The following is a 230,686-nucleotide window of genomic DNA, read 5'->3' as shown; positions in this document are numbered from 1 at the left end:
TGCGTTTGCACGCCTCGTACATTCAGTACACGCTGACCATACTGCAGCTGCCCGGCGCCTTCTTCCAGAAAAGCCGTAAACCAGCTTTTGTTGCTTTTGGCCCAGCTGCGGGCAAAAACTCTTCCCGCCACTTCCACCATCCAGATATTAAGAAAGGTTTCGCGCGCTGTGCCTCCTTTCACACCTACAAGGGTATAAGAGCGCAGGTATTCGATAAAATCGGCTGGAAATTGCTGTTGCTTCATCGGGTTCATAGCGTCATATTATCGGGCGCTTGCTACCTGCACTGGTCTTTGTGCATTTTTCGGGCGGGCCGGATACATAAAGTTTCGCACGTCCTTCATGTAGTTCAGGCTTCCGTTAGTCAGGTTACTGAGCACGATGATGGAACTGTGGTCGTTGGGGTTGCGCAGGAAATAGGTGTTGAAGCCGTGCCACAGACCGCCGTGGTATACAACGGTATCGCCGCTCTCCAGCTGCTTGATGCGCCAGCCGTACCCATAAGACTCATCTTTCCTATTGAACTTCCCAGTCGGTGAGAAAGCCTCCTCCAGCGTTTCACGACGCACCAGTTTTTGGGTATAGAGCGCCTGATCCCACTTATACAGGTCCTCTACAGTAGAGTACATGCCTTTGTCGCCCAGCACCGTGTCCTGGTAGTCGGGCAGGCGTTTGCGGCGACCGCCTATGTGCCCCGAAGCCACCTTACCAGTCTGGGCAACCAGTTCGTGGTTAAAGGTATAGGTGCTGTTCATTTTGAGCGGCTCGAAAATGTGTTCGTGCATGAACTCAGCAAAAGGCTGTCCTGAGGCTTTTTCTACGACAGAAGCAAGCAACGCATAGCCTGTGTTACTGTAACTGAAAGTACGATCCGGCTGGTAATAGATGTTTGGTTTGTGAACGGCCATCATGCTCAGCACATCATCGTTGCTGAGGTCCACTTTGCGGTCGGGCCACAGTTCGTCGCTGAAATAGGTATAGTTGGGCAGGCCGGAGCGGTGCGTGAGCAGCTGTTTGATGGTGATGCCTTTGTAAGGGAAATCCGGGATGTATACCTGCAGGCTGTCCTCGTAGTTGAGCTTGCCCTGCTCTTTCAGCATCATGACGGCCACTGCTGTGAATTGCTTCGACACGGAGGCCAGCTGAAACACGGTTTGGGTGCTCAGGGTGTCTTTTGTCTTGAAATCGGCATAGCCAAAAGCGCCCCGGTAAATGATCTGGTCATACTTGGTGACAAGCACGGTGCCGTTGAAGCCCCTTCTTTTGTGCAACTGTGTGAAAAGGGAGTCGACCTGCTTGCCGAGTTTGGTGGCAACGGTGGGCGTAAAGGTTTCAGGTGCCTCTACATGAAGTTCGCAATCCTCCTCTACAATAAGCTCTTCACTTTGAGAGCAAGCACTGAAAGACAAGATCAAAGCACACGCCGCTGCGCCTCGGATTAAGAGCGACTGAAAGTTACTGAATGCCATACCTGAAAATACCAACAAGGAAAATGAGCTTTAAATATAAAGGAAGTTTCTGATATATAAGAAATGAATTTTTACAAATTAGCAAAAGAGGTCTGTCCGTTAAAAACACAACACATGAAGCCTGCAGAAAGCGGGTTCAGGAAGAATTATATCAACCCAATCAGCAGGTAAATCCTATACCACTTAAGTGCCATAGCCGTCGCGATTTGCACTGCTAGTAAATAAAACCAGTGGCAACCGGGCACTTTCATTGCTTAATTAAATAAGCATCAACCTATTACCAGTACAATTTCCACCAATAGACTTTTAAATTAATGCGCCTTTTTAACTTTAATTAATTTTATATATACTAAATAAAATCGTTTTTTCACCCGATTTAGATAAGAAAGAGAATATTTTAAAAAATTATGTAAATAAAATTAATACTATAACGTATTGCCAGTTAAGGACATTCTAAAATGGCAATATTTCCATCGATTAAGATGACAGCTTTTAGAATCAATATATAGATATAATCATATTTAAATACTCTACATCCACTTGCTATGAAAAAAATCTTACCACTTTATCAACTTTGCTTTCATTCCCCTACGCCAAGTTAGGAAGCTGATCCGCTGCTTACATAAGCAATCCTAATTAATAAGCAGGCACCTGCAAACAGAGCGAGACATGAAAAAGTCCCTGCGTGGCAGCGCCTTGCTTATAATTTCCCACCATGTTTCAAATTCAATTTCTGATTACAAACACATTACCACTATGAAAAAAAATTTTACTTGCACAATTCATTAAAATTTCCCGCATGGGCGAAGAACATTTATGCTACGGCAGTTACTTCTCTGTTTTTTATTTTTCTATGCTGTTGGCCTCAATAATAGCCTACTGGCAAATGGCGGCACTGCTCAAGCAGCCGATACTAGAAAATATATAACCGTAAGCCTTTTTGCTTCGACACCAGAAGCCTTTCTGGATTGCAATAATACCTCAGTGATGATAAGATCATATGTTAGAGTAAACGACATGTACACGGAAGAAGGAATTACCTATGAATGGAGAAATACAATTAAAGATTTTTTTAAAGTTATATCCACTGAAAAAGATCTCGTAGTTACCGAGCCAGGCAGGTATACACTTTCCGTAAGGAATACGAAGGACTGCTCTCCCCTTACTGATCTTTCTTGCTCCGCTTCAAGTGAATTTGTGGTGGAAGGTATTAACTTCCCTAACTGATTTGCCGGTCAGGATAAAAAGCTGTTCCCCGGGGATGCCACTGTCACATTAGAGGGTCACATGAGAGGTGACGTTACACCGATGTGGACGGCAAGTAATGGCGGCAACATCGTTTCAGGGGCAAATACCCTAACGCCTGTAGTAGATGCGGCGGGCACTTACACACTCACATTGACCCATTCCAGTGGCTGCACCATGCAGGACGAGGCAGTGGTTACGAGAGAAGAAAACACATTTACAGCCCGTATTTTTAGTTCTCCCCTCCGATTTACTTGTCCAGGGCCCAACCATGCTACTCTGGATGGTTACGCCATATTCAATGAAGAGTATGTAAGTGAAGGAATCACTTACCAATGGAGTGGACCGAATGGATTTTCTTCCAATAACAAAAGGGTTGGAGTTACCGAACCAGGAGAATATACAATAGTGGTGACAGATACAATCCGAAATCTTACTGCATCCGCCTCACTTGTTATAAGCCCTCCTATGCAACCGACGGGCAGCGCGGGGCCGGACAAAGTTCTGACTAGCCAAAACAGCACCGTCACCCTCGAGGGTTCAGGAAGTGATCAAGCTGTTGTATGGTTTGCGAGCGACGGGGGCAACATTGTATCAGGAGAACGAACGTTCAATCCAGTGGTGGACGCCCCGGGAACTTAAACTATGAGAGTTACTAACACCCGTACCTCTTGCACTTTTGAAGACACGGTGAAAGTTACCCGTGAAGAAGAAAATAAATTAGCTGTATATCTCGGTATTGGGCATGCAGTACAATTTGATTGTGATAGCACGCCTATTACCTTATCTCCTTACGTGACACTGAATGAAAGAGTCATATCTGAAGGCCTTACCTACAGCTGGTCCGGCCCGAACGATTTCACGGCGGAAGGGTTGTGGACAACCATTACAGAGCCTGGCGATTATACAATTGTGGTAACACACATGGCTACCGGACTAACTTCAACCGCGACACTGTATATTTCTCAAAAGGCTAAGCCTGAGGGCAGCGCCGGTCCAGACAAAAAGCTGACTTGCCAGAATCACACTGTCACCCTGGAAGGCTCAGGTACAGGCCAGGTGGCATGGTTTGCAAGTCATGGGGGTAACATTGTGTCGGGCGAAAAGACTTTCACCCCCATTGTAGACGCCCCAGGCATTTACACAATGGTAGTCACTAATGCAGAAAGCGGCTGCCAAGTTGAAGATGTGGTGAAAGTTATCTGGGACGAGGAACTGACGGTGAGCGCCACAGGCGGCCAGCTGGATTGCGCCACCGGAACTGTACAACTTACGGGCTCATCCTCAGCCGAAGGGGCAACCTATAGCTGGACGGGTCCAAATGGCTATACCTCAGCAGAGCAAAATCCGGTGGTGAAAGTAGCGGGAACCTATACCTTGACCGTTGCTGACCCGGCCGGTAGCTGCACTGCCTCTACCAGCGTTGTAGTAACACCTAGCTCAACCCAAGCGGAAATCACACAACACACGATTGATTTCAACAGCGAGAAGCGAGGCCTGATCACAAGCATTGACACGGAAGCAGGACCCGTGGCGCTGACTGGCAGAAAGCGTAACGGGGATGGCAGCTATGCACCAGAAAACTACGCAGCCATCTTCGACACGCAAGACCCGACAGGCGATGACACCAATCTGTACACTACTGACTGGGGTAATGCCCTTATCATTAACGAATACTGGAACGATTTGCCGGATGCTACCCGATGGGGAGGCGAGCTGATTCTGGATTTCTCAGCTATTGGCCCGGTAACCATGGAATCATTAAATGTAGTAGGCATGGACACATACGAACAGATGTCGTGGGTATACCTGTATGATGTGGATGGCAAAGAGTTGAACAAGGTATACCTTAAGCCGCTGGGTATAAATAGTAAACAACTGGTACATCTGGGCAACACCAAAGGCGTGATGATGATGAAGGTCGTGCTCGATGGCAGAAACGACATGGATGAGTACAGCGGTTCGGCCGCCATCGACAACATCAAGTTTCACACAGAGAGAGCTACCAGCAGTCCGTGCATTACAGAGGCGGCAAATCTTACCCATGCGATGGCCTATCCGACCGCTTTCAGCGATCAGACAACTGTAGAGTTTATTGTACGCGAGACAGAAAACTACAGCATCAACCTCTACGACGCGCAGGGCATGCTGGTGAAAAAGGTGCATGAAGGCACCTCCAGAGCTGGCGAAATGACACGCGTTGAGGTGAACGGCAGAGACTTGAAAGAGGGGATGTATTTCGCCCGACTGGTTAGTGACTCTGGTTCTAAAACCTTTAAGCTGATTCTGAAACGATAAGCCGTAGCGTTGTAACGACCATCTTAAATGCCCCGACTCATCTCGAGTCGGGGCATTTTTCTTGACAAAAGGGATGATAACTTATTCGTTTACCTGAAGTATAAAAAAGTGGATAGATGTGACAGGTATAGGTGCGATGGGTTCTCCGGTTTACATATTTATTTTTGTTTTGCTGCTGCTAACCGCTCCGGTGCAGGAAGATGCTTACAAAGCCCAGCGAGAGCAAATGGTGGAGCAGCAGTTGAAAAGACGAGGTATAAGCGACAAAGCCGTGCTGAATGCCATGCGCACGGTCAAACGTCATCTTTTTGTTCCAACTGCCATCGCCCCAGAAGCCTACTCTGACGGCGCCCTGCCCATCGGGCACAAGCAAACCATCTCCCAGCCCTACATGGTGGCCTACATGACCCAGGTGATCGAACCCACACCCGGCATGAAAGTGCTGGAGATCGGCACCGGATCGGGCTACCAGGCGGCTGTGCTGGCTGAGATTGTGAAGCAGGTATACACCATCGAGATCATTCCGGAGCACGGGAAAGCGGCGGCGGCGCGGCTCAAGCAACTGGGCTATAATAACGTGGAGGTGAAAATCGGCGATGGCTATGCGGGTTGGGAAGAACACGCCCCCTTCGATGCCATTGTGGTGACCGCCGGAGCCGAGTCTGTGCCTCCTCCCCTGTTTGCGCAGCTCAAAGAAGGTGGCCGCATGGTCATACCTGTCGGGCCGGTCTACAGGACCCAGACCCTCAAACTGATCGAAAAGAAACGCGGCAAAGCCGTCACCCGCAACTTAATGCCAGTAGTTTTTGTACCCTTCACAAGAGAAGGCCAGCAGTAACTCTTCCCTGTCCGGAAAGCAATTAACCTTTCCTTGAAACCGGCTTGATCAGAAAAAATAATACCTATACCTGCAAAATTGCGTAAGCGCTATATAGCGACTTAAAAGCATAGCACTAAACCTATGTCAATTGATATTGCCATTCAAATTCGTTTCGTACATCAAAGCTTACACATGCAGAAAACTCTACTCACCCTCCTGATCATGCTGACGACCCTCATCGCCGCCAAGGCACAGGTCGAGCCCGACACTACCTGGCGCAGAACTTTCTCGGCGGGCATCAATCTCAACCAAGCGGCCTTCAGCGACAACTGGAAAGGGGGTGGCATCAGCTCCATTGCCTTCAACACACACGTAGACGGGCGCGCCGACTACAAACTGGGCAAAACCTCCTGGGACAATGCTGTGCAGCTGCAGTATGGCCTGCTCAAAAACAAGGGCGAAGAGCACCGTAAAAGCATCGACCGCATCTTTCTGGATTCCAAGTATGGCTATGCGATCTCATCTGACTGGAATACGTTCGTGTCGGCCAACTTCCTGTCACAGTTCACGCGAGGCTACGAGTATGATGTGGACGCTGACGGCAACGACCGCCTGATCTCCAACTTTCTGTCGCCGGGTTTCCTGACGTTTGCGTTGGGGGCGGAGTACAAGCCCAATCCTTACTTCTCGCTCCGCCTGAGCCCTTTTGCGCCCCGCTTTACGTTTCTGGCAGATGATGCGGTGGCCGAAAACGAGCGCTACGGCGTGCCAGAGGGCAAAAGTGTGCGCACCGAATGGCTGGCCGCCATGGTACAGGCCAGCTACAACCGCGACATCTTCACCAACATCAACCTGCGGCTCAACTACATGTCTTATATCAATTACAAAGAGCTGTCCGGCAAGCGCATCGACCACCTGCTCAACTCGACACTGACGGCCAAAGTGAATCGCTACATCAACGTCAACATCATGGCCAACTTCATCTACGACTATGACCAGGACAGCGACGTGCAGTACAACCAGTCACTGGGTTTGGGCATTCTGTATACCATGCAGGGTTTCTCGGTGAATTAAACCTGGCTGCCCCATCATGCGCGCGAGCACCCTGGCCTACCGGGGTGCTCGCGCTCGTTTAAAGGTATAGGTATAGCAGGTACCTGCTAACGGGTAGTGCTAAGAATGCATTTTTTTGGGTATTTCGCTGCAGGGGCCTTCGTAGCGCACAAAGATATGGATGTAGAGCGAGCGTGACCACCTAAAGATGACGGGCAACAAACCCACCACCACAACTGCCACCACACCGATCATCATCGCCAGGGTGATCTTCTCCACGAACTGAGACAGGATGAAGAGTGAGACGATGAAGATGGCCACGTTAAAGGCAAAGCTCACGTACATGGCGCCATAGTAAAAACCGGGCTCCGGCTCAAAAGCCTGCCCGCAGCAGGGGCAGTTCCGGTGCATATCCGCAAAGCGGGTGGTGTAAAGTCCACCTGTAAACATTTTACCCTCCCGGCAGCGCGGGCAGCGGTTAAATAAAATACTGTATAAAGCGGATCTTCTCTGGCTCATACTGGTTCTTTTTCTGACGTGGCAACCTACATTTCAAAGGTACGGGTTTTAGGGAAAAAGTACGCCCGCAAGCCAAATTTCCAACGCTAGAACTCCACGATAAAGCCAAGTGTGGGTACCAAGTTGCCGTCGTCATTTTTAAGGATGACAGGTATGGCATTGCTGCCGTCGAGGCGCAGCGGGTTGCCGTCGGTGGTGGCAAAGCCGGTGTTGTCCTCGTTGCGCTGGAAGGTATAGCGGTCATAGCCCGGTGTGTTGCTGCCTAGTACGTTGGCGATGTCCAGGAACAGGTCGAGAGTGATGCGGTTAAAGTTCCACTTTTTGTCGATGCGCACATCCAGTTGGCTAAACGGCCGGAGGCGATCGGTGTTGAGACGGGCGTAGTCGAGTATACCTACGCCCAGCGAGGCATAGTTGCGCTGCGAAGCCTCTAGGTCAAAAGGCGTGGTAGGCGCACCACCCGCATAGCGGTACTTGGCACCAAACTCCCAGTTGCGCGGCAACTTCTTGCCAAGCAAGCCCGAAGCCAGGTGGCGGTAATCCCAGGCGCTGGACACGTAGCGGCCGTCGGTACCGGCAAACTCGCTGATCACATAGGTATAGGAAAGCACGCCGAATACCGTGCCGGTCAATTTCTTCTGTACATAAAACTCCGCTCCGTATGCCCTGCCCTTGCCGGTCGTGCTTACGGCCTCGTTGCCAATTGAGCCAAAATCACCGCCCTGATTTGCCAGCGAAATGCCGTCGCGCAGCGATACCGGGTAGTTGCTGTAGTCTTTGTAAAAACCCTCTACGGTGAAGCGCAGGTCCTCGCGTGGCAGAAACTCAGTGCCTAGCACATAGTGGATTGAGCGGATGTAATCAGCGGAGCGGTTGAGGAAATTATTGTTTTCCTGATAGCCGAGCACAGTATAGGTCGGCAGCTTGTAATAGGTGCCCCACGAGCCGTTGATCGTCCACTTGTCGGTGAGCAGGTATGAGGCCGAGAGGCGCGGCGATAGTGTCTTGAGCGGGTTGCGACCTTCGTCGGTAAAAGAATTCATGTCGGATCGCAGGCCGAAAGACAGCCCCAGCCGGTTGTTGAGCACCGAGCGCGACACCTGCCCGAAGGCGCCATACCGGAAAAAGTCGAGATTCGTGTCATAGTCTACGGTTATGGCAGGCTGTACCAGGTTGCCGCTTTCATCGCGTACTTCGTTGCGGATCAGGCTGAAAATGTCGTTGGTAAACTGCACGTACTGGCCGGACACACCGTAAGCGTATTTGAAGCCGTTCTTATATTTGTTCACATCCAGCCTCAGCTTGTTCTCCGTTTCACGTGAAGTGGACTTGAGCGTGAGTTGCGAGGGGCCTCCCTCCTGCGCAGCCTCCGATTTTTCCAGGTCAATATTAAAAGCGTTTCGGCTCAGGGCCACGTTCACATAGCCATCATTCACGAGTCGCTTCAGGGCTACCCCAGTCGTGTAATTCCATTGGTTGTTGGAAGGTATAGAGCGCAGGATGTACTCGCTCTCGGGCGTGCTTTTGCGTGGTACGCCGAAGGCAAACTCGTCAATAGCCCCCACCCCAATAAAGGAAAGCGAGGTTTTGTTGTCGATCTTGTGGTCTACTTTGTACTGAAAATCCCAATAGTTGGGCCGGATCGGTAAGTCGATTAGTTTGAACAGAAACTGCAGGTAGCTGCGGCGGGCCGATACCAGGTAGGTGGTTTTCGGGGAAAGCGGCCCTTCCAGCGTAGTTGCGAACTCCGAACCGCTCAGGCGCACGTTCCCCGAAAAGCGCTCCGGGTTGCCATAACGCTGCCGGAATTCGAATACCGAGGCCAGCGCATTGTCATAACGAGCATCAAAAGCCGAAGAGCTCACTTTCAGGTCTTCGATAAAGGACACGTTGATGATACCCGTGGCGCCACCGGCACTGCCCTGCGTGGTGAAGTGGTTGATGAGCGGAATCTCGATGCCATCGAGGTAATATACGTTTTCGTTCGGCGCACCACCCCTTATGATCAGGTCGTTGCGCCCACCGCCGTTCGCCCCGTTGGTTGCCACGCCCGGCAGCACCTGCACTACTTTCGAAATGTCAAAATTACCACCCGGGTTGCTGCGAATCTCCTCGGTGCTCAGGCTCTGCACCGACAGCGGCGTCACGATATCGGCGATGGCTGCGCTCTGCCGGCGCCGGGCCACTACTTCCACCTCTCCCAATTGGCTGGCCGCTGGCACCAGCTCGAAGTTGATGATCTGGGCATTGCCTGAGGTCACGTTCACGTTGAATTTGCTAAGCTGCTGGTAGCCAATGTAGGAGCTCTGCAAGGTATAGCTGCCCAGCGGAATGTTGTCGATCCGGTAGGCCCCGTTCTCGTTGGTGACAGTCCCGAGTTGCGCGCCCACTACCTGCACCGAAACCCCGATCAGGGCTTCTTTGGTATTGGCATCGCGCACGGTGCCCGTTATCACACCCGTTTGTGCAAAGCTGAGTGCTGGTAAGAAGACGAAGAGGAATAAAAAGAAGCGCATGGCTAAAGGTCTAAATTACATCGCAGGTATTACCCAAATCTCCCCGAAATGTTTTAAAGACACTATATATTTTTAGTCGCAACATTCTCAACGACTTAAGAACAAGCACAAGTGTTTGATGTTTAAACGCTTAACAAAGTCATGAAGCAAAAAATACTTAAAGCTCCGTCACAAACTGACGTAGTCTATCGGCGTTGAGTACGGCGTTGCCCAGGATGGTGTTGTTGAAGAAAACCCATACCTCCTTGCCGTCTTCGAGCCAGTCTTTCACCATGTAGGCGTAGCGTTCCAGTTTTTCGTCGGAGTAGGAAGAGGCATACATTTTCTCGTCGCCGTGCAGCCGCAGGTAGGCGATGTCGGTGGTGGTGACTTCGGTGCCTGGAAAGCGCTTACCTGCGCTGGCAATGACGGTGGTGATGTTGAAATCCCGCATCAGCTCAAAACTCTCATCGGTGAACCACGACACATGCCGGGCCTCCAGTGCAAAGGGTTGCTCCGGGTATAGCTCGCGCAAGGTATGGTAAAAGTCACCGGCTATACCTTTGTCGAAGCGGAAGCTGCCGGCGATCTGCACCAGCACCGGCCCCAGCCGCGCGCCTATCAGTTGGTAGCGCGACATAAACTTCTGCAGCGGCTCCTCTATCTCCTGGAACTTGCGCTTGTGCGTGATCTCCTGGTTGAGTTTTGGCGCGAACCTGAAGTGCGCAGGCGTCTGGGCAAGCCACTTTTCGATGGTTTTGGCCATCGTGAAATGGTAAAAGCTGCTGTTGATCTCAGTGCAGTTGAAGCGGGTGGCGTAGTGGCTCAGGAAGTCCGCCGACTTGAGTTCGGGCGGATAGAGCACTTCCCGCCAGCGGTAGTTCCAGCCGGAAGTACCCACATACAGCTTGCTCAGGTCCGTCATGCCCCCTCCTTACGCACCCAGCGGGAAGTTAAACACAAAGGCCGTTCCGTCCGGCGTGATGCCATCCAGCCGCACCATGCCGCTGCGCGAGGCGGCCAGTGCCTTGCTGATGTCGGCCAGGCTATTAACCGACTGCCCGTTAACGCGCGCGATCACGGTGCCCTCCGGTATACCTGCCGAGTCGAAGAAGCCACCGGATTCTACCTTCGTGACGTACACACCCCCATTCAGTCGGTACTGCTGTTTCATGCGGTCGGTGAGCGGAGCGAAACTGGCACCCAGCCGGGCCTCCAGTCCTTTGGCGGCGATGTCGCTGACGGTCTCCTCTTCCTCGCCCTGCAGCCTTACGTTAACTTTACGTTGTTTGCCATCCCGTAGCAGGGCCAGTTCCACTTTGTCACCGGGGTAGTGACGGGCGATACGCTCTGAGAGCTCCGCCGAGGTATTCACCTCAACACCATCTATACCTTGAATAATGTCTCCTTCTCTTATACCTGCCTTCTCGGCCCCGCTACCTGGCTGCACGCCCATGATGTACACGCCACTTACCTTACCCGGATCGATGCCGCGGGAGCGCAGCAACTGGCTTTCCACGGCAGGTACCGGGAAGTTCACACCCAGGAAGCCGCGACGCACCTTGCCAAACTCCCGAATATCGCCCACCACTTTCTGCATCAGGTTGACAGGTATAGCAAAGCCGTAACCGGCGTAGCTGCCCGTTTGGGAGGCAATGGCCGTGTTGATGCCGATCAGCTGCCCGGAGGTGTTCACGAGCGCACCGCCCGAGTTTCCCGGGTTGATGGCCGCGTCCGTTTGAATGAACGACTCAATGGCGGTGTTGGCCACCTGCGCCGGATCCACGTAGCCTCCCCGCTCCGGCTGGTTCAGGATACCGATGCTTCTGCCCTTCGCGCTGACAATACCAGCCGTAACCGTAGAGTTGAGCGTGAGCGGATAGCCCACAGCCAGCACCCACTCCCCTACCTGCACCTTGTCGGAGTCACCGAGCGGCACCACCGGCAGGTTCTTTCCTTCCACCTTCAGCAGGGCCAGGTCGGTGCTGGGGTCCGTGCCGATCAGCTTGACCTGAAACGTGCGGCGGTCGGGCAATACCACCTCTATCCCTGAAGCCCGGTCGATGACGTGGTTGTTGGTAACGATGTAGCCGTCATTCGAAATGAGCACGCCGGACCCCGAACCGCGCGCCGGCGTGGATTGCTGCGGTATGCCGAACATCTCGTAAATGGGGTTGCGGCTCACCTGCCCGGCGCTGTACTCCGTCTTGATGTGCACCACGGCAGGTGTTACATTGGCCGCCGCCGGCACAAAGTCCGGGTTGCCTGCCGAAGAAGCCACCGGCAAAGCAGCAGCGCTATTGTTTGTGTTGAAGTTTCCGTTTTGGGCAGTATCGCCTTCGAAGAATTTGTACCCCACAATGGCGAGCACAGCAGACAGGATGGCGATTAGAAAGGTGCCGACAGCTTTTCCCATAAAATTCGACGTTTTACCACTTGCTTTACCGATTATCGTACGGCTAGGTTGGCTCAAAGGCAGATCTGAGTTCATAATGTCTGATTAAGTAGCTGAATGAATTGGTGACCAGGGCTATACCTGAATTGGACCCGGCATCCGCCCTTCATACGATGTACTCTTTAAAAAAGCACACTGTTTATAACTTTAATGACGATGCTGTCCGTAAACAGTTGGGTCAGAGAGAAAGAAGCCCATACCTAGCCGTAAAACTATGTCCAACCTGAACGAAGAGTACCCTACCTCAGACGCAACGCTGGCCAGCACACCGTCCACGACCCTCACCGAAGAAAAACCCAAAGCCGAGCCCAGACCCGCCCTCAGTATGATCGACGCCATTGCCGTGATCGTGGGCATTGTGGTAGGGGCCGGCATATTTAGGACACCCTCGCTGGTGGCGGCCAATGTCGAGAGTGGCACCATGTTCCTGAGCACCTGGCTGCTGGGCGGTCTGGTTTCGCTTATCGGGGCGCTTTGCTACGCCGAGCTTACCACCACCTTTCCGCATGCCGGGGGCGACTACCATTTCCTAACGAGGGCTTTTGGAAAGCGACTGGCTTTTTTGTTTGCCTGGGCCCGCATGAGTGTCATCCAAACCGGCTCCATTGCATTGCTCTCCTTCATCATCGGCGATTATATGGCACAGATTTACAGTTTCGGGGAGTTTTCTTCGGTGCTGTATGCCGCGCTGGTTGTGGTGGTGCTCACGGCCATCAACATTGTGGGAGTCAGCCTCGGGGCAGGCGCCCAACGTTTTCTGCTCCTGCTCGAGGTGTTGGGCATCGGGATTGTGCTGGTCGCAGCTTTTCTTTTCACACCAACCGAAACGGCAGCAGCAGCGAGCAATGCCGCAACTGGAAACGGTACGGCAATGGGGCTGGCCATGGTCTTTGTGCTGCTCACCTTTGGCGGCTGGAACGAGGCGGCCTATATCTCAGCAGAGCTTAAGACCGGACGCCGCGGAATGGCCACCGCCCTGATCGCCAGCATCGCCATCATCACGCTGATCTACTTGCTCATCAACCTGGCCTACCTGCACGTGCTGGGGATGGAAGGCATGGCCTCATCCAACGCAATTGCCGCTGACCTGGCGCAGGTGGCCATCGGTGACGCAGGCATGGTGCTGATCGGTATTATTGTGGTGCTGGCTGCCCTCACCTCGGCCAATGCCACCATCCTGACCGGCGCCCGCACCAACTACGCGCTTGGCCGTGACTTCCCGGTTTTCAGTTACCTGGGGCAGTGGAACACCAAAGCATCTGCACCTGTAAATGCCTATATCGTGCAGGGGATTGTGTCATTGGCACTGGTTGGGCTGGCTCTTTTTACCCGCAACGGTTTCGAGACCATGGTGGAGTATACGGCTCCGGTTTTCTGGTTCTTTTTGTTGCTGGTAGGTATAGCACTGTTCGTGCTGCGCCGCAAAGAGCCTAATAAACCAAGGCCATTCAGGGTGCCGCTATACCCGCTTACTCCGCTCATCTTCTGCTTTACGAGCGCTTATCTATTCTACTCCAGTCTGATGTACACTGGTCTGGGGGCTTTGGTAGGTATAGGCGTTTTGGTTGTGGGGGTGCTGGTGCTGCTGGCCATTCCGCGAATGCAGAAACAGAAGGAACAGACCGCATAGAGCAGATTCACCCAGATGAATCCTATTAAAATATAGATTAAATGCCATAACAAAGAACTACTAACCGCAAGGGTACGTAAATACAGCCTGTGCGTGATCAAAAGCGCCATCTCCCAGAAATACGCTCACCTTATACCTGATTTTATTCTTAAATGGATCACTAACTTAATGAAAACAAGATGAGAGCAATCAGACATTCGCTTTGCACACTCGTGCTGACCCTATTTGCCGCGGCGGCATTCGCCCAAACTACGGCTACCGCTCCCAAGCTGGACGTGCCCTATGTGCCTACTCCGCAGAAGGTGGTGGACGCCATGCTGAAACTGGCCAATGTGCAGGAGGGCGATGTGGTATATGACCTGGGCTGCGGCGACGGGCGTATCGTGATTACGGCTGCCAAGGAACACGGCGCCACCGGCACTGGCTTCGACATAAACCCGGAGCGCATTAAAGAAGCGAACGAAAACGCAAAGGAAGCCGGCGTGACGAACAAGGTGAAATTTGTGGAGCAGGACCTGTTTAAGGTAGACTACAAACCGGCTTCTGTGGTGACGCTATACCTGCTGCCAAACGTGAACATGAAGCTTCGCCCGGTGCTGCTCGAGCAATTGAAGCCAGGCACCCGCATCGTGTCCCACGCTTTTGACATGGGCGACTGGGAGCCGGAAGAAACCCAGGTGATCGACGGTTCTACCATCTATCTGTGGACCGTTCCGGATAACAAGAAAGCCGGTAAAGGCAAATAAGCCCAGCTATACCTGTAGCAAAGCCCCGTTCATACCTTTATGTGCGGGGCTTTGTTTTGCCCGGCCTGCTATCTGCTAAAATAGCCGTCGGACAGCTGATTTGATTATAAAATTCCTATATTTACCGCCGACACTAAATCTACTCTCTGAAATGTATACTGGATTACAACATCTTCACTCATTTATGGCCTACCTCGTGCTGTTAGGCCTTATCGTCAGCATCATTTTTGCCTTTATGGGCATGTCCGGCAACAAGCCATTCACGGACAAAGACAGAAAAAGAGGTCTGTTGGGCCTGATTCCTGCACACTTGCAGTGGGTGATCGGCGTGATTCTTTATTTTGTTTCGCCATTGGGCATCAACATGGCCACTGAAGGATTCATGAAAGACTCTAATTCACGTCTTTATGTGCTGGAGCACCCGCTAACCATGATCATCGCCGTGGTGCTGATAACAGTGGGATACGCCCGCTCCAAGCGTCTGCAGGACGATAAGAAGCGTTTCAGCAGCATCGCCATCTTCTACACCATCGCCCTGATTCTGGTGTTGGCACGTATTCCGTGGGCTGCATGGCCAGGCAACTAAGCCAATATCAGGTATAGCCCCACCGGGCAGCGCCTCCCCTTTCAGGTATAGCCCTGGAGCGGGAGGCGCTTTTTTTGAGAGCCTTTCATAACGGAACAATGAATACGACACCTTCAAACCAAAACATACCAGCGGCCTTAAAGGAACTGGGCCGCCAGCTTTACGAGAGCCACCACCGGTATAAAGAGCCTGCCTTACGTCACCGTCGCTTCCGCCACCGCGACATAGTGCCATTGATCGAGCAGTTGCAGGAGCAGGCTGTATTCGATGTGCAGGTGGCCGGTCACTCGGTGCAGGGCCGCTCGATCTACCTGATCAAAGCCGGAACCGGCAAAACCAACGTGCTGCTCTGGTCGCAGATGCATGGCGACGAGCCCACCGCTACGATGGCCCTCTTCGACCTGCTGCACTTTCTCAGCCAGACGGACGAACTGGATCCAGTACGCCAGCACATTCTCCAGCACCTGACCCTTTACATCGTCCCGATGCTCAACCCCGACGGTGCTGAGCTGTACAACCGCCGCAATGCGCTAGGTATAGACATGAACCGCGATGCCCTGCGTTTGCAGAGTCCGGAGTCGGTGTTGCTGAAAAAGCTACGCGACGAACTGGAGCCCGCCTTTGGCTTTAACCTGCACGACCAGAGTCGTTACTATACCGCCGGCTATACCTCCTGCCCGGCTACGATCTCTTTTCTGGCCCCGGCCTACGACTACGCACGCAACATCAACACAGTGCGTGAAAGGGCTATGCTCACCATTGCCGGTATGGACCATGTGCTACAGCAGTTTATACCTGGTCAGGTGGCCAAGTTCAACGACGAGCACGAGCCCCGGGCCTTTGGCGACAACATCCAGAAATGGGGCACTAGCGTGATTTTGGTGGAATCGGGCGGGCAGCATGGCGATCCGGAGAAGCAACACATCCGCCAGCTGAATTTCACGGCCATCCTCTCAGGGCTATACCTGATCGCGGAGGAAGGCTACAAGGCTTTTGAGCTGGCGAGCTATGACCGTATACCTGAGAACCAACGCCACCTTTATGACCTGTTGCTACGCCACGTCCGCTATACCGAAAACAACCGCGACACCATGCTGGACATTGGTATTAACCGACTCGAAGTGGATGCTCCCAACCACCTCGGCTTCTACCATAGCAGCGCCGTGGAAGAGATCGGAGACATGAGCGTGTTTCATGGGTATGAGGAGCTGGATGCCACCGGTCTTACGCTGGCGCCCGGCCAGGTATACGAACAGCCCATCGAAAGCCTGGATGAGCTGACAGTTGAGCTGGGGGCCGAATTGCTCCGGCAAGGCTTTAGCACCGTGCGGGTGCGCCATCTGCCCGGCGTCTTGCCCGACCCCACCTCGCTTCCGCTAAACGTGACAGGTATAACAGATGCTGTTAACCACCAACTGGCGCTCGACGAACCCGCCAACTTCATACTGAAGGATGCTAGTGGCCAGGCAAGGTATGCCATCCTGAACGGTTTCCTCTACAACCTGCAGGGAGAGCGACCGGCGCTTTGCCATGGCCTGCAGCACTAAGTCCAGACTCCGATAAATTTGTCAGCCAAACCCTACCCTTTTTGGAATCAGTTTGTAACTTACAGACTGATTCCAGACCAACCTTTTGCTTCATGGTATTAAACTATCTGTGGGCGGCCTTTTTTCTGATCGCCTTTGCTATTGCTTTGTTCCAGCTCATCGTGTTCCGCGATGTGGAGATATTTCAAAAACTCGTGGCCAGCACTTTCGACAACGCCAAGCTCGGCTTCGAGATTTCCCTTGGCTTGACCGGCGTGATGACCCTGTGGCTGGGCCTGATGAAAGTAGGTGAGCAGGGTGGCATCATTGCCATTTTCTCCCGGCTGGTGGGGCCGTTCTTTAATCGCCTCTTTCCTGAAATTCCGAAAAACCACCCGGTGTTCGGCTCCATCCTGATGAACTTCTCGGCCAACATGCTGGGACTCGACAACGCGGCTACCCCGCTCGGGCTCAAGGCGATGAAGGAAATGCAGGAACTCAACCCAATCAAAGACCGGGCTTCTAACGCCCAGATCATGTTCCTGGTGCTCAACACGTCTGGTCTTACCATTATCCCGATCAGCATCATGGTGTTCCGGGCACAACTGGGTGCCGCCGATCCCTCCGATATCTTCATCCCGATTCTGCTGGCCACCTTTTTCTCCACGATAGTGGGCCTCATTGCCGTGGCGCTCTACCAGCGCATCAACCTTTTCCAACCGGTGATCATGGCCTATATCGGCACCCTGCTGCTGTTGATCGCGGGGTTGATCTATTATTTCAACACCATTCCACAGGAACAGGTAAGCGTAATCTCGCAGGTGGCAAGTAATGTTATCCTCTTCTCGATTATCATTTCTTTTGTGGGGCTAGCCCTGATCCGGAAGGTGAATGTGTACGAGGCGTTTATTGAGGGTGCGAAGGAGGGTTTTTCAGTTGCGATCACGATCATTCCATACCTGGTTGCCATTCTGGTAGCGATCGGCGTCTTCCGTACCTCAGGTGCCCTTGATCTGCTCGTAGATGGTATGGGCTACCTGATCGCCCTGACAGGGTTGAACACCGACTTTGCGCCAGCCCTTCCGGTGGCCATTATGAAGCCGTTGAGTGGCAGCGGCGCCCGGGGTTTGATGGTAGAAGCCATGACCACGTACGGCGTTGATTCTTTTGTAGGCCGCATGGCTTCCGTGTTCCAGGGGTCTACCGAGACGACTTTTTACATACTGGCAGTATACTTTGGCTCGGTGGGCATCAAGCGCACCCGCTATGCCCTTACCTGCGGCCTGATCGCTGACCTGGCCGGTATCATCGCCGCCATCTTCATGGCTTATCTGTTCTTCCACTAGGTTTGCTGAGGTATATCCATAATAAAAGCGGCTGATCTGTTGAGATCAGCCGCTTTTTGTTTATAAGATTTTTACCGCTTTAGTTTCGGACCACAACCGGGTGACCTTCCAACTGCGCGTAGCTCAGTTTCCAGTTACCGTCCTCCCCTTTTTTCCAAAGGAGTACAAAGTTGCCTTCGCCAAGTCCGCGTGGCTCGCCGGGACTAGCCGGCAGCACATCTACTGAGAATGTTCCGGCCTCGTAGGCGATTTGTGTGTCTGATCCGGAGCTTACCGGGTATGTTTTAAGGTCGGCAATGGTGCCCATGGTTTCGCGCACCCACTTGTCCGATACCTCGGATTTGCCTCTGTAGATTACCTCGCCTTGCAGAAACTGCACATCCTCGGCCATCATCGAGATCACTTTGTCAGAGTCCCGCGCATTCCAGGCACTGATAAACTCCTGGTTGAGTCCGCGTACATCCACTGACTCGCCCTCCGACTTCGCACAGGAAGCCAACAGGAACAAGGCTAGGAAGGTGTAAAGTATGTTTTTCATGATTTCTAGAATTTAAGTGAGTGAACCTCGACGCAATACGTGAAATCCGCGTCGGAGGGTTTATACCTTCTCCCGGCGCCGGGCCAGGAGAAGATAAAGGGTAAATGTGTTACCAACTCTTTCTGCGAACCTCAGACGTAGAGTATGGCTTGCTGCGGTCACCATAATCCGGGTTAGGCAGGAAGTTGGCGTATACCATCTGTGGAGTTGGTCCCTCCTCTGAAGCATACATCATAGCCAGAGAGTTAGCTGCTGCTGTCTCGGCAGGCGTGGCCGCCACCAGACTTGTCTGCGCAGCTGGAGCTTTTTTGGCAGGAGCCGGTGTATTTTTGGCTACTGTTGCTCTGTTGGCAGCCGCTGCTCGTTCTGCAGCTGCTACGCGTTGGGCTGCGGCCGCTCTCTCGGCAGCTGCTATACGAGCCTCTTCCGCCTCGCGCTTCCGCTTATTATCGATCACCTTGCCTACCCCGTAACCTACGGCGCCACCGGCTACACCACCTACAACACCACCTACAACACGGTTACGCTTATGTATAATGGCACCAGCTGCGGCACCTGTACCGGCACCGATCACGGCACCTTTTGCCTGTGGGCTCCAACCAGTTCTCTGTTGTTGCGCCTCTGCTGATCCGCCAAAAGCTACTGATGCCATCAGTGCCAGGCTCATGATATAGCTTACCTTTTTCATAACTCTTTCAGTTTTGTTAGAAACATTAAACTCTGTTGACAGGGTATTTACAAGTTGCGTGCCAGTGCAATAAAAAGTCAGCTATCTAGGCTCCAAAACAATACTCCAAAAGTAAAGAAAGCAAAGCAGAAATATCATATAACTATTTGATTTATAGACGAATAAAACCCATGTACCATTTGTTAATAAATTTTTATTCAAGCGTAAAAAAAAAATTATCTGACAACTGCTTTTACCAGGTATAAAGTGCAAGCTAAACCAGGTATGCATTGCTTTTTAGGGCGAATAAATTATCTTTAGAGATGGAAAAACTGTATCGTCGCGCCGCTCTTCTTACCCGGATTCTAATTGCTCTACTTGTGTGTACCTCCTGCCAGCAAGTTACTTCCGATCAAACTCAATACGAGCTGCTGATCCGGAATGCCATGCTAGTAGACGGCACAGGGAAGGCTGCTTTTCCTGCCCATGTCCTGATTAACGGTGACTCCATTGCGCTGATTGATACTGATACGACCAATACCTATGCTGCCAACCGCACCATCAACGCCTCCGGCCTATACCTGACACCGGGCTTTATTGACACCCATGCCCACGGCGACCCGCTCGAAACACCTGATTTTTCCAATTTCCTTTCAATGGGTGTGACTACCATTTGCCTCGGCCAGGACGGCTTTAGCCCGGAGCGTGAAAACTTAAAAGATTGGATGCAGGAAGTGAGCAGCAAGGAGCTCGGCGTAAATGTAGCCATGTTTGCCGGGCACAACACGCTCCGAATGTTGTCAGGTATAGCATACGATTCCATCCCTTCTGATAAAGGTATGGCCAAAATGGAACAGCTCCTCACCGATGCGCTTGATGCCGGCTGCTTCGGTCTGACTACAGGCCTGGAATACAATCCGGGTTATTATGCTCGTCCTGAAGAATTAAACAGGCTGGCAAAAATAGTAGGTGAAAAAGGAGGCATCATCATGAGCCACATGCGCAACGAAGACGATGCTTACGTTGAAGCTTCGATTCGAGAGCTACTAGAGCAAGGGAAATACTGTCCGGTGCATGTGTCGCATATTAAAGTAGTGTATGGCAAAGGCGAGTCACGCGCCAATCGTATCCTGCAACTCCTGGACTCCGCCCGTCAGCAAGGTATAGAAGTAACAGCTGATTTCTACCCGTATACCGCCAGTTATACTGGGATCGCCATCCTGTTCCCGGATTGGGCTAAGAAGCCCTATGATTACCAGGAGGTGCTAAAGACCCGTCGTCAGGAGTTGGCGACTTTCCTGCGCAACAAGATCACGCTACGAAATGGCCCCGAAGCAACACTGATAGGTTCTGGCCCCTACAAAGGCAAAACCCTTGGGCAGGTGGCCAAGGAGCTAAACAAGCCATTTGAACTGGCCCTGATGGAAGATATTGGTCCTTACGGAGCCGACGGTGCTTATTTCATCATGGACGAAACCCTACAGGAAACATTCTTGAAAGATAAGCACGTCATGGTCTGCAGCGACGGCAGCCCTTCGATGCGCCACCCTAGAAGCTATGGTACGTTCGCCAAAGTGCTGGAAACTTATGTCGTAAAAAAGCGCCTACTGACTCTAGAGGAAGCTGTTCATAAAATGACAGGATTGTCTGCCGAAACGATTGGCCTTCTGAACCGCGGCCTTGTAAAGGAAGGGTATAAGGCTGATTTGCTGTTATTCAAGCCTGAAGAAGTAAGGGAAAATGCTACTTATGAGAATCCGCATCAGGAGGCTAGTGGGTTTAGGTATGTTTTGGTGAATGGGGCTGTGGTAAGGGAGGATAAGGAAGTTAACACCAAAGGCGCGGGCTTTATGTTAATAAAGTAATCAAACTAATATACTGTATATGAGAGTGTTCCTAATTAAAAATACTGGTATTCAATAGTGCTATAAATTCTTAATTCTAATTAGTTAAAAGCATCTTCTTACGATATCAAGACTGAGGCTGTAAAATAAACTGTGTCCAAGGATTAGCAGTATTACCTTTAACACAGTCACCATGGAAGAGAAACATGAGCTGGATCTGGAGAGGATCAAGCGCCAGTTTCTGGAGGAGTTTAGGAGCGGCAAACCCACCTTTTGCAAAAACGGAGTGGCCCTTTGATAAAACACTTCTTAGAGGCCGCCTTGGACGAGGAGATGGAGGTGCATTTGGTTGCCGAGCGACGGCGAAGGGCAACCGGCACAACGGCAAAGTTACAAAGCAGTTGCGCACCTTGGATGGCGTGATCGAGGTGATAACATCCCCCGACCGCTTGGCAGGTTTTGAGCCCCAGATCATCCGCAAGCAGGAAATCGTGCTGGCAGAGAACCTCGAGCCCCGCATCCTGAGCTTGTACGGGCTGGGCATGAACCTGCGCGACATCTCCTCGCACCTGATGGAGCTCTACGACATGGACATTTCCCACGATACGCTCGCCAACCTCACTGAGAAGATCATGGTCCAAGTCACGAAGTGGCAGGCTCGCCCGCTGGGCAGGCCCTACTGCGTTGTCTAGCTGGACGTCATGCAATACAAAGTACGGCCGGAAGGGTGCACCATCTCAAAGGCCGTCTACAACATCTGGGTATTGACCGCCACGGCCACAAAGAGCTGCTGGACGTGTACGTGTCGGAAAGCGAGGCAGTCACCTTCTGCTTTAAGTGTTCACCGACCTGCAGCAGCGGGGCCTGCAAGACATGCTCATCTCCTGCATCTATAACCGCAAGGGCTTCACCTAGGCGGCCATAGGCAGTGTGTTTCCCCGGACCGAGGCGCAACGCTGCATTGTGTATCAGATACTTAACAGTATCAAGTTCATGGGCTCCAAGGATCAGAAGAAGTTCATGCGGGCCCTTAAGCCGGTGTACAGGGCTGAGACAAAAGAACTGGCTGAGCTCAGGCTGCTGGAGCTGGAGGAGATGTGGGGTAGAAAGTACCCCAAGGTGCTCGAGAGCTGGTAGCAGAACAGGGAGATGCTGAGCACGTACTTTAAATAAACCGAGCCTATCCGCCACCTGATTTACACCACTAACACGATTGAGGGCTTTCACCGCTAGGTGCGGAAGGCGACCAAGACCAAGGGTGCCTTTCTATCGAACATGGCCCTGATGAAGCTGACCTACTTATCGCATTAGAACATCAGCAAAAAATGGGTCATGCCACTCGCCAAATGGAGTCAGACGGCACAATAGCTATCGATCTGGTTTGAGGACAGGATACAGCTGTACTTGAAGAGAGTTGCACTTTAAAAACTTTTGCCCTTTTGCAGCAAGGACGTAGCCAGAACAGCAAAAGGGCCAGTAAATTAAAATGAGGAAATGACACAGTTCAAATTACACTCCCAATAATTATCTAATATTACCCCCTCTAAACTACTGTAAGATCTAATTATAAGCTTGATAAAACCTACTTTACCTCAAATTTGATCTCTAATTCCTTTTGCTGAAATTATTTCACATTTATTATCTATTTAATTTATCACCTTTTTATTTCATATAAAAACTTACTTCAGTACATATCGTATTGTATAAAAAAACTTAAATCTTAGACTATTTTAATCGAAAGGCTAGTCTAAATGTTCTAAAGTTTACAAACTTATACAAACAACCCTTATGTATATGGATTCGTCACGATTAGTTTACTTAATGTTTATATTCTTTTGGTGTCTTTGTTCAACGGCATGTGTCAGTACTAAAGATGCGGTTTATTTTAATAACATTGGGAATACAGAAATATCGGGCAAAACGGAGAGTTTAGAGCCAGTTATTCAGCCCAATGACCTATTAAGCATTTCAATTAGTAGCCTGAACCCCGCTGCATCGGAAGTATTTAACGTATCTACCGCTAATTCCTCGAGAATAGCAAATGCTACTGCAACCAACACGGTATCACCTGTGATTGGCTATTTGGTAGACCAAGATGGAAATGTACAGCTCCCCTTATTAGGAAAGACGAAAGCAGCTGGTTTGACAAAGAAAGACTTTCAAGAAGGAATAAGAAACCAATTAATTCAAAGAAAACTGCTTATTGAGCCTGTAGTTGACATCCGATACCTCAACTACAAGATATCTGTTCTAGGTGAGGTAGCCCGACCATCAGTTTTAACGGTGCCTAACGAAAAGATTACACTTCTTGAAGCGCTCGGCTTAGCGGGTGATCTGACAATATATGCTAGCCGGAATAATGTGCTTTTAATTCGAGAAGAAGAAGGCAATAAGAAGCTCATCAGAATTGATCTGACAACAAAAGAGTTGTTCTCATCTCCTTACTACTACCTCAAGTCAAATGATATCATCTATGTGGAACCTAACAAGACCAAGATACAAAGTGCCAGTAACGTGCGGCAGTGGCTGCCAGTGGTGTTTAGTGGATTAACCGTGATAGTCATAGCTGCAGATCGATTAAGCAGATAATTAAACAGTAAACAATATGACAAAAAATACTCCTAATACTGAAGATAATTTTATTGCTTCTTTAGCATATAAGTATCTACCATACTGGCCCATGTTTGCTGCACTATTGATTATTTCTATAGCTGGTGGGTGGGCCTATCTTAATTTTTTGGCCATTCCGTCCTACGAAGTTAGTGCATCTCTCATCATTAAGGATGAAAACAAAGGTGTTAGTGGCTCACGCATCACAGAATCTATGGACAACTTCACGACAAACAAAGTGGTTGAAAATGAAATTAACATTATTCACTCCCGGTCTCTTATAAGCAAGGTGGTAAATGATCTTAGTCTGTACGCCCCTATTTATGAGGATACACAGTTCAAAGCTATCTCAGCTTACACCTCTTCTCCCATTGTAATTGAGTATAAAAATCCTTCAGAAATAAAAGCTGTGCCCAAGACATATTTTTCTGTGGACGAGAAAGTCGAAACGGTTAGGATAGAAAAAAAGGAATATCCTATTGACGAATGGGTGAGAACTCCTTACGGCACTATGAAATTTAAAAGGAATATTAATCTAGTAGAACCTTCTTCTAACCCACTTTATTTTACTTTGATCCACCCTAGCAAAGTGACGGACGAACTTATGGCTAAGGTAAGAATACAGGCTCTCAGCAAGATGTCTGCTGTCGTGAATCTTTATTTAAAAGACTCTGTACCTCAGCGAGGTGAGGATATCTTGAACATACTGATAGCATCATATAAAGAGATGGCTGTGCTAGAAAGAAACAACTTAGCCTCCAATACCCTTGCCTTTATCGAGGATCGCATTAAACTTGCTATGGAAGAACTAGAAGCATTGGAAAATAAGGTAGTAGAATTCAAAGCGACCCAAGGAGGTGTGAACCTTAGCGAACAGGGTAAGTTATACCTTGAAAATGTTCGTGACAATGACAGAAAGATTTCAGAAATCAACACACAACTAGCCGTACTCGAAAAAGTTGAACGTTATGTACTGTCTGAGAACACATCTGGCAGTTTTGTCCCTTCCACATTAGGCGTTAATGATCCTTCTCTCAACCAGCTCCTACAAAAGCTTTATGATTCTGAAATACAATATCAGAAACTTAGAAATACGACCGCTGAGAATAACCCTATATTAGTTTCTATAACCAACGAGATAGCTAATATCCGTCCAAGAATTATTGAAAATATTCGTAACCAGAGAGTAAACCTGCAGGCAAGCCGGGGAAATTTAGCCTCCACTAATAATGGTTACAACACATCTTTGCAGACCATCCCGCAAAAAGAAAGAGAACTGATGGAGCTTACCCGCCAGCAGATGGTGAAAAACAACGCGTATAACTTCTTACTTCAAAAACGGGAAGAGACGGTTCTATCACATGCGCCTACTGCTGAGGATAGTAAAGTCATTGATAGAGCGGGTACGTCTCCTTTCCCTGTTAGCCCTAAACCACTTTATATCTATATGATGTCTGTTATGGCAGCGTGTATTATGGGTTTATTCTTAATCGCTGTCAAGGAATTCTTAAACACAAAGATTCTTTTCAGAACCGAGATTGCACTCTATACCCAAGCACCGATAGTGGCCGAGCTCAGTTTTATAAAAAACCAACTAAGAGGTGGATTCACGGCGCCGACTGAGGTATCAGTTATAGAACAGTTCAGACAGCTCAGGGTAACACTTGGGTTGTATGGCAGGACTTTTACAAAAAGAAAGATTATGGTTACATCAAGCATACCTGGCGAAGGGAAGAGCTATGTAAGTACTAATCTTGCAGTCAGCCTAGCATCATCTGGCAAGAAGGTCGCCCTCCTCGATCTAGACCTACGTAACCCAAACACATCTACTCTTTTCAATCTCTATAATACGACAGGCATTATAGAGTATCTATCAGATGAGGGAATAAACCCTATTGAGATTGTAGTTAAAACGGAGTTTCCAAACCTTTTCATCTTGCCCGCAGGTTCAAATGTAGGTGACCACACAGAACTTTTGCTGAGCGAGAGACTAGAAAATCTTTTCTCATTCCTTGAGCTAACTTATGATTATCTGATTATAGATACCCCCCCAGTAGATTTAGTGTCTGATGCCTATTTACTTTCCGAATACTGCGACATTACATTACTCGTGATGCGCCATGCCTATACTCCAAAATCACTTGTGCAGCGTCTTGCCCATGACAACAAGATACAATCGCTTAACAATGTTGCAATAGTATTTAATGGTGTGAAACCACGAGGGTTTGTCAGAGGGCAATATGGCTACGGGTACGGTTATGGGTACGAGCATAAGTATGACGATAAAACATACCGAAACAGAAGTGCTAAGGCAAATGCTTGACTATAGCTACTGCAAATACAATTTATTCATTCATAATAATGGCCAGGTATGAAAATTTTAGTTACGGGAACGGCTGGATTTGTAGGTTTTCATTTAGCCGAAAAACTGCTCCAAAGAGGTGACAGAGTAGTAGGTGTAGATAATATCAACGATTATTATGACACAAGACTAAAATTCGCCCGGTTGAATGAAAGTGGTATTTGTAAAGAACTTATAGAGTGGAACACAGAAGTACGCAGTTATAAATATCCACTTTATAGTTTCTATAGAATGAATTTAGAGGATAAGGCAAACTTATTCTCACTTTGCGAGCGCGAGCAATTTGATGTAATTGTGCACTTGGCAGCCCAAGCCGGCGTGCGCTATTCTATCACTAATCCCGATGCATATGCACAGTCAAATTTAATCAGCTTCTTGAACATTCTGGAAGCAAGTCGTTACCTTAATATAAAACATTTAGTCTACGCCAGCTCTTCCAGCGTTTACGGCTTGAACGGCATAATGCCATCCTCAGAGAAGCATAATGTAGATCATCCTGTGTCTTTGTATGCGGCCAGCAAAAAAGCAAATGAGCTGATGGCCCATACATACAGTCATTTATACAGAATTCCCACGACCGGCTTACGTTTCTTCACTGTTTATGGACCTTGGGGTCGACCGGATATGGCGTATTTTTTGTTTGCCGAGGCCATCCAGAATAATAAGCACATACAAGTATTCAATAACGGTGAGATGCAGCGTGACTTCACCTACATTGATGACGTAACCGAGGGAATAACAAGCGTGATGGATAGACCTGCTGAGCCTCAACCAAATTGGGACTGTGAAAATCCTGATCCATCCTGCTCAACTGCTCCTTATAGAATCTATAATATCGGTAATAATAAGCCAGTGCAACTAATGGCGTTTATTAGTGAATTACAAAAGTGCATGGGTAAAACTGCACTCCTCGAAATGCTCGGGAAACAACCAGGGGATGTAACCGCTACATGGGCTAATGTGGATGAGTTAATAGCAAATTTCAATTATAAACCAGACACAACTATAACATGTGGGCTAAAAAAATTCACAGACTGGTATACTAATTTTTATTATGCTCAGGAAGAAACCGAGTTACAACCGGAGACAGCAAGTTTGCCTTGAGCAATTAATTTCCAAAGTAATGCTTACGCCCATTACCTCTTTGGAGTAAGACCAGCTTGTCAGAAGAATTTTACTGATCCAAGTATATATCACTCCCTCCTAAATCTAATTTTATAACCACCCTTGAATACTAAGCTTACTACACCACCGTCTAAACAGAAAGAGAATTTAAGGCAGAGGGCTTATCTTAATTCTCTTACCAGTTTTATTGATTATGTTGGAGGCCAGATTGTGGGTTTTATTGTAAGTCCTTTTATTGTTGGGGGGCTAGGCAGTTCTATGTACGGTATGTGGCAAATGCTCTCACAAATGACGGGCTTCGCCAATATTGCTGATACCCGCGCCACACAAGTGCTTAAATGGTCTATAGCCCAAAAAAGAGACCTTGCTTCTGACCAAGAGCTAAAAAGCGATCTTACAACCGCACTCGTGGTTACAACCTTCATTCTACCAATTATTCTAATAATAGGTAGCGTTATTATATGGTACGCTCCAAACATTACGCATGCTGCTCCAGAGTATCACAACATTATTCGGATCGCATGCTCACTTCTCCTCTTAACTTTAATTACAAGTAAAGTCTTCGACCTTTTTGAATCAGTGATACGTGGCATGAACATGGGCTATAAGCGCATGGGGTTTCGGGCAGGTATCATATTTTTGGCTGGAGGGCTTAAAGTCTTTGCAATTACTCAAGGGTATGGGCTTATAGGGCTCTCAACCGTAGAATTTTTTACGGCTCTATTAATTGGTACTACGTTCTACTACATCGTAAAAAAGAACATTCCTTGGTTCGGTTTCGCCAAGACAAATACCAGTAAGATTATATCATACAGTCGCTTAAGTGGTTGGTTCATGGCCTCCACTGGTTCTAAAATGTTCCTGCTCAGCAGTGACAAACTACTGCTAGGTTATCTGGCTGGCCCAGTCTTCGTAACAAAATATGCCATTACCCTCTTTACTTCCTACGCACTTCAAGGTCTTATCACCGCGGTAGTAAATGGAGTTATACCAGGTATGGGCGGCCTGTTCGGCAAAGGAGAATACAACAAAGTGCAACGGGCGCGTAAGATGATAATGATATTGAACTGGGTTCTTACAGCTTCATTGGGAGTGGCTATCTTGCTTTACAATAGATCCTTCATATCCTTGTGGGTAGGCGAAGAACACTATGCAGGAAACACTGAGAACCTCCTAATTCTTTTAATAGCTGTACAAGCCATTTTTTTTCAAATTGACAGTTTGATTATTAACGTCAGCCTAGATTTGAAAATGAAAGTTTACATCTCGGTGTTAGCCTCCGCTATTACGATTTCTATGTCTTTCTTCTTAATTGAGCATTATCAAATTATTGGATTGTGCATCAGCATATTGGTGGGTCGCCTGGTGCTATCAGTTGGTTATCCGTTGCTTCTTGGGAGGGTCATGCATATGCAGGTCAATTTCACAGAGTGGAAGCAATTTCAACCTATACTAATTACAGCTTTACTATTTGCCCTCGCAACACACATCGGTCAGTCTATTCTGATCACAAATTGGGTATCACTCATTGCTATCGGCGTGCTATCTGTACCTGCCGTTGGCATAATATTCTGGTTAGTCGGATTGAGAAGGGAAGAACGTGAAATAGTGAAGGAGCTTACTTCAAAAATTGAATTATTCAAACGCGACGACAATTAAGGCCCTATGACAGAATATGTAGTAACAAAAGAATCAGAAAGGCTGCTCCACGAGCTCTTCGGAAAGCAAATCCGTTTTGCGCATTGGAAAAGCAATGGACACCTTCTCAAATCTTTGGAAGGCAAGACTGACCTGGACTTGCTTATTCACCCTGATGATCGTCCTAAATTTGAAGTATGCCTAACCGGACTGGGTTATAAAAAAATAATTAGCCAAGCTTGGAGCTCTTACCCATTAGTAGAAGACTGGCTGGGCTTTGATGAGCAAACGGGTAACCTACTGCATATACATACACATTACGCGCTTGTAACAGGTATACAACATGTAAAGCACCTCTACTTGCCATGGTTGGAGCAATTCTTTCAGCACATTGTTTACGATGCTGCAACTGGTTGGCCTATCCCCAAGCCCGCACTAGAGTCAATCATACTCTTCATTAGGATATGGGCAAAAATGCCTCCTTATGAGCGGATAAAAAGCGATCCTACTATACCTTATTACCTTAAAGATGAATTGGTTTCTCTACTATCAAAAACAAGTCCAGTGGAGATAAGCCAGTTGTGCAAAGAGTTACAACTCAAAGTTCCGAGTGATTTCAATTATACCTTTAGTAGTATTTTAGTCAGCCAAAAATCAGAAGATATACTAAACGTGTCTACCTATTTTTATGACCAACTTAAACCATATTATCGTACGCCCTGGTCCGTCTCACTCCTTAAATCACATCTATATAAACTCCGCATTAAATCTTCACAAGTATCAGCTAGGTTTTCTGGACCCTTCAGGTTTGGCAAAACTTTGGAAAAGGGTGGCAAAGTGATCGCGTTTGTTGGGAGCGATGGTTCGGGTAAAAGTACGCTCACCCGGGACATTCTAAATTGGTTGACTTATAAATTAGATGCCCATTATTTCTATTTTGGAAAGAATCCTTTCATCTTCAGCTATAACAAACAAATAATTTCCAAAACGGATCTGCTCTTTAAGCATGATAAACTTTCTCAAATTTTAAAAAAACTAATTGGCAACTCTTATTATCCAATTCTAATCAGCCGAAAGGTGGAGATGCTGGAGCATGCCAAAAAAATGAGCCTTACAGGTAGTGTTGTAATATGCGACCGCTTTCCTCAACTGGATGTTAAAGGTATGAACGATGGGCCAGCCCTTTTACCTAATTCTTGGTGCGCTGATCTGGAAATGAAGCAATTCATAAAAGTGCGCAACTATGAAGCTGACTTGGTATTTAGACTACTGGTTAGCCCTGAAGTCGCCTGCACCCGAAAACCGGAGCACAATGTGAAAATGATCAAGCTAAAATGTGAAAACATTTCAAAAATATCATTTGGTAACTCTGAAGTAATAGAAATTGACGCTGACCAGCCTTATGAGCAAGTGTTGCTACGTGTCAAGCAGGAGATCTGGAAGCGATTATAGTGTTGTAAAGCTAAATGAAGTCGAAGATAATAGAAGTAATCGGCCCGCCAGGTGTTGGTAAATCTACCATTTACGAAGCCCTGTGCGCTACCTGGACACCTTCCTGTGCCTGGATATATCAGGAGGAGTTGCTAGCTCGACCTAAGCCATCCATAACCCAATTATCTGCTTGGTTAGAGTATAATCTTAGAAAGATAATGGCTAAGCCAAAGGTAAAAAGTATTCCTGTAGAATATGGCCTTCGTTTTTCGAACTCTTATAAAGAACTAGCAAACTTTTGCTGGGAATATCTAACAGACTCTGACATGCCGTTGAATCGACAAGCAGGCAACCGCTTTCGGTCGTCATATTTTCTGTTTAACGATTTTTGCCGCTATCAAGCTATACTTGAACGGATTAATGGGGTTCCATGCCTTTTACAGGAAGGGTTCCTACAGAAGTCATTCCTTCTTCATGAAAGTCCACAAACTATCAAAAGCACTTTACAAACTTATTTATCACTCATTCCAGTCCCAAGTGCTATTTTACTCATTGACACATCAGAAGTAGATATTATTGTAGAAAGATTAATACTAAGGAAGAAAGTAATCGCATCCCACATGAATGCAGATGCTGAACTATTGACTAGTGAGACAAAAAAATGGCGCCAGCTGCTACTCACCTCTGTTGCGGCACTAGAACAGAATGGAGTACAGGTATACCATTTAGACGCTAGCAGACCTGTAAGGGAGAATGTGGCTTTGGCCAGACAGTATTTAAACAGTATTTAATAGTCAAGTTATGATAGAGATATTCTTCTTAGTTATAGAAATTTTCATCATAGGATTTAGCATCTATCTATTCCTTTCTAAGAAAGAGCTGTCAATCATTTACATACCTACGCTTCTGTTTGCCCAGACAGTTATTACTCCGGTACTACCGGCAATGACGTATTATATCATTTTCTCACTCTTCATACTATATTTTGTTTATTTCAATACCTCCTTTCTGCGTGAAAATGTATTCTCCTTCATTTCACTGCTATACTACGGCATACTTTTAGCACAATCTCCAGATATAGAAAGCATTCGAGGCTCCTTATTTTCAGTAACCTGGCTTTTCTTAGCTATACCTCTTACAGCTGCTATTTATAGGAAATTTACCAGAGATGAACTCCTTAAAGAATTATCACAAGCAGCATTTATACTCCTGATAGTATTTGTGCTTAACGTCATCATATCTACCTACACAGGGTATGCACCTAATGCTATGTATGGCATCACGACCGGTATTCTTTATGGCAATCTATATGCAACTGATTTCAATGTGCTTTCCCTTGCCACTTTTGTAGTTCTGCTAAGAGCAGTCAACAAAAAAAGCATTATTTACTTTCTGCTTTTTATCATATCATTCGCCTTCATCACCCTCTCGCTAAGAAGATCAGTCATGGGTTTGGCTGCACTTGGTGTAGCCGTAGCTGTTTTACTACTAATTACACAGCGAAGTATTATCAAAGTTGCTATATTCTGCGGATTGGCAACAATAATAGGTTTTTTCGTAGTAGCTAATACAGGTTTTATGACTGTGCTTATAGAGCGTTATGAACATAGAAACTTAGCAGAACGAGAATTAGAAGAAGAAAAGCGCTTCTTAGAGTACCAGGTTCTATATGAAGATATGTTCATATTTGAAGATTATAGTCCGTGGTTCGGCTATGGTTTATTTAATAGTGCAGGCAACTACGGTAAGGGAATATTTGAGCAGCGAACCTTGCACTCAGACCTTACTAATATGGCACACTCAACAGGTATATTAGGTGTCTTACTCTATATACTTTTGATGCATACTTGCTTCTGGAAAAGTTATAAGGCATCGGCTACCCGATCAGATAAGCTCCTTCTATTTTATTGTGTCATTGTATTCATAGTTTATACCACAACAGGACGTTATACAACTATTGAAAATATCTGGTTTATCGTCCTTTTAGTTATGTTACCTCTTTCTAAAACTTCCGGATTCGAAGAACTATATATTTCACTAAAAAACGATAAACCTGCACTAAAAAAAGACGTAAACCTACTTAAAACCTCTGCTTAAACAAGCAATTACGGCTTAATCGTTACCAGCTATTCTAAAGCTTACTTTTTCTACAAGCAAAACAATCGGCTTGTACAGGAAGGCTATTATCATTTATTAACTTAAAATTTATGTCAAAAATTGTATTTTACGATGACCAGATTATTAATATCCTTCTAACTGAGGAGCGACCATCTGGTGGTGCCTCAGTACAGGCTTATGGATGGATTAAAGGGCTTTTAGAGTATGGTCACGAGGTCTATATAATTACTGATTTAAGTAGAGTGGGCACTTTAAAAGACGAGTGCCGAGACATAAAACTAATTCCCTCTTTTAACTATCAGAAAGGTATACGCTGGTTTAGGTGGCTTTATTACCGTATGCCATACTTATATCGTGAGTTAAAGCGAGTAAAGCCAGATTATTTATACAAAGGTATACCTAGTTGGCATTCCTTTTTAATCGGGATAATTTGTTATCATTTGGACATTAACTTTATACAGCGTATTTCAAATGACTTCCTAATCGATAAACGTTTTTTTAATAGTTACTCAAAAGTTCATTGGGCATTTCAGAATATGGGAATGAGGCTTTCAGATTACATTTTATGTCAAAATGACTATCAGTTTAAAATCATACATTCACAGTTCCCCAAAAAATCAATAAAAAAGTTATGTAATCCCATATGTTTAAGATCCAACGAAATTATGGATGTAACCCATAGAGAGTATATTGCATGGCTAGGTCTGTTTCAATATCAAAAGAACTTGAAGCTCTTATACGAAATAGCCACAAAACTGCCACAAGAGAACTTCCTGATTGCAGGCAAAGAGTCATCCGAAATAGACCCTGATACTATTTATTATCTTGGCAAATTAAAGGAACTGCATAATGTTCAATTCTATGGCTTTATAAAACGAGACCAAGTTCTACCTTTCCTCGCAAAGGCCAAGTTTTTACTAAATACGTCTCATTATGAGGGCTTTAGCAATACTTTTCTCGAAGCAATGGCCGTTGGAACTCCTATTTTAACAAGCACAAAAGTAAACCCGGATGCTATTATCTCAGAATATGATCTTGGTATAGTTTACAATGATGCATCTGATTTAGTGGAGAAGCTGAAAGAGTTACAGTTAGAGAACTACAAGTCATTATCAACAAATGTAGTTGAATATCTCTCCTCAAAACATGATTACAAAATCCTAACACAGGAGCTAATGAAATTCTTGAATAGTCACAAATCAGTTAAGAGCAAAAATTTGGTTGTAACATAGCCTTCTAAGTATTAGGATAATAAGTTACTACTATAACTAATTCTAATATATGGATTTGTAAGAGTAAACAATATAAGAATGCATAAAATGAAAGTCATTCAAAATAAGATGCGTTTGTTATTTTTCATTGGAAGCTTACGTGCGGGAGGAAAGGAGAGACGCTTAGTTGAACTGTTAACTTATTTGCAAGAGAAAGGATGCTATGATATACTGATTTTACTTACTTCAAATTACATTCATTACGAAAGCTTTCATTCTTTAGGCATCAACTGCCAGGTTCTACCAAAAATGTGGAAGCGGAACGATCCGACTGTTGTATACCAATTTTATAAATACTGTAAAGCATTCAAGCCAGATCTAGTGCACTCATGGGGGCAGATGCAGTCTTTCTATACACTACCTACTATTGCACTCGAAGGTATTCCCCTTATCAATAGCCAAATTACATCCGCTCCTCCTAAGATCAATATCTTTTCGATTTCATATGTATTAGATCGTCTCATTTTCAAAATATCAACCGTTATTCTGTCTAATTCCAAGGCAGGCCTAAAAGTATTTAGCCCTCCAATGCATAAGAGCAAAGTGATTTATAATGGCTTAAACTTTAAACGTTTTAAAGGCTTGGCAAACGTATGGGAGACAAAAAAAAGATATGGAATAAGTACACCATATTCTGTGGTTATGGTTGCTTCTGTATCGCCACATAAGGACTATAATATGTTTTTGCGCATTGCCCGCCATGTCACGGCTGTACGCAGCGATATTACTTTTATAGCAGCAGGAGCTTATTTTAAAAATGATCCAACTTACCACTTTATATTAGAAGCAACTGAAGATAATCCTAATATCATTTTTAAAGGAGATATTAATGATGTCGAATCTCTTGTAAATGCATGTGATATAGGTATGTTACTCTCTCCAAATGGTGAAGGCATATCAAACGCAATATTAGAATATATGGCACTGGGTAAACCCGTTATTGCGAGCAATAAAGGAGGAACACCTGAGATTATAGAGCATGGTAGAGGGGGATATTTGGTTCAAGACTATGATGAAGTTGAAACGATTGCCTCTTATGTTACTGAACTAATTGATAACGTAGAAAAGCGGAATGCATTTGGGGAAGTAAACCGGAAAATGATTTTCGAGAATTTTTCTGTTGAAAGAATGGGAAAGTCTTTTGAGCAGGTATACCAATATGCTCTCTCAAACAATCTAGATGTTTTACGTGATACCCTGATCGATACAATAGATAGGGAGGCTATAAAGCAATGAAAGTGCTATTTGTAAGTAGGTCTTCATCTGGAGAACCAACTCCCTTTGTCAAAGAGCAGGCTGATGCGCTTTTTAGGAATCACAACGTTATTATTGATCATTATTTCATTTTGAAAGGTGGATTCAAGGGGTACATGCGGTCTATTTTTGGGCTGCACCATTATATTAAGAAAACAAAACCAGACTTAGTACATGTGCATTATGGCCTTTCTGCCCTCGTAGCCGGACTTAGTAAATGGCTATTTCTTCGCCAACACAAGATTATTACCACCTTCCACGGATGTGACCTAAATAAAAATTCAGAGAGGAAATTTTCGCTTATAGCTGCTAAGCTTTCCTCTCACAACATACTGGTTTCTGAAAGAATGACTCAACATTTCCATGGGCATCATTCAATTGTTCCTTGTGGTATAGACACAAAAATAGAGCTGAAATATAGAGCTAAGACAAGGATAGAAATGGGTTGGTCTCGTCAAGACTTTGTTATACTTTTCTCATCTAGCTTCGATCGAAAAGAGAAAGACCCAGCATTTGCTTTCGATGTAATAAAAAGATTCAGTGAGCTTACTTCTCGTCATGTAAGATTTTTAGAATTAAAAGGGTACGGACGTGAACAACTTACTGCCCTAATGCAAGCTGCAGATGCACTTTTACTATGTAGCTTAAGGGAAGGAAGTCCACAGGTCATCAAGGAGTCCATTTTGAACTCGCTGCCAATAGTGGCAAATGACGTAGGGGATGTTAAGCAGATCTGTGAAGGTGTTGATAACTGTTTCATAGTAGACAAAGAAGTTGATTCCTTTGTAAAAGCCTTGCGACTATTATCTGATAAAGATCCTAGAATTCAAAATAGAGAGCCTGTTATCGCAAAGTTTGACAACGATATCATTTCTGGCAAACTATTCCATATCTATCAAGAAGTACTGAGTTAGCCCATGAAGATTTTAATTGATATCAACCACCCAGCCCACGTACATTATTTTAAAAATTTTTATAAAATAATGATAGAAAAAGGGCATGATGTTTTTATTGTGTCTAGAAACAAAGAAATGGCCCAGCGATTACTCGAGCTTTACGATATTCCTTACATTAACAGAGGAAAAGGAAGGGATGGTAAAGTTGGTAAGTTCATATATTTATTATATGCTGACTTTTTACTGCTCAAACTATCTAGAAAGCTCAAGCCCGATCTATATCTCAATTTCCTTCATCCATACCCGTCACAGGTTGCCAGCATATTAGGCAAGGCTTCACTTGTATTCAGCGACACTGAACATGCAAGTCTGCATCATAAACTTACCGTCCCATTCGCTACAAAAATCTATACTCCTAAGTGTTACAGGTTGGACTTGGGTAGTAAACAAGTGCGATTTAATGGTTACATGGAACTGGCATACCTACACCCTAATTACTTTACCCCAAACCCTACAATACTAGAATTGCTTGGTGTCCAGGAGCATGAGCGTTATGTAATTATCAGGTTTGTCTCTTGGGCAGCAGCACACGACTTTGGGCATACTGGCATGTTACTCGAAAATAAAATCAAGGCCGTTCAACGCATATCAGAACATGCAAGAGTCTTTATTACATCAGAGGGTGATCTGCCACTAGAACTAGAGCGATACCGCATTAATATCCCATTTAATAAAATGCACGATGCATTATATTATTGTAGCTTATTATTTGGAGAGAGTGCTACAATGGCATCCGAAGCTGCAATGCTCGGCACCCCGTCTATTTTCATTGACAATGACGGTAGAGGATATACGGATGAAGAAGAGAATAAATATGGTATTGTATTCAACTTCACCGAAAGTCTAGAAGACCAAGAAAGAGCCATTTGTAAAGCCGAAGAAATATTAATGGATACCAATAGCGCTGCAAAGTTTAGAAAAGCGAGAGAAGAGATTATAAGGGAAAGCGTGGACACAACCCAATTTATGGTTGATGAAGTATTAACATACAGTTAAATCACATAGTATAGGTATGAATATAACTTTTACTTAGCAAGAACTAGTAATGAGTACCCTCCTAATGACTTAACTGTAATATCTTGATTTATCTTAAATAGTGTGCTGCGTAATGCTGATGCAAACTTAGATTTAATGCTGTTATCTGCTAATTCTACGGAACCTGCAGTATAAAAGAAGTCAATAATATCATAACCAGCATCTTGTAAAGTTGCAATAGCTGTCTCCTTCGTAAAAAAATGTAAATGGCCAAGTGAGTTTCTCCAATGCATTAACTTATTTCTAAGCACGCTTTGAGCGGAAATATCTAATGGAATGTGAAAGATACTGTATTCTGCTTTTCCTTTACATTGCTTTAGAAAGTTTAAATAATCATCTACATGTTCGAATACATCCATCATTAATAGCAAGTCAAATTTTGAGTGAACAGTAAGCAAATTTTCATGTTCGAACTTGAGTCTTTCTTTCTCTCTTGGCTTTGCTAATTTTATTGCATCTGCGGAGATGTCATATCCAGTAAAAGCCACTTCTCTACCCATTAATAAGTGCAACTGATTAAGTATCTCACCAGCACCGCAGCCTATTTCTGCTATAGTCTTAATATTGAGCTTGTGTCGTTGCAGCATTTTAAAAATCTGGACTGCTTTCCAGGGGGAATCTTCGACATGCCAAGTTGGATTTTTCAGGAAATAATCACTGTTTTCCTTTGTATAAATTTCTTCTCTCATATTTGTCATACACTATAGGGGTTCCTATTTTTAAGAATTTGAAGTGAATAATTGCTAGCCTTTACTTTCAAAAAAATTGAAAACAGATCATTCAATAAAGTCGTCATAGCAGCTTTACTATTAAAGTTTCATATTTTGCTAGCTTAAGTAAATTGCAAAGAGGCTGTTAAGCACAAATGCCTCCACATCTATTCTGGCTTTATTATATAGAGAAATGTTGATGTGATCGGGTTACTTAAGATTATCCAAATACTATCAAAATACACTATTATGTGTTTTTTTACCAAAGACGGTCAAATAGATTATTTTAAAATCTAATAGAAGAGACCAATTTTCAACATACCACAAATCGTGTTTAGTACGCTGGCTCTTTTGTTCCTTAGTTTCAGTAGGTCCTCTCCAACCGTTAACTTGTGCCCATCCTGTAATACCAGGCTTACAGTAATGTCGAATCATATACTTATCCTCACTTGCCTGAAATTGATGGTTTAAGTAGCTTCTGTGTGGCCTTGGTCCCACTACGCTCATGTCGCCTAACATTACATTTATGAACTGAGGTAGTTCGTCCAAACTGTATTTTCGCAGCAACCGGCCAAACCTAGTAATGCGCTCGTCACCTGCTTTCGTTGAGAGTTTCCCACCTGAAGTTGAGTCACAAACGCTCATGCTTCTAAACTTGTACAGTCTAAAGGGTCGGCCTCCTTTCCCGACTCTGATGGGGCAGTAGAACACCGGGCCTGAAGACTCCAACTTGATTAATACTGCAATTAATGCCAAGACAGGAAAAAGAAGTATGAGTGCTGATGAAGAGAAGATTTTATCAAAAATGAATTTAGCTACAGATGCTAGTTGATTATCAAGAGGTACATGTCTCACATTGATGGCATCCAGACTCCCATAGCGTCTCAACTTATAAGATTGTCCGAATACGCCTTGGAAATCTGGCACGTATTTAACTCTTATACCATGATAATCAGCAGCATTAATTAAGCGTTTTACTTTTTTAGGAACCTTTATAGGCAGGGCAACAATAATCTCATCAACTCTATTACTCATTAGATACTGATTGATTCCATCCAGGTCACCTATTATTTTGTTTTGCTCAACAAAACAATCCTCTTCCTTGCACTTAATGAATCCTTTGATGCTGTGAGAAGAATTACGATTAGTCTGGAGCTGACTTACTACATTATTTGCAGAGCTACCAATACCTGCTATCAAAGTGTTTTTGGTCTGAGCATCAACTATAGTTTCCACAAACCGTGAGAGGAGAAAATTCAGGGGTATACCTATGACAGGTATACCTAAGGTGAATGCAATCAACACATTCCTGCTAGGTGCTAGCGAATCGAAAACCCAGAAAAATAAGAAAGTAAATCCAACGAGTATGATATAGGTCTGAGCATACTTAAAAACTCTTGAATTACTACTATCAACTGAACTAGCATTATAAAGATTTTTCCAATACCCTAGTAAGAACCATAAGAATATAAGGGTTCCAAATAAAATCCATTCCAGTTCAACATATTTTTTATCACTAAAGAGGTATACAGAAATTAAGAAAGACAAAAATAATACAAAAATATCCCGACCAAAATAAACAGAATTGATTATCTGTCTTGACTTAATCATAACCTTCTCCATAATATTTAAAATAATAGCATTTATAGGATAGGCTCATCTTTACACCATACTTTCTTGATTACTGCTAAGACATTATAGGTAAAGTTTAAAGCATAATTTAATCATTTAAGAAAAATACAAATTCCAACATAGGTTATACATATAGCTAGCTATCTATAGCTTAGCGGTAATAGTTATTCAATAATAAAATTAAACCTAAGATTTTTATAACTATATCATGTAATCTTGTAACGTATTTATTAAAAATTGGATTTACTATATTGGTACTTTTTGCAAAATATTTTATTGTAGGAATTTACTCCATTATGATTAGTAAAATAGTTTCATTAAGAACTACGTAAAAGCATAAAATACCTTACAAACTTCAAGGTTTCAGTATTATTAAATAGTTTAGCTTATAGAGAAGACAAATTAATTAAAGAAAATCGCAATAATTAGCCAAGGATGGTTAATGGACTTGAATCAGCTGTGCGCAACCATTATATAGCAATATTAATTATGCCAATATTTTTTTTAATTATGTGAATATATTTTTCGGTAATATCGTATAAGAGACATAATTGCGTTTCGAGGGATGTTAAACTTGTTTGGTTATTTCTACTATATAAATATTATAGCCCATCATACACCTCTGCAAATAGCAATGACTCAATGTTTATAATAAAAATATTATGGGAGGTATACTGCTAATGGGTGGAACATGATGCCAGGGCTACTCTACACTGCTGCCATTGATATTAAATTTGTCATAAATTCAAGATTATACTGCGAGCATTCCATCAACCTTAATACTAGTTCTGATTCCTTGGAATTTCTCAGACTTTATCTGACAGATGATAGTTTTTCCAATAGCCAAATTAACAGGTAAGCATTAACTATTTTTCCTGATTTATCCTCAAACAAATTTTATAGCTATAAGTTCTATGCAACTGTCTACTAGTAATCTAAAAATTTCAACAGCTGATCTAAACAGTGAAGCAATGCCGGTATGCATAGCTGTTGGACAAGATGCTAAAAGATTACTAGCGGATACTGATTTTCAACTTCAATGGGATCGCCTTTATGAAGAATGCAAATGGGCTACAGCTTTTCAAAGTCGCGATTTTGTTTCTATTTGGTATAGTTTAAATGAGTATGAATATACTCCAGTTATTGTCACTGGAGAACAGAATGGCAAATTAAATGGACTGCTAACCATGGCCATTCTTAAAGATAGTAAATCTAAATCTACTTTACGTAATAAGAGATCTCGCCTTGTAAGTGCTGGTAATTATGAAGCCGAATATCAAACCTGGCTTACCAGTATAAGTTTTGAGCATAACTTCATTAACGAAGCATTATCCATTTTAATAAAGACCTTTCCCAAACATGACATATATTTCAGATTTATACCAGCTGGAACATCTGTAAAGAACTTGGCTTATAGCCCGAATTGGGAAAAATTTTGCGTTTTACAAACTATCAGTAGACCACTGATGGAAATGAACAAACCAGAAACAGCAAAGTTGTTTCGCAAGCGAGGTTTTAATCTTAAGCTAAACCGATTAAAGCGTTTGGGAGATATAAAGTTTACACATATTTCAGACCCTGATCAATTCAAAATTATATATCAACAACTTAAGGACCAATATGACTTCCGCCAAGGGGCGATGTTTAATAAAATACATTTCAAAGGCAATTCACAGGCTTCTGAATTACTATTGAAGCTCTTTGATTGTAATTTATTACATGTGACCGTACTAACGCTTAACAATGAACCTATTGCATCAATAGTAGGGGTACAGGATAAAAACTGGGTACATTTGGGAGGCATTAATACCCACTCCCCCTTTTACGCTGCTCATTCACCTGGCTTCGTGCATTTCATTTTACTGGGCCAACTTCTGACAAATGAGAACTCTGTCACCATTTTTGACCTTACTCCGGGTGGTGATGCCTATAAAGAGCGCATGGCTACGAGCCACGATTATGTGTATGAGTTACTTATCTCTTCAAGTTACTTCTATAATCTAAAGCGTCGCATTCGAAAGTTTCTTCATGACCAATTAATCAAATCAGGGTATCGACCGATTAGTATGGAGCTTATACTAACGAAGAAGGCCTACTTATTAAATGCTCGCTTGAAGGGCTTACATCACCGATTATGGTTCAGTAATTCAGGTTATGGTCGATCTGAAATCCAATACCAATCTGATTATACAACTGAGTTGTTGAACCTGAGCACCAATAGCCTTAAAGATCTGCTCTGCTTTGAACAGATAGGAACGCAAACTACCAAATGGGAATTCCTTGAGGAAGCTATGACACGTTTCGAGAATGGGGAGGATGCCTATACCTACACCGAGAACAAACAGTTACTATTTTGCACTTGGATTAAAGAAAAAGATAAAGAGAAGTCTAATAAACAAAGCATATATATACAAGTGCCACTCCTGGAAGTAACCTATTGTCACCCAGCAGTGACTGGAATGCTCCCATCATTGCTTACTAACGCCTACGCGCTAGTAAATGCCCCAGCGCTTAAACTCCCTAACCAAGCAATAATCAGAATAAATGATAATAGACTCTTGAAAGCCTTGAGAGAAAGTGGTTTTAGAATTCGCAAGATTGGAAACGCTGATGGTAGTGTACCATCCTCTCATTCATTAGCCAATACACACTGAAAGTAAAAGAGTACTCAAAACACTTATTTTATGCAAGAGTTAGTCATTCACAAGCATAAGGATCAGTATAGGGTTGACACAGGTATTAGCTCAACAAGCTTATTAATTGGCAAAGAATTCTGGGAGTTATACGCAGATAATAATTTTCAAAAGAATTGGGACTCCTTGTATCGAAACTGTTCTTGGGCTACTGCTTTTCAAAGTAGAGAATTTGTTATGCCATGGTATCAGGTATTTGCTAAAGAATACCTGCCAGTCGTTGTAACTAGCCATATCAATGGTGAGTTATGTGGTCTTCTGACAATGGCACTTCCAAATTCAGGAGCTTCTATTGATCAGTTAGGCCTCAGTAGAATCCAGATTATTGGAGCTGGTGCCTATGAGGCTGAGTATCAGGTATGGTTGGCAGAGGAAGGGGTTGGTGAATTCTTTATAAAAGAGGCACTTTTTTTACTTAAAGAGCGCTTCCCAAAAAGTGATATATTATTTCGCTTCCTACCCGCCCAAACTCCAATTGGCTGGACAAAAACCGAAAAAATATGGCAGAGCTGCTGCGTAATCCAGGAATTCAAAAGGCCGCTTCTTGAGTTGCAGTCTGCTTCTGTTGCACAACACCTGCAAATAACTAGACAGCATAAAACAAAATACAATCGACTTAAACGAACTGGCAACTTAGTATTCGAAAAGATCACAGATTCAGAACAGTTTACCACTGTACTAAATGATTTGGCTGAGCAGTATGATTTCAGACAAGGGGTAATGTTTAATATGAATCAGTTTCGGGAAAACCCTTTTAAGAAAGATTTTCTTATCCAGCTTTTCAGAAACGGGATTTTACATGTTACGATAATGAGGTTGAACAATGAAATTATTGCGGCCATGGTAGCTGTACAAGGCAAAAATTGGGTTCATCTTCAGGGACTTAATACACACTCGCCATTCCATGCTAAAAACTCCCCTGGCATGTTACATTTCTTTATGCTAGGACGTTGCCTTTCTAATGAAGGCTACAATATTTTCGATCTGACACCAGGTGGTGATGGTTATAAGGAAAGGTTTGCAACTGCTTATGATCAAGTATATAGCCTTGTGGTCACAGACAATATACCTTACAGATTAAAACGTCGCGCAAGAAAGCTTATATATGATCGGCTTATAAAGTCAGGTCATAGACCTATGAGCGTCGAACTAAACTTAAAAAAAAAGTTATACACACTGCGACACCAATTTAAGGCGATAAGTCATGGTAACTTTTATCGTTACAAGAAAGCTGATGCTAGTCATTACCTTTATAAAATACCACCACTTCTTTCTTCGAAAATTCCGATCAGCATTAACAGTTTAAAAGACTTGTTGAATTTTGAAACAGGCGGCACCCATGTCAGTAGATGGGAGTTTTTGGAAGATGCTATGCGTCGATTCGAAAACGGGCAACACACCTATACCTGGGCAGAAGGGGGACGACTGTTATGCTGTGCCTGGTTATATACTACAGAGAGCCAACATAAGTACGCATGCTTTGAGATAAATTATTGTCATCCAGAGGTACGAGAACATCTTCGGGAGTTTCTCGCAAAAAGCGAAACTGTAGCTGCAATATACCATAAAGCTTATCTTCCCTATGTAATCAAGGCTACTGAAAAACAAATATGCAAAGCTCTCGAATTGACAGAAAATATCCAAAGCTTTAAATTTTAGTAAATCCATCCTTAGTCACAATATGCAAGCTCAAACCGATGTTAACAATTACTGAATCAGCGATAACTCTGCAAGATAAAGTTGAAATGGCAACTGGTGAAGAAGCATTTCGGCTTATTCAGGATCAAACATTTATTAATAAGTGGGATGCTTTGTACAAATCGTGTCCTTGGGCAACAACATTTCAATCACTCCCATTTGTAAAAACATGGTATGAGTTGTATAGCAGCCGCTTTCAACCTGTTATAGTTTGCTATTGGCAAAGCGGTGAACTCACAGGTTTAATTTTCTTGGCGCATAGTAGTAGCGACAATAAAATTAAAGGTGCCGGTGGCGACATTGCCTATTACCAAACTTGGCTCACTTTGGATCAAAGCAATTTTTTTATTAAAACATCAATTAGAAAGTTACGATTACTTTTTCCCGGCCATACCATTTCATTTGTTCAGTTACCGCCGCATACTCCGATAGATTGGGTAGAGGATGACTCAGATTTAAAAAAAATTTGCACTATTAAGAAAGTATCTCGCCCATTGGTGGTCTTAAAAGATAAAAGTGTTGAAAAGCTGTTGAGAATAAAGGATTTCAAAGCAAGCTGCAACCGGCTTAAACGTATTGGTAACTTAACTTATGAGAGGATTTATGATCTTCAATACTTTTGTGATGTTTTAGATGTACTTACTTATCAGTATGATTTTCGTCAGGGCGCAACCATAAATTGGACACCGTTTTTAAAAAATCCTCTGAGAAAACAGCTGTTGATCGAGATGTTTAAGCAAAATCTATTGCACGTAACTCTGCTTAAATCAAACGATGAAATTATTGCTTCTTTAGTTGCAACCTTAGGTAAAAACAACTGGATACATGGAGTAGGCCTCAACAGCCACTCCCCTTTCTATGCCAGCCACTCACCAGGATTTGTTTGCTTTGTAAAATTTATACAAATGCTCGCTCATGAGGGATATGATACATTGGACTTAACCACTGGTAATCAGGCCTACAAAAGGAGACTAGCAAACGGATATGATCAGGTTTATGAGCTGATTGTGTCTGACAAATCGAGATCAGTAGCTAAGGAGATTTTGCAAGACAGTTTACTTAAGCTTCTTAAACCACAATTCAAAGGACTGTTTAACCAGTATAAAACATATTTTTCACAAGCCAAGCAAGAATTTGAAGTCGTTAGGAACCAAGGTATATTGCCCTATTCTATGCACAAATTAAATAATAGGAAGCAACAATTATATGATTTTAAAACAAATCAAGAACCTGACAATTCGGATTGTACTGCAATAATAAAAAGGTGCAGCTTGTTAGATTTACTATCTTATGATCAAACTCAAGGCTTCATAAGTCGGCAAGGGTTTCTGAGGGATGCTATGAAGAGGTTTGAGTTAGGAGAGCAGTCCTTTACATGGGTAGAAGGAGGAAAGCTTCTCGCTTGTGCTTGGTTTCTAGGCCCAATTAGATCTATAAAGGATAGACGTCCTTTTATACTACCGGAGGGCGGCGCAATTATACATGGCATCTATTGTCACCCGCAAGCTAACGAAAGATTAGACTTATTCTTAAATGGCGTGAGGTCGGAAGCGCGCAAAATAAATCATCAAGCAGATATCTATGCCGTCGTTTCCTCTCCAGTAGCTAAGCGAAGCAAGATAATAAGCAAATCAACCGCGACACTACATGTTAAGATTGGTCAATAGATGTCCTAGCAATACGTGTTACAACTATCAAATATTGAATAAACTTGTATGCAGAATCTTCTCTATAGCACATTTCGGTATACAAAATCATTAAAAGAGGTGGCTGCTAATGGTCTAGAAACGATTGTTGGAGAGCAGGTTTACACGTATTTAACCAAGACTAATTTTTCAACAGATTGGGATACTTTGTATGAGCAATGCCCTTGGTCTACGCCTTTTCAGAGTTACGATTTCATATCCACTTGGTACAAGCTCTTTAAGAAGGCCTATAGCCCGATTCTCGTCATACAAACTCGGAATAACAAACTAGCAGGATTATTGCCTTTAGCTATAGACGCTAAAGGTAAGATTGTTTATGCGGGAGCTGATTTAGCAGAATATCAGGTTTGGCTTACAAATCCTATATATGAGGACGAATTCATAGAACAGGCGATCTTAGAAATCAACAACTTATATCCTGGCAAGACTATTCCTTTTAAGTTTATACCTAGGGGCGCACCTTTGCATTGGATAGAGCGAAAGTTTGCTTTTAAAAACCGCTGTGAAATAATAACTCATAGGCAACCATTACTCAGAATTAACTATGATAGTCTAGTAAAGGAATTAAAAAAAAAGAATAGAAAAGAGAAAGTAAACCGGTTAAAGAGATTAGGGGAATTACAATTCATTAAGGTTACTGACTCTACAGAATTCGATTCCATATTAAATGAACTTGTCATACAAAGCGATTTCAGGAAAGGTGCTATGTTTGATAGTTGCCTGTTTATCAACTCTACAGCCAGAATAGAATTTCTATCTTCCCTATTTAGACTAAATTTGTTGCATGTCACCACCCTAAAACTAAATGATGCTATAATTGCTTCAAATGTGGGGATATTCGGTAAAAAGTGGTTACACCTACAAGGTATTAACACGCACTCTCCTACACATGCAAAGTATTCACCGGGTATATTACATTTCTTAATGTTAGGGCTCTTTCTCTCTGAGGAAAAATTTGAGGTATTTGACTTAACACCAGGTACTGATGGATATAAGGAAACAATAGCAACAGACTATAATGTAGTCCATGAGGTCAATTTTCATACTCTTCCCAATCTCCTCCTGAACAAATTTAAAAGACAGGCTAAGTCTTCTATTCAACGCTGTTTGAAGAGAATAGGTGTATCCGCTTTTGCTCTCAAAAATCTAACTAAGCGCGTTCAAATATATAAACAGAAGGTTGGACTCCTAAAGCATTATACAATTCCCAATTATAGATTAGGATCAATAAAAAATCACTTCTCAAATTACGCCGAACCTCTGAATATAATTAATCTAAAGGCCCATTCATCACTTGATCTTGTCCATTTTGAGGTAAACAGTTTATCAGACCTGTTACACTATAACCCAAAGGGCACACTACAAACTCGATGGGAATTTTTAGGAGATGCGATGAAAAGATTTGAAGCAGGTCAACAATGCTATACCTGGCTTGAAAATGACTTACTTTTAGCTTGCGCCTGGATATCGTCGACAAAAAATCCAATCTTAATGAGTCCGCCACCAAAAGATTTCATTTTAGATAGACTTTACTTGCACCCTAGTGTGGCAAATCAAATTGATAGAGTACGCTATAGTATTCTGGATGCCATCATTAAAATGAATACAGAATCAATACTCTACTATAAACTTAAATAAGTTTAAATTAATATTGGTAAAACAAACTACATCTAAGAGTTCACGTATAATAAACCAAGCATAAAATAGTATTAAAATATAAATAATTTTAACTGTATCAACAATACTTTTTATTAAGCTTTTAACTCCCCAACTTTATGCTGTTCAACTCTTTCTTGTTTTTGTTGTTTTTTCCTAGTATCTGCGTGCTCTATTTCCTGCTTCCTTATAGGTATAGGTGGATATTACTATTGGTTGGCAGTTACTACTTTTACATGAACTGGATTCCAGTTTATGCCTTATTACTCTTTCTCTCTACCCTTATCACCTATGTTTGTGCATTGCTGATAAGTAATTCGGAAGATCAGTCTAAGAAAAAAGCATACCTGATCTTTAGTCTAGTTTCGAACTTTAGTATTCTTTTCTTTTTTAAATATTTCAACTTCATCAATACCTCGGTTTTTGAGTTGCTTACACAGTTCAACTTGCGCTGGGAGGTACCAAATCTTAAAATTCTACTTCCTGTGGGTATTTCTTTCTATACCTTTCAAGCGGTGGGATATTCCATCGATGTATATCGTGGAGAGTTAAAACCTGAGAAGCACTTAGGTATTTATGCGCTTTTTGTTTCCTATTTCCCACAACTTGTTGCAGGACCTATTGAGAGAGCTACCAATCTGCTCCCACAGTTTCGCCAAAAGTTTGATTTCGATTATACACGCGTTGTACAGGGCCTAAAGCTCATGCTTTGGGGATTTTTCATGAAACTGGTGGTGGCTGACAGGCTTGCGATTTATGTAGATGCAGTGTATAACAATGCAGACAAACACGATGGTCTCTCACTAATAATTGCCACTCTTTTCTTCACAGTTCAAATTTACGGAGATTTTGCTGGTTACTCTTATATTTCCATTGGCAGCGCTCGAATCATGGGTTTTAACCTGATGATGAACTTTAATCAACCTTATTTCTCCAAATCCATAGCTGAGTTTTGGAGTCGCTGGCATATCTCGCTTTCTACGTGGTTTAGAGATTATGTTTATATCTCACTAGGTGGAAACCGGGTATCTTTTCACCGCTGGCAGTTAAATCTCCTGATCACTTTCCTGGTAAGTGGTATATGGCATGGTGCTAATTGGACATTTGTTATATGGGGTACCTTACACGGGCTTTTCCTAATCTTTAGCAACATTACTAAAAAGTATATTTTCCGGCAGGACTATTGGCAGAGGTTATCGAACAATAGCAGTTTATATCAAGGCTTTCAAATCATCACCACAATTATACTTGTTGCCTTTACCTGGATATTATTTCGGGCAAATAATGTTTCAGATGCTTTTCTAATAATTAGCAAAATATTTACAACAGCAGGAGTTCCTTTCCTAGGCGATAGCAGGTCTTATATGATGTACGCGCTTATGTCCATTGTGCTGCTCTTTACTGTTGAGTATATACGGGAGTATTATCCAAACCTGACACTCTTGGATAATGAAAGCGTGCAGGTGCGCTATATATCTTATACGGCCATGGCAATCATTATCATGCTATTCGGTGTATTTGACGGAGGTCAGTTTATTTATTTTCAATTCTAAAGGTATAAGGTATGAATCGTCAACTCCTACGCTTCCTAAAGAAGCTTGCAATCTTGGGTTTAATACTTTACGCTACTGACTTTACGATTGGCAATCTTTTGGAGTATTTTTATTTTCGTATCAATCCGTCTGCTCCAGCTTATTTTACTACCTATGCACTCAACGAAGCTGATGAAGATGTCATCGTCTTTGGTTCTTCTCGAGCACAACATCACTACGACCCCACTCCCTTTGAAAGTAGTTTGCACAAAACATTTTACAATACCGGAAAAGACGGTCAAGGCATTTTATATTCGTATGTAGTACTCAAAAGCATTTTAGAGAGATCTCCGAAGCCACGCATTATCTTGCTTGATCTCAATCCAAACGAATTTCACTCTACCCAGGCAGACTATGACAGGTTAACCGAACTATTGCCCTATTACCATACCAATAAGGTTGTGCAAGAAATTGTCACACTAAAGGGGCCATTTGAAAAATTCAAAGCACATTCTTACCTATATCGCTACAACTCACAACTTCTGACAATTCTTATGCACAATCTGGGTACTTCAGGTGATGACACTGAAAAAGGATATGAGCCTATACCTGGTCAGGTATGGAAAGAGAAGCTGAAAGATTTTGCACAGGAAGAACACATAGACAGCACAGAGGTAAGACTGTTCGGGCAGTTTATAGAGGAGGCTAAAAAGGCAAACTGTGAGGTATACATCATCATATCACCGACATACCGGAAGTACCAGCAACAAACTCGCAGCACTCAGATTGCCCAAGCCATTTGTGACAAAGAGGGCGTATTCATGCTTGACTTCAACCAGGATCCAATTTTTCTTAGCAACCGCTCACTGTTTGTTGATCCTACACACCTGAACGAAGACGGGGCTACCTTATATTCTAAAATAATTTCTGCTGAGCTAACTCGCAAATCAGCAACTGTCCTTTCAGCCTACAGAGCACAAGTCAACACTAGTTTAACTAGCCATTAACCCTTATACCTTATAAGCCATGTGTGGAATAGCAGGAATCATTCATTTTGAAAACAAGCAACCCCAGGAACAAGTGCTGCGCAACATGATGCAGATGATGAAGCACAGAGGTCCCGATGATGATGGTGTATTTATAGAAGATAAGGTGGGTTTCGGTTTTGTGCGCTTAAGCATTATAGACCTATCACCAGATGGTCATCAGCCGATGGTGTCGGACGACGGCAGGTATGTCCTGTTGTTTAATGGTGAAATATTTAACTACGTAGAGCTTCGCGAAGAGCTGAGCAAATACGGCGTTTCGTTTAAAACGAAAACTGATACTGAAGTACTATTAAAGTCTTACCTCTACTGGGGTCAGTCGTGCATGCACCGCTTTAACGGCATGTGGGCATTTGCCATATATGATCGGGTAAGCAAATCAGTATTTGCCTCGCGGGACAGGTATGGCGTCAAGCCATTTTACTACCTGCACACCGATACTTTTTTTGCCTTTTGCTCTGAAATTCCGCCCCTTCTCACCTTGCTAACTAGTAAACCAACACCAGACAATCAGAGCATATTTGACTACTTGGCCTTTAGCCGTACAGATCAAAACGAAAACACATTTTTCAACGAGGTAAAGAAACTGCAGCATGGTTGCAAGGTCATTATTACCAATGGCGATGCAAAAATAAGCAAATGGTATAACCTGAAAGAAAGAGTGGCAAGAACCGAGGTTTTCCAGAATCCGGAAGAGTATAGGGCACTGTTGTCGTCAGCTATTAAGCTGCGCCTCCGGAGTGATGTGCCTGTCGGGGTCTGCCTGAGCGGTGGCCTCGATTCATCCAGTATTGTGTCAGTTTTGCTTAAGGACTACAACGAAACTGATCTCAACACTTTCTCGGCCATTTACGAAGATGGCCAATTTGGCGACGAAAAGCGATTCATAAACGAATACAGTAGTTCATTAAAGAACATGCACTACACCTCTCCAAGTGCAGCCACGCTTCAGAACGACCTGTACCATTTTGTCAGAGCGCATGCTGAGCCTCTGCCTTCTACCTCACCCTATGCCCAATACAAAGTGATGGAATTAGCAAAAGATAGTGTTGTTGTAACACTGGATGGGCAAGGGGCTGATGAAAAACTTGCCGGATATCATTACTTCTTTGGGTTCTTCTTTAAGGACCTACTACGTTCAGCACGACTGGGTAGACTGAGCGGGGAAGTATACCATTACCTGGCAAAGCACCGCAGTTTATATGGTTTAAAAGCATTCATCTACTTTATGCTTCCAGAAAACTCCAGAACTTCTCTTCGAGTAGAGGAAAAGGGCTATTTAGAAACTGCATTTGTGGAAAGATACAGCAATTCAAATGGAATTGCTGGACAACTGTACGGCTCAAATACTCTGAAAGACGCTTTATTAGATCACTTCGAAAATAAACTGGAGCACTTGCTTAAATGGGAAGATATTAACTCAATGCGCTTCTCTTTGGAAGCAAGGGTACCATTTCTTGACTACCGTTTAGTTGAAAAAACACTCGCGAGTTCTGATAATTGGTCGATTCGGGATGGCATCACCAAATACATACTTAGAGAAGCCATGAAAGGTACATTACCAGAAAAAATCCGTACGCGCCAGGACAAAATGGGCTTTGGAACACCACAAGATGAATGGTTTAGAGAGCCCGCGTGGCAAAGATTTATCGTTGAACTTTTACAAAGCGATTCTTTCCGCAAAAGAGGCATCATAAATCCAGACTCAGCGCTCAGCACATATAGAGATCATCTTGACAGGAAAGTGAATGTCGCTAAAGAAATCTGGAAATGGATTCATCTAGAACTATGGTTCAGAGAATTTATTGATTAACACTCATTATTATAAAACTCTGTGTTCTTGATACCACAAATATCAAGAACACAGAGTTTTATTTTGACAATTGTTAAATAATATTAATAATCATTAACTCAAATCTACTTCTTCACTACTGCCAGATCAGCCTTTTTCACCTTATAGTTTACAGTTTTATCAGCAATAGAAGTATCCCAGTTAAACATTGCCTTAATATTTTTTATTGTTGGGTGCCATACCCCAACCATACGACAGATATTCTCTGCTAGAGAAGCTCCTTCCAATAACCCTATGCGTGGCAACTCGAAATGATTCTGTAAATGTTGCCTTGATATATAATGTGGCACATTCGAGAAGGCTAGACGATAACCACAATCTTTAAGAACTTGTATTTCCCTAATAGTATAGTCTCCGTTTGGATAAGCAAAAAAGGCTATCTCCTTGTTTATCCAAGATTCAAGTTTTTGCTTGGAAGTATTTAACTCATCGTATAGTTGCAAATAGTCACAATTAGGAAGAATAGGATGGGAATGGGTATGTCCTCCTATCGTAACGAGAAAAGATTTCGATATTTTATGTATCTGCTCAATTGTCATCGCCTCTCTTGACAAAGTGAATTGCTTTTTAAATGTGTCTACAACAGCTAATCTTTCACTATTTGATACTTTTTTTAAAAATTCGATGCGTTTGTCATTATTCTTCGACTTTCTAAAACCTAGATAAGACCACCAATAGGAACCCTCTTCTACAGGATGAGTGGAAATAAAGATGGCTACAGGGATTTCATATTTCGCAATAACTTCTACAATGTTAGTTTCATTTGAGGCCCAACCGTCATCAACTGTGAGCAACACCCCGCCCTTTGGAAATGGCCTTTCACCATTATTAATAGATTCTAAGTCTTTAACAGATATAAATGTAAACTTATGTTTGATAAGCCATTTTACACATGCCTCAAACTCTTTTTTAGATGGGTTATGAAAATACAAAGAGAGAATATAATCTCCATTCAGGTATTTTAATCTGGCTCTTCTCACATATCCAAGTGCAATCAAAGCTTCAGCTAATAACCAAGAGCTTAAATTTCTAAAACTTAAATCCATAGGCGGTTTTGAAACAGTAGTTGTCAGTGAACTAACAATAGGTAGATCTATGGGATCAATTGCTAAAATATTCCGAACATAAAACTATTATAGGCTCGGAGCTTATGTACGTTGTTACCATCGCTTTTTAAGCACAATATCCTCTAATACTTTCGGTCAATGAAAGTCGTCGGCGCCGTTGCCCCGCCCGAGGTCATGTCGGCCAGGGTGGCGTTGGCGCCGCCCACCCGCACGTTGTCGTAGTAGAGCACGCGCTTCGGCGTGGTCGTCGCCTCCTCGTTCCAGGTGTCCTTGTAGATGCCGATCTTCCACTTAGGCAGGATGCCGTTGTCGTACATGTTGCCCCCGTTGTGGGTGTAGATCTTCTTGCCGTTGTGCCAGATCTCCACCAGCCCGTCCGAGCCGGGCGAGTGGACGAAGTGCAGCACGAACTCGTGCCAGGTGTCCTTGGTCACCTGCCCCAGGTCGATGGTCTGCCGGTTGTCCTTGGTGCTGCCCACCCGGAACTGGAAGCGGTCGTTCTTGATGCGGATCGAGGCCGAGGGGTCGCCGTCCTGGTGCCACTGGTTGATCAGGTCCGTGTCCTCCTCCTTGACAAAGCCGTCGGCCGGGAAGTAGGCGGCAAACGAGTACCAGGCGTTCTTGGTGATGTGGCCCTCCGAGCCCTTGACGATGGTCACCTCGGCCCGCGTGCCGTTCTTGACCAGCGGGTCGGACTCGCGCAGCTCGAAGCGGGCGGCCTTGGCCCCCTGGAAGGCAGGGCTCGTGTACTGCAGGGCGTGGGCCCAGGAGCCCACCTCTACGCTGTGGGCCGTGGAGAAGGGGTTGCTCCCCTCGAAGGTCTCCTCGTATAGCAGGTTGGCCGACGTGGCAAGGCCAGATGACTCGGCCGTGAAGCCGTCCGGGGCGATCGCGTCGCTCTCCTTCTGGTCGCAGGATACTGTTATGGCTCCAAGGAGCACGGGTGTTAATAGATAACGAAGTCTAAGGTTCATCTTTTGTTTGGCTAAAAAGTTGAAAATGTTTGGCTAAAAATTGAATTTGTATTCTTTTAAAGAATGATCCCACCTGATAGTATCAATGTGGATCATATAATATGTGATTCAGGTTGCTTGCAACTATGACTTTTAATAAAGTCTAACAATTAAAAGTTTAATCATAAGCCCGCGTATATGGTTAAAATTCAAGACTTAGACGTTTCAAAAAATAGGCACGAACTCAGCCGTATAATTGTACATTTCATCCAAGTGTCTGTTGCAAATGTAATGGAGTAAAAACCTGATTTCAAAATGATACCATGCTTCAAAAGGTCATTTAAATGTTATTCCTTATAAATTATAATTTAAATTCAATTAATAAGTATCATTTGTTGTAACCTTTCTAAATTAACCGTGCTACCACAATTTTTAAAAATTGAATTATTATGATTTACTTTTTCAACTAAAATCGTATTAGCAAGTTTGTATATTATTAGAGGCCTTGTAGATAAGCACTGATTTATATATAAAGAATACTTGTTATTCATATAAATTAATATATCTGAACAAAGATTTAGCATTTAAGCAGAGCCACCTAATTGCACTTATTTGGCAATATGCTCCAAAAGGTGAGAATGATAGTATAAGTTTATTATTCATTATAACTAAACCGAAGGCTAAGACATGCTGGTAAATTTGGCTTTTGATAGATAGGAGTTATCTATTACTAAAAATGTGTGAATTGGCAGGTACTAATGTATTTTTATAATCCAGTGGTTTAACCAGCATAAATTGACTTAGCACATCCTAATTTCTTCTAAGTCTCAGCATACCCTACACTTTTTATACATCTTATGTAGAGATCTTTTTTAGTTAATAGAGTAAGATAGAGGTTAAAAACCAAAATAATTATATATTATATTAATTATATTTTTTATAAAAATAAAAATAAAATATGTAACTTTTTTAAAGAAATCACCTATACATTCAAATATAGAATATCTGGTAAAGACACAATATATTGTAGCAGTCATAGCTTAGCCAGTCCATCGCCAGAAAACATAATTTAGGTTAACCCTCCTAAAATTGTGATGCATCGGTAGTGACATTTGGAAATAAGAAAAATAAAGGTTAACAGTCTTAGCTTAAAAAAACATGCAGAGATTTTTATTAATCATGGCCATTAACTTAGTACTATGTCTACAGGTATCAGCACAGTTTAGCTCTATAGTAAAAACGAATGCGCTTCCAATAACCTCAAATACACAGGATAAGACACAATCCAAGGTATTCGCTCATAGTGGAAAGTTCTGGGCTGTTCTACCTAATTCAAGTGGTACACATTTGTGGCGAATCGACAATAATACCTGGACACATATTTTAAGGCTTTCAACTAAAACTGGTTCAAGAGCTGATTGTAAAGTCGTGGGCAACATAGTGCATGTTTTTATGTTCCAAGGCACTAATTCCCAATTAGTCTCACTAGAGTATGTTCCAGAACTCTCTACTTTTAAGTTATGGAGTCAACGGCCGGCGATTGTAAGTATTGGTTTAGACTCAGGAGTTGAAACGGCTATGATCGATGTTGACGGTACTGGCCGAATGTGGCTTGCGTCAGATGGCTCAAGCACAGTTAATGTTCGATGGAGTGATCCCCCCTACTCACAATGGAGTTCCCCTATTACTTTAGCTTCTGGCATTACTTCCAATGACAAATGTGCAATAATCGCAATGCCAGGTAAGTTGGGAGTCTTCTGGTCAAATCAGAATACCAGGTTATTTGGGTTTAAGACTCACTTGGATGGCACCTCCCCCATATCCTGGACTAATGATGAATCTCCTGCTTCACAGTCTGCAGTTAACGTAGGTGGAGGTATGGCAGATGATCATTTTAATATGACTACAGATAATAATGGTAATTTGTATTGTGCCATTAAGACTAGCTATAATAAATCAGGTTACCCTCTCATTGGCCTTTTAGTAAGGAGACCGAATGGAATCTGGGATGATTTGTATGAGGTTTCTACCACAGGAACCACCCCAACAGTAATCTTAAACGAGGCGCAGGGGAAGGTGAAGGTTTTATATACTTCGCAAACTTATGGGAAAGACATTGTATATAAAGAGTCTTTAACTTCTAATATATCTTTTGGCAACCAGCACATACTTTTGAGCGGAACTTCTTACAGAGACCAATCAAGTACCAAGCAGAATTATAGTAATGAAACTTTCATATTGGCATCAAGTACAGTTGACGGTATAGCAATAGGAGTAACTGCAACAGACGGTGGAACATCAACCCCTACAACTCCACCACAAGCGCCTACCCTGAATTCACCAATTAATGGGGCTACCAATGTACTAATTAATTCAGTGTTGGAGTGGAGTAATGCCGACAGAGCCGAATCATATCAGGTACAAGTAGCAACTTCTCCGGATTTTTCTTCAACTCTCATTAACCAGAGTGGCGTACAGACTACAACATTATCATTAGACGGGCTTGCTTATAGTACCAATTATTATTGGCGCGTTAGGTCTGTCAACACAGGTGGTAACAGTGCCTGGTCAACTTCATGGAGTTTTATGACGGAGGCCCCACCTTTAAGTGTACCTAGCTCCCCTACCCTAGTCTCGCCTACCGATAACGCAAATGGGATTTCTACTTCCCCAAAATTGCAATGGCAAGCTTCTGAGAATGCATCTTCTTACCATGTACAGGTTTCTACTTCGCCCGATTTTTCTTCGCTTACTGTAAACCAGTCAGGAGTTAATGAAGCCTCATTATCTTTGAATAATCTGGCAAATACCACTACTTATCATTGGAGAGTACGGGCAGTCAACCAAACTGGCGAGAGTGCTTGGTCAGGCTCATGGAGATTCACTACAGAGGAGATAAATATTCCAGCAAATTCACTAGTTGGGCACTGGCAACTAGATGAAGGTTCAGGTAACAGATTTCTTGATAACTCAGGAAATGGAAACCATGCAACACTTGTTACAGCACACAGCGTTAAGTGGATACAAGGTATACAAGGGTTAGCTGTTGACATGCCTGGCACAACAGGACGTTTTGCTAATGCCCCTTCAAACCCATCGTTAAACATTTCCGACGCCATTACGATTGCAGTTTGGGTGCGTCCAAATACAACAAAGAATAAAACCATTATTTCAAAAGTAAATAATAATGGTTTTATGTTAGGTGTTACGGGTTCTGCTAAAGCATTATTTTGGTTTAATAGTGATTCTCACCAGAAGCAGTATAGATTCGAGTCAAACGGGACTTTGCCTAATGATGGTAAAACATGGGTACACATAGCCGCCACTTATGATGGTCGCGTGGTCAAAATGTACATTAATGGAAAAGAAGATCGGTCGGTTTCATTCCCCTTAGAAGTTAAAATAGGAACCAATAATTCAAACTTAGTTATTGGTGCTTTAGAGTCTTTTGAACGATGGTATGGTGGTATAGATGATCTTCGACTTTATAATAAGGTATTGAATGGAACAGAAGTGGCCGATTTAGCCAGTGTTGGTAGCTCGCAATTTAGCTTAAATGCCAATGCGCAAACTCAGCAAATTGGGATTTTGGAGACAAATGTGGTTGATAACGATGCTGGTTTAGATAAAGTGAAAAATCTCCTCATATACCCTAACCCACTTACTTCACAGGCTAAACTCAAATATTTTATACCTGACAAAGGGGAGTACTCTATTCTACTTTATGATAGTAAAGGCACATCCCAAGTAATTATGAAATCGGGAGTGGCACAAGAAGGTGAAGTCGGTGAGCTGATAATTGATGGATCAAAATTATCTAAAGGTCTCTATTTCATTAGATTGCAAACTACACAGAGAAGCAACCTGGCAGTAAAACTTATAGTACAGAAATAATCTCACTTGAAAATAATTTAATCCTTAGCTCTTGTTAATAGAGCTAAGGATTTTTCTTTTCCATTCCATAAATGGCTAGGTTAGCTTTTTATCAGATGGCCTACTTAATAAAATTTATTGGTCCTTTATAGCTGTGAATTTAACAGCTCACGAACCTAGCCTCTATCTTCTCTCCAACACGTAGGATCTCATCTTGGTAAAACCACCCAATTATTGTATTAATCGATTCAAATTTTAAATTTTTATATTTAATAACAAAATCAGATCTGTTTTAAATAATATTCGTAATAATACTTGATTATCTTCATATTGTATTATTAAAATTTACCATATAACATTATTGAAATAATTTAACTGTACAACAATAACCTGAGTGTTCTGCACTGTCCACTATTACTCCTAATCATATGTGTTACGCTTAACCCTGCGAAATATGCATAAATCTTTTACTTCTATTATGGTGTTCATCTACGCGATCACTATTGCTTCTCATTCTAATGCACAATTCACCACTATTTCCAATCTTGCACCCTTAGCAGCAAGAGATTTTGCTACAAAAGAAAAACATCAATCTAAGGTCTTTCAGATGGACGGCAAGTACTGGGCTATACTTGCTAACAGTACAGGTACCCACCTTTGGAGTCTAAATAACAATTCCTGGAGTTTTGAAAGGCAGTTGGTAACAAAAAATTCTAGAGCTGACTATGTTATAATCGACAATACAGTACATATCCTTCTGTATTCTGGCTCATCGTCTCAGTTTGTATCAATTGAATATGATAGGGATAAGCAGCAGTTTAAGCAATGGAATAGAAACAAATCGACAGTCGACATTAATCTAGAAAAAGATGTGGAGGTAGCCTCTATAGATGTAGATAAAAATGGAAGGCTATGGATAGCATCAAATGGAGATAATGGTAATGTAAATGTACGCTGGAGTGAAGCGCCCTATACAAAATGGAGTGCGCCTATTACATTAGAGCGAGGTGTCCATGCCGATGATATATGTGCCGTCATCTCTCTTCCTATGTTTAACCAGATTGGCGTACTCTGGTCGAATCAAAAGACCAAAAGATGGGGTTTTAAAACACATACAACTGGCGACGAAACAACTCGCTGGTCCAAGGACGAGGTTCCTGCTTCAAACTCTGCCTTGAGTCAGGGAACAGGTATTGCTGATGACCACATTAATATTAAGGTGGCGTCAGATGGAACACTCTACGCCGCTATAAAAACCGGTTATGATAAAATAGGGTATCCACTTATCGCTTTACTTGTTAGGCGACCTTCTGGAGTTTGGGATGAGCTTTATGAAGTTTCTCAAACCGGCACGCTACCAATAGTCTTGCTTAATGAAGAGCAGAATTTACTTAAGGTTGTATATACTTCCGCAACTTATGGTGGAGATATACTATACAAGGAGTCTTCAACCAAAAATATTTCCTTCTGTGAAACTCATACTTTAATTAAAGGCAATAATACTTATGCATCAAGCATTAAAGGTAGTTACAGTTCAGAAACTGTAATTTTAGCCTCTAATGAAAATCAAGTGGTTGGTGTATTGGTCTCCGATGATCCAACTTTAAGAGTTCCCCTTACTTCGGATTGCTTGGTAGAAGAAAAGGGAGTGAATTTTACGGCCATACCTAATCCTTTTATGTCCGAAACCACTGTCCATTTCAGTTTGCCTGAGAGCGAACCATACACATTAACGCTTTATGATGTTAATGGTGCTAGAATATCACGGATACATAATTCGGCAGCAGTATCAGGAAAGATCAATAAATATACTATTGATGCTTCCTCTCTAGCAAGGGGGCTGTATATTCTGAAGTTAGAAACCATCAATAAAGTGAGGACTTTAAAACTAGTCCACGAGCGTTGAACTGGCTAAAACACCCAATTATATACTTTCTTCCGTTTATTCCCGTATTACCCCATGTGAATACATGGGTTCTATGAGCATACCGGAAACAAACGGCATTTTTGCGACGAATTACTTACTGAAGGAGCAGCTTAGTTCGGGGAGAGTAGAAGAGGTCTGGAAGGCAGAGGACTGGACGGCAGAAGGCGCTCCGGTGACATTGAGGCTCTATGCCCCCCACATCCGGCTTGACCACCACAGCCTGGAACTGCTGCAACGGGAGCAGGAACAGCGGGCTTCGCTGCAGCACCCCCATCTACTGACACCTTCAAATTTCGGTGTTTACGAGGGCATCCCGTTTGAAGTCGCGCCGCTGCAGTCGCAACATACCCTGGCGCAGTCTGCGACGTTGCCGGAAAGAGAACTGGCCCGACTGATCTCGCAGGTGGGCAGCGCTTTGGAGTACCTGCACCTACAGAAACCTCCTCTGCCCCATCGGCAAATCAACCCCGGCAATATTATAGTAGATGCACAGGGCAATTACCTGCTGGCTGTTCCGGCATTGAGCAACCAGCTGCGTACGCTCTTGCACCGCGCAACCGGCACACCGTTGGCGGAAGGCACGGCTTATGCCGCGCCAGAACTGTTTGGTCCCCATCCAAAGCACTCAGGAGCGAGCGATATATTTGCCCTGGGCGTTTGTTTGTACGAGCTGTGTACCGGCGAAACGCCCTGGCTAGGCAACGGCGGGTTGAGCCTGAATCAAGGGGCGGAAATTCCGATCGTGCCGGAGCCCTACTCCAGAATATGGAGCAACCTGGTGCGCGCCTGCCTGCACCCCAATCCGGAGAAGCGACCGACGGCACGTGTACTTGTGGAGGAAGCCAACTATTTTCTCGAACACGGTAAATGGAAATCCTACGGTGCTTTTGGCCATGTCACGGCAGAGTCTATCGTTTACAAACGCAGGTCTTGGTTGTGGCCGACGTTACTTTTTGTGCTGCTTTTGGCTGGACTGGGAGCCGCTTATTACTTTTTTGTCTGGAGGACACAGAACGATGATTTGGCAGCTGACACCGAAGTAACAAAAAGCACCCCGGTTATACCTGCTATACCTAATACAGCAGAAGCGAGTGATAGTTCTGATGTAGCTATACCTGACACACCGGTCAGCAAACCGCCCGTGCAGCAGCCAAAAGCTTCTGAACAGGTGAGGCAAGCACCACAAACTTCTAAACCTGCTCCTACCCGGCCCGCTCCATCGCGACCTGCTCAGCCTACTTACCCGCAACCCACTAATTTAGAGGGCTTTCTGAATGGCCTGCTCAACGAGGAGATACCGCTGCAGGTACGCGACCGCTGGCGAACACCCATCAAAAAATACTTCTCCCCGGACGCCATCATCTACGCCCGCATGCACAACGCGCCTCTAGGGAGCTTCGGCGTAAGCGAGTTCATTGACATCCTGCTAAGCGCCGAAGAGGGCAACAGCATTGTAATTGACAAGATCATCTACGACGAAGAAGACAAGAACGCCATCGACGAGATGAATGTGAGCATTATCACCACACAATAATTTATTCTGCAATAGGACCATGGCTATTGGCTTTTCAGGGATTTTTTTTGAATATTTAGAAAGCTATATATCTTGTGTCTTATGTTTGGAACACTCCTGAGCCTGCAAGCAAAGCAGGCCCGCCGCTCGCCGGCTTATCAGAAAAGTCTGGTGGTAAACATCATACTTGGTTTTTTCATCGTCTATTTTGCGCTCATCTTTATTGCGCTGGGTGTTTTTGGCGATAAAATACTGGCTGAGTTTTACCCCGACCAGAGCCCCGTTGTCTCGTTTAACAGCTTCCTGCTCTTTTACTTTCTGATCGACCTGGTTTCGCGCTTTATGCTGCAGGATCTGCCGGTGCTGGCCATTCAGCCTTTTCTGCATTTGCCCCTGAAGCGCAACAAACTGGTGCACTTTGTGCTGCTGCGTTCCATACCCAGTGTGTTTAACTTGCTCATGCTGCTGGTGTTTGTGCCGTTTATGATTCGGTCGGTGGTGCCGGTACACGGCATAGGTATAGCGCTGGTGTGGCTGGCCTCCCTCCTGCTGCTCACCTTCATCAACAATTTCATCCTGATCTACTTCAAGCGGCAACTCACCTCTAACCCGAAGCTCACGCTATTGCTGGCACTGTTGGTTGGGGGCCTCATGCTGCTCGATTACCTGCAGTTGCTATCGCTGCGCCAAGCCTCTACCGTGGCTTTTGGTGCCCTGCTGCAGCAGCCTTGGCTTGTACTGGTGCCTTTGCTGGGCATGGTAGGCGTATACCTGCTCAACTACCGGTTTCTCATAAACCACCTCTATCCGGAAGAAATCTACATCAAAAAAGTGTCTGCGGTGGAAGGCAGCGACATGGCTTTCCTCAACAAGTTCGGCGATACCGGCAAGCTGATCGCGCTGGAGTTAAAGCTGATCTGGCGTCATAAACGCCCAAAGTCGATGGTAATGATCTCGGCCTTCCTACTGTTTTACGGCCTTATTTTCTATACCAACAAGGTATACCTCGAGGGCTGGGGTATGCTCATTTTCGTAGGCATCTTCGTGACAGGCTCACCGATGTTCAACTACGGTCAGTTTGTGCCTGCCTGGCAAAGTGCCCACTTTGATGCGCTCCTCACCCGGCCGATCTCGATGAACCAATATGTGAAAGCGAAGTATTTGATGTTTGTGCCCTCCATCCTGCTTGTAACCTTTCTCACACTCCCCTATGCGTTTTTTGGCACGAAGGTACTCCTCATCAACCTGGCCAGCTGCGTGTTCAACATTGGCGTGAACAGCCTGGTGGTCCTTTACTTTGCAGCGCTCAACAAAGAACGGCTCGACCTAAGCAATGGCTCTGCCTTTAACTGGCAGGGCGTGGGAGCCTCCAAGTTCGTGATGATGCTGCCGATGGTGCTGGGACCGGTTGCTATCTTCCTGCCTTTTTCGATCATGGACATTCCGCAGTGGGGCATTTTTGCCATCGCTTTCACTGGTGCTCTGGGCATCGCCTTCCATCGCCAGCTGCTCCAAATGTTGGCCAAACGGCTCGAAGACAGAAAGTATACCCTGGCCGCTGGTTTCAGACAACACTAGGCAGCCCATTATATTAAGACAAAGAACATCAGCTATACCTGAAAGAAATGAATATGATTGAAGTAAAAGATCTCGTAAAAGCTTACAGCGACGCTACGGTGGTGGACATCAGAGCGCTGCACGTGGCACCCGGCGAAACAGTTGGACTGGTAGGCAACAACGGAGCGGGCAAAACCACCCTGTTCCGGATGCTGTTGGACCTGGTGCGCCCTACCACAGGAGTCGTGACCTCCAAAGATATACCGGTGGCACACACCGACGCCTGGAAACACTACACCGGCTCGCACCTCGACGAGGGCTTCCTGATAGATTACCTCACGCCGGAAGAGTATTTTAAATTCATCGGTGACCTGCACGGCCTGTCCGCCGGCGACATACAGGAGCGTCTGCAACCGTTTCATGATCTGTTCAACGGTGAGATCCTGCGGCAGCGCAAGTACATCCGCGACTTTTCGAAGGGAAACCAGAAGAAAGTAGGTATAGCCGCCGCTGCGCTCTCGCACCCCGAACTCCTGATCCTGGACGAACCCTTTGCCAACCTCGACCCCAGCTCACAGATCAGGCTAAAGAACCTGCTGCGTAGCCTGCACGAGCAGTTCGGCATGACCATGCTTATTTCCAGCCACGATCTCAGCCACGTCACCGAGGTATGCGATCGCATCGTTATTCTGGAAAAAGGCAAAATCGTGCAGGACATGCAAACGACCGAAGGCACCCTGCAGGCCTTGGAAGCCTACTTTACGGTATAGCCATACCTCATACCTTCAGGTATAAAAGCCATCAGGAACAACCTGGTGGCTTTTGCTTTTTCAACTATACCTATACCTGAAGGATTTACCTTCCTACGAAATTTACGTTAAAGCTTACATGCCATAGAATTTATCCTTTTTAAATTATAACGAAAGAGAAACAGCTCAGCTAAAATACTGCTATGAAAGTGTTCTTTATCTTCATGCTGCTAACGGTCGGTCTATACCCGGCCATGGCGCAGCAACCTGTTAGTTCTCGTGAGCGGGAGGTGGTGTTTCGCTCCGTCAACCTGATTCCGATGGACAAAGAGCAGGTGTTGGAGAACCAAACCGTGGTGGTAAAAGACGGAAAAATCACCGCCATTGGCAGCGCTGGGAAGGTGAAGTATGGCAAAAATGCGCTGGTTGTAGATGCTAAAGGAAAATACCTAATGCCTGGTCTGGCCGAAATGCATGCCCATGTGCCGCCTGTCGATGACCTGGAGCCGATGCAAGAAGTGCTGCAGTTGTTCACCCTGCACGGCATCACCACCATCCGGGGCATGCTGGGCCACCCGCGCCACCTGGAACTCCGCAGCAAACTGCAGTCAGGTGAGTTGATTGGACCGCGCTTCTATACCTCCGGACCGTCGCTGAACGGCAATAGCGTGAAAAGCCCGGAGGCTGGGGCCGCTATGGTCAGACAGCAGAAAGAAGCCGGCTACGATTTCCTGAAACTCCATCCGGGGCTCAGCAACGAAAAATTTGACGCCATTGCCAGCACAGCTAATCAGCTCAAGATGCCCTTTGCCGGCCATGTGTCTTACCAAGTGGGTGTGTGGCGTGCCATTGAGGCGGGTTACGCCTCCATCGATCACATGGATGGCTTCGTCGAAAGTCTGGTGCCGGGGCTGGAGGCTATACCTGAGCAGGAGGCCGGGCTCTTTGCCATGTTCATTGCCGACCAGGCAGATACCACCCGTATACCTAAACTGATGTCGGGGTTGCGCGAAAAGAACATCTGGATCGTGCCCACGCAGGCGCTGGCTGAGCGTTGGATGTCGCCGGCTGAGTCGCCGCAAGTGCTGGGCAGCAAACCCGAGATGCGGTACATGAACCCCAAAACCGTACAGAACTGGATGGCTGCCAAACAAAAGCTCATGGACGATCCGCGCTACGAGGCCGATGCGATTAACCGGTATGTGAACCTCCGCCGAAAACTAATCAAAGCCTGCAACGACAACCAGGTGGGACTGCTGCTCGGCTGCGACGCGCCGCAGGTGTTCAACGTGCCCGGCATCTCGACGCACCAGGAACTCGAATACCTGGTAGCAGCCGGACTCAGCCCTTACGAAGCCCTCCGGACAGGCACCGTCAATGTAGGCAAGTACTTTAATCGACCGGACATAGGCGTCTTGAAGGTGGGAGCAGCGGCGGATTTGTTACTGCTCCACGGCAACCCACTCAAGGATGTCTCGCAAACCCAGCGTATAGCAGGTATAGTGATCGGCCATACCTACCTGCCGGAAGCCTATATCAAACAGGGACTGAAGAAAATGGAGAAGGCAAAATAGGCAGGAGGGCCATAACCAAAAGCCCTTTCTCCTGTTAGGAATGCTATACCTTAAAAAGAAGCAAAACACTTTAATTGTAAACCTATGAAATTGACATCCATCCTCATGCTGGCAGGTCTGCTATTGGTGCTGACAGCTCAGGCACAGCAAAAGAACAACATCGACCGGATTGAAACCCAGAAAGGGCCGCTGACCATACAGCCGGTGCTGCACGGCACGCTGGCTTTTACCTGGAATGGGAAAACGATTTACGTGGACCCCTACGGTGGTGCTGAGGTCTTTAAAGGTATAGCCGCCCCGGATCTGATCCTGATCACCGACATCCACCCAGATCACCTCGACCTGAAAACGCTGGAGGGCATCAAAACCGACAAAGCCACTTTTGTGGTGCCGCAGGCTGTGGCCGATAAAATGCCCGAAAACCTGAAGAAGCGGGTAGTAGTGCTCGGCAACAACGACCATATAGAGCAGCAGGGCATTTCCATTGCGGCATTGCCCATGTACAACCTGCCCGAAACTGAGGACTCCCGCCACCCCAAAGGCCGGGGCAATGGCTATGTGCTAAAGTTTGCCGACAAAACCGTATATCTGTCTGGCGACACCGAGGACATACCCGAAATGCGCGCCCTGCGCAACGTCGATGTGGCCTTTGTTTGCATGAACCTGCCTTATACCATGGACATCGACCAGGCGGCTTCGGCGGTGCTCGAATTTAAGCCTGCCATCGTATACCCTTACCATTACCGTGGCCAGGAGGGCTTGAGCGATGTGGAGGCTTTTAAGCGAAAGGTAAACGAAGGAGATCAAAACATTGAGGTGCGCCTGCGCAACTGGTATCCAGAGGCGAGCAAGAAGTAGACGACCCAAACGGCATGGAGGATTTTAAGCTGTACATCGAATATATTTCCCGTGCCATAGAAGCGATCGGCGTCCTGATCATTGCGGTCGGGGCGGCCGTTGCACTCCTTCACTTCATTTTCCCATTGGGCCCAAACGCCCGCCGCTCCTACAGGGTGCTCCGACACGAACTCGGCAAGGCAATTCTGCTGGGCCTGGAGGTACTGGTCGCCGCCGACATCATCGCCACCGTGGTTACAGAACCATCCATGGATCGGGTGCTCACGCTCGGCCTGATCGTGCTGATCAGAACTTTCCTGAGTCTCTCGCTACAGGTAGAGCTCGAAGGCCGCTTTCCCTGGCAACCTAGAAAAACTGAGTCAGACCAACCTCTTTAAGACCTCTCCAGTCGGAAACGCACAGACTATACCTGTTATGGTGATTCCGGCTATACCTTGTTCTCCCCTCCTTCTCTATCCTTATTCGCCTTCCGTTACCGATTAACACTTGGGGGTCTTAGAAATTAAAAGTTAAAGTATACAGTAGCGCCGTGCAAAAAAATTATCTCCATTAATAGGCCATTTAGCTTCTGATTCGCTTTCATTTGCAACTGCCAATAGATGGAGATTGATCTCATTCCTGCGAGGATTCAACGCTGCAAAAATGTTAAGTCGACTGCTTTACACCCGGCTTCACAGTCGACTCCAAAATCACTTAGTGCTAACACTCAGAACTTTAACCAGTCAGCGTTTGTTGACCGTGAATGAATAGCTCATGCGGCCGCCTAAGTGGAGGTGCGATGGGTTGTTCATTTTAGGCCCACATTGGCAATAAAAAATAAACTTTTTAAGTTAGTGTAAAAAGGTTTTTGGATAAACAGCATAAATTCAGCTATTCGACTTTCCCCAAAAAATATTATTTTTATATTTACCGCAATTCAACTTTTACCAATATTCCAAAAAACATGAAAGCATTCTTTCTTTCCTTATTGATTGTGCTGACCGTAGCGGCACCAGCAGTGCAGGCGCAGGGAACGGCTAAAAATGAGACCAAGACTGCCACCGGCCTGACCGGGCAGTTCAACGATCTCAAAAGCAAGTCTAATTCCTACATGGAAGGCAACAGAGAGTATAAGGTAGTGAATGTGAGCCTGCTGAATTCATTCTGGCAAAGCGTGCAGGCCACCATCAAAGATGTGGAGCAAAAGCAGATCAACGACCTGAACGCTACCCGCAAGGATCTGGAGACGGCGAAGGCACGCATTACGGAGCAAGAAAAAGAAATCGAGGCCCTGAAGCTGGACAACGCACAAAAAGAAGCTGCTGTGCAGCAAAGCGAAGATGCCGTGAACAACCTGCATGTGCTGGGCATTCCGATTCACAAACAGGTATACGTGATCATCAACACAGCCATTATCGCCCTGTTGCTTATTGCCCTTGGTGTGGTGTACACGCAGTTCAAGAGTAGCAAGAAGGTGACCGACCAGAAGAAAAAAGAGTTTGAGGACATCGACCGTGAGTTCGCTGAATTCAAGAAAAACGCCCGCGAGCGCGAGATCAAGATCAAGCGTGAACTGCAGACGGAAATGAACCTGGTGGCAGAACTGAACGATCAGGTAGCTGCCCTGCAAAAGAAAGCACACGCGTAAAAGCGCCCTGCCATTACATTTACACAAAACAGGCTGTCCTGATCAAGGGCGGCCTGTTTTTTTATGGCCAGAGGTGGTCGTAGAACTTCTTTCTGCGCTTCGATTTCTTATCCCTGCCATACATGTAGTACACAAAGTAACCGACAGCGTAAAGGACAAGAACCGATATGATAATGATGATCTCCATGCCTTTCTATACGTAAAATCCGCGCATTAGGCAGCTTAATCCTATATATCCCTCGCTACATTAAATCAGGTATAGCAACTCAACAAATTGTATGGTTTGTTTTGTAGCTGCCTGTCTAAACTAATGCGCGCATTATAATAAAACGAATAGGGGGCATTTATCCAATCTGTTCCCAGTGCTAAAGCGCGTTTCCTCCCTCCCATTTTCTATACCTGCCATCCGGTTTTAAAATCTGGTACTATACAAATATGTGCTCTAAACAGCAGAGTCAGAGCACCAAACGCTCTGTATTTGCCAAAATTCATCGGTTTGGACTGAAATAATGCATCGAGCAGCACATTTTATACACAATAGATTCCCGTTTCTGCATATTCATCGTATATAAGACAAGTTTTTTTTTGATTAGTCATATTCATACTTGCTAAAATTCATATATCTGAAGGCAGGTATACCTAGTGAAGACAACAGCAGATAAACACCATGGTTGGCCTTAGCAACAGGCTACCCTTTGTGCTGTAACTCAGAATAACATTGCGCTTTAAATAAATTCTATGATTCACTAAATGAGATCATCATGAAGAACACCTTTACACTTATTTTATGCATGCTCTTTGTGCTTGGCGCCACAGGTGCCTGGGCGCAGCAGCGGCAAGTCAGCGGACGCGTGACTGCCTCTGACACAGGCCAGGGACTGCCCGGGGTTAGCGTGACCCTGAAAGGCACTACCACCGGCACGCCAACCGACGCCGAAGGCCGTTATCAGATTGAGGTACCTGACAACAATGCGGTCCTTGTCTTTCGCTTCCTGGGCTACGAAGTAAGAGAAGTCCCAGTGGGTAGCCAATCAACGGTCGACGTAGTGCTGAACGCCGATGCGCAGGAGCTCGGCGAAGTAATGGTGACGGCCCTGGGTATCACCCGTGAAAAGAAAGCCCTGGGCTACGCCGCCCAGTCGGTAGAGTCGCAGGAGCTGACGCAGCACCGGCAGCCCAACGTGCTCAACGCCATGCAGGGCAAGGTGGCCGGCGCTGTTATCTCCAGCACAGGCGGTGCTCCCGGGCAGGGTACCAACATCCAGATCCGGGGCATCAACTCCATCGACCCAACCCGTCCCAGCCAGCCGCTTTTCGTCATCGACGGCGTGCTGATGGACAACTCAACCTCAACCTTTGGGGAAGGCGCCGAGCTACGGGGTATGAGCAACCGTTTGGCAGACATCAACCCGGACGACATTGCAAGCATCAACGTGCTAAAGGGCGGCGCGGCCACAGCGCTCTATGGCCTGCGCGGAGCAAATGGGGTTGTGGTGATCACCACCAAAAGAGGCGAAGCAGGCGCCCTGCGGGTGAGCCTGACCAGCACAGCCGGCATAGAGGAAGTGAACAAGTTCCCGAAGACACAGGATACCTATACCCAAGGCTATACCGGTGTGTACGACCCGGCCAGCTTCTGGCCTTCCTGGGGTCCTACTGTGGAGGAGGCAAGAAAACTGGACCCGACACACCCTGAGAAACTCTACAATCACTTTGAGGACGCCTACGAGAAAGGGCATCAGTTCCGGAACTCGCTGTCCTTCTCAGGCGGTAACGAAACCATCACGTACCTCTCCTCCCTCTCCCACCTGAAGCACGAGGGCGTGCTGCCATTCACCGATTTCGAAAGCTTCTCTGCCCGACTCAACACCGATGTAAAACTGAGCGACAAAGTGCGGACAGGCGCCAACTTCAGCTTCTCTAAATCTGGAGGCATGCGCTACAACGCCGACCGCTTCAACGAGATGCTCAGCTACTGGTCGCCGCGCTGGGACGTGGAGGATTATATAAAACCAGACGGCACCATGCAGAGCTATGGCAACGACAACGCCATATATGCAGCCGCCACCAACAAGATGGAGGACGACGTGAACCGGTTTATCGGCAGCGTGCACCTAGGCTATGCCCCGCTCAAATGGCTGGACCTGAGCTACCGGATCGGGTTGGATAGCTATACCGACGACCGCACCCGCACCGCACCGGGCGAACGCGGTTTTCCTGACGAACGGGTACTGGAAGACAATGGACTGGGATTCGTGTATGAGTATACCACCAAATTCCGGTCCATCAACTCCAACTTCATCGCCACCGCTACAACAACCTTCGGAGAGAACTTCAACGCTACATTCCGCCTGGGGCACGAACTTTATGACGAGCAGGTGAGAAGCTTTGGCGTGGAAGGCAATGAACTGACCGTGTTTGACTTTTTCGACCTGCGCAATGCGCGCGCGCTCACACCCCGGGATGACCAGTCGGAGTACCGGCTGATGGGAGTTTTCGGGGAGGCCTCTTTCGACTACCGCGACTTCCTCTTCCTGACGCTGACAGGCCGAAACGACATCACCTCCACGCTTAGCAAGTCCAACAACTCATTCTTCTATCCTTCTGCCTCTCTGAGCTACGTGTTTTCAGAACACCTGGGGCTGCCGTCTTTCATCAACCAGAGTAAGCTGCGACTATCCTACGCCCAGATAGGCAAGGATGCGCCCCGCTACTCCACCTCGTCCGGTTTCTCACCCTACACGGGTTTCCCGACGGGCTTCACCGGCTATACCCGTAGCGCCCTACTCGGCAACCCCGAACTCAAGCCCGAGTTCACCAACACCTTCGAGGCGGGCCTGGAGATGGCCTTCCTGAATAACCGACTGGGCTTCGATTTCACCTATTACTACTCCCTGAGCAAAGACCAGATTCTGCCGATCGATGTGGCGGCCTCTACTGGCTTTATCCGGGCCGCTGTAAACTCCGGTAAGATGCGCAACAAAGGGGTGGAAATCGTGCTGAACGCGACTCCTGTCAGATCAGAAGACTTCAGCTGGGACACCAAGGTGATCTTCTCTGCTAACCGAAACAAGATCCTGAGCATTCGTGAAGGCCTCGAGGAGATTCCGTATGCCTCCCAGTTTGGTTACCTGAGCTCTACTGTGACCATGAAGCTTATACCAGGACAGCCCTACGGTAACATTTACGGTTCCAGTTGGCAGCGCTACTATGGCCCCGGCGAAGAGGAAGATCCACTGTTCATCGACGAGGACAGACCCTTGCTGATCGGGCCGGATGGTTTTCCGGTTCGGGCGCCACTCTCCAAGCAGAAGATACTGGGCAACTCACAGCCTGACTGGATTGGTGGCTTTACCAACACCTTCACATACAAAGGCCTGAGCCTGACCGCCCTGCTGGATGCCCGCGTGGGACACGAGAAGTACAATCAGATGGGTAACTTCTTCTCCGCCTTCGGCATTGCCGAGTACACCGAGAACCGCAACGAGTTCAAGGTGTTTGAGGGCGTGTTGGCCGACGGTACACCCAACACCAAGCAGGTATGGCTCGGTCAGGGTATAGGTCCGGATGGCGTCAACTACGGAGATGGCTACTACCGCCGCTTCCACCGGGGCGTGTCAGAGGAGTTTGTGGAAGACGCCTCGTGGGTACGCCTGCGCTCGCTCACGCTCAGCTACTCCCTGCCGGGTCAGTGGTTTGAGAACATCTTCCTCCGCAACGCCTCCGTCTCCCTGACCGGCAACAACCTGTGGCTGTCCACCGACTACTCAGGATTTGACCCGGAAAACAGCTCCAACCCGAGCGGCAGCAACGTGGACGGGTTTGCCGGTTTCACTTATCCGGCTGTAAGGAGCTATCTGTTCACCCTGAACCTTGGGTTCTAAAAAGCGAGAAACATTATGAAAAAGATAGTAAGATACGCACTCGCCCTTACCATGCTAGGGGCAGCGATGGGTTTACAAAGCTGTGAAGATTACTTCGATCTGAATGACAACCCGAACTTGGTTCCAGAGGCACCGCTCAGTGCGCTGCTCTCCACCACTACGCACAAGACTGGCCTGAACAGCCAGCGGGTAGCGGCTACCACTTCATTCTTTGTGCAGTATGTGGCCAGCCCCACGGCAGGCAGCGGCACCGACACTTACCAGGTAACCGACTATACCGGCACCTGGGATGCGCTATACCTGGCTATGGCCGACATCTACGACATGCGGCAGAAAGGTATAGAGGAAGGCGCCTCGGACTATGTAGGCGTGGCCAATATCCTGATGTCCTACCACCTGAGCTTGGTGACTGACCTGTGGGGCGATGCACCTTACACGGAGGCCTTCAATAATAGTACCCTCACCCCTGCTTTCAACACAGAGGAGGAACTGTATGCCGAGGCGCTGCGCCTACTCGACGAAGGTATAGCCGAGCTTCAGAAGACCGACTCGAAGGTTGTACTCGACGATGACAACGATCTGATCCATGGTGGGGATAAAGATAGCTGGATTAAGACGGCCTACGCCTTAAAAGCCAGGCTGCTCAACAAAGTGAGTAAGAAACCGTCCTACGACCCGGCTGCTGTGCTGAGCGCGGTAGATAATTCCTACGAGTCCAATGCTGATGATGCCGAGATGGCCGTGTTCGCACTGCGCAACCCCTGGGCTGAGGTAGCGCGAAGCAATGCCTCGCTCATACTGGGTGGTTGGCTTTCGGAGCAGCTCGTTAATCAACTCAACGGCACCACCTATGGCGTCGTGGATCCCCGAATATCTCGTATTACGGACCCTACGGTGACTGGCACTTACGTGGGCACACCGAACGGCGTGGGCAACGTGGGCCCGGCCAACAACACGGTGAAGGACGAGGTTTACATCTCGCGTAACTCACCGCTCACTGGCGAGGCGTCTCCAATTACGATTGTATCCTATGCTGAAATGAAGTTCGTTGAAGCGGAAGCGGCTTTCCGTGCCGGTGACAGTCAGCGTGCCTATACCGCCTATCTGGAAGGTATACGCGCCCATATGGACAAGCTCGAAGTGCCGGTTGCCGAGCGCGATGCTTACCTGAATAACACCGCAGTAAGTGTAGGAGCTGCCAACCTGACCCTCGACCTGATCTTTAAGGAGAAGTATGTGGTGACCTACCTCAATCCGGAAGCCTGGAACGATGCCCGTCGTTACAATTACCAGTACGCTGACTTCACGCTACCAGTCAACGCTGCCCTGCCTACCTTCATCCGCAGGGTCGCCTACCCACAAGGAGAAAGCAGCAAAAACCCGAACACGCCAGATTCGCCTGTGCTGTCGGAGCCGCTTTGGTGGGACCAGTAGAGTCTAAGAATTAGAGAGTTTGGGAGTTTAAGAGTGAATTAAATTTTCTGACTACAGTAATTGAAAAGCAGCAGCTGATCGGGGTGGGTCGGTTGCTGCTTTTTTGTTAAGAAGGTGCAGTTCAACTGAGTAATTGCATATCTTTTTTGCTATATTTAATCTCTATACCGCCCAGTTTTAATTACAGGTATAGTTACAAAGCAACATACCCTTTACTTCTATACCTGTTTTATGAACAAATACGGTCTACACGGAAAACTACAGGCTACTGCCGGGAAAGGCGCGTACCTTGCTCAGATATTGTTAGAGGCCTCCAAGTTGGTTTCGACGGCAATAGGCTGCCGGCTATACCTGGTCAGTCAGGACAGCAGCAATCCAGATGCCGTGTGGGTGACGGAGGTATGGGACAGCAAAGAAGACCACGACAATTCTCTTCAGGTACCCGGCGTGAGAGAACTGATTTCCCAAGCCATGCCGCTGCTTGCCGGCAGACCTGAAAAAGGCCAGGAACTGGAAGTGCTGGGGGGAACTGGATTGGAAGTTGAATTAGCCCATATCTCATGAAAATATTTTTACTGTCTCTAACCTTTGTTATAGTAATCACCAGCTTTTGTACCGCCCAGATCAGACCAAATCCTACTGCCTACACAGGTGCTGGGCTCAAGGGCGGCTCCAGTTTCTCATCATTCAACTTCAACCCATCTCAAGGCCAAGGCTGGGCAACCGGATACACAGCGGGGCTAGTGCTTAAGCATGCGGTACGGGTGAACGAGAATGAGCCCATGATGGGGGTACAGGTAGAGTTAAATTGGGTGCAGCGCGGCTGGACAGATCATATTGATTCCACCACTACGTATACCCGAAAACTCCATTACCTCGAATTGCCTTTTATGACGCATGCCATGTGGGGGCATAAAAACACCAAAATAATAGCCAACTTCGGCCCGTCCATTAGCTACCTTCTCTCGAACCGCGACAGCATAGATGCGATCTTAGACACGAAGCATAATGGTTATTATCAAAACGAAATTGAAAAACCCTGGCTTGCGGGCCTCGCCTTAGGAGTAGGTGTGCAGCGTTCTACTGCATTTGGCACTTTTCAATTGGAGGCAAGACTTACCCAGAGTCTGAACAGTATCATGACCAAGAGACAACGACTTATCTCCGCCACCAATACCAACATCACAGTCACTGCGGCATATTTGCTAGAGCTTCGGCCTAAAAAAGAGCGCAGTACTAACGGAGCAAGTTCATTTTTTAGATGATCAACCATTCCAAGCTATACCTAAGATCTTCGTCATGAATAAAATATCGAAAAATACCATCCTCGTGAGTGTGCTTTATATCTGTTTATGGGTGATTGGAAGTGCCTTGTTATACCATGAGAACAATGGCAAAATCATCATCGCCGTTACCGCAGCAGTCGTTCTCTTCAGAATTAGCTCCCAAATTAAAAAAGACAGAAAAGCGAGTTCCGGCAGGTGAGTTTACGAAAATTACTCCGCCGCTTGCAACCCATGTTACGGAAATTGAATCTTCTTGATAGTTCCTATACCTAAAGCGGGTATAGCTCCCATACTTTCAAGAGACTCTTCTGATGCCGAAACACAAACTGCGCCAACTGCTCATCACCTTTTTCTATTTTCTTACTGCCAACTTCGCTCTCGGACAAGGCTTACAGATTAGTGGCACGGTCAGAAATGCCGCGCAGCACGAGGCTATACCTTACGTCAACATCGGCATCAAAAAGAAGAACGTCGGGACAGCCACCAGGCCAGACGGTAGCTTCCGGATAAGTCTGAAAGAAGAGAACCTGCAGGATACCCTCACTTTCTCCGCCATCGGGTATAAGGAGTTAGCTATACCTGTTGAAAGAATCCTCCTTGGTGGTTTGACTTCCTTTGAACTCACAGAAAAAACCACAGCCCTGCGAGAAGTTGTCGTCAACAGCAAAGCGGCGAAAGTCAAAAAATTCGGCACTACCTCGCGTAATCCTTTCCTTTACGGCTCAGCCGAAACGACGCAGTCAGAGGATATTTCCGAGCTGGGCAAATTCATCGACCTCAACAACAAAACTTCTGAGATCCTGTCTGCCACGGTATACCTGCGCAGCATCAAGCGCGACTCCGCCACTTTCCGCATCAATCTTTACAAGAACGAGAGCGGGTTGCCCGGTGAGCGCCTCGTGGAGAAAAGCATCATCCGACGGCTTCCGCTCACACAGGGCTGGGTTACGGTTCCGCTGGAGGCCTATGGCCTGGTGGTGAACGAAGATTTTTTTCTGGGTATAGAATACCTGCCCGAGTACAGTAATCACGAAAAGTATATTTTCATTTACGGCGCTGCATTAGGCGGGAGCTTTTATTCCAGAAAGGCTAGTCTGGGTGCCTGGGAAAAAGGAATTGGCGGCCGGCTGGCGGCTTATGTCACGGTAAGGCAGTAACAAACCAGTTCTCAGCTGCTCTGCATGAAACAAAGCCTGTATTACTTCGCCGCTACCTTCTTGCTCGTACTAATTACCAGCCTGGCAGTGCAGGCGCAGCACACCTTGCCTGTCGACAAAAGGGTCATTCAGTTTTCGGGAATGGTATACGCCAGCGACAGCCTGACAGCGTTGGAGGATGTTGCCGTTTATGTGCCGGGCACCACAAGGGGGACGCACACGCGCAAAAGCGGCTATTTTTCGATGCCCGTGCTGTCCGGTGACACGGTAGTATTCGGTGCCCTGGGTTACGAAAAGCTATACCTGATCGTGCCTTCGGAGACCACAGAAAATTACCTGGCGCGTAAAATTGTGCTGGAAAGAAAAGAAAACAAGCTGCCTACGGTGGATGTGATGCCATGGGCGACGGAATATGACCTTCGTCTGGCCGTGTTGCGCACCAAACTCCCCGAGGAGCCCAAAGACAAGCTACCCGTTATTCCTCCACCTGTTGTCTACAAATCGATCACAAAAATGCCAGCCATGGATGCGGAGGCCAATTTCCGGTACGGGCAGAAAATACTGCAAAACCAGCAGGAGTCACGTTACAGGGTACCCGATATTCTGAAGATTTTCTCTATTCCGATACGCTAAAGTCAATTTGCCAGGTATAGCCTAGGCTTCCTGCTTCTCGAGGTTGAAGAGGGCGCTCAGTCCTTCCAGCAAGGCCTCTGACTCGCCACGCTGGCAGGCTGCTTTCAACTCCAGGGCAGGCAGTTTTACGATCTTGTTGAGGATGTTTTTGGTGATCGCCTCCACGAGTTCTTTCTGCTCGTCACCCAGCTTTTTGGTATAGCGGGCCAGCTCCTGCTGACGAATCTCTTCCAGTCGGCTCTTAAACTGCTGCAAGGCTGGCGACATGGCCATCTCGCGGGTCCAGGCAGCAAATTCAGCCAGCGCCTCTGCAATGATCTCCTTCACCTGTGGAATAGCCGCCATGCGCATGGTCAGCGCCTCGGTGGCTCTGTTACGGATGTTGTCGACGTTGTATACCTTCGCGTTTGGCAGATTGCCGATCGCGGCGTCGATGCTGCGCGGCATGGAAAGGTCCACGAAAAACTGCGGTGCGTTCTCACCCATTTTTGCGACATCCGCCTGCCCGATGAAGAAGCAATCGCCGGGCACAGAAGAAATCACCACATCGGCGTTCGACATCTCTTCCCACACGTTTTCCCAGTAAATAGCACGGGCATTGGTTTGCTGGGCCAGCTCCAGCGCCTTGTGGTGGGTGCGGTTCGCGATGGTGATATTGTTGATTTTCGACTTGCCAAAATTATCGCACACATTGGCGCCAATCTCCCCTACCCCGATCATCAGCACGCGCGGATCGGTCATGCCTCTAGTCAGCTCCTCTACAAGCTCCACCGTGGCGTAAGATACCGAGGCGGCACCATCAAAGAAGGCCGTCTGATTGAACACCTGCTTGTTGGTATAGAATATAGTGTGCATCAGCCTGTGCAGGAACGTGCCGGCCATGCCAGCATCAGCCGCCCACTGGTAAGCTTTTTTCACCTGGTTGAGTATCTGCATATCGCCCACCACCTGCGACTCCAGTCCGAGCGACACATAAAACAAGTGCTGCACAGCCTGCTCGTGGTCCGTAATATGCTGAAAATAAGACGTAATCTCTTTCGTCGCGATAAAGCCCTTCTCAATGGCAATCAGCTTGATGATTTCGCGGGAAAGGTCCTGCGTAGCCGAGTAATATACCTCGGTGCGGTTGCAGGTAGAAAGCACCATCACATCCTGCGCATCGGTAAACTCGCTTATCTTATCGAGCAGGTTACGGCAACCGATCTCGTTCAGCGATACGGCTTCACGAATGGCGATGGGTGCTTGCTTGTAAGATAATGTCAGGGCCTTAAACTGATTTTGCATGTCTTTCTCTCAAATACTCTGCAAATTTCTCAAAACCCTGTATTGGAAAGTATGACTTTTGTCATTTTTGGGTAGGAGAAATGTCAATGTTTGGAATAGGATGTTTTGAAGTTGCGGAGAATAGCCTTGTCAATCTCCGCAAATATGCGGAGATTGGAGCGATTATTCTCCGCATTTACTATTAGATGAGCTACTATATATACCATCACCCGGACTGGCCTAACTTTAAATGGGACGCTGAAGCACTCACGGACAAGCTAGCCGAGGTGCGTTACTTACAAGGATTGATGGCCGGGCGGATGGAGTCGTTGGGCTTTACGGCCCGCTCAGAAGCTGTTCTGCAGACACTGACACAAGATGTGACCAAATCAACCGAGATCGAAGGCGAGTCCCTCGACACAGAACAAGTGCGTTCATCCATAGCCCGACGCTTAGGTATAGAAATAGCTGGTCTGGTGCCGTCAGACAGGCACGTGGAGGGCGTGGTAGAGATGATGTTGGATGCAACGCAGCACTTTGAGCAGGCTCTCACCCAAGATCGTCTGAAAGCATGGCAAGCCTGTCTGTTCCCGACAGGCCGCAGTGGTATGCACCAAATTCTCGTAGGTGAATGGCGGGACAACGAAAAAGGACCCATGCAGGTAGTATCCGGACCGCTTGGTCGTGAACGAGTACATTTCCAGGCTCCCCATGCAGACAATTTGCCTTATGAAATGAACTTGTTCCTGGATTGGTTTAACCAGCAGCAAAACCTCGATCCTGTCCTGAAGGCAGGTATAGCCCATCTGTGGTTTGTAACCCTACATCCCTTCGACGACGGCAACGGGCGCATTGCGCGTGCCATCACAGACATGCAGTTAGCCAGAGCTGAGCAAAGCGCTCAGCGATATTATAGCATGTCCGCTCAGATTAGATTGGAGCGAAATGCTTACTACAGCATATTAGAGAAAACTCAAAAAGGTGCGCTGGATATTACACCGTGGTTACAATGGTTTTTGGATTGCCTGTACAATGCATTGAAGGTATCGCATGAAAAACTTGGGACAGTGCTGCTGCGCGTCAGGTTTTGGGATGTGCATGCGGAGACTCCATTGAACCAGCGGCAGCGTCTTCTAATAAACAAACTTCAGGAAGGATTTGAAGGGAAGCTTACAACCTCTAAATGGGCCAAAATAGCCAAATGCTCGCAAGACACTGCTGGCCGCGATATTCAGGATCTGATTACGAAAGGTATTTTGAGAAAAGAAGCGGCAGGCGGAAGAAGCACAAGTTATGTGCTCCTCCAGCCTGCCGCAGAATAGATCGGTTCTAATTCCGCATCCGCTCCAGCTTCTGAGAATTCAGGATCGTGATCTTGCTACCGCGGGTGTCGATCAGGTTTTCGTCCTTGAAATCGGCCAGGGTGCGGATCACGGTCTCTTTGGAGGCGCCCACGATGCTGGCCAGGTCCTCGCGCGTGATCGATACCTCTGACTTGTAGTTCGGGTCTTCTTTGTACTGCTTTTCCACAAACAACAATGCCTCCGCCACACGCTTGCGCACGGAGTTGTAGGCCAGCTTTAGCAGGCGCTCCTCCCGGTCAGCCAGGTTGTCGGAGAGTATTTTGATGAACTTGCCGGCCACATCGCGGTTCTGGTAGAGTAAGGTATAGAAGTCCTCACGCGGGATGATGTATACCTCCGAATCCTCCAGCGCCATCGCCGACTCGCGGTAAGCTTTCTCTTCAAGCAGGTCGAGATAACCGATGAAGTCTCCGTCCTTATAGAGACTCGTAATATACTCGCGGCCTTCTTCGTTCGCCTTGTAAGTCTTGATCTTGCCTTTGTTGAGGAAGTAGAGGTTGCTCGGGTAGTTGCCTTCCGAGAACAAGTGCTGCTTTTTGCGGAAAATGGTAACACGACGGTTCTCCGAGATCAGCTTGTTGAGCTCCTCGTAGCCTTTCGCCTCCTGAATGAAGTTGTCGAGTCCCTGCACATTGCGCTGAAACTCGGCTTTCATGATCTCGTTTTTCTTCAGGCGCATCTCCACCACGTCCAGCAGCTCCACATCGTCGAAGGGCTTGGTCAGGTAGTCGTCGGCGCCCAGGTTCATGCCTTTGCGGAAGTCGTCTTTTTCTGATTTAACCGTCAGGAAAACGAAGGGAATACTGGCCGTTTCGGGGAATTTGCTGAGCATGTGCAACACACCGTAGCCGTCGAGCTGGGGCATCATGATGTCGCATATGATCAGGTCAGGGTGTTCTTTTTTGGCCAGGTCTACTCCAAGTTTGCCATTCGGCGCTTCGAGTACCTGGTAGTTAGCCAATGACAGGATCTCGGCAGTGTTCTCGCGTATTTCCTGGTTGTCTTCAATCAGCAATATCTTTTTCATATCTGTGCGGTATATGGCAAAGTGATGGTGAATGTGGTGCCGTGGCCCAGCTGGCTTTCATAGCGCAACTCGCCACCCATAATCTCTACATATTTTTTTACAATGTTCAGCCCTAGTCCGGTTCCCTGTATGTTGGTCACGTTCTGCGCCCTGAAAAAAGGCGTGAACAGGTGTGTCTTGTCTTCGTCAGGTATACCGATCCCCTCGTCGCGCACGTCCAGTGTGACCACATTCTCTTCGATGGCTGTCTTGAACCAGATGGTGTCATTCTCTCCTGAGTATTTGCTGCCGTTGGAGAGCAGGTTGATGATCACGTTGCGCATCAGCTGCTTGTCCAGGTATACGGTCTGCTGGTCGCCTTCGTGCCGGTAGTCGATGCGCTGTCCCTCTTTCAGGAAGCCCTGCATTTCATCGACCACTTCTGCCGCAAAACTCTGCAGATCGAAGCTACTCGGTACGTTGTGTATTTTCCCCTCCTCCATGCGGCTGATCGACAGGAAATCGTTCAGGATGTTGGTCAGGTTGTGCACCGCCGACTTGATGCGGCCCACGTGCTTCAGGCGCTTTTCGTCGTCTTCGGCGGTCTTGTATTTGGTGATCAGTGATGCTGACGACAGCACGGTACTCAAAGGTGTCCGGAACTCGTGCGAAGCGATGGTCACGAAGCGCGATTTAAGTTCGTGCAGCTCCTTCTCTTTCTGCAGTGCCTTGTAAATTTCGGTCTGTGCTTTTTTTAACGTGCGGTTCGCCTTCTCCAGGTTCTGTATGGCCGCGGCCAGTTCCTGTGTGCGCTCCTCCACCCGTTGTTCCAGCTCGGTGTTCAGCTTCTGAATCTCGGCCAGACTCTTGGCGTGCTCTATGCTATACCGGATCGAGCGCTCCAGGTCATAAGGATTGAAGGTGCCCTTCACCAGGTAGTCCTGAGCCCCTGCCCGCATGGCTTTCTCGTCGGTTTCGCGGTCGCTCTGGCCTGTGAGCAGAATGAACGGGGCGGCTATACCTTCGTTCACCGCCTGCGTGATTAGTTCCAACCCGTCATGCGCACCCAGCCTGAAATCGACCAGGTATACATGGTGCCGCTGCTCCCGGATAATGTCGATCGCCTCTTTGAAAGATGGCGCCCAATCGAGCACGTAGTTGCGCCCCGGTATATCGTCCATAATATCCCGCGCAATGATGAAGTCATCCTCATCATCATCCACCAGCAAAACACGAATTCTGTCAGGCATATTTTGAGTTTGGGAGTTAGAGAGTTTAGGAGTTTGTGAGTTTAAAAGGTTAGAGTTAGGCTAACAAGCTCATGATACTGGTTAGTCTTAGCTGAATGAAAGCGCTTTACTTTTTCAGTAACTCCTCAACTCTCAAACTCCCCAATTCCTAAACTTGCTAAGGTTTCGGCAGTTCTACAATTTCGAACCAGTACTTGCTCAGGGTGCGCATCACGTCCACGAGCGAGCTGAAGGTAACCGGCTTGGTGATAAAAGAGCTCACGCCCAGGTCGTAGGTGCGCAAGATGTCTTCTTCGGCCTTGGAGGTGGTGAGCACCACCACCGGCAGCACGCGCAGGTGCTCATCGGCTTTTATTTCTTTCAGCGCCTCGCGGCCGTCTTTTTTCGGCATGTTCAGGTCGAGCAGGATCAGGCCGGGCGTCTGGTATTTTTCCTTGTCGGTGAACTTGCCGCGGTTGTGCAGGTAGTCCATCAGCTCCTCGCCATTTTCTACAAACTGGATGGCGTTGCTCAACCGGTTCTCGTCCAGGGCCTCTTTGATGAGCATGCGGTCTTCGGCGTCGTCATCGGCAATGAGGATCACGATAGGTCTGTTCGATTTCATTTTGATTCTTCCTTCAAGTGAGTTTTCGCTAAAGTAACAATAAAATGCGTACCCTCGCCCGGTTTGCTTTTGGCAGTAATATCGCCCCCGTGGCGGATCGCAATTTTACGGCAGATGGCAAGTCCTATACCTGATCCTTCGTACTTCTGCCCTTCCAGTCGCTGGAAGATGTTGAAGATCCGGTCCAGGTACTTCTCCTCGAATCCGATGCCGTTGTCCTCCACATGCAGCTCCACCAGCTCATCGCCCGGCGTGGAGGTCATGTGGGCTTTCAGCTGCAGCTCCTTGGCATATACCTTCACCACTGGGGCCACATCGTCTTTGCGGAACTTAATGGCATTGCTGATCAGGTTCTGCAGCAATTGGCGCAACTGAGTCGGCTCCGCCTGAATTACCGGCAGCTCCCCAATCTCCACCTTGGCGTGCGCATTTTCGATGGCAATTTCCAAGTCTGAGACCACCTCCCGGGCAATCTGGTTGAGGTCCGTCGCCACAAACGGCTTGGACTTAGAAGTAACGCGGGAGAAAGTGAGCAGGTCGTTTATCAGGTTCTGCATCCGGCTGGCCGCGTTCAGCATGCGGTCCACGTAGTCCTTGCCTTGCTCGCTCAGGTTCTCGTATTCTTTTATCTTGAGCCGGTCGCCGAACGCCTGAATTTTGCGCAGCGGCTCCTGCAAGTCGTGCGATGATACGTAGGCAAAATCCTGCAGCTCGCGGTTGCTTCGCTCCAGTTCTGCGGCATAGCGGCGCAGGCGCTCTTCTGTTATTTTCTGGCGGGTGATGTCGTGTATGAAACCAGTGTATACCTTGCGGTCGGCCAGCTTCACTTCGCTGATGCTCAGGTATAGTGGAAAAATAGTGCCGTCTTTCTTAAGTCCTGTCACTTCACGGCCTATACCGATGATGCGTTTCTCGCCGGTCTCGTGGTAGTGGTGCATGTAGTTGTCGTGCAAACTCTTATCGGGCTCCGGCATCAGCATGTTGATCTTGCGGCCGATCACCTCAGAGTCGTCGTAGCCAAACATTTTGCAAGCCGAGGGGTTGATCATCTCGACAACTCCCTGCGTGTCGATGGTAATGATGCCGTCTACAGCCGTCTGGATGATGGAATTGATGCGGCTCTCGCTTTCGCGCAGGGCGGCCTCCGTTTTTTTGAGTTCGGTGATGTCGTGGATAATGCCCGTAAAGATCTGTTTGTCGCGCAGGTGCACCTCACTGATGCTGAGCAGGAAGGGGAATACGGTACCGTTTTTCTTTTTGCCCAGCACTTCGCGTCCTTTGCCGATGATCTGCCCTACCCCCGTGCGGTGATAATTGTCCAGGTACTTATCGTGCAAACTATGGTCGGGCTCCGGCATGAGCATGCTCACGTTGTTGCCGATGATCTCTTCGGGCTGATAGCCGAAAATGTTCGCAGCTGCCGGGTTAACCGACTCCACAATGCCTCTGCGGTCGATGGTGATGATGCCGTCGATCGCCGTTTCGATGATGGCCTTCAGTCGCGACGCGCTGTCTGTTTGCTGATTAGCTGAATTCTCGTACGCTTCCAAGTGTGTTTAATTTCCTAAATATAAGCAGTACGGCACTATTCTCAAAAAAGTGCCGGTATACCTGTTTCAGGAGCATCTACAGTAAGTGTTTTGTAGGGATCCTGGCTCTCGGCCGGAGTTGCCGCTGCCACGTAATGCCCACCTACACTTTCCCGTCGGGCCAGCGCGGCTCGCGTGATCAACTCAGCTACAGTGAGCAGGTTATGGAGCTCCTGCACCTTTTGCTGTATACCTGTCAACTCGGCAATACCTTGCGCCTTCCGCTGCAGCCTCTCGATTTGGGACTGGCAGTGCTGGAGACCTACTGTAGATCGCACAATACCCGCCTGTTCCCAAAGCAGCTTTTGCAAGGCTGCCCGACTTAGTGCCACCTCTGCCTCCATACCTAGCCACCAGGCGCCAGTGCTGTCTTTACCTGAGCTACATTCAGGTATAGTGGGCAATTGGCCAGAAACTAAACTCGCCACATGCGCTGCTGTAAGCTGCGCAAATACCACTCCCTCCAGCAGCGAGTTGCTGGCCAGTCGGTTCGCCCCATGCACACCGGTACAAGCCACCTCCCCGATTGCGTATAACCTGTCGATGGAAGTTTGGCTGTGCAGGTTGGTCTTCACGCCCCCACATTGGTAGTGGGCTGCCGGCACCACAGGTATAAGCTGCTTTTCAACCTCAATGCCAATAGTGGCACATTTATGATAAATAAAAGGAAAGTTACTTCGCACATGTCCGGCCGGCAGATGGCGCACATCCAGGTAAAGGCAAGGACTGTTGTGATTCTGCATTTCGGTGAGCACGGCGCGGGCCACAATGTCACGCGGAGCCAGCGAACCCAGCGGATGGTAGCGGTACATAAACCGACTGCCGTCCGGCAAGACCAACTCCGCTCCCGCTCCCCGCAACGCCTCTCTGATCAGGAAAACCTCGCCGTTTGGTTGGTACAAAGCAGTTGGATGGAACTGGAAGAACTCCATGTTTCGGATTTCGGCTCCCGCCCGTGCTGCCATGGCCAGTCCATCGCCGGTGGCTATACCTGGGTTAGTGGTATATTGGTATACCTGTCCGGAGCCGCCGGTGGCCAGCACCACCGCATGCGCAGGTATAGACCGAAACTCCTGTGTGTGCAGATCCAGCACCTGTACGCCATAGCAAAACGTACCTGACTTGCTGGTATCCGTGAGCAGTTCTATACCCATCTGATGTTCCTGCACGGAGATGTTCGGGTGCCGCCGCACAGCCGACTCCAAAGCCTGCTGTATGCTGCACCCCGTGTGGTCTTTTACATGCACAATGCGGTGATGGCTGTGGCCTCCTTCCAGGCCCAGTGCCAGATTGCCTGATTCATTTTCGTCAAAACCAACGGCTATACCTTGCAGCCACTGAATAGAGGCAGGCGCGTTTTGTACCATGAAGCGCACAGCCGTTTCGTCGCATAGCCCAGCCCCTGCCTCGAGCGTGTCCTGCACGTGCTTTTCGAAAGAGTCGGTGGGGTCGAGCACAGCGGCGATGCCTCCCTGCGCATAGGCCGTGTTGGTTTCAGAAAGACTGCCTTTGCAGAGCACCAGCACGCGGCCATGGGCAGCGGCCTGCAGGGCAAAGGTGAGTCCCGCAATACCGCTACCCAACACCACGAAATCAAAATCTGGCGCTTTCATTTTTTAATTGGACAAAGGATATTTTGACAAAGGACAAAAGAAGCTTTGTTGAAAGTAGACTTATCACTTCAATCACCTTGCTTGACTGACTAGCTTCCTTTTCCTATGAAAAGGTCAGCATCCGTTCGATCGGCAAAAGCGCTTTTTCACGAATGTCCTCTTCTAAATCTACCCTAAAGAGGCGCTCCGATTCGGTGCCAATGGCCCGTAGGGCCTGCAGGGTGCGCTGGATCGTGATCTGTTTCATGTGCGGACATTTGATGCAGGGCACGATGAATTCTTTTTCCGGGTACATGCCGCGCAGGGTGGCGCCCAGGTCGCACTCCGAGCCCAGTATGAACTGACGCGATTTGCTCTCGCCTACAAAACGAAGAATGTCGGATGTACTGCCTACCACACCACCAGCACCCGTCAGGGCGTCGGCTACTGTGTCGTCGGGCACCTCCCAGTGCACCAACACCTGCGCCTCGGGGTACATCATTTTGAGTCCGTTGATGCGCTGCGGCGTGAACTGCTCGTGCACCTCGCATTTGCCTTCCCACAGAATCAGTTCTTTGCCCGTTTCGGCTTTGATGCGGGTCTGCAGGTTGCGGCCCATGAAGAGGTCGGGCAGGAAGATCAGACGGTCGGAGTCGAAGGAACGGGCGATGTCTAGGGCATTGCGGGAGGTGCAGCAGATGTCGGCTTCGGCTTTGGTCTCAGCGTAGGTGTTGATGTAGGCTACCACCGGCACGCCCGGGTACTGCGCCTTGAGCTTACGCACATCGGCCCCCGTGATGCTCTCGGCCAGCGAGCAGCCTGCCTCAAAACTCGGCAGCAGCACCTGTTTGGCCGGGTTCAGGATCTTGGCTGTCTCGGCCATGAACTTCACACCGCAAAAAATGATGTTGTCGGCCTCCACGCCTTTAGCAGCCACGCTCAGGCCAAGCGAGTCTCCCACAAAATCGGCGATGCCTCCATCCTGGTGGTGCACCTGCAACTCGGGCGACATGTAAAAGTGGGACAAAATCACTGCGTTCTTCTCACGCTTCAGTTCCCGGATCTCTTCCACAACCTCCTGCAGGGCGGCAATCTCTCCGGTTTGTGCAAAAGGGTGCATGGCCCTGAATTTTTCAGAGAAGGCACCCTGTGTCAGGGTCGCTGTCATGTTATGTTTCAGAAAGTTTTAAGCGATGCCGCGGACTGTGCCGTTCAGCATTTCTTCGGGTTGGTTTTTAATGAAATATTTGCCGGTTTTTACGTCGTCAACCAGGCTCTGTATCGTCTTGTCGCGGAACACCTGCAACAGATGGTCGCGGTATACCTTAATTTCGTCGTGCAACGGACAAGGGTGCTTATCGGAGCACTGTTTCATGCCCATGCCACATTTCTTGAAAGCCTCCAGCCCATCGATCAGGCGCACCACTTCCAGTATACTAATCTCGTCGGCCGGGCGATGCAGAAAAAATCCGCCATTGGGTCCTTTGATGGAGGCGATGACGCCTTTGCGCACCATATCTTGCAGGATTTTGCCCATAAAGTGGGCGGGCAACTCCAGTTCGTTGGCTATCTCTTTTATTCCTACGCGCTTGCCTTCTGCATCAGCCATCGCAATGTAGACGATAGACCGCAGGGCGTATTCTGTTGTTTTCGAAAGCATAACCTTGTCTTAAATCGGGGGTGCAAATCTATCAGGTATTTCCCAATTGTCGCATTCCTTCCTCACTTATCATATCCGGCGTCCACGGCGGAAGCCATACCAATTCCACTTTAGTATCCAGATTCGGGAAGCGCTTGTGCAGCATCTGCTCAGCCGCCGTCGTGATGGTGCCACTCATGGGGCAGCCCGGCGTGGTGAGCGTCAGTTCAATGTGTAGCTTCTCCTCGTCTTCCTTCAGGGTAACTTTATATACCAGACCGAGGTCCACAATGTTTATACCGATCTCGGGGTCGATGATGTATTTGAGCGCCTCATACGCTTCGTTGACGATCTCCTGTTCCTGCGTTTTCATAATTTATGGCCTTTTGAGTCCCGATTTCTAAGTCCTTCCTTATTTAATTCGTCCCCTTTGCCGCCTTTTCATAGCCGAATGGCTTCAGGTCCTTCACTTTGTGCAGCAGCACTTTGAACACGTTGCCCGCATACAGTACCGACGCTACGCTCAACAGCACGGCTCCCAGCAAAATGATATTTTGCTCGGCCAGCAACACACCCGCCAGCAGGCCCACCAGCCCGACCAGGTAAGCGATATTTTGCCAGCGCAGCAGTGTTACGCTATACAGGTCTTTTGGCATAGGTGTCTTGAAACGGCCCACATAGTCTTCGTAGCTGTGCATCCAGACGATGAAGGGAAGGGTCTTAAAGGTCTGCCCCAGTATCAGTGCTGACACAAAGCCGAAGAAGATCGACAGTCCATATACCAGGTATAGCGCCGACAACAAGCGTTGCGGGAGGCCCAGCTGCAGCGTCACCACAAAAACCAGCACTATGGGTAGAATCAGGAGCGTGAGCGCCACAAAAGTTTGCTTCATCCCCAGGTCCAGGTCCGGGCGTTTGCCCATACCCTTGGCCTGTTTCAGGAAGTAAAGGAAGCAAGCTATACCTGACACGACCATGGCCGCATACAGCGCATAGAGCCCGGTGTGCAGAAAGAGGTGATCGGCCGCGAAAAGCACCAGTCCGCCGTTGATCAGGTAATAGCTCCAGTGCAGGCTCCGGTTATCTTCGGGATGAGCGAGCAGGAACATCGGAATCAGCTTAGAGCCCACGCCTACGATCAGCAGCAGAAACCAGCCTGCCATACCGATATGCGCGTGAAGCTTGAGGTAATGCACATGGTCCTGCGGCAGAAACGGGTACTGAAAGTTGAAGACCATCAACACACCGACCAAACCGGTCGCCACCAGCCAGACCACGGAGGTCACCATAAAATCCGCCTCTATGCCCCATTTCTTTACCTGCCGGGCCGTCTGCACCACGTTGGTGGCAAAGAGCACAAAGGCTATAAAAAGCAGACAAGCCGCTATGTGCATGATGGTGCCCACCCAGAAATTCCAGAAGGAGATCGTCAGCAGCACGGTACCTGTCGACAGCAGCGCAAAGGCGGCCGTGCCCAGTTTTTCGCTATAAAGCCGCACCTCCAGCACGACCGGCAGCAGTTGGTACACCGACCCGAAAATGATCATGGTCGCCCAGCCAAGCGCCGCCACGTGTGTGAGGGTAAGTAGCTTCGGATGGAAGTAGTGTCCGCCAAAAGCATCGGTTGAGAAAACCAGCAGCAGGCACAGCACCACAAAGGACACCGCCGCAAAGGCATAGTGCGGCAGCACAAGCCATTTGGAGGGTGAGTTGGATACAGTTGCGGCGCTCATGTGTTTGGTCGTTTATAGTTATTTTTTTCGGGGAATGATTAACCCACCCCTGCACCAGAGGTAGATTTCGTGCACGATTGTCATCCCCCTGCCCCCTTTAAAGGGGGACTTTTTTGTAATGCCAATTAGCAGGTATTCGTGTAGTCGATTCTTTGATCTTTAATCCAAATAAATTTTACTCAATAGAAAATTATATCTGCGATTGTCCCCCTTTGAAGGGGGCAAGGGGATGACAATCGTTCCCCAAACTCCTATATGTAAAATTCAGGCTTTCTCCAGCCAATTCGAATGACAAAAGTCACCCGAAAAGACAGCATTCGTCTATAAAGGAGTCTATCTATAGATCAACAGGTATACCTCGTTCGGTCCCACCTCTTTGATGCTCACTTGAAAGCCCCGCTCTGTTAGTTGCGGCAGCAGGAACTGCGGCACTTTGCGGTGATGCACGTACAGTGCCTCGTCTTGAGGCAGCGTTTCAAGCGCTCCCAGGATCGAGACCATCGGCTGCGGCATCTCCATCTGGCGCACGTCTATTTCCTGCAGCTTGCCGCTATACCTGGCCAAGAGTTCATCAAAGTTTTCCGCTGTAGCTGCCTCCTTAACTTCTACCTGTCCTCCTGCACTTTGTCTCTTGAAATAGGTTTTCACCAGGTTCGGACCCAATGTTTCGGTGTAGTAATCGAAGCCTTTGGGGCGCACGATGGCGATCAGAGGAATGGGCTCGAAGGTGTTCACGATGCAGAGCACTTGCTCGGTGTCCAGCTTGTTCACCGCATCCATGATCCGAAGAAACGGATCATCGCCTTTGGCAATGGTGTCGCGCACGTCCAGTACGAGGACACTTTCCTGCTTTAGGTTCGCCATAAAGGCGGGTTTTTCCAGCACATCGGTCTCCATGGATATAGCTCGTTTGTTGTGGCTTGTTTTTGAGGCGATGCTGAAGCCCAGCGGTTCCAGCTTTTCATAGAAATCCTCCACCCGGCACTTGCCAATTCGGGCGGCATCGGCAATGGTCACGCGCGACGCCAGCACCTTGCGCAGCACGGGGTTGCGCAGCTTTTCAAAGTGCTTGTTAATCGACACGATGGCCTCTATCGCCGCAGGGTTTTCCCGCAGAATGGTCGAGATGCGTGTGGTGGCAGACAGCTCCATGGCTAGGCTACCTTTTTGTTTTCCCAGAAAGCCGGCAAAAACTCGTCTTTCGGCTCCTGCAGGTCATGCTCTAACAGCCTGCCCACATCAGCCAAGTCCTCCGGATCGGCCACGGTTTGCAGGTAGGGGAACAGCTCGCGTTCTTCCCAACGGATGTGGTCGGTCAAATCCTGTTGCAGTGTGGCGATGAGCGAAGTATTCAGATTTTTCTGCTCGTTGATCAGTTCGATGATGGCCTCGATCAGTTGGTGCTCTTCGTGCAGTCGGACCGAGTTTACATCATCCTGATGCAAAAGTCGTTTCACGATTACTTCTTCTTCCTGGCAGTGGGCTTTCAGAATGTTACTCCAGAAATACTGGATGTACTGGCGCATCAGCTCAAAGGGAGCGCCGTTGGCTATACCTTGTTTCAGCTTCCAGCAGAACAGCAGCCCGAAATGGTGCTCCCGTGAAAGCGGTACCAGGCTCTTGTCCCGTTTCAGTGGTTTTGGTTTTGTTGCAGTTGTCATAGTGGTAGTGTTTTACCTCCCCCCGACCCCCTCCTTTTTTCAAGGGTCCCTACCCCTAAAACAGGAGGGGGAGTTGGGAAGAGTTGTCATTCTTTGTTCTTACTTTAAGGGGAGTTTACTCATCTTTGTAAACCCACCCCTACCCCTCCCAAGAGGGGAATTTTCTGTTGTTACTATTCTTCAGGCATAAGCGCAGTAGCTTATTGTATACCTGTGCACGATTGTCATCCTCCTGCCCCCTTCTTTGTCGAGGGCCCCTACCCCCAAGGGGGACTACTCTGCACGATAATTCCCCTCTTGGGAGGGGCAGGGGTGGGTTAATCGTTCTCAAACTCCCTCCCCTGTTTTTAGAGGAGAGCCGGGGTGGGGTTACTTCAGCACCTCTTTCTCCAGCTCCAGCGCTTTCGGGAAGAGCACGTTGTTCTCGAGGTGGATGTGGCGGTGCAGGTCTTCTTCGAACTCCTGGAGTTTTGAGAACATGACTCTATATGTGGCGCAGGCGTCGGCTGGCAGGGTATAGTCGTTGGTAAGGGTGCGGATGGCGGCCAGTTCGTCGCCAGCTGCCTCGTGCTCCATCTCCATCATGTTGATCGGGTTTTGGATGCTGCCGAAAGCGGGACGGTCTATCTTCACGCCGTTTTTCTTGGCTTCTGCCATTTGCTTGATGAACGGGAACAGCACACGCTCTTCTTTCGGCATGTGGGCCTCCAGTTCGTTGGCGATGTTCACAAAGTGCTTGGCTACTTCCACCACCTCCGGGTGACGACTGCCGTGCACGCGGGCTACTTTGGTGGTGTATTCGTAGAGGGTAGGTATGGCTTCGCGCACATAGCTGTGGTGCATGTTCACGATGTAGTCGCCCAAGAAGCCCAGGTCCCACTTCTCGTATTCGTTGCCGCGTGTAGAGGCGCTGCCTGTCTCAGGTATAGCGTTCAATTCGTTTTCTACTACATCGGGGTTAATGCCTTTTTCTTCGCACACCTGCTTCAGCGATTTTTTGCCGCCGCAGCAAAAGTCGATGCCGTATTTTTTGAACACCTGCGCTTTGCGGTAGTCTTTGGCCACCAGCTCGCCTACGGTCTCTCCTTCTTCCTGTGTCAGTTTTGAAATCTTCACTTCCCAGATCTCCGGGCCTTGCAACAGGTACTCCCACTTAAAGGTATTGCCGCGCTCTCCCAGCAACTGGTAGTAGAGTGGCTTCGGGTCGTGGTCGTTGTGAATCACGAAAGCTTCACCGCCATTCAGGTTGTCAAACCACTGGAAAATGGTCGGGTGTTTCATGCGTGGCTCCAGTACTGTTACGTCTAATTTTTCTATGGTTTCCATGGTGTTTTTTTTTGTAGATTAATGGTTGTAAATGATTGCCGATGTAAAAGTATACGTTAGGAAAACAAAATAAAAGATAAAAAGGTCTTTTTTTCTTAAATATTTTTCTGATATATTTATGAAACCATTTATTTGTGCCATACATCAATTATAAATGATTAATAACCAACCCATTAACCCTAAACCCGTTTTATGAAAAAAGAGAAAACAAAAAGCAGAGGAATCCCCGTCCCCCGCTTTTTTACCACGTCAGGTGAGAGCCCCTATACCTTGTTCGACTACGAAACACGGTCCTCCACCATCCGTGACCCAAGCGGGGGCATTGTTGCCGAGATCAAGGATGTGGAAGTGCCTGCCCAGTGGTCGCAGATTGCCACCGACATACTCGCCCAGAAGTACCTGCGCAAAGCGGGCGTGCCGCAGCCCGACGGCAGCAAAGGCCCCGAGAAATCGGTGAAACAGGTGGTGCACCGCCTGGCCGATTGCTGGCGCTCGTGGGGTGAAAAGTATGGCTATTTTAAAAGCACCGATGACGCGCAGGCGTTCTATGACGAACTGGTGTACATGCTCCTCGGGCAGTATGCCGCGCCCAACTCGCCGCAGTGGTTTAACACGGGCCTCTACAACTCCTATAAACTAAAGGGCAAGGCGCAGGGACACTATTATGTAGACCCCGACACGGGCAAACTGCGCGAGTCGACTTCGGCTTACGAGCGTCCGCAGCCGCATGCCTGTTTTATACTGGCTGTGGACGACGACCTCGTGAACAAAGGCGGTATCATGGACCTGTGGGTGCAGGAGGCGCGCATTTTCAAGTATGGCTCGGGCGTGGGCACCAACTTCTCCAACATTCGGGGCAAGGACGAGCCTTTGGCGGGGGGCGGCACCTCTTCGGGGCTGATGTCGTTCCTGAAGATTGGCGACCGTGCGGCGGGGGCGATTAAGTCGGGTGGCACGACGCGGCGGGCGGCCAAGATGGTGTGCCTCGACCTCGACCATCCCGAGGTGGTGGACTTCATCAACTGGAAAAAAGAAGAAGAGAAAAAAGTGGCGGCCCTGATTGCGGCGGGCTACTCTTCGGACTACAACGGCGAAGCCTACCAAACCGTGTCGGGACAGAATTCAAACAACTCGGTAAGGGTGCCGAACGCCTTTTTCAAGGCCCTGCAACACAACGAGCCCTGGCACCTCCGCGCCCGCTCCAACGGCAAAATCATGCAGGCTATACCTGCCCGTGAGTTGTGGGACACGATTGCCGACGCGGCCTGGTCCTGCGCCGACCCGGGACTGCAGTTCGACACCACTATTAACGAGTGGCATACCTGTCCCGCCGAGGGGCCGATTCGCGCCTCCAACCCGTGCTCAGAGTACATGTTCCTCGACAACACGGCCTGCAACCTGGCCTCGCTCAACCTGATCCGCTTTTTCGATGAAGCCACCCAGACCTTTGATGTGGCCGCCTACCGCCACGCCTGCCGCCTGTGGACAGTAGTGCTGGAGATTTCGGTGCTAATGGCGCAGTTTCCCTCCGAAGAAGTGGCGCAGCGCTCTTACGATTACCGCACCATCGGCCTGGGTTATGCCAACCTCGGCGCTTTGCTGATGGTGCAGGGACTCGCCTACGACAGCGACGAAGCCCGCACAGTAGCCGCCGCGCTCACCGCAATCATGACGGGTACTTCCTATGCGACCTCTGCCGAGATGGCCGCCGAACTGGGTGCTTTTCCGAAGTATAAACCCAACGCAGAAGCCATGCTGCGCGTCATCCGAAACCACCGCGCCGCCGCTTACAACCAACCCGAAGCCTACGACCAACTTTCTATACCTGCCCATCCCCTCGAACCTGCCCTTTGCCCCGACTACCTATACCTGGCCGCCTGCCAGGCCTGGGACGAGGCCCTGGAGCTGGGTGAAAAGCACGGCTACCGCAATGCGCAGGCCACGGTCATCGCCCCGACGGGCACCATCGGTTTGCTGATGGACTGCGACACGACGGGCGTGGAGCCGGACTTTGCGCTGGTGAAGTACAAGAAGCTGGCGGGTGGTGGCTATTTCAAAATCATTAACCAGTCTATACCTGCAGCGCTGCGCAAACTGGGCTATACCGAAGCCGAGCTGCAGGCCATCGTGAACTACGCCAAAGGCCACGCTACGTTCAAGGGCGCTCCGCACATCAACGAAAAATCCTTGCTCGAAAAAGGCTTTACCAAGGCAGAGATGGAGAAACTGGAAGCGGCCCTGCCGACGGCCTATGATGTGGCCTCGCTGTTCAGCATCTATACCCTGGGCGAGGCTACCTTGCAGCGACTCGGCTTTGCACCTGCGCAGTACCAACAGCCCGATTTCAATTTGCTGAAAGTGCTCGGCTATACCTATGCCCAGCAAGAAGAAGCCAGCGATTACATCTGCGGCACCATGACCACCGAGGGCGCTCCCTACCTGCGCCCCGAGCATTACCCTGTGTTTGACTGCGCCAACAAGTGCGGCCAGAAAGGCAAGCGTTTCATCAAGCCCGAGGGCCACATCCAGATGATGGCGGCGGTGCAGCCGTTCATTTCGGGGGCCATCTCCAAGACCATCAACCTGCCCAACGAAACCACCCGCGAAGAGATGGCCCGTTGCTACTACCTGTCGTGGGAGCTGGGCCTGAAAGCCTGTTCGATTTACCGCGACGGCAGCAAGCTTTCGCAGCCGCTCTCGTCGGGTAGCAAGAAAGCAGAAATCGACGAAGCACCAGATGCGGAAACGCCGCAGACCGACAACAGCATAAGTGCCGAACAGGTATTGCAGGCAGCCAAAGCTATTCTGGAGGACGCCGCCAGCGAGCCGTTCCGCAAGCAGCTGGCCCACATGGTGGAGCGCCGCAAACTGCCCGACAAGCGCAGCGGTTTCACCCAGAAAGCCAAGATTGACGGCCACACCGTGTACATCCGTACGGGCGAGTACCCGAACGGCGAGCTCGGCGAAGTGTTCATCGACATGTACAAGGAGGGCGCCTCGTTCCGCTCCATCCTCAACTGTTTCGCCATTTCGGTGTCGCTGGGCCTGCAGTATGGCGTACCGCTGGAAGAGTTTGTGAACCGCTTTACCTTTACCCGTTTCGAGCCAGCGGGCCGTGTGGAGCACCCCAACATCAAGTCGGCCACCTCGGTCTTCGACTACCTCTTCCGCCTCCTCGGCTACGAGTACCTGCAGCGCGAAGACCTGGTGCATGTGCCGCGTGAGAAAACAGAAAGCCCTGCCCCGCCCGTCGCCGCGGCTATACCTGCCGTCACAAAGCCAGCGGCCCAGCCCAAGCCCGTCACCGACGTGAAAGCCAATGGCTATACCCTGGTGTCGCAGAGCCGCACTGTGCTACTGGAACAGACCCAACAGGTGCTGGCCAACATGATGGGCGACGCCCCCATCTGCAACGTCTGCGGCCACATCACCATCCGCTCGGGCACGTGCTACAAGTGCCTGAATTGTGGGAATAGTTTGGGGTGTAGTTGAGAGAGTTGAGTGGAAATGAAACAGGAGCGTCTGGGTCTAGGCGCTCCTGTTTTTTTTGTTTGGGGGGTAATAGGGGATTATAGGAAAAGGGCTATATTAGTTTCTTTAAATGCAGATGGTAAGTACAAGGGAGACTCAGAAAAAGGATAACACACAACACTAGCTTTGCATTTATACCATTTTGATGTCTTGGAGACTACTCTAAGTAGTATTAATAAACGTGCATAAATGATATAGTATTTATAAATTTCCTACAATTTCATTTAGAATACCTTATGGTAAAACAACGAAGAAAAGAATCTGAAGTATTCTCTGATTTAGCTAAATTGTGTGCTTCTCCCGGTTATGTTCATGCTATTGCATACTTATGTTTTCGTGACAATACAGTAGAGCATGGTGATACAGTAACTGCAAATGATATTTTAGAGAAACTTTCTTCTGATAAATTAATTAGAACAGAAATATCAACTCTAATAGGACTCGCCTGCAAAGGAAATCTAAATACAGAATTGCCCCCACTTGATGTCTTAAACTACCTAATAAGTACAACAGATATCTTATTGAAAGAGCTTCATCAATCCATGATGCCCACTATGGAAGATATCTTTAATCCTGATATGCTAGGAGATAAAGACTTTAATCCGTTTAATAAAGGCGCTTTATTGAGAGAACCTATATTCTATGGGGGAGAATCTGCATATCACTTTCAACACAGAGATCTTTCATACTTAAAATATCACAATGATAATGACTGGTTTCTAGTGAAGAAGGGATTCTCAATACAGCATGCTATTGATGTTGTAACTTCTATCCAGCTTCTCCAAAACGTAAAGCTCAATTTTGAAATGCTTCAGTTGATGGATAAGCATCCAGATGAGAGGAGTTTTCTTTCAGCTTTCAAATTTACCGCAGAGGAAGTAAGTAAAGTTGCAAATATTGAAATTAGTACTGTAAGAAATGTACTTGAATCGTTTGTGTCAACCGACTTATATGAATTCAATTCTTTAGATGACTTCAACCCTAAAAATGCATACCCAATAATCAAATTACCAGGAGAAGAATATTTGCTGTTTCAAATATACAGTTTAATGCAGGCACTTTATGAAACTCCATTTTTCTGGTTACACGATGACAAAGAATACAGACAAACTGCAATGCAGCACCGCGGTGAATTTGCTGAAGCATTTTCTGCGGAGCGCTTAAAACTTGTGTTCGGAGCAAATAGAGTATTTTTAAATGTCAACATTTATACTTCTAAAAAGACGTTAGCTGGTGAAATTGATGTATTAGTAGTATTTGCTAATAGAGCTATTGTATTACAGGCGAAATCGAAGAAGCTCACAATCGCGGCACGTAAGGGTAATGACAATGTCTTACAAGATGATTTTAAAAAGGCTGTTCAGAATGCTTATGATCAAGCATTTTTATGCTCAGATTTATTGATTGATAAAAATCATAAGCTCTATGATAACCAAGGAAACGAACTAGATATCAAACGAGAATTCAAAGAAATTTATCCATTCTGTATTATCTCTGAGCATTATCCAGCACTTTCTTTCCAAGCAAGACAGTTTTTAAAGTTCAATACAACTGAAATAATAAAATCACCATTTGTAATGGACGTCTTTTTGCTTGACGTTATGACTGAGATGTTGCAGTCTCCACTACATCTACTAAGTTATATCAATAGAAGAACATCTTACGGTGATAAAATTTTTTCTACTCACGAGCTAACAATCTTATCTCACCATCTTAAAAACAATCTTTGGATGGATGATCAGTATTCAATGATGCATCTTGAAGATGATTTGTCTGTTGAGCTTGATCTTGCAATGCTTACTAGACGAGAGGGAATACAGGGTATCTCTACACCCGAAGGTATTTTAACTAAATATGAGGGCACCCCTTTTGACCAATTAATTAAAGAAATTAATAATCTTGAAGATCCATCTGTTGTAGATTTAGGGTTTATGCTGCTTTCAATAAGTAGTGAAGCTATTGAAATGTTAAATGATGGGATATCTCGCATTATTAAGTTGTGTAAAGAAGATGGCCAAAACCATTCGTTTACGCAAACATTCATTGATTCTGACTTTGGTTTGATAATTCATTGTAACAATGACCATCCATCTGTTGCAATATCCCGCCTAGATTCCCACTGCCGACTTAGAAAATATGCTCAAAAAACAAACTCTTGGTATGGCTTATGTATTGGACCAAATACCCCAAAGATAAAATTAGGAATAAACTTATGTTATAAGTGGGTTCACTCAGCCGAAATGGATGAGCTTGTCAAAGATTTACCCACATCCCAAAACTTTAACGGTAAGTTCAATTCCCCAACTATGCCTAGTAAGAAGAAAAAGACTGGACGAAATGATAAGTGTCCATGTGGCAGTGGTAAAAAGTATAAAAGATGTTGTTCAGCCTAAAATAAAAGCCTGTTTTGGTAATAATATCTTTAACATGCTACATAAGAAGTGTTGCGCCTCGCATAATTTAAGAACACATCCGTTACAGATAGTTAATTCTTCCAATAAAGTATGGAATGCAATTAAATAACGAGAACTCTTTTAAGCTGCAAACTAAGTCACAAGTTACGCTAAGACCGAACTTGTGATTTAGTTTGCAGCTTATTTACATAATTAATCCCGTAAACCCTGATTCAGACAATCCTTCCCACCCCACTCACCCTCAACCCCTTTTGCCCCAAAAACAACATCCCCAACCCCAGCGGCATGGGCACACTCGCCCAGAACATCAGCCAATTGAAATCAAGCAAAGCTCTCAGCCCCAGCCAGAGCAGGGTGCCCTGCCCGAACAGTATTAATTCCGTAGCGAAAAAGCCCATCAGGAAAAGCGCCAGCCCGATACCGCCATACCTGCCCATTCGGTAGAGGCCTTGCTGCAACAGGAAGCCCAGCACGAAGAGCGAAACAAAACCGAGCAGGGACAGGTGCAGGTAGCCGATGATGAAGTAGCGGAGTTTGTAGGCCAGGTCGGCCATGTACGGGAAAGCGGAGGCGGTTTGCAGGGCCAGTTTCAGCACGAAAAAGAACAGCGCCATACCTACCAAGGCCCGCACCCAGGGCTTGAGCAACAGCACGGTTTCTACCCATACCTGCCACACTACTTTTGCCAGGTATAGCAGGCCCGCCACTTGCATGGCTACCGACACATACCCGATGGCGTATACCCAGTCCGCAGGCTGGGTCCAGAGCACCGACAGCGAATAGGCAGGCAGACAGGCCAGCGCCAGGAGCCAGAAAGCCCGCATAGCCCAGCGGCGGTTGAACGCAATGTGGTGGCGCTCCAGAAACCAGAACAGCAAGCCGAGCACGGCAAAGGTAAACCAGCCGTTGTACTGGAAGTGCAGGTAAAAATAGATGGCCGAGTAGTAGAGTTCGCCGCCAATGATGCCTTTCGCCATAATCGGCCCCATGGCCCAGGGACCGATGGAAGACACCACCATAAACAGCAAGGCCGCCCCGATGTATTTCAGGGAAGTGGTGTGCGTGCCGGTGTCGACATTCAGCTGCACATGGCGCCAGTAGCTGCGGGCAAACCAGTAGCTGAGCAGAATGTGCATCGTCGAGAAGATGATGGAAAAGAGCGCATAGCCCTGTACCGGGAACGTGAACAGCATGCCCAGCACCGATACCTGCGTCAGGAAAAACTGCCGTCGGAAGGACTTTCGAGCCTCAGCCGTCACCGCTGGAAAAATGTAAAGCAGCGCCGCAAAAAAGGCGCAGTAGAGCCAGCCTAGCAAAGCCACATGCGAGTGCGCGTGCAGGAAATATTTAAAGTTGATGCCCACAATGGGCGACACCATGAGCCAGCGCAGAAAAAGGCCCAGCATGGCCACCAGCACAAAATACCCCAGCGCAAGCCGCGCCCGCATCAGGGTATCCTGTTCAATGTGTGGTAGCTGCTGCAGCCTTTCCCTGACCTCTGTCATCGTTTATTCAAAGTACTGGTTATATTCCTTCAGTCGTGCACTCACCCGTGCAAAGGCTTCTTCTGACTGATGCTCGTCATTGCCGGCCAGCAGGTTCACGTCCTCCACCAGCGGCATCAGGTATACGTGCAGCATGTCGTGATCGGGTCCCTTCATGCGGCAGTCCTTGAAAAGCTGTTGCATCTCCGCCTTCATGGCCTGACCCAGATCGTTGTAAGCTCCCGCTGAGGTATGCTCTGCCTGTGCGTTGAACTCCTGTACCATACCCTGTAACTGGGCCATGTGACGGTTGGTTGGCTCATCGGCTTTCCAGCGCTCGGTGCCGTTCAGGGCAAGCTCCTGCGGATGCTCTTCGTGAATCACTTCGGTATGCTCTGTTTCCAGATCGCGCTCTGTGCCACACATCGAGGTGAGGCTAGCCAGCAAAATGGCCATAATCATCAATTTCATAGTAAGTTTTTTAAGGGTTTTACTAACTGTTTAACAAAGGACAAAAGTCGCATGGTGCCAGATGCTACAGATCACACATCTTTTGTCCTTTGACTGTATGTCAAAATTCCTTCGTCTATTCACACGCTGCTTAAAAGGCCTTTGCTAAAAGCACCGGGCAAAGCTAAGACACAACCTCCTGCTCCCCTTCTTTCACAGTCAAGGTATGCTGTACCAGCCGCAGCAAATTCTGCTGCAGCGCTCGGCTGCGGTCCTGGGCATAGAGGGTGTGCACCAAGGTATGAATGTCTTCTTTCGCCGCGTTCGGGTATTTCTCCCGGAACTGCAGCAACTCCTCCAGTATGGCCAGCGGCCGCGGCCCCCAGGTAAAGAGCCGCTCGTTCGTTTCGGCGTTCAGGCAGATCAACTTAGGTATAGCACGGCTTCCATTGGTGAGGCAGGTGTCCATCCAGGCCGGGTTTTCGTCGCGTAGAATGATGGTCAGCTCGATGGTGGGCACGGCCTCGGCAATGGCGGCCAGCGCCGGCAGCTGCTGCGCACCGTCCCCGCACCACGACTCTACCAACACGATCCAATGCCACTCCGTACGCGGCTGTTGCAGGGCTGTCAGCAACTCCGGATCTATTTTGAATTGCTTCTCCACGCGCTTCATGCGCTGCAGGTTAAGCTTGGTAAAAGCGATGCGCTCTTCGGTCTGCTCTGGTCCTGTGGTCAGTCCTTTGGCTACATATTCCTCCATCAGCTTCCTGTAACTCTGGTACGTCAGCGGATTGATAAGTTCAGGTGTGAGTGAATCGGGGGTATTCATGGGTTTAAATTAAATTTCATGCAATTCTACCCTTTTCCCACCCTACATAAAATGATTTAAGTCACTCGCTTTCAATATTTAACACACCTTAAATCAGCTGTAAAAACAAAAGCATAGAAAATGATCTATGTCATTATTTAGACTAACGATGCTCATTTCTGCGGTGTGGGATCGGACCTAACTTGTGCCTTCATCCAAGCTTAAATTGTCGTGCCATGCTGCAACGGATTTATGGGAGCCCACGCGCCCATTCTTCATCTAAAACAATGCCGGGCATTGCCCGGTTAACTGTACCGCTGCGCCGCACTTTACTGGCTAAACAATCTGCTATACCTGAATCAGAAACACATCCATCCGAAGAAATGCAACACGCATGAATACGACCACTGTAAAACCGACCAGCACCTTCGATCCGAACGACCTGAAGATCGCCTTTAGCACCAAGACGGACAAAGAGCTCAAACTCGCCCACTTCCTTTTCAAGATGATGGGCAAACCCACTCTGGTCAAGCTGGGCGGCATCGCCTCCATCTGGGCTATCAAATTAGGGCTTCCGATTAAGGGGCTGGTAAAGGGCACCATTTACAGCCACTTCTGCGGGGGCGAAACAGCACAGCAGGCGCAGCGCGCCATCCGCCGTATGGCCAATGCCCGGGTATACACCGTGCTCGACTACGCCGCCGAGGCCAAGGAGGACGAAGCCGGTTTCGACCACGTGCTCGACGAGATCATGCGCAACATCCGGCTGGCGAAAGTAACAGGCGAGATCCCTTACATCAGCGTAAAGCTGACAGGTATAGGTTCCCGTGAGATATTTGAAAAACTGCAGGAAGGCACGCCGCTGACTTCAGAAGAACAGGCCGCTTTTCAGCGAACAGAGAATCGCCTGGACCTAATCTGCAAGGCCGCCTACGAAGCCAACATCACGGTATATCTTGACGCCGAGGAGAGCTGGCTGCAACAGCCCATGGACGAGCTGGCCGAGAAGATGATGCTGCGCTACAACGAGCGCCGTGCCGTGATCTTCAACACGCTGCAAATGTACCGCACCGACCGTATCGCCTACCTCACTGATTTGCTCAAAAGAAGCGAAGGCTATGACGTGATACTGGGCATCAAGATCGTGCGCGGGGCCTACATCGAGAAAGAGCAGGAACGGGCTGCTGCGCAGGGTTATCCTTGTCCGGTCTTTACTGTGAAGGCCGACACCGACCGCAGTTTCGACGGTGCCATTGACATCTGCCTGCAGCACCTGCACCGTGTGGAGCTTTGCGCCGCCACGCACAACGAGGCCAGCACCCGCTACCTCGTCAACCAGATCAACCGTCAAGGTATAGCCGATCACCATAAGCGTATCCACTTCTCGCAACTCTACGGCATGAGCGACAACCTGACCTACAACCTGGCCAGTGCAGGCTACAACGCGTCCAAATACCTGCCTTACGGCGACGTGGCCACCACCCTGCCCTACATGATCCGGCGGGCGGAGGAGAATACATCGATTGCCGGGCAAATGGGTAGAGAATTGAGGTTGCTGGAGGCGGAGATGAAGCGAAGGGGGCTTTAACCCCTCCCCGACCCTGAAAATGATAGCAGGCGAATTGCTACAGCCACTACAATGCTATACCTGGCACCAGGGAGGCGAAAGCTCCAGATTTCTCCCTTCAGTCGAAATGACAGAAAGGGCATAAAGTAAAACAAAATCAAACCGATACCACACTTACATTCATGATTAAAAACACACCGCACACCTTCCACATCCCGGTTATGGGGTTGGCCTTTTCCATCGACTCGCCCATGAAAGTGGCGCAGTATGGTATTTCGTCGGTTGTCTCGCTCAGCGACGACACCCTGATCGAGCAGATGCGCGAGTACTACAGCCAGGTATACCAGGAGCCGTTCACGCCCATTACGACGAAAGAAGAGGACTACCGCGCCCGCCGCATCACGGCTTACCTGAACCTGGCCGACCGCATCGTGAAGCTGCAGGTAGAGGCGCTGAAACAAGAGCCCTTTGATTCGGAGTCGCGCCTGACCAAGTATTTCCTGCTGTTGCCTGACAATACTCCGCTGAAGGCTATGTACCGAAAAATGCTGCAGACCAGCAATCCGGAACTGAAAAAGATCATGCAGGATGAGCTTAGGAAAGCCGTGGTACCGGGAAGCATCGATGTGAACATCATGACCAAGCTAGACAAAACCAATTACGACAAAGATGGCAACCCGCTGCCTTCGGAATATTCCGACGCCCTGGCGGCCTTGCGTGGTTTTGCAAAAAGCACGGTGCATGCTTCGGTGATCTTTTCGGCAGGTATGAACATGCGCCTCTACAGTTACCTCGAGCAGTTCCCCTGCTTCTTCCCGGATAAAAACGGCTTCCTGCAAAAGCAAGTGGTGATTAAAGTAAGCGACTACCGCTCGGCCTTTGTGCAGGGAAAGATACTGGCAAAAAAAGGCATTTGGGTGTCGGAGTTTCGTATCGAGTCCGGACTGAACTGCGGCGGCCACGCCTTTGCTACCGACGGCTACCTGCTCGGCCCGATTCTGGAAGAGTTCAGGCAGAACCGCCAGGCCATGCAGGACGAGCTCTATACCTTGTTCAGCAGCAGCCTTGCAGCCAAAGGCTATGTTATACCTGACAAGGCGCCCACCATGCACATCACGGTGCAGGGCGGCATCGGCACAGCAGATGAACACAGCTTTTTGCTGGAGCACTACGGTATGGACGCCGCCGGCTGGGGCACACCTTTTTTGCTCGTACCCGAAGCCACTACGGTGGATGCGGAAACCATGGAGAAGCTGGCGCGCGCGAAAAAAGAAGACCTATACCTGAGCCCGATCTCCCCGCTGGGCGTACCGTTCAACTCCCTCCGTGGCACCAGTTCTGAGGCGCTCACACTAGCTCGCATCGAAAAAGGAAAGCCGGGCAGCCCGTGCGAAAAGAAGCACCTGGTGTCTAACACTGATTTCACGAAAGAGCCTATCTGCACCGCCTCCCGCAAATACCAGCGCAACAAGTTGGTGGAGCTGCAGGGATTAGGCCTGACGGAAGCGGAATACAAAACAAGGGAAGCCAAAGTGCTGGAGAAGGAGTGCCTTTGCGAAGGGCTGGCCAATACCGCTCTGGTCAAACTAGGTATAGCCAGAAAAGCCGTCGCTTCCAGACCCATCGCTATTTGCCCGGGTCCGAACCTGGCTTACTTCTCTAATATTTTCAAGCTGCAGGAGATGGTCGACCACATCTATGGCCGCGTGAATGTGCTCAACAATACCTACCGCCCGCATGTGTTCATCAACGAGCTCAACATGTATGTGCAGTACTGGAAGAACAAAAAGGCCGAGCTGCAGGAAACCATGACCGATAAGCAGGAAAAATACCTGCAGAGTTTCTGGCAGAACCTGCAGCAAGGTATAGCCTACTACAAAGAGCTGGTGCCGACACTGTTCAAAGACCAGCTCGAGAAACGCATGCAGATGCTGGAGGAACTACTGGAGGCGGAAGGCCAGCTGCAAGTGGCAAATCAAAAGGTATAGCAGCACATGAGCAAAATACGTTTAACCCGCCTGTTCACGTTTGAAGCCGCACACGCCCTGCAGAATTACAAGGGTGGTTGCCGCAACATTCACGGGCATTCTTACCGGCTGGAAGTCACCATCATCGGCACTCCAATCGTGAACGAAATGCACCCGAATGACGGCATGGTGATGGACTTCAAGGATCTCAAAAAGATCGTGCAGGAAACCATCATCGACCCGATTGACCATGCGCTGCTGCTGCGCGAGGATGCGCCGTCTGAGCTGGTAGAGGCATTGCGGCACCTGAACCACAAACTGGTGCTCACTCCTTTTCAGCCAACCTGCGAGAACATGCTGCTGGACTTCAAACAAAGGCTGCACCCCTTGCTGCCACAGCAGGCAGAACTGCACAGCCTCAAGCTTTGGGAAACGGAAAAGTCCTTTGCGGAGTGGTACGCGGCTGATAATGTGTAAATAAGTGATCTAACTTTCCGAACCGTTCTGTTCATGAGCCTAAGCCCCTGAGCAGGACGGTTTTTTTGTAACTCGATATCGTGTTTTAACTGGTTTTCATCCACATACTTTGAAACGAAGGCGTTTTAAACTCGTTTTAGATAGTTCAAACCAATAGATGCGACTATGAAAAAGATACTGATCATGTTAGCCGGTGTGTTCTTTTTTTCGTGCAGTAGTGACAATACCACACACGACACGGCCGGGGATGCGGATAACCGCAACACCGAAACGATGGATGAAAGCGTGGAAATTGGAGCTGGTGAAGAAATAAGCCCACAGCTAGATATGGAGGGCGACTCGGCAGCCTTTGACGTAGACACGGTCTCAACTACGGACACATCAAATCAGCAATAGGCAAGAGCATAAAAAATCCCCATCCATCGCAGGACGGGGATTTTTTATGGAGTATATTTCAGATCAGCGCTATCCTATACCTGTGCTAAATATCCCGTTTTTGAAACACCCTTCTGGAGGTGAGCAGGGGCACGAGCACCCAGAGCAGGAGCACTAGGAAGGCGATGCCCACGCCCCAGGCGCTGCCGAAGATGCTCTTGTAGAGAGCGCCGGTGTAGCCCATCATGGCCGACACGTCCAGGTTCAAAAGCACCATCACCCGCCCCAGGTCCACGGGGTTGAGGGCCGTCAGGGCCAGGGTGGCGTACTCGAGCGGGTAGTCGCCGAAGGAGTAGAGGATCAGGAGCACGATGCCGTCGTAGATCAGGGCAAAGTAGAACCAGAGCAGCAGCGCTATACCTATCCCTTTCGCTTTATCGCGCGTGATGACCGAGGCCAAAAAGGCCAGGGCCACGAAGATGAAGGTGACGAACAGGCCCGTGAGCACCAGGTACAGGCCCGTGGCGCCGGGGGCGAACAGGAGCACCGGCACCCCCACCCCCAGCAGGAAGGCCGCCGAGAGCGAGAGCGAAACGCCCCAGTACTCGCTCAAAAAGATGCGCGAGCGGCGGATGGGCTGGGAGACCAAAAGCTCCATGAACTCGTAGGAGTTGTAGAAGTGGGTGGTGGCAAAGACGATGCTGATCAAAGGCACGGTCAAAAGCACCAGGTTCAGCAGGCTCAATAGGCCCTTGTCGGGGCTGCCGCCCAGGTTGAAGAGGCCGATGGAGAGCAGCAGGAGAAACAAGGTATAGGCCACCACAATTTTGCTGCGCACGATGTCGTAAAGCACGTATTTGATGATCTTGTTCATAGGGCAGCTCCTCCATTCATCATTTTAGCGACTGCACGGCTCAGGCGGGTTTCCTGTGTCTGCGCCTTCAGGTCGGCAATCGTTTCGTAGAACATAATGGCCCCATCTACCAGGCAAAGGACCTCGTCGGCCACTTCTTCAAGTTCACTCATGATGTGCGAGGTGATCAGGATCAGCTTGCCTTTCTTCTTCTCTTTCAGGATTTTGCTTTTCAGGATCTCGGCGGCAAAAGGGTCCAGACCGGCGGTTGGTTCATCGAGGATAAGCACCTGCGGGTCGAATAGGAAGGCCAGTGCCGCACTCACTTTCTGCTTCGTACCACCAGAGAGGGCGCCCATTTTTTTGTCATACATCTCCTCCAGCCGGTATAGCCCAATCAGTTCATCATCCACGGTGGCCTCTTTGCGGATGTCGCGGATCATCTCGATCACCTGCCGGATCTTCATGTTCTCGGGGTAGCGGCCAATCTGGGGCATGTAGCCGATCTGGCTGCGGTAGGCGTGCTTCTTCAGCACACTCTCACCATTTATCCGGATGTCGCCGCTATCGGGCAGCACCATACCCAGAATGCACTTGCTCATGGTGGTTTTTCCTGCGCCGTTCGGGCCAATAATCGATATCACTTTACCTTTCACAAGCTCAACGCTCACGCCACGGAGCACTTGCAGTTTGCCGTAGGACTTGTACAAATTCTCTATTGTTATCATGATCTGTTTTCTTCATTAGCGGCCGTTCATCCACTAGGTTCTGGGGGATGATACTCGGCAAAACTCTTTCCATGTTGTCGAGCAGGTCGACCATAAAACTGCGCATCAGCATCACCGAAGGCGGCACCCGCTCCACCAGCATCGCATACAAACTGACCGGGCGGTGGGGCACATCCCCTACCCCATTTTTGTCGAGGTCGTAGCCAGTGTATTTGTCCCAGTAATTGTGCTCAAAGTAGTTGTGCTGCGCATTTCCGTTCGTGCTGATGTCAAAGGAGTTGCCCGTAAAATTGTTGAGCCGGAACGTATCATCGATGCACGTGGTCATGAGCTTTATCGCCCAGCCGTTACGCTCGAAGTCATTGTTTTTGAAGTCGAGCCGGCTCGAGCTCTCCATGTGTATACCGGTGGTGTTGCGCCGGAACGTGTTGTTGTAAATAAAGCTGTTGTTTATCTCTTTCAGAAGTAACCCATATGAGGCGGCGCCCCAGTTGTCCTCAAAGGTGTTATGCTCCATCCGGACGTTCGTCGTATACATTACAGCCACCCCGGCTCCGTTCTTGCGGAAGGTGTTATGGCTATAGGCGTTTCCGTCCGAGAACATGAAGTGCATGCCGTAGCGTTTGTTGCCGTGGCTGGTATTGCGCTCTACCTTACTGTTTTTCACCGCCTCCAGGTAGATGCCGTCCCGGTGGCCCTGCACCTCGTTCCCGATGATCTGCACATTGTCTGTATAGTACAGGTGGATGGCGTTGCCGATCGACGACTCGCTTCGGTCCAGGTGCTCGCCCACCACCACGTTGTCTTTGATGACAATGCCGTCGGAGTATTGCAGGTAGATCCCAAAGTAGGTTTTCAGGATGGTGTTATTGAGAATCTGGATGTTATTCTGCTGCCTGACGCGGATCGCGGCATCGTCGCGGGTATAGCTGGTGGCCACATTTTGCAGCGTGAAGCCCTGTATCGTGACATTGTCAGAAGACACCGTGATGATCTGCCCGGTATTGTTGCCGTCTATCACCGGGTTGTTGCGCCCGATCAGGCGGATGGGCTGGGTAATCTCTATACCTGACTCCTGGTACACGCCTCCATCCACGAGCACCACGTCGCCGGCTTTCGCCTGCCTGACTGCCTCTTTCACGGAGGTATAGGCACAGGTGGAACAGACCTTCAGGGTGCCGCCAACCGCCTGCAGGCTCGTCAGCAGAAACACCAAGGTATAGGCTGTCCATACCTTAATCTGTTTACTGGGGTCTTTCATTATTCTTTACCGCTTGTTTAACACCGTCCCATTTCAGGATTCTACCACCATACTCCTCCTGCAGTTTAGTGGCCGCCACTTCGTCTGCCACGGCCGACAGGAACATGCCCATGGGGCTGGGCAGCTCGGTGGTCTGCAGAAAATGCGCCTTCTCTACCTCAATCAGGGTATTGGGGTTGGTGAAGTCCGTTACCAGCAGGTAGGCCGCCTTGTCGCCAATTTCCGGTTGCTCTATCACATAAGCCGCCAGACACTCGGCCGCGTCAAAATAAAAGGCCTTGCCTTTGTCGTTCACCAATTCAGCGCCGTAGCGGTTGTCCGACACAGTCATCTGGCAATGCGTGCAGTTGGCCTCTCCATATGGCACAGGCTTTGGCTCCACTGAGCAGCCCGCCGCTCCAATTAGCAAGAGAAGGAGGCTCAGTGTGTAAAGGGTGGTCTTGTGTAACATGTCGAAGATTTAAGGGTTAAGTGGAATTGATTTTACGCCTGCTTAAGAGGTATACGAGTCCGCCGAGGACGATAGCCAGGAAGATGCCGATGCTCCCCCAGGCAGGCAGCGAGAGCGCATTAAAGTTGAGTAGTGTTTTGTGGCCCAGCAAGGGCGGAATGTACGTCATGCCCGGAACTTTGATGGGAGCCTCGGGGCTCAGGTTGGTACCAAACTTATACAGCCAGTAATAGAAATCGGCGACGCCGACAGCACCTCCAATGGCCAGCAGCAAAACCCAGTACAGCACCAGCTTCCGTTTTCCAAGCAGCGCCACGATCACGCCGGTCACCATGAAGAAAATGACAATATAAGGCATATACTTCAACTCGGCAAACGAATCGGCGTGGATTGGCTCCATACCGATGTAGTGGTTGAGAATATTAAAATTCTGCAGCACGCTTTCCGAGCTGCCGCCCAGTTTGTTTATCCAGATGTGCAGCTCCAGCCCCTCCGGGTATTGCGGAGCTTCCAGGTATATCTTCCACATCGGTAGGAAAAACAGTGTACTAAGTGACAAAGCTGCCACTACCATCAGTATTCTCAGGTATAAGCTCATCTTTTCCTTTTGGTTTGAAGCTATAAAAAGACAGCGAAGCCTGGTTTTAACAAACTCCGCTGTCCTTTACTATCCTTTATGATTAGTTAGCGCTTGCCTGGGCCGGAGGTACCGGCCGTTTTTCGCCGGTAGAGAACTTGATCGGCACGTTAGATCCTCTCGGCGATACCCGCACGTAGCCCTGCATTTCCTGGTGGAGGGCAGAACAGAAGTCGGTACAATAGAACGGATACACACCCGGCTGCTTCGGCACCCAGCGCAACGACTGTGTAGCGCCCGGCATGATCAGGGTTTCGGCGTTGTTGGCGCCCATCACCGCAAAGCCGTGTGGCACGTCCCAGTCCTGCTCCAGATTCGTCACGTGGAAGATCACAGTGTCACCCACCTGCACGCCCTCGATGTTGTCCGGCGTAAAGTGGCTTCGGATGGAGGTCATGTTGATCTTCACCGTTCTGCCCTGCCGTGTCACCTTGGCGTCAGATTCCTTCTTCACCGCCTCGGGATGCGTGTTCTCGTCCAGTTTGTAGAACTTGACGCTGTTTGGCGCTACCATGTCAGCTTTAATGGCCTGTGCGTAGTGCGGTTCCGCCACGGTCGGGAAGTCGAGGAGCATGCGCATCTTGTCCCCGCTGATATCGATCAACTGGGCGGAGTGCAGCAGTTCAGGTCCCGTAGGCAGGTAGCGGTCTTTGGTGATCTTGTTCATCACCACCAAATACTTGCCATCCGGCTCTTTCGTGTCACCACCCGGAATCATCAGGTGACCGGGCGAGTAGTAAACCGGCATTCTGTCCAGCACCTTCAGGTCTTTTACATTCCACTTCACCACTTCCGACGACACAAACATGGTCGAGTAAGCGTTGCCTTTGCCGTCAAATTCGGTGTGCAACGGTCCAAGGCCTGGCTCCTGTACCTCTCCATACAGCACGGATTCATACTTGAACACCGGTATACCGTTCACCTCGCCGTCAAAGTCCTTGTTCTCGATCGCTTTCTGCATCTTAGAGAAAGAGAAAACAGGCAGCGTGGCGGCCAGCTTTCCGTTCACCACCATGTACTCGCCAGTCGGATCCACGTCGATGCCGTGTGGCGACTTAGGCGCCGGGATCAGGTACATCATGCCCGGACATTCTTCCGGCAGCAGGTAGCGCACCTTCTTGATCACGTTTGACTTGGCGATGTGCGAGTTGTGGTCCTTGATGTTGTGGTAATAGTTGGCCGGCATCTCTTTCGCCTTTCCTTCGGCGGCATACTTGGCAGCCAGTTTCCAGTTGATGGCCGCCAGGTAGTCGCGGTCATTCTGCGAAGCCCCTAGTTCCTTCAATGTGCGGGATTTCTCGGTGTTGTAAGTGGTGAAGAACACCCAGTCTTCAGAAGGACCCTTGCCCCCGTTGGCCAGATCGTAGTCAAAACCGGGCACGAGCACCTGGAAGTCGAGCTCCATGTGGCCGTCCTTTTCATTCGTTTTAATGAAAGAGATAGAGCCTCGGAATTTGTCTTCATACTCATCAATGGATGCGTCTCCCATACCTGCTTTATCCGTGTCTATCGGCACAGAGAAGCGCGTACCTGCCAGAATGTACTCATTGTTGTTGGTCGGGTATGGCGAGCAGTGGTTACCGGCCGAGTTCGGAATCTCCATGATCTCCACGGTCTCAAAAGTAGTCAGGTCTACTTTAGCCACGCGTGGCGTGTTGTTGCCGTTCACGTACAGGAATCTGCCATCCGCCATACCATCGGTCCGTGATAGTTTGGGGTGGTGCAGGTCATCCCACGGCACGAAACCGTGCGAGGTCATCAACATGGCTTTCGTTTCTTCGTTGTAGCCATACCCGTTTTCGGCAAACTGGGTAAAGACAGGTATGATCTTCAACAGCCTGCCCGAAGGAAGACCGAAAACAGACACCTGCCCGTTGAAACCTCCGGAAAGGAAGGAGTAATACTCATCGTGTTGTCCTGGTGGTACATAAATAGCTGAAGCAGCATCAGCGTCGACTGTGTCTGATTTCTGACCTCCTTCTCCTCCTCCACATCCCTGCAGTACCGCACCAGCCAGCAGCGTACACATCACGCCAAGCTTGGGTGCTATCGTTTTGATTTTGTGGCCTAGTACTTCCATATAATTCAGGGTTTGATTTACTTACCTTGTGCCTGGAGGTCATTCAATCTTAAGAACTCCAGTATGGCTCTCGCGTCCTTTTCATTGATGTTCTGATTCGTCATTTGCGTCAGGTGCTCAGCTAGCAGCTTCTTGGCAGTGGGGTCTTTTTTGGTCATCTCCTCGGGGTTGATCACCATGTTCATAATCCACTCCGGCTTGCGCTTCTCGGTAACGCCCAGTAGGCCTGGGCCCACAATTTTCTGGTCGGTGAGCTGGTGGCAGGCAGAGCATTTCCCTTCAAAAATTGTCTTCCCCTCAGCAGCCAAAGCATCGTCGATGTCCGCGCTCAGCTCTATAGAAGAAACAGGTCCTATACCTTTGCCATCATCCTCTACAGGAGCCTGCTCCTGCTGATGTGCCAGTCCGGATTGCTCCTGTGATTCAGTTGCATTATTTTCACTGTCTCCTGATGAACAGCTCATTAGCAAAGCGCCACAAAAAAGCGCCATTACGCTATACCTGGTGGAATTTTGTAGAAGGCCACGCAGTATTTTGTTTAACGGTTTGGACTGATTTGTCATAGTTTTGATGATTTAGGTGAGTTAGCATTAAACATTTCTGCGATTGTGTACGCACGCCAATGCTTTCGGTTTGATTCAGGAGGCGACGGCAGCGTACCGCTACCTTGCTGCTGCTTAACATTTTGTGCAATTCCTGACTCCTGAGCCGGAAACCGGGTGATAGAGTACCAGACAGAAGCAATGGTGAAATGCGGTATCCTGTAACGCAAAAGAGCGCAGGCCTTTCGACCTGCGCTCCTGCACGCACACTATTCTATTGAAACAAGGGGATGTTCGGGTTAAAGATCCCTCCTGGTAAAGGCTCTTCTGGAGGTGAGCAGCGGTACGAGCACCCAGAGCAGGAGCACGAGGAAGGCGATGCCCACGCCCCAGGCGCTGCCGAAGATGCTCTTGTAGAGGGCGCCGGTGTAGCCCATCATGGCCGACACGTCCAGGTTCAAAAGCACCATCACCCGCCCCAGATCCACGGGGTTGAGGGCCGTCAGGGCCAGGGTGGCGTACTCGAGCGGGTAGTCGCCGAAGGAGTAGAGGATCAGGAGCACGATGCCGTCGTAGATCAGGGCGAAGTAGAACCAGAGCAGCAGGGCGATGCCGATCCCCTTGGCCTTGTCGCGCGTGATGACCGAGGCCAAAAAGGCCAGGGCCACGAAGATGAAGGTGACAAAGAGGCCCGTGAGCACCAGGTACAAACCCGTGGCGCCGGGGGCGAACAGGAGCACCGGCACCCCCACCCCGAGCAGGAAGGCCGCCGAGAGCGAGAGGGCAACGCCCCAGTACTCGCTCAAAAAGATGCGCGAGCGGCGGATGGGCTGGGAGACGAGCAGCTCCATGAACTCGTAGGAGTTGTAGAAGTGGGTGGTGGCAAAGACGATGCTGATCAAAGGCACCGTCAAAAGCACCAGGTTCAGCAGGCTCAGCAGGCCCTTGTCGGGGCTGCCGCCCAGGTTGAAGAGGCCGATGGAGAGCAGCAGGAGAAACAAGGTATAGGCCACCACAATTTTGCTGCGCACAATGTCGTAGAGCACGTATTTGATGATCTTGTTCATGGTTTAGTCCTCCTCGTTCATTATTTTGGCAATAGCGCGGCTCAGGCGCTCCTCGTTCGCATTCTGCTTGATCTCAGAGATCGTGTCGTGGAATTTCACCGTGCCGTCCATCAGACACATCACCTCGTCAGCGACCTCCTCTATCTCGCTCATGATGTGCGAGGTGATGAGGATGAGCTTGCCCTTTTTCTTTTCCTTCAAGATCTTACACTTGAGTATTTCCGCTGAGATCGGGTCCAGGCCGGCGGTTGGTTCATCGAGGATAAGCACCTGCGGGTCGAACATGAAGGCCAGTGCCGCACTCACTTTCTGCTTCGTGCCGCCCGACAGAGAGCCCATCCTTTTATCATACATATTTTGCAGCCCATATAGGCCGATCAGTTCTTCGTCAATTCTGGTGGCGTCTTTGCGGATGTCGCGGACCATCTCGATCACCTGCCGGATCTTCATGTTCTCCGGATACTTCCCGATCTGGGGCATATAGCCGATCTCGCTACGGTAAGCGTGTTTTTTCAGCACGCTCTCACCCTTGAATTTAATGTCGCCGCTGTCGGGCAGCACGATGCCCAGAATGCATTTGCTCATGGTGGTTTTGCCCGCACCGTTCGGACCTATGATTGACACCACACGGCCTCCTTCAAAGCGCACGCTCAGGTTATCGAGCACGGCCAGCTTACCGTAGGTTTTGGACAAGTTTTCTATCGCTATCATGATCTATTTTCTTCATTGAAGGTCGGTTATCGACCAGACTTTCAGGTATAAAACTCGGCAGCACCCGCTCAATACTATCCATCAGGTCTACCATAAAACTGCGCATGAACATGACCGAGGGTGGCACCCGCTCCACCAGCATGGAGTACAAACTGACCGGCCGGTAGGGTACATCCCCTGTTCTGTCTTTGTCGAGGTCGTAGCCACTGTATTTGTCCCAGTAGTTGTTCTCGAACAGGTTCATGGTCGGGTTGCCGTTGGTGCTCACATCAAAGGAGTTGCCCGTGAAATTGTTGAGCCGGAAGGTATCCTGGATGCAGCTCGATAGCAGCCGGATCGCCCAGCCGTTGCGGTCGAAATCGTTGCTGGTGATGTCGAGCTGGCTGGAGCTTTCCATGTAGATGCCGGTGGTGTTGCGGCGGAACGTGTTGTTGAGGATGGCGCTCTGCGAGATATCCTTCAGCAGCAGTCCGTAGGAAGCCGCGCCCCAGTTGTCCTCAAAGGTGTTGTGCTCCATCCGGATGTTGCGGGTATACATTACGGCCACGCCGGCTCCATTGCTTCGGAAAACGTTGCGGGTATACACGTTGCCGTCCGAGAACATGAAGTGCAGTCCGTAGCGGTTGTTGCCTTCGCTTAGATTGTCATGTACCCGACTGTTGGTCACAAACTCGAAGTAAATGCCGTCGCGGTGACCTTCAGCGGTGTTATCGCTCACCTCCACATTGTCGCTGCGCCACACGTGTATGGCGTTACCCAGCGACGATTCTATTTTGTCAGCGCTCTCCCCCCGCACCACATTGCCTTTCACCACACTGTTGTCGGTGTTTTGCAGGTAGATGCCAAAGTAGGTGTTGAGTACCGTGTTGTTCAGGATCTGGATGTTTTCGAGGTCGGCCACCCGGATGGCGGCGTCGTCGCGCATGTAGCTCACGGCTACGTTTTGTACCGTGAAGCCTTCTACTTTCACGTTAGAGGATTTGATGGTGATGATCTGGCCGGTGTTGCGGCCGTCTATCACCGGGTTGTTGCGCCCGATCAAACTGATGGGCTGGGTGATCTCTATACCTGACTCCAGGTATAGGCCTCCGTCTACGAGCACCACGTCGCCGGCTTTCGCCTTGCGCACGGCCTCTTTCACGGAGTGGTGTTCGCAGGTCCTGCACACCTTTAGCGTGTCGCCGAGAGCCGGAGGGCTACCCAGCAGCCACACCAAAGCGCATGCTGACCATACTATTATGTATTTACTCAGGTTTTTCATTGTTCTTTACAGCTTTCAGGGCTTCTTCCCAGTTCAGTAGGCGGCCGCCTACCTCCTGGTGCATTTTACTGGCAGTTTCCTGGTCGGCCACGGCCGTCAGGAACATGCCCATAGGGCTTGGGAGCTCTTTGCTCTGTATAAAATTGGCGCTGCTGGCTTCAATCAGATTAGTGGGGTTTGTGAAGTCCGTTACCAGCACGTGAGCGGCTTTCGTGGCCTGTTCCGGGTTCTGGTCCAGGTACTGGGCCAGGCACTCGGCTGAATCGAAGAAGAAGGGTTTGCCTTTGTCGTTGACCAGCTCAGCGCCGTAGCGGTTGTCCGACACGGTCATCTGGCAGTGGGCGCAGTTCACTTCGCCGTAGGCGATGGGCTTAGGTTCTACCCGGCAACCTGCCAGCAGCAGGATGACTACCAGCACCAGGCAGCTCAGGTATAGGTTCAATGATTTCATGCCAATACTTTTTTAGTTGCTTTAGCCTGCACGGTGTTGCGGCTGAAGAAATAAACCAGCGCAGCGAGTAAGATCGCTAAGAAGATTCCGAAACTTCCCCAGGCTGGCAGGGACAAAGCCTCAAAATTGAGCAGTGTTTTGTTCCCAAACAGTGGTGGCACATAGGTCATGCCCGGCACTTTGATCGGGGCAGTCGGGTCAAGGTTAGTACCGAACTTAACCAGCCACAGGTAGAAGTCGGCTATACCTACGGCGCCGCCTATCATCAGCAGCACGGTCCAGGAAAGGACTAGTTTTCGTTTGCCCAGTAGGGCTACCACTATACCTGTCACCATGAAGAAGATGACGATATAAGGCATGATTTTGAGTTCGGCGAACGAGTCAGCATGGATCGGCTCCATGCCGATGTAGTGGTTGAGGATATTGAAATTCTGGATCGCCCCTTCCGTATCACCGGCTATCTTGTTTACCCAGATGTGCATTTCCAGTCCTTCGGGGTATTGTGGGGCTTTCAGGTAAATCTTCCACATCGGGAAGAGGAATAATAATCCGAGAGACAGCGAGGCTATCATCATCAGCACTTTGTGGTAAGCTTTCATCCTTGTCTGTTTTAAGGTGAAAATTTAAAAATTAAGCGGAGGTCGCATGTGGGCAACCTCCGCTTGATTACCCAGTTTGAGCACTACTTGGCAGATGCTGTGCCTGGGATGTTTTGTTTCTTCTTGCCTGTTGAGAAGGCAATCGGAGTTTTGGATCCTTTAGGAGATACCCGGATGTATCCTTGCATTTCCTGGTGGAGGGCAGAGCAGAAGTCTGTGCAGTAGAAAGGATACACACCTTCTTTTTTCGGTACCCACTTCAGCGTCTGGGTGGCACCCGGCATGATCAGGGTCTCGGCGTTGTTGGCGCCCATCACTGCGAAGCCGTGTGGTACGTCCCAGTCCTGCTCCAAGTTGGTCACGTGGAAGAGTACGGTGTCGCCTACCTGCACACCTTCGATGTTGTCTGGTGTCATGTGGCTTCGGATGGCCGTCATCTTCACGCGTACCACGTTTCCTTCGCGGGTCACGCTGGCGTCAGCCTCTTTCTTCACGGCATGTGGGTGCTTGTTCTTGGCCAGGTCGTAGAACTTCACGCTGTTCGGTGCTACTTTCTCAGCTTTGATAGCCTGTGCGTAGTGCGGTTCCGCTACGGTCGGGAAGTCAAGGAGCATGCGCATTTTCTCGCCGCTGATGTCGATGAGTTGGGCAGAGTGCGACAGCTCAGGACCAGTTGGCAGGTAGCGGTCTTTGGTGATCTTGTTCATCGCTACTAGGTATTTGCCGTCTGGTGTGTGGGTGTCACCGCCAGGGATCATCAAGTGACCAACTGAGTAGTACACTGGCATTCTGTCTACTACAGTGAAGTCGCTCAGTTTCCATTTCACGATCTCAGAAGACACGAACATAGAGGTATAGGCGTTGCCTTTGCCGTCAAACTCAGTGTGCAATGGTCCGAGGCCTGGCTCTTTCACTTCCGCTTTCAGCACTGACTCGTATTTGAACACTGGGATACCGTTAATCTCGCCGTCGAACTCCTTGTTCTTGATGGCATCCTGCATCTTAGAGAAAGAGAACACCGGGATGGTGGCAGCCAGTTTACCGCTTACTACCATGTGCTCACCGCTTGGGTCTACGTCGATACCGTGCGGAGATTTAGGCGCAGGGATCAGGTACATCATGCCCGGGCAGTCTTCAGGAAGCAGGTAGCGCACTGACTTCTTGATGGTAGACTTGGCAATGTGCGAGTCCTTGTCCATTTTATTGTGGTAGTAGTAAGCTGGCATTTCCTTCGCCTTGCCTTCTGCGGCATACTTGGCAGCCAGTTTCCAGTTCACAGCAGCCAGGTAGTCGCGGTCGTTCTGGGAAGCACCCAGCTCTTTCAGCGTACCAGAGCGCTCTGTGTTATAAGTGGTGAAGAATACCCAGTCAGAAGATGGGCCTTTGCCACCGTTAGCCAGGTCGTAGTCGAAGCCAGGTACCAGGATCTGGAAATCCAGGTCCATGTCGCCTTTCTCAGGGTCTACTTTAATGAAGGAGATAGAACCGCGGAACTTGTCCTTGTACTCATCCATGCTCACGTCAGCTGTACCGCCTTTCATGTCGAGTGGCACAGAGAAACGTGTACCCGCGATCACGTACTCGTTGTTGTCAGTTGGGTAGGGCGAGCAGTGGTTACCGGCCGAGTTCGGGATCTCCATGATCTCTACTGTCTCGAAGGTGCTCAGGTCCACACGGGCCACACGTGGTGTGTTGTTACCGTTGGCGAACAACCAGCGACCGTCGGTCATACCGTTGGTGCGGGAAAGTTTCGGGTGGTGCAAGTCGTCCCATGGCACGAAACCGTGCGAGGTCATCAACATAGCTTTCGACTCTTCGCTGTAGCCGTAGCCGTTTTCAGCATGTTGCGTGAACACCGGCATGATCTTCAGCAGTCGGCCGGAAGGAAGTCCGTATACAGACATCTGTCCGTTAAAACCGCCTGACAGGAAAGAGTAGTACTCGTCGTGCTTGCCAGGTGCTACGTACACCGCCTGCGCAGCGTCAGAGGCAACACCGGCAGCCGTGGCACTACCTTCGCCAGGTCCGCTGCTGCAGCTCTGCAGGGCCGCACCACCGGCCATAGCCAGCGTGAAGGCGGCGGCAGGAGCCGCTTTTTTGAGGGTTGTGAAAATTGATTTCATCGTGGTTATGGTTTTAGCTGTTTTTTTGAATTATGAATTTTTGTCGTTCTGGCGCAGGAATTCCAGTAGGGCTCTGGCGTCAGGTTCGTTGATGTTCTGATTGGTCATCTGGGTCAGATGCTCAGCCAGCAGCTTTTTGGCGGTTGGGTCTTTCTTGGTCATCTCCTCAGGGTTGATGATCATGTTCATGATCCACTCCGGCTTTCTGTTATTTGTCACACCGGCCAGACCAGGTCCTACAACCTTCTGGTCAGACAGCTGGTGGCAGGCAGAGCACTTGCCTTCGAAAATGGATTTGCCTTCAGTGGCCAGCGCCTCGTCTATGTCGGCTCCCACTTCAACTGAGGTGATGGGTCCTATACCTTTTCCGTCATCTTCCACGGGTGCTTCAGGTGCCTGATGGGCGAGGCCTGACTCCTGTGTTGTTTCAGTTTGGGCGGTGTTGTCAGAAGAGCAGCTGTAGAATACCAGCGCAGCAAGGAAAAGTAAAGCAGCGTTTTTGATCGATTTCATGTTGGTTGTTTTTTGTTTTTGAAATTCTTGGGTTTTACTGTTTTGCAATGCGAGGGCTCAGTTCCTTGTTTGTCGCTTTGTTTTTCCAGGTGCTGATCTCCTCTTTACTGGGTACTATTTGGCTTTCATTTACAATACAAAGGTATTTTTAGTATGCTTTTTAATAAAAGACCTTTATCTCTTTTAATAGTGACCTTTGTCATCTTTTGGCCCTGGCATGTGATTATAATATGCAGTGCTTTGAATATTCTAAGTCTGATGACCTAATTAAGCCTTAGAAGGTAGCGGAGACACGGTCAGCAGGAAGGTACTTTCCTCTATCGCCTCCACACTGTGCCGCATATGCGCCTGCAGCGTGAGTAACTTTCCATTGGTAAGCTCCACGGCTCCTGCTCCTGTGATGAACTTGATCCGGCCTTGGAGTACCTGCACACTGATGGGACCCGGTGCCTGGTGAGGCTTTATCTCGGAGCCCGCCCGCATCACATTAAGCACAATGCGCAGGGTTTCGGACTTCAGGACTGTTCTGGAACCGCGACCGGTTTTCTGCCAGTTCTCCTCTCCCTTCAGTTCTTGCGCCAGCGCTGTCAGGTCCGTGGTGTGCATATGCTCGTTGCGGGGAGTGCCGGCTGGCTGTGACTTGTCGGTTTCTTTCATGTCTTTATTATCTAGAAGCGTGTTTCAGGTATAGCGTCATCTATAGCCCTGATCTTGCACAAAGGTATTTCTGACTCCTTTTCAAATAGAAGACCTTTATCTCTTTTATTAATGATCTATGTCATTTTTCTCCTTGCGCCCCGACATGACCTTTGCAGAAGTTAAAAAACGAACGGAGAGAAGATGTCATGAAACGGCTTGCTATCATAGTGTGTGTGCTGTGCGTACTGGTGCAGCCCCTGAGCAAGCAGGGCATTATGGCCGTGTATCAACTCAACAAGGCCTACATTGCCAGCGAACTTTGCGAGAACAGATTTATACCTGAATCGGACTGCCAGGGCAAGTGCCACCTCCGCAAGGAGCTGAAAAAGGACGCGGAGCGTGAAAAGGAGTCTCCCCGCCAGCAGCTAGGCGCCTTCGACATGATCGCTTTCCAGGCGGTATCACTTCCTTCGGCCCCGGCTATACCTCAAAAAGAGAAAAACGAGCACTGCCTATACCTGGCCGGTGCCTATACCTCCCCGAATTTCTCCATTTTCCACCCCCCAAGCTTCCTGGCTTAGTTCCCGACCCCGGTGCCGCTACGGTACTACCCTTTCTATTTTAAAATTTCAAGAGAACGAGTCATGAAAAAGATATTTTTAACCCTCATTGCCCTTTTATCGATCAACATTACCAGCCAGGCCTGCGACAAAGGCTGCACCATGGGCGGCAGCTACATGGGCATTTTGCCTCAATTCCATAAAAACTTTGTGGGCCTACGCTATACCACCCGCTCTTATACCACCACCGCTACGCACGGCCCTCACGTGCAGGTAACCGACGAGCATTTCGCCACCGCTGAGCTGTGGGGCCGCTTCGTGCCGGTTAAAGATGTGCAGGTCTTCGCATTCGTGCCCTACATGCTGAATGAACAGACCGGTGGCCACCATACAATCCAAAGCAGGGGCTTTGGGGATGTGACGCTGATGGCCAACTATTCGCTCATCAACACCGGCGACAAAATGGACCACAACCTGAAGCACACGCTGCAGGTGGGTGGCGGCGTGAAACTCCCCACAGGCGCCTACCGCAAACAGGAGCATGGCGAACAGCTGGCCCCCAACATGCAGCCCGGCACCGGCACCACCGACTACCTGGTGAACGGGATGTATACCATCCGCTACAAGCAACTGGGTCTGAGCAACGATGCCACCTACCGCATCAATACTGAGAACAGCAACGGTTACCGCTTCGGCAACCGCGTGAGCGCTTCTTCCAACCTGTTTTACTGGCAAAATGTGAAGGGTATTTCTCTGCTGCCAAGTGCGGGTGTGTACTACGAGCATGCCGAAGGCGACCAGTACGAAGGTGCTCCCAACCTGCAGAAGGGCGGTGACTCTTTCTTCACCAACGTGGGCCTGAGCGTGTATGTGAAGAACATCTCGGTGGGCGGCACGCTGCAACTACCAATCAGCAGTACCGAGGCGCACCACCACACCGAAGGCAATAGCCGCAGCATGATCAACCTGACTTACATGTTCTAATGAGCACGGCTTAAACTCCAGCCACTGAATTTCAAACTAATTCAACATAAACCACTTAAACCTTCCCCTTTATGAAATATAGAAATCTATGGCTGGGGTTCATTGCCGTCATTGTCGGCTCCTTCGCCGTGCTCGGGTACTACGGTATCGAGATCTACAGAGAAGCACCACCTATACCTGACAAGGTGATCACCACTTCCGGAAAAGTGCTCTTCACCGGAGAGGACATCAAGGACGGGCAGAACGTATGGCAGTCGACGGGCGGCCAGCAACTGGGCTCGGTATGGGGACACGGTGCCTACATCGCCCCCGACTGGAGCGCCGACTGGCTACACAAAGAAGCCATGTACTTCCTCGACCACTGGGCGCAACAGGAAAAAGGCGTCGTGTATGACGAGTTAGATGAAGAAACCCAGGCCATGCTGGAGGCCCGCCTGCAGAAGCAGATCCGTGCCAATACCTATGACCCGGAAACTGGTGTGCTGACCATTTCAGACCTGCGAGCTGAGGCCATCGCCGAGGTGAGCAAACATTACACTGGCTTGTTCATGAACGACCCGGCGCTGGCCAAGCACCGTGACGCCTACGCCATGAAGGACAACACCGTGGAAGACCCGGTGCGCATGGCGAAGCTCAACAGCTTTTTCTTCTGGACTTCCTGGGCCTGTGTGACCGAGCGTCCTGGCAAAAAGATCACTTATACCAACAACTGGCCTGCCGAGAAACTGGTAGCCAACGAGCCAAGCTCCGACCTCATCATCTGGACCGGCTTCTCGGTGATCATCCTGATCGCTGGTGTGGGGATGCTGGCGTACTATTATGCCTCTAACCGCGAGGAAGAGATCGACCACTCCAAACTGCCCAAGCAGGACCCACTCCTCGGCTTGACAGCCACACCGTCTATGAAAGCAACGCTGAAGTATTTCTGGATCGTGACGGCGTTGATTCTGGTGCAGGTGACGCTCGGGGTTGTTTCAGCGCACTATGGTGTGGAAGGACAGGCGCTCTACGGCTTCCCATTGGCAGAATACCTCCCCTACTCCATCACCCGTACCTGGCACGTGCAGCTGGCCATTTTCTGGATCGCGACTTCCTGGCTAGCCACTGGTCTGTACATCGCGCCTGCCGTGTCGGGCCATGAGCCGAAGTTCCAGAAACTGGGCGTGAACTTCCTCTTCGTTTGCCTGCTGATCATTGTGGCGGGTTCGCTGGCCGGGCAATGGTACGGCATCATGCAGAAGCTGGGTTATACCGAAAACTTCTGGTTCGGGCATCAGGGTTATGAGTATGTCGACCTGGGTCGCTTCTGGCAGATCTTCCTGTTAGTGGGCTTATTCCTGTGGCTGGCCCTGATGGTGCGTGCCATTCTGCCTGCCTTTAAAAACGACGTGGAAGGACGCCACCTATTGGGTATGTTCCTGATCTCGTCGGCTGCCATCGCCATCTTTTACGCCTCTGGCCTGATGTGGGGGCAACATACCAACCTGGCCATTGCCGAGTACTGGCGCTGGTGGGTGGTGCACCTGTGGGTAGAGGGCTTCTTCGAAGTATTCGCCACCGTGGTGATTGCCTTTCTGTTCGTGCGCATGGGCCTGCTCGACACCAAAATGGCCACAGCTACGGTGCTGTTCTCTACCATCATCTTCCTCTTTGGCGGAATCATCGGCACCTTCCACCACCTCTACTTCAGCGGCACACCGACTGCGGTGATGGCGCTGGGTGCGACCTTTAGTGCGCTGGAAGTGGTGCCGCTGGTGCTGATCGGTTTCGAAGCCTACCATAATTTGCAGATCAGCAAGCTCACGCTTTGGATCAAAGCTTACAAATGGCCGATCTACTCCTTCGTGGCAGTGGCTTTCTGGAACCTGGTGGGGGCCGGTGTGTTCGGTTTTGTGATCAACCCGCCGATCGCGCTCTACTACATGCAGGGCCTGAACACCACGCCGGTGCACGCCCACACGGCCCTGTTCGGAGTGTACGGCATGCTGGGGATCGGCCTGATGCTCTTCGTGCTCAAAGGCCTGTCGAAACGACGCCGCTGGAAAGACAGCGTGATCAGCTTCGCCTTCTGGTCGATTAACATTGGCCTGATTTTGATGGTACTGATCAGTGTGCTGCCGATTGGCCTGATGCAGACCTGGGCGAGTGTGGAGCACGGCCTGTGGTATGCCCGCTCCATGGAGTTTATGCAGACCGACACGATGAACATCCTGCGCTGGCTGCGTGTGGTGGGTGATACCATCTTCGCGGGTGGCGTGCTGGCCCTGGCCTGGTTCATTATCGGGCTCAAAACAGGCTGGTCGCTGGAAGAGGATGAGGATGTGATGATGCTGATGGAAGAGGACGCCCCTTCAGAAAAAGTACGCTCCTAAAACAGATTCAACCATTCTGCCAGCCGCAGTTTGAGTCTTTAACGATATACCTAAACCCTTTACTTAGCAAACCCTCATGCCTTTGGCGGAGGGTTTGTTTTTTATTTCCCCCTCCAAACTGATTTATAAAAGCGTGAGAAGCAGCCTTCACAACTGAAACTATCGCTTTATAACATCGTAAATATTAGTGTTATTTAAATAGTATATTAAACTATTTTAACAAAATAGCTACATATAAGCATACTGTTGCCCAGGGATTATTTCTCCTTAAGAAGTAATGTCCAAGCTATCAAACTCCACACCTGGCATGGAAGTCAGGTATATTACTGGCAATTCTGTTCCGCTTCTCCGCCCGAACAGCTTTTGCTCTTGTCTGCTCTCCACTTACAATCGCTTAAATCCTCCTATATGCTCCAAGCGTACAAATTCAGCGGCTTCAAAAGAAGCTGTGCCTCCTTGTGCATGCGCACTTCTTACAGCAAATTTTATCGCAAGTCCTGGTTTTTACACACATTGCTATACCTCATTCTCCTGTTGCCTTTCTCGACGGGACTTCTTGCACAGCCTTCCGGATTTACCAACGTGCAGATTGGGAGCAACTGGGATGCTGCCGTAGGCCTCACCTTCTCAAAAGACGGAAACCGGATCTATGTCTGGGAAAAAGGCGGCAAGGTATGGATCGTGGAAAACGGCCAGAAGCTGCCCACACCGCTGATCGACATCAGCGAGGAGGTGGGAAACTGGGTAGACCACGGTCTGCTGGGCTTCGCACTGGACCCCAATTTCGACTCCAACGGCTACTTATACCTGCTCTATGTGGTTGACCGGCACCACCTGCTCTACTACGGCACCGGCAGCTACAGCCCATCGGCAAACGACTTTAACAGCGCTACCATCGGCCGTCTGACCCGCTATACCGCCCGCTCATCTGATAACCGCAAAACCACGGACCTGAGCACCCGCAAAATCCTGATCGGCGAGTCGATCTCCAAAGGAATACCCATTCTGTACATGGGGCACGGAGTTGGCTCCCTCATTTTCGGGGAAGACGGCTCGCTGCTGGTTTCCACAGGCGATGCAGGCTCTGCCGGCTACGTGGACACCGGCTATGACCCGGCCAATCCGAACGACACCTATGTGCCACAGGCCATCCGCGACGGCATCATCACCGAACGCGACAACATCGGCGCCTACCGGGCGCAGCAGGTCAACTCGCTCAACGGAAAAATTTTGCGCATAGATCCCGCCACTGGCAATGGCCTGTCCTCCAACCCTTTCTATAACTCAGCTGATCCGCGGGCTCCTGCTTCCAGGGTATGGGCGCTGGGCTTCCGCAACCCCTTCCGGTTTACGATCAAGCCGGGCTCGGGAGGCGCTGGCAATCCGGGTACGCTTTATATTGGCGATGTGGGTTGGTATAACTATGAAGAAATAAACGTGGCCCCGAGACCAGGTATGAACTTCGGATGGCCCATTTACGAAGGGCTGGAGCAGCAGGAGTGGCACTTCCACCGACTCGTTTACAACACGCAGACGGCGCAAAACCCGCTCTACGGGCAGGGAGGCTGCACGCAGCAGTATTTCCTGTATAGGGAGCTTATTCTGCAGCCGCGGCGCACGACGCAACCCTACTTCGGCAACCCCTGCAACTGGAACGTGACCATACCTTCCTCCTCTTTCAGGCTGTTTGTGCACGCCCGCCCCGCCTTTGACTGGCTGCACGTGCAGAAGGGCGGTGGCTCCCGCACCGGCACCTTCAATGGAGAAGACGCCACGGTGGTGAACATCGGCGCTGCCGGTTCCCCGGTAACGGGTCCGCAGTTTGGGGGCGGCTCGGTGACGGGCGGCGTATGGTATACCGGCAATGATTTTCCGGCGCAGTATAAGAACACGTACTTCTTTGGCGATTATGTGGGCGGCTGGATCAAAACATCAACCTTTGATGCATCCGACAACCCCAAATCGATCAGCAATTTCGTCGATAATGGGGCCGCGGTGGTCGCCATCGCCACCAACCCGGTTTCAGGAGGCCTTTATTACATCAACTATGCCGCCCAGCTCCGCAAGATCAGCTACGGCGCCGGCACCAACCAGCCACCTAAGGCCTCCGCCTCGGCCGACAAGCTCTATGGTCCCAGCCCACTTACCGTGCGGTTCAGCAGCACCGGCTCTTCGGACCCAGAAGGACAAGCGCTTAAATACGAGTGGAATTTCGGCGACGGCACGGCTGTGTCCACCGAGGCGAACCCAAGCCATACCTTCAACGCGACCGGACTTGCCACTTACCAGGTAACGCTTAAAGTGACAGATACGGGAGGCCTCAGCACAACAGCAAACCTGACCATTTCAGTGAACAACACACCTCCTACGGTGCAGATCACCAGCCCGGCTGCCGGCACCAAATACCCGATGACGCAGAACACCGTGTACAAACTGGCAGCAAACGTATCGGACAAGGAGCACGCGGCAACCCAGCTGAAATACGAATGGCAGACGGTGCTGCATCACAACACCCACACCCACCCCGGCGCCATCGACACGAACCCGGCCACTTCGGCGACCATCACGCCAGTCGGCTGCGACGGGGAAACCTACTTCTACCGGATCAACCTGAAAGTGACCGACCCTGCTGGTTTGTCGACCGCAACTTTTGTGGACCTCTACCCCGATTGCGGCACCGCCACCACCAAACCGGTTGCCATTTCTTCGCCTGCCAACAACTCCTCTTTTGCCGCCGGCAGCAATGTGGAGCTGAAGGTGACCTTCACGGACCTGGCCCGCACCTGGACGAAAGTCGAATACCTGGCTGGCACCACCGTGATTGGCAGCTCGACCACCCAGCCATTCAACTTTACCTGGCGACCCACCACGGCTGGTAGCTACAGCATTACTGCCCGGGCCACCGACAGCGGCGGGCACACTTCTACCTCCAACCCGATCACGGTCAACATTACGGGCACGACTACGCCTGGCACTGGCAAGATCACGCGGGAATACTGGGCCAACGTGCACGGAACGAGTGTAGCGGCCATACCTGTTAGCAGTACGCCTACCAGCGTGAGCGAACTCACCAGCTTTGAGGCGCCCTCGCATGTGGGTACCAATTACGGTCAGCGGGTGCGGGGCTACATCACGGCCCCAGCTTCAGGGCAGTATACCTTCTGGATTGCGGCAGACGACTTTGCAGAACTGTGGCTGAGCACAACCGACAACCCAGCCCAGAAAGTGCGCATCGCCTCCGTACCGGGCTGGACCAACGAGCGCGAGTGGACCAAATCGCCGAGTCAGCAATCTGTTAAGATCACGCTCGAGGCGGGCAAGCGCTACTACATCGAGGCGCTGCACCTGGAGGGAGGCGGCGGCGACCATCTGGCCGTAGGCTGGCAGTTGCCGAACAGCACTTTGGAGCGCCCTATACCAGGCAACAGACTCTCGCCTATTGGCAGCACACCTCCAACTGCTAGCGGCAAGATCACGCGCGATTACTGGGCAAGCGTGTATGGTACGAGCGTAAGCGCCGTGCCCGTCAACAGCACCCCTACCTCCACCACAGAGCTGAGCATATTTGAGGCGCCCGTTAACGTGGGCACCAATTACGGCCAGCGCATTCGGGGTTATGTGACGGCTCCCGCCTCTGGCCAGTATACCTTCTGGATTGCAGGCGATGATGTGGCCGAGCTATACCTGAGCACGTCGGAAAGTCCGGCCCAAAAAGTGCGCATCGCCTCGGTGCCCGGTTGGACCTATGAACGGGAATGGACTAAATCGCCAAGCCAGCAGTCAGCCAAAATTACCTTGGAAGCAGGCAAGCGCTACTACATAGAAGCAGTGCACCTGGAGGGGGGCGGCTCCGATCACCTGGCGGTGGGCTGGCAGTTGCCGAACGGAACGCTCGAGCGCCCTATACCGGGTAGCAGGCTCTCACCCTATACCTCGGCAGGTATAGCGGCCACATCTATGCAGGCTGTAAACGGCTCCCAGTTACGTCAAGAGCTCAGTGTGTACCCTAATCCTTTCAGGGAAGAATTGACCCTGCTGCTGCCCTCCGGCATGGCGGAAGTGCAGGAGCTGCGCATCTTCGACATGGCAGGCCGGCAGGTATACCGCTCGGCTGCGGCGGTGAACGTTGGGGATGGTAAGCTGGAGCTTGACCTTTCGCCGCTCAAGCTGAACGCGGGCATCTACATGCTCTACTGCACCGATCGGCAAGGTGCATCTTACAAAGTAAAACTCTCTAAGCGCTGATTCTCAGCAACGCTTCAACTACAGCCCAGCACCATTTTCTTAGCGAATGGTGCTGGGCTGTTTTCTGGGTATACCTGGCCTATTTTTCGCGTTCTCTTGCCCTACCGCCACACAGGTATGCCGTATACCCTTAGTTCAGTTATCAAACCAAAACAACACCATATGGGCATCAAGAAAATAGTCGATAAAGTAAAAGAGGAAATCAACGTGCTGAAGGGCGACGAATCCAAAGACAAGCTGTACCGGAATGAGCAGGATTACCCGGACGTAGCCAGTGCGCGGGCGGCATTTGAGAAATCGAAGAAGAAGCTTTTTAACGTGAACGGCTGGTCGAAACTGGAGGGCATCAACTCCACTTTTGAGCTGCACGACGACCGGGGGCGGAAGTCGATGGCGGAAATACCGGAAATAGGGTACTTTGTGAAGATCACGCTGCCGGCTTCCAACGTGGAGAACTGGGTGAACATTTCCAGCATCCGCGTGGAGGACGATCTGGCGGAATTCACGGTACATCCCAGCGAAAAGCCCAATCCGCCAGCAGACGAAGAAGCGGTGACCGAGCATTTTTTCACCAAAGAGGCCAGCAGTACGTTTCGGGTAGAGCTGCAAGGCACCAAACTGATTGCCTCTGAGATAGGGCAAAATGAGTACATCAACAACCAGGGCGAAGAGTCCGGCAGCCGCTCCGTGCTGAACACCCTGATCGCGGAAGGTGGTTGGGCCGGTTTCCAGGGACTGCAGTGGGACAAACTCACCGGTTACCTGGTGCATCAGGAGGAAGCGAAAGCCGAATAAAGCATATCCATTGCCACCAACAGAAGGTATGAAAATCCTGAGCCTGCTGCTTTTCCTGACCTTGCTTGCTGTGCTGACCTTATACCTGAGGTGGGCCGAGCGAAAGAAATCCCGTAGGAAACAGCCTCCAAAGCTCTAACCTATACCTGATGACCAAGTATAGGTTAGGCGCTATACCTACATTTGTCTTATATTTGGTGACTAAACCAAACTGATCTGAATGAAACGCTTTTTGTTCCTGGCCCTTTCCTGCGGCCTTTTGCTGCAAGGGAGTGCCGCTGCCCAGTCGCTGGCGCTCGACAAACCTGTCGAGAAATCGCTTAAAAAAGTAAAACCAAACGATATAAAGGCCCACATCACGTACCTGGCCGATGACCGTCTGTTGGGCCGCAAGCCTGGCACCGAGGGTTACCAGATGGCCGTGGACTATGTGGTGGAGCACTACAAAAAAGCAGGTATAGAACCCGGCGGTGAGAATGGCACTTACCTGCAGCTCGTGCGCCTGCGCCAATCGTTCCCGGGCAAAGAGGCCAGCATGACCCTTGCGGACTCCATGGGCTCAGAAATACAGCTGACTTACAACAAAGATTTCTCGGTATACCCACACGCCGAGGAGCCTGAAGTAAGCCTGGAGGCCCCGCTGGTGTTTGCCGGCTACGGCATCAGCGCCCCCGACTTGGATTATGACGATTACGCAGGTATAGACGTGACTGGCAAAATTGTGGTCGTGCTACGTGGCGCCCCTGCCAGCTTCCCCTCTACTGTGTCGGCCTACAGCCGCGACATGATGACGGTGCTCAAGACGGCCGCTGAAAAAGGCGCTGTAGGCGTGATCGTGGCATCAGACAATCCGAAGGCCGGCGTTGTGAGCCAGGACCGCGGTACTTACAGCGTGATGGACCCGAACGGAAAAGTAGCCGTTTCGCGCAACTATGTGTCGGACAAGATCCGGGTGCTGGCCAGCATCAGCGGTGCTACTTTCGAGCAGCTGCTGAAAGGAACAGGTATAGAAATGGCCAAACTGGGCGATCAGCTCAAGCAGGGCAAACCCGCTTCTGCCCCACTCGCCCATAGCTTGCGCACGCGCTATACCTCCAACTACAAGGACTTTGAAAGCCACAACGTGATCGGCAAAATCACGGGCTCTGACCCGCAGTTGCAGAACGAATATGTCGTGCACAGCGCCCACCTCGACCACGTAGGGATAGGCCGTCCCGTGAACGGCGACTCGATCTATAATGGGGCGCACGACAATGCCTCCGGCGTGGCCAGTGTGCTTGAGATCGGAAAGGTATACTCCAGGCTGAAAGAAAAGCCGAAGCGTTCGATCCTCTTGGTAATGGTAACGGCCGAGGAAATGGGTCTGCTGGGCTCAGCCTACTTTGCTCGCTTCCCAACAGTGCCGAGAGAGCAAATCGTGGCCAACATCAACACCGACATGCCGACCATCATTGCGCCACTTCTGTCGGTGGTGGGGCTGGGCGCCAACCACTCTACGCTGGAAAATGAAGTAGCCGCCGCCGCACAACATCTGGGCATGACGGTGGAGGAAGACCCGGAGCCAGAACAGATGCGCTTTATCCGCAGCGACCAGTACAGCTTCGTGATGCAAGGTATACCTGCCCTGCACATCAAGTATGGCAACAAAACCAAGGACGGGCAGAACAATCTGAACAAACAGGTAGAACAGTGGCGCAAGGTGCACTATCATCTGCCACAGGACGAAGTAACCAGCACGTTCGATTTTGACGCCGGCAAAAAATACGTGCAACTGAATTTCCTGATCAGCTACCAGGTAGCCAACACAACCGAGCGTCCAAGCTGGAAACCAGGTGACTTTTTCGGCAGCCGATTTGGAAAAAGAATGAGTAATGAGTAATGACGAATGAGTAATTTGTAGTAGTATTAAGTAGTTACTAAAAGGGGAAGCGGAATGAATATTTATTATTCGTTCCGCTTCCCCTTTTATTCGTCAATCATCTTTACTTATGTGAATTATTCATTAGTCATTCATCATTATTCATTAAAAACTGTCAATACATCTGCTCGTAGTACTGGTGCGCCATGCGGTCTGAGTCGAAGAAAGGCATTACGTCGCGCATGCTCTGCTTCACGATATTCATCCACTTGCCGCGGTCGTTGTAGTAGGTCGGGATGACCTCGTTTTCCAGAATGTTCATCAGGTTTTTGTGGTCAATCTCGTCCTGCATCGAATCTGGCAGGCTGGTGTCAACCACTGGCAGCACGTAGCTGTTCTCGCCGTGTCGGGCAAACTCTGGCAGCCAGCCGTCCAGCACCGACAGGTTCAGGGCGCCGTTCATCGCAGCCGTCATGCCGCTTGTGCCGGATGCTTCGCGCGGTCGGCGCGGCGTGTTGAGCCAAACGTCCGCCCCCTGCTTTAGCTTGCGCGACAAACCGATCTCATAACCCGTCAGCACTGCAAAGTTTTTGCGCTGATGTGACAAGTGTACCAGGCTGTTGAACACGCTCACCGCACCCTCGTCAAAAGGATAAGGCTTGCCTGCCCAGATGACCTGCACCGGCCGGGACTCATTCGAAATCATGTCGAAGAAGCGTTCAATATCATGCACCAGCAGGTCGGCCCGCTTGTAGGCGGCAAAGCGGCGAGCCCACACCACGGTCAGCACGTCTTTCCGGAACAGCTTGCCAGTTTGGTCAGCCACTATGTCGAACAGCTCCTGTTTCATGTCGGATTTTCGCTGGATCAGGGCTTGGTTATCGTCACGCTCCAGGGCCTGGCGCATCGAGTTGTCCATCCAGAAACGAGCGTTCTGGGCATTGGTGATGGCCTTGATCTCGCACACGTTTTCGTTTTCGTACCACATGTCGCGCGCCACCTGCCCATGCAACTGCGACACGCCGTTGGCAATTTTAGCAATCCGTAAGGCTGCCAGGGTATAGTCGAAGAAATTGCCGTGCATCCCCGTCAGGTGACGGGCTTCTTCCAGGGAGGTATTGTTGAAGAAAGACATCTTGTTGAGAAGGTGGATGTCGTGTACCTCGTTACCGGCTTTTTCGGGGGTGTGGGTCGTGAATACGATGCGCTTCCGCATGTCGTCAGCGTTCCCAAATTTCTCGTGCAGGTAAAAAGCCAGTGGCAGGGCGTGCCCCTCGTTCATGTGGTAAATATCGGCTCCGCCCAGTTCCTCTACCACCTTGGCACCGGCTATACCTAACACAATGCTCTGCGCGATGCGGGTCGAAGGTTCCTTGTCGTACAGGTGGAAAGTGATGGTGCGCGCCAGGTGGTCGTTCTCCGGAATGTTGGTGGTCAGGAAATACATCGGCACTGTTCCAAACACCTCGGGGCGCAGCACCAGGGCCTTCACTTTTACCGGGTGACCGTTCACGTTCACCGTCACCATGATGCCGGAGTCCTCCAGGTAGGTATAGTACTTCTTCTGAAACTGCACCCGCATGGTCTGGTCGTCGTTGCGGATCTGGTCGTAGTAGCCGTATTTCCAGAGTATACCGATACCGATCATGTTCTGACGAAGGTCGTGCGCGCTGCGCATGTGCGAACCGGCCAGGAAACCCAAACCGCCCGAGTAGGTCTTGAGCGCCTGGTGTATGCCGAACTCCATGCTGAAATAAGCGACACGTTTCTGATACTTCTCATTGATCTCGTAGGGGTGATACCACTTGCTGTATACTTTCATATTTAAATGCTACTTTTATGATGAACACCGACTGGCCAGTGTTTGATTTTAGTTAAGTATTGACAGCTGCAAAGCTAGAACCCGGATATAGATAGTACAAAAATTATCAAAATCTCATACCTGATTTTAATTTCAATCCAAACCAGACTGCCTTTCTGTACAATTCCATTCAAAATGGGCTCCACTACAGCCACTGTCCTAAAAAATGACCAAGTACAATATACTCACATCAGGCGCAAAGTGATACGGTTAATTTTACGGCGACCGGCAAACACACTAAAAAGGCCCTTCCGTCCGGAAAGGCCTTCTATCTTTGCGAGTATTGTTCCAGCGCAGGACAGCTAGTCAAACAGCATCCCCATTTTGCCCATCTGGTAATCGCGCATGGCCTGCATCACTTCGGTCTGCGTGTTCATCACGTAGGGTCCGTGCATGGCCAGTGGTTCATCCAATGGCTTTCCTGACAGCAACAGCAGGCGTGTGGTTTGGTGGGCGGTGATCGTGCAGGTTTCGCCATCCTTGTTCAGGAGCGCCAGGTGTAAACCATCAATCAGGCCATAGCCATCCAGCATGATTTGTCCGTCGAGCAGGTATAGCATGGCGTTATGGTCAGCGGGTATAGGTAGGGTGCACTGGCCACTGGGCTGCAGGGTGAGGCGAAGCGCCATGACGGGGCTCGGCGTGTCTACAGGTCCTCGAAGGCCCTTGCACTCTCCTGCTACCACCGCGATTTGCACGCGTCCTTCGTCTTCCGTCATAGTGGGGGTGTCTTCGGCATGCAGGGCAAAATAAGCAGGCTGTTCCATTTTAAGCGCCCTCGGTGTGTTCACCCATACCTGCACCATCTCCTGCACGCCTCCCTGCACTTGCATGTCGAGCGGGGGGCGCTCGCTGTGCACAATTCCCCGGCCGGCATGCATCCACTGGGTGCCTCCGGCATACACCACACTGTCGTTGCCGCGTGAGTCGCGGTGGTGCACGCCGCCCTGGTACACAAAGGTAACCGGCGAAAAACCCCGGTGCGGATGCGGGTCTACCCCCAACTTATAAGGATAGTCGGATGGCAGGACAGTAGTGGTATGGTGATGCAGTAGCAGAAAAGGATCGTGCTGCTCTACCTGATGGGTGGGCAGTGGCTGCCGCATTGGCAGGCCACCCATGTCTATTTCTTCAGCAAAAAGGAGTCTTGCGACGGTACGGTTCTGCGGCATGGCGTATTGGGCGATGGTTCTGTATCAGGATACGAAAATACCGCCTTTTCGGAATTTTGCTATACCTGAAAAAACAGGGGGATGAACTAACACCCTGAAAATGCGCCCGCACAAAGCGTATGCTTCGGTTTGTCAGAAAATCAGGCCACGTTGCAAGGCGTATTTGATCAGCGCCGCCGAATTACGGGCTTTTGTTTTGTCGAGCAGGTTCTGGCGGTGGGTTTCAACAGTGCGCTTGCTCGTGAAAAGTTTTTCAGCAATCTCTGCGTTGGTATAGCCTTCCCCGATCAGCGACAGCACCTCCAGTTCGCGCTTGGAAAGCTCGCGGTGTGCTTCCCCATGTCCGTTTGTTGCAGGCACCTCAGCAGGCAGCTGTCTCACTTTGCGCAGCAACTCCAGCGTCACATCCGGGCTGATGTAGCGGCAGCCCTGGGCAATCAGTTGCAGGGCGCAGCATAACTCTTCTTTCCCCGCATTTTTCAATATATAGCCTGAAGCGCCGAGCTCCATCATGCGGTGCACGTACTTTTCGTGGCTTAGCATCGAGAGCACTACCACCTTAAGTTCAGGATAGTTTTTGAGGATTTGTTCAACTGCATCAAATCCATCCATTCCTGGCATGCTGATGTCCATGAGCACGATATCGGCGTCAATTCCGGGCAAAATGTCCATCAATTCGCTGCCACTGGCAGCTTCACCTACCACCCGTATGGCGCCGTTGTCCTGCAGCAAAGCTTTCAGGCCATCACGCACAATTTTGTGGTCATCAGTGATTATAAGGTTTATCATGTCTTAAGTTTGATTCAAAGGTCCTAAACGGCCTCTCCGTCCGGCAATTCCAGGGTAAGGATATCTGGGAAAAGCCTGGTTTTATGTCAAGAAGTTCAGATGGACTGCCACCCGCCTGTGCAAAATTCAGGCAAAAGCCCCATCTACCGACAATTTTCATCATAAATAACCGAATGTACAATTACAGCCGACTTACATACCAGTCAAAATCGATGCATTTGTAAAAAATCAGTATTTTCTGCAATGATGTGTACGTATTTACTACGAATCTAAATGGAATTATACAATCTGTATACCTAGGATGGGAGGAAGCGCATAGAAAGGAATATTTTTCTTATACCTTTGAGAGGCATACGCCTCAGCGGCGGGACAGCCCGAAGCGCTTTTTTTCGTATGAGAGGCAATAACCTGGACCGATCAACTTTACACGGGATGCAAACCGCCCTGCGGGCCCGATTATCGGTCATAAAAGGAGAAAAACGATAGATGAAAACTTTTAGCGTTACGACAGACACGATCGGAAAAGGGGCGCTGCTACGCTTCAAGGGAGAACTCGACGCCAGTTCGTCTGTATACGCTGACAATGCACTGGAAGAGGCCATTGCCGCTTCTTCGGGCTTTGTGCTGATCGAGTGTGGCGAACTGACTTACATCTCCTCGGCTGGACTGGGTGTGCTGCTGGCCGCCTTCCAGGCCTGCAAGCTGAAGGAAATGGAGCTGGTGATGGTGAACATGCAGCCGAAGATCCGAAACGTGTTTGAGATCCTGGGCCTCGACCGCCTGATCAAGTCAGCGCAAACTGTGGAGGATGCCAGACAGCTGATTGCCAAATAAACGAAAAAGGGACTACAGCCTGTAGTCCCTTTTTCGTTTCAAAGATGAAGTTGCTAGCTGTTCCGGTCGCTGCCGTAGTTTTGGTCCGGCTGTCCGCGGCGCAATTGCTCGTGGCGGGAGTACTCGTAGTCGGTGTTGCTGTAACCTCCCGTGCTTCCCATGGCGTTGCCTGTGCCCCTGTTGCTTTGACCCGAGCTTCCGCTAAAATCACGTTGCGAACCGCTGTCTGCCCGGTAGCCGGCAGTGCCTGTCTCGCTGTATGGTCCGCCACTCCAGGGTCCGGCCCCACTCTCAAAATAGCCACCTCCCATAGAGCCCGAGCCTCCGCTGCCATAATCAGAGCCCCGCGGAAAGCCCATCGAGCTGCGGCCATAGCCCGCCGGTGTGTCTCCGTAGCCGGTAGAGCTTCCATAATCGCGTTGCGAGCTGCCATAGCCGGAATATCCAGAAGCTCCGTACTCTCCCCCGCCAGAACCGGTTCCGTAAAGTGAGCCGCTGCGGCCATAGCCGCTGCCTTCCTGCCACTGGTCGCGCTGCTGCGAGGAAGCTCCATAGTCCGACATGCGGCCACTGTAACCACTGCTGGCCCAGCCTTGTCCGGATTGGGAAGCCCTGCCATGATGGCCGCCTTCCGAACTTTGCGGGCTATACCTGCCCAACTGTGACTGTCCGTAAGGGCTACTTTCCTGACGGTTTCCGGAGGCCTCTGAACCATAAGATGACGAGCGGTATCCTCCCTGGTCGTGTTCGCCTGAATAAGGGTGATGCGAACTGCTTCTGCGACCTTGGTCTTCCTCATCTCCGGTCATACGCTCCCAGGCATTGCTGATTCTATCGCCCATCCGGTCGAAAAAACCCTGGCCCTCATGTTGGGAGCGCTCATGACTGCGGTAGCCTCCCTTACCAAAGTCATCCTGATAATCTCTTGCCATAGCTCGTTTATTAATATAATTATAGAACTTACTTAATATTAGATTAGACAAAAACCCAGTTATTAAACGACTTAGCTAGGGGGAGGTTGTAGGATTGACAGGTTACCCGTATTCGTTCACCCAAAAGGCGTACTAATACGGAGGCCAGGCTCGTAGTAAACACTTCCTACTTTTGGTGTGCAATGTCTAAACTACTCATTTTTAAGTAAATCACATCTTATTCGCTGTGCTTGCGTTCCCCCAAATGCTGCCTAATCCGTACAAAACTTATGCATAGCCCTCGTGGCACATGACCTGTTTTAGACAGGCTCAAAACTGAAGCGTGAAAGCAAATGAAAATACTTGAACTGAGGATCATGCGCGGACCTAACTACTGGTCCATCAAGCATCCTAAAATCATCGTTCTGAAGCTCGATCTTGAGGGTTTGCAGGACGTTCTCACCAACGAGGTACCACAGTTTCCGGAGCGGCTGGAAAAACTGTTCCCGGGCATGTATGAGCATCGCTCCTCGAAAGGAACACCAGGCGGCTTTTTCAAGCTCGTGCGCGAGGGTACCACGTTTAGCAAGGTAGTGCAGCACATTGCGCTCGAGCTGCAAACACTGGCCGGTATGGACAGCGGCTACGGAAGGCGCTACGCCGGCCCCGCGCCCGGTGTAGACTATGTTCTGTTTTCCTACCAGCAGGAACGCGCCGGCGAGTATGCGGCCCACGCAGCCGTGCGCATTGCCGAGCTGATGGCCCGGGGAAAGAAGCCCAGCATTGTGCAGGACATCGTTAAACTGCACCAGATCCGGGAGGACGAGTACTTTGGACCGAGCACCGAGGCGATTGTGAAGGAAGCCGTGAACAGGGGCATACCGTATATCAACAACCACCGCAGCGGACTCATCCAGCTGGGCTACGGCATCCACCAGAAGCACATCCAGGCGGCCATGACGTCGCGCACCTCTTTCTTTGCGGTGGAGAATGCAGGCAACAAGAACGCCACCAAGCTCATTCTGGAAGACGCAGGTATACCTGTTCCGCAGGGCAGTATTGTACTCGATGCCGATGAGATGGAGGAAGCTATAGAACAACTGGGCTACCCAGTGGTGGTAAAGCCGCTGGACAGCAACCAGGGGAAGGGCGCCACCATTAACATCCATACCTGGAAAGAAGCCTTGCGGGCCTTGACGGAGGCCCAGCGTTACTCTAAAAAGGTGATGGTGGAGCAGTTCATCACAGGCGACGATTACCGCCTGCTTGTCATCAATGGCAAGTTCACGGCAGCCGCCAGGCGCACGCCCGCCATGGTCACCGGCAACGGCATCTCGACCATACAGCAACTGGTGAAGGAAGTGAACAAAGACCCCCGCCGCGGTATAGGCCACGAAAAGGCGCTCACGCACATCAAAATAGACAGACATTCCCGCAGCATTCTGAAAGAGAGAGGCCTGACGCTACAGTCGGTGTTGCCTGCTGGTGAAGTGCTATACCTGAAAAGCACGGCCAACCTGAGCACAGGCGGCACGGCTACCGATGTAACGGACCTCGTACACCCTTACAATGTGCTGATGGCAGAGCGCATCGCCGGCATCATCGGGCTCGACGTGTGCGGCATTGACGTGATGACCACCGACATTGCTATACCTTTGCCCGAGACGCGCGGTGCCGTGATTGAAGTGAATGCCGCTCCCGGCCTGCGCATGCACATCTCCCCTACCGAGGGCCTGCCCCGCAACGTGGCCGAACCGATCATCAACATGCTTTTCCCGCACGGCCACCCGACCCGTATTCCAATCGTGGCCATCACGGGCACCAACGGCAAAACCACCACCACCCGCCTGGTAGCCCACCTGCTCAAGTTCAAAGGCTACCAGGTAGGTTATACCACCACCGACGGCATTTACATACAGGACAAGAAGATCATCAAAGGCGACACCACCGGTTCGTATAGCAGCGAGTTTGTGCTCAAAGACCCTACCGTGAACTATGCTGTGCTGGAGTGCGCGCGGGGTGGTATGCTGCGCACGGGCCTGGCCTTCCGGCAGTGCGACATTGGCATCGTAACCAACGTGTCGGCCGACCACCTGGGGCTGGGTGACATTAACACGGTAGAGGAAATGGCCGAGGTGAAAGCCGTGGTGCCACGCACGGTATGCCAGAATGGTTATGCCGTGCTCAATGCGGACGATGACCTGGTGTACGAAATGGCAACCGCCCTTTCCTGCAAAGTAGCCTTCTTCAGCCTGGACGAGGACAATCCGCGCATCCTGCAGCATATCAGCAAGGGCGGACTGGCCGCTGTGCTCGAGAACGGGTATATCTCCATCTTCAAAAACACCTACAAGATCAGGGTGGACCGTGTGGCCGACATTCCGCTTACTTTCGGGGGCCGTGCCCGCTTCAACATCCAGAACGTGCTGGCGGCTACGCTGGCCGGATACATCAGCCATTTTGAGATAGCCGAGATCCGGACTGCCCTGCGCACTTTTATACCTTCGGCCGAAACCACGCCGGGCCGCATGAACCTCTTCAAGCTGCCCCGCTACGAAGTGCTCATCGACTATGCCCACAACATTGCGAGCATGGAGGCCATCGCCGACTTTGTCGACAATGTGCAGGCTACATACAAGATCGGCATCATTGCGGGTGTGGGCGACCGGCTGGAATCTGACACGATTGAGATCGGGCGCATTGCAGCTGAGACCTTCGACGAGATCATCATCCGGCAGGACAAAGACCTGCGCGGACGATCCGGAGAGGAGATCAACGGTTTGCTCAAGCAGGGCATCATGTCGGTAAAGCCTGATATGAAAGTGACAGAGATAAATGTGGAGAGCCGCGCCCTGGCCCATGCCATGGAGTACGCGCCTGAGGGTTCCTTCATTGCGCTGTTCTCCGAAGACATTCCGGAGTCTGTGAAGATGGTGGAGAGTTTCCGCATCATAGAGCACCGGCGTATCTCTTCACTCGAAAAGGATTCATTCTAGAGCAGCTTTCCCTTCCGGCGCCTTCCCTAAAAACAATTGTTAGACGCCGGTCCAAAGGAAAGTGAGCTGCAGATAATAGAACAAATAGCCTCCGCATTCCGGAGGCCCACGATGCATTAGAACAAACATGAAAAAATTTGCGATTGCGATTCACGGCGGGGCAGAAACGATTAAGCCCAGCGAAATTGACAAGAAGAAGGAAGAAGAGTATAGAAGAGGTTTGGCGGACGCGCTGAAAGCAGGGTATGACGTACTGGAAAAAGGCGGCAGCGCCCTGGATGCAGTCGAGGCGGCCGTCAACAGCCTGGAGCGTAACCCGGTGTTCAATGCTGCCCGAGGCGCCAGCCTGACACAGCGCGGCGAGACTGAGTTCGACGCCGCCATCATGGACGGCAACACCCTCCGGGTGGGAGCTGTGGGTGCCGTTCGCTATGTGCAGCACCCGATCAGTCTGGCGAAAGTGGTCCTGCAAAAGTGCGACCATTGCCTGCTGGTGGGTACCGGTGCCGAAGAATTTGCCCTTGCCAACAACCTCCCCCTGAAAGCCCCGGAATACTTTGTGACGCCTGAGAAAAAAGAGGCCTGGCTTGACAAGCAGCAGGAAAGAGCCGTAAAGAAAAGGCAACCCGGCTCTATGTCCGACACGGTGGGCGCCGTAGCCCTGGACATGAACGGCAACCTGGCAGCCGCTACCTCTACCGGCGGTCTGACTGATCAGCTCAAAGGCCGCGTCGGAGATTCGCCCATCATTGGCGGAGGCACTTTTGCCAACAATGAGGCATGTGCCGTGAGTTGTACTGGTGAGGGAGAGGCGATTATGCGCGGGGTGCTCGCCCATGAGGTATACGCCATGATGAAATATGCCGGCAACTCCTTGCAGGCAGCCACCGACAAGGCGATTGAGTTACATGCCGATAAACTGCAGGGCGACCGGGGTATTTTGTCGATGGACAACACCGGGAAAGTAGCCTTCGGCTTTAATACCGGCTTTATGAAACGGGGCTACCAAGCAGCAGATGAAGAACCTTTTGTGGCCCTGTGGGAGTCTGAAAAGATCAGGAAACCAGCTAAGCTGAAGGAGATGGAAAAATAGCCCGGAGCGATGTGCTGCTATACCTATTAGGTCCTGACCGTATACCTTTGTGGGCGTATGGTCAGGGCTTTTGCTTTTGGGACAAGGTATAGATTTTCAGGCAGGTATAGCAGTAAACACGACAGGTATAGCCGCTCTATGCACGGTTCAAATATATCATCCTGTGTGCGTAAATTACCCCACACACGCTCCGGAAAGGTCGCGACCTTTCCCTACAAACCAAATTTACGTTGTCCTGGATTTGTAGAACGTGAGAGCGCTTATTGAGAAATACCGAGGAAAATTACTGTTTAGCCAAAGCCCCTATTTGCTATACCTACCTGAGCAGCATCGCAAACTAATATGACCTAGCCTCCCACCCCATCCTGCAAACGCTGCACTGAAATTTCACCCCATTAAATTTTAAAAAATTTATTTACCCTCAGTACTTGACTTTACGTAAACCCGTATTAACTTTGAAACTCAAAGTACTTTACCATGAACCAGCAGCAAGACCAGTTAGAAGCCCTGCACGAGATCCGTAACATCATGGATCGCTCTTCCCGCTTTATTTCCCTGAGCGGCTTGTCCGGCGTGTTTGCAGGCTTGTCGGCACTGGTGGGTGCAGCGGTAGTGAAATGGTATTTCAGTCAGCAGAACATCAATTACTATAGCGATCAGGCTCGTAACTTTAGCCAGGAAGATGTCCTTTTTTTGCTGGCCGTGGCGCTTGGGGTGTTGGTGCTGGCCTTTGGCACGGCTGCTTACTTTACGGCGCGCAATGCCCGCAAAAAGAACCAGCGCACCTGGGACAACCAGTCGAAGCGATTGCTGGCGAACCTGGCCATACCTTTGGCGACGGGCGGTGTGTTTTGTGCTATCCTGCTCTACCACGGCATTCTATACCTGGTGGCGCCTGCCATGCTGGTTTTTTATGGCCTGGCCTTGCTCAACGGCAGCAAGTATACCCTGGGCGATATTCGCTACCTGGGCATCATCGAGATCGTGATCGGGCTGGTGGCCTGCGTGTTTGTGGGTTATGGCCTGATGCTGTGGACCCTGGGGTTTGGGGTGCTGCATATTGTGTATGGCGCGCTGGTGTACTTTAAATACGAACGCTAGCAAACCGGTGAAAGAGTATCTTGAAAATATAAACAAAGCCTTCGAGAGCAAGGCGCGGCTGGGCATTATGTCGGTGCTGCTGGTGGACGACCGGGTGGACTTTAACACGCTGAAGGAAACCCTGCAACTGACGGATGGCAACCTGGCCAGTCACCTGCGGGCGCTGGAAGAGGCCAAATACCTGCAGGTGGAGAAACAGTTTGTCGGGCGCAAACCCAACACCACCTACCAGGCAACAGAGGCTGGGCGCGAAGCTTTCAAAAGCCACCTGGATGCCCTGGAACAGCTGATTTTAAACAACAGACAGAGCGACTGATATTTTTTTTATTTCTATACTTTGAACTTCAAAGTACTTTATTCAAAAACAAAAAAATAGGTATACACTACAAAGCAAGATTAACATGGTACAGCAAAACGACTTTCAAAAACAAAACGTGCTAACTGCCGCGGCAGGCCGTCGCACACTCACAGGCGCTGCCTTCGCACTGGCCCTCATGGCCCTCTTTCTGGCTGGGGTACAAAATCCTGATCCGGCCTGGGGCAAGTTCTGGATGATCAGGCCACTGCTTGTCGTGACCATGGCCGGTGCGCTGGGTGGCTTCATCAACTACATGCTGCTTCACTATCACCGCAGACTCGGCATACACAAGGGCATCGCAGTGGTACTTAGTGCGCTGATCTACGTGGTAGGGCTTTGGCTGGGTTCTGTACTGGGTTTGGTCGGTACGCTGTGGGATTAGTCTGGTACGATGGACTTGCAACAATGATCTTTAAATAAATGAAAAGGCATAGCCCCATGAAAGAGCAGATACTAGCGCAACTGGACAACCCCGGGCAGTTGGAGAAACTGTACCGGTCCGACAAGGCCAGCTTTAAACAGGCCTTCGGCAGCCTATACCCGCAGCTGAGCGGCAAGCCTTTGGCTTCGTTCTGGCAAGCAAGACTCCACTACGAAACAGAAGAGGTTTTCTGGCGCTTCAACCGGGAGTTTCTGTTTGTGATCATCACTGCGCTGGTGGCAGGCATACTGGTGAAGCTGCCGGCCATTTTCCCGATCAGCGAGGAGTTTTACTACCCGCGCAACATCAGTTTTTTTGTGCTCCTGCCCCTGATGGCCTACTTCGCCTGGCGAAACAAGCTGCCGGCAAACCGGGTCGCATTCATCGGCGCCGCCACGGCCGTTTGTGCGCTATACATCAACCTGCTGCCCGGTAACCAAAGCGATACCCTGGTGCTGGCCTGCATCCATTTGCCTTTGCTGCTCTGGGTGCTGCTCGGGGTGTCCTACTCCGGCAACGACCTGCACCTATCACAAAAGCGACTCAGCTTCCTGCGCTTCAACGGCGACCTGGCCGTGATGTCGGCGATGCTGGTGATAGCGGGCGGCATCATGACAGGTATAACGATCGGCCTGTTTGCACTGATCGGGCTTCGGATAGAGGAGTTTTACTTTGAGTACATCGTCGCCTTCGGTCTGCCGGCTGTGCCCATCGTGGCCGCCTACCTCACGCAAAACAACCCGCAGTTGGTGGATAAAGTATCGCCCATTATTGCCCGCATCTTCAGTCCGTTGGTGCTCGTCATGCTGGTGATCTACCTCGGGGCTATCGTTTACTCGGGCAAAGACCCCTATAACGACCGCGAGTTCCTGCTGCTCTTCAACGTGCTCCTGATCGGGGTGATGGCGCTGATCTTTTTCTCGGTGGCGGAGAGCTCCGGCAAGTCAGGTGAGCGCTCAGCGGTATGGGTGTTGCTCATGCTTTCGCTGGTGACGGTAATCGTGAACGGCATTGCGCTGTCGGCCATTTCGTTCCGGATTTCGGAATGGGGTATTACGCCAAACCGGGTGGCGGTGATGGGCGGCAACGTGCTGATCCTGGTGCACCTGCTCATCGTGTCGGTCATGTTGTGGAAGGCAGCTACCCGTAAGGCCGCCATCACCGAAGTCGGGCGCGCGATTGTGCTCTACATTCCGGTGTACTTCGCCTGGACCATCGTAGTCGTGTTTCTCTTTCCCCTGCTCTTTGGCTTTAAATAATCGCTTTAACTACATCAAAATACGCGGCATGGAAAAATCATTGCAAATCGGAAATGTAGTCAGTTGGCTGGCGGGTTGTCTCTTCCTGGCGATCGGATTTATCAATACCTTTTGGGGAAACGACGGCGGCTACGGCCTACTGGTGATCATACTGGCGCATGTGTACTTCCCTCCTATGGCGGCTGTTTTGCGGGAGACAACAGGCTACACGATTCCACTGCCTGTCCGGATCGTATTAGCGCTCTTCATTCTCTGGTCAGCAGTTGGTGTGGCCGAACTAGATGACAAGATCGAGCTGATGCTGCTGGATATTTAACCTTTGAATTCTTTTAAAATCAATTCATTATAAACAAAAACAGATATGGTAACGCAAAACAAAAGACTTATCGGCATTGTGCTCACAGTGGCTTTCCTGCTGCTTATTCCGCTTATCGCCATGCAATTCACCAGCAAAGTAGACTGGGGACTGTTTGATTTCGTGATCATGGGCATTCTGCTGCTCTCAACGGGGCTCGCGGCAGAGTTCGTGATCCGGAAAGTGAAGAACACCGAGTCGCGGCTCGTTGTCATCGGCCTCATTCTGCTGGTCTTCTTCCTGATCTGGGCAGAGTTGGCAGTAGGTATATTCGGAACCCCATTTGCAGGCAGTTGAGCAGCAACACTATGAAAGCTTATACCTTAACCTATCCCCTACTCGGCTGGTTTTTTGGCCTGGTAGTGGCAGCCGTGGGCGTCCTGAACCTGGTGTTGGTGCACCCTGTGCCAGGTATAGCCTACCTGTTGCTCTCGCTCGTCTACCTCCCGCCGGCCAACGCCTACCTGAAACGGCATCTGAACTTCTCTATACCTGTGGTGGTTAAAATCATACTGGCCATCGTGTTGTTTATGTTCACGCTCGGCGTGAGCGACCTGGGCGATATGCTGGACAAAGTGCTTATTTAATCTCATCCGGCACGACAGAAACGGGGCGGTTTACGGCAAAAGCTGTGAACCGCCCCGTTTTATAACAGAAATTGCTATGGAAGCTTAACACATGGCCGTATCTTTACGGGAGAAAATTGATCGATCAAAAGCAATTTTAAATGGACAGAATAACAACCGATATATGCATTGTGGGCGCAGGACCTGTGGGACTGTTCGCAGTGTTTGAGGCAGGTTTGCTGAAAATGCGCTGCCACGTAGTAGATGCCCTGCCGGTGGTGGGTGGCCAGCTGGCCGAGATCTACCCTAAAAAACCAATCTACGATATACCTGGCTTCCCATCGATTCTGGCTGGTGAGCTGGTTGATAACCTGATGAAGCAGATCGAGCCTTTCCACCCAACCTTTACCCTGGGTGAGCGTGTGGAAGAACTCGACAAGCAAGAAGACGGCTCGTTCATTGTACGTACCTCCGAGGGCACCGAGATTGCCTGTAAAGTAGTGGCCATTGCGGGTGGACTGGGTTCATTTGAGCCACGCAAGCCGGCCATCGAAAGCCTCGAAAACTTTGAAGGCAAAGGCGTGACCTACATGGTGCGCGACCCGGAGCTGTTCCGCAGCAAGAAAGTGGTATTGGCTGGCGGTGGCGACTCTGCCCTGGACTGGGCCATTTACCTGGCCGGTGTGGCCGAAGAACTCACGCTCGTACACCGCGGTTCTACCTTCCGCGGAGCGCCTGAGTCGGCGGAGAAAGTGCTGACCATGGCCGAGGAAGGCCAAATCAAACTGCTGCTGAAGTCGAACGTGACCGATGTACAGGGCAATGGAAAGATTGACTCCGTAACGGTGCTCATCGACAATAAGGATGAGTACAAGATCGAGACCGATTACTTCATCCCATTGTTCGGACTGGTGCCAAAGCTGGGTCCGCTGGAGAACTGGGGACTGGAGCTGGAGAAGGGCGCCATTGTGGTGAACACTTTCGACTACTCCACCAACATACCGGGCGTATACGCCATTGGTGATATCAACACCTATCCGGGCAAGCTCAAGCTGATTCTGTGCGGCTTCCACGAGTCGGCTTTGATGGCTCAGAGCGCCTACAACATCATTTACCCGGACAAGAAGTTTGTGTTGAAGTACACCACCGTAAACGGCATACAGGAGCTGAGCTAATGGAGGACTTGATTAACATACACGTAGAGTTGCCCGACGGTAGCCGTGTGACGCTGGAGGCACCTACCGACATGGGCCTTTCGGTGATGGAAGTGATGAAGGCGAACGAACTGGACGTGCCTGCGATCTGTGGCGGTATGGCCATCTGCGCCACCTGCCACGTGGAGGTGCTCGAAAGCGGCGAACTGCCTGAGCCTGGCGACGACGAAGCCTACATGCTGGAGACACTGCCACACGCTACGGCCACCAGCCGTCTATCGTGCCAGTTGCGCGTCAACCCAGACCTCAACGGACTGGTGGTGCGCCTGATGCCGGAAGCTTAATCAGCTATACCTGATACCTGAAAGACCGGAAAGCCATACCTGCATAAGGTATGGCTTTTTGCTGGGCTATACCTTGACCCGCAAAACGGAAGCAACACGGTTATTCCGCGTAATGGTTAATAACCAAATCCGTGCAGGTATAACATTGACAACAACTGACAGGAGTACGGGACGATGCTCTGACGATGCTTTGCTTTACCCGATTATTCTTGTAAATTAAATAATGCGGCCACTGGTACCTTCGGGAATCGTTTGTTACGGAAAAGTTTGCAATAGAATTGCACGCGCCTCCCGGGTAAATTTGTGACATCAACTGATAATGAAACAACATGGGACACGACCACGGACATAGCCACTCGCATACTGCCAATAAAAAGACCTTAACCATCAGCCTGGTCATCATTACGGCCTATATGGTGATCGAAGTCATCGGCGGATTGCTGACAAACAGCCTGGCCCTACTGGCGGATGCGGGGCACATGCTGAGTGATGCCATCTCGCTGTTTATTGCCCTGATGGCTTTTAAATTCAGCAGCAAAGTAGCCGATTATAGCAAAACCTATGGCTATAAGCGATTCGAAATCCTGGCTGCCGTTATCAACGGAGCGACACTGATCCTGATTTCAGGGTACATCATTTACGAAGCCATTGAAAGGTTTCAGCACCCTGCGGAGATTGCATCAAGTGGCATGCTCCTGATTGCCTTTATTGGTCTGCTGGTGAATGCACTGGTGGCCTGGATTATGATGCGGGGCAGCGATGTGAAAGATAACCTGAACATGCGGGGTGCCTACCTGCACGTCATCAGCGATATGCTCGGGTCAGTTGGCGCCATCCTGGCGGCTTTACTCATCATGTTTTTCGGTTGGGTTTGGGCAGACCCTTTGGCCAGTGTCATCGTTTCCTTACTGGTATTGCGGAGTGGATTTCTCGTTACCAAATCCTCTGTGCACGTGCTGATGGAGGGCACGCCGGAGAATGTGGAGATCGAAAAGGTAAAGGCAAAAATCCTGAATACAGCAGGTGTCAAGGGTATCCACGACCTGCACATCTGGACGATTACGAGCGGCCTGAACGCACTCACCTGCCACGCCATTGTAGATGAAAAAATGACGATTGGAGAAAGTGAGGTGATGCTTCGGAAAATAGAGCACGAACTGGAGCATTTTAACATCCAGCACGTGACGATTCAGTTGGAGACAGCTGCCCATCTGCACGATAATTCTGTCCTATGCGTGGCAACGGCAGAGCCAACCGCACACCACCATCATCATTAACAACCAGGGATGCGAAAGGATACCGAAGTAAAACTGACCGAGAAAAACACCAGGCCAACCAGTATGCGGATTCTGGTCTATGATTTTATGGCTGCCCAGAAAGCGGCCCTGTCCTTATCGGAAATCGAAGAACGGCTTTTTCCTGCAGACCGTATTACGATCTACAGGACCTTAAAAACCTTTGAGGAAAAGGGCATCATCCACAGCATTCAGGAAAACACCACCACGAAGTATAAACTATGCAGCGATGCCTGCGATGAGCACACCCACAGAGACTGGCATCTGCACTTCTACTGCAAAATATGCCGCCAGACCACCTGTAAGGAAAATATCGTAGTGCAGGAGAACATCAAGGCAGATTTCAGAATCGACGAAGTCCGGCTGTTTGCAAAAGGCATCTGTGAAAATTGTCTGGAGGAAGCGCTGTAAAAGAGTTGCTTTTCGATAGATGGATAAATTTACTCTATGAGATTCAAAGCCTATACACTCACGTTTGTAACAATACTTTCAATAGCCTCTACTTCTTGTGGTCAGGAACTAAAAGCTATAAAAAACCAACAGCAGCACCAGATGACAATTGATCAAATCCTGAAAATGGATAACGCTCAGTTAGCCGTAATTGAGCTTGACACACGTGTAAACGAGCTGTCAGAATACGGTGAAGACTTAAGCAAATTAACAGAGCCTCAGAAAGTATTGCTATTTGTAGCAAACGTCGAAAAGGAAGTCAACAATGGCGGCTTCAATCAATTCTTCTGGAACTCAAGCGGTGATTATGCTCACGAGTCGTTAGCTGCGCTAGAAGTGATAGGTGCGAAAAAGACAGCTGTTATAGTCAGAAGGGCTATTGCTCAGTGGCCCCAACAGACTGTACCTAAAAATAAGATAGAAAGAGAAGAGCTGTTGGAACAAATACAAGGGGAAGCTGAAGCTGTTTGGGGAAAATGTGAAGAAGAGTTTTTCGCTTACGAAGAAGATATTTCTCAATTATTGATTGAATATGTAAAAAAGCACAAGCAAGAGTTCAATTAAAATAACGACACCATGTTTCAATTTTAAAAATCAACCTATGACAGAATTTTGGGAGTCAAGTTTTCAGGACAAAAACGCGATGTGGGGCTTTGAGCCGACAGATGCGGCGCTTGCCACCCTGAAATTATTTCAGGAGCACCAGCTTGAAAAAATTCTGATTCCTGGGTTTGGCTATGGCAGAAATGCAAAGCCCTTCGCCGATGCCGGCTTCCAGGTAACGGGTGTAGAGATCTCAGAAACCGCCATCCGCCTGGCCCGCCAACACTATGGGAATAGTATAACCATACATCACGGACCTGTCAGCGCGATGCCGTTCGACGATGAAACCTACGATGGAGTTTTCTGCTACGCGCTCATCTACCTGCTAGACGAAGAAGAGCGGGCCAAACTGATTGACGACTGCTACAGACAACTAAGGCCGGGCGGCTACATGGTTTTTGTGGCCGTTTCTAAAAATGACGCGATGTATGGGAGTGGCAGAGAAGTAAGCAAGGACCGATTTGAAACCAGGCACGGCGTTCAGCTATTCTTCTATGATGCAGCTGCTGTTGAAACGGAATTCGGCAGGTATGGACTAATCGAGTACAAAGAGATCGATGAACCGGTCATGCAAACAGGTAACAAACCCTCCCTGAAATTCTGGTATATAACCTGCCGAAAGTAAAACTGCCAGGGACTGACGAGGTATAGAACTCCTGATTCTTTCTGCACTCCTCACCTATATACCTCACACCGGAAAAATCCTTTCCTTAGCCTGTTGCTGGAATTGCTCCGGCGTCAGTCCGGTCATCTTTTTGAAGAACCTGCTGAAATACGACCTGTCTTCAAACCCGAGGCTATACCCGACCTCCTGTATCGTCTTCGCGCTGGCGACCAGCTGCTGCTTGGCCGCCACCACAATGCGCTCCTGCAAGAGCTGCGTAATCGTTCTTCCGGTCTTCTCTTTCAGGATTTGGTTCAGGCGCTTCGGCGTGATGTTCAATTTATCGGCGTAAAATGTCACTGATTTTTCTTCCTGAAAGTGGTGTTCCAACAGAAGCAGGAAATGGTACACTCGCTTCTCGTTCAGCCCCTGGCGTGTTAAAGTCAGTGTTTTGTACTGCATCAGTTTCAGCAGAAAAGCTTTTAGCAGCGCTTTGAGCACCAATAGATTCTTCTGCTGCTCCTCATACTCATCCTTCATAATCCGGAAGAGGCTTTCCAGCGTCACGACCATATCTTCATCCAGCAGAATGGTGGAGAAACTGCCAGCGCCTTTGCCGAGAAAAAGTCTGATCACATCCAGCGTAAATTCCTTGACTTCATAGTCCAGCACCGATTTATGAAAGGCGATAAGTGTCCCTTTCTTGCCTGATTTTCTGGGGCGGGGAGAACGATTGGCCGGGATCAGGTATAGCCAGTCCCCTTTGACACGGAGGTTTTCCTCTTTCACAAAATGAAGCGGCTCCTCATCCTTCAGCCAGGCAATTTCAAAGTAGTCTTCGCGGGCGGGGCTATCGAAGTATACCTGCAGCGGGGCATCGAGCGGGCTTATAAAGAACAGGTCATTCTCCGGATTCATCCACTATCACTTGTTAAGTTAAATCTTATTAGCAGCGCTTCATTCGGTTGCTCCTTCTATCACATCAATACCCAGGCTATACCTTGCTCAACTTGCATAATTTCCTTTTTGTCCTACCTAATGGATGTTCTGTACTATCCCTCGCGCCTGGTATTGTGGTAAATTTGTAACAGTTGCAATGAACAGTAGCATGCTGCTTCCAAATACATTCAAAGACATTTAAAGATATAAAATTATGAGCACAACCGTATTAGACCCCGTGATAAGCAACGGGAAAGCTGAAAAGAAATTATATAAGTTCCCACAACTGAAAGGCAAAGAGTTGGCACGCGACAACTTCATCGGTGGCCGATTTGTACCACCTGTAAAGGGAGAATATTTTGACAATCTTTCACCGATCAACGGAAAAGTTTTTGCACAGGCGGCCCGTTCCACCAAAGAGGACGTGGAGCTCGCGTTAGACGCAGCACACGAGGCCTTCAAGACTTGGAGCAAGACCTCTGCCAAAGAGCGCAGTAACACCTTGCTTCGCGTAGCGCAAACTATAGAAGACAACCTGGAGTACCTGGCTACAGTCGATACCATCGACAATGGTAAGCCGATCCGGGAGACGCGCGCAGCGGACCTGCCGCTCGTGATCGACCACTTCCGCTATTTTGCCGGCGTGATCAGGGCCGAGGAAGGTGGTGTTTCGGAGCACGACGAAAATACAGTCAGCATTGTGTTGCATGAGCCGATCGGTGTGGTAGGACAGATTATTCCCTGGAACTTCCCGCTGCTGATGGCCGCCTGGAAAATTGCCCCGGCCCTGGCCGCTGGTAACACGATTGTGTTGAAACCAGCTGAGCAAACCCCAACAAGTATTCTGGCCCTGATGGAGCTGATTGCTGACATCTTACCAGCAGGCGTACTGAACGTGGTGAACGGCTTCGGAGCCGAGGTAGGAAAAGCGCTCGGTACTTCCCCAAGAATCAGCAAGCTTGCCTTTACCGGATCCACGGCGACAGGTAAACTGATCATGCAGTACGCCTCCGAAAACATTATTCCCTCTACCATGGAACTGGGCGGTAAATCACCGAACATCTTCTTCCCTTCGGTGATGGATGCCGACGACGAGTTCTTCGACAAAGCGCTGGAAGGAGCTGCATTCTTTGCCCTGAACCAGGGAGAGATCTGTTCCGCTCCAACCCGACTGCTGGTGCACGAAAGTATAGCCGACGCCTTTACGAAGCGTGTGATCGATCGTGTGAAGGCCATTAAAGCCGGTAACCCGCTGGATGGCGAGACGATGATCGGGGCCCAGGTATCGAAGCCGCAGTACGAGAAGATCCTCAACTACATCAAAATTGGTAAGGAAGAAGGAGCCGAGGTACTGGTAGGTGGTGAACCGCAGAAACTCGAAGGTGACCTGGCCGATGGCTACTACATCCAGCCGACCATCCTGAAGGGGCACAACAAGATGCGTGTGTTCCAGGAAGAGATCTTTGGTCCGGTGCTGGCACTGACCACCTTTAAAACAACCGAAGAAGCCATCGAAATAGCCAACGACTCAATCTACGGACTGGGAGCTGGTGTCTGGACCCGTGACGCACACGAAATGTACCAGGTGCCGAGGGCTATACAGGCCGGCCGCGTGTGGGTGAACCAGTACCATACCTACCCGGCGCACGCTCCGTTTGGCGGCTACAAGCAGTCGGGCTACGGGCGGGAGAACCACAAGATGATGCTGGATCATTATCGCCAGACCAAGAACATGCTGATATCCTACGACAAGAAGAAGCAGGGTTTCTTTTAAGAGCTAAAATTTGTCATTAACCTGAAAACACCTGGGGCCTCTCCAGGTGTTTTTTTTAACTGATAGAAATATGGAAAAGATAATAGTAACCGAAAAAGCAAAAGAAGTGATCAGTCAGTTGAAGGAGCGCTACGGAGAGCTGATGTTTTACTTAAGTGGCGGCTGCTGCGAAGGCTCGCAGCCCATGTGCTACGAGAAAGGTGAGTACAAACCGGGCTCCCGCGATGTGCTGATCGGCGAGGTGGAGGGCTGTGATCGAAGAGCAGCACCAATACTATGAGCACTCCCAGCTACTCTTGGATGCATCACCCGGTATGGGCGGCGGCTTCTCGCTGGAAACAGTGCTGGGTATGGCGTTCAGCGTCACAACCAATGCGCTGATCCCGAAGGAAGCTATCGAAGTGGTATAGCCTAGTGCTATGCAATAAGCTTTCTGGAAAGATTTAAGGTATAGGAACTCAACGCTAAAATACCTGAGTAGAGCCCGTAGGCGATAAGCTTATGGGCTCTTTTGTCTACGTTCATCAAGCCAATGGCAGCTTATGCGACAAACAGCCGCTGGAGAATTGACTACCTTCTATGAAACGGTGAAAGATGAATGGAAATATGCCCTTTCTGATTGAGCTCGGGGGCTGCTAAAACAGTAACTGTTAAGTCTAACCTTTATACTTGCCATGGAAACATTGTGACCTTAGCAAGAATTAGGTATAGACTAGCTGAGGCAAGGCGTAATTGTATACTTTTGCACGAAGTATCACGCTTGTATACATGAATAAACCGCGCTTTGCCCTGCTCATCGGCATTATCTGCATCTCCATCTTCCCGGTGTTGGTAAAGCTAAACCTGACGCCGGGCCTGATATCGGCGTTCTACCGAATGGCCATTGCGGCTGCGCTGCTTCTGCCCTTTGTGCTATTGACCAGGCGCCTCCAGATTCCGCCTACCCCGGTCCTGTTGCTGGCCATGCTGTCGGGTATCTTTTTCGCATCGGATGTGGCCGTTTGGAACATCGCCATTCAAAAGTCAACCGCGACGCAGGCCTCGCTGCTCACCAACCTGGCCCCGGTCTGGGTGGGTGTGGGCTCATACCTGTTTCTGGAAAACAAGCCGTCGCGCAACTTCTGGATTGGGACGGTGATTGCCCTGATCGGCATGGTGGTGCTGGTGGGGCATGAGTTCTTCCTGGAACTGCGCTTCGACCTGGCCTTTATGCTTGGGGTGCTGTCAGGTATTTTCTACGCCGTGTACATCCTGCTGAGCAAACATGTGCTGGAGCGCATGTCGGTTCTTTCGTTTATGACGATCAACCTGCTCTCCTCCTCTGTTTTTCTGGCTGTGGTCTCCTACCTACTAAACGAGCCGTTCAGCGGATTTTCGGAAATGGGCTGGCTGGTGCTGTTTGTGCAGGGAATATTGTGCCAACTGGTGGCCTGGCTCCTCCTGAGCTATGCCACACAGCACATGCGTGCCACCCGCGTCTCCCTGAGTCTACTCAGTCAGGCACTGCTGGCCTCGTTTCTGGCCTGGCTGTTCCTGGACGAGCAAATTACGCTGCGGATGATTGCCGGTGGCCTGATCCTTCTGTTCGGCATCGGCATAACGTTTTATGCCCATGACATCTCGCTGCGTAAAATCCTGGGCCGAACCAGGCAGGTATAGCCCGTCGTTTCTGCAGGTATGCGCCTCATCAAAAAAATACGTTACAACAATTTACACTATGAAGAAATACCTTATCATCGCCTCTGTTTTCGCCCTGACCCTGAGCGGATGCAGCACAACTAAAAATGCGGACCAGGCTACCAACAGCAACTCAGCTCCTACCACAAGTGTGGAACAACAGGCGCCTACCGTTACCGAAAAACGCTGGAAACTGGTCGTGCTGGAAGGCCAACCTGTTACCATGTCCGAAGACCAACAAACCGAGGCACATTTTGTGCTCCAAACCGAGGGCAACAAGGTAAGAGGCAACGGAGGATGCAATGCCTTTAACGGTACATACACTCTCTCAGAAGGCAACCGGATCCGCTTTTCGGGGATGGCCATGACCAGGATGTACTGCGCAGGTGTGGAAAAGGAAAATGAGTTCATGAAGGTATTTGAGTTGGCCGACAATTATACCTTGAACGGTGACACGCTGATGCTGAACGTGGGCCGTCGGGCGCCACTGGCTGTGTTCCATGCCGTATACCTGCGTTAAGGCGTCAGTTGTTTGATTATCCATAGAATGTACTAACTTGGTACCTTCTCTATACCTCAAATAATCAAACTTCTATGCACCCCATCCTTCGCAATATCCTGGCCGTCGTGGCAGGCATCGTAGTCGGCAGCATCGTCAACATGGCCATGATCTCGGTCAGCGGCACCATTATACCGCCGCCGAACGGGGCCGACGTGACCACCACCGAAGGGCTGCAGGCGACCATGCATTTGTTCGAGCCGAAGCACTTTCTGTTTCCTTTTCTGGCCCACGCGCTGGGGACTTTCGCAGGTGCTTTTCTGGCCGCTACCATCGCGGCTTCGCACAAGTTTAAGTTTGCCATGACCATCGGGGTCTTTTTCCTGGCCGGAGGTATAGCAAGTGTGTTCATGCTCCCCTCCCCTGTCTGGTTCACGGTGCTGGACCTGGCGGTGGCCTACATGCCCATGGCATTTGCGGGGTATGTGCTCTCACGGCGTATGGTTGTTGCCTAACAAAACACAACCGCCTGAATTGGCGCTATACCTGGCCGGGACTTTAGAAATTTCGTAAGTTGCAGCTATGAATTACAGATCACCTGAGATCCGGACCGTCAACGTTGTCCGTTACGTTACCCCTTTGCGCGAGGGTGGGTCCTTGCCTGCCATCGTGGAGGCCGACGACGAGTTTCTGTACGTCCTCAAATTCAGGGGTGCGGGCCAAGGCATCAAAGTGCTGATTGCCGAGCTGATCGTGGGGGAAATTGCCCGGGCATTGGGCTTTCAGATTCCCGAGATCGTGTTCATGCACCTCGACGAAGCCTTTGGCCGCACCGAGCCCGACGAAGAGATACAGGACCTGCTGCGCGCCAGCGAGGGCCTCAACCTGGGCTCACACTACCTGCAGGGCGCCATCACCTTCGACCCGGTGGTAACGACCATCGACGCCGATCTCGCTTCGCGCATTGTGTGGCTCGATGCCCTGGTGACCAACGTAGACCGCACCGCCCGCAACACCAATATGCTCATGTGGAAGAAAGAACTCTGGCTCATAGACCACGGTGCCTCGCTGTTTTTCCATCACTCCTGGGACAACTGGGAAGAGCAGGCCAACCGTCCCTTTGCCATGATCAAAGACCACGTGCTGTTGCCGCAGGCCAGCGAACTGGAGAAAGCCAACCAAGCGGGCCTGGATACGCTTACACCTGCCCGCATACAAGAGATCCTGGACCTTATTCCGGATGAGTGGCTGACGGGTGTGGAATCGCCGTTTGAGACAGCCGAGGAGCACCGCCAGGCCTATTCCCGCTTCTTCGAGATCAGATTAGCCCAATCAGACATATTTGTGAAAGCCGCCCAAGATGCAAGAAAGACACTTATTTGAGTACGCCGTGATTCGGGTGGTGCCGCGGGTGGAGCGGGAAGAGTTTCTGAATGTGGGCGTCATTCTGCTTTGCAGTTCCCGTGGCTTTTTGCAGATCCGCTATACCTTGAACGAGGCACGCCTGCGGGCTGCGTTCGGCGAGCTGGACATGGAAGAGCTGCAATCACGCCTGCAGGCTTTTGAGAAGGTATGCTCCGGCCGGCGCGAAGGCGGACCAATCGGTCAGCTGGGCACGGCCTCCCGTTTCCGCTGGCTCACGGCCAACCGCAGTACCATTGTGCAAACCTCGGCCGTGCACCCCGGCCTCTGCCTCGACCCGACCGAAACCTTGGAAAAACTGTACCGCGACCTGGTGCTATAGCCAGTGTTGTTGCAACCCAACCTATCAAGGTTTTTGTTATATTCGCATACAACAGCCTCCACCCTATGAACGTCTCCCGCATCATCACCATCGTCCTGACCATCGGTGCAATCGTCTTTCTAGTCCTGATGCTCTCCGACCCTTACTTTTTCGCGAGCACCAAAAAAATGCGAAAGAACGCGGAATCGAAGCTGGAGGAAGGCATCATGGGCAACCCCAACGCGTTCAAGGAGGCCAGCTATTTCTTCAATGCACTGATCGAGCAGGGCCACGGCGACCGCCAAACCCATGACCTCCTGTATTGGAGCTATCGCTACGACAAGAACTTCGCCCAGGCCGAGGAAGCCCTGAACGACGCGCTGGATGTTTACCCCAATGATCTAGGCTTTCTGTACCACCGCGCTGAAATGCGACTGGAGTTAGGAAAATACGAAGCGGCCCTCGAAGATTACAATGCGGTTATACCTGCTGCCAGTGGCGAGAGCTACTTCTACGACGCGCTTTACGGCCGAGGTGCTGCCCGGTATAAGTTGGGTCAGGAGCAGGAAGCGGAAGCCGACCGGGTAAAAGCGCAGGCGCTGACGCAGGATACGCTGCAGGCGTATACGGTGTATTTTAACCAATAGGATTCCTCTTACCTTACCGCTGGTTTTCGCTTGTAGAAGTGATCAGATCGCGCTTCCCGGCCCAAAGCCAGAGCAGAATCAGGACTAGTTCCCCTATGGCATCGAGCAGGTATACGTTCCGGATCACATCATTCAGGCTATAGTATACGTCAATAAACCCAAGCCCGGCAGCACCTCCTATACCCAGCCACCTGATCTCGGGCGTCACCCGTTTCTTTATACCTGCCGCCAGCAGTACCAGCCCGATCACTGTGATCAGCACGGCCACCGTGCGCACCAGCCACAGATCCTCCTTCGGTCCGGTCACCCACAGAAAGCTCGCCATGTGCACAAGCGGCCATATACCGGTGAGTGCCCAGTAGATGCCCTGGAGGGTGGCGATGCGCGCAGGTCGGTTCACTGCTTAGATATGTAACTGGTCGTAGATGGGCAGGGAGTAGGTGTCGCCGGCCGCTAATAAATGCACTTTCATGTCACGAACCGAGAAAGGCTCCCCTGTTTTGATCTCGTAGATGTTGGTCTCCGTAATGCCCAGTCCGTCCACAATCGTCACCAGGCCGGAGCCCAGCACCTTTACCTCGTTGCCCTTCGTGACACAGATCGCCGTGTCCTCCTCCAGCCCAATGCCAATACAGCCCGGGTTGGTGGCGATGCACTGCGATACCCGCACAATGCGTCCGCGCTGAATGAAGTGCGTGTCGATGGCCACGTTTTTGAGAAACTCCAGCCCGGTAGTGATGCGAACGTCGCCTTTGATGTAGCCTCCCTGCGTTTCGCCTTCGTAAATCATCGGCGTGGACATGGCGGCGGCTCCGGCGCTGGTGCCGGCTATGATAAAGCCCTCGTCGTAGGTATAGCGCTCTTTCATGAGTTGCAGTACCGGCGAGCCGCCGAGAATGGAGGTAAGCCGCAGCTGATCGCCACCCGTAATCATAATGCCAGCTGCCCGCTCCACCATCTCCAAAAACTCAGGCTTGCGCGCATCCATCCGATTCCGGATATCCAGCACCTCCACGTTCTTGATGCCCAGCTTATGAAACTCCTCAATATAGTCTTTGGCGCTTTCCTCAGGCTCGGTAGAAGCGGTCGGCACCACGAGCACCATCGGATCGCTGCCCTTGAGGGAACTGATAAAGTATTTCAGGATTTCCTCGTCTTTAAAGTCCGTGTTTTTTTCCTGTTCTTCTGATAGTTCTTTTCCTCCTTTACTCTCGCTGCCGCCTATGGCCAGCAGGCTGCCCCTGGGTATGGGGGACTCCTTATGATGCTTGTGTCGATCAGATACTTTGTTTTTCGCCATTGTGCTTATTTTTTTGTGTAGCGATACCTGTTAGGGTCTTTTGTAACTCACAACCCGGGCCACCAAGGTGTCGGCCCTAGACGGATCTTCTTTGAAATTCACCCAGCCTTCCCGCTTCGATTTCTTTGGTGAGAAGGCAATGCTCAGCTCGGCACTTTCCACTTCCTCCCCGCCGTTTTCGATGGTAAGCTCTACCTGCACTTCCTCGGCGGTTTCGCCTCCCCTGTTATACACCGCCACCCGGTAGCGGTGGGGCGCATTGGCCGAGGGGTCGTGAAAATACTCGACCGCCAGGTCGGGCGAGGAGGGTTTTTGAGTGTAGGCCATGTAGCCCAGGTAGGCCAGTATGCCCAGCACCAGCACCAGGCTGATGCCAAATACGGTCCATTCCAGGGCATTTTTATCATCATCGTCGCCTGCCCTGTTCGATTGTTTCTTCTTATCCGTATCTTTTTGTTTCTCCATTATCCGGTTATTTAATCAGCAGACGACCTGCCGAGGCGCCCAGGCTGGCCAACACACCCAGTACGATGCACTGCGCAAAGGCTATTTCAAAACCGACTCCCTCGAAGCGACCAAAAAACCAGAGCAGAAAAGCCGAAGCCGCCAGTGCCGTCAGATAACTCAGGCAAGTGTCGAGTATGATGGCGAAAGCCAGGCTGCCCCGCGGGTGATTCCCTGTGCCCTTGAAATCGCTGAAGTAGACCACCACCATGCTCAGCGCGAGCGAGAGCACAGCCATCAGTAAAATATGCACCGGTCCAGACCCAGCGGCCAGCACCACTACCTCTTCTGTAGGAGCCACGTTGCCGCCTACGATCACGCTGCCGCAGAGCGCCAGCACCACCAGGCTGATTTTGCTGCGCAGCCCGGTGCGAAAGCCGGCTTCCTTTGCTTCTTCCTGCACTTCATTCTCTTCCTCCGGCTCATCTTCCGTGCCACCAAGCTGCGCCGTTCCGATGGAAACGCCGATCGATACCGCCATGGCCTCCACAATGATCTTTCCCATGATCTCATCAATCGACATCTCGCCGAACTGGATGCGGTTGAGCACAAAAAGTACCGCGAAGGCCAGCACAATGCCCAGTCCCATTTCCTCCACCGAGTCGATGAAGACGCTGCGCCACGAGACGCCCGGCCGCATGCCTGCGTAGCGGTTGTACCCCAGCAACAGCAGGTAGGTGACCACCACCATTACCAACAACTGAGCGGGTGACGCAATAAAGCCGGCCCACCATACCTCCATGGTATAGAGCAACGGGAAACTGAACAGCAGCCCCCCCGCTATACCGCGGGCATACTCCTGCAGCGATTTCCGGACGGGTCTTATGTTTTTGTCGCTTGCCATACCTGTCGCTGAACGTTAACGGGGCAACCGAAAAGCAAGGCCCGTTGTGAAGAAATGGTGTGGTGCCGCCTTGTTCAGACGCCTCCCTGCCGCTATGTCAACCTGCAGGTTCGGCAACAGCAGGTATAGAATTCCCAAATCGGCCTGGTGCTCCGCCGGCTCTCCCTTGCCCTTATTGCCAAACACCTCCAGGTATAGCGACACTTTATCCATGAACTGCTTCGTGATATTGGCGCCATAGGATCGCTGGGGTTCCCCGTCGGTCCAACCATAACCCAGGTTATAACTCAGGTCCATTGTCTCGGAGAGCGCATTGCTAAAGCCCAGACTAAACTGCGGCTCCACATTATCTGGTTTGAATAGCTCATGGGCTACTGGCAGCACCAGCATGGCGTTGATTGCTGCTTCCGGACGCCAGCCGCTTTCTTCCCAGAGGCGTACCTTGGTTCCGACACTCAGCGGGCCCCAACCCTTGACATGGCGACTTGTCCCGTTCTCAATCACAGAGTCCTTCACAGCGCCCTGCACACGCAACTCGACCCCTTGCAGCAAGCCGACGCGCAGCAGTGCCGTGGGGTAAGCGTAGGTTCTGATGCGGTCGTTCAACTTCTGGTAGTTATACCCTGCCTCCAGCTGCACATAGCCACGGGAGACAATGCCAGGACCTTGGGAATTGTCGGGCCTGTCGGCGTTCAGCTCCTCTTGCTCCTGCTGTGCATACGCCGGTAGCATGGGTGCGCCAAGCAGAAAAAAAAGCAGTCCTAGGATGTGTGTTTTAGTTGAATTCATGGCTATAGACGCATCTGTGCGTCCGTTGCGCTTTATACGCTGCAATATGCGACAGGTAGGCTATACCTGGCACAAATACCGTTTTGCACGTAGCTGGGTCGTATATTACCGCAAGGCACAAACAGAGGCAGGAGATTTGTAGCATTTAAGCGGCGATCTGTTTGAAGCGCGTGGGCTGATGCTTTGGCAAGAGGAGGAAGTAAAAAGACAGGAGAAAAAGGGAGCCGGCTCCAACCGCCTGCATTGAAATAACAGATACCGGCTCCCTCCATAAACATGCACAAACCGCTAAACGCACCCCAGATAGCGGCAAGCGCATGATCATCTTAAAAACAACGTTCGTTTCGGCAGTCTGCACTTTCGAGCCAGCGCGTATGGTTCAACCAACCTAAAACCAAGGCGCCCGACTGCCTCATCCGTGTTTTGATTTCTTATACGCCAATGATTCGGGGAGGTAACCGAAAAAGCCACTAATAAGTTGTTATTCAGTCATTTTCAGTATTCCAAGCTTACGAAGCTACGTGTTTTACGCAGCTAAAAAGGGCCGCATACCTGCGTTAGCTCCTTTTGCAGATTTATCAAATTAGAATATACCGATATTCCTATACTGGCACGCTAATTGTCTCTTATGTGTGCGAACCATAAAAAACAAACATGAAGAAAATCTTTACAACTGCCATGCTGGCATTGCTGTGTGCCGGGGCTTATGCCCAAACGTCTCAGGGTACTATCTCAGTCAAGGGGGCAGTAAATTTTAAAAATGAGAACAGGAAAGTAACTGACAGTGAATATGGAGAACTGCATTCCTCCCGGAGCGTTAATCTGAGACCTACAGTCGGATACTTTCTCAAAGACGGGCTAGAGCTTGGAGTGGGCTTAGGTTATGACCGGAGCACCAGCAAATACAAATGGGATGATGGGGAAAATTATACCAGGTTCAACGACATAAGTCTAATTCCTTACGTCCGAAAGTATGTCGCCATTACAGAGCAACTGCAGCTGCACGGTACAGGCTACGTTTCCTTTGGCCTTGGCAAACAAACCTCTAAAAACTCACCTGAATCATCACCCGATGTAACGAGCACATCCACTGATCTCGGTATCGGCATCTACCCTGGTCTTACCTATTTTGCCACACCGAAGCTGGGTATTACGGCTACATTCGGTTCCCTTTCTTACTCAAGACGGAAACATAAGCCGAAAGAAGATGCTTATCGGACCTATTCTACTACCTACGACACATTCTCTGCTAATTTATCACCGAGTAGCGTGAGCATTGGCATAGGGTATTTCATTGCACGCTAGCCAGTCACCTATGAAAAAGATAGCCATATTATGTGCAACAGCGCTGATAACCCTTGGCGCACAGGCACAAACTACAAAAGGAACCGTGGCCCTTACCGGAAAGTTTGGTTATACCCAGCAAAAAGCAGAACCTGATGAGCACAATGGAAGGGACTTCTACAACTTAGACAGCTATACCTATACCATTGCACCCGCCTTAGGTCTATTTGTAAAAGATAATCTAGAGATAGGAGCCTCTGTACACCTAACCAGAAGAAAATCTGAAAGTATAGGTACTAACCTGAATTATCGAGGTGAGGATTTCGCAAAGGGTCATGGAAAGGGTTTCAACATTTATGCAACACAATATAAGTTCCTGAAAGAACGAATAGCTGTACATGGAACATTGTCAACTGGCCTTAGTAACACTGAAAATACGAGTTTCTTTACCAACAGTGATCAGCTAAGGGTGTATCAATCGAGAGAGTCTTATGACAAAGCCTCTGAATTTTCAGTTGCACTATCGCCAGGACTTACCTTTTTTCCTTCTGACAAGGTTGGTATATCCGCTAACTTAGGAGCACTGAGGTATAGCCGGCGTGACATCGAGGAAGTGTATAAAAGCAGCATGTACAACAACATGGAGCACGACGAATCTGCCTACATATCGAATACAGTGGAGTTAGATTTTTCAAGCCTGCATCTAAATTTTGGAATCACATATTTCTTCAGAAAATAAATTTCCTTTATAAAAGCAGCGGCCTCACCCTTTTCAGAGTGAGGCCGCTGCTTTATACGTATACCTATGGTTTATACCTTACCAACCACTGGCTAGCACATCAGCAATGTGCATGGTTTTGATTGGCTTCTTGTTTTTCTGGATATAGCCGTTCAGGTGCATCAGGCAGCTGCTGTCGGTGGAGATGATGTAATCAGCACCCGTGGCCAGCGCGTTCTCTACTTTCTGTTCGGCCATCGCCACTGAAATAGCTTCGAACTTCACGGCAAAAGTGCCGCCGAAGCCACAGCAGGTTTCGGTGTCTTCCATCTCTACCATTTCCAGTCCGTGCACGCCTTGCAGCAATGCACGTGGCCCATCCTTGATGTGGCATTCGCGCAGGGCGCTGCAGGAGTCGTGATAAGTAGCTTTGCCGTCGAGACGGGCGCCGGGCACTTGCGATACCTTCAGCACGTCGGTCAGAAACTCAGTCAGCTCGAACACTTTTTTCTGCATGGCGCGGTACTTCACCAGTTTGGATGACTTCACAAAAATGTCCTGGTAGGCGTTGCGCACCATGCCCACGCAGCTTGCCGAGGGCGCCACAATGTAGTGCGAGGTTTCGTTCGAGAAATCGTCGAGAAACTTATTGGCCACTTCGCGGGCTTCGTCGAAGAACCCGGCGTTGAAAGCGGGCTGCCCGCAGCAGGTCTGGTTGGGGTTGTAGTTTACCTCGCAGCCCAAGCCCTCGAGCACTTTTACCATGCTCAGGCCCGTTTCGGGGTGCAGCTGGTCCACAAAACAAGGTATGAAAATATCTACGATTGTTCTTCTTGCCATAATTAGGAGAAAACAGAGCCTGAAGCTGCCAGCGCGGCAGCAAAAGCCTCTTTGTCGAGCTTCAAATTTAAGCCATTATTTTCGAAGTAGCTGACCAAATTTTCGGTCGCCATGTTGCCCACCAGTTCATCCTTGGCCATCGGGCAACCGCCATACCCGCGCATGGCCCCGTCGAAGCGGCGACAGCCAGCCCCGTAAGCAGCTTCCACCTTTTCGTGCCAGGTGGTAGGCGTGGTATGCAGGTGCGCCCCAAACTCGATGTGCGGGAAAGCGGGCACCAGCTCGCTGAACAGGTAGGTGATGTTCTCCGGATTGGAAACGCCGATGGTGTCGGAAAGCGAGATGATCTTCACGCCCAGCTTGTCCAGTTCCTCCACGAATCGAATGACAGTAGCCGCATCCCAGGGATCGCCATAAGGATTGCCAAAGCCCATGGAGATGTAGGTCACGAGGGTTTTGCTATTGCGCTGGCAAATGTCCTGCATCTGGGCGAGCTGGGTCATGGCTTCGGCGATGCTCTTGTTGGTGTTGCGCTGCTGAAAGGTCTCCGATACGGAAAGCGGGAAACCGAGGTATTCGATCGCCTGGTGGGTGGCTGCCTCTTCCGCGCCACGCACATTGGCAATGATGGCCAGCAGCTTGGAGCGCGTGTTGCTCAGGTCCAGGCCAGCCAGCACCTCGGCGGTGTCGGCCATTTGCGGAATGGCCTTAGGCGATACAAAGCTACCGAAGTCTATGGTGTCGAAACCCACGCTGAGTAGCTGGTTGATGTAGTCGATCTTGGTCTGCGTAGGTATAAAATCATGCAGTCCCTGCATGGCGTCGCGGGGACATTCGATCAGCTTGATGGTATCGTTTATCATAGTTTGCAGTTATGGTCGTTTTGCCAAAGATACAAAGAAGCGCATGCTTGCATTTGGAATGGGCGTTATAATTTATACCTGCTGGTGTAGGATGAACCGATGTTACAACAGGTAGGAAAGCGATTTCCTGAACCGTCAGGTATAGCAATTCCCTATCAAAAAACACGGCACCTTACGATCTGAGAATTAGGTCCTACTATTTTTTTATACGGGCATAATCTCCTATATTATGCTTGCAAAATACACAAGTATCCATAAAAACTGCATGACGCAGATCAGGCAAAATACGGTACTCATAACAGGGGGAACCTCAGGTATAGGCAAGCTGATGGGCAGCAAAAGCCTGCAGCCCGAGACGATTACAGAGGCCATCCTGCAGGCTATGGAGCAGAACAAGGTCCTGCTGCCTAAGCCTTTTATTGTGAACTTACTCCCTTTCCTGCGTGATATTTTGCCCACCCGTGTCTTCGATAAGGTGGCAGGCCAGTGGTTTGTCCATGAACGATTTCACCGGCCGACCGGCTGCCGTTACAAAGCCGGCCAACGCGACCTAACCCAAACTTAATTCACCCGCTATGAACTCAACAAACACCTTTGTAAACAGGGTCAGCACCACCCGGGAAGCAGACCCGCAGGCCATGCTCGACCTGCTGCAAAAGCAGCGTTCCTTTTTTGCCGCAGGCCATACCCTGGATATTGGTTTCCGGAAAGAGCAACTCCAACGTCTGCTGGAGGCTGTACGCAGCCACGAGCAGGAGCTGATCGACGCCATGTATGCCGACTTCCGGAAACCGGCCTTTGAGACTTATACCACGGAGATCGGCTTTGTTGAGAAAGAGCTGCAGCTTGTCCTCAAACATATCGTGCGCTGGGCCAAGCCACAGGCTGTCGGAGAAACACTGCTCAACTTTCCGGCCCGCAGCTACATCTATTCACAGCCTTACGGTGTGGCCCTCATCATCGGTCCCTGGAACTACCCGCTGCAACTGGTGCTCAACCCCTTGATCGGTGCCCTGGCGGCGGGCAACTGTGCCATCGTCAAGCCATCTGAACTGACGCCTGCCACCTCAGCGGTCATCGCCCGCCTGCTTGCCCAGACATTTGATCCGCGCCTGGTAGCCGTAGTGGAAGGAGGTGTGTCTACCACACAGCATTTGCTGGCCCAACGCTTCGACTACATCTTTTTCACGGGAAGCACCCAGGTTGGGCGCGTGGTGATGAAGGCCGCCGCCGAGCACCTGACCCCTGTTACGCTGGAGCTAGGCGGGAAAAGCCCTGCTATTGTATCCGAAGACGCCGACCTGGGGCTGGCAGCACGTCGCATTGCCTGGGGCAAGTTCATGAACGCCGGCCAGACCTGCGTGGCTCCCGACTACCTACTGGTGCAGGAACAGGTGAAAGACGAACTCTTGGAACAGCTCCGTATAGCCATTCAGGAGTTTTATGGCGACTCTCCTCGGCACAGCCCGGACTTTGCCCGCATCATCAACGACCGGCATTACGAGCGCCTGATCAGCTACCTGCAGGACAGCGTGGTGCGGATTGGCGGTCAGCACGATGCAGAGAGCCGCTTCATTGCCCCGACCGTATTGGACCAGGTGAACTGGCAGGACCCTGTCATGCAGGACGAAATTTTTGGCCCCATTCTGCCGGTGCTCACCTACACCCACCTGAACGAAGCCATCCAGGAAGTGAACGCCCGGGAAAAACCACTGGCGCTTTACTTTTTCTCGTCCGACAAATGGCAGCAGCAGCAAGTGCTGGAACAAGCACACTTTGGCGGCGGCTGCATCAACGACACTATTTCTCACCTCATCAATCCCAGGCTCCCATTTGGCGGTGTGGGCGAAAGCGGCGTGGGAAGCTATCACGGGAAGGCCAGTTTCGAGCTTTTCTCTAACCTGAAAAGCGTGGTGCACCGCGGTACCTGGATTGACCTCCCGCTGCGCTACCCGCCTTACGGTAACCGGCTGTCCCTGATCCGGAAGGTGTTTAAGTGGCTGTGACCCCAGGTACAGGTATAGGTATAGCTGGTGCTTGTGTGTAGCCTCTCCGTAGCGCTTCCCGTATGCAAATAAATAAGGCATTTGCCGTATAGGAGCTATACACCCTCATATACCTGATAAGAAATGGAAAACCTGATAGACTACCTGGATGAATCGCTTGTTCCGCTGGAAGAAAAAGTGAAAGAGTATCTGCATGTGGAGCGCGACATCCGGCTGCTGGAGGTAGAACTGTTGTCGCTGCAGAGCGTGCGCCCCGACTTCGACCCGGAGCAGAGGATGGAACAGCAACTAACAGATCAGCAGTCTGATAACTTACTCAACGACAAAGAGCAGAAGCTGAAAGACCTGCTTCAGAAGTACAAAGATTTGCAACAGGAAGTGATCGGTATGTTGCCGGAACGCGACAAGTTTGTGGAGTTGAACCTGGGCTATGGCCCGAGCATGGTTGGCTATTTTACGGTAGACCCGGAGACACGCACGCCGCTCGACGAGCCGGTGCTGCGCGTGGTGCATTAATTCAGGTATAATGAAGGCTTAAATTTTGACGGCTCCGAAATAGAGTTGGCAAAAACTCTTAAGATCCTCCTTCTTATCTCCTTCATTTTATCTTACAGCCCGATTTGCTTGAGGCGGCTATGACGCGCATCCTGATTCTATACCTTACACGCTCTTTTAAAAAGAAAAACACCCCACCATCAATTCGACAGCAGGGTGTTTCCATCCTTCGCAATCCTTTTTTGCTTAGTGGAACTGCTCTTCTTCGGTAGAGCCCACCAGCGCGGCCGTAGAAGCAGTTCCTGCCGTCACTGTGTTCTGGATGGCGTCGAAGTAGGCGGTGCCGACGAAAGACTGGTGCTTTACCGCTTTGAAGCCTTCTTTCGCCAGCGCAAACTCGCGTTCCTGCAGCTCGGAGTAACCCGCCATGCCGCGTGCTTTGTAGGCTTTGGCCAACTCAAACATGCTGGTGTTGAGCGCATGGAAACCGGCGAGCGTTATGAATTGGAACTTGTAGCCCATCTTTGCCAACTCTTCCCGGAAAGTCTCCATCTCCTCCACGCTTAGTTTAGCAGCCCAATTAAAGGACGGGGAGCAATTGTAGGCCAGCAGTTTGCCCGGGTATTCGGCATGGATGGCTTCTGCAAACAGGCGGGCCTGCTCCAGATCCGGCTTGGAAGTTTCCATCCAGATCAGGTCGGCATAGGGAGCGTAGGCCAGACCACGGGCTATACCTTGCTCCAGACCGCAATTAACTCTGTAAAATCCCTCACTCGTGCGCTCACCAGGTATAATGAAGGCATGGTCGCGCGGATCGATATCGCTCGTAATCAGGTTGGCAGCATCAGCATCGGTGCGGGCAACGAGCAGGGTTGGCACGCCCATCACGTCGGCCGCGAGTCGGGCAGCCATCAGTTTGTTGATCGCCTCCTGCGTGGGCACCAGTACCTTGCCACCCAGGTGACCGCACTTCTTGGCGCTAGACAGCTGATCTTCAAAATGCACGCCGGCCGCTCCGGCTTCGATCATCATCTTCATCAGCTCAAAAGCATTCAGGTTACCGCCGAAACCCGCCTCCGCATCGGCCACGATCGGTACCATCCAGTCAACCTCCCCCTCGCCGGTCACGCTTTGGATCTGGTCGGCGCGCAGCAGGGCGTTGTTAATTTTCTTGATCACATTCGGCACACTGTCGGCCGGGTATAGGCTTTGGTCGGGGTACATCTGTCCGGCCAGGTTGGCGTCGGCCGCCACTTGCCAGCCGCTGAGGTAAATGGCATTGAGGCCCGCCTGCACCTCCTGCACCGCCTGGTTGCCCGTCATGGCGCCAAGTCCGGCCACATATTCTTCGGTGTGCAGCAGTCTCCACAGTTTCTCCGCCCCCTTGCGGGCCAGGGTATACTCAATTGCAACGGAGCCCTGCAGCTTAACTACTTCATCGGCAGTGTAGGGTCTTTTTATACCTGCCCAACGCGGGTTCACGAGCCAGTCTTGCTGGATAGCCTGAATTCTTTCGGTCTTGTTCATAGGAGTTAAAGAGTTTGGAGTTTAGGAGTTTAAGATTTTGAGAAGTAAGAGTTGATAAGTTCGGGGATTAACGAGTTGAGGAAGTTAGAATTAGAGCGTTGGGAGTCTTCGAATGTGTAGTAGCGCAGGATGTAGAAAAGAACAAGTTTTCGAATATTCTCTTATTACTTCCTAAACTCTACCAGCTTAACTCTCAAACTCCTAAACTCCCCAACTCTCAAACTTTAATCAATATATTTATAAGCCGGTAGCGTCAGAAAGTCGACGAAGCAGGTGGAGAGCACGAGTTCGGAGAAGAGTTGGGAGGCGCGCTCGAAGTGGCAGTTTTTGAACATGGCCAGGCCGACTTCCTCTTTGATGTTCTCGGTTTCTTCTTTGATGAGTTGCAGCACGCGCTCTTCCGTGATCGGTTCGCCCTCGGCGGTGCGGGTGTCTGGGTGGTGGAGCCACTGCCATACCTGCGCGCGGGAAATTTCGGCAGTGGCGGCGTCTTCCATCAGGTTGTGGATGGCGGCCGCACCGGTGCCGCAGAGCCAGTGGCCGATGTACAAAATACTCACGTTGATGTTGAGTCGAAGGCCGGCCTCGGTGATCTGGCCACCTACTATTTTGAAATTAAGCAGATCGTCAGCTGTTACATTGACCTCTTCACGCAGCACCTCCTTCTGGTGTGGCTTGTCACCGAGCACCTTGTCAAATGCCTCCCGTGCCACAGGTATAAGGTCCGGGTGGGCTACCCAAGTGCCGTCGAAACCGTTTCGGGCCTCGTGATCCTTGTCGGCTTTCACTTTCTCAAAGGCCGTTTTGTTCACAGCCGGGTCGTGCCGGTTCGGGATGAAGGCCGCCATACCGCCCATGGCATGCACGCCGCGTTTGTGACAGGCCTGCACGAGCAGGTCGGTATACGCTTTCATGAAAGGCACCTGCATGGTAATGGCGGTGCGGTCCGGAAAAATGACATCGGGCTGGTTGCGGAACTTCTTGATGGCACTGAAAAGGTAATCCCAGCGACCGGCGTTCAGGCCCACAATATGCTCGCGCAATTCGTACAGGATCTCGTCCATCTCGAAGGCAGCCAGAATCGTCTCGATCAGCACCGTCGCCTTGATCGTGCCGACAGGTATAGCCAGTGCCTCCTGCGCTGCCACAAACACATCGTTCCACAGGCGGGCTTCCAGGTGACTCTCCAGTTTAGGCAAATAGAAGTAAGGGCCAGTGCCGCGGGCGATCAGCTCTTTGGCGTTGTGGAAGAAGAACAGCCCAAAGTCGAACAAAGCTGCTGAGATGGGTTTGTCACCAATCATCAAATGCTTTTCCGTCAGGTGCCAGCCTCGGGGACGTACGTTCAGCAAAGCCACTTTATCTTTCAGCTGGTATACCTTGCCGTTCTGGTAGGTGATGGTGCGGCGCACGGCATCGTACAGGTTGAGCTGCCCCTGCACCACGTTCTCCCAGGTAGGTGAGTTCGCATCCTCAAAATCAGCCATGAACACATCGGCCCCGGAGTTCAGCGCGTTGATCACCATTTTACGATCCACGGGTCCTGTAATCTCCACACGGCGTATCTGCAGGTCGACAGGTATAGCGCCCGCTTGCCAATCGCCTTCCCGAATCGCTTTCGTTTCTTCCAGAAAATCAGGTCGCTCGCCGGCATCGATGCGGAGTTGCCGTGCTGCCCTTGCTTTCAGCAGTTCCTCTCTCCTGTCCTCGAAACGCACATGCAGCATTTCCAAGAATTCGAGGGCTTCGGGAGTTAATATTTGCTCTATGCCTTTTACTGGCATACCTTTTACCTGGGCTGAACTGGTTACTAACATATCTATGAATTTGAGGTGATTGATTGTGATTTTATCAGCTATACGCGAAAATTTTATTTTTGGCGAATTTTCGCTATAAATTATTTTTACGTTTTTAGGAAAAAGTCGCAAAACACCGTTTATTAGCAGAAAGACCAGGGAAAATAATTTACATGAGGCTACAGGAAGACGTTATCCGGCTTATACTCGGACTGAAAATCAAACAGTTAAGAGCAGAAAAGAACATCTCGCTGACAGATCTGGCTGCGAGCACAGGTATATCCGTGTCGTACCTCAATGAAATAGAGAAGGGGAAAAAGCACCCGAAGCCAAGCAAAATTGCCGTGATAGCCGATGAACTGGGCGTGACCTACGACTACCTGGTGTCGCTGCAGCTGAGCAAGCGCCTGCAACCGGTGGGGGAATTGCTGCAGTCCAACATCTTGTCGGAGCTGCCGCTGGAGCACTTTGGGCTCGACGTGAGCCGACTACTGGACCTTTTCGCTACCGCTCCGGCCAAACTGAGCGCTTTCGTAAATACGCTGCTGGAGATCTCACGTGCTTTTGACCTGCGCGTAGAACAGTTCTACTTTTCTGCCCTCCGCTCCTACCAGGAACTGCACGATAACTACTTCGAGGACCTGGAACTTGAAGTGGAACATTTTATGGAGGTGAATGGCATCAGCCCGGAGCAAACCCCTTCTTTTGCGCAGCTGGCTGGCATATTGGAGAATGTATTTAACATAAAAATAACAACAGAAACATTTGACCAACATCCGGAGCTAGCACCGCTTCGTTCCATTCATTTGCCCGGCGCAGAACCCGTGCTGATGCTCAACCCAAACCTGACCGAGCAGCAACGTGCTTTTGCGGTAGCCCGCGAGATTGGCTTTGAAGTGCTACAGTTGAAACCACGTCCGCATACCTCCACCTGGGTGAAAGTGGGCTCATTTGAAGAGGTGCTCAACAACTTCAAGGCTTCTTATTTTGCAGGTGCCCTTTTGCTCAATCGAGACCGGCTGGTACAGGACATGCAGGATTTCTTTGCACAACCGGTCTGGCGACCTGACTTGCTGCTGCAACTGATGGAGAATTACAACACCTCACCCGAAACACTCCTTCACCGCCTTACCTCGCTCCTGCCCCGCTTTTTCAACATCAAACAGCTTTTTTTCCTGCGCTTCCACCACGATGCAGCCTACAACCACTATTCGCTTACCAAAGAGCTGCATCTGTCCGGATTGCACAACCCGCACGCCTCTTTGCTGAACGAGCACTATTGTCGCCGCTGGATTTCGCTTACACTTTTTGAGGAACTCGAAAGGCAGAAACTGGCGGGTCAGCTTGAAAAGCCACTGGTAGGTATACAGCGCTCCTCTTACATCAACTCCACCAACGAGTACCTGGTGCTCGCCCTGGCCCAACCTACCGAAAGCCTGACAGGCACCATCAGTATCGGCCTGCTTCTCAACGAGAACCTGCGCCGCAAAGTCCGCTTCCTCGACGACCCGTCCATTGTGCGCCGCTACGTAAACGAAACCTGCGAGCGCTGCCCCGCCCCCGACTGCCTCGAACGCGCCGCTCCGCCGGTGGTTCTGGAGAAACAGCTGTGGCAAGAGAAAGTGATGCAGACCTTGGAGGGGTTGAAGACTGTCTGAATCTTTATATAGGGCCCCTACCCCAAGGATTTACAGGATTTAAAGATTTTCAGGATTTCGGTGCACGATTATACCCACCCCTGCCCCTCCCGAGAGGGGAATCAGGTAGTTACTGATTTACAGGTATAGCTTCGTGGTTTTTGTCTTGTGCAAGATTGTCATCCCCCTACCCCCTTCTTTGTCGAGGGCCCCTACCCCCAAGGGGGACTTTTTGTAGCAGCTATACCTAAAGTATAAGCCTTGTAAACAATGCCACAAACAAACACTGGCACGCATTGAAAGACTAACTTGCATGGAACCTATGTAATAAACAGTGGTGCAAGGTGCGCTTTTCGACGCTCCACTGTCTGAGCGTTCAGCGAGTTTGGAGCGTCTTGACCTTTTTGCTTACTTTTTGTGTCAAGACAAAAAGTGAGTGCCCGCCGCACAGGCGAAGCTATACAACAAATTTGCTTAAGGTAAAGAAAGGCTGAAGCTACGCCAGGTATAGGTATAGGAAACAGGGCCGCTATACCTGAGGCTTGGCCAGAGTCCCACTCTCGCCATTATCACTATACCTATAACAAGCAATCGCTCAATTAAGCCCCACAGCTACAAAACTCAAAAACCCAAATCGCTTTACAGATAATTCCTCCAAAAACCCTATCTTCGGGATTGGATTCCTCACCCTGCCCATGGCCCAGTTTTATTTCAGCCAAACCTCCGTCACCCAGGAGTTTCATGCTCCGCTTTCGCTCTTCGAGCTGCACCAGCAGATTCGGGAAGAACTGGAAATGGCGTTTCCTGAGAGCTACTGGGTAGTGGCCGAAATCTCGCAGGTGACGCCCGACCGGCGTAAAGGGCACTGCTACCTCAACCTGGTTGACAAAGGCAACGATGCGCGAGGAGCCATACAGGCGCAGGCCCGGGCTACGATCTGGAGCAGCCGCTTTCAGATGCTGGGGCGCTATTTTGAGGAGAAGACCGGGCAGCCGCTCAAGGCCGGACTCAAGATCCTGTTTCAGGCCCAGGTGCGATTTCACGAACTCTATGGCCTGAGCCTCGACATTGTCAACATCGACGCCAACTACACCATCGGCGACCTGGCCCGGCAACGGCAGGAAACCCTGAAGCGACTGGAGGTAGAAGGCCTGCTCACGTCCAACAAAGAGCTGGAAATGCCACTGGTTCCGCAACGGCTGGCCATTGTGTCGTCGGCCACGGCGGCGGGCTACCAGGATTTTATACACCAACTCGAAAACAACAGCTACGGCTATACCTTCGACACGCGTCTCTTTCCGGCCACCGTGCAGGGCAATGAAGCACCGGCCTCCATCGTCAAGGCCATGGACCTGATCGCCAGGTATAGCCATTTGTTCGACGCTATCGTGATCATCCGCGGGGGTGGTTCGCAGACGGATCTGGGTTGCTTTGACGATTACAAAGTGGCGGCTGCCATCGGTAACTCCCCGCTTCCCGTGATAACAGGTATAGGCCACGAGCGCGACGAAAGCACTGCCGACATCGTGGCCCATACCCGCCAGAAAACGCCGACGGCTGTGGCCAACTTCTTATTGGAAAAAGCGCTTGCTTTTGAGACGGAGATAGAAGGGCTCTTCGACAGCATTCACATGTTTGCCGGGCAGCAGCTTCGCCTCTCGGCTGATAAACTGGAGCGGCAGAGTCTTAAAATATCGAACATCACCAATGCATACTTGCAGGAGAACCGGGAGCAGCTGGAGCATTTTTCGAAAAGCCTGTTGCTCAAGCCCAAAAACTTCCTTGAGAACCAGAAACGTCAGTTGCTGAACGCCGAAAGGCTGCTGCAGGCCAATACCAAAGATGTGCTGCACCTGCGCGGAAAGGAACTAAGCGAGCTGAGCGTTTGTGTGGAAGGAATAAGCCAGCGCTGGCTGCACATGAAGGAGCAGGACCTGAACAAGCTTGTGCACTGCATCGAAACAGAGGCCAAGGACAAGCACAAGCGGAGCCAACTGAGCTTTGTGAAATGCAGCGACCGCCTGCAGTACAGCGCCCAGAAGAAGCTAAGCACCGACAGTCACCGGCTCGACCTGCTCGAAATGCGCATCCAGGCCAACGACCCGGAGAAGCTCCTGCTGCGCGGCTATACCTTGACCCTGATCAATGGCAAGATCATTAAGCACATAGGGCAGGTCAAAGAGGGAGACGTGATCGAAACGCGCCTGCACGACGGCAGCGTGCACAGTTTAGTTGTAAACAAAGACGAAAATGAATAACAAAGACATAAGCAAAATGACCTACCGCGAGGCCACCCAGGAACTCGAGGAAATCCTGCGGGCCATCGAAAGCGACTCCGTGGACGTGGACGAACTCACCCAAAAAGTGCAGCGCTCCTCCCTGCTGATCAAGTTCTGCAAAGACAAACTACGCCATGCCGAGAACGCCATAAACCAGGTGTTCAACGAGGAAAACTGCGAAGAGCCAGCCTCGAAATCTGAGAAAGGCAGTGGCGCGAATGGAACCCTGTTCCAGTAGGTATAGCCATGAAGAAGGTATACCCTTTTCTGATTGTAGCGGCCATCGGACTGCTGATATATAATATCTCTCGCTTAGACTATGCCGCTCTTGCCTCACAACAGAACCAAAAGGTCTACCTATCGCTGGCCAGCAATGTGCTTATTCTGGCAAGCCTGTCGTTGTCTTATTACAGGTATAGGAAGTATAACAGATCTTACTGAGAGAGACTATACCTTAAATAGCTATCATAGAAAAGCCCCGCACTGTCTGCAACAGCCGGGGCTTTTTCTGTTTCACTAAAACCTATTTACAACAATTCTTTCGGAAGCTTCTTCTGCTTAAGCCCTACTAATCTTGAAAGCAATTTTCGGGTTTCCTCGCAGCTATCCAGGTGGTATTTGGCCACCGAGTGCGAATTACCGATCTTCACGGTATAGGCCTCGCGCGGCATGGCTTTGAATATGTCTTCATCGCCCCAGTCATCGCCGATGGCCAGCACAAAGTCGTGTGGATACATGTTGAGCCAGTAGCCGGTCGCTTTGCCCTTGCTCACCTCCTGCGCCTTGATCTCCACGGCCATTTGTCCGTCGAGCACCTGCAGGTTGCTGTTGGTCGCCAGGAAGTTGAGGTGGCTCACCAGCTCGCGGGCACGCAATTCACCCAGACCGGTTTCTACACGGCGATAGTGCCATACCAGCGAATACTCTTTCTCTTCGATAAACGAGCCCGGCGTGCGGTCCACGTACAAATCCAGAATCAGGCGGATGTCGCTCTTCCAGTCGTCGATCAGGCTGGTCATGGTCTGCCAGCCGGTGCCGCGCTGCTTTATCCAGACGCCGTGCTCGGCGATCAGGTCGATGTTCAGGTGGCCCAGCCAGCGCTGCATGTTGTCCTTCTCGCGGCTACTGATCACCACTACGCGGTTCTTGGAATTGCTGCTCAACACCTGCAGGAGTTCCAGCAGGTCTTCGTCGGGCGCGGCCATCAGCGGACGGTTGTGGTAATCCACCAGGGCGCCGTCATACTCCAGGAAGAACAGACGCGTACTGGCCTCTTCGTAGGAGTTGCTCAGTTCCTGGTAGGTCGCCTCGTCGAGGTAAGTGGTGGCCATGGACAGCTGCTTGATCTTCACATAAGAAAGTCGGTCCATGAACATGCTCACCCAGTGATGAATGTTATACCTGCGCAGCGACTCCTGCATGTGCTGCATGTGCTGCTTTTGCATGTCTTCGGGCATGGTAAGGGCTGCGTGTAGCGTCTCGACCATCTGGTTGATGTCGTTCGGGTTGATCAGCAGCGCCTCCGATAGTTCTTTCGAAGCTCCCGCCATCTCGCTCAGGATCAGCACGCCGGTCTGGTCGAGCTTGCTGGCCACATACTCCTTGCAGACCAGGTTCATGCCGTCGCGCATCGGAGTTACGAGCGCCACATCGGCCATGCGGTAAAAGGCCGACAGGGTTTCAAGTGGGTATGAGCGGTAGAAGTACTGGATCGGATTCCAGTTCATGTGGCTGTACTTGCCGTTGATGCGGCCCACCAGTTCGTCTACTTCCTCTTTCAGTTCTTTGTACTTCTCCACCGCGTCGCGCGAAGGTACGACGAGCATCACCAGGGTCACTTTTTCATGAAACTCCGGGTAGCGCTCCAAAAACAGTTCAAAGGCCTGCAAGCGCTGCGGTATACCTTTGGAATAATCGAGCCGGTCGATGGAAAGCACGATCTTTTTGGAGTGCAGGTTGTTGCGGTACATTTTTTCCCGTTTCATCACCTCCTCACTGGCAGCCGTCTGCTCATACTTTTCATAGTCAATGCCCATCGGGAAGGAGTCGACAAGCAGGGAACGGTTGCCGGTGTTGATCCAGCCGTGCGTGCTGCCGTGGCCCACCAGGCGGTTGACCGAGCTGAGGAAGTGGCGCATGTCGTCGTAGGTATGGAAGCCGATGAGGTCGGACCCCAGCATCCCCTCAAGCAGCTCTTTGCGCCAGGGCAAGAGGCGGAACACTTCGTAAGACGGAAAAGGAATGTGCTGGAAGAAACCGATGGTACTTTCCGGCAGCTTCTCGCGCAACATAGATGGTAGCAATAGCAACTGGTAATCGTGCACCCAGATCGTGTCGTCGGGCTCAGCCACTTTCACCAACTCGTCGCAGTATTTCTGGTTTACCTCAACGTACGTCTCCCAGAGCTGCTGCTCGTAGATGGCGTACTGGCTGAAGTAGTGGAAAGTAGGCCACAGCGTTTCGTTGCTGAAGCCCTCGTAAAACTCTTTTATCTCTTTTTCGGTGAGGAAGACCGGGTGCATGTTCTGCCCGTTGAGGTTGTCGATGACTTGCTGTTGCTGCGTTTCATCTTCGACCACCATGCCGGGCCAGCCAATCCAAAGGTTGTTCTTTTTCTTGTAGATAGAGCCTAATCCCGTTGCGAGGCCGCCCTCACTCGGTTTAAAATCAAGCCGCCCCTCTTGTTCCTGTAACTTGACAGGGAGTCGGTTTGACACAATAATCAGTTTCGCCATGTGAATACACCTTATGTCTGGCTGCTTCAGCTGCTTGCCCAGGGTGTGGGTCAACAACGTTCAGTGTCCGGATTCAAAAAAATTCTAAGCCTATTTGTGTACAGGTAGTCTCTATTGCATACGGATATAATCAGACACACGTTTTGGCTATATAGTAAAATTAATATGAAATAAATTGCCTCCTTCCCGCTGCGTTTGCCAAGCAGCCAGGCCACCTCCTTTATACTGAAGCACATAGGCCATACCTGCGGAAAAGGTACCATATCCGCAAAAATCTTAGTACCTTTATACAAGTGCGACACCCGCAAGCTAATCGCAAGGCCGGGGCTCGTTTCGGTCAGGAAACCATTTCTGACCGTTCGCAGTAACAGCATACACATTAGCCAAAGAACAAATCACCCCATGGAGTATTTCGAAGGAGTTGACCCGGAAATCGTCAGCTGGGTCATTATACCTGCCCTTATTTTTTTTGCCCGCATTATGGACGTGACGCTGGGCACCCTGCGTATCGTTTTTATCTCGAAAGGCGACAAAACCATTGCCCCGCTGCTGGGCTTTGTGGAAGTGCTGATCTGGCTCGTGGCCATCACGCAGGTGATGCAGAACCTAAGCAACTTTGCCTCATACCTTGCCTGGGCGGGCGGCTTTGCCGCGGGCAATTTCCTGGGCCTGCGCATTGAGCAAACGCTGGCGCTGGGCCAGGTGGTGGTGCGTGTGATTACCGTAGATTCGGGCGAGGATCTCATCAGCCGCCTGACCAACCGAGGCTACCGCCTCACCGCCCTCGATGCGAGAGGCTCAAGAGGCAAAGTCAATCTGCTTTTCATGATCGTGAAGCGCAAGAAATTGAAAGAAGTCATCAACATCATCCGCGACTACAACCCCAACGCCTTCTACTCGATCGAGGACGTGCGCTCGGTGTCGGATACAGGCGTCCCGAGCGAGGAGGGCGAACGCAAAAGAACGTTCACTAAGTTTCTGCCGCTGAGGAAGGGGAAGTAGGGTTGTGGTTAAGCATTTTGTCTGAATCAGGATTTTCAGGATTACCGGATTGACAGGATTTTCATGCACGATTAACATCCCCCTGCCACCTCGAGAGGGAATTTTTGGCCGTTTCCTTTTTCAAGGTATAGGCGCTGTAGGTAAGGTATAAAAGATGAAAAATGTCATCCCCCTGCCCCCTTCGAAGGGGGACTCTGCAGCTACTACTTAATCTACAGGTATAGCTTTGTAGTTGTTGTTTAGCTATACCGGGTCAAACCACCCCTACCCCTCCTTGTCCAAGGAGGGGAGCCTGTTGCAGCCTCTTCTCAGCTGCAGAACGGCATCGCTTCGCTGCTTTTGCGGTTGCACAAACCACTGGCAGGTATAGCAAGACTAACTTGCGCGCTTACAATGCAACAAATAACTGTGCCAGGTGCACCAAATGACACTCCACTGTTGGGGGTGAAGGGGTCCCCCTGTCAAGAGCGGTCAGCGAGTTTGGAGGGTCTTGACTTTTTTGCCTACTTTGGGGGTAGGGGCCCTCGATTTGTGTCAAGACAAAAAGTGAGTGCCCGCCGCACAGGCGAAACAGCAGCCTGCCTGGCCAAGGCAAGCTATGAAACAAGACAGTAGCTATACCTCACACTAGACCAGAGGCTCCACGATAGCAGACACGAGCATCGACGCTCGCACCATACTTAGCTTATAAAAAGAGCGTCTGCTCATACCTGAACAGACGCTCCCTTATCAAGGCAATACGCCATAAAAAATCAAACTTACCCCTGCGGTGACTGATACTTCAAATACACCACTGCCATCGGCGGCAACCGCAGCACGACAGAATAAGCATGCCCGTGGAAAGAATCAGGTATAGCCTGCACGGTGCCGTGGTTATGGAAATTACTGCCTCCAAAGCGGCCGTCATCGCTGTTGAACACCTCCACCCAGTTGCCGCCGGTCGGTACGCCTAGCCGGTAATTGTCATGTACACCCGGCGTGAAATTGCAAACCACCAGCAACTGCTCGTCGGGCTGCTCTCCTTTGCGCAGGAAACTGATCACGCTGTTATGGGCATCGTTGTAGTCAATCCACTCGAAGCCTGCAGGGTCAAACGCTCTGCCATAAAGGGCCGGTTCCTGCTGGTAGGTGTGGTTGAGGGCTCGGATCAGATGCTGTACACCTGCGTGGTAGCCGTACTGTAGCAAGTGCCAGTCCAGGCTGCTGTCGTGGTTCCACTCGGTGCTTTGCGCCAGCTCGCCCCCCATAAAGAGGAGCTTGGCTCCTGGGTGCGCGTACATGTAGGTATAGAGCGCCCGCAAATTGGCAAATCGCTGCCACTCATCGCCTGGCATCTTCCGAATCAGGGAGCCTTTGCCGTGCACCACTTCGTCGTGCGAGAGCGGCAGCATGAAGCGTTCGCTAAACGCGTAGATGATGCTGAAGGTGATGTCGCCCTGGTGGTGTCTTCGGTAGATCGGGTCTTTCGAAAAGTAAGTGAGCGTGTCGTGCATCCAGCCCATCATCCATTTCATGTCGAAACCCAGACCGCCGTCTGCTACTTTGCCCGTCACCTGAGGCCAGGCCGTGGACTCTTCTGCAATCGTGAGCGTGTCCGGGAACTGCATGTGCACGGCTTCGTTGAAGTCTTTCAGGAAAGAGATCGCCTCCAGGTTCTCACGGCCGCCAAACTCGTTCGGGATCCACTCGTCGTGCTTACGGCTGTAGTCCAGGTATAGCATGGAGGCCACAGCATCTACCCGCAGCCCGTCCACGTGGTATTTGTCGAGCCAGAACAGGGCATTGCTGATTAGAAAAGACCGAACCTCGTTGCGACCGTAGTTGAAGATGTAGCTGTTCCAGTCCGGGTGATAGCCTTTGCGTGGATCGGCGTGCTCGAACAGGTGTGTGCCATCGAAGTAAGCCAAGCCGTGCTCGTCTGACGGGAAGTGCGAGGGTACCCAGTCCATGATCACGCCAATGCCTTCGCGGTGCAGCGCATCGATCAGGCACATGAGGTCTTCCGGCGAGCCGTAGAGACTGGCCGCCGCAAAATAGCCCGTGATCTGGTAGCCCCAGGAACCACTAAAAGGGTGGAACATCACCGGCATGAACTCTACATGCGTAAAGCCCAGATCCTTGACATAAGCGGGCAGCTCCTCGGCCAGTTCGCGGTAAGTGAGCGGGCGGTTGTTGTCTTCGGGCTTGCGGCGCCAGGAGCCTACATGCAGTTCGTAGACCGAGTAAGGCTGCGGCTGTCCGTGGCGCGACTTGCGCTGTACCAGCCAGTCCTGGTCCTGCCAGGTATGGTGCAGCTCATGCACGACCGAGGCCGTCTGAGGCGGCTTTTCGCGTCGCAGCGCAAAGGGGTCACTCTTCTCGACATGGTACATGTGGTACCGCGAGCGGATGTGGTATTTGTACAGCATGCCCGCTTGCACATCTGGGATAAAGCCTTCCCATATACCTGAGCCATCGGCTCGAACCCGTAACTGGTGACTTTCGCGGCTCCAGGCGTTAAAGTCGCCCATCACAGAAACCTGCTCGGCGTTCGGAGCCCATACCGCAAAGTATGCGCCTTTGGTGCCCTGTCGCTCCATCAGGTGCGAGCCCAGCTTTTCGTACAGGTTGAAGTGACGACCTTCGCGGAACAGGTACACGTCGAACTCCGACAGCCGGCTGACGTCGTAGTAGACCGGCCCGGTTTGCTCCTGCTGCGGCTGCTCCGTGGCTGGGGAAGGCGTGGTTGATAACCCTACCTCCTGGGCCTCCTGCTGCTGAGTTACCGACTTGGCCGTTCTTCCCCGTCTCAGTTTGGCTTCGCCTTGCCCAACCGTGGCTTCGGCTGAAGTGGCTTTCGCTGCCCGTCCCCGCGTTGGTTTCACCATCACTTCCCGGGCTGCGACGCCTGGTTCGGGGCTGTCCGTTTTGCGTGGCCTGCCCCTTTTGGCGGGTGCCGCGGCAGCTCCGGACTGCACTTCTACTGTCGCTATACCTTCGGCCTTTCTGCTATTTTTGCTGCCTCTGGTTTGGTTTGGTTCCGTCCCTTCGTTAATGGCTGCGCCGGTTCCGGTCTCCATACCTGACAGCGGGTTCTGCTGTGTGTTCTCCTGTTCCTTTTTCTTAGCCATTCTGATATTTCCTCATGATGTACTTGATGCCCCTGATCGGGATGAGCACCCAATCCGGACGGTTATTCAGTTCATAGCCCAGTTCGTAGATCGCCTTCTCCAGCAGGAAGGTCTCCATCAGCACCTGTATGTCATCCTCATTTGCTGGCACCACACCCGAGCCCTTGGCAATGCCCAGGTAGGTATGCATGAAGAAACCGCTGGCATAGTGGTACCACTGTTCGGCCCATTGCTCCAGGTAGTCGCCGTCTTCCTTGCGGAAGCTGTCCTGCTGGAAGAGCGCATTGTAGGCTGCGTAGTGGAACGAGCGGATCATGCCGGCCACGTCGCGCAAAGGAGAGCGCTTGAGTCGGCGCTCGCTAAACGAGCGGGCAGGCTCGCCCTCAAAGTCGATGATGACGAAGTCGCGGCCCGTGAACAGCACCTGTCCCAGGTGGTAGTCGCCGTGGGTCCGAATCTTCATGGTGTCGATCTTGCGACGGAAGATCATCTTGAGACGCTCCAGCACCTGCTGGCGCATCTGCAACACTTCCTCGGCCTCGGCCCGCACATTGTCTGGCAGGTTAGGCAGGTGCTTTTTCAAGCTGTCGAAGTTGCTGCGCACCAGCGACGTGAGCGAGGAATAAAGCGAGCGCTGGTAATGGAGCGAAAAGTCTTCCGGCGAGAAGTCCTTCGAATCGGTGATGGAAGCGAGCGCCAGATGCATCTCCGCGGTGCGCTGGCCCAAGAGCTCGATGCGCTCTACCGAAGCGCCCCCCAGTTGCATCTGCATGTGCTCTGGTGCCTCCGCAAAAGGTACCGGGTTTGCGAGCGTGCCACTCGGGTTGATCTGTTCAATCTGCTCTTTGTGGGTTTGCAGTCGCTCGAAGAAACGCTTCAGCGAATCTTCCATGTAGTTCCAGGCATCACCCTGGTTCGGCACCAATTCCTGCAGCATCACGAGCACCATCGGCGGCTTGCCCTCTTCCTCGTGTTCCACCGAGCCCAGGTACATCGGCACATTCGCGAATTCCCTATCAGTCAGCGTTTGGATGATCTCCACATCCGGATTCAGCGTACGGTCGAGTTTGCGGTATACTTTCAGGAAGAACTGGTTATCGTACAGGATCGAGGTGTTGCTCTGCTCCGCCCCCAGTATTTTAGACGAAAGCGGATGTCCGATTTCCTTTATTTTGGCACCAATGCTGCGGCTTCCGGTACCCACCAGTTCGGCACCATCTCCCTTGATGCTCTTGCGTTTGGCCATCAGGTTGAGCAACAGCTGGCGGTACTCCTCCGCGTAGACGGCATCGTAGAGGATGCCTTCCTGGCCTTCCATGGTTACGCGGGCAATCACGCTGTTGGGCTGGCTGGCGATCAGTTCCTGTTCCTGCTCACCGGTAGCGAAAGCGATCGGCAACTGGTACAGTTCCGGCAACCCTTCGTTGTAGCTTACCTCAATAAAGAGAAGCGAGGCGGCGAAGCTGCCTGCCACCATTGGCATGTTACTCACTACCTGCATGCGCTGTATCGTGCGGGCCTTGCCCCCGAACCAGCGGCGGTTCATCACGTAAGGTGCCAGCACCTTGCTTTCGAGTGTCTTGAGCGAGCGCGCAGGTATAGCTTGGTTCAATGGCGGCAACTGCATGGCGGGCTTTTTCATGTCGAGCCCTTCGCGTCCGCTCACCTCCTGCGGCTGCAGCTCAAACCAGTAGTAGCCGTGGGCACCAATCGTGAGCACGTAGCTGTCGTCCTTTATCTGCGGGAATTTGTTTCTGCTGAACACCTCCACGGGCACATAGCCTCTGAACTCCGGCAGGTCCAGCTCCACGGCCTCCGGGAAGCGCGACAGGTTGGCGATGACGAGGATATTCTCTTCCTGGTATGAGCGCACAAAGGCCAGCACTTTGGCATTGGCCGGATTCAGGAAGCGAATCTCGCCACGACCAAAAGCCTTGTAGCGCTTACGCATGTTGATGATGCGACGCATCCACCAGAGCAGCGAGTTGGCATTGTGCTGCTGCGTGTCCACGTTCACCGACTCGTACTTATATTCCGGGTCGATGATGATGGGCAGGTATAGCTTCTGCGGATTGGCGGTGGAAAAACCGGCATTGCGGTTATCGTTCCACTGCATGGGCGTGCGCACGCCATCGCGGTCGCCGAGGTAATAGTTGTCGCCCATCCCGATCTCGTCGCCGTAGTACACCACCGGTGTGCCCTTCATCGAGAAGAGCAGCACGTTCATCAACTCTATCTTGGCGCGGTCGTTACCCAAAAGTGGCGCCAGGCGGTGGCGTATACCCAGGTTGATTTTGGCAAGAGGGTCGCGCGTGTATACCTTGTACATGTAGTCGCGTTCCTCGTCGGTCACCATTTCGAGCGTCAACTCGTCGTGGTTGCGCAGAAACATAGCCCACTGGCAGGTCTCGGGTATGGCGGGTGTCTGGTCGAAGATGTCGATGATGGGATAGCGGTCCTCCATCTTCACCGACATGAACAGACGCGGCATGATCGGGAAGTGGTAGTTCATGTGGCACTCGTCGCCGTTGCCGAAGTACGAGGCCGAATCCTCCGGCCACATGTTCGCCTCGGCCAGCAGCATTTTGCCCTGATACTTGCTGTCCACGTGGGCGCGCAATTTTTTCAGGAAATCGTGGGTTTCGGGCAGGTTTTCGCAATTGGTGCCGTCACGCTCAAACAGGTATGGTACGGCATCCAGGCGGAAGCCGTCCACGCCCATGTCGAACCAGTAGTCGAGCATCTTGAACACCTCTTGCTGCACATCCGGGTTGTCGAAGTTCAGGTCGGGCTGGTGGTGGAAGAAGCGGTGCCAGTAGTACTGCCCGGCCACGGGGTCCCAGGTCCAGTTGCTTGGCTCGTAGTCGGTGAAGATGATGCGCACGTCCTTGTACTGCTTCGGATCGTCGGTCCAGACGTAGTAGTTGCGGTATTTGGAGCCTTTCTTGGCACGGCGTGCCCGCTGAAACCAGGGGTGCTGATCGGAGCTGTGGTTAATGACCAGCTCGGTAATCACCTTGAGCCCACGGCGGTGCGCCTCCTTTACGAACAGCTTGAAATCCTGCATGGTACCGTAGCTCGGATTGATGCTGTAGTAGTCGGCAATGTCGTAACCGTCGTCTTTGAGCGGCGACGGGTAGAACGGCAGGAGCCAGATCGCGGTCACGCCCAGTTCCTCCAGGTAGTCGAGCTTCTGCATCAGGCCCTTAAAGTCACCGATGCCATCGCCGTTGCCATCCATGAAGGCCTTGATGTGCAACTCGTAGATGATGGCGTCTTTGTACCAGTGAATGTTGTCGTCGAGAAGGGTGTTTTCCTCTGCCATATAGTTTTATCGGTTTTATTCGTGTTTGCCGTGGTCGTCGGGCAGCCAGTTGTCGTCCAGGCTGTCGTGGCCCATGCCGGGGTTTGCGGTTTCGATGCGGAACACGTGCACTGGCATTTCGTGCGGCCGGAGCTCCACGTAATTCCACTCACTGTTCCAAGTATACTTGTGTTCGGTGATCAGGTCGTGCACCATGTACTGCTGAGAGCTGTCCATGTGCAGGGCGTGCAGTGGCACCTGCACCCAGCCGGCCTGCGTGTTGTGTGGGTCTAGGTTCACCACCATCAGCATCTTGTTGCGGTAGCTGCTGTCCCACTTGGCATAGCACAGCAGTTGCGGATTGTCGGTGTCGCCGAAGGCAATGTTCCAGGTGGTTTGCAGCGCGGGGTTCACCTGCCGTATCTTGTTTATTTTGGTGATGACCTCACGGATCTTGGTCAGTTTGCCCCAGTCCCAGTGGTAGACCTCATACTTCTCCGAGTCCCAGTACTCCTCCTTGCCTTGCACCGGTGTGTTAATGCCAAACTCGTAAACTGGACCGTACAGACCGTAGTTAGAAGACAGTGTTGCCGCCATCACCACGCGGGCAATGTGCGCCGCCTCGCCACCCGTCTGCAGTTCGTAGGGCAAAATATCCGGCGTGTTGGGCCAGAAGTTAGGACGGTAGAAGTCGCGCATCTCGGTTTTGGTGAGCTCGCGCATGTACTCTTTGATCTCGGCGGCTGTATTGCGCCACGTGAAGTAGGTATAGGATTGTGTGAAGCCGATCTTGCCGAGCCGCTCCATCACGCGCGGACGCGTAAAGGCCTCTGCCAGGAAGATTACCTGCGGGTACTGCTGGCGCACTTCCCGGATCATCCATTCCCAAAACGCAAATGGCTTGGTATGAGGATTATCGACCCGGAAAATGTGCACGCCCTGCTCAATCCAGTGCGTGACGATGCTCTTAAGCTCTAGCCACAGGTTTTGCCAGTCCTCGGTTTCGAAGTTGACAGGCAGCACATCCTGGTATTTCTTGGGTGGGTTCTCGGCATATTGCACCGTACCATCGGGTCGCCACTTAAACCATTGCGGGTGCTCCTTCACATAGGGGTGGTCGGGCGAGCACTGAATGGCAAAGTCCAGCGCGACTTCGATGCCGTGCTCGCGGGCCGTCTGCACAAAATGGCGGAATTCGTCCAAAGTCCCCAGCTCCGGCAAAATGCTTTTATGTCCGCCGGTTTCGGCACCAATGGCCCAGGGCGAACCTGGCTCGCCGGGCTGCGAGGTAACCGAGTTGTTCTTGCCTTTGCGGAACGCGTGGCCAATGGGGTGTATGGGCGGCAGGTAGATCGTGTCGAAGCCCATCTCGGCGATGCGGGGCAACAGCCGCTCGCAGTCCTGGAAGGTGCCGTGGCGGCCTGCCTCCTGCGCGGCGGAGCGCGGGAAGAACTCATACCAGGTGCTGAAAAGCGCTTTCTGGCGCTCCACTTCCACGGTCAGTATTTTGTGGTAATTCGTCACATTCTGGCGATCGCAGCAGGCGTGCATCAGGTCCGACACCTCCGGACTGGTGGCCAGTGTCACGGCGTCGGCAACGGAGCCCGGTCTGTTGAGCTGCTCGGCCCATTTGCGCAGACGCTTCTGCTGGCCCGGCTTGGCGGTATTGGCAGACTCCTCAAGCAGTTGTGCGCCTATCTGCAACTCAACGGTAATGTCCTGGTTTGCTTCAAACTTTTTCTTTAGTCCTTTTTGCCAGCTATAGAAGTGGTCGATCCAGCCCTGCAGGGTGTACTCGAAGGTACCCATGCTGTCGGGGGTGAAGGTGGCCTGCCAGTGGTCGTTGCCCAGAAAAGTCATGGGCACCTCGCTCCATTTTTTCTTTTTGGAATGACGGTAGAGCAGCACGGCTTTTACTTCATCATGGCCATCTCCAAACACGTCTGCCGTCACTTCGACCTCCTCTCCCACGATGCGTTTGATTGGATACTGCCCACAGTTTACCTGCGGCTTCACGTTCTCGATGACAACCCTTTTGGTTCCTTCCAGTGCTTCCATGTATGCTATTTTTCCTGATTTTGATGAAGAATAGCTAATAGGTACTGCATGCGCGCGCAATAGGTTTCGGCCCAAAATACGCAGCTATACCTATACCCTATGTTAAGCCGGTTCCAGGACCACTTTGGAATCGGGAAAAGTTTTATCGGCCAAAAAAGAACAACCTAAAGCCGTATATGCCAGTTAGAAATCAGGCGTAAAAGGATACTTTATGAGCATAACGAGAGAAATAGGAGCACACTACAGCCCGGAAAAAGGAACGCTGTTCACGGTGTGGGCACCGGCGGCGGAACAGGTAGATGTGGTGCTAAAAGATAATGATAAGATAATGCCGCTGCAGCGCGAAGCCTTCGGCTACTGGACCGGTTTGAGCGAAGTGACAGGCCCCGGCGCCCTCTATACCTTCCGGCTCGACGGGGAGACGGAGCGCCCTGATCCCGCCTCGCAGCACCAGCCCGACGGTGTGCACGAACCCTCCGCCGTGGTCGATCATACTGCTTTTGCGTGGACCGATAAAAGCTGGAAGCCGCTGCCGTTGGAGCAGTACATTATCTATGAGTTGCACGTGGGCACTTTCTCGGAAGAAGGCACCTTTCAGGGCGTTATCGATAAGCTGCCTGATCTTGTGGACTTGGGTATAACAGCGATTGAGCTGATGCCAGTCGCGCAATTTCCGGGCAGCCGCAACTGGGGGTATGATGGCGTATACCCTTCGGCGGTACAAAACTCATATGGTGGTCCGGATGGCCTGAAAGAACTGGTAAATGCCTGCCACGCCGCAGGTATAGCTGTGGTGCTGGATGTGGTCTACAATCACCTGGGTCCGGAAGGCAACTACCTCAACGATTTCGGGCCTTACTTTACCGACAAGTATAACACGCCCTGGGGTAAGTCGCTTAACTTCGATGACGCCCACAGCGACCACGTGCGCAACTTCTTCATCCAGAACGCCCTGCTCTGGCTGCGCGACTACCACATCGACGCCCTTCGCCTCGACGCCGTGCACGCTATTCTGGACACAGGCGCCAAACACTTTCTGCAGGAGTTGCAGGAGCATGTGGAGCACCTGGAACAGCAACTGGGCAGGCACTTTATTCTGATAGCCGAAAGCGACCTGAACGATGTGCGCGTCATCAACCCGATGGAAAAAGGGGGCTACGGACTGGCGGCACAATGGAGTGACGATTTTCACCATGCCGTGCACGCCCTGCTCACGGGTGAGGATTCCGGCTATTACAGCGATTTCGGGAAGCTGGAGCAGTTGCAGAAAGCGCTGCAGCACGGCTTTGTGTACGATGGCCTTTACTCCGAGCACCGCAAACGCACCTTCGGCAGCGATGCCACGGCCAACCCCGCCCGGCAGTTTGTGGTCTGCTCCCAGAACCACGACCAGGTGGGCAACCGCATGCTCGGCGAGCGACTGACGCAGCTGGTCTCGGATGACCTGCTCAAAGTAGCGGCAGGGCTCGTGCTCCTCTCCCCTTTTACCCCAATGTTGTTCATGGGCGAGGAGTATGGTGAGGAAAATCCTTTCTTATACTTTGTGAGCCACTCCGACAAAGACCTGGTTGAGGCCGTGCGCAACGGCAGGAAGGAAGAGTTCTCGGCTTTTGCGTGGCAGGGTGAAGCCCCCGACCCGCAGTCCGAAGAGACGTTCAACAAGTCGAAACTGCAGCGCAGCTATGAGCACAGCGAAAAGCACCGCCAACTGCGCGACTTCTACAAAGCACTTATCAAGCTCCGCAAGTCAGCTCCTGCCCTGGCCAGGCCCGACAAAACCCGCCTGCACGTTTCCGCCGACCACCATACCCAGGTACTACATCTGATCCATTCAGGTGAAAGTCCGTATCTGTATACCTTGTTTAACATAAGTAATCAACCTCAAAAAATACAGCTAGTAAAAGAAGTTGGCGCTGATTGGGAATTGGTGTTAAGCTCGGTGGAAAGCAGGTATGGCGGGGAAGGTATGGAACTGCCTCAGCAAGTGCAGGCAGGTCAGGAAATAGAATTACCAGCCGCTTCGGTCACTGTATTCCAAAGCAACACCATAATGTGATGCTTGCGTGGCTATACCTTAAACGCAAAAAAGAGGGCAGTTTCCAGACGAATCAGGTATAGCAAAGGCACCAACAGGTATACCTCACGTCTTTCGGCCTTTGTCAAACAGTCTTTTGTCAAAAAAATGAACAAGTACATCTGCATTCACGGTCACTTTTACCAGCCGCCCCGCGAAAACCCCTGGCTTAACGAGGTGGAGCTGCAGGAGTCTGCGCACCCCTACCACGATTGGAACGAGCGCATTACGGACGAATGCTACGCCCGCAACACGGCCTCCCGCATCCAAAACGGCAAGGGCCAGATTGTGGACATTATGAATAACTATGCCCGCATGAGCTTCAACTTCGGCCCTACTTTGCTCGAGTGGATGGAGAAGAAAGCACCTGACATTTACCAGTCCATTCTGGATGCCGACAAGGAGAGCCAGAGGCGTTTCTCAGGGCATGGTGCCGCGCTGGCGCAAGTATACAACCACATGATCATGCCGTTGGCTAGTAAGCGCGACCAACATACGCAGGTGATCTGGGGTATTTACGACTTCCGGAAGCGCTTTGGCCGCGACCCGGAGGGGATGTGGCTGGGCGAAACAGCTGCCAATACAGCCACGCTTGAAGTGCTGGCCGAGCATGGGATCAAGTTCACAATCCTGTCTCCCTATCAGGCCAAACGCTACCGCAAGATCGACGATAGGGAATGGCACGATGCGACAGGCGCCAAGATTGATCCGAAACGACCTTACCGCTGTACCCTGCCTTCGGGCCGCACGATTGCGCTGTTTTTTTATGATGCGCCCGTGTCGCAGGCCATTGCTTTTGAGGGTCTGTTGGAGAGCGGTGAGAAATTCGCGCACCGGCTCACCAGCACCTTCGACGCGCATAACGAAGCCCCGCAGCTGATGCACATCGCCACCGATGGCGAAACCTACGGCCACCACCACCGCTTCGGCGAGATGGCCCTCTCCTACGCCCTGCACCACATCGAGCAGGAACATTTGGCCAACCTCACCATCTACGGCGAGTACCTGGAACTATATCCGCCTAAGTACGAAGCTGAGATCATCGAAAACACCTCCTGGAGCTGCATGCACGGTGTGGAGCGCTGGCGGAGCGACTGCGGTTGCCATACCGGTGGTCACGATGACTGGAACCAGGCCTGGCGGGCGCCGGTGCGAGAAGCCTTTGATTGGATGCGCGACCAACTGGAGCCCCTCTACGAGCGGGAAATGCTACACCTGGGCGCGGATCCCTGGCAAACCCGAAACGACTACATCGAGGTGATCATGGACCGGAATGAGGCCCATGTGCAGGAGTTCATACGTGCGCATTGCGACCGCGACCTAAGCAAGGAAGAGCAGGTCCGGTTTCTGAAATTGCTCGAAATGCAGTACCACGCCATGCTCATGTACACGAGTTGCGGCTGGTTTTTCGACGAAGTGACCGGAATCGAAACCATGCAGGACATCCTATACGCCACCCGCGCCCTGCAACTGGCCAAAGACCTGAGCGGCGAAGACTACGAAACAACTTTTGTGGACTTCCTGAGACGGGCCAAAAGCAATAACAAGGAATACGGCGACGCTTCCAAAGCCTACTACAAGATTGTGCAGCCTACCCAACTGGACCTGCTCCGCGTTGGCGCCCACTACGCTGTGTCGTCCCTCTTTACCGACACGCCGGAGGAACTACCACTCTACAGCTACAAAGCCAATTCGGAGTATTACGAGCTGCTGGAGGCAGGCCGGCAGCGACTGGCCATCGGCAAAGCCCACATTCGCTCAACCATCACCTGGGAGGAAGCCGACGTGTCGTTTGCCGTGCTGCACATCGGCGATCACCAGTTGTTCGGGGGTGTGCGCAAATACGTGAGTGCCGATGCCTTTGCCGCGCTGCATCACGAACTCAGCACCGCTTTCGAAAAGGGCAAGATCACCGAGGTGATCATGCTGCTCGACAAGCACTTCGAATCGCACAACTACTCGTTCTGGCATCTGTTCCGCGACGATCAGAAAAAGATACTGGACCAGGTGATGGGGCAAACGCTGCGGGCACTGGAGCATGACTTCCAACAGGTATACGACAACAACTATCCGCTCATGGCTGCCATCAAAAGCGTCGACATGAAGCTGCCCCGCCCGCTGCAAATCACGGTGGACTACATCGTAACGGGTCGTCTGCTTGAAGCGCTAAAGGCAGAATGGGTGGATGTGGACACTGTGCTCAAACTGCTGAAAGAGGTGGAGCGCATGGGCGTGAAACTGGACGAAGATGCCGTGAATTATGCCGCCACCGCACACGTGGAGAAGGCTATGCGCTACCTGGAGGAGCACCCTAACGATACGGAGCACATGCTCTACCTGACCGAGCTCCTGACAGTCATCAATGGCTCGAAGCTGCAGCCCCAATACTGGCAGTCGCAGAACATCGCCTACCGGATGCACCAGACCACCTACGAAGCCAGATGCAAAAATCAGGACGGAAAAAGCACGGAGGATGATGCCTGGTGCAGGCATTTCAAAGACCTGTACGAGAGCCTGAACCTCAAGCTTTAACTTGCCGACACAAGAACCTTTCGCTCTACAGCTAAACTAAGAAAACAACATGGTCTACATACCTTCCTCTACCTACAGAGTGCAGCTCTCGCCAAAGTTTACCTTGCGGGATCTCAAAAACATACTTCCCTATCTGCGGGACCTGGGCATCAGCACGATCTATGCCGCTCCATTTTTTACGGCCCGTCCCGGAAGCGAGCATGGCTACGACGTCACGGACCCGCACCAGCTTAACCCTGAGGTGGGCACCATGGAAGAGCTACAGGAAATTGCCGACGAACTGAAAGCGCACGGCATGGGCTGGCTGCAGGACATCGTGCCCAACCACATGGCCTTCCATCCGAAAAACGCCTGGCTGATGGACGTGCTGGAGAAAGGACAAAAATCCCGCTACTATACCTTCTTCGACGTCAACTTCAGCCATCCTGACTTTAAAGGCCAGCTGATGGTGCCCTTTCTGGGTGAGCCGTTGGAGGATGTACTCAAACAGGGGCAGATCAACATCACGTTCGACGAACATGGCTTCCGGCTCAATTATTTCGACAATGTATACCCGGTCAGCATCAACAGTTATACCTTCCTGCTGGAGCGTGTTGCGGAAAAACTCACGGCAGGCAGTGCCAAAACGCAGCTGGCAGAGCAGGTGCAAAAGCTGGAGCAACTGATGGCGCAGGACAGAATCGACCCGAACGAGTGGGAGCAGGCGAAACAGGCGCTCTATAAGACAACGCAGGCCCAATCTGAATTAACGCAAGGTATAGCCAACGAGCTGCAAGTTATAAACGAAGACGAGTCTGCATTAAAGGAGCTACTGGGGCAACAATACTATGTCCTTACGCACTGGCAGGAAACGGAAAAGCAGATTAATTACCGCCGATTCTTCACCGTCAACGACCTCATCTGCACGGCCATGGAGCGGGAGGAAGTGTTTGCGCATTACCACCAGTTCATCAAAGAGCTCTGCATGCGGCAACTGGTGCAGGGCCTGCGGGTGGACCACGTCGACGGCCTCTTCGACCCGGACAAGTACCTGACGCAACTGCGCGAATTGGCCGGTGAGCAGGTATACCTGGTGGTGGAGAAGATTTTGGAAGGTGAGGAAAACATGCCCGACTACTGGCCGATACAGGGCAACAGCGGCTATGATTTTCTGGCCTGGGTGAGCAACCTCTATACCGACGCCGAGGGCGAACGCAAACTGACGCAGGTATACCGCCGCCTCGTACCCGAAGCCCCGCTCGACTACGAAAAACTCGTGTACGAGAAGAAGCTGCTCATACTGCAGAACTACATGCAGGGCGAGCTGCAAAACCTGCTGCGACTGCTGCGCGACAGCGAGCTACTGCCTACTACTTCGGAAGGCAACAACTGGCACCATGCACTGGCCACACTGCTGGCCTCTTTCCCGGTGTACCGCATCTACGGCCATACCTTCCCGTTGCCCGCTGCCGCCCTGGAGGTGGTGGACAAAGCCTTTGCCATTGCCCATGAAAAAGCACCTAATGTGAAAGCCGAGCTGGAGCACCTGCGCACCTTGTTTGAGTCAGGGCAGCAGGACAGTGAAGAGCAAAAACGGAACAAGCTCTACTTTGTGATGCGCAGTCAGCAGTTCACGGGGCCGCTGGCCGCCAAGGGCGTAGAGGACACCACCTTCTACAACTACAACCGCCTGCTGGCGCTCAACGAAGTGGGCAACAGCCCGGACGTGTTCAACCTCGACCGCCGCGACTTCCACGAGCGCATGGCCTACCGCATGCAGACCTATCCGCACTCCATCAACGCCACCGCCACGCACGACACCAAACGCGGCGAGGGCTCCCGCATGCGCCTGCAGGTGTTGAGCGAGTTGCCGGATGAGTGGGAGAAAAACGCGCAGGAGTGGCTGCAACTGGCCCGTCAGCACAGCCAGCAGAACAGTCCGACGGCAAATGACCTTTACTTTATCCTGCAAACCCTGCTGGGTGTGATGCCGATCGATGGGCAGGTGGACGACACACTGGTGGAGCGGGTACAGGAGTATCTGGTGAAGGCCTTCCGCGAAGCCAAGACGAACACCAACTGGTCCGAGCCGAACGAGGAATACGAAACGGCGACAAAGGACCTGGTGAAAAAACTGCTGCAGGAAGACGAGGGATTCATGGCCTCCTTCCTCCCCTTTTTCCGGAAAGCGGCGCACTTTGGCTGGATTTACTCGCTTTGCCAGACGCTCCTTAAAACCACTTGCCCGGGCGTACCCGATGTGTACCAGGGCTGCGAGCTCTGGGACTTCAGCCTCGTAGACCCCGACAACCGACGCCCCGTGGACTACGAGTTGAGGCAACAGTTTCTGCAGGAAATAAAAACGGCAGAACAGTCCGAGGAATTGCTGCAGGAGTTGCTCTCATCACCCACCGACGCACGGGTCAAGCTATACCTGTTGCACCAGGTGCTCCGGTTGCGCAAGGAACAAAAAGCGCTGTTTGACAGGGGTACTTACATTCCGCTCCAGCTGAAAGGTGCACACAGCCGGAATGCCATGGCCTTTGCAAGGCACCACGAAAACGACTGGTGTCTCGTTGTGGTGCCACGCCTGCTCACCAGCCTTATTTCGGAAAGCGAGTTGCCGCTGGGCGAACAGGTATGGGGCGATACAACGGTAATCCTTCCTCCCGAAGCCCCACAGGTATGGCAGCACTCGTTTAGCGGCCAGCGCATACAGGCTGGGCTGGCTATACCTTTGTCCGAAATCTTTCACTCTTTCCCTGTTGCACTCTTAACCTCCACGAAGCGATGATCATACCCAAACGAAGTAGCGGCATCCTGCTCCACATCACCTCCCTCCCATCGGCCTACGGCATTGGCGACCTGGGACCGGAGGCCTACAAGTTTGCCGACCTGCTGGCCGAGGCCGGGCAGCGCTATTGGCAGATCCTGCCGCTCAACCCGACCGAAATCGGCTCGGGCAACTCCCCCTACAGCAGTCACTCCGCCTTCGCCGGCAACCCCTTGCTCATTAGCCTGGAGAAGCTGGTGGAGGACGGGCTGCTCTCGAAAAAGGACATCAGACCCGGACACGATTTTGACGACGCCAAAGTGGATTACCCGCTGGTGGCAGACTACAAAGTGAAGCTCCTGCGGCAGGCTTACGATAACTTTAAGGATGGGCAGGCAGGTATGCTGAAGGGGGAATTTATTCGTTTTCAGGAAAGACATCAGGCGTGGTTGCCAGACTTCACCTGGTTTGTGGCTTTTAAACACTATTATGACCGCAAGCCCTGGAACGAGTGGCCCGAAAAAGTAAAGACCCGGCAACAGCATGCCATGGAAGCGCTGACCGCTGAGCTGGCCGGCGAAATCGAGCGGGAGGCTTTTCTGCAGTTCCTCTTCTACCGGCAGTGGGAGGCACTCAAAGATTACTGCACCTCCAAAGGGATCACTTTTATCGGCGACATGCCTTTTTATGTAAGCCACGACAGCTCCGACGTGTGGGCGCACCCGCATATTTTCAAACTCGACCGGGCCGGTATGCCGACCGCCGTATCGGGTGTGCCGCCCGACTACTTCAGCGAAACCGGGCAACTCTGGGGCACGCCGGTCTTTGACTGGGAAGCACTGGAAAAGCAAGATTTTGACTGGTGGCTGCAGCGCATTGCCCACAACCTGGAGCTCTTCGGTCTGCTGCGCCTCGACCATTTCCGGGCTTTCTCAGCTTATTGGGAAGTGCCGGCAGATGAAAAAACCGCGATCAACGGCAAGTGGGTGAAAACGCCAGGCGCTGAACTGCTCACGGTTGTCAAAAAGAGGTTTCCGGACATGCCTATCATTGCCGAAGATTTGGGAGAGATCGACCAGCCGGTGCGTGACCTGATGAGCCAGTTCGACCTGCCCGGTATGCGGGTGCTGCTCTTTGCCTTTGGCGAGGATCTTCCGCAGAGCATGTACGCGCCGCACCATCATGTGCTGCACTCCATTGTGTATACCGGCACGCACGACAACAGCACCGTGCGGGCCTGGTACGAATCGGACGCCAGCAAGGAAGACCGCAAGCGACTGGCCGACTACAGCGGGCAGCCACTAACGAAACAGGACGCCCATGAAGCAATGGGACGTTTGGCCTATATGTCGGTGGCGCAGCTGGTGGTATTGCCTCTACAGGATGTGCTGGGGCTGGGCAAGGAAGCAATCATGAACAAGCCTTCCACCGCCAACGGCAACTGGCAATGGCGCTTGGAGCCCGGGTTGTTTAACAAGGCGGCAGCTAAGAAACTGCGGCAAAAAGTGGAATTGTACGGCAGGTAGTTAACTATTCATTTTCCTGTGTATATTGTTAGTGCAATATTGCTTGAACTAACCCCACGCTTGAAAATGAATAGAAAACTTACCTGAGTTTAGTTTTTCTTTTGGTATGCGTTACCCCCTTGATGGCGCAAATTGGTGATACCACAGAGGTAAACCAAACCACCGTTATCGAAAAAGGCGTGGGTTTGGGCAGCGTTATTGCCGTAGTGGCTTCGTGGTCGCGCAATCAGTCCATCCTCTGGGCTATCCTGCACGGGATACTCAGCTGGTTCTATGTGATCTACTTTGCCCTTACCAGGGATTCAAGGGATCGATAAAAAAGGAAATCTGCCGCTACGATGTTGCTGCAGATTTCCTTTTTTATTTCTCACAAAAATCTTACATTGATTCACCTTTCAGGTATAGCCCGGAAGATCCTCTCACCTTAATCTACTGCCTTATGCCATTAGCTTCCACTGCATTACCACTGGGCACTGTAGCACCCAACTTCGCCCTGCTCGACACGGTCTCCAATCAGCTAGTTTCGCTGCAGGATGTCGCTTCGAACAAAGCCACGGTGATCATGTTCCTCTGCAACCACTGCCCCTACGTGCGGCACATCCTCGACGACCTGGTGCAGGTGGCAAGGGAATATCAGCAACTGGGTGTGGGTTTTGTCGGTATCAGCCCCAACGACGCCACACATTACCCGCAGGACGGACCGGGGCAGATGCGCGAACTGGCAGAGGAGATGGGCTTTCCTTTCCCATACCTCTACGACCAGACCCAGCAGGTGGCCCGCACTTACCAGGCCGTTTGCACGCCTGAGTTCTATGTGTTTGACCGGAACATGCGTTTGGCCTACCACGGGCAGTTTGATGAGGCGCGGCCCAAAAACGACGTACCCGTAACTGGTCGTGACCTGCGCCAGGCACTGGATGCCCTGCTGACCGGTCAGCCGGTTGCCGCAAACCAGAAGCCAGGTATAGGCTGTGGCATTAAATGGAAAACTCCGCAGGAGGCAGTGGATTAGGCTGCGTGCTGGCCAAGTAACCGGCCATGGCATTGGCATTATCCAAGTAGTGCGAGGTATAAGCTTCGTCGCCGGAGTGGATGTATAGCGCCGTCTTGCCTGTGATGGAATCAATGATGCTTTCATGCTCGCCGAGCGGCACAGCCGGACAACCCAGACTGCGGCCCAGTCGTCCGTATTTGTTCATGAAATCTTCCGTCGCATACTCGGCTCCGTGCATCACCACGGAACGGTCCCGGGCATTGGAATTATAGCCTTCGTCCAGGCCATCGAGGCGCAGCGATTTTCCGTGCTTGCCGTGGTAGATGTCATCCGTCACATAAAAGCCTACGCTGCTCATAAACGATTTGTGTTCGTTGGAGAACTCCTGCGCCTGTACCTCGCCGGAGTTACGGCCGTGCGCCACGTAGGTGTTGTACAGCACCTCCCGGTTGATGAGGTCAAGTACCCAAAGTCTTTTTTCGTTAGACGGTTTCGTGAAATCCACCACTGTCAGGATGCCTTTGTCAGACAGACGCCCCTCGTTGTACATGCCGTAGTAGCCCATCAGCGCGTTGTTGAACGCACTGTAGCTCAAGCCCTCAGCGCCCAGGTTCATCTGGGTATACAAGTCAAAGGAGACCTGCTCGAAGCGCACGACGGAGAGTGCCGTCACATCAGCTTTCGCTTTTTTGTCAATCGATACAAACTTGCCGGCACTCATAGAGGCGGAGGGTGATAGGATGAGCGGCGCGAAGAGCGGCAGCAGGCGCTTGCCCACTTTTTTGCGGCGGTAGCGCCACCGTTCCTTGATGCTTTTCTTTCTGACGTTCGTTCTCACAATCCAACTTATTGGTACAATTGTTTTTTACGTGACCGCACCTACACTGTTCTGTTTTGGCCTAAAGGTCCAACCCTGCACCTAAATCATTCTATACCAAGCGAAAGGAATCAAACCGGGTATCAAATTTGTATAGAAAGGAGTACACCTTTGTAACCCGGAAACGAAAACAAGCATGCACAGGAAGACGATAAACCCCTCTCCTTTCTTATACATTTTACTGATTACCCTGTTCCTCTCAGGCTGCGGAAGCCGGGAAACGCTGCGTGGTGTTTTCAAAAAAGAGACGCCTTACGAGGCTTATGTCTCTTCCCTGAAATCAGCCAAACTCGACGAGACCGCCGTGGGGCAGGATTGGATGGCGGCTGGCCAGTCGGCTTTGCAAGATCCTATACCTGTCACGCTCCCTTTTAAGGAAACAGGCTATTTCCCGGCTGACAAACCACGGGCGCTGGGTTACCAAGTAGAGGCCAAACGCGGGGAGCAGCTGGTGGTGAGCCTGGAGCTAAAAGCCCGCCAGACCATGCAGGTGTTTATGGATCTGTTCGAAATGGGTAGCGACCCTGCCGCCGCCCCGAAGCACATTGCCTCCGCCGACTCTACGGCCACTACCATGACCTATGTGGTGGACGAGGACATGGCCCACCTGCTGCGCATTCAGCCTGAATTATTGCGGGGCGGCACCTATACCATCACCATACAGGCACAACCCACACTGGCATTTCCTATACCTGGCAAATCGAGCCGGCACATCGCCAGCATCTGGGGCGACCCGCGCGATGCAGGCGCCCGCAGCCATGAAGGTATCGACATCTTCGCGCCCCGTGGCACGCCCGTCATCGCTTCGGTCGACGGGGTGGTGTCGCGCGTGAACGAGACGCCACGCGGCGGCAAAGTCATCTGGCTTTCGGACCTCAACCGCGGCCAGAACCTGTACTACGCCCACCTCGACCAACAGCTGGTTTCAGCCGGGCAGCGCGTGAGTGTAGGCGATACTTTGGGATTAGTCGGTAACACCGGGAACGCGAAAGGCACGGGGCCGCACCTGCATTTTGGCATCTATCGCTATGGGCGTGGCGCAACTAATCCCTACCCCTATGTCCATCAGTCCGCAGCGCCTATACCTGCCGTAAAAGTGAATGCCGCCCACATCGGCAACTGGGTAAGGGTATCGTCTAAAATGGCTAATGTTCGAGTAGAACCATCGGCTAAAGCCGCACTGCATACCTCCCTCAGCAAAAACACGCCGCTGCAGGTGGTGGGTGCTGCAGACAGCTGGTTCCGTGTGCGCTTGCCCGACCAGTCCGAAGCCTTCATCAGCAGTTCTCTGGTAGAAGGTATAGCCAAACCGATTGCGGTTAAAAAACTAAAACAGGAATGCCCGCTGCTGGATGCAGCACACCCGGATGCCGCGCAAATGGACAGCCTGCCAGCGGGAGCCGCTATACCTGTGCTAGCCGTCGACGGTGCCTTTGACCTGGTGCGCCAGCCGGACGGCCGACTCGGGTGGGTGCAGACTGCGGAGTAAATTTGTTTTCAGGTTGCCTTATTTTAGTGGTTCCGAGCATTTATGCGTACAGCATTTATACCTATATTTGGCTTATAAAAGCATGTTCTACGCTCTTAAAACAGATTATATTTGAAGTTAGCTGCTATTGATATCGGTTCGAATGCCGTGAGGTGCCAGATCTCCAGCGTCCTGAATCAGAATGGAAACGTTATTTTTAAACGAATAGAATACATCCGCTACGCCATCCGATTTGGCGAGGACGTTTTCAGCAACGGCTTTATCAGCGAGTACAAAATTCAGAAATTCATTAAGCTCCTTCACGCCTTCCAACTGCTGCTCGACGTACACGACGTGGACCACTACATGGTGTGCGCCACATCGGCCATGCGAACATCCGAAAACGCACCAGAAATCCTGGACCGCGTGCACCAGGCCATCGGGATGAACATCCAGGTGATTGACGGGGTAGCGGAAGCCGATCTGATCAACAAGGTCATCGTGAACTTCCTGGACGAGCGCAATTACCTGCACATTGACGTGGGTGGCGGCAGCACGGAATTCAACATCTATGTGAACCGCGAGAAAATGGCCTCGCAATCGTTCGAGCAGGGCTCTATTCGCCACATGCACGGCGTGGACTCGCAGGAGCTTTGGAACAGCATGCGAGTGTGGATTGAAGAGAATGCCAAGAAGTACCACCTCACACGCGCCATTGGCACGGGCGGCAACATCAACAAGATTTTCGATATGTCGGGCAAGGCGGTGGGCAAGCCGATTTTCCGGAAGCAGATCGAAGAGATTACCCAAGGTATAGCGGCCATGACCATGGAGCAGCGTATCACCGAGCTCCTCCTCAACCCCGACCGCGCCGACGTCATCCTCCCCGCCGCTGAGATATACCTCTCTGCCATGAAGTGGGCGAAGCTGGAGAGTATGCTGGTGCCGGCTGTCGGTTTGAAAGACGGGATGATCCATGCTTTGTATGAGCAGCATCATCAGGAGCGATTTGTGATCAGTCAGATTAGTCGGTAGTTTTCGCCTTACCGGCGGGCTGCCTTTCTAGGCCCGAGCGACTAGCCCAGGTATAGGTATTACTGAAGGTATAGCTATACCTATACCTAGCGTATTTTCAGCCTTCTTAAACTTTAAGCTAATTTGTTTTATAGCTTCGCCTGTGCGGCGGGCACCTACTTTTTTCCTTGATGAAAAAAGTAGGCAAAAAAATCAAGACGATTTTGAACTCGCTGACCGCTCAAACAAAAAATCGTCGCTTGTGCACATGGCAAAGCTATACGTTTCATAGCTTCAGGGGCTAGTTAGTCTTGCTATACCTGCCAATGATGTGTGACAGTGCCGAAAATTACAGTGCTTATACCTGGCGTAGTGGCCAAATTCTCCCCTTGAGGGGAGCGAAGAGGGGTGTAAATCGTGCAAAGGGATACTTAAACTACAGGGCTTATACCTCTGATCTAGTAACTCCAAGCTCCCTGCCTTAGATAAGGAGGGGTTAGGGGTAGTTGGACCATTTAGAGCAAAACAGAAGCTACGAAGCTTATACCTGTCAATCGGTAACAACCAGATTCCCCTCTAGAGCGGGGGAGGGGTGTGTCAATCGTGCACCGGAATTCTGGCAATCCCTAAATCCTGCAAATCCTTGGGGTAGGGGCCCTATATAAAGATTCAGACAAACTATACCTGCTGAATCATCACCGATCTGTCGAATACTTGAAGGTCTATTAACGCTGCGAGGTCTTTTCAATCGTCATTCGATTAGTTCAATTCCTTATTAAAGACTCCAAAAAAACAGCCCCCTCCTTCAATCAGGAGGGGCTGTCAGAAGAACGTTACACCAGCTCTACTTCCTGGGCTGTTTCCTCAAAAACTTTCCTATAGAAGAGCTTGTGCACGTCTACGATCTCTTCGTTTGTGGCTGGTTTTTTGCGGGCGTAGGTGCCGTCTTCGCGCATGATGTAGGAGTTCTGATTGTCGAGCAGGTTGTAGTAGAGGATGTTGATGGCCTCTTTCTTCAGTTCTTCGTTCACGATCAGGAACAGCGCCTCGATGCGGCGGTCGAAGCTGCGCACCATGATGTCGGCGCTGCCGCCGTATACCTTCGAGTCGCCGTTGTTGTGGAAATAGAAAATGCGGCTGTGCTCCAGGTACTCGCCCACGATCGACTTCACCGTTATATTCTCACTCAAATCCTCCCGCCCTGGTCGCAGACAGCAGATGCCGCGCACAATCAGCTTGATCGGAACGCCTGCCTTGGATGCCTTATAGAACTCGTCAATCACCTCCTTGTCTTCCAACGAGTTGATCTTGATCACGATGCCGCTCTTCAGGCCTTTCTTGGCATTGCGCGCCTCGTTCCGGATCAATTCGATCAGCTGCTGCCGCATGGCCTTGGGCGAGGTGAGCAGGTACTTATATTCGTTCGGCCTGGAGTGGCCGGTGATAACGTTGAAAAACTCCGACACGTCGTGAGCATACACGTCGTTGGTTGTCAGCAGGCTCACGTCGGTATAGAGACGGGCGGTCTGTTCATTGTAATTGCCGCTACCAATGTGCACGTAGCGCGTCACCTTCTCCCCCTCCTTCCGGATGATCATGAGCATTTTGGTGTGCGTCTTGTATTTACTGATGCCATAGATCACAAAGCAACCAGCCTTTTCTAAACGCTCGCCTTCGCGCAGGTTGCGCTCTTCGTCGAAGCGCGCTTTCACCTCAAACAGCACCGACACGTGCTTGCCATTCTCAGCCGCTTTCAGCAGGGCTGCCGTCACCCGCGACTGGTCGGCCAGGCGGTAGATCGTCTGTTTAATACCCAGCACATAAGGGTCTTCGGCGGCACGCTCCAAAAGCTGCACCACAGGCTCCATGTTGTTATAGGGGTGGTGCAACAGCACGTCGTGCTCCTTCAGATACTCAAACATATCCACCGACTCGGCTGGCAGACTGAGTGGAATTACCGGTGCAGGCTGTTTGAATCCTTTATCCTTAAACTGCCGGTGGTTGATGATCTGCCACAGACCGCGCAAGTCGATCATGCTCGTGATGGTGAACACGTTGGCAGTGTCGATGGTCCAGCGCTCTTTCAGGATCTTCATCATAAACTGAGACGGGTTGCGCTCGATCTCCAGGCGCACCACGCGGCCCTTCTTGCGCGTCTTCAGTTTCGACTTGATCTCCTGCACAAAGTCTGCCTCAATGTCGTCCGACTCCTCCAGCGTGAAGTCGCCGTTGCGCGTGATGCGAAACAGGTTGACGGAAACGATGTCCACGTTGCGGAAAAGCTTTTTGATCTTCCAGCGGATGATTTCCTCGATCGGCACAAAAATGATCTTGTCCTTGCGGTTGATCTCGTAAAAGCGGGCCAGGTTTTGCGGAATCTGCACGAACGTCACGCGGTCCTGCGCCTTCTGCTCCTCGGTGGTGCGGGTAACCACGCCAAAGGTGAGCAACTGGTTCATGAGCAGCGGGAAGCCATGGTAATTGTCAAACACCATGGGTGTGAGCAGCGGGTAAATCGTGTTTTTGAAATAGCTGTCTACCTTCTTCTGCTCAATCTCGGTCAGGTCGCCTACTTTCAGGATATCGAAGCCATTTTTGTCAAAGAGTTCGGCCAGTTCGTTGTTGAACGTGAGGTACTGGTCGTTGACGAAGCGGTGGGCGTAGTCGAGCAGTTTTTTGCGGAAAGGCAGTTCGCGCAGGCCCGAGTAGTCGAGTCGCTCCTTGCCGTAGTCGATGTAGTTGTACAAACTGCCCACCCGGATCATAAAGAATTCGTCGAGGTTGGAAGCCGTGATGGCCATGAACTTGAGTCGGTCAAAAATAGTGCGACTCGTGTCGCGGGCCTGGTCGAGCACGCGGTAGTTGAAACGCAGCCAGCTGAGGTCGCGGCTGATGTATTTACTTCGTTTTATCTGGTCAGAGACCTTGTTGATCAGCATGTTTTCAGATGTTAAAAAAGCCACTTGGTTACTCGGAGAGCAGGGACTTCCGGACAGAGGCAGGTATACGGACTTTGCCATAAAAACGCCCAACTGCTAATATAAATTTTGTAAGTGAATTTGTCATGTGTTTTGGCGAAAGCTTGCACAAATGTTTTCTAAAAGCAGCCCCTAACTCCAAAAACGCGCTCCTCCACCCTGCTCAGAGCTGAAATACCAAACCAATCTGCCTGCACCGGGTATAAAAATGAGCACTGGAGAGAAGTCGTACAGAAGCATCCTATACCTGAAAAGAGCTGGTTTGAGTGTTTGCACCTGTCAAACGAGTTTGTTGGAAAGTGAGGCTAATAGGATGCGCTTCAAAATGGAAAGATGATGCACTGTGGGAAACGCTTACGTACCTGTCTTTTAACAGCCCTCGCCTTGGTTCTAACCATGTTATGGAAGCCTGTGTTAGCAAGGGCTGTCTGGCAGGGCGATTCTTCACGGGCTGCCATCAACATCGGCCTGACCGGGCACACCGGCTTCATCATCCCACACTCCCGCGACATCAGGGACATTTCCGGCTCCAATCCCTGGGGAATAGAAGCGGATGTGAGCCTGCACTTTACAAACGAACGCGCCTGGCAGTACCTGCAGGGCTACCCCCGGCTGGGCGCAGCCCTGGCTTACTACAATTTCGATAACCCGGAAGTGCTGGGCAGTGCCTATACCTTGCTTTTGTATGCAGAGCCTTTCCTGTCGGCGCACCGTCGCTTCAGCCTGTCCTTCCGTTTCGGAGCCGGACTGGCGTACATGGACAATATCTACGACCCTGACACCAACCCGGACAATCTTTTTTACAGCACCCGCATCAGCTTCCCGCTCGAGATTAACCTATTGGGCAACTACCGGCTGAGCGAGCGCTGGATGCTGCGGGCAGGCGGCACTTACAAGCACATCTCAAATGGAGGCCTGCGACAGCCGAACAAGGGTATCAACTTTCCTTCAGCCACACTGGGGCTCAGCTATACCTTACGGCCCGCCACCTTCCCAGTAAGGCAAGCCTCGGCAGGTATGCGGGAGCAGCAGAAGCGACATTTTCTGGTAGCTCTTTTCGGCACTGGCAAAGACCGTCGCGACGAGCCTTCGAGCAAACTGCCGCTGCTAGGTATAACGGCCTATGTGAGTCAGCCCATCGGGCGCATCAGCGCCCTGACCGGCGGGGCCGAGTGGATAGCAGACTATACCTTGCGAAAATACTTGGAGGATGATGCTGAAGGGCGTAATTTTCAACGTGGCGCGCTACTGGTGGGGCACGAGTTGCGCATCGGGCGTTTCCGGTTTAATCAGCAGCTGGGGGTATACGTATACGCTCCCTACAAGGCCCGCGACCCGGTGTACCAACGCTGGGGCCTCGAATACCATACCGACGGACGCATGTTCTACGGCATCAACCTGAAGGCGCATCGCCATGTCGCTGACTTTCTGGACGCCCGCGTTGGGTTAAGATTTTAAAAAGATGAAGCACCTCGTTTTAGCCTTTTGCCTGTTCCTCTGCACCGCTTGCGCAGGTATAGCACAGTCTACACAGGCAGATCAACTGATCACAAAACCCAGCCGCTACGGCATGGAAGAAACGCTGACCATGCTGCGAACTGCCCTGAAAGATATGGGCATCAACCTGGTGGCGGAGGTAGACCATGCCAAAGCCGCCGCAGCCAATGGCCTGGTGCTCCGACCCACCCATGTGCTTATTTTCGGCAATCCGCTGGTAGGTACCAACCTCATGCAGGCCGACCAGCGCGCAGGCCTGGACCTGCCACTCAAGCTGCTGGTATGGGAAGACGAAAAAGGCCAGGTATACTTGGGCTACAGACAGCCGAACGCTCTACAACAGGATTTTAACTTAGGTACGCAGCAGGCCGTGCTCGATAAAATGGGAAAAGTGTTTGAGAAGTTGAGCGAGACAGTCCAAGAGTAGATTCTGTTGATTGAGAGCTTCAGTATGTCCGTGCAGCAAGTAGTTCGAAACGTTTATCACAAACACATTTCAGAATTAGAAAAATAAGCCCCGGATCGCATTGTAACTGCCTGTATTTTAAATTATCATTGCGTTCTGAGGGCTCCTAATGGCTCTCAGCACCAACTATGCCCAACCGCCATCCACTCACTGTCGCTGCAGGCTTTTTCCTTCTTTTTGCCATCTACCATTTCCCTGAGTTTTTCTCTGCATTTTGGATAATGGCCCTCTTCAAGATCGGCTTTTTAGTGGCTGCTTTTTTCCTGGCCAGAGCCCAGGGCTGGCGTGGATTGGGTGGCTACGGTTTGGGGCTCACGTCTAACTGGCTGGGGCACCTAACAATAGGACTAGTGCTTGGGCTGGCATTCTTCGTGCTGTCATTTTACCTCTCGGTTTTACTAGGGTATGAAAGCATGACGGCTAATTCAACCATCGTAGCTTTTGCCAGCCAACTGCCCATGCTCTTGCTCATGACCGCGGTTCCATCTGTAGCAGAGGATATTTTAACGCGCGGTTACCTTTACGCTCACCTACAAAAGTACATGAAGCCAGCTTACTGGGTATTGCTCTCCGCCGTGGTCTATGTGCTGAACCACATCTGGCGGCTCGGAGATGGTCCTGCAGTCCTCTCCTACCTTATGTTATTGGGTCTGGTGCTCGCCTATGCGGTCCTCATCACCAAATCTCTCTGGCTGGCCTTCGGCATCCACTGGGGCGCCAACATCGCCTACGAATCAACCCGGGCACTCTTCACCACGACCTCAACTTCAGAGGATGCCGGTACCTGGATACTGGCAGGCTGCTGGGGTGTACTATTGTTGCTATTGATCTTATGGCAGTCCTACAGAAAGCCCCGTGAACTAAGGTATAGCACTGGCAGCTAGTGTTGCTCAGCCAATAGTAGACTCATAAAACAACGGCATCGGCTATCTTCAAAAAAGCAGCCGATGCCGTTGTTTCTTCACCTTGTTAAACTAATAGCCTTATATTTCAGCTGTCCATTCTATACCGCTGATGTCGATCAGCCTTAAGGAATAATTTTCCCTCACCTGAACATCTTCCAAATCTATGGTCAGATCGGCTTTTGCTCCGAGCGGTAAAATCAGACTATGTTTTCCCGGTTTGATTTTCGCCACATAGTGATTTCTAATGTTCTCTGCCTGAAATGTAGCTAGTTCATTCTGACCGATGGATTTGACTACCTTATTGTTTTCGTCCAGCACCTCAATTCCAATCAGAAAAGAGCCATATACATCGGCCCCTTCCACTCTGAACAATTGAAAAGTCAGTTGGGAACCCTTCTGATGAATATTTGAAATTTCGACTTTTGGCCTTACCGATTTGTTATGAAGTGTGCCAAACACGCCGCCGTGAAAGTACTGATTGGTATATAGCGTGAGCCCAAAGATAAATACCGACATTAGTAGCACTGTGGGGCGCATGTTTTTCAGGGGCAGATTCCCTGAACCCAATAACGCAAACCATTTCTTATGGGTGAAAGCAGCTTGCTTGTTCATCAGATAATTATCCAGGGAGTACGGCCCGCTTCCAGTAAGGAACAAAACGAATCCGCTTGCTACTCCTAACACACCGATTTGCCACTCGTCTAAGCAAGTGGTGCCAAGCCAACCCGAGCCCAACAGGATACCCATGGCGAGGAAAAACACCCCTACACTCATTAGTCGTGTAAAGAGCCCGAAAATGATGAATAAGCCGACAATGGCCTCCACAATTGTGAACGTGACCATGGAGATCTGCAGGGCTTCGGGGTTTAAAACCAGGTATTCGATGATGGGTTTTATACCTAGAGCATTGGGAAGGAAGTGATTGAATTTTTCTCCGATATAGCCTGCCTCTTCGGGAATAAGTTTGTTGTCTAGAATCAGGCGTCTCCAGAAAGCTGAAAAATAGGTCCAGCCGATTACCCAGCGCAAGGGTAATGTAAAAAGTCCGGCCACATGATGAGCCGAACCATCAACATGATGTTTCATTGAATTCTATATTTTAATCAAACGTGAAAATTGATGTGAATCGACATAAAGAGATTATGCCACATCCAGTTTCAGACGTTTGTATAAAATATATTTCGGTGGGCTGCTGCCCGAAGAGGTTTTCGAATACTTGCCGTATACCTTATCGGCGCGAATTACAAAAGACCAATCACCTGAAAAACCACCAGGCTCTTTTCGGTTGTTGATCTTTGCCTGCTTTACGGTCGACGTAAGCTGATCTGTTATTCGGGAATATTGACAGGAATTTGCCTGCGTAGTGGCCTTTGATTTGTTGAGTGATTTGGCGTATTCCACATTCACCGACCCAAACCATCCCCCCTTTACAACACACGGACTTAATGCAAACAGCATGAGGGACATCAGTAAGATGTGGTTCATGTGTTTGATATATCCTGTTGCTTTCGGCATTGGTTCAAATATACAATTTTCTGCTCTGTTTGTCAGACGGTTTGTCGATTGTGTTGTTTAGGTCCGCTTTGGGGTTTGCGCAAGTGATGGGGGTGGCGTTGCCGAGCACAGAGGCTACACCTTGTTACCTGCTGACTCCTTACTCGTTTTCAATTTCCTGACTGATGATTTGCTTTGCCTTTTTTCTTTCTGATTTCCGTCTGTCAGATTTGAGTTTTTGCTGGTATTCGTTTTTGTCGCTCTCAAAGTGCATGTTCCCTTCAGCAAACCAAGAGCCTTGTCGTATCATTAACCCATTCCAGACGCAGTCGTCATAGCCGCAATCATGCTTTGAATAAGTGCCAAAATTTCTATGCTTGATTTTTTTGTCAGCTAGTATCTTCTGTTGATTTTTTCGAACCTCGTCCCAAATCTTTGCTTCGTCACCTTTTGTCAGTTCCAGGCCTAAAGTCGAAACTTTAACAAACACGCTCGGGTCTTTCAGTTGTAGAAAATCGAATGTTTTCTTAAATGCTTTATGGGCATATTCACGCACTGCAATTTTATCCTGAAGGCCTAATTTCTCATTTTCTACAATTGACCGGTATAGGCCAAGAGTATTGAAGTCTTTATATTTTATGTGGTTGTCGATGTAGAAGAAATATTCTTCTAAAGTCAACTGATTAAATTTTTGCCCTATTTTCATTTACAAATGTTGACAAGGTTTCATGTATAGATCGGAGGTAACGTACTGGGCTAAACTGTGGCGAAGCTAAAGTTTAGGTGTGGTTATGGGTATTTATATTTCTTCTAATCTAAAATCAATTTCATGCTTTTTTAAGAAAGATGTAATTTCATTTACTCCATCCCACGTTTTTGAAGTCACGTATTGGCAAATGTAAAGTCCATTTTCTTCAATGATAGCCGTTATATCAGGCATTCCTTCTGATGTTTTATTTTCTCGAAACTCAAAATTTAAGTTGCCGTCGCAAATCTCTTTTTTATAGAAGCTCTTTTGATTTTCTAAAATTTGCTGAATCCCTTTTTGAATTTGAGCATTATTGCTGAAGTAAATTTTACTCTCAAATCCCATACCTTTTATTCATAATTTTAATTACCCACAACTACCTGCTAGCAGGAGCACCTACTCCTACTATCTGCATTATGTGTGGAGTACTCCTACCTTACCAGAAGCAAATTCCTCTCACAGCTCTTATCCAATCAATATACAAATTCTCCTATACCTTTCATAGGCTCATAAAAAAAGCGACTGTCTCTTTTCAGAAACAGCCGCTTTCAGGTATAACTTAATCAATTCGAATTTACACGTCTACGCGGGCGTACTTGGCGTTGCGCTCGATGAAGTCGCGGCGAGGGCCTACCTCGTCGCCCATCAGCATCGAGAACAGGTGGTCGGCCTCGGCGGCTGACTCGATCGTCACCTGCTTCAGGCTGCGGGTTTCGGGGTCCATGGTGGTGTTCCAGAGCTGCTCCGGGTTCATTTCACCCAGACCTTTGTAACGCTGCACACCTACGCTTTCATCCTTGCCCTTCCCAAGATCAGCAATGGCGTCGATACGGTCCTGCTCACTCCAGCAGTAGCGCTCTTCTTTGCCTTTCTTCACCAGGTATAGCGGCGGCAATGCAATGTAGATGTAGCCTCGCTCGATCAGCTCACGCATGTAGCGGAAGAAGAATGTCAGGATCAGGGTACGGATGTGCGATCCGTCCACGTCGGCGTCCGTCATGATGATGATGCGGTGGTAGCGCAGCTTCTCCAGGTTCAGCGCCTTTTCGCCTTCTGAAGTTCCGAAGCTCACACCCAGCGCCGTGATCATGTTCTTGATCTCGTCGCTTTCGTAGATGCGGTGCTCCTGCGCCTTCTCCACGTTCAGGATCTTTCCTCGAAGCGGCAGGATGGCCTGGAACATACGGTTACGGCCCTGCTTGGCAGATCCGCCCGCAGAGTCCCCTTCTACCAGGTATATCTCGCAGTTTTCCGGGTTATTATCAGAGCAGTCGGCCAGTTTACCGGGCAAGCTGGTGCTAGAGAGCACGTTCTTACGCTGCACCATTTCGCGGGCCTTGCGGGCTGCGTTACGGGCTTGGGCGGCCAGGATCACTTTCTGCACAATGATGCGGGCTTCCTTCGGGTTTTCCTCCAGGAACTCGTTCAGCATTTCGCCCACGGCCACGTCCACAGCGCCACCCACGTCGGAGTTACCCAGTTTGGTCTTCGTCTGGCCCTCGAACTGCGGCTCAGCCACTTTCACCGAAATAACGGCTGTCAGGCCTTCGCGGAAGTCATCACCGGCAATTTCTATCTTCACCTTGTCCAGCATACCTGACTTGTCGGCATAGGCCTTCAGGGTACGGGTAAGGGCACGGCGGAAACCACCCACGTGCGTACCGCCCTCTATGGTGTTGATGTTGTTCACATACGAGAAGATGTTCTCGGTATACGACGTGTTGTACTGCAATGCAATCTCCACAGGCACACCGTTCTTCTCGCTCTCCACGTAGATCGGCTCCGGAATCAGGTTCTCGCGCGTCTCATCCAGGTAGGCGACGAATTCTTTCAAACCACCCTCTGAATAGAACGCATCAGAAAGCGGCTGTCCGTCTTCGCCAGTTTCACGCAGGTCCGTCAGATTGATGTGGATGCCCTTGTTCAGGAAAGAGAGCTCGCGCAGACGGCTGGCAATGGTGTCGTACTTATACTCTGTGGTCGTAAAGATCGAGGCGTCCGGCTTGAACTGCACGGTAGTACCGGTTTTGTCGGTTGTGCCGATCTCACGCACCGGGTAGGCTGGTATACCGATGTTGTAGTGCTGCTCAAACACCTTTCCACCGCGGTGAACGGTTACGTGCATGTCAGTAGAGAGTGCGTTCACGCAGGACACGCCCACGCCGTGCAAACCACCGGATACTTTATAGGTGTCCTTATCGAACTTACCGCCGGCGTGCAGCACGGTCATCACCACCTCCAAGGCAGAGCGGCCTTCTTTCTGGTGAAAGTCGGTTGGTATACCACGGCCGTTGTCCGAAACCGTAATGGAGTTGTCTGTGTTGATGGTCACATTGATCGTGTCGCAATGACCGGCCAGGGCCTCGTCAATGGAGTTGTCCACCACCTCCCACACCAGGTGGTGCAGGCCTTTTATACCGATGTCACCGATGTACATGGCAGGACGCTTGCGCACGGCTTCCAGTCCTTCCAGTACCTGAATACTATCTGCTGAATAATTGTTTTGCAATTTTTTTTCTTCTACTTCACTCATGTGTGTCATTGGGTAGATTGAATAGGTAAAATTACCAATTTATTTCGTTTTATCTATGCTTTTGGAGCAGTATTTGCGCCAATTGCCGCGCACTTGCCAAGTAGTACCCTGCCCGCGCCACAGGTGCCTCTTTTTAAACAAAATAATACCATCATTAGTGCCTGTTTCACAAACACTTATCCCATAAAAACACAAAAAGACCGCCTCTTCTGGAGACGGTCTTTCTGCTTATTTCGAATGCAAATTATATTGGCAAAAAAGTGCCGGAGCTTTCACCCGCAACTATTCTTCCTCGCCCTTAGGAGCGGCACGCAGGCCGACCCCGTTTTTTTCATAGCTCAGTCAGGCATTGCATCGTGTTGTAAACGATCATACTGCTAGGACATTGTGAAGGTTGCCGAAATTTTACGTTGCCATCAGGTCGCCTTGTGTTAAATTTCGGGCATGAAAACGATCCTCCTCCTCCTTATCTCCAACATCTTCATGACCTTTGCCTGGTACGGTCACCTCAAGTTCAAAGACACGGTGCTCTGGAAGGTCATCCTGATCAGCTGGTTCATCGCTTTTTTCGAGTATATGTTTCAGGTGCCGGCCAACCGGATCGGCCACGGACAGTTCACCGCCTTTCAGCTCAAGACCATACAGGAGGTGATCACGCTCGTGGTGTTTGTGGGCTTCTCGGTGCTATACCTGAAAGAGGAAGTCAAGTGGAACTACATCGTCGGCTTCGTCTTCATCCTGCTGGCGGTCTTCTTCGTTTTTAAGAAGTGGTAGTTGAATTGTTAAATGGTTGATGGTTGAATTGCTAAAAGGATTAAGGGTAGATGGTAAGGTATAGCTTTCTTGATCCGGAATCGTTGCAAAGGGCTTATTTCGATCCTATACGGCCGGACGAGATATGCTGGAAGCCACGCGATATCCGGGCTGCCATCGAGGCACTTTCCTCGTCTGGAAAAACAATTGGGTCACTGTCGCTTTACTTTAGAAAGGGCAATGAGGTATACTGTCCACTATGGGGCGATTGTCTGTTGCTTCCGGGCGGCAACACGGCCTACCTGCAATTACTTGACGGCCTGTACCTTGACCAGCATGTGACACTGGATTTAATCTATGCGTTGGTGGTCCGTTTTGCTTTGGTGCTACCCGCCGATTACGACTGGACTGCAGACGAAGTCGGTTTCAAGCAAAGCGTTGCTAACGAGATAGCAGCATACGACTTGGGTGCACTCTACTTTTGTCTGCAGCTAATTTAACTGGCTTACCACCTGCTATACCTGTATCTTTGCAGCAGCAACGTTTCACCGAATTTTTCGAACGCCTATACCTATTTATGAAAAACTGGTTTTTATACCTGGTGGTTGTACTTGCCCTCTCTGCCTGCAACGATGGCGCAAATGAGGCACAGCAGAAGCAGGAGACCCTGGAAACAGAGGTGATGGACCTCCACGACGAGGCCATGGCCGACATGGGCAAGATCTACCGCCTGCGCCGCAACCTCACCAGCCTCCGCGACACCCTGCAGGCGCAGCCAGCCGATACGGCCACCATCCGTCTGCTCACACAGCGCATTCAGGACTTGGAAAAGGCCGATGAAGCCATGATGGAATGGATGCGCCAGTATAAAGCTCCTGATACGTTGGCCCACGAGCAGGCCATGCTATACCTGAACACGGAACACCGGAAAATGGAACGTGTTAAATCACTTATGGATAGCACCATCACCAACGCACAAGAAACCTACGCCACTTATGGAAAGAAATAACCTACGCACCTTCTTATCAGCACTGCTGCTTGGCCTTTTGGCACTTAGCTGGCAGGCTTGCTCTCAGAACACAGCTGAAACAAGCGACCTCCCCTACCTAGGAGAGCGCCAGCTAGTGCAGCGCGAGGTCGATGGTCAGCAGGTAACCGACACGGTCTACCACCGCATCCCGGACTTTGCTTTCATTAACCAGGACAGCCAGGTAGTGACCAGCCTCACGGTGCAGGACAAAGTATACGTAACCGACTTCTTCTTCACTACCTGCCCGACCATCTGCCCTAAGATGAAGAGCCAGATGATTCGCATTTACGAAGCTTTTGAAGACGATCCCCGGGTGATGCTCCTCTCCCACACCATCGACCCGCAACACGACACAGTGGCCGTGCTGCGCGACTACGCTGACCGCCTGCAGGTGAACAGCGACAAGTGGCACTTTGTGACCGGCGAGAAAGACAGCATCTACAGCATCGCCCTGCAGTACATGGTATCGGCGATGGAAGACGAGGAAGAGCCCGGTGGGTTTGTGCACAGCGGTGCCTTTGTGCTGGTGGACCAGAACCGCCACGTGCGCGGCATCTATGACGGCACCGATCCCGCCCAGGTCGACCGGTTGATCCGTGACATACCTACTCTGTTGCCTAAAAAGAAAAAGAAGGATGCTGATAAAAACTAAAATCTTGCTGTATCTGGCAGGTATAGCCGCACTGCTCACCCTCACACGCTGCTTCTACTCAGACAAGCAGAACGAGGGGGAGCGGCTCTATACCCAGAACTGCGCCAACTGCCACATGGACGACGGCAGCGGCCTCCGCAACCTGATTCCGCCCCTAGCTGGCGCCGATTACCTCGAGAACCACCGCGATGACCTGGCCTGCATTATCCAGCACGGGCAGACGGGCAACATTGTGGTGAATGGCAAGAACTACAACCAGGGCATGCCGGGTTTCGAGCACCTCAACGCTGGTCAGATCACCAACATCCTCAACTATGTGCAAACCAACTTCGGCAACAACAATCCACGCTTCTCTATACAGGAGGTAGAAAAGCAGCTATTTAAGTGCCGGCACCTGTTGGAACACTAAACTAAAAACCAGATTTAACAGAAAAGGCGCTGTAGTTATGCTACAGCGCCTTTTTTATACTTGGAGGATTGTGTATCAGATTATCTTCCGAAGTCGTCCTGCACACGCACAATGTCGTCTTCGTTTGAAGGGTTGGCAGCATCGGTGTGTTGCCAGATCTCGGCCAGCACGCCCCAGCCGTCGAGGCCTACGAGGCGGTGGCGCTCACCTTGACGCAGCGTGATCAGATCGCCCGGGTTAAGCACTTTCACTTCGCCTTCCTCATCTGTGTCGCTGGTCACGACACCCACAGTGCCTTTCACTACTTTCCAGATTTCGGCGCGGCGATGGTGGTACTGCCAGCTCAGGCGCTTTTGTGGCGCCACCAGCAGTATTTTCGGGCTCAATTTACCAGATATCTTCAACTGATCGACCGGAATGCTGTCGAAGTAAGCATTGGCGAAATCCTGCGCCTGCGTTTCGTCGATCACAAAAAATCCGCCCCAGGGACGCGTTTGGTCCTGGTTGCTAATGTTGAAATGCTGTTGCTTGAGTTGCTGTTCTACTTCTGCGAAAAGGGTAGCTTTATCAATTGTGTCGGTAGTCATGTTCTGTTCGGGTTTTAAGGGTGATAGCGCACTGCTTGCAGGTATACGCTAACGGAAAAGGTATGTCGTCTGTTAGGGTGGAACGCAAATTTAGTACAATTCTAAATGTATCAAACGGGCGCTGGGATTTCTCTTGCCTATACCTGAACGCCCAATTTTGGTCACCGCTAAGCTTCTTTGCCTGCTAAAACGCTTTGGAAAAATCGCTCGAAATTCTTGTTCAAGGCGCCCCATTTAAACTCGTGATTGGGCGTGCGGTAGCTGTACCCGGCAAAGGTGTTTTTGGTCACCACCGGAAACTGGCTGATCCGTTGCCCAGAAATCCAACCGTAGAAACCGACCCGCTTGTGCGCGAAGTCCACCCAACCCACAATCACGAAGTCCTTGGAAGCCGGTTTTTGCTCCTGCGGGTAGCCGTAGGTCCAGTTGTCATTCGGTGCCCTGTCGGTTGATTTCTTTGCGACTTTTACGTCTATTTTGCTGCCGCCTATCAGAAAATCAAAGGCGTCGGAATTCCGGTTCTCGAAGCCCACCCGATCCACCTCGTAGGTATAGCCAAGAGACTTGAGCCAATGCTCGAAGGCATATTCACCCATGCAGCCCAGCACGGCCTTCTCCAAGCGCTCTTTTTCTGTGAGTCCGAACCTAGAGTAAAGGCCATTGCGCACCATGTCGGCCGCACATTTTCGGGCAAACGTCAGGTTAGCATCAAAGTCGAAGTTTTGTACCAGCATCGCACTTCATCAGATTGATTTAAAGTCAATACCGATGTCCTGCAAGGTTAGTTTTAAATTCGTCTTATCTATTTCGTTCAGCTGGAAGAGCGAGTCTGGACAAATGAAGGCCTTGGGCTTCAGTGCAATGGCTTTTTTCAGTATCTCTTCTGTGATTCTGTCCAGCCCAAAAAGCAGTCCTTCCTGCACTACTTCATACAGTACGGCATCACCAACGGGCACCTCGTTTACTTTAGCGGATAAAGGTATACCTAACCGAAGCAGCAGTTCCCACAGCATACGCTCCCGCTGCGGCTGATCCGTTTGGGTCCGCGCAAAGAGTGTGAGCTGCTCTGCCTTTGGGTTGTCGCCCTCTCGCTTATGGTCAAAGCTGGAAGGAGCGAGTTTGAAATGCCTGAAACCGGTGTCTATACCTGGAGCACCCTCCTGCGCTTGTAGCTTTTCATGCAGCAGGTGCAGGCGCTTTCTGGTGATCTCGGAAATCGTCCGAAAGCCCTGCTGGTAAGCCCTCGTTGCAGGGACGATCTGCTCGTCGAGCTGCACGCAAATGTACTTCCGGCTGCCGCCGTCCTGCTGGTTCATTTCAAGCACGGCCTGGGCAGTGGCACCCGAACCGGCAAAAAAGTCCAGGAAGATGCCATCCGGATCGTCGGAGAAACCCAACAGGTATTTGATCAGACTCGGTGGTTTTGGAAAGTCAAACACCTTGGCTCCAAACAGGACCTCGAGCTGAGCGCTGGCATTTTCGTTTGTGCCCACACCCACTTTGGAGTTGATCAGATTCGGTGGCACCTCCTTGTCATACACCAGCTTTTCATAAGATGGGCTCAGCTTAATGGTCGGTATACTGATGCGGGTGCCCTTGCTAATCTCCTCGTCCAGCTTGGGTTGCGACCACTTGAACTTAGCTTTCAGCAAAACAGGCTTTACAAACAGACCGCCTTTTACCTCGGTGTCCGCCAGCAGCTCGATGGCATACCTGTCGGTGCCGTAGCTGCCTTTTTGTAAAGGACCGTCTTCTAGCCGGGTAGTCACCACACCGGCCGGGAAGGTCAGCACACTGGGTTTGTTCGTCTGGTTCAGGAGGCCATTGGAGCTGGTGCTGTTCTTCCGGATGCCCTTGAACTTTTCACTGTTCTTGCTTTTCTGGTAGCAGAGCACATACTCCACCACTTTTTTGCTTTTCCGGGAGAGGTTGGCCGGCGTTTCGGACTTGGCCCAGGAGAAATAGTCGATGAAGTTTTCCTCGCCAAACACCTCGTCCATGAGCAGTTTGAGGTTAGCCAGTTCGTTGTCGTCGATGCTCACGAAAATAACACCGTCTTCGCGAAGCAACTGGCGGGCCAGGGACAGCCTTGGCAGCATCATGCTGAGCCAATTGGAATGACCACTTTGCTTGCGACTTGCCAACGAACGGCCTGTTTTCTCAGCAAAGTTGTCAGCGTAAATGAAGCTATCAGAGCCAGTGTTGTAGGGCGGGTCGATGTAAATACCTTTTACCTTGCCCTGATAGGCTTTCTGCAGCACTTTCAGCGCCTGCAGGTTATCGCCTTCAATAAAAACATGCTGCGTATTTTCCCAGTTAATCGAGTCCTGCCGGTCAGGTATAAGCGTATCGGTCGTGGGTGTCTGGACTTCTCTGTAAGCCTCTGCCTTGCCCGTCCAGGTTAGTTGGTATAGCTCCGGCTCCGGGTATACGTACTCGCCGAGCAGTTCCTTCAAATGCGCGACGTTCAGCTTGCCTTCCGTAAAGGCAGCCGGCACAATCTCCTTCAGCTTCAGCAGTAGCTCTTCCGGTATGGGTAAGGACTCGCCCTTCATGGTCAAATCTTCAGTTGTTCTGTAATTTAAATGATGGTCAGGTATAGCAAAGTTGTCGCGTTGCTGCGCGAATACATCGCTGTTGTAAGCTAACAACGGCATTGTTATGCACTACCGAAACGGCTATACCTTGTGCCAGCGCCTCGAACCGGTACGGGTTTGCACCGGCTATACCTGGCAAAGGTTGAAGATAGGGAATAAAGGAGAAATGAACGGAAGGAAACTTCCAATTAAAGCGAATACTTAAAAAGCAAGTCAGGCCGGTATAAACTATAACTAAATTAAGGTGCCGGAAGGATTGTAGTCCGGGTCAGTCCTCAATCGCTTCGATGCCCTGCTCCTTTAGTCGGGCCAGATGGTCTTTCATGGCCTGAAGTTGTTCCGGTGCATGTCCCTGCCATTCGGCCACCTCACCTATAACCCTAAGCGGGTGCAGGGAACGGTACGATTTGGTGGGATTTCCGGGAAACTTCTTGTCCGTCAGGTTAGGATCGTCCTCTATCGGGCCGGTCGGCTCGACGACGTAAATTCTGCCGGCGCCTTCGCCCACGGCCAGCTCAGCACCCCAGGTGGCAGCATCGAGGGTGGCGGTCAGGTATACGTAATAGGCTTTTTTGCGCGAGCCGTAGTTCGAGCTATAGCCCGGGGCGATCAGGTCGCCCGGCTTCAGATCAGCCTTGGTCCCATGGTAGAATGGCTGTGCATTCAGATCGTCTGTGGCCGTTTCCGGCTTGGTCCTGCTGTTGTTCTCTTCCATTGCCTTTGCTGTATTTGTGCTTACCTGCTATTTCTTGCTATAACGGATACGTGATTCAGCGGGTACTGGTCCAGCTCCAGGTGCCTGCACTGGCACCCGTTTTCGGACAGTATTTTCAGGTTCGCGTCGATCCCGATGGAGCTGTAGCCGAACTTCTCGCCCAGCCAGGTATCTTCATGCGCTCCCTCCGCGTCGCCGAAGGTATAGACCAGGATGCCCTGCGGATTTAAGAAACGGCAGAGCTTCTCAACCACTGGTTCCTGATGCTCCAGGGGCAAATGGAAAATACTATCCCAGGCCACGATCAGATCAAACCGCTCTGTTGTTCCCCATTCGATGATATCTGCCTGCTCGAATCTCACTTGCGGATGGTTTTCCCTGGCCAGTTCCAGCATCCCTTCCGACACATCGATCGCGGTGAGCTCGAATCCGTTTTCCATAATCCTGTTGATGATGCGCCCGCCGCTTCCGCAGCCTACATCCAAAGCCGTCTTTTTCTCAGTGCAATACTGTATTGCCCGATCGATCATGGGGATGCCGTATTCGGATCCGATCATATCGGTATTCCACTGTCGGGCGATTTTGTCGTAGCTTTTGGCGAGTTGAGATGGTCGCAAGGTGGGGAAACTTTGTTGGGTGGAGGTACCTGTAACTTTAAACTTGGTTGCTTTTACGCACTCGGCTTTAAGGTGGCAAAGGCTGCATTTTGGAAGACCGAAATTAAGAATGGCAGCAGTTTACCTGACCTTCTTCGCCTCGCCATCAGTATATTCTATGCACGAGCTTAGTTTCAACTCTCCCCTTGCGTTCTGCACAAAGACTGTTACTGCTGAATCGGGCTCGTGGCGTTGCCGGTGATGGTAGTAGTTCTTGGTAGTAACCCTATTCGATTCAATCTGATAAGTACCGCTCACAAATAACGTGTCATCTCGCCTGGCTTCCACTAAAAGGCCAGCCTGATGTTCACCACTGGGTGAATAAAGAGAAAACCAGTCGCAGTCATATGCGTGGTCCTTTAAGAAGACTTTAGACTTTTTGGTTTTGTAGATAAAGTCACCAATCCTGATACTCCCATCTTGTACGACAGTAGCGCTACAGAGGCCAACTGACAATAAGCCAAGTATTGATAATGTGTTTTTCATAAAGGGCTTGTTTCTACTCTGCACAAAGCTTTTATACGAGGTATAAGGTATAACTCATGTTGGCGACTAAGTTTCACCACTTCACTTCTTCTGTGTAAGGTTTATCCCTATACTCCGAGAAATCTCTAATCTTTGATTTTTCCAGAGTCTTTACATTAACCTTCCATACTGCTGATCTGGTACTCCATGGGTCAATCAAGACCTTTAACGTATCTGCCTTTTCTAGTCTTATGGAATGTATGTCTGCCAGTCCAGCTACATTCAAGGCTTTCCCTTGACTCCAAATTGTCAGGTGGTCCCCAGCAACGACCGCCCATTTATTATCCTTGTCAATTAGTCCGCATGTTGGGTCTCCAACGTACTTTTCTTTCCATAGAACAGAGTTATCTCTCTTCTCTAATAGAAAAACTGTTTCCCACTCATGAAGTAAAAGAAGTTGGTCAGTTTCGTCTAATATGAAAGAGATTTTATCCATTCTATTCTTTTCCATACAAACTGACGTTACTAGTGCAGCCGAAGCCCGTTGCAAGGGTTAAAGCAGCACTTTGTTGTGGGGTGATATTCTTAATTTTTAGATTCAACTGCAGTCAGTACTTCTTTAAGTTGCTTTATGGTAGAAGGTAAGTATGACTGGTCTGTTTCTATTGTAAAGTCAACTGATGCAGTATATTCGCTATTTCTTACAAACCCTTTGATTTCAATCTGTCCTGTTGCGTTAGGTGTGAAGCGTAACTCTACATTGTCTTCTATGCTTGCGAATACGAAGCTATGCTTCAATGTATCGTATAGTTTGCTTAGGTCTTTTTGAAACTGCGATAGTTCTCCAATCATAACATAAGCACTAATGCCAGTAGTTATTCCATTAATATGCAGCTGAAGTTTGACCTTATAAAAATCATTGTCGCCAGCCTTTGTTTCACCGATTTCAGTGCAGCTGATGATTAAGTATTCCGCACTATTACCTATTTTGATTTCCATAATTTTATTAACTCACAACTACTTCGAAAGCGTAAACATACGGTTATTGGCAATACGTGTGAAGGTGAAAATCTTTAAATTCTATACCTGTTTCGGCCTCAACAGTTATTATATTCCCTTCAACCAATATACCAAAATAGCTTAATATTTTAACTTTACCTCACCAGTTTTAATACCCAACTAACTACCATCCTCCCCAAACAAACCGTCAGGTATAGCTTAATTATATGGCAGCTTTTCAGGTATAAGTGATACAGGAAATTGCTATATTGTCAGTTAAACAGGCAAGTTTAGACTTGCCTGGGGACTATACACAATCTTCACCTTAGCACGAAACAAGGTTTCTTACTTCCAGCTAGTCAATCGCTTTCCTCGCCCGAACTATGAACATAACTCACCATCACCCCGCTCCGCTGCTGACACTACTCAGAATCAGCCTGCTGCTGTGCTTCCTCAGCCTTTTCAGCTGCCGCAGCAACAACGACGAACTGCGCCTGCAAAGCAAAAACTTCGAACAGGAAATTGCCCGGGAGCAGAACCTGGTGTTTACCTTCGATAAAGATTTGGTGGGCGACTCGCTGCTGAACCAGTGGGATACCATACCCTATCTTACCATCACGCCGAAGGTGGCCGGCAAGTATAAATGGACGGCCCCAAACGAACTGGTTTTCTCGCCGGACAAGCCCTTTGCCCCTACCACTGATTACAAAGCCGATCTGACCGAAAACCTGCTTATGCATACCGCTACCAAGTATAAAATCCCAGCCGGACAGGGCATTAGTTTTCATACGCCCTACCTCAGGTTGCAACAGGTGAAAAGCTACTGGGTGGCCAACGAGAATAGCCCGAACCAACTGGAGGCCAGCCTGCAACTCGACTTCAACTACCCCATCCTTTTCCAGGAGCTGCGGGAGCACTTAAAGGTATACGCCGGCGCCAAAGAACTGCCCGTAGAACTGACCAGCGGCAACCGCGACAACATCACCATCCGCGTAAAAAATGTGGAGGGGCAACAGGACAAGGAAATTCCGCTGCGTCTAAGTATAGCCAAAGGCCTGAGCGTGGCCGGCAGCACCAACCAGACTGACCACACCATCCAGCGGGATATCCTTTTGCCGAGCCGCCAGCGCATGATGGTAGCAGAAGTGCTTACGGCACTGGAAGAAGGCCAGGAGCGCATCTACATCCTCACCACTCAGCCCGTCACCAACAGCAACATCGGCAACCTGATTGAGGTGAGTCCGAGGCGGGAGTATACTGTAGAGCGCATGCAGAATGGCCTGGTGCTGAAAGGCAATTTCAACCAGAGCAGCACCTATACCCTCACCCTCTCAGGCGACCTGATGGGCATGGAAGGCAAACCGATGGGCCGGCCTTACCGGCACAGCGTGACCTTTGCCAGCGCACAACCCGGCATCAGTTTCGCCAGCGGCAAAAGCATCTACCTCAGCAGCCAGGGGGCACGCAACCTCGCCCTGAACCTGAACCAGGTGCCGCGCATCAAGGTCAGCATCAGCAAAGTATACGAAAACAACATTTTGCACTACCTCCGCGAGGGCAAAATGTATGACGGCTACTACGACGAGGCGACCGAGGAATATTATTCCAGTTCCTACTACGATGTGAACGAGAACAACGGCAACACACTTTTTGAGCGCGAGTACAACACCGAAAGTCTACGCAAGCAGGGCAGCTCGTACCTGCTCAACCTCAACCTGAACGACCTCGACTTCGACAGCCAGTTCAAAGGCTTGTATGTGATAACCGTAGCCAGTACCGACAAAAACTGGTTGAAGGATTCCAGAATTGTGTCGGTCTCAGATATCGGCCTGATAGCCAAACAGGGCAAAGACGAGGTGGTGGTGTTTGCCAACTCTATTCGAGAAGCGACCACCATGGAAGGTGTGGAGATTCGCTTCATCAGCACGAACAATCAGGTGGTGCACCAGGCCACGACTGATAAAGACGGCGTAGCTCGGTTCAGCAACATCAGTCAGGCGGCCCCGGACTTTAAGGTGGGCATGATTACGGCCCGCAAAGGCGATGATTTTAATTACATGCCTTACAGCCAGACGCAGGTGAATACCTCACGCTTTGAGGTTGGTGGCAAGCGCCTGAACGACCTGAACTACGACGCCTTCATCTACGGCGACCGCGACCTCTACCGCCCCGGCGACACGATTCACGTCAACACCTTAGTGCGGACGCCGGATTGGAAAACGGTGGCCGGATTGCCTATTAAAGTAAAGCTGCTGCTGCCCAACGGCAAGGAATACCGCAGCACCAAAGGCAAACTGAACAAGCAGGGCGCCAGCGAAACCAGTTTTATACTTAACACTGCTGCGGTTACAGGCACCTATACCTTGGAAGTATATTCGGGCAACGACGTGCTGCTGAACGCAAAGAAAATCGGTGTGGAAGAGTTTATGCCCGACCGCCTGAAGGTGACGGCTGTGCTGAACAAGGAAACCTACAACGCCGGCGAGAAACTGGTACTGAACCTGACAGCGCAAAATCTGTTTGGTCCGCCCGCTGCCAACCGCAACTACGAAGCGCAGCTTAGCCTGAAAAAAAAGACCTTTGAGGCCAAACGTTACCCCGACTATACCTTCGACATCCATACCTCCGGCTCTATTAACATCCAAACCAGCACCCGCCAGGGAGAAACCGACGCGCAGGGCAAAGGACAGGAGGTGTTTGAGCTGGAGAATTTCCAGGACATTGGTCTGCTGGACGGCTCGCTTTACACTACCGTTTTCGATGAGAGCGGTCGCCCGGTTAACCGCCTCAGCAAATTCGACGTGAGCACGCAGCAGGCCTTCTTCGGCATCAAAAATTTTGATGATTACGTGAGCACCCGCCGTGCGATGAACGTTCCACTTATTGCCCTGGACCGCAAAGGCTCCCCTGTTTCCACCACCGCCCGCGTGCAACTCGTGCGCTATACCTACGAGTCGGTGATAGAGCGCTACAGCGACGAGTACAACTATAAATCGCAGCGCAAAGAGAACGTTATCAGCAGCCAAAACATCGCTATACCTGCCACTGGTGCTACGTTCAATTTCACACCTGTTTCGTCTGGTGAGTATGAGATACGGGTGATGCGGCCGGGCGCCTATAATTATGTGGCGCAGGAATTTTATGCCTACGGATGGGGCGATACTGAGAGCACCTCCTTTGCCGTGAACACCGAGGGCGAGGTGGACATCTCGCTGGACAAAGAAAAGTATGAAGTAGGCGACGAGGCCAAAGTGCTGTTCAAATCACCGTTTGCGGGTAAGATTCTGGTGACGGTGGAGCAGAACAACGTGCTCAGCTACCACTACCTCAAAACGGACAAGAAAGCCGCCTCGCTCACTTTGCCAATCCAAGACGAGCATTTGCCGACGGCCTATATTACCGCCATCGCGCTGCGCCAGGTAAAAGACAACCAGATGCCGCTGACCATTGCCCGAGGCTTTAAGCCTTTGACGGTTACCAAAAAGAGCACAAAACTGGATGTCGCCATACTTGCCCCGGAGGCTTCCCGCTCCAGCCGGGTGCAGCAGGTGAAGGTAAAAACGGCACCAAACGCAGAGCTAACGCTGGCCGTGGTAGACGAAGGCATCCTGCAGATTAAGGATTACCAGACACCCGACCCGCACGGCTTTTTCTACCAGAAGCGCGCGCTGGAAGTGACAGGCTATGACCTCTACCCTTTCCTGTTCCCGGAATTGGGCTCCCGCTCCAGCACGGGTGGTGACGGCTACGACCTGGCCAAGCGCATCAATCCGCTCACGAACAAACGGGTCAAGCTGGTGTCGCTGTGGAGCGGTCAGTTGAAGGCAAACGGTAGCGGCGAGGCCACCGTGAACGTGCGTATACCTGAGTTTTCGGGGGCAGTCCGCATCATGGCGGTGGCGTATAAAGACAACGCCTTTGGCTCTTCCGAAAAGATGATGCGCGTGTCGGACCCGGTGGTGGTTAGTACGGCGCTGCCCCGCTTTGTGAGTCCACGCGATACGATTCTGGTGCCGGTCACGCTCAGCAATACCACCGCTACCAAAGCTACAGCTGCCAGCACCATATCCGTGACAGGTCCACTGCGCGTGGTGGGGGAAACCAAAAAATCAGCAAGTATAAATCCGAATGCAGAAGCGCAGGTTATTTACAAGCTGGTGGCTACGCCAGCCATTGGACAAGCAACAGTAAAGGTCGCGGTCAATGCGCTGAACGAGCAATTTGCCAGCAATACCGACATCACCGTTCGTCCCATTGCGTCGCTGACCAAAGTAACGGAGGTCGGAAGTATAAAAGACGCCGCCACTGCCGACATCAAACTGGCCAACGATTTTATACCTTCTTCGGTGTCGGCAAAGCTGGTGGTAAGCCGCTCGCCCTTGGCGCAGTTCACCGATGACATCACCTTCCTCTTGCGCTACCCGCACGGTTGCCTGGAGCAGACGACTTCTACGGCTTTCCCGCTTTTATACTTTGCGGACCTGGCCCGCTCACTGAACCAGGACCAGAAAGGCCGCACCTTTAACCCGAACTACCTGGTGCAGGAGGCCATCACCAAAATTGAGCTGATGCAGCAGTATGACGGCGGCTTCACCTACTGGCCCGGCGCCCCTTACACCGACTGGTGGAGCAGTACCTACGCTACCCACTTTTTGCTCGAGGCCAAAAAAGCCGGCTTCCCGGTAACGCAGGAGGTGCTGGATAAGGCCCTGCGCTACCTGCAGCAAAAGGTAAAAGGGAAGGCGCTGGAAGAGTACCGCTATTACGATGCCAAGCGTCAGGTGCAAAGCAAATACATCGCCGCCCGCGAAACGACTTACTCGCTGTACGTACTCAGCATTGCCGGTCAGGTGGATTGGTCCACGATGAACTACTACAAGGCCAAACCAGAACTGCTGTCGCTGGATGCGCGCTACCTGCTGGCCAGCACCTATGCCCTGAACGGCAGCCGCGAGAGCTTCAACCAGATTTTGCCCCGCTCCTTCTCCGGCGAAACCTCGGTCCGTGCGCTGGGCGGCAGTTTCTACTCTCCGCTTCGCGATATGGCCATCTCGCTGAACAGTTTGATGGAAGCAGACCCGGATAATCCGCAGGTTGGCACCATGGCCCGGCATTTATCAGAAGAACTGCGCTCCAAACGCTGGTACAACACCCAGGAACGGGCCTTTGCGCTGATGGCTTTGGGCAAGCTATCGAGCAGAAACCAGGGCAACCAAACCGCGCAGGTATACCAAAACGGCAAGCAAATCGGCACCTTCACCGGCAAAGACCTGACCTTATCGAGCAACATCGGCAGCGGACCTATCAGCATCCGCGGCAAGGGCAATGGCACCCTATACTATTTCTGGGAACTGGAAGGCATCAGCCAAACCGGCGACGTGAAACGCGAAGACAACTACCTGAAAGTGCGCAAAACTTTCTTCGATAGGAATGGCAAGGAGGTCACAAATAATACCTTTAAGCAGAATGATTTGGTAATCGTGCGGGTAGAGCTGCAATCGCAGGATGGCAGGAGTATACCCAACGTGGCCATCACCGACATGTTGCCAGCCGGATTCGAAATAGAAAACCCGCGCCTTATGACCGCCCGCGAGTTCAGCTGGTTGGAGGCTCAAAAACCCTCCACACCGGATTACACGGACATCCGGGACGACCGCATCAACCTCTACGCGACAGCCAAACCAGAGCAGCAGCACTTCTTCTACCAAGTTCGCGCGGTGTCGAAAGGTACGTTCCAGCTAGGGCCTATCGGGGCGGACGCCATGTATAATGCGGAGTATCATAGTTATTCGGGGGGAGGCGTTGTGAGAGTGAGGTAATCCTCTACTGTCATTTCGAACGCAGTGAGAAATCTGAAATATTTGGGGTCATGAAATACTCCAGATTTCTCACTGCGTTCGAAATGACAAAAATGTTTGAAATGCTAAAAAAGAAGTTTAATCATCTTGAACCTCTGCATTAAGCGGTAACCAATTCGGGTTAATGCTTTCTATCAAAGCTTCTTTCTTTTCGCGGCTCCATTTCTTCAACTCCTTTTCGCGTGCTATGGCGTGTTCAACAGAGCTGAAGCGTTCGTAATACATAAGCAGATGGCAGTGGTATTTACCGGCAAAAGTAGATGGGTTACCAGCATTTAAAGTATGTTCTTCCAGCTGACGGACAATGTCATTTGTTACACCGATGTATAAAGTAGTTTTCTTCGGGTTAGTTAGGATGTATACAAAGTAATTGTGCGAAATCATAGGTAAAAAGCAGAGATAGTCACACGACAAAAACAGTTTCTTTTTAATTCCCAACATGCCAATACAAAACCCAAAGTATAACCCAAACCAATGGCTGCTAAGGTATAGCAAGTCCTGGCTCAGGTATACTTTATACTTTGCGTTGACGTTTTGCCTCTCCTTTACCATACTCAACCACCTCTACCCCCTCAAAGTAAACATCTCCTATTCCCCCGTCATCACCGCCTCGGATGGTAGCGTCATCAATGCTTTTCTGAGTCGGGACGATAAGTGGCGGATGCAGCTGGAGCCGGTTGAAGCAAGCCCTGTTCTCAAGAAGGCGGTGCTGCTGAAGGAGGACAAATATTTTTACTATCATCCGGGCATCAACCCCTTTGCCATTGCCAGAGCTTTCTCAAACAACATCCTTCAAAACAAGAAGACCTCCGGCGCCTCGACCATTACTATGCAGGTGGCCCGGTTGCTTTACCCGCAGCAACGCACGTATGCCAATAAGCTGAGCGAGATGTTCCGGGCGCTGCAGTTGGAGTGGTATTACAGCAAAGACGAAATCCTGCAGCTATACCTGAACCTGGTGCCCTTTGGTGGCAACATTGAAGGCGTAAAGGCAGCCTCCGTTTTATACTTTCAGCAGTCGCCGAGGCAGCTGAGTTTGGCGCAGGCGGTTACGCTGACGGTTATCCCGAACAAACCCTCTTCACTGCGAATTGGGGAGCAAAACGAGCGGATTGTGAACTTCCGGAATAAGTGGTTGAAATACTACGAGGAGCAAGAGGCATTCCCAGCTACGGAGATTGAAGATGCTTTGCTGGAGCCGCTGGAGGCACGCAGGCAGGAGGCGCCGAAAGTAGCGCCGCACTTTGCCTACCGCATGTACCGCAAGTATAAAAATCAGCCCATCATTAAAACAACCTTGAACCGGCAGGTGCAGGAGAAAGTGGAGCAACTGGCCTACAACTACATGCAGCGCCTGCGTTACCAAAACATTCACAACGCGGCGGTACTGGTCCTCAACAACCAAACCGGGGCCGTAGAAGCCTACCTGGGCTCTGCCGATTTCAATGATTTCGCACACCACGGGCAGGTTGACGGTGTGCGGGCGGTCCGCTCTCCGGGCAGCACCCTAAAGCCGTTTCTTTATGCCGCCGCTTTCGATAAAGGGCTGCTTACGCCGAAAATGGTAATTACGGATGTGCCCGTGGATTACGCCGGGTATCGCCCGCAAAACTACTTCGGCAACTACAACGGCAACGTCACCATAGAACACGCCTTGGCCACTTCGCTCAACGTGCCCGCCGTGAAAGTGCTCGATCAACTGGGCGTCTATACCTTTGTTCAGAAGCTGAAGCAGGCAGAGTTTTCGCAGATGAAGCAGATGGGCCACCAACTCGGTCTTTCCCTGATTCTGGGTGGGTGTGATGTAAAGCTAGAGGAGCTGACTTTGCTGTACGCTGCCTTGGCCAACCAGGGAAAGTATAGCCCTATCCATTGGCTGCAGCAGGACACGACGCAAACGGAAACGCAGCTGCTTTCACCCGCATCAGCCTACATGGTGAGCCAGATTCTGACGCAGCTCACGCGCCCCGACCTGCCGTACAATGCCCACAACAGCCCCAACCTTCCCAAAATTGCCTGGAAAACCGGCACCTCCTATGGCCGAAAGGACGCCTGGAGCATCGGCTACAACAAGAAGTATACAGTAGGTGTCTGGGTTGGCAATTTCTCCGGCGAGGGCGTCCCCGAACTCAACGGCACCGACTCAGCCACGCCCCTGCTCTTCGACATCTTCAACAGCATCGACTATAATTCCTCTGATGGGTGGTTCCAGCAGCCAAAGGGCATTGGTTTAAGAGCGGTGTGCACCGAAAGCGGCAGCCCGGCCAACAGCTTCTGCAAAAACCAGGTCCTCGATACGTTTATACCCGGCATCTCCTACACGCAAAAGTGTAGTCATCTAAAAAGAATTGCCGTTTCCGCAGATAAAAAGTATAGCTATTGCACCAGTTGCCAGCCGGCGACAGGTTTTGTGCAGCAGCTGTACCCCAACCACCCCCCGGAGCTGCTCACGTTTTACGATGCTGAGCGGATACCTTATCAACAGATTCCGGCGCACAACCCCACCTGTAGCCGCATCTTTAAGGAGCACGCCCCGGTTATCGCTTCTCCGGCTTCTGGCATGGAGTACATCCTGGAGCGGGAGGAGCGCCAGCAACTGATGCTGCACAGCAACACCCACAACGAGGTGAAGCAGGTATACTGGTACATCAACGATAAATTCCTGCGCGCCACCGCCGCCAACGAGAAGGTGTTCTTTGAGCCACAGAAGGCCGGTAGGTATAAAATCTCCTGTACCGATGACCAGGGCCGGAATACGGATAGCTATATCACGATCAGCTTTCTGTAGACCGTAAAATGGAGAAGACTTTGCAACGCGTGAATTAGATCCACTGCTGTTAACGCCAAGTCGGCTTAATTCATAAACTGTGGTAGAGACCCTCTAAAGACGTTCCAGCACGACCAATTCCTGCTCTGTAATGGTTTGGCCATTCTTCAGCTCCACTTCCCTTTTCACCATCTCAAGCCCCGTTGCTGTAAACGTCAGCGTGTAAGGTTCTTTGTCTTTATGGAACTGGCCAATGTAGAGCTTTCCTTCCATCATTTGCACAGGCAGCGTTGTCTGATGACTTCCAAATCCGTCTGTGATGATTAGCTTTCCATCAGGGGTGAATTCATAGGTTTTTTCACCTGTTTGGTACACATCACGGTCTGTTTCTGTAACTGCGCCATCCACTTCTTCTGTGTCTGTTTTAGAGCGTACTTCCCATTTGCCGACTAGGCGATTGTCGATGGGGTTTTGGCCGCTTTCATCTTTATCCTTGCTGTCCTGGCAGGAGGCAGAAAAGGCAGCTACAAAAAGTACAAGAAAGAGGAAAATCTGTCTTACTAACATGGGGAATGAATTAAAATTGGAAAATAGTATGTGACCCGCCGTACGTGAGGCATTCGGGTATAAAGGCCACTGGCGGTAGTACACGAGAATTAAATTGATTTTTAGGAGCTCTGGGAGATCTCCCTTTTAATTACCTCTGTAGGTTGAGTAGCCATAGGGCGAGAGGGTGATCGGGACATGGTAGTGCTCCTTATCCCTGATCTGGAACACTACTTCAATAAAAGGGTAAAAGGAAGCCGTGTTCTGCTGCTTAAAATAGTCGGCTACCAGAAAGGTAAGCCTGTAAATGCCTGTCTCTGTTGTCTTATAGTCCAGGAAATCCTTGATGCGGCCGTTATTGTCGGTTACCTTCTCCTCCACTGTTGTCCACTTGCTGTTCTTCTCGTTCAGTTTTTCCAGCCTGACAGGTACACCAGCGGCGGGGCGACCAGTGGAAACATCGAGGATATGGCTGGAAAGCTGGTGCGTATGTGCCTGCGAAAAGGCCATCGTAGCCATCATGCAAAACAGGAATGTCAGAATCAGGTGTTTCTTCATAGTACCGTAGTTTTTGATACAAAGGTACCGGTACCCTGGCCCGAAAACATTGACCTATCGCAACGTTTTCAGAGTCTGGACTTTGTGCGGCTGAGTGTAGAGGGCGAGATACCCAGGTAGGAGGCGGCCATTTTGTTGGAGACGCGCAGCAGGAAATCAGGCTGATGCCGGATGACCCATTTCACTTTTTCAAGTGCGTCGAATCCCTGAAACCCGTAAATCCTGCTCTGGGCCATGATGAAGCCCTGTTCCAGAATCTGTCGGTAAATGAATCCGAAGGCAGGTATGGTTTCCACCAGATGGAGGAAGTCTGACCTGTTTATTTTAAGCAGTTCGGATCGCTCGATGGTTTGCATATACTCCGAAGCGGGAGCCTGGGCTATGAAGCTGGGCAGTGCGGTACCGAAGCCCCCTTCAAAGGCAAAGAACCTGCTCGTCTCCTTCCCTCCTTCATGAATGGTATAAATTCTGATGCAGCCTTTGTTCACAAAATAATAATGCTGGCATACTTCCCCACTCGCAATCAGCAGCTCGTTGCGCTTTGTCCTGACAGGGCTGAAACAGGTATAGATCCGCTCTAAATCCGCTTCTGCTATACCTGCCCTGCTTTTGATATAATTTCCTAAAAGCCCATACATTGGTCCCTGCCTAACTTATTTTGCTGTCTTAGGTTCCTGCACCTACTGCTTCTGGTGGTGGATGTTATTTTGCAGCGGCTGCTTCCAGTAGCTTTGCGATGCCTGTGTAGCCACGGTTGCGAGCATGCTGCAGTGCAGTAACCCCGTCGCTATCCGGAATGTTTATGTCGCATCCGGCATCTATGAGGATCTGCACCACTTCTACGTACGTATCGCTGCCATCACCCAGTACCACGGCTTCCATCAGGGCCGTCCAGCCCAGGCGGTTCACGTGGTCAATTGGGAAGCCCTTGGTATTGGCCAGCAGCCTGACCACCTCCAGGTGCCCTTTCTCGCAGGCTGGGATCAGCGCGCTGCCGTTGTAGCGGTTGAACACGTCGAAGCGGGCGCCGTTCTTCAGATACAATTTTACCAGTTCGGTTTGCCCTGTTGCACCTGCATATAGAAAAGGACTGTCCTTAATGACATCCTGCTGATTCACATCCGCTCCAAACTCGATCAGCAATTGCGCCATTTTCAGGTCGTTGTTTTGCGTGGCCAAAAGCAGTAGAGACCTTTTCTGAGAATCCGTGGCATTTACATTGGCGCCATGCTTCAGGGCCGATGCTACCATGTGTGTCTCCCCTTTCAGAACAGATTTAATAATTGAGTTTTGGTCAGCAATTGTCTTCATAGTTGATTCTGTGTAACAGGCGGTCAAAAACATAAGAAAATGAAATAGAAATAAGAAACGCATTCGGCATCGGATTTAATAGACAATCTTCCCTTTGTGCATCAGGGACTTTACAGGAGAAACACGTGAAACAGCTTCTGCTGAACAACTCGCATCCACCAACACGAGATCAGCCGCATCGCCGACCTGAGGCCATTGTCGGTTGCCTTTGTCATCCAGCGGGAGGATGTTGTGCGTGGCTAGTTTCAGGCAACGGGAAAGTTCCAGCTCGGTCGAGTAGCCGTAGACTTGTGCCATCAGGTTGGCTTTTTGCAGCACGCTGCCTGTCCCAAAAGTGTTCCAGTGGTCCACAATGGAGTCGTTGCCGGTGCTAACGTCTACACCATACCTGTAAAGCGTCGGAATGGGCATGATCATGCTTCCGATAGGTATAGAAGAGACGATACCGACCCGGGCATGTGCTAGCTTCTCGGCTATTTCCTCTTGTTTTGGTTTCTCGAGCCGGGCCAGCACAAAAGCATGACTGATAAAGGTTTTGCCTTTCAGCACAGGGTTTTCGTTTACCCGATCGATGAGGTAATTCACCGTTCTCAGGCCACTCTCGCCGCCCTCGTGCAGGTGTATGTCGATGCCTTTACCGTGGTCCAGGGCCAGCTGTACCACAAAGTCTATGCTCTTCTCCATATCGCCATCAATCGCATGTGGGTCCAGTCCGCCGATAAAATCGATGCCCATGGTGGCAGCCTCTCGCATCAGCTGCTGTGAATTGGAGCGCAGGATACCGTGCTGCGGAAAAGCAACCAGTTCTGCGGCGAAGCTGTATTTCTTGTTTTCCAGCGCCCGCTGCAGGTTTTTCAGGGAGTCAAGTTTTGAGGTAGGCTCGATGTTGACGTGACTCCTGGCAAAATTAGTCCCATGCGTCTGCAGCAGTTCGATGATTTTCTCTGCCCGCTCGGTAGAGGTCTTAAGCATTTCCGGGAGGATCTGCTGCTCGTAGGCAATCATGTCCTCTACGGTCCGGTTCTTCTTACGCCTGGCCTGCCAGGGGCCGCCGTAAAAGGTCTTGTCCAGGTGGATGTGCATGTCCTTGAAGGCAGGGAGCAGCAGCAGCCCCTTCGCATCGATCGCCTTGGCACTGGGGTTGTTGGGCCGGATAGCACTTATTTTCCCGTTGCTGATTTCTAGCAGGAACAGCTCAGTTTTCGTGGCGATCACCTCCCCTTCTTCATACTCGAAACCTGTCTCCAACCGCACGTTCTTAAGCCTGAGGGCACCCCCGTCAGCGGCAAACTTGCTATTTTCGTCACTGCCTGACTCACTTCCGGCAAACAAACTGCTGCACGAGAGCATGTTGCTACCAGCTAATAGGATAGATGAGTTTATGATAAAGTCTTTGCGGGTAATGCGTTGTAAGGCCATGTTGCTTTAGTTTAGAGCAACAAAGTTAGTGCTTCTATACCTGGCACAGCTGTGTGATTTCTGCCAGAACTTGTAAATTTTATAACTGCCTCCTGAATAAACGTGGCGAGCTTCCGGTTTGGCCCTTAAAGAAGTTGGAGAAATAGGCCAGATCACTGAAGCCGAGTTCGAATGCAATCTCCTTAATCGACATATCGGAGGCACGCAACAGGCGTTTGGCTTCCAGCGTGATACGGTTCTGAATGAGGTACATCGCCGAAACTTGCAGGTGCTTTCGGCAGAGAATATTCAGGTAGTTAGCTGAGATATGCAGCTTTTCTGCGTAGAATGCCACTGTTTTCTGCTCCCTAAAATAGGTATCTACCAGGTGTTGGTACTTCAGGAGCGCAGGCGCAGCGCGGTACACAGACAGAAGCTCGTGCTTAGCTTCTACTTCGTGGCTGGCCAGTTGGGCAATGATCTGACTTCTCAGTTTGATGATGGTCCAGTCAGCAGGCTTTGCGTTTAGCTCGTCACGTACGGCGAGAAATTCGTAGCGCAGCTTATGGAAAGTATCTGGGGCGAGGCTGATGACGGGGTGTTTTTGGTACAGCACGAAAGACAATTCCAGCGAGGAGGAAAAGGTCTCAAAAACAGGTCGGCTGATCATGAGTTGGTAGGCTCGTGTGTTTTCACCAAGGCTCCAGCGGTGCACCTGGCCAGGCAGCAGCAGGTGCAACTGGCTTCCCTCCACGGCATACTCTTCAAAGTCGATGGTGTGCGTACCGCTACCCTCCTCGAACAGAAGCAGCATGAAGAAATCGTGTTTGTGCGGCCTGTCGATATGCTGCTCCCCCTGCACGTCCAGGTACTGCAAGCCATGGACCGGCTGCTGAGTCGGCTGAAACTCCTGGATGCCCAGTATGGGAAAGTGATCGGTTGTGCTCACGCCGTAATTTATGAAAACCTTGGAATTATGTTTCCTGACTTTATACCCTGATTAGGTATGGCTGGTGTGAAAAGGGAAGCTGGAAGGTAAGCGTGTAGAGCTTTTTGTTCTACTTGTAACATACTCTAAAACAAAAAACCCTCTTAGCGATAAACTAAGAGGGTTTTTCATACTTAAACCGTGATCCCGTTTGGATTCGAACCAAAGACCTACTGCTTAGAAGGCAGTTGCTCTATCCAGCTGAGCTACGAGACCAGCGTCCTTAGGAGAGCGTTAGCTCTACCCTTAAACAAAAAATTTCGGAATTGCTTCCGAAATTTTTAAGTCGGGGTGGCAGGATTCGAACCTACGACCTCCACATCCCAAATGTGGCGCGATACCGGGCTACGCTACACCCCGAACTGTACTTCCAACTCCGGTCAGCGATTGTGTCGCTGTTAATGTTGAACGCGGTGCAAAAGTAAGCGAAGAATTTAAATTGTCAAAACATTTTCAATTTATTTTTCCGCTTGCGGAGGAGGGGGGATTCGAACCCCCGGTACCGTTTCCAGTACGGCAGTTTAGCAAACTGCTGGTTTAAGCCACTCACCCACCCCTCCGGGTCTCTCCCTGCTGAAGAGATTGCAAACATACTACATTAAATTTGCCCACACAATAGCATACCTCAAAATTTTAGCAAACAAACACGCCTGGCATGCCCTTAAACTCCCTTTCCTAAAACTAACTACTTGATTCTATTCAGCTTTCTAAGGCAATATTTTTTTAAAATTATTTACCCTTTCCTCACCTTTTTACTGCCCGGGACTGCATCTGCTACACAAGCTATACCTGTAACTGCATTTAACGCCTCCCAAAAGCCCCGCACATTGGCTTTCCTTTCTTATATTTGTCATCGGGCCATTGCCCAAAAGACACAACATGACCTGGTATCAAACCCTCACCCTGCTCGAAATCCTGTTCGGCATCCTCTTTATGGGGCTGTACATCGGGTATCTGTGGCGCGTGCAAAAGGTATCGGCTTTTTTTGGTCAGCGTCCCCACGGAGTTTGGGTGAAGTTTCTGCTGCGCCATGCCTATGTGGTGCTGCTTATTATCGCCATTCTCGGACCTTCTTTCGGGGCCATGAAAAAGGAGATCAAAACCATCGGCAAGGACATCTACATCGCGGTCGACCTTTCGGCTTCCATGGATGCCAACGATGTGCAGCCCTCCCGCCTGGAACGCGCCAAACGCGATATTATACGGCTAATCAGCCGCTTCAACTCCGACCGCATCGGCCTGATCGTGTTCGACTCGGAGGCCTATATTCAGAGTCCGCTCACCTACGATCAGCAGGCCCTCACCCTCTATACCCAAACCCTGCGTACGGGCCTGCTCCCACATGGCGGCACCAGTTTTATTCCTGTGCTGGAAGTCGTGTCCCAAAAATTCGGACAGGCGGCCTCACCGGAAGCGAGTGAGCAGAAGGCACGCATCCTGGTGCTCATCAGTGATGGGGAGGATTTCGGGGGCCGCACTTCCGACTGGGCTGACAGGTTGCGTGAGCAGAACATTCGGGTTTTCGCCCTAGGCATCGGC

General features: G+C 50.4%; 195 protein-coding genes, 3 tRNA genes and 1 pseudogene (2 of these 199 only partly in view). 112 read left to right on the top strand and 87 right to left on the bottom strand.

The genetic code is table 11. From position 1 onward, the window contains the following. Both B0B12_RS01225 and B0B12_RS01220 read right to left on the bottom strand, forming a co-directional pair. Nucleotides 1-254 carry the 5' portion of a DUF2255 family protein gene (locus tag B0B12_RS01225; RefSeq protein ID WP_139337743.1) on the bottom strand. 145 nt of this gene lie to the left of the window's left edge, so only the first 254 of its 399 coding nucleotides appear in the window; it begins with the start codon at nucleotides 252-254; the stop codon falls past the left edge of the window. 9 nt (nucleotides 255-263) lie between these two features. Then, nucleotides 264-1,469, bottom strand: coding sequence for a serine hydrolase domain-containing protein (locus B0B12_RS01220; RefSeq protein WP_083704043.1), 1,206 nt, complete (start codon nucleotides 1,467-1,469; stop codon nucleotides 264-266). Between the two features lie 816 nt (nucleotides 1,470-2,285). On the opposite strand from B0B12_RS01220, the gene B0B12_RS20165 reads away from it, so the two are divergent. From B0B12_RS20165 to B0B12_RS01195, 4 genes are all read left to right on the top strand, one after another. Then, nucleotides 2,286-2,696 carry a hypothetical protein gene (locus tag B0B12_RS20165; RefSeq protein WP_076665692.1) on the top strand — a complete coding sequence of 137 codons (411 nt, stop codon included), beginning with the start codon at nucleotides 2,286-2,288 and terminating at the stop codon, nucleotides 2,694-2,696. Nucleotides 2,697-3,509: 813 nt separating this feature from the next. Further along, complete coding sequence (locus B0B12_RS19920) at nucleotides 3,510-5,012, top strand: T9SS type A sorting domain-containing protein (RefSeq protein ID WP_170871796.1); 1,503 nt, start codon at nucleotides 3,510-3,512, stop codon at nucleotides 5,010-5,012. Nucleotides 5,013-5,181: 169 nt separating this feature from the next. After that, on the top strand, nucleotides 5,182-5,850 hold the full coding sequence (locus B0B12_RS01200; protein ID WP_244554557.1) for a protein-L-isoaspartate(D-aspartate) O-methyltransferase: 669 nt from the start codon (nucleotides 5,182-5,184) through the stop codon (nucleotides 5,848-5,850). A gap of 174 nt (nucleotides 5,851-6,024) precedes the next feature. Beyond that, nucleotides 6,025-6,906, top strand: a complete 882-nt coding sequence (locus B0B12_RS01195; protein WP_076665689.1) for a DUF3078 domain-containing protein — start codon at nucleotides 6,025-6,027, stop codon at nucleotides 6,904-6,906. Between the two features lie 99 nt (nucleotides 6,907-7,005). On the opposite strand, the gene B0B12_RS01190 is transcribed toward B0B12_RS01195, so the two are convergent. The 4 genes from B0B12_RS01190 to B0B12_RS01175 all read right to left on the bottom strand — a co-directional run bounded on the left by B0B12_RS01190 (nucleotide 7,006) and on the right by B0B12_RS01175 (nucleotide 12,315). Then, a complete protein-coding gene (locus B0B12_RS01190; protein WP_244554556.1) occupies nucleotides 7,006-7,296 on the bottom strand; it encodes a DUF983 domain-containing protein in 291 nt (96 codons plus the stop codon). Nucleotides 7,297-7,490: 194 nt separating this feature from the next. Beyond that, a complete protein-coding gene (locus tag B0B12_RS01185) occupies nucleotides 7,491-9,920 on the bottom strand; it encodes a TonB-dependent receptor (protein ID WP_076665687.1) in 2,430 nt (809 codons plus the stop codon). Between the two features lie 157 nt (nucleotides 9,921-10,077). Then, nucleotides 10,078-10,824: a DUF72 domain-containing protein gene (locus B0B12_RS01180; RefSeq protein ID WP_076665686.1), complete on the bottom strand. Its 747-nt coding sequence runs from the start codon at nucleotides 10,822-10,824 to the stop codon at nucleotides 10,078-10,080. A gap of 9 nt (nucleotides 10,825-10,833) precedes the next feature. Then, a complete protein-coding gene (locus B0B12_RS01175) occupies nucleotides 10,834-12,315 on the bottom strand; it encodes a Do family serine endopeptidase (protein ID WP_076665685.1) in 1,482 nt (493 codons plus the stop codon). Nucleotides 12,316-12,568: 253 nt separating this feature from the next. Here B0B12_RS01175 and B0B12_RS01170 point away from each other — a divergent pair, with 253 nt between their 5' ends. The 5 genes from B0B12_RS01170 to B0B12_RS01150 all read left to right on the top strand — a co-directional run bounded on the left by B0B12_RS01170 (nucleotide 12,569) and on the right by B0B12_RS01150 (nucleotide 18,188). Continuing rightward, nucleotides 12,569-13,984 carry an APC family permease gene (locus B0B12_RS01170; RefSeq protein ID WP_083704041.1) on the top strand — a complete coding sequence of 472 codons (1,416 nt, stop codon included), beginning with the start codon at nucleotides 12,569-12,571 and terminating at the stop codon, nucleotides 13,982-13,984. Nucleotides 13,985-14,163: 179 nt separating this feature from the next. Next, nucleotides 14,164-14,730, top strand: a complete 567-nt coding sequence (locus B0B12_RS01165) for an SAM-dependent methyltransferase (RefSeq protein WP_076665684.1) — start codon at nucleotides 14,164-14,166, stop codon at nucleotides 14,728-14,730. A gap of 184 nt (nucleotides 14,731-14,914) precedes the next feature. Further along, a complete protein-coding gene (locus B0B12_RS01160; protein ID WP_212564597.1) occupies nucleotides 14,915-15,316 on the top strand; it encodes a hypothetical protein in 402 nt (133 codons plus the stop codon). A gap of 98 nt (nucleotides 15,317-15,414) precedes the next feature. Then, nucleotides 15,415-16,863 carry a M14 family metallopeptidase gene (locus tag B0B12_RS01155; RefSeq protein WP_076665682.1) on the top strand — a complete coding sequence of 483 codons (1,449 nt, stop codon included), beginning with the start codon at nucleotides 15,415-15,417 and terminating at the stop codon, nucleotides 16,861-16,863. 92 nt (nucleotides 16,864-16,955) lie between these two features. After that, entirely contained in the window at nucleotides 16,956-18,188 is a 1,233-nt protein-coding gene (locus B0B12_RS01150; RefSeq protein WP_076665681.1) for a nucleoside recognition domain-containing protein, read from the top strand. Between the two features lie 79 nt (nucleotides 18,189-18,267). On the opposite strand, the gene B0B12_RS01145 is transcribed toward B0B12_RS01150, so the two are convergent. Further along, a complete protein-coding gene (locus B0B12_RS01145; protein WP_076665680.1) occupies nucleotides 18,268-18,726 on the bottom strand; it encodes a YybH family protein in 459 nt (152 codons plus the stop codon). 109 nt (nucleotides 18,727-18,835) lie between these two features. Next, nucleotides 18,836-19,414 (bottom strand): glycine zipper 2TM domain-containing protein, encoded by a 579-nt coding sequence (locus B0B12_RS01140; RefSeq protein ID WP_076665679.1) that lies wholly within the window; start codon nucleotides 19,412-19,414, stop codon nucleotides 18,836-18,838. 302 nt (nucleotides 19,415-19,716) lie between these two features. Between B0B12_RS01140 and B0B12_RS01135 the strand changes: the two genes are divergently transcribed. The 13 genes and pseudogenes from B0B12_RS01135 (at nucleotide 19,717) to B0B12_RS01075 (ending at nucleotide 36,998) form a co-directional block, all read left to right on the top strand. After that, complete coding sequence (locus B0B12_RS01135) at nucleotides 19,717-21,258, top strand: N-acyl-D-amino-acid deacylase family protein (protein WP_076665678.1); 1,542 nt, start codon at nucleotides 19,717-19,719, stop codon at nucleotides 21,256-21,258. Between the two features lie 172 nt (nucleotides 21,259-21,430). Further along, nucleotides 21,431-22,605: pseudogene (locus B0B12_RS20765) on the top strand (IS256 family transposase). Nucleotides 22,606-23,031: 426 nt separating this feature from the next. After that, nucleotides 23,032-23,826 (top strand): polysaccharide biosynthesis/export family protein, encoded by a 795-nt coding sequence (locus tag B0B12_RS01125; RefSeq protein WP_244554553.1) that lies wholly within the window; start codon nucleotides 23,032-23,034, stop codon nucleotides 23,824-23,826. A 16-nt stretch (nucleotides 23,827-23,842) separates the two neighbouring features. Further along, entirely contained in the window at nucleotides 23,843-26,170 is a 2,328-nt protein-coding gene (locus B0B12_RS01120) for a GumC family protein (RefSeq protein ID WP_076665676.1), read from the top strand. Nucleotides 26,171-26,218: 48 nt separating this feature from the next. Then, nucleotides 26,219-27,313 carry an NAD-dependent epimerase gene (locus B0B12_RS01115; RefSeq protein WP_076665675.1) on the top strand — a complete coding sequence of 365 codons (1,095 nt, stop codon included), beginning with the start codon at nucleotides 26,219-26,221 and terminating at the stop codon, nucleotides 27,311-27,313. Nucleotides 27,314-27,436: 123 nt separating this feature from the next. Continuing rightward, nucleotides 27,437-28,993 (top strand): lipopolysaccharide biosynthesis protein, encoded by a 1,557-nt coding sequence (locus tag B0B12_RS01110; protein ID WP_076665674.1) that lies wholly within the window; start codon nucleotides 27,437-27,439, stop codon nucleotides 28,991-28,993. A 6-nt stretch (nucleotides 28,994-28,999) separates the two neighbouring features. Beyond that, nucleotides 29,000-30,424, top strand: a complete 1,425-nt coding sequence (locus B0B12_RS01105; protein ID WP_076665673.1) for a nucleoside/nucleotide kinase family protein — start codon at nucleotides 29,000-29,002, stop codon at nucleotides 30,422-30,424. Between the two features lie 14 nt (nucleotides 30,425-30,438). Further along, nucleotides 30,439-31,194: a hypothetical protein gene (locus tag B0B12_RS01100; protein WP_076665672.1), complete on the top strand. Its 756-nt coding sequence runs from the start codon at nucleotides 30,439-30,441 to the stop codon at nucleotides 31,192-31,194. A gap of 10 nt (nucleotides 31,195-31,204) precedes the next feature. Then, on the top strand, nucleotides 31,205-32,500 hold the full coding sequence (locus B0B12_RS01095) for an O-antigen ligase family protein (protein ID WP_076665671.1): 1,296 nt from the start codon (nucleotides 31,205-31,207) through the stop codon (nucleotides 32,498-32,500). Nucleotides 32,501-32,610: 110 nt separating this feature from the next. Then, nucleotides 32,611-33,753: a glycosyltransferase family 4 protein gene (locus B0B12_RS01090; RefSeq protein WP_076665670.1), complete on the top strand. Its 1,143-nt coding sequence runs from the start codon at nucleotides 32,611-32,613 to the stop codon at nucleotides 33,751-33,753. A gap of 78 nt (nucleotides 33,754-33,831) precedes the next feature. After that, entirely contained in the window at nucleotides 33,832-35,028 is a 1,197-nt protein-coding gene (locus B0B12_RS01085) for a glycosyltransferase family 4 protein (protein WP_244554552.1), read from the top strand. Further along, a complete protein-coding gene (locus tag B0B12_RS01080) occupies nucleotides 35,025-35,960 on the top strand; it encodes a glycosyltransferase family 4 protein (RefSeq protein WP_076665669.1) in 936 nt (311 codons plus the stop codon). Before B0B12_RS01085 ends, B0B12_RS01080 begins: the two co-directional genes overlap by 4 nt. Before the next feature lie 3 nt (nucleotides 35,961-35,963). Continuing rightward, nucleotides 35,964-36,998 (top strand): DUF354 domain-containing protein, encoded by a 1,035-nt coding sequence (locus B0B12_RS01075; RefSeq protein WP_076665668.1) that lies wholly within the window; start codon nucleotides 35,964-35,966, stop codon nucleotides 36,996-36,998. 29 nt (nucleotides 36,999-37,027) lie between these two features. Here the strand turns inward: B0B12_RS01075 and B0B12_RS01070 are convergent, their stop codons facing one another. Continuing rightward, nucleotides 37,028-37,726, bottom strand: coding sequence for a class I SAM-dependent methyltransferase (locus B0B12_RS01070; protein ID WP_076667559.1), 699 nt, complete (start codon nucleotides 37,724-37,726; stop codon nucleotides 37,028-37,030). Nucleotides 37,727-37,981: 255 nt separating this feature from the next. Then, entirely contained in the window at nucleotides 37,982-39,370 is a 1,389-nt protein-coding gene (locus B0B12_RS01065; RefSeq protein WP_083704040.1) for an exopolysaccharide biosynthesis polyprenyl glycosylphosphotransferase, read from the bottom strand. A 923-nt stretch (nucleotides 39,371-40,293) separates the two neighbouring features. On the opposite strand from B0B12_RS01065, the gene B0B12_RS01060 reads away from it, so the two are divergent. From B0B12_RS01060 to asnB, 7 genes are all read left to right on the top strand, one after another. After that, nucleotides 40,294-42,033: a GNAT family N-acetyltransferase gene (locus tag B0B12_RS01060; protein WP_076665667.1), complete on the top strand. Its 1,740-nt coding sequence runs from the start codon at nucleotides 40,294-40,296 to the stop codon at nucleotides 42,031-42,033. A 30-nt stretch (nucleotides 42,034-42,063) separates the two neighbouring features. Further along, nucleotides 42,064-43,731 (top strand): GNAT family N-acetyltransferase, encoded by a 1,668-nt coding sequence (locus B0B12_RS01055; protein ID WP_076665666.1) that lies wholly within the window; start codon nucleotides 42,064-42,066, stop codon nucleotides 43,729-43,731. A 38-nt stretch (nucleotides 43,732-43,769) separates the two neighbouring features. Continuing rightward, complete coding sequence (locus tag B0B12_RS01050; RefSeq protein WP_076665665.1) at nucleotides 43,770-45,437, top strand: GNAT family N-acetyltransferase; 1,668 nt, start codon at nucleotides 43,770-43,772, stop codon at nucleotides 45,435-45,437. 48 nt (nucleotides 45,438-45,485) lie between these two features. Next, the gene (locus tag B0B12_RS01045) at nucleotides 45,486-47,114 is read left to right on the top strand and encodes a GNAT family N-acetyltransferase (RefSeq protein WP_076665664.1); all 1,629 of its coding nucleotides are present in this window, start codon (nucleotides 45,486-45,488) and stop codon (nucleotides 47,112-47,114) included. A gap of 254 nt (nucleotides 47,115-47,368) precedes the next feature. Continuing rightward, entirely contained in the window at nucleotides 47,369-48,685 is a 1,317-nt protein-coding gene (locus tag B0B12_RS01040; protein ID WP_212564594.1) for an MBOAT family O-acyltransferase, read from the top strand. A gap of 11 nt (nucleotides 48,686-48,696) precedes the next feature. Continuing rightward, on the top strand, nucleotides 48,697-49,671 hold the full coding sequence (locus tag B0B12_RS01035) for an SGNH/GDSL hydrolase family protein (protein ID WP_076665662.1): 975 nt from the start codon (nucleotides 48,697-48,699) through the stop codon (nucleotides 49,669-49,671). Between the two features lie 19 nt (nucleotides 49,672-49,690). Then, nucleotides 49,691-51,523: an asparagine synthase (glutamine-hydrolyzing) gene (gene asnB, locus B0B12_RS01030; protein WP_076665661.1), complete on the top strand. Its 1,833-nt coding sequence runs from the start codon at nucleotides 49,691-49,693 to the stop codon at nucleotides 51,521-51,523. Nucleotides 51,524-51,627: 104 nt separating this feature from the next. Here the strand turns inward: asnB and B0B12_RS01025 are convergent, their stop codons facing one another. After that, nucleotides 51,628-52,608, bottom strand: a complete 981-nt coding sequence (locus B0B12_RS01025; RefSeq protein ID WP_083704039.1) for a polysaccharide deacetylase family protein — start codon at nucleotides 52,606-52,608, stop codon at nucleotides 51,628-51,630. Nucleotides 52,609-52,751: 143 nt separating this feature from the next. Then, nucleotides 52,752-53,603 (bottom strand): polysaccharide lyase family 20 protein, encoded by an 852-nt coding sequence (locus B0B12_RS01020; protein WP_083704038.1) that lies wholly within the window; start codon nucleotides 53,601-53,603, stop codon nucleotides 52,752-52,754. A gap of 1,137 nt (nucleotides 53,604-54,740) precedes the next feature. On the opposite strand from B0B12_RS01020, the gene B0B12_RS19915 reads away from it, so the two are divergent. From B0B12_RS19915 to B0B12_RS00975, 9 genes are all read left to right on the top strand, one after another. Then, nucleotides 54,741-57,476 carry a LamG-like jellyroll fold domain-containing protein gene (locus tag B0B12_RS19915; RefSeq protein ID WP_083704037.1) on the top strand — a complete coding sequence of 912 codons (2,736 nt, stop codon included), beginning with the start codon at nucleotides 54,741-54,743 and terminating at the stop codon, nucleotides 57,474-57,476. Between the two features lie 433 nt (nucleotides 57,477-57,909). Further along, nucleotides 57,910-59,361 (top strand): T9SS type A sorting domain-containing protein, encoded by a 1,452-nt coding sequence (locus B0B12_RS01010; protein ID WP_076665657.1) that lies wholly within the window; start codon nucleotides 57,910-57,912, stop codon nucleotides 59,359-59,361. Nucleotides 59,362-59,434: 73 nt separating this feature from the next. Continuing rightward, nucleotides 59,435-60,916 (top strand): serine/threonine protein kinase, encoded by a 1,482-nt coding sequence (locus B0B12_RS01005; RefSeq protein ID WP_076665656.1) that lies wholly within the window; start codon nucleotides 59,435-59,437, stop codon nucleotides 60,914-60,916. Nucleotides 60,917-60,997: 81 nt separating this feature from the next. Then, nucleotides 60,998-62,473 (top strand): DUF5687 family protein, encoded by a 1,476-nt coding sequence (locus B0B12_RS01000; RefSeq protein ID WP_244554551.1) that lies wholly within the window; start codon nucleotides 60,998-61,000, stop codon nucleotides 62,471-62,473. 53 nt (nucleotides 62,474-62,526) lie between these two features. Further along, a complete protein-coding gene (locus B0B12_RS00995) occupies nucleotides 62,527-63,222 on the top strand; it encodes an ABC transporter ATP-binding protein (protein ID WP_076667553.1) in 696 nt (231 codons plus the stop codon). 182 nt (nucleotides 63,223-63,404) lie between these two features. Then, the gene (locus B0B12_RS00990; RefSeq protein WP_076665655.1) at nucleotides 63,405-64,775 is read left to right on the top strand and encodes an amidohydrolase family protein; all 1,371 of its coding nucleotides are present in this window, start codon (nucleotides 63,405-63,407) and stop codon (nucleotides 64,773-64,775) included. 84 nt (nucleotides 64,776-64,859) lie between these two features. After that, on the top strand, nucleotides 64,860-65,633 hold the full coding sequence (locus tag B0B12_RS00985; RefSeq protein WP_076665654.1) for an MBL fold metallo-hydrolase: 774 nt from the start codon (nucleotides 64,860-64,862) through the stop codon (nucleotides 65,631-65,633). Between the two features lie 14 nt (nucleotides 65,634-65,647). Further along, entirely contained in the window at nucleotides 65,648-66,010 is a 363-nt protein-coding gene (locus B0B12_RS00980; protein ID WP_076665653.1) for a DUF1622 domain-containing protein, read from the top strand. A 566-nt stretch (nucleotides 66,011-66,576) separates the two neighbouring features. Beyond that, nucleotides 66,577-67,260 (top strand): hypothetical protein, encoded by a 684-nt coding sequence (locus B0B12_RS00975; protein WP_076667551.1) that lies wholly within the window; start codon nucleotides 66,577-66,579, stop codon nucleotides 67,258-67,260. A gap of 61 nt (nucleotides 67,261-67,321) precedes the next feature. On the opposite strand, the gene B0B12_RS20650 is transcribed toward B0B12_RS00975, so the two are convergent. Beyond that, entirely contained in the window at nucleotides 67,322-67,447 is a 126-nt protein-coding gene (locus B0B12_RS20650; RefSeq protein ID WP_280173741.1) for a hypothetical protein, read from the bottom strand. 574 nt (nucleotides 67,448-68,021) lie between these two features. Here B0B12_RS20650 and B0B12_RS00970 point away from each other — a divergent pair. From B0B12_RS00970 to B0B12_RS00940, 7 genes are all read left to right on the top strand, one after another. After that, nucleotides 68,022-71,144, top strand: coding sequence for a SusC/RagA family TonB-linked outer membrane protein (locus B0B12_RS00970; RefSeq protein WP_076665652.1), 3,123 nt, complete (start codon nucleotides 68,022-68,024; stop codon nucleotides 71,142-71,144). 15 nt (nucleotides 71,145-71,159) lie between these two features. Next, nucleotides 71,160-72,578 carry a SusD/RagB family nutrient-binding outer membrane lipoprotein gene (locus tag B0B12_RS00965; RefSeq protein WP_076665651.1) on the top strand — a complete coding sequence of 473 codons (1,419 nt, stop codon included), beginning with the start codon at nucleotides 71,160-71,162 and terminating at the stop codon, nucleotides 72,576-72,578. Nucleotides 72,579-72,809: 231 nt separating this feature from the next. Beyond that, nucleotides 72,810-73,142 (top strand): putative quinol monooxygenase, encoded by a 333-nt coding sequence (locus B0B12_RS00960; protein WP_076665650.1) that lies wholly within the window; start codon nucleotides 72,810-72,812, stop codon nucleotides 73,140-73,142. Next, nucleotides 73,139-73,843 carry a porin family protein gene (locus B0B12_RS00955; RefSeq protein ID WP_076665649.1) on the top strand — a complete coding sequence of 235 codons (705 nt, stop codon included), beginning with the start codon at nucleotides 73,139-73,141 and terminating at the stop codon, nucleotides 73,841-73,843. The genes B0B12_RS00960 and B0B12_RS00955 overlap by 4 nt, the downstream gene beginning before the upstream one ends. 125 nt (nucleotides 73,844-73,968) lie before the next feature. Then, nucleotides 73,969-74,121 carry a hypothetical protein gene (locus B0B12_RS20160; RefSeq protein ID WP_170871795.1) on the top strand — a complete coding sequence of 51 codons (153 nt, stop codon included), beginning with the start codon at nucleotides 73,969-73,971 and terminating at the stop codon, nucleotides 74,119-74,121. Nucleotides 74,122-74,175: 54 nt separating this feature from the next. After that, a complete protein-coding gene (locus tag B0B12_RS00945; RefSeq protein ID WP_076665647.1) occupies nucleotides 74,176-75,021 on the top strand; it encodes a carboxypeptidase-like regulatory domain-containing protein in 846 nt (281 codons plus the stop codon). 24 nt (nucleotides 75,022-75,045) lie between these two features. Further along, nucleotides 75,046-75,654 (top strand): carboxypeptidase-like regulatory domain-containing protein, encoded by a 609-nt coding sequence (locus B0B12_RS00940; RefSeq protein ID WP_076665646.1) that lies wholly within the window; start codon nucleotides 75,046-75,048, stop codon nucleotides 75,652-75,654. Nucleotides 75,655-75,675: 21 nt separating this feature from the next. On the opposite strand, the gene hemA is transcribed toward B0B12_RS00940, so the two are convergent. Then, the gene (gene hemA, locus B0B12_RS00935) at nucleotides 75,676-76,938 is read right to left on the bottom strand and encodes a glutamyl-tRNA reductase (RefSeq protein WP_076665645.1); all 1,263 of its coding nucleotides are present in this window, start codon (nucleotides 76,936-76,938) and stop codon (nucleotides 75,676-75,678) included. A 185-nt stretch (nucleotides 76,939-77,123) separates the two neighbouring features. Here hemA and B0B12_RS00930 point away from each other — a divergent pair, with 185 nt between their 5' ends. Further along, nucleotides 77,124-78,239, top strand: coding sequence for a Fic family protein (locus B0B12_RS00930; RefSeq protein WP_076665644.1), 1,116 nt, complete (start codon nucleotides 77,124-77,126; stop codon nucleotides 78,237-78,239). 7 nt (nucleotides 78,240-78,246) lie between these two features. Here B0B12_RS00930 and B0B12_RS00925 read toward each other — a convergent pair whose 3' ends face one another. The 12 genes from B0B12_RS00925 to ric form a co-directional block, all read right to left on the bottom strand. Continuing rightward, nucleotides 78,247-79,308 (bottom strand): response regulator, encoded by a 1,062-nt coding sequence (locus B0B12_RS00925; protein ID WP_076665643.1) that lies wholly within the window; start codon nucleotides 79,306-79,308, stop codon nucleotides 78,247-78,249. After that, on the bottom strand, nucleotides 79,305-80,537 hold the full coding sequence (locus B0B12_RS00920; RefSeq protein ID WP_076665642.1) for a hybrid sensor histidine kinase/response regulator: 1,233 nt from the start codon (nucleotides 80,535-80,537) through the stop codon (nucleotides 79,305-79,307). The genes B0B12_RS00925 and B0B12_RS00920 overlap by 4 nt, the downstream gene beginning before the upstream one ends. A 157-nt stretch (nucleotides 80,538-80,694) precedes the next feature. Then, entirely contained in the window at nucleotides 80,695-81,141 is a 447-nt protein-coding gene (locus B0B12_RS00915; RefSeq protein ID WP_076665641.1) for a response regulator, read from the bottom strand. After that, nucleotides 81,138-82,691, bottom strand: a complete 1,554-nt coding sequence (locus tag B0B12_RS00910) for a sensor histidine kinase (protein ID WP_076665640.1) — start codon at nucleotides 82,689-82,691, stop codon at nucleotides 81,138-81,140. Before B0B12_RS00910 ends, B0B12_RS00915 begins: the two co-directional genes overlap by 4 nt. Nucleotides 82,692-82,732: 41 nt before the next feature. Then, nucleotides 82,733-84,343, bottom strand: a complete 1,611-nt coding sequence (nadB, locus tag B0B12_RS00905; RefSeq protein WP_083704034.1) for an L-aspartate oxidase — start codon at nucleotides 84,341-84,343, stop codon at nucleotides 82,733-82,735. Nucleotides 84,344-84,446: 103 nt separating this feature from the next. Then, entirely contained in the window at nucleotides 84,447-85,490 is a 1,044-nt protein-coding gene (gene nadA / locus B0B12_RS00900; protein WP_076665639.1) for a quinolinate synthase NadA, read from the bottom strand. 18 nt (nucleotides 85,491-85,508) lie between these two features. Next, nucleotides 85,509-85,982, bottom strand: coding sequence for an RrF2 family transcriptional regulator (locus tag B0B12_RS00895; RefSeq protein ID WP_076665638.1), 474 nt, complete (start codon nucleotides 85,980-85,982; stop codon nucleotides 85,509-85,511). 31 nt (nucleotides 85,983-86,013) lie between these two features. Further along, the gene (locus B0B12_RS00890) at nucleotides 86,014-86,334 is read right to left on the bottom strand and encodes a metal-sulfur cluster assembly factor (RefSeq protein WP_076665637.1); all 321 of its coding nucleotides are present in this window, start codon (nucleotides 86,332-86,334) and stop codon (nucleotides 86,014-86,016) included. 43 nt (nucleotides 86,335-86,377) lie between these two features. Next, nucleotides 86,378-87,694 carry a hypothetical protein gene (locus B0B12_RS00885; RefSeq protein ID WP_076665636.1) on the bottom strand — a complete coding sequence of 439 codons (1,317 nt, stop codon included), beginning with the start codon at nucleotides 87,692-87,694 and terminating at the stop codon, nucleotides 86,378-86,380. Between the two features lie 333 nt (nucleotides 87,695-88,027). Continuing rightward, the gene (locus tag B0B12_RS00880) at nucleotides 88,028-88,846 is read right to left on the bottom strand and encodes a DUF2249 domain-containing protein (RefSeq protein WP_076665635.1); all 819 of its coding nucleotides are present in this window, start codon (nucleotides 88,844-88,846) and stop codon (nucleotides 88,028-88,030) included. Nucleotides 88,847-88,848: 2 nt separating this feature from the next. After that, nucleotides 88,849-89,355: a hemerythrin domain-containing protein gene (locus B0B12_RS00875; protein WP_076665634.1), complete on the bottom strand. Its 507-nt coding sequence runs from the start codon at nucleotides 89,353-89,355 to the stop codon at nucleotides 88,849-88,851. 369 nt (nucleotides 89,356-89,724) lie between these two features. Continuing rightward, on the bottom strand, nucleotides 89,725-90,681 hold the full coding sequence (gene ric / locus B0B12_RS00870; RefSeq protein ID WP_076665633.1) for an iron-sulfur cluster repair di-iron protein: 957 nt from the start codon (nucleotides 90,679-90,681) through the stop codon (nucleotides 89,725-89,727). Nucleotides 90,682-90,873: 192 nt separating this feature from the next. Here ric and B0B12_RS00865 point away from each other — a divergent pair, with 192 nt between their 5' ends. Together B0B12_RS00865 and B0B12_RS00860 are read left to right on the top strand one after the other, a co-directional pair. Next, nucleotides 90,874-94,173, top strand: coding sequence for a vitamin B12-dependent ribonucleotide reductase (locus B0B12_RS00865; RefSeq protein ID WP_076665632.1), 3,300 nt, complete (start codon nucleotides 90,874-90,876; stop codon nucleotides 94,171-94,173). 275 nt (nucleotides 94,174-94,448) lie between these two features. Continuing rightward, nucleotides 94,449-96,605, top strand: coding sequence for an SEC-C metal-binding domain-containing protein (locus B0B12_RS00860; protein WP_076665631.1), 2,157 nt, complete (start codon nucleotides 94,449-94,451; stop codon nucleotides 96,603-96,605). Nucleotides 96,606-96,838: 233 nt separating this feature from the next. On the opposite strand, the gene B0B12_RS00855 is transcribed toward B0B12_RS00860, so the two are convergent. The 3 genes from B0B12_RS00855 to B0B12_RS00845 all read right to left on the bottom strand — a co-directional run bounded on the left by B0B12_RS00855 (nucleotide 96,839) and on the right by B0B12_RS00845 (nucleotide 99,389). Continuing rightward, nucleotides 96,839-98,131, bottom strand: coding sequence for a hypothetical protein (locus tag B0B12_RS00855; RefSeq protein ID WP_083704033.1), 1,293 nt, complete (start codon nucleotides 98,129-98,131; stop codon nucleotides 96,839-96,841). A gap of 3 nt (nucleotides 98,132-98,134) precedes the next feature. Then, complete coding sequence (locus tag B0B12_RS00850) at nucleotides 98,135-98,581, bottom strand: hypothetical protein (protein WP_076665630.1); 447 nt, start codon at nucleotides 98,579-98,581, stop codon at nucleotides 98,135-98,137. 163 nt (nucleotides 98,582-98,744) lie between these two features. Next, the gene (locus B0B12_RS00845; protein ID WP_076665629.1) at nucleotides 98,745-99,389 is read right to left on the bottom strand and encodes a thioredoxin family protein; all 645 of its coding nucleotides are present in this window, start codon (nucleotides 99,387-99,389) and stop codon (nucleotides 98,745-98,747) included. Nucleotides 99,390-99,762: 373 nt separating this feature from the next. Between B0B12_RS00845 and B0B12_RS00840 the strand changes: the two genes are divergently transcribed. From B0B12_RS00840 to B0B12_RS00825, 4 genes are all read left to right on the top strand, one after another. Then, on the top strand, nucleotides 99,763-100,956 hold the full coding sequence (locus tag B0B12_RS00840) for a proline dehydrogenase family protein (protein WP_076665628.1): 1,194 nt from the start codon (nucleotides 99,763-99,765) through the stop codon (nucleotides 100,954-100,956). 161 nt (nucleotides 100,957-101,117) lie between these two features. Further along, complete coding sequence (locus B0B12_RS00835) at nucleotides 101,118-102,923, top strand: hypothetical protein (protein ID WP_076665627.1); 1,806 nt, start codon at nucleotides 101,118-101,120, stop codon at nucleotides 102,921-102,923. Between the two features lie 6 nt (nucleotides 102,924-102,929). Further along, nucleotides 102,930-103,379 carry a 6-pyruvoyl trahydropterin synthase family protein gene (locus tag B0B12_RS00830; protein ID WP_076665626.1) on the top strand — a complete coding sequence of 150 codons (450 nt, stop codon included), beginning with the start codon at nucleotides 102,930-102,932 and terminating at the stop codon, nucleotides 103,377-103,379. A 165-nt stretch (nucleotides 103,380-103,544) separates the two neighbouring features. After that, nucleotides 103,545-103,775, top strand: a complete 231-nt coding sequence (locus tag B0B12_RS00825) for a hypothetical protein (protein ID WP_076665625.1) — start codon at nucleotides 103,545-103,547, stop codon at nucleotides 103,773-103,775. An 85-nt stretch (nucleotides 103,776-103,860) separates the two neighbouring features. Here the strand turns inward: B0B12_RS00825 and B0B12_RS00820 are convergent, their stop codons facing one another. The 15 genes from B0B12_RS00820 to B0B12_RS00750 form a co-directional block, all read right to left on the bottom strand. Continuing rightward, nucleotides 103,861-104,628 (bottom strand): ABC transporter permease subunit, encoded by a 768-nt coding sequence (locus B0B12_RS00820; protein ID WP_076665624.1) that lies wholly within the window; start codon nucleotides 104,626-104,628, stop codon nucleotides 103,861-103,863. Further along, a complete protein-coding gene (locus tag B0B12_RS00815) occupies nucleotides 104,625-105,335 on the bottom strand; it encodes an ABC transporter ATP-binding protein (protein WP_076665623.1) in 711 nt (236 codons plus the stop codon). The genes B0B12_RS00820 and B0B12_RS00815 overlap by 4 nt, the downstream gene beginning before the upstream one ends. Beyond that, nucleotides 105,268-106,596, bottom strand: coding sequence for a nitrous oxide reductase family maturation protein NosD (locus B0B12_RS00810; protein ID WP_076665622.1), 1,329 nt, complete (start codon nucleotides 106,594-106,596; stop codon nucleotides 105,268-105,270). Before B0B12_RS00810 ends, B0B12_RS00815 begins: the two co-directional genes overlap by 68 nt. Then, on the bottom strand, nucleotides 106,580-107,047 hold the full coding sequence (locus tag B0B12_RS00805; RefSeq protein WP_076665621.1) for a nitrous oxide reductase accessory protein NosL: 468 nt from the start codon (nucleotides 107,045-107,047) through the stop codon (nucleotides 106,580-106,582). Before B0B12_RS00805 ends, B0B12_RS00810 begins: the two co-directional genes overlap by 17 nt. 16 nt (nucleotides 107,048-107,063) lie before the next feature. Next, nucleotides 107,064-107,645, bottom strand: a complete 582-nt coding sequence (locus tag B0B12_RS00800) for a hypothetical protein (protein ID WP_076665620.1) — start codon at nucleotides 107,643-107,645, stop codon at nucleotides 107,064-107,066. 82 nt (nucleotides 107,646-107,727) lie between these two features. Continuing rightward, on the bottom strand, nucleotides 107,728-109,764 hold the full coding sequence (gene nosZ, locus B0B12_RS00795) for a Sec-dependent nitrous-oxide reductase (protein WP_076665619.1): 2,037 nt from the start codon (nucleotides 109,762-109,764) through the stop codon (nucleotides 107,728-107,730). 17 nt (nucleotides 109,765-109,781) lie between these two features. After that, nucleotides 109,782-110,327, bottom strand: a complete 546-nt coding sequence (locus B0B12_RS00790) for a c-type cytochrome (protein WP_076665618.1) — start codon at nucleotides 110,325-110,327, stop codon at nucleotides 109,782-109,784. A gap of 278 nt (nucleotides 110,328-110,605) precedes the next feature. Beyond that, on the bottom strand, nucleotides 110,606-111,373 hold the full coding sequence (locus tag B0B12_RS00785; RefSeq protein WP_076665617.1) for an ABC transporter permease subunit: 768 nt from the start codon (nucleotides 111,371-111,373) through the stop codon (nucleotides 110,606-110,608). Nucleotides 111,374-111,376: 3 nt separating this feature from the next. Beyond that, nucleotides 111,377-112,084, bottom strand: coding sequence for an ABC transporter ATP-binding protein (locus B0B12_RS00780; protein ID WP_076665616.1), 708 nt, complete (start codon nucleotides 112,082-112,084; stop codon nucleotides 111,377-111,379). After that, nucleotides 112,047-113,345 (bottom strand): nitrous oxide reductase family maturation protein NosD, encoded by a 1,299-nt coding sequence (locus B0B12_RS00775; protein WP_076665615.1) that lies wholly within the window; start codon nucleotides 113,343-113,345, stop codon nucleotides 112,047-112,049. The genes B0B12_RS00780 and B0B12_RS00775 overlap by 38 nt, the downstream gene beginning before the upstream one ends. Further along, entirely contained in the window at nucleotides 113,329-113,796 is a 468-nt protein-coding gene (locus tag B0B12_RS00770) for a nitrous oxide reductase accessory protein NosL (RefSeq protein WP_076665614.1), read from the bottom strand. The genes B0B12_RS00775 and B0B12_RS00770 overlap by 17 nt, the downstream gene beginning before the upstream one ends. Beyond that, on the bottom strand, nucleotides 113,793-114,395 hold the full coding sequence (locus B0B12_RS00765; RefSeq protein ID WP_076665613.1) for a hypothetical protein: 603 nt from the start codon (nucleotides 114,393-114,395) through the stop codon (nucleotides 113,793-113,795). The genes B0B12_RS00770 and B0B12_RS00765 overlap by 4 nt, the downstream gene beginning before the upstream one ends. An 83-nt stretch (nucleotides 114,396-114,478) precedes the next feature. Beyond that, the gene (gene nosZ / locus B0B12_RS00760) at nucleotides 114,479-116,518 is read right to left on the bottom strand and encodes a Sec-dependent nitrous-oxide reductase (protein ID WP_076665612.1); all 2,040 of its coding nucleotides are present in this window, start codon (nucleotides 116,516-116,518) and stop codon (nucleotides 114,479-114,481) included. A 30-nt stretch (nucleotides 116,519-116,548) separates the two neighbouring features. Then, complete coding sequence (locus tag B0B12_RS00755) at nucleotides 116,549-117,031, bottom strand: c-type cytochrome (RefSeq protein ID WP_076665611.1); 483 nt, start codon at nucleotides 117,029-117,031, stop codon at nucleotides 116,549-116,551. 267 nt (nucleotides 117,032-117,298) lie between these two features. Continuing rightward, on the bottom strand, nucleotides 117,299-117,688 hold the full coding sequence (locus tag B0B12_RS00750) for a cupin domain-containing protein (RefSeq protein WP_083704032.1): 390 nt from the start codon (nucleotides 117,686-117,688) through the stop codon (nucleotides 117,299-117,301). A 188-nt stretch (nucleotides 117,689-117,876) separates the two neighbouring features. On the opposite strand from B0B12_RS00750, the gene B0B12_RS00745 reads away from it, so the two are divergent. The 6 genes from B0B12_RS00745 to B0B12_RS00720 all read left to right on the top strand — a co-directional run bounded on the left by B0B12_RS00745 (nucleotide 117,877) and on the right by B0B12_RS00720 (nucleotide 128,505). Further along, complete coding sequence (locus tag B0B12_RS00745; RefSeq protein ID WP_244554550.1) at nucleotides 117,877-118,251, top strand: hypothetical protein; 375 nt, start codon at nucleotides 117,877-117,879, stop codon at nucleotides 118,249-118,251. Nucleotides 118,252-118,314: 63 nt separating this feature from the next. Beyond that, on the top strand, nucleotides 118,315-119,214 hold the full coding sequence (locus B0B12_RS00740) for a transporter family protein (RefSeq protein ID WP_076665610.1): 900 nt from the start codon (nucleotides 118,315-118,317) through the stop codon (nucleotides 119,212-119,214). A gap of 71 nt (nucleotides 119,215-119,285) precedes the next feature. Next, nucleotides 119,286-121,586 (top strand): nitric-oxide reductase large subunit, encoded by a 2,301-nt coding sequence (locus B0B12_RS00735; RefSeq protein ID WP_076665609.1) that lies wholly within the window; start codon nucleotides 119,286-119,288, stop codon nucleotides 121,584-121,586. A gap of 513 nt (nucleotides 121,587-122,099) precedes the next feature. Continuing rightward, complete coding sequence (locus B0B12_RS00730; RefSeq protein ID WP_170871794.1) at nucleotides 122,100-125,831, top strand: PQQ-dependent sugar dehydrogenase; 3,732 nt, start codon at nucleotides 122,100-122,102, stop codon at nucleotides 125,829-125,831. Between the two features lie 162 nt (nucleotides 125,832-125,993). Continuing rightward, nucleotides 125,994-126,626 (top strand): hypothetical protein, encoded by a 633-nt coding sequence (locus tag B0B12_RS00725; protein WP_076665607.1) that lies wholly within the window; start codon nucleotides 125,994-125,996, stop codon nucleotides 126,624-126,626. 220 nt (nucleotides 126,627-126,846) lie between these two features. Beyond that, nucleotides 126,847-128,505: a M28 family peptidase gene (locus B0B12_RS00720; RefSeq protein WP_076665606.1), complete on the top strand. Its 1,659-nt coding sequence runs from the start codon at nucleotides 126,847-126,849 to the stop codon at nucleotides 128,503-128,505. Nucleotides 128,506-128,659: 154 nt separating this feature from the next. Here B0B12_RS00720 and glgP read toward each other — a convergent pair whose 3' ends face one another. The 3 genes from glgP to B0B12_RS00705 form a co-directional block, all read right to left on the bottom strand. Further along, nucleotides 128,660-130,306, bottom strand: coding sequence for an alpha-glucan family phosphorylase (gene glgP / locus B0B12_RS00715; protein ID WP_076665605.1), 1,647 nt, complete (start codon nucleotides 130,304-130,306; stop codon nucleotides 128,660-128,662). 341 nt (nucleotides 130,307-130,647) lie between these two features. Beyond that, the gene (locus tag B0B12_RS00710; protein WP_076665604.1) at nucleotides 130,648-131,517 is read right to left on the bottom strand and encodes a pirin family protein; all 870 of its coding nucleotides are present in this window, start codon (nucleotides 131,515-131,517) and stop codon (nucleotides 130,648-130,650) included. A 132-nt stretch (nucleotides 131,518-131,649) separates the two neighbouring features. Further along, nucleotides 131,650-132,306: a response regulator gene (locus B0B12_RS00705; RefSeq protein ID WP_076665603.1), complete on the bottom strand. Its 657-nt coding sequence runs from the start codon at nucleotides 132,304-132,306 to the stop codon at nucleotides 131,650-131,652. Between the two features lie 486 nt (nucleotides 132,307-132,792). On the opposite strand from B0B12_RS00705, the gene B0B12_RS00700 reads away from it, so the two are divergent. Next, nucleotides 132,793-133,140, top strand: coding sequence for an STAS domain-containing protein (locus B0B12_RS00700; protein WP_076665602.1), 348 nt, complete (start codon nucleotides 132,793-132,795; stop codon nucleotides 133,138-133,140). Between the two features lie 53 nt (nucleotides 133,141-133,193). Here the strand turns inward: B0B12_RS00700 and B0B12_RS00695 are convergent, their stop codons facing one another. Further along, on the bottom strand, nucleotides 133,194-134,072 hold the full coding sequence (locus tag B0B12_RS00695; RefSeq protein ID WP_076665601.1) for a hypothetical protein: 879 nt from the start codon (nucleotides 134,070-134,072) through the stop codon (nucleotides 133,194-133,196). A 332-nt stretch (nucleotides 134,073-134,404) separates the two neighbouring features. On the opposite strand from B0B12_RS00695, the gene cphA reads away from it, so the two are divergent. The 15 genes from cphA to B0B12_RS00620 all read left to right on the top strand — a co-directional run bounded on the left by cphA (nucleotide 134,405) and on the right by B0B12_RS00620 (nucleotide 146,671). Continuing rightward, complete coding sequence (cphA, locus tag B0B12_RS00690) at nucleotides 134,405-137,047, top strand: cyanophycin synthetase (RefSeq protein WP_076665600.1); 2,643 nt, start codon at nucleotides 134,405-134,407, stop codon at nucleotides 137,045-137,047. A gap of 127 nt (nucleotides 137,048-137,174) precedes the next feature. Beyond that, nucleotides 137,175-138,140, top strand: coding sequence for an isoaspartyl peptidase/L-asparaginase family protein (locus B0B12_RS00685; RefSeq protein ID WP_076665599.1), 966 nt, complete (start codon nucleotides 137,175-137,177; stop codon nucleotides 138,138-138,140). Between the two features lie 477 nt (nucleotides 138,141-138,617). After that, nucleotides 138,618-139,241 carry a hypothetical protein gene (locus B0B12_RS00680; protein ID WP_076665598.1) on the top strand — a complete coding sequence of 208 codons (624 nt, stop codon included), beginning with the start codon at nucleotides 138,618-138,620 and terminating at the stop codon, nucleotides 139,239-139,241. A 7-nt stretch (nucleotides 139,242-139,248) separates the two neighbouring features. After that, the gene (locus B0B12_RS00675; RefSeq protein ID WP_076665597.1) at nucleotides 139,249-139,557 is read left to right on the top strand and encodes a winged helix-turn-helix domain-containing protein; all 309 of its coding nucleotides are present in this window, start codon (nucleotides 139,249-139,251) and stop codon (nucleotides 139,555-139,557) included. Between the two features lie 85 nt (nucleotides 139,558-139,642). Then, nucleotides 139,643-139,981 carry a potassium transporter KefB gene (locus B0B12_RS00670; protein WP_076665596.1) on the top strand — a complete coding sequence of 113 codons (339 nt, stop codon included), beginning with the start codon at nucleotides 139,643-139,645 and terminating at the stop codon, nucleotides 139,979-139,981. A 56-nt stretch (nucleotides 139,982-140,037) separates the two neighbouring features. After that, complete coding sequence (locus B0B12_RS00665; protein ID WP_076665595.1) at nucleotides 140,038-141,279, top strand: DUF4153 domain-containing protein; 1,242 nt, start codon at nucleotides 140,038-140,040, stop codon at nucleotides 141,277-141,279. Between the two features lie 28 nt (nucleotides 141,280-141,307). Next, entirely contained in the window at nucleotides 141,308-141,595 is a 288-nt protein-coding gene (locus tag B0B12_RS00660; protein ID WP_076665594.1) for a hypothetical protein, read from the top strand. Between the two features lie 45 nt (nucleotides 141,596-141,640). Continuing rightward, nucleotides 141,641-141,931, top strand: a complete 291-nt coding sequence (locus B0B12_RS00655; protein WP_076665593.1) for a hypothetical protein — start codon at nucleotides 141,641-141,643, stop codon at nucleotides 141,929-141,931. Between the two features lie 11 nt (nucleotides 141,932-141,942). Then, nucleotides 141,943-142,221, top strand: a complete 279-nt coding sequence (locus tag B0B12_RS00650) for a hypothetical protein (RefSeq protein ID WP_076667543.1) — start codon at nucleotides 141,943-141,945, stop codon at nucleotides 142,219-142,221. Nucleotides 142,222-142,361: 140 nt separating this feature from the next. Next, on the top strand, nucleotides 142,362-143,375 hold the full coding sequence (locus tag B0B12_RS00645) for an NAD(P)/FAD-dependent oxidoreductase (RefSeq protein WP_076665592.1): 1,014 nt from the start codon (nucleotides 142,362-142,364) through the stop codon (nucleotides 143,373-143,375). Next, nucleotides 143,375-143,698 (top strand): 2Fe-2S iron-sulfur cluster-binding protein, encoded by a 324-nt coding sequence (locus tag B0B12_RS00640; protein ID WP_083704031.1) that lies wholly within the window; start codon nucleotides 143,375-143,377, stop codon nucleotides 143,696-143,698. The genes B0B12_RS00645 and B0B12_RS00640 overlap by 1 nt, the downstream gene beginning before the upstream one ends. Before the next feature lie 329 nt (nucleotides 143,699-144,027). Beyond that, nucleotides 144,028-144,975, top strand: coding sequence for a cation diffusion facilitator family transporter (locus B0B12_RS00635; RefSeq protein ID WP_076665591.1), 948 nt, complete (start codon nucleotides 144,028-144,030; stop codon nucleotides 144,973-144,975). Nucleotides 144,976-144,984: 9 nt separating this feature from the next. Next, nucleotides 144,985-145,404, top strand: coding sequence for a Fur family transcriptional regulator (locus tag B0B12_RS00630; RefSeq protein WP_076665590.1), 420 nt, complete (start codon nucleotides 144,985-144,987; stop codon nucleotides 145,402-145,404). Between the two features lie 36 nt (nucleotides 145,405-145,440). Further along, nucleotides 145,441-146,007, top strand: coding sequence for a DMP19 family protein (locus tag B0B12_RS00625; RefSeq protein WP_076665589.1), 567 nt, complete (start codon nucleotides 145,441-145,443; stop codon nucleotides 146,005-146,007). A 37-nt stretch (nucleotides 146,008-146,044) separates the two neighbouring features. Further along, entirely contained in the window at nucleotides 146,045-146,671 is a 627-nt protein-coding gene (locus B0B12_RS00620) for a class I SAM-dependent methyltransferase (RefSeq protein WP_076665588.1), read from the top strand. A gap of 63 nt (nucleotides 146,672-146,734) precedes the next feature. On the opposite strand, the gene B0B12_RS00615 is transcribed toward B0B12_RS00620, so the two are convergent. Continuing rightward, nucleotides 146,735-147,568: a helix-turn-helix domain-containing protein gene (locus B0B12_RS00615; RefSeq protein WP_076665587.1), complete on the bottom strand. Its 834-nt coding sequence runs from the start codon at nucleotides 147,566-147,568 to the stop codon at nucleotides 146,735-146,737. A gap of 235 nt (nucleotides 147,569-147,803) precedes the next feature. Between B0B12_RS00615 and B0B12_RS00610 the strand changes: the two genes are divergently transcribed. The 9 genes from B0B12_RS00610 to B0B12_RS00575 all read left to right on the top strand — a co-directional run bounded on the left by B0B12_RS00610 (nucleotide 147,804) and on the right by B0B12_RS00575 (nucleotide 153,909). Then, complete coding sequence (locus tag B0B12_RS00610; protein WP_170871793.1) at nucleotides 147,804-149,363, top strand: aldehyde dehydrogenase family protein; 1,560 nt, start codon at nucleotides 147,804-147,806, stop codon at nucleotides 149,361-149,363. Between the two features lie 70 nt (nucleotides 149,364-149,433). Further along, a complete protein-coding gene (locus B0B12_RS20645) occupies nucleotides 149,434-149,643 on the top strand; it encodes a DUF779 domain-containing protein (protein WP_280173740.1) in 210 nt (69 codons plus the stop codon). A gap of 16 nt (nucleotides 149,644-149,659) precedes the next feature. After that, nucleotides 149,660-149,773: a hypothetical protein gene (locus B0B12_RS20640; protein WP_280173739.1), complete on the top strand. Its 114-nt coding sequence runs from the start codon at nucleotides 149,660-149,662 to the stop codon at nucleotides 149,771-149,773. A 358-nt stretch (nucleotides 149,774-150,131) separates the two neighbouring features. Next, nucleotides 150,132-151,022: a DMT family transporter gene (locus B0B12_RS00600; RefSeq protein WP_076665586.1), complete on the top strand. Its 891-nt coding sequence runs from the start codon at nucleotides 150,132-150,134 to the stop codon at nucleotides 151,020-151,022. 58 nt (nucleotides 151,023-151,080) lie between these two features. Beyond that, nucleotides 151,081-151,560 (top strand): META domain-containing protein, encoded by a 480-nt coding sequence (locus B0B12_RS19910; RefSeq protein ID WP_212564593.1) that lies wholly within the window; start codon nucleotides 151,081-151,083, stop codon nucleotides 151,558-151,560. Nucleotides 151,561-151,634: 74 nt separating this feature from the next. Then, on the top strand, nucleotides 151,635-152,054 hold the full coding sequence (locus B0B12_RS00590; RefSeq protein ID WP_076665585.1) for a hypothetical protein: 420 nt from the start codon (nucleotides 151,635-151,637) through the stop codon (nucleotides 152,052-152,054). A gap of 67 nt (nucleotides 152,055-152,121) precedes the next feature. After that, nucleotides 152,122-152,922: a HipA family kinase gene (locus B0B12_RS00585; RefSeq protein ID WP_076665584.1), complete on the top strand. Its 801-nt coding sequence runs from the start codon at nucleotides 152,122-152,124 to the stop codon at nucleotides 152,920-152,922. Next, nucleotides 152,900-153,283 (top strand): DUF3037 domain-containing protein, encoded by a 384-nt coding sequence (locus tag B0B12_RS00580; protein WP_076665583.1) that lies wholly within the window; start codon nucleotides 152,900-152,902, stop codon nucleotides 153,281-153,283. Before B0B12_RS00585 ends, B0B12_RS00580 begins: the two co-directional genes overlap by 23 nt. 65 nt (nucleotides 153,284-153,348) lie before the next feature. Then, entirely contained in the window at nucleotides 153,349-153,909 is a 561-nt protein-coding gene (locus tag B0B12_RS00575) for a tetratricopeptide repeat protein (RefSeq protein WP_076665582.1), read from the top strand. A gap of 13 nt (nucleotides 153,910-153,922) precedes the next feature. Here B0B12_RS00575 and B0B12_RS00570 read toward each other — a convergent pair whose 3' ends face one another. The 5 genes from B0B12_RS00570 to B0B12_RS00550 are packed head-to-tail and all read right to left on the bottom strand — an operon-like array spanning nucleotide 153,923 to nucleotide 157,346. Next, entirely contained in the window at nucleotides 153,923-154,309 is a 387-nt protein-coding gene (locus B0B12_RS00570; RefSeq protein ID WP_076665581.1) for a hypothetical protein, read from the bottom strand. Between the two features lie 3 nt (nucleotides 154,310-154,312). Further along, on the bottom strand, nucleotides 154,313-155,209 hold the full coding sequence (locus tag B0B12_RS00565; RefSeq protein ID WP_076665580.1) for a cyanophycinase: 897 nt from the start codon (nucleotides 155,207-155,209) through the stop codon (nucleotides 154,313-154,315). Nucleotides 155,210-155,239: 30 nt separating this feature from the next. Beyond that, entirely contained in the window at nucleotides 155,240-155,674 is a 435-nt protein-coding gene (locus B0B12_RS00560; RefSeq protein WP_076665579.1) for a hypothetical protein, read from the bottom strand. 7 nt (nucleotides 155,675-155,681) lie between these two features. Then, a complete protein-coding gene (locus tag B0B12_RS00555) occupies nucleotides 155,682-156,557 on the bottom strand; it encodes a TIGR02587 family membrane protein (protein WP_076665578.1) in 876 nt (291 codons plus the stop codon). Between the two features lie 15 nt (nucleotides 156,558-156,572). After that, on the bottom strand, nucleotides 156,573-157,346 hold the full coding sequence (locus B0B12_RS00550) for a transporter (protein ID WP_244554549.1): 774 nt from the start codon (nucleotides 157,344-157,346) through the stop codon (nucleotides 156,573-156,575). A 654-nt stretch (nucleotides 157,347-158,000) separates the two neighbouring features. Between B0B12_RS00550 and B0B12_RS00545 the strand changes: the two genes are divergently transcribed. Further along, nucleotides 158,001-158,651 carry an outer membrane beta-barrel protein gene (locus B0B12_RS00545; RefSeq protein ID WP_076665577.1) on the top strand — a complete coding sequence of 217 codons (651 nt, stop codon included), beginning with the start codon at nucleotides 158,001-158,003 and terminating at the stop codon, nucleotides 158,649-158,651. 10 nt (nucleotides 158,652-158,661) lie between these two features. Further along, the gene (locus tag B0B12_RS00540) at nucleotides 158,662-159,369 is read left to right on the top strand and encodes an outer membrane beta-barrel protein (protein ID WP_076665576.1); all 708 of its coding nucleotides are present in this window, start codon (nucleotides 158,662-158,664) and stop codon (nucleotides 159,367-159,369) included. Between the two features lie 78 nt (nucleotides 159,370-159,447). Here the strand turns inward: B0B12_RS00540 and B0B12_RS00535 are convergent, their stop codons facing one another. Then, on the bottom strand, nucleotides 159,448-160,188 hold the full coding sequence (locus B0B12_RS00535) for a (Fe-S)-binding protein (protein ID WP_076665575.1): 741 nt from the start codon (nucleotides 160,186-160,188) through the stop codon (nucleotides 159,448-159,450). A gap of 2 nt (nucleotides 160,189-160,190) precedes the next feature. Further along, complete coding sequence (locus B0B12_RS00530) at nucleotides 160,191-161,051, bottom strand: hydroxymethylglutaryl-CoA lyase (RefSeq protein WP_076665574.1); 861 nt, start codon at nucleotides 161,049-161,051, stop codon at nucleotides 160,191-160,193. A 265-nt stretch (nucleotides 161,052-161,316) separates the two neighbouring features. Here B0B12_RS00530 and B0B12_RS00525 point away from each other — a divergent pair, with 265 nt between their 5' ends. From B0B12_RS00525 to B0B12_RS00515, 3 genes are all read left to right on the top strand, one after another. After that, nucleotides 161,317-161,616: a hypothetical protein gene (locus B0B12_RS00525; RefSeq protein WP_076665573.1), complete on the top strand. Its 300-nt coding sequence runs from the start codon at nucleotides 161,317-161,319 to the stop codon at nucleotides 161,614-161,616. A gap of 10 nt (nucleotides 161,617-161,626) precedes the next feature. Beyond that, on the top strand, nucleotides 161,627-163,057 hold the full coding sequence (locus tag B0B12_RS00520; RefSeq protein ID WP_076665572.1) for an aldehyde dehydrogenase: 1,431 nt from the start codon (nucleotides 161,627-161,629) through the stop codon (nucleotides 163,055-163,057). A 123-nt stretch (nucleotides 163,058-163,180) separates the two neighbouring features. Next, entirely contained in the window at nucleotides 163,181-163,573 is a 393-nt protein-coding gene (locus tag B0B12_RS00515) for a hypothetical protein (RefSeq protein ID WP_076665571.1), read from the top strand. Nucleotides 163,574-163,798: 225 nt separating this feature from the next. On the opposite strand, the gene aceA is transcribed toward B0B12_RS00515, so the two are convergent. Both aceA and aceB read right to left on the bottom strand, forming a co-directional pair. Then, complete coding sequence (gene aceA / locus B0B12_RS00510) at nucleotides 163,799-165,079, bottom strand: isocitrate lyase (protein WP_076665570.1); 1,281 nt, start codon at nucleotides 165,077-165,079, stop codon at nucleotides 163,799-163,801. 224 nt (nucleotides 165,080-165,303) lie between these two features. Further along, entirely contained in the window at nucleotides 165,304-166,896 is a 1,593-nt protein-coding gene (aceB, locus tag B0B12_RS00505) for a malate synthase A (RefSeq protein WP_076665569.1), read from the bottom strand. Between the two features lie 152 nt (nucleotides 166,897-167,048). Between aceB and B0B12_RS00500 the strand changes: the two genes are divergently transcribed. The 4 genes from B0B12_RS00500 (at nucleotide 167,049) to B0B12_RS00485 (ending at nucleotide 171,232) form a co-directional block, all read left to right on the top strand. Further along, the gene (locus tag B0B12_RS00500; protein ID WP_076665568.1) at nucleotides 167,049-168,533 is read left to right on the top strand and encodes a helix-turn-helix domain-containing protein; all 1,485 of its coding nucleotides are present in this window, start codon (nucleotides 167,049-167,051) and stop codon (nucleotides 168,531-168,533) included. A gap of 674 nt (nucleotides 168,534-169,207) precedes the next feature. Continuing rightward, nucleotides 169,208-170,770, top strand: coding sequence for an exodeoxyribonuclease VII large subunit (xseA, locus tag B0B12_RS00495; protein WP_076665567.1), 1,563 nt, complete (start codon nucleotides 169,208-169,210; stop codon nucleotides 170,768-170,770). After that, a complete protein-coding gene (gene xseB, locus B0B12_RS00490) occupies nucleotides 170,763-171,029 on the top strand; it encodes an exodeoxyribonuclease VII small subunit (protein ID WP_076665566.1) in 267 nt (88 codons plus the stop codon). The genes xseA and xseB overlap by 8 nt, the downstream gene beginning before the upstream one ends. 8 nt (nucleotides 171,030-171,037) lie before the next feature. Beyond that, entirely contained in the window at nucleotides 171,038-171,232 is a 195-nt protein-coding gene (locus B0B12_RS00485; protein ID WP_076665565.1) for a hypothetical protein, read from the top strand. Between the two features lie 86 nt (nucleotides 171,233-171,318). On the opposite strand, the gene B0B12_RS00480 is transcribed toward B0B12_RS00485, so the two are convergent. Next, nucleotides 171,319-173,526 carry a bifunctional alpha,alpha-trehalose-phosphate synthase (UDP-forming)/trehalose-phosphatase gene (locus B0B12_RS00480; RefSeq protein WP_076667533.1) on the bottom strand — a complete coding sequence of 736 codons (2,208 nt, stop codon included), beginning with the start codon at nucleotides 173,524-173,526 and terminating at the stop codon, nucleotides 171,319-171,321. A 402-nt stretch (nucleotides 173,527-173,928) separates the two neighbouring features. Here B0B12_RS00480 and B0B12_RS00470 point away from each other — a divergent pair, with 402 nt between their 5' ends. After that, nucleotides 173,929-174,528 carry a DUF2179 domain-containing protein gene (locus B0B12_RS00470; protein ID WP_076665563.1) on the top strand — a complete coding sequence of 200 codons (600 nt, stop codon included), beginning with the start codon at nucleotides 173,929-173,931 and terminating at the stop codon, nucleotides 174,526-174,528. Nucleotides 174,529-175,286: 758 nt separating this feature from the next. Here B0B12_RS00470 and glgB read toward each other — a convergent pair. From glgB to B0B12_RS00450, 3 genes are read right to left on the bottom strand one after another with little or no spacing between them, the layout of a single operon-like run. Further along, nucleotides 175,287-177,638, bottom strand: coding sequence for a 1,4-alpha-glucan branching protein GlgB (gene glgB / locus B0B12_RS00460; RefSeq protein WP_076665561.1), 2,352 nt, complete (start codon nucleotides 177,636-177,638; stop codon nucleotides 175,287-175,289). Next, nucleotides 177,631-180,963 (bottom strand): maltose alpha-D-glucosyltransferase, encoded by a 3,333-nt coding sequence (gene treS, locus B0B12_RS00455; RefSeq protein WP_076665560.1) that lies wholly within the window; start codon nucleotides 180,961-180,963, stop codon nucleotides 177,631-177,633. The genes glgB and treS overlap by 8 nt, the downstream gene beginning before the upstream one ends. A gap of 15 nt (nucleotides 180,964-180,978) precedes the next feature. Next, nucleotides 180,979-183,000, bottom strand: a complete 2,022-nt coding sequence (locus B0B12_RS00450) for an alpha-1,4-glucan--maltose-1-phosphate maltosyltransferase (RefSeq protein WP_076665559.1) — start codon at nucleotides 182,998-183,000, stop codon at nucleotides 180,979-180,981. A gap of 211 nt (nucleotides 183,001-183,211) precedes the next feature. On the opposite strand from B0B12_RS00450, the gene treZ reads away from it, so the two are divergent. The 6 genes from treZ to B0B12_RS00420 all read left to right on the top strand — a co-directional run bounded on the left by treZ (nucleotide 183,212) and on the right by B0B12_RS00420 (nucleotide 192,896). Continuing rightward, complete coding sequence (gene treZ / locus B0B12_RS00445; RefSeq protein ID WP_076665558.1) at nucleotides 183,212-185,056, top strand: malto-oligosyltrehalose trehalohydrolase; 1,845 nt, start codon at nucleotides 183,212-183,214, stop codon at nucleotides 185,054-185,056. A 126-nt stretch (nucleotides 185,057-185,182) separates the two neighbouring features. Continuing rightward, entirely contained in the window at nucleotides 185,183-187,606 is a 2,424-nt protein-coding gene (locus B0B12_RS00440) for a DUF3536 domain-containing protein (protein WP_076665557.1), read from the top strand. A 49-nt stretch (nucleotides 187,607-187,655) separates the two neighbouring features. Next, nucleotides 187,656-190,379: a malto-oligosyltrehalose synthase gene (gene treY / locus B0B12_RS00435; RefSeq protein ID WP_076665556.1), complete on the top strand. Its 2,724-nt coding sequence runs from the start codon at nucleotides 187,656-187,658 to the stop codon at nucleotides 190,377-190,379. Then, nucleotides 190,376-191,884: a 4-alpha-glucanotransferase gene (gene malQ, locus B0B12_RS00430; RefSeq protein ID WP_083704029.1), complete on the top strand. Its 1,509-nt coding sequence runs from the start codon at nucleotides 190,376-190,378 to the stop codon at nucleotides 191,882-191,884. The genes treY and malQ overlap by 4 nt, the downstream gene beginning before the upstream one ends. A 122-nt stretch (nucleotides 191,885-192,006) precedes the next feature. Then, complete coding sequence (locus tag B0B12_RS00425) at nucleotides 192,007-192,201, top strand: hypothetical protein (protein ID WP_076665555.1); 195 nt, start codon at nucleotides 192,007-192,009, stop codon at nucleotides 192,199-192,201. A 122-nt stretch (nucleotides 192,202-192,323) separates the two neighbouring features. Then, the gene (locus B0B12_RS00420) at nucleotides 192,324-192,896 is read left to right on the top strand and encodes a thioredoxin family protein (RefSeq protein ID WP_076665554.1); all 573 of its coding nucleotides are present in this window, start codon (nucleotides 192,324-192,326) and stop codon (nucleotides 192,894-192,896) included. Here the strand turns inward: B0B12_RS00420 and B0B12_RS00415 are convergent. Further along, complete coding sequence (locus B0B12_RS00415) at nucleotides 192,862-193,716, bottom strand: murein L,D-transpeptidase catalytic domain family protein (protein WP_244554548.1); 855 nt, start codon at nucleotides 193,714-193,716, stop codon at nucleotides 192,862-192,864. The genes B0B12_RS00420 and B0B12_RS00415 overlap by 35 nt on opposite strands. A gap of 175 nt (nucleotides 193,717-193,891) precedes the next feature. Here B0B12_RS00415 and B0B12_RS00410 point away from each other — a divergent pair, with 175 nt between their 5' ends. Together B0B12_RS00410 and B0B12_RS00405 are read left to right on the top strand one after the other, a co-directional pair. Then, nucleotides 193,892-195,244, top strand: coding sequence for a peptidoglycan DD-metalloendopeptidase family protein (locus tag B0B12_RS00410; protein WP_076665553.1), 1,353 nt, complete (start codon nucleotides 193,892-193,894; stop codon nucleotides 195,242-195,244). A gap of 111 nt (nucleotides 195,245-195,355) precedes the next feature. After that, nucleotides 195,356-196,258, top strand: coding sequence for a Ppx/GppA phosphatase family protein (locus B0B12_RS00405; protein WP_076665552.1), 903 nt, complete (start codon nucleotides 195,356-195,358; stop codon nucleotides 196,256-196,258). 812 nt (nucleotides 196,259-197,070) lie between these two features. Here the strand turns inward: B0B12_RS00405 and ppk1 are convergent. Further along, the gene (gene ppk1, locus B0B12_RS00400) at nucleotides 197,071-199,176 is read right to left on the bottom strand and encodes a polyphosphate kinase 1 (RefSeq protein WP_076665551.1); all 2,106 of its coding nucleotides are present in this window, start codon (nucleotides 199,174-199,176) and stop codon (nucleotides 197,071-197,073) included. A 450-nt stretch (nucleotides 199,177-199,626) separates the two neighbouring features. Between ppk1 and B0B12_RS00395 the strand changes: the two genes are divergently transcribed. From B0B12_RS00395 to B0B12_RS00385, 3 genes are all read left to right on the top strand, one after another. After that, nucleotides 199,627-200,673, top strand: a complete 1,047-nt coding sequence (locus B0B12_RS00395; protein ID WP_244554547.1) for an acyloxyacyl hydrolase — start codon at nucleotides 199,627-199,629, stop codon at nucleotides 200,671-200,673. Between the two features lie 4 nt (nucleotides 200,674-200,677). Next, on the top strand, nucleotides 200,678-201,139 hold the full coding sequence (locus B0B12_RS00390) for a DUF302 domain-containing protein (protein ID WP_076665549.1): 462 nt from the start codon (nucleotides 200,678-200,680) through the stop codon (nucleotides 201,137-201,139). A 167-nt stretch (nucleotides 201,140-201,306) separates the two neighbouring features. Further along, the gene (locus B0B12_RS00385; RefSeq protein ID WP_076665548.1) at nucleotides 201,307-202,062 is read left to right on the top strand and encodes a CPBP family intramembrane glutamic endopeptidase; all 756 of its coding nucleotides are present in this window, start codon (nucleotides 201,307-201,309) and stop codon (nucleotides 202,060-202,062) included. Nucleotides 202,063-202,161: 99 nt separating this feature from the next. Here the strand turns inward: B0B12_RS00385 and B0B12_RS00380 are convergent, their stop codons facing one another. The 5 genes from B0B12_RS00380 to gyrB all read right to left on the bottom strand — a co-directional run bounded on the left by B0B12_RS00380 (nucleotide 202,162) and on the right by gyrB (nucleotide 206,858). Further along, nucleotides 202,162-203,169 (bottom strand): TQO small subunit DoxD, encoded by a 1,008-nt coding sequence (locus B0B12_RS00380; RefSeq protein WP_076665547.1) that lies wholly within the window; start codon nucleotides 203,167-203,169, stop codon nucleotides 202,162-202,164. Between the two features lie 54 nt (nucleotides 203,170-203,223). Continuing rightward, nucleotides 203,224-203,568 (bottom strand): hypothetical protein, encoded by a 345-nt coding sequence (locus B0B12_RS00375; protein WP_139337741.1) that lies wholly within the window; start codon nucleotides 203,566-203,568, stop codon nucleotides 203,224-203,226. Between the two features lie 169 nt (nucleotides 203,569-203,737). Next, nucleotides 203,738-204,283: a hypothetical protein gene (locus tag B0B12_RS00370; protein ID WP_076665545.1), complete on the bottom strand. Its 546-nt coding sequence runs from the start codon at nucleotides 204,281-204,283 to the stop codon at nucleotides 203,738-203,740. A gap of 93 nt (nucleotides 204,284-204,376) precedes the next feature. Next, nucleotides 204,377-204,670, bottom strand: coding sequence for a hypothetical protein (locus tag B0B12_RS00365; protein WP_076665544.1), 294 nt, complete (start codon nucleotides 204,668-204,670; stop codon nucleotides 204,377-204,379). A 229-nt stretch (nucleotides 204,671-204,899) separates the two neighbouring features. Then, nucleotides 204,900-206,858, bottom strand: a complete 1,959-nt coding sequence (gene gyrB / locus B0B12_RS00360) for a DNA topoisomerase (ATP-hydrolyzing) subunit B (protein ID WP_076665543.1) — start codon at nucleotides 206,856-206,858, stop codon at nucleotides 204,900-204,902. A gap of 444 nt (nucleotides 206,859-207,302) precedes the next feature. On the opposite strand from gyrB, the gene B0B12_RS00355 reads away from it, so the two are divergent. From B0B12_RS00355 to B0B12_RS00335, 5 genes are all read left to right on the top strand, one after another. Next, nucleotides 207,303-207,632 carry a DMT family protein gene (locus tag B0B12_RS00355; RefSeq protein ID WP_076665542.1) on the top strand — a complete coding sequence of 110 codons (330 nt, stop codon included), beginning with the start codon at nucleotides 207,303-207,305 and terminating at the stop codon, nucleotides 207,630-207,632. Nucleotides 207,633-207,682: 50 nt separating this feature from the next. After that, the gene (locus B0B12_RS00350) at nucleotides 207,683-208,111 is read left to right on the top strand and encodes a hypothetical protein (RefSeq protein ID WP_139337740.1); all 429 of its coding nucleotides are present in this window, start codon (nucleotides 207,683-207,685) and stop codon (nucleotides 208,109-208,111) included. A gap of 77 nt (nucleotides 208,112-208,188) precedes the next feature. Next, complete coding sequence (locus B0B12_RS00345; protein ID WP_076667527.1) at nucleotides 208,189-208,620, top strand: hypothetical protein; 432 nt, start codon at nucleotides 208,189-208,191, stop codon at nucleotides 208,618-208,620. After that, the gene (locus B0B12_RS00340; RefSeq protein WP_076665540.1) at nucleotides 208,607-209,293 is read left to right on the top strand and encodes an SCO family protein; all 687 of its coding nucleotides are present in this window, start codon (nucleotides 208,607-208,609) and stop codon (nucleotides 209,291-209,293) included. The genes B0B12_RS00345 and B0B12_RS00340 overlap by 14 nt, the downstream gene beginning before the upstream one ends. Then, nucleotides 209,277-209,702, top strand: coding sequence for a c-type cytochrome (locus tag B0B12_RS00335; protein ID WP_076665539.1), 426 nt, complete (start codon nucleotides 209,277-209,279; stop codon nucleotides 209,700-209,702). The genes B0B12_RS00340 and B0B12_RS00335 overlap by 17 nt, the downstream gene beginning before the upstream one ends. Nucleotides 209,703-209,782: 80 nt before the next feature. Here B0B12_RS00335 and B0B12_RS00330 read toward each other — a convergent pair whose 3' ends face one another. The 8 genes from B0B12_RS00330 to B0B12_RS00295 all read right to left on the bottom strand — a co-directional run bounded on the left by B0B12_RS00330 (nucleotide 209,783) and on the right by B0B12_RS00295 (nucleotide 215,721). Continuing rightward, nucleotides 209,783-210,289, bottom strand: a complete 507-nt coding sequence (locus B0B12_RS00330; protein ID WP_076665538.1) for a cupin domain-containing protein — start codon at nucleotides 210,287-210,289, stop codon at nucleotides 209,783-209,785. 167 nt (nucleotides 210,290-210,456) lie between these two features. Then, nucleotides 210,457-211,023: a hypothetical protein gene (locus B0B12_RS00325; protein ID WP_076665537.1), complete on the bottom strand. Its 567-nt coding sequence runs from the start codon at nucleotides 211,021-211,023 to the stop codon at nucleotides 210,457-210,459. Between the two features lie 9 nt (nucleotides 211,024-211,032). Continuing rightward, nucleotides 211,033-212,946: a site-specific DNA-methyltransferase gene (locus tag B0B12_RS00320; protein WP_083704028.1), complete on the bottom strand. Its 1,914-nt coding sequence runs from the start codon at nucleotides 212,944-212,946 to the stop codon at nucleotides 211,033-211,035. A 208-nt stretch (nucleotides 212,947-213,154) separates the two neighbouring features. After that, the gene (gene arr, locus B0B12_RS00315; RefSeq protein ID WP_076665536.1) at nucleotides 213,155-213,601 is read right to left on the bottom strand and encodes an NAD(+)--rifampin ADP-ribosyltransferase; all 447 of its coding nucleotides are present in this window, start codon (nucleotides 213,599-213,601) and stop codon (nucleotides 213,155-213,157) included. A 20-nt stretch (nucleotides 213,602-213,621) separates the two neighbouring features. Beyond that, a complete protein-coding gene (locus B0B12_RS00310) occupies nucleotides 213,622-214,218 on the bottom strand; it encodes a class I SAM-dependent methyltransferase (RefSeq protein ID WP_076665535.1) in 597 nt (198 codons plus the stop codon). 120 nt (nucleotides 214,219-214,338) lie between these two features. Continuing rightward, nucleotides 214,339-214,743 carry a hypothetical protein gene (locus B0B12_RS00305; RefSeq protein ID WP_076665534.1) on the bottom strand — a complete coding sequence of 135 codons (405 nt, stop codon included), beginning with the start codon at nucleotides 214,741-214,743 and terminating at the stop codon, nucleotides 214,339-214,341. 73 nt (nucleotides 214,744-214,816) lie between these two features. Beyond that, a complete protein-coding gene (locus B0B12_RS00300) occupies nucleotides 214,817-215,233 on the bottom strand; it encodes a hypothetical protein (protein ID WP_076665533.1) in 417 nt (138 codons plus the stop codon). 74 nt (nucleotides 215,234-215,307) lie between these two features. Next, entirely contained in the window at nucleotides 215,308-215,721 is a 414-nt protein-coding gene (locus tag B0B12_RS00295; protein WP_076665532.1) for a WapI family immunity protein, read from the bottom strand. 383 nt (nucleotides 215,722-216,104) lie between these two features. On the opposite strand from B0B12_RS00295, the gene B0B12_RS00290 reads away from it, so the two are divergent. Beyond that, nucleotides 216,105-221,540 carry an alpha-2-macroglobulin family protein gene (locus B0B12_RS00290; RefSeq protein WP_076665531.1) on the top strand — a complete coding sequence of 1,812 codons (5,436 nt, stop codon included), beginning with the start codon at nucleotides 216,105-216,107 and terminating at the stop codon, nucleotides 221,538-221,540. 117 nt (nucleotides 221,541-221,657) lie between these two features. Here B0B12_RS00290 and B0B12_RS00285 read toward each other — a convergent pair whose 3' ends face one another. After that, on the bottom strand, nucleotides 221,658-221,963 hold the full coding sequence (locus B0B12_RS00285) for a GIY-YIG nuclease family protein (RefSeq protein WP_076667522.1): 306 nt from the start codon (nucleotides 221,961-221,963) through the stop codon (nucleotides 221,658-221,660). A gap of 55 nt (nucleotides 221,964-222,018) precedes the next feature. On the opposite strand from B0B12_RS00285, the gene pbpC reads away from it, so the two are divergent. Next, the gene (gene pbpC, locus B0B12_RS00280; protein WP_076665530.1) at nucleotides 222,019-224,367 is read left to right on the top strand and encodes a penicillin-binding protein 1C; all 2,349 of its coding nucleotides are present in this window, start codon (nucleotides 222,019-222,021) and stop codon (nucleotides 224,365-224,367) included. 93 nt (nucleotides 224,368-224,460) lie between these two features. Here the strand turns inward: pbpC and B0B12_RS00275 are convergent, their stop codons facing one another. The 9 genes from B0B12_RS00275 to B0B12_RS00235 all read right to left on the bottom strand — a co-directional run bounded on the left by B0B12_RS00275 (nucleotide 224,461) and on the right by B0B12_RS00235 (nucleotide 229,707). Next, nucleotides 224,461-224,913 carry a hypothetical protein gene (locus B0B12_RS00275; protein WP_076665529.1) on the bottom strand — a complete coding sequence of 151 codons (453 nt, stop codon included), beginning with the start codon at nucleotides 224,911-224,913 and terminating at the stop codon, nucleotides 224,461-224,463. 126 nt (nucleotides 224,914-225,039) lie between these two features. After that, nucleotides 225,040-225,450 carry a hydroxyisourate hydrolase gene (gene uraH / locus B0B12_RS00270; RefSeq protein ID WP_076665528.1) on the bottom strand — a complete coding sequence of 137 codons (411 nt, stop codon included), beginning with the start codon at nucleotides 225,448-225,450 and terminating at the stop codon, nucleotides 225,040-225,042. A 68-nt stretch (nucleotides 225,451-225,518) separates the two neighbouring features. Then, nucleotides 225,519-226,088, bottom strand: coding sequence for a Crp/Fnr family transcriptional regulator (locus B0B12_RS00265; protein WP_076665527.1), 570 nt, complete (start codon nucleotides 226,086-226,088; stop codon nucleotides 225,519-225,521). Between the two features lie 64 nt (nucleotides 226,089-226,152). Beyond that, nucleotides 226,153-226,761, bottom strand: coding sequence for an ankyrin repeat domain-containing protein (locus tag B0B12_RS00260; protein ID WP_244554546.1), 609 nt, complete (start codon nucleotides 226,759-226,761; stop codon nucleotides 226,153-226,155). 75 nt (nucleotides 226,762-226,836) lie between these two features. Beyond that, the gene (locus B0B12_RS00255) at nucleotides 226,837-228,180 is read right to left on the bottom strand and encodes an amidohydrolase family protein (RefSeq protein WP_076665525.1); all 1,344 of its coding nucleotides are present in this window, start codon (nucleotides 228,178-228,180) and stop codon (nucleotides 226,837-226,839) included. 79 nt (nucleotides 228,181-228,259) lie between these two features. Continuing rightward, nucleotides 228,260-229,108: a helix-turn-helix domain-containing protein gene (locus B0B12_RS00250; protein ID WP_076665524.1), complete on the bottom strand. Its 849-nt coding sequence runs from the start codon at nucleotides 229,106-229,108 to the stop codon at nucleotides 228,260-228,262. Nucleotides 229,109-229,289: 181 nt separating this feature from the next. Beyond that, nucleotides 229,290-229,363: transfer RNA gene (locus tag B0B12_RS00245), tRNA-Arg, on the bottom strand. Between the two features lie 70 nt (nucleotides 229,364-229,433). Continuing rightward, nucleotides 229,434-229,507: transfer RNA gene (locus B0B12_RS00240), tRNA-Pro, on the bottom strand. 113 nt (nucleotides 229,508-229,620) lie between these two features. Continuing rightward, a tRNA-Ser gene (locus B0B12_RS00235) sits at nucleotides 229,621-229,707 on the bottom strand. Nucleotides 229,708-230,026: 319 nt separating this feature from the next. On the opposite strand from B0B12_RS00235, the gene B0B12_RS00230 reads away from it, so the two are divergent. Then, nucleotides 230,027-230,686, top strand: partial view of a VWA domain-containing protein gene (locus B0B12_RS00230; protein ID WP_076665523.1) — the 5' portion only. Its footprint extends 312 nt past the window's final position; 660 of the gene's 972 nt are visible here — the first part of the coding sequence; it begins with the start codon at nucleotides 230,027-230,029; the stop codon falls past the right edge of the window.

Source organism: Pontibacter indicus, assembly GCF_900156345.1.
Lineage (GTDB): Bacteria > Bacteroidota > Bacteroidia > Cytophagales > Hymenobacteraceae > Pontibacter > Pontibacter indicus.
Note: the sequence above shows the minus strand (reverse complement) of the source record. Positions and strands in the feature narration are given on the sequence as shown.

Bases quoted from the DNA above. Each gene is read 5' to 3' on its own strand.
- B0B12_RS01220 (WP_083704043.1), bottom strand. From the start codon at position 1,469: ATGGCATTCAGTAACTTTCAGTCGCTCTTAATCCGAGGCGCAGCGGCG.
- B0B12_RS20165 (WP_076665692.1), top strand. From the start codon at position 2,286: ATGCTACGGCAGTTACTTCTCTGTTTTTTATTTTTCTATGCTGTTGGC.
- B0B12_RS01195 (WP_076665689.1), top strand. From the start codon at position 6,025: ATGCAGAAAACTCTACTCACCCTCCTGATCATGCTGACGACCCTCATC.
- B0B12_RS01190 (WP_244554556.1), bottom strand. From the start codon at position 7,296: ATGCACCGGAACTGCCCCTGCTGCGGGCAGGCTTTTGAGCCGGAGCCC.
- B0B12_RS01185 (WP_076665687.1), bottom strand. From the start codon at position 9,920: ATGCGCTTCTTTTTATTCCTCTTCGTCTTCTTACCAGCACTCAGCTTT.
- B0B12_RS01180 (WP_076665686.1), bottom strand. From the start codon at position 10,824: ATGACGGACCTGAGCAAGCTGTATGTGGGTACTTCCGGCTGGAACTAC.
- B0B12_RS01175 (WP_076665685.1), bottom strand. From the start codon at position 12,315: ATGGGAAAAGCTGTCGGCACCTTTCTAATCGCCATCCTGTCTGCTGTG.
- B0B12_RS01170 (WP_083704041.1), top strand. From the start codon at position 12,569: ATGTCCAACCTGAACGAAGAGTACCCTACCTCAGACGCAACGCTGGCC.
- B0B12_RS01165 (WP_076665684.1), top strand. From the start codon at position 14,164: ATGAGAGCAATCAGACATTCGCTTTGCACACTCGTGCTGACCCTATTT.
- B0B12_RS01160 (WP_212564597.1), top strand. From the start codon at position 14,915: ATGGCCTACCTCGTGCTGTTAGGCCTTATCGTCAGCATCATTTTTGCC.
- B0B12_RS01155 (WP_076665682.1), top strand. From the start codon at position 15,415: ATGAATACGACACCTTCAAACCAAAACATACCAGCGGCCTTAAAGGAA.
- B0B12_RS01150 (WP_076665681.1), top strand. From the start codon at position 16,956: ATGGTATTAAACTATCTGTGGGCGGCCTTTTTTCTGATCGCCTTTGCT.
- B0B12_RS01145 (WP_076665680.1), bottom strand. From the start codon at position 18,726: ATGAAAAACATACTTTACACCTTCCTAGCCTTGTTCCTGTTGGCTTCC.
- B0B12_RS01140 (WP_076665679.1), bottom strand. From the start codon at position 19,414: ATGAAAAAGGTAAGCTATATCATGAGCCTGGCACTGATGGCATCAGTA.
- B0B12_RS01135 (WP_076665678.1), top strand. From the start codon at position 19,717: ATGGAAAAACTGTATCGTCGCGCCGCTCTTCTTACCCGGATTCTAATT.
- B0B12_RS01125 (WP_244554553.1), top strand. From the start codon at position 23,032: ATGGATTCGTCACGATTAGTTTACTTAATGTTTATATTCTTTTGGTGT.
- B0B12_RS01120 (WP_076665676.1), top strand. From the start codon at position 23,843: ATGACAAAAAATACTCCTAATACTGAAGATAATTTTATTGCTTCTTTA.
- B0B12_RS01115 (WP_076665675.1), top strand. From the start codon at position 26,219: ATGAAAATTTTAGTTACGGGAACGGCTGGATTTGTAGGTTTTCATTTA.
- B0B12_RS01105 (WP_076665673.1), top strand. From the start codon at position 29,000: ATGACAGAATATGTAGTAACAAAAGAATCAGAAAGGCTGCTCCACGAG.
- B0B12_RS01100 (WP_076665672.1), top strand. From the start codon at position 30,439: ATGAAGTCGAAGATAATAGAAGTAATCGGCCCGCCAGGTGTTGGTAAA.
- B0B12_RS01095 (WP_076665671.1), top strand. From the start codon at position 31,205: ATGATAGAGATATTCTTCTTAGTTATAGAAATTTTCATCATAGGATTT.
- B0B12_RS01090 (WP_076665670.1), top strand. From the start codon at position 32,611: ATGTCAAAAATTGTATTTTACGATGACCAGATTATTAATATCCTTCTA.
- B0B12_RS01085 (WP_244554552.1), top strand. From the start codon at position 33,832: ATGCATAAAATGAAAGTCATTCAAAATAAGATGCGTTTGTTATTTTTC.
- B0B12_RS01080 (WP_076665669.1), top strand. From the start codon at position 35,025: ATGAAAGTGCTATTTGTAAGTAGGTCTTCATCTGGAGAACCAACTCCC.
- B0B12_RS01075 (WP_076665668.1), top strand. From the start codon at position 35,964: ATGAAGATTTTAATTGATATCAACCACCCAGCCCACGTACATTATTTT.
- B0B12_RS01070 (WP_076667559.1), bottom strand. From the start codon at position 37,726: ATGAGAGAAGAAATTTATACAAAGGAAAACAGTGATTATTTCCTGAAA.
- B0B12_RS01065 (WP_083704040.1), bottom strand. From the start codon at position 39,370: ATGGAGAAGGTTATGATTAAGTCAAGACAGATAATCAATTCTGTTTAT.
- B0B12_RS01060 (WP_076665667.1), top strand. From the start codon at position 40,294: ATGCAACTGTCTACTAGTAATCTAAAAATTTCAACAGCTGATCTAAAC.
- B0B12_RS01055 (WP_076665666.1), top strand. From the start codon at position 42,064: ATGCAAGAGTTAGTCATTCACAAGCATAAGGATCAGTATAGGGTTGAC.
- B0B12_RS01050 (WP_076665665.1), top strand. From the start codon at position 43,770: ATGTTAACAATTACTGAATCAGCGATAACTCTGCAAGATAAAGTTGAA.
- B0B12_RS01045 (WP_076665664.1), top strand. From the start codon at position 45,486: ATGCAGAATCTTCTCTATAGCACATTTCGGTATACAAAATCATTAAAA.
- B0B12_RS01040 (WP_212564594.1), top strand. From the start codon at position 47,369: ATGAACTGGATTCCAGTTTATGCCTTATTACTCTTTCTCTCTACCCTT.
- B0B12_RS01035 (WP_076665662.1), top strand. From the start codon at position 48,697: ATGAATCGTCAACTCCTACGCTTCCTAAAGAAGCTTGCAATCTTGGGT.
- asnB (WP_076665661.1), top strand. From the start codon at position 49,691: ATGTGTGGAATAGCAGGAATCATTCATTTTGAAAACAAGCAACCCCAG.
- B0B12_RS01025 (WP_083704039.1), bottom strand. From the start codon at position 52,608: ATGGATTTAAGTTTTAGAAATTTAAGCTCTTGGTTATTAGCTGAAGCT.
- B0B12_RS01020 (WP_083704038.1), bottom strand. From the start codon at position 53,603: ATGAACCTTAGACTTCGTTATCTATTAACACCCGTGCTCCTTGGAGCC.
- B0B12_RS19915 (WP_083704037.1), top strand. From the start codon at position 54,741: ATGCAGAGATTTTTATTAATCATGGCCATTAACTTAGTACTATGTCTA.
- B0B12_RS01010 (WP_076665657.1), top strand. From the start codon at position 57,910: ATGCATAAATCTTTTACTTCTATTATGGTGTTCATCTACGCGATCACT.
- B0B12_RS01005 (WP_076665656.1), top strand. From the start codon at position 59,435: ATGAGCATACCGGAAACAAACGGCATTTTTGCGACGAATTACTTACTG.
- B0B12_RS01000 (WP_244554551.1), top strand. From the start codon at position 60,998: ATGTTTGGAACACTCCTGAGCCTGCAAGCAAAGCAGGCCCGCCGCTCG.
- B0B12_RS00995 (WP_076667553.1), top strand. From the start codon at position 62,527: ATGATTGAAGTAAAAGATCTCGTAAAAGCTTACAGCGACGCTACGGTG.
- B0B12_RS00990 (WP_076665655.1), top strand. From the start codon at position 63,405: ATGAAAGTGTTCTTTATCTTCATGCTGCTAACGGTCGGTCTATACCCG.
- B0B12_RS00985 (WP_076665654.1), top strand. From the start codon at position 64,860: ATGAAATTGACATCCATCCTCATGCTGGCAGGTCTGCTATTGGTGCTG.
- B0B12_RS00980 (WP_076665653.1), top strand. From the start codon at position 65,648: ATGGAGGATTTTAAGCTGTACATCGAATATATTTCCCGTGCCATAGAA.
- B0B12_RS00975 (WP_076667551.1), top strand. From the start codon at position 66,577: ATGAAAGCATTCTTTCTTTCCTTATTGATTGTGCTGACCGTAGCGGCA.
- B0B12_RS20650 (WP_280173741.1), bottom strand. From the start codon at position 67,447: ATGGAGATCATCATTATCATATCGGTTCTTGTCCTTTACGCTGTCGGT.
- B0B12_RS00970 (WP_076665652.1), top strand. From the start codon at position 68,022: ATGAAGAACACCTTTACACTTATTTTATGCATGCTCTTTGTGCTTGGC.
- B0B12_RS00965 (WP_076665651.1), top strand. From the start codon at position 71,160: ATGAAAAAGATAGTAAGATACGCACTCGCCCTTACCATGCTAGGGGCA.
- B0B12_RS00960 (WP_076665650.1), top strand. From the start codon at position 72,810: ATGAACAAATACGGTCTACACGGAAAACTACAGGCTACTGCCGGGAAA.
- B0B12_RS00955 (WP_076665649.1), top strand. From the start codon at position 73,139: ATGAAAATATTTTTACTGTCTCTAACCTTTGTTATAGTAATCACCAGC.
- B0B12_RS20160 (WP_170871795.1), top strand. From the start codon at position 73,969: ATGGCAAAATCATCATCGCCGTTACCGCAGCAGTCGTTCTCTTCAGAA.
- B0B12_RS00945 (WP_076665647.1), top strand. From the start codon at position 74,176: ATGCCGAAACACAAACTGCGCCAACTGCTCATCACCTTTTTCTATTTT.
- B0B12_RS00940 (WP_076665646.1), top strand. From the start codon at position 75,046: ATGAAACAAAGCCTGTATTACTTCGCCGCTACCTTCTTGCTCGTACTA.
- hemA (WP_076665645.1), bottom strand. From the start codon at position 76,938: ATGCAAAATCAGTTTAAGGCCCTGACATTATCTTACAAGCAAGCACCC.
- B0B12_RS00930 (WP_076665644.1), top strand. From the start codon at position 77,124: ATGAGCTACTATATATACCATCACCCGGACTGGCCTAACTTTAAATGG.
- B0B12_RS00925 (WP_076665643.1), bottom strand. From the start codon at position 79,308: ATGAAAAAGATATTGCTGATTGAAGACAACCAGGAAATACGCGAGAAC.
- B0B12_RS00920 (WP_076665642.1), bottom strand. From the start codon at position 80,537: ATGCCTGACAGAATTCGTGTTTTGCTGGTGGATGATGATGAGGATGAC.
- B0B12_RS00915 (WP_076665641.1), bottom strand. From the start codon at position 81,141: ATGAAATCGAACAGACCTATCGTGATCCTCATTGCCGATGACGACGCC.
- nadB (WP_083704034.1), bottom strand. From the start codon at position 84,343: ATGAAAGCGCCAGATTTTGATTTCGTGGTGTTGGGTAGCGGTATTGCG.
- nadA (WP_076665639.1), bottom strand. From the start codon at position 85,490: ATGACAGCGACCCTGACACAGGGTGCCTTCTCTGAAAAATTCAGGGCC.
- B0B12_RS00895 (WP_076665638.1), bottom strand. From the start codon at position 85,982: ATGCTTTCGAAAACAACAGAATACGCCCTGCGGTCTATCGTCTACATT.
- B0B12_RS00890 (WP_076665637.1), bottom strand. From the start codon at position 86,334: ATGAAAACGCAGGAACAGGAGATCGTCAACGAAGCGTATGAGGCGCTC.
- B0B12_RS00885 (WP_076665636.1), bottom strand. From the start codon at position 87,694: ATGAGCGCCGCAACTGTATCCAACTCACCCTCCAAATGGCTTGTGCTG.
- B0B12_RS00880 (WP_076665635.1), bottom strand. From the start codon at position 88,846: ATGGAGCTGTCTGCCACCACACGCATCTCGACCATTCTGCGGGAAAAC.
- B0B12_RS00875 (WP_076665634.1), bottom strand. From the start codon at position 89,355: ATGACAACTGCAACAAAACCAAAACCACTGAAACGGGACAAGAGCCTG.
- ric (WP_076665633.1), bottom strand. From the start codon at position 90,681: ATGGAAACCATAGAAAAATTAGACGTAACAGTACTGGAGCCACGCATG.
- B0B12_RS00865 (WP_076665632.1), top strand. From the start codon at position 90,874: ATGAAAAAAGAGAAAACAAAAAGCAGAGGAATCCCCGTCCCCCGCTTT.
- B0B12_RS00860 (WP_076665631.1), top strand. From the start codon at position 94,449: ATGGTAAAACAACGAAGAAAAGAATCTGAAGTATTCTCTGATTTAGCT.
- B0B12_RS00855 (WP_083704033.1), bottom strand. From the start codon at position 98,131: ATGACAGAGGTCAGGGAAAGGCTGCAGCAGCTACCACACATTGAACAG.
- B0B12_RS00850 (WP_076665630.1), bottom strand. From the start codon at position 98,581: ATGAAATTGATGATTATGGCCATTTTGCTGGCTAGCCTCACCTCGATG.
- B0B12_RS00845 (WP_076665629.1), bottom strand. From the start codon at position 99,389: ATGAATACCCCCGATTCACTCACACCTGAACTTATCAATCCGCTGACG.
- B0B12_RS00840 (WP_076665628.1), top strand. From the start codon at position 99,763: ATGAATACGACCACTGTAAAACCGACCAGCACCTTCGATCCGAACGAC.
- B0B12_RS00835 (WP_076665627.1), top strand. From the start codon at position 101,118: ATGATTAAAAACACACCGCACACCTTCCACATCCCGGTTATGGGGTTG.
- B0B12_RS00830 (WP_076665626.1), top strand. From the start codon at position 102,930: ATGAGCAAAATACGTTTAACCCGCCTGTTCACGTTTGAAGCCGCACAC.
- B0B12_RS00825 (WP_076665625.1), top strand. From the start codon at position 103,545: ATGAAAAAGATACTGATCATGTTAGCCGGTGTGTTCTTTTTTTCGTGC.
- B0B12_RS00820 (WP_076665624.1), bottom strand. From the start codon at position 104,628: ATGAACAAGATCATCAAATACGTGCTTTACGACATCGTGCGCAGCAAA.
- B0B12_RS00815 (WP_076665623.1), bottom strand. From the start codon at position 105,335: ATGATAACAATAGAGAATTTGTACAAGTCCTACGGCAAACTGCAAGTG.
- B0B12_RS00810 (WP_076665622.1), bottom strand. From the start codon at position 106,596: ATGAAAGACCCCAGTAAACAGATTAAGGTATGGACAGCCTATACCTTG.
- B0B12_RS00805 (WP_076665621.1), bottom strand. From the start codon at position 107,047: ATGTTACACAAGACCACCCTTTACACACTGAGCCTCCTTCTCTTGCTA.
- B0B12_RS00800 (WP_076665620.1), bottom strand. From the start codon at position 107,645: ATGAGCTTATACCTGAGAATACTGATGGTAGTGGCAGCTTTGTCACTT.
- nosZ (WP_076665619.1), bottom strand. From the start codon at position 109,764: ATGGAAGTACTAGGCCACAAAATCAAAACGATAGCACCCAAGCTTGGC.
- B0B12_RS00790 (WP_076665618.1), bottom strand. From the start codon at position 110,327: ATGACAAATCAGTCCAAACCGTTAAACAAAATACTGCGTGGCCTTCTA.
- B0B12_RS00785 (WP_076665617.1), bottom strand. From the start codon at position 111,373: ATGAACAAGATCATCAAATACGTGCTCTACGACATTGTGCGCAGCAAA.
- B0B12_RS00780 (WP_076665616.1), bottom strand. From the start codon at position 112,084: ATGATAGCGATAGAAAACTTGTCCAAAACCTACGGTAAGCTGGCCGTG.
- B0B12_RS00775 (WP_076665615.1), bottom strand. From the start codon at position 113,345: ATGAAAAACCTGAGTAAATACATAATAGTATGGTCAGCATGCGCTTTG.
- B0B12_RS00770 (WP_076665614.1), bottom strand. From the start codon at position 113,796: ATGAAATCATTGAACCTATACCTGAGCTGCCTGGTGCTGGTAGTCATC.
- B0B12_RS00765 (WP_076665613.1), bottom strand. From the start codon at position 114,395: ATGAAAGCTTACCACAAAGTGCTGATGATGATAGCCTCGCTGTCTCTC.
- nosZ (WP_076665612.1), bottom strand. From the start codon at position 116,518: ATGAAATCAATTTTCACAACCCTCAAAAAAGCGGCTCCTGCCGCCGCC.
- B0B12_RS00755 (WP_076665611.1), bottom strand. From the start codon at position 117,031: ATGAAATCGATCAAAAACGCTGCTTTACTTTTCCTTGCTGCGCTGGTA.
- B0B12_RS00750 (WP_083704032.1), bottom strand. From the start codon at position 117,688: ATGAAAGAAACCGACAAGTCACAGCCAGCCGGCACTCCCCGCAACGAG.
- B0B12_RS00745 (WP_244554550.1), top strand. From the start codon at position 117,877: ATGAAACGGCTTGCTATCATAGTGTGTGTGCTGTGCGTACTGGTGCAG.
- B0B12_RS00740 (WP_076665610.1), top strand. From the start codon at position 118,315: ATGAAAAAGATATTTTTAACCCTCATTGCCCTTTTATCGATCAACATT.
- B0B12_RS00735 (WP_076665609.1), top strand. From the start codon at position 119,286: ATGAAATATAGAAATCTATGGCTGGGGTTCATTGCCGTCATTGTCGGC.
- B0B12_RS00725 (WP_076665607.1), top strand. From the start codon at position 125,994: ATGGGCATCAAGAAAATAGTCGATAAAGTAAAAGAGGAAATCAACGTG.
- B0B12_RS00720 (WP_076665606.1), top strand. From the start codon at position 126,847: ATGAAACGCTTTTTGTTCCTGGCCCTTTCCTGCGGCCTTTTGCTGCAA.
- glgP (WP_076665605.1), bottom strand. From the start codon at position 130,306: ATGAAAGTATACAGCAAGTGGTATCACCCCTACGAGATCAATGAGAAG.
- B0B12_RS00710 (WP_076665604.1), bottom strand. From the start codon at position 131,517: ATGCCGCAGAACCGTACCGTCGCAAGACTCCTTTTTGCTGAAGAAATA.
- B0B12_RS00705 (WP_076665603.1), bottom strand. From the start codon at position 132,306: ATGATAAACCTTATAATCACTGATGACCACAAAATTGTGCGTGATGGC.
- B0B12_RS00700 (WP_076665602.1), top strand. From the start codon at position 132,793: ATGAAAACTTTTAGCGTTACGACAGACACGATCGGAAAAGGGGCGCTG.
- B0B12_RS00695 (WP_076665601.1), bottom strand. From the start codon at position 134,072: ATGGCAAGAGATTATCAGGATGACTTTGGTAAGGGAGGCTACCGCAGT.
- cphA (WP_076665600.1), top strand. From the start codon at position 134,405: ATGAAAATACTTGAACTGAGGATCATGCGCGGACCTAACTACTGGTCC.
- B0B12_RS00685 (WP_076665599.1), top strand. From the start codon at position 137,175: ATGAAAAAATTTGCGATTGCGATTCACGGCGGGGCAGAAACGATTAAG.
- B0B12_RS00680 (WP_076665598.1), top strand. From the start codon at position 138,618: ATGAACCAGCAGCAAGACCAGTTAGAAGCCCTGCACGAGATCCGTAAC.
- B0B12_RS00670 (WP_076665596.1), top strand. From the start codon at position 139,643: ATGGTACAGCAAAACGACTTTCAAAAACAAAACGTGCTAACTGCCGCG.
- B0B12_RS00665 (WP_076665595.1), top strand. From the start codon at position 140,038: ATGAAAGAGCAGATACTAGCGCAACTGGACAACCCCGGGCAGTTGGAG.
- B0B12_RS00660 (WP_076665594.1), top strand. From the start codon at position 141,308: ATGGAAAAATCATTGCAAATCGGAAATGTAGTCAGTTGGCTGGCGGGT.
- B0B12_RS00655 (WP_076665593.1), top strand. From the start codon at position 141,641: ATGGTAACGCAAAACAAAAGACTTATCGGCATTGTGCTCACAGTGGCT.
- B0B12_RS00650 (WP_076667543.1), top strand. From the start codon at position 141,943: ATGAAAGCTTATACCTTAACCTATCCCCTACTCGGCTGGTTTTTTGGC.
- B0B12_RS00645 (WP_076665592.1), top strand. From the start codon at position 142,362: ATGGACAGAATAACAACCGATATATGCATTGTGGGCGCAGGACCTGTG.
- B0B12_RS00640 (WP_083704031.1), top strand. From the start codon at position 143,375: ATGGAGGACTTGATTAACATACACGTAGAGTTGCCCGACGGTAGCCGT.
- B0B12_RS00635 (WP_076665591.1), top strand. From the start codon at position 144,028: ATGGGACACGACCACGGACATAGCCACTCGCATACTGCCAATAAAAAG.
- B0B12_RS00630 (WP_076665590.1), top strand. From the start codon at position 144,985: ATGCGAAAGGATACCGAAGTAAAACTGACCGAGAAAAACACCAGGCCA.
- B0B12_RS00625 (WP_076665589.1), top strand. From the start codon at position 145,441: ATGAGATTCAAAGCCTATACACTCACGTTTGTAACAATACTTTCAATA.
- B0B12_RS00620 (WP_076665588.1), top strand. From the start codon at position 146,045: ATGACAGAATTTTGGGAGTCAAGTTTTCAGGACAAAAACGCGATGTGG.
- B0B12_RS00615 (WP_076665587.1), bottom strand. From the start codon at position 147,568: ATGAATCCGGAGAATGACCTGTTCTTTATAAGCCCGCTCGATGCCCCG.
- B0B12_RS00610 (WP_170871793.1), top strand. From the start codon at position 147,804: ATGAGCACAACCGTATTAGACCCCGTGATAAGCAACGGGAAAGCTGAA.
- B0B12_RS20645 (WP_280173740.1), top strand. From the start codon at position 149,434: ATGGAAAAGATAATAGTAACCGAAAAAGCAAAAGAAGTGATCAGTCAG.
- B0B12_RS00600 (WP_076665586.1), top strand. From the start codon at position 150,132: ATGAATAAACCGCGCTTTGCCCTGCTCATCGGCATTATCTGCATCTCC.
- B0B12_RS19910 (WP_212564593.1), top strand. From the start codon at position 151,081: ATGAAGAAATACCTTATCATCGCCTCTGTTTTCGCCCTGACCCTGAGC.
- B0B12_RS00590 (WP_076665585.1), top strand. From the start codon at position 151,635: ATGCACCCCATCCTTCGCAATATCCTGGCCGTCGTGGCAGGCATCGTA.
- B0B12_RS00585 (WP_076665584.1), top strand. From the start codon at position 152,122: ATGAATTACAGATCACCTGAGATCCGGACCGTCAACGTTGTCCGTTAC.
- B0B12_RS00580 (WP_076665583.1), top strand. From the start codon at position 152,900: ATGCAAGAAAGACACTTATTTGAGTACGCCGTGATTCGGGTGGTGCCG.
- B0B12_RS00575 (WP_076665582.1), top strand. From the start codon at position 153,349: ATGAACGTCTCCCGCATCATCACCATCGTCCTGACCATCGGTGCAATC.
- B0B12_RS00565 (WP_076665580.1), bottom strand. From the start codon at position 155,209: ATGGCGAAAAACAAAGTATCTGATCGACACAAGCATCATAAGGAGTCC.
- B0B12_RS00560 (WP_076665579.1), bottom strand. From the start codon at position 155,674: ATGGAGAAACAAAAAGATACGGATAAGAAGAAACAATCGAACAGGGCA.
- B0B12_RS00555 (WP_076665578.1), bottom strand. From the start codon at position 156,557: ATGGCAAGCGACAAAAACATAAGACCCGTCCGGAAATCGCTGCAGGAG.
- B0B12_RS00550 (WP_244554549.1), bottom strand. From the start codon at position 157,346: ATGAATTCAACTAAAACACACATCCTAGGACTGCTTTTTTTTCTGCTT.
- B0B12_RS00545 (WP_076665577.1), top strand. From the start codon at position 158,001: ATGAAGAAAATCTTTACAACTGCCATGCTGGCATTGCTGTGTGCCGGG.
- B0B12_RS00540 (WP_076665576.1), top strand. From the start codon at position 158,662: ATGAAAAAGATAGCCATATTATGTGCAACAGCGCTGATAACCCTTGGC.
- B0B12_RS00535 (WP_076665575.1), bottom strand. From the start codon at position 160,188: ATGGCAAGAAGAACAATCGTAGATATTTTCATACCTTGTTTTGTGGAC.
- B0B12_RS00530 (WP_076665574.1), bottom strand. From the start codon at position 161,051: ATGATAAACGATACCATCAAGCTGATCGAATGTCCCCGCGACGCCATG.
- B0B12_RS00525 (WP_076665573.1), top strand. From the start codon at position 161,317: ATGACGCAGATCAGGCAAAATACGGTACTCATAACAGGGGGAACCTCA.
- B0B12_RS00520 (WP_076665572.1), top strand. From the start codon at position 161,627: ATGAACTCAACAAACACCTTTGTAAACAGGGTCAGCACCACCCGGGAA.
- B0B12_RS00515 (WP_076665571.1), top strand. From the start codon at position 163,181: ATGGAAAACCTGATAGACTACCTGGATGAATCGCTTGTTCCGCTGGAA.
- aceA (WP_076665570.1), bottom strand. From the start codon at position 165,079: ATGAACAAGACCGAAAGAATTCAGGCTATCCAGCAAGACTGGCTCGTG.
- aceB (WP_076665569.1), bottom strand. From the start codon at position 166,896: ATGTTAGTAACCAGTTCAGCCCAGGTAAAAGGTATGCCAGTAAAAGGC.
- B0B12_RS00500 (WP_076665568.1), top strand. From the start codon at position 167,049: ATGAGGCTACAGGAAGACGTTATCCGGCTTATACTCGGACTGAAAATC.
- xseA (WP_076665567.1), top strand. From the start codon at position 169,208: ATGGCCCAGTTTTATTTCAGCCAAACCTCCGTCACCCAGGAGTTTCAT.
- xseB (WP_076665566.1), top strand. From the start codon at position 170,763: ATGAATAACAAAGACATAAGCAAAATGACCTACCGCGAGGCCACCCAG.
- B0B12_RS00485 (WP_076665565.1), top strand. From the start codon at position 171,038: ATGAAGAAGGTATACCCTTTTCTGATTGTAGCGGCCATCGGACTGCTG.
- B0B12_RS00480 (WP_076667533.1), bottom strand. From the start codon at position 173,526: ATGGCGAAACTGATTATTGTGTCAAACCGACTCCCTGTCAAGTTACAG.
- B0B12_RS00470 (WP_076665563.1), top strand. From the start codon at position 173,929: ATGGAGTATTTCGAAGGAGTTGACCCGGAAATCGTCAGCTGGGTCATT.
- glgB (WP_076665561.1), bottom strand. From the start codon at position 177,638: ATGGCTAAGAAAAAGGAACAGGAGAACACACAGCAGAACCCGCTGTCA.
- treS (WP_076665560.1), bottom strand. From the start codon at position 180,963: ATGGCAGAGGAAAACACCCTTCTCGACGACAACATTCACTGGTACAAA.
- B0B12_RS00450 (WP_076665559.1), bottom strand. From the start codon at position 183,000: ATGGAAGCACTGGAAGGAACCAAAAGGGTTGTCATCGAGAACGTGAAG.
- treZ (WP_076665558.1), top strand. From the start codon at position 183,212: ATGAGCATAACGAGAGAAATAGGAGCACACTACAGCCCGGAAAAAGGA.
- B0B12_RS00440 (WP_076665557.1), top strand. From the start codon at position 185,183: ATGAACAAGTACATCTGCATTCACGGTCACTTTTACCAGCCGCCCCGC.
- treY (WP_076665556.1), top strand. From the start codon at position 187,656: ATGGTCTACATACCTTCCTCTACCTACAGAGTGCAGCTCTCGCCAAAG.
- malQ (WP_083704029.1), top strand. From the start codon at position 190,376: ATGATCATACCCAAACGAAGTAGCGGCATCCTGCTCCACATCACCTCC.
- B0B12_RS00425 (WP_076665555.1), top strand. From the start codon at position 192,007: ATGGCGCAAATTGGTGATACCACAGAGGTAAACCAAACCACCGTTATC.
- B0B12_RS00420 (WP_076665554.1), top strand. From the start codon at position 192,324: ATGCCATTAGCTTCCACTGCATTACCACTGGGCACTGTAGCACCCAAC.
- B0B12_RS00410 (WP_076665553.1), top strand. From the start codon at position 193,892: ATGCACAGGAAGACGATAAACCCCTCTCCTTTCTTATACATTTTACTG.
- ppk1 (WP_076665551.1), bottom strand. From the start codon at position 199,176: ATGCTGATCAACAAGGTCTCTGACCAGATAAAACGAAGTAAATACATC.
- B0B12_RS00390 (WP_076665549.1), top strand. From the start codon at position 200,678: ATGAAGCACCTCGTTTTAGCCTTTTGCCTGTTCCTCTGCACCGCTTGC.
- B0B12_RS00385 (WP_076665548.1), top strand. From the start codon at position 201,307: ATGCCCAACCGCCATCCACTCACTGTCGCTGCAGGCTTTTTCCTTCTT.
- B0B12_RS00380 (WP_076665547.1), bottom strand. From the start codon at position 203,169: ATGAAACATCATGTTGATGGTTCGGCTCATCATGTGGCCGGACTTTTT.
- B0B12_RS00375 (WP_139337741.1), bottom strand. From the start codon at position 203,568: ATGAACCACATCTTACTGATGTCCCTCATGCTGTTTGCATTAAGTCCG.
- B0B12_RS00370 (WP_076665545.1), bottom strand. From the start codon at position 204,283: ATGAAAATAGGGCAAAAATTTAATCAGTTGACTTTAGAAGAATATTTC.
- B0B12_RS00365 (WP_076665544.1), bottom strand. From the start codon at position 204,670: ATGGGATTTGAGAGTAAAATTTACTTCAGCAATAATGCTCAAATTCAA.
- gyrB (WP_076665543.1), bottom strand. From the start codon at position 206,858: ATGAGTGAAGTAGAAGAAAAAAAATTGCAAAACAATTATTCAGCAGAT.
- B0B12_RS00355 (WP_076665542.1), top strand. From the start codon at position 207,303: ATGAAAACGATCCTCCTCCTCCTTATCTCCAACATCTTCATGACCTTT.
- B0B12_RS00350 (WP_139337740.1), top strand. From the start codon at position 207,683: ATGGTAAGGTATAGCTTTCTTGATCCGGAATCGTTGCAAAGGGCTTAT.
- B0B12_RS00345 (WP_076667527.1), top strand. From the start codon at position 208,189: ATGAAAAACTGGTTTTTATACCTGGTGGTTGTACTTGCCCTCTCTGCC.
- B0B12_RS00340 (WP_076665540.1), top strand. From the start codon at position 208,607: ATGGAAAGAAATAACCTACGCACCTTCTTATCAGCACTGCTGCTTGGC.
- B0B12_RS00335 (WP_076665539.1), top strand. From the start codon at position 209,277: ATGCTGATAAAAACTAAAATCTTGCTGTATCTGGCAGGTATAGCCGCA.
- B0B12_RS00330 (WP_076665538.1), bottom strand. From the start codon at position 210,289: ATGACTACCGACACAATTGATAAAGCTACCCTTTTCGCAGAAGTAGAA.
- B0B12_RS00325 (WP_076665537.1), bottom strand. From the start codon at position 211,023: ATGCTGGTACAAAACTTCGACTTTGATGCTAACCTGACGTTTGCCCGA.
- B0B12_RS00320 (WP_083704028.1), bottom strand. From the start codon at position 212,946: ATGCCGTTGTTAGCTTACAACAGCGATGTATTCGCGCAGCAACGCGAC.
- arr (WP_076665536.1), bottom strand. From the start codon at position 213,601: ATGGAAGAGAACAACAGCAGGACCAAGCCGGAAACGGCCACAGACGAT.
- B0B12_RS00305 (WP_076665534.1), bottom strand. From the start codon at position 214,743: ATGAAAAACACATTATCAATACTTGGCTTATTGTCAGTTGGCCTCTGT.
- B0B12_RS00300 (WP_076665533.1), bottom strand. From the start codon at position 215,233: ATGGAAAAGAATAGAATGGATAAAATCTCTTTCATATTAGACGAAACT.
- B0B12_RS00295 (WP_076665532.1), bottom strand. From the start codon at position 215,721: ATGGAAATCAAAATAGGTAATAGTGCGGAATACTTAATCATCAGCTGC.
- B0B12_RS00290 (WP_076665531.1), top strand. From the start codon at position 216,105: ATGAACATAACTCACCATCACCCCGCTCCGCTGCTGACACTACTCAGA.
- B0B12_RS00285 (WP_076667522.1), bottom strand. From the start codon at position 221,963: ATGATTTCGCACAATTACTTTGTATACATCCTAACTAACCCGAAGAAA.
- pbpC (WP_076665530.1), top strand. From the start codon at position 222,019: ATGCCAATACAAAACCCAAAGTATAACCCAAACCAATGGCTGCTAAGG.
- B0B12_RS00275 (WP_076665529.1), bottom strand. From the start codon at position 224,913: ATGTTAGTAAGACAGATTTTCCTCTTTCTTGTACTTTTTGTAGCTGCC.
- uraH (WP_076665528.1), bottom strand. From the start codon at position 225,450: ATGAAGAAACACCTGATTCTGACATTCCTGTTTTGCATGATGGCTACG.
- B0B12_RS00265 (WP_076665527.1), bottom strand. From the start codon at position 226,088: ATGTATGGGCTTTTAGGAAATTATATCAAAAGCAGGGCAGGTATAGCA.
- B0B12_RS00260 (WP_244554546.1), bottom strand. From the start codon at position 226,761: ATGAAGACAATTGCTGACCAAAACTCAATTATTAAATCTGTTCTGAAA.
- B0B12_RS00255 (WP_076665525.1), bottom strand. From the start codon at position 228,180: ATGGCCTTACAACGCATTACCCGCAAAGACTTTATCATAAACTCATCT.